The sequence below is a fragment of the Streptomyces sp. NBC_00094 genome, assembly GCF_026343125.1.
In the GTDB taxonomy this organism is placed as follows: domain Bacteria; phylum Actinomycetota; class Actinomycetes; order Streptomycetales; family Streptomycetaceae; genus Streptomyces.
Map to the genome: position 1 here is coordinate 6580942 of NZ_JAPEMB010000001.1, position 223579 is coordinate 6804520.

A 223579-nucleotide genomic window follows, 5' to 3' on the forward strand; every position below is an offset into this window, starting at 1 on the left:
GCTCAACGTGGTCTTCAACCACCTGGGCGGGGGCCGGGACGACGACCAGGTCACCGCGCCGATGGAGCCGGGTGAGGAGATCTCCGGCAGCGCCACGGCGAAGGCGGCGCACGTCCACTGAACCCGCTCGTAGCCCCACCGACCGCCCCGGTCCCCGCGCACGCCGCGGGGCCCGGGGCCGTCGTGCTGATCAACCCCAACACCTCCGCGGAGACGACCGCGATGATGACCGCCATCGCCCGGCGGACCCTGGGGGCGCCGGGGGCGGGCCCGCGGGCGTCGGGCGCCCCGGCGGGTGCCCTCTCCGTCCGCGGCGTGACCGTGACCCGGGGCCCGCGCATCCTCACCGACCCCGCCGCCCTGCGCGCCGCGGCCCCCGAGGTCCTCGCCGCCGGTCTCCGCGCCGCGGCCGCGGACGACTGCGCGGCGCTCCTCGTCGGCGCCTTCGGCGACCCCGGCCTGGAGGAGCTGCGCGCGGCGACCGGCCTTCCCGTGGCGGGCCTCGGCGAGGCGGCCCTCCTGGAGGCCGCCGCCGACGGCACCCCCTTCGGCATCGCGACCACCACGCCCCTCCTCGCCGACGCCATCGCCGCGCGGGTGGCGGCCCTCGGCCTCGGCGACCGGTACACGGGCATCCGGCTCACCACCGGCACCCCCGAACGCCTCTCCGCCGACCCCGCGCTGCTCCTCGACCGGCTGGAGCGAGCGGTCCGCGCCTGCGTCGAACGGGACGGGGCGCGCGCCGTCGTCATCGGCGGCGGCCCGCTGGGCGAGGCCGCCGAGGAACTCCACGCCCGGTGCGCGGTCCGGGTGGTGGCCCCGATCCCTGCGGCCTGCCGCGCGATCCGCCACCACCTGTCCCGCTGACTCCCCTCACCGCTCCACCGCGATTCGCCACCACCTGTCCCGCTGACTCCCCTCACCGCTCCACCGCGATTCGCCACCACCTGTCCCGCTGACTCCCCCTCACCGCTCCACCGCGATCCGCCGCCGGCACTCCGGGGCCAGCGCCGGGTAGGCGGCGGCGATCGCCTCGTACAGCCGCCGGCGCAGCAACCGCTCGGCGTCCCCGCGGCCGGTCTCCCCGTACAGCCCGTCGAGGAGCGTCTCGTACCGCGAGAGAGCGGCCCGCAAATAGCTCACCTGCCACCGCTCCAGTCCGCCCTGCGGCCCGCCCCCGGGGCCCCGCGCGCCCAGCAGCTGCCGGTGGCGGACCGCCCGGCGCTCCAGCTCGGGTCCGGGGAGCAGCGGCACCTTGATCGGCTCGGCGCGGATCGCGGTGAGCACGGCGGCCCTCCGCCGCTCCGCGTACAGCCCGGCGGCCGCCGACCGGGCCTTCGGGAGCAGGGAGGCGGCGGTGAACTCGGCCGTGCGCTCCACGGTCTCGATCCGGGCCAGGAGGTAGAGCCGCACGGGCGCGAGGGACCAGCGGCGCGGATCGCGGCCCTGCACGTCGGGTGAGCCGAGCAGGTCCCGCACCATCGAGTCGGTCCAGCCGCGTCGGCGCACGCCGGCGAGCGTCACATAGGTCGTACGGTCCGTCATGATTCCCCCAAGAATCGACTACTCAGCGTGACGATTCCAGTGAAGCGGACGCCACTGACAACGCCCCCTTGTCGAGGTCGCCGCCGCTGTGCGATATAGGTCTGGACCTTTTCGACGGACGGAGGGCCTCCCGTGCAACGCCCGCTCCCCACACGCCTGTTGACCGCAGCCCCAGTGCTCCTCCTGCTCGTCCTCTCCGCCTGCTCGGGCGCCGCCGAACCGCCCCCGAAGGACACCCGCGCCCCGACCGTCCCCACCGGCGTCACCGCCACCGCGGGCAGCGCCACCACCGTCCACGTCATGTGGAGCGCGGCAACCGACGACCGAGCCGTCACCGGCTACGCGGTCTACCGCGAGGGCCGCAAGGTCAAGGACCTCCCCGCCACCACCCTGATGACCGACGTCGTCGGACTCACGCCCGCCACCCGCCACACCTTCACCGTCCGCGCCCGCGACGCCGCCGGAAACGCGTCGCCCCCGAGCCCCGCCGTCACCGCGACCACCCTGCCCGCGAACGCCGAGGACCGCACGCCCCCCACCGCCCCGGGCGCGCTGCGCGCCACCGCCGACGGCAGTCGCGCCGCCACCCTCCGCTGGACCCCCGCCCGCGACGACACCCGCGTCACCGCGTACGACGTCTACCAGGCCGACACCCGCGTCCACACCGCCCCCGGCACCGCCACCACGGCCCGCGTCACCGGCCTGCGCCCCGGCACCGCCTACGCGTTCACGGTCCGCGCCCGCGACGCCGCGGAGAACTCCTCCCCGGACAGCCCCCGCGTCGAACTCACCACCGCATCCGCCCCCGGCGCACCCCCGAACACCGCACCCGGAGACCTCACCACGACGGCCGGCAAGGGCGAGATCACCCTCACCTGGACCCCGCCGGACACGGGAGCCCCGGTCACCCACCACGAACTCCACCTGAACGGCCGTTTCACCACCACCATCGTCTGGGGCACCACCCCACCCCCCGGACGCGCCACCTACACCTTCCCGGTCCAGGACCCCCCGGGCACCCGCTACACCGTCACCCTCCGCGCCCAACTCCCCGACGGCACCTGGGGCGACTTCTCGGCGCCCCGCGTGGTGGTGGTGCGCTGACCGGAACGTCCTCGTATGCACGTAATCGTCTTCCCGGAATTACCCTGGGAAGCGTGGCCGAGACCGTTCTCACCAACACCGGGCTCGACAGCTTCCTCGACGGAACGCCCGAGCGCCGCGACCCCGTCTTCACGCGCGCCGCCGAAGCGGTGCTGGGACTGCTCGCCCTGCGCGGGGCGGACCGGGGGAGCGGGCTCCCCGAGCCGACGCCCGGGCTCGTGCGGCACCTCCTCGTGGAGGACCTGCCGACGTTCGTGTACGCCGCGCCCGGGGAGCTCGGCGTGTATCCGGCCGTCCTCGGGGCGCTCGCCGCGCGGTTCGACGGCGGGCGGGGCGAGCAGGTCGTCGCCGTCGTCGCGGAGGCCGCGCCCGACTTCGAGCGCGCCATGAACGACCCCGGCAACCTCACCTGGCACCGCTGGTACGCCTCCCTCCTGCGGACCTGCGGCACCGATCTCGCCGACCCCGAGGACGTACGCCGCCGGCTCGCCGCCCTCGACGGCGCGCCGCTCCCCGACGGGGTGCGCCGGGCCGACCTCATGGGCCGGACGGCCCTCGCCGACGTCCTGCTCGCCGAGGCCCTCACCCGTGCGTACGTACGCGACGCCGAGGCCGCACCGGCCGCCGGCCCCCTGCTCACCGACCACGCCGTCGCGACCGGCATCGGGCAGGTGGCCGCCGCGCTCCTGGACCGGTGGACCGCCGCCGGGCTCGCCGAACAGCTCGCCGGGCCGTACGCGCGCTTCGCCCCCGGCCCCGACGCCTTCCCCCACCTCGTCCTCGCCGACGCCCTCCTCGACGAGCACCTCGACTACTACGGCGACCCCGCCGCCCCCGTACCCCCGCCGCCGGCCGTCGAGAACCCGACCGTGCCCGGGGCCGTCGAGGAGGACGCCGACGCGCTCGCCGCCGCCGTCGAGAGCCTCGCCGAGGGCGCGTTCGGGCCCTACGGAGGCGAGGCGCCACACCTGCTGTACGTGATCTACCAGCGCGGCTGCTCCGCCGAGTCCGTCGCCCGCAAGGCCGCCGAGTACGAGGACTGGACCGTCGACCCCGCCGTCGAGGACCTGCCCGTCCCCGTCCCGGCCGAGGCGCCCGACGCGTACACGACGCCACCCCTGGCGGAGCTCGTACGACTCCTCGGGGCGCCGGAGCTGACCGAGGCCGACCGGGAACGGCTCGCCCGACCCGCCCGCGACCTCGCCGCGGTCGTCGACCGGCTCGCCGCCACCGGCCTGCTCCACCGCACCGGCGACGCCTTCGGGCTCACCCCGCGCGGCGCGGGCGTCCTGCGCTATCTGCTCCGAGTGCGCGGGATCGCCGCACCGGACTCCCGTGAGACCGCGGCCTGGGCCGCGCCGACCCTGGTCGCAGCCGCCACCGGCTGGTCCGCGTCGTCCGCCGCACGGGTGCTCGGCGACTGGCTCCGCGCGCGCGGGGACGGCGCCGACGCCTGGTCCCAGCTGCTCGCCGCCCTCGGCACCACTCACACGGGCACCACCGACGCGGCCGACGCGCGGGGCCTCCTCGCCGTCCTGGACACCGGCACCGCCCCCGCCGAGGCCCTCCGGGGCGCCCTGCGCGACCCGGCGGTCGGCGAGTACGTCCACGAGGTCCTGCGTGCGAGGGGCGAGCGGGCGGACCACCTCCAGGTCCCCACCTCGGCACGGGCCCTGTACGTCCTTGACGCACTGCCCGGCAAGAAGGGGCCCCTGGAGTCCCGCCGCGCCGCCTTCGACGCGGCGGCGGCCGCCTGGCCCGGCGGCTCCGCCGCCCTGGTCCGGGCGATGGCCGAGGCGGACCGCCACGAGACGGCCCGGGTCCTCGGCCCCCTCGGCATCACCGTGCCGTAGGCCGCGGGGTCACCCCGCCGTCAGGTACATCCCCGAGGCACCCGAACCCGCCGTGTTCTTGCAGCTGTGGTTCCCGGTCGGCCTGGCGTGGACGAGGCCCAGGCACCGGCCCATGGCCTGCTGACCGTACGCGTTCGGGTGCATCGACTCCTGGACGAGCCCCTGCGTGCTCTGGCTGTCGATCCAGCGCGCCCACTCGCTCGTGGTCGCCGACGCCGGCACGGTCGACGTGACCTGCTTGCTCGCCTTCGCGCAGACCTCACGCCCCTGGAGCGCGTCCCGCAGGTCCATGAACTGCACGCCCTTGGCCACGGCGACCCCCTTCAGCCGGTTCGCGAGCTGCGGGACCAGGGAGTCCCGCGCCCAGTCGGAGTCCGCGTTCCAGAAGGGGCAGCCGCCGGTGTTGGTACGGGACCAGCCGCTCTCGCCGTACCGGTTGTCGGCGGCGCGCGGGATGGGGGAGGGGTACGACTGGAGCACGATCCGGTAGTCCGACGAGGAGTACCCCGCGCCCGTCATGACCGCCCGGATCTCGTCGACCGACCGGCCGACGTCCGCCATCACGCCGTCGATCTTCGCGTCGACCTCGGCCTGCTGGTCGTCGTGGCAGTACGAGTACCAGACGATGTAGTCCTTCGCGCAGGTGGCGATGATGTCGGCGAAGCCCAGGTCGTTGCCGCCGATGGAGAGCGCGATGAGCTCCACGTCGTGCGAGGCGGCCACGGCCGCGAGCTGGTCGGCCTGCGGGGCCTCGCCCTTGTAGGCCTGGCCGCCCTGGGAGGCCCGGAAGACGTTGTCCGTGGTCGCCCCGGAGCAGGCGAGGTTGATCAGGGAGGAGGCGATCGCGCCGGCGCTCTTCACCTCGGCGGTGTCCGAGCGGTGACAGCCGCCCGCGGTGGTTCCGTACACCCGGGACGGGTCGTAGGCGCTACCCGTCCAGGCCCGGTCGGTGCCGTTGCGGCTGCCGGAGTTGGTCAGGCTGTTGCCCTGCCAGCGTCCGGCCTCGCCGGAGATGTAGCTGTCGCCCATGGTGACGACGGCGGTGGGGCCGGTGCCGGAGGAGGCTGAGGCGGTGGGAGCCCCGAAGGAGGCGAGCCCGGCGGCGGTACACAGAGCCAGGATTCCGCGCAGGGCGCGGTGGGGGGTCGAAGGCATGGCTGTGCTCCTGCGGTGTGAGGTACGCAGATGTGGGGGACAGCCGCCGGCCGGTGGCATGGCGGAATCTCGCACGGCGTGGCTTGTTACCGCTAGGTAGCTGCATATCTCGGTTCCGTCACGTCACCTGTGAGGAGCCAGGGAATGCGACAGGGCTCTGCCCCTGGTGTCCGTGCGGACACCAGGGGCAGAGCCCTGTGCGGAACGCTGTTCGGTTCGCTGTTCGGCCGCTGTGCGGTCAGCCGACCAGCTGTTCGTAGGCGGGGAGCGTCAGGAAGTCCGCGTAGTCCGCGTCGAGGGAGACGTGCAGGAGCAGGTCGTGCGCCTGCTGCCACTTGCCGGCCGCGAAGGCCTCCTCGCCGATCTCCGCGCGGATCGCGGCGAGCTCCTCGGCGGCGACCTCGCGGGCCAGCTCCGGAGTCGCCGACTTCCCGTTCTCGAAGACGACGCCCGCGTTGATCCACTGCCAGATCTGCGAGCGGGAGATCTCGGCGGTGGCCGCGTCCTCCATCAGGTTGAAGATGGCGACGGCGCCGAGGCCGCGCAGCCACGCCTCGATGTAGCGGATGCCGACCTGGACGGCGCTGACCAGGCCGTCGTACGTGGGCCGCGCGTCGAGCGAGTCGATCGCGATCAGGTCGCCGGGCGCGACGGAGACGTCCTCGCGGAGGCGGTCCTTCTGGTTCGGCTTGTCGCCGAGGACGGCGTCGAAGGAGGCCATCGCGATCGGGACCAGGTCCGGGTGCGCGACCCAGGAGCCGTCGAAGCCGTCGCCGGCCTCGCGGTCCTTGTCGGCCTTGACCTTCTCGAACGCGACCTTGTTGACCTCGGCGTCCTTGCGGGACGGGATGAACGCCGCCATGCCGCCGATCGCGTGCGCACCGCGCTTGTGGCAGGTGCGGACGAGGAGTTCGGTGTACGCGCGCATGAACGGGGCTGTCATCGTGACCGCGTTGCGGTCCGGGAGGACGAACTTGGCGCCGCCGTCACGGAAGTTCTTGACGATCGAGAAGAGGTAGTCCCAGCGGCCGGCGTTCAGGCCGGCGGCGTGGTCGCGGAGCTCGTAGAGGATCTCCTCCATCTCGTACGCGGCCGTGATGGTCTCGATGAGGACCGTGGCGCGGACGGTGCCCTGCGGGATGCCGACGTACTCCTGTGCGAAGACGAAGATGTCGTTCCAGAGGCGGGCCTCCAGGTGCGACTCCGTCTTCGGGAGGTAGAAGTACGGGCCCTTGCCGAGGTCGATCAGACGCTGGGCGTTGTGGAAGAAGTAGAGGCCGAAGTCGACGAGCGCGCCGGGGACCGGGCGGCCGTCGAAGGTGAGGTGACGCTCCTCCAGGTGCCAGCCGCGCGGGCGCATGACGACCGTCGCGAGCTCGTCGGCGGGCTTGAGGGCGTACGACTTGCCGGAGCGCGGGTCCGTGAAGTCGATGTTCCGGGTGTACGCGTCGATCAGGTTGACCTGACCCAGGACCACGTTCTCCCAGGTCGGCGCCGAGGCGTCCTCGAAGTCGGCGAGCCAGACGCGGGCGCCGGAGTTGAGCGCGTTGATCGTCATCTTGCGGTCGGTCGGGCCGGTGATCTCGACACGGCGGTCGTTCAGGGCCGCCGGGGCCGGTGCGACCTTCCAGGAGTCGTCGGCGCGGATCGCCGCGGTCTCCGGGAGGAAGTCCAGAGTGGACGTACGGGCGATCTCGGCGCGACGCTCCGCCCGGCGGGCGAGGAGCTCGTCCCGGCGCGGGGTGAACCGCCGGTGCAGTTCGGCGACGAAGGCCAGGGCGGCCTCGGTGAGCACCTCCTCCTGGCGGGGGAGGGGTTCGGCATCGACGACGGCCAGGGGGGACGGCGCTGGTGCGGACATGAACTGTCACTTCCTTCAGCGGACTTCACGGGCGGTGCCAGGCGGCCGCCGGGCGTCGCGGGACGGCACGGAGTGCCGCAGGCGCCGAGATACGGCCGCGAGCGCCCTCTGAACTGACAGGCGCTTCTGAACAGTGGATACTAGTTTCCTCATGGTGGAAGTTCAATGGTTTGTTGATGTCGAGATTCTCCGGATCGACAGAACATGGCTCGGGGTGCCACGGCCCGTGCCGCACCGCTCACTCCCGGTCGCTCACTCCAGGTGGGCCAGATCCGCCTCCGTGTCGATGTCATAGGGCTCGGCCACATCCGAACAGTCCACCGGCGTGATCGCATCCCGGTGCGCCGCCAGATAGTCCCGCGCGCCCCGGTCGCCGACCGCGCCCTCGGCGATCCCCGCCCAGTGGCCGGCGCCGAACAGCACCGGATGGCCCCTCTCCCCGTCGTACGAGGCCGCCGCCAGCGAGTCCCGCGAGCGGCACGCCGCGCGGACCCGGGCCACCGCCGCCGGTCCGATCCCCGGCTGATCCACCAGGAACACCAGCGCCGCGTCCACCCCGCGCGGATCCGCGGCCAGTGAGGCGAGCCCGACCCGCAGCGAGGAACCCATCCCCTCGCCCCACTCCGGGTTCTCCACGACCACGCACCCGGCCAGCTCGGCCCGCTCCCGTACGACATCGCCCGCCGCGCCGAGCACGACGTGCACCACCCCGCACCCGCCCTCGCGCAGGACGCGCACCGCGTTCTCGACGAGAGGCCGCCCCCGGTGGGGCAGGAGCGCCTTGGGCCGTCCGCCCAGTCGCCGCCCGCCCCCGGCGGCGAGAAGCAGTCCGGCCACGAGCGGGGTTCGATCCTCGGTATCAGTCATGAAGCCTGCATACCTCATGACGCGGAATCACACGCTCGCCTGAATTCCCCCCATGGAGGGTGGCGCGGCGGGGTGGCGAAGGAGTTAACTGGCCCGCGGCTCCCGGCGCCCGACCGCCGCCCGCTGGGTCGGCTCGGAGTGTGTCCGGCATGTTCGGGGTGTTCTGCGCACAGTGTCGTGCGAGGGGGAGAACCATGTTGCGAAGCGTGGGGCAGAGGCGAGTGAGCGGCGAGGGTGTGGACCCCAGGGTGGCCGAACTGCGGTCCGCCGTGTCCCGGCTCAGGCGCGAACTGGCAGGCCATCGGGTCGAGTTCGCCGATCGCGGTATCGCCGAGGACGAGCTTGCCGCGCTGGACGCCATGGCGCTCGGCGGTGTCCCCGAGGTGCGGCGGCTGCGCAGGTCCCTGCTGCTGATCGCCGGCTCGATCGGCTCCGTGAGCGCGTTCGCCGACGGGCTCGCCGCGGTCCGCCGCGCCGTCGAGCGCTTCGGCCCGCCGCCGCAGGGCCCTGTGGGCTGAGGCCGCCGCCGGGCGCCGGGCAGGCCCTACCGGCGGATCAGCCGCCGGGCCGTCGCCGCTGCCACCGCCGCCGTGCGCGAGTCCACGCCCAGCTTCGCGAAGATGTGCACCAGGTGTGACTTCACCGTCGCCTGGCTCAGGAACAGCGCCTTGCTGATCTGCTGGTTCGACAGGCCCTCGCCCACCAGCTGGAGCACCTCCAGCTCCCGCTTCGTCAGCGCCTCCGCCGGTGTCCGCATCCGGTCCATCAGCCGGTGCGCCACCGCCGGGGCCAGCGCCGACTGGCCGGCCGCCGCCGTCCGTACCGCCGCCGCCAGCTCCTCCGGCGGCGCGTCCTTCAGCAGGTAGCCGGAGGCGCCCGCCTCCACCGCCGCCAGGATGTCCGCGTCCGTGTCGTACGTCGTCAGGACCAGCACCTTCGGCCCGCCCGGCGCCGCCGTGATCGCCGCCGTCGCCTCCGAGCCGTGCATCCCGGAGCCGAACTGCAGGTCCATCAGGACCACGTCCACGCCCCCGGCGGCGGCCAGCTCCACGGCCCGCTCGGCCGTGGCGGCCTCGGCGACCACCGTGAAGCCCGGCTCGGTGTCGAGGACCGCGCGCAGGCCCGCCCGTACCACCGGGTGGTCGTCGGCGAGGAGAAGCCTGATGGTGGTCATGCGGAGACTCCAGCGGGGAGAGGGAGGGACACGGCCACCGCCGTGCCCTGACCGGGTGCCGACTCGACGGTGAACGTGCCGCCCAGCGACTCGGCCCGGGAACGCATCGCCGGAAGACCGAAGCCGGCCTCCGAGGACTGCCGTACGGAGCCCGGATCGAAGCCCTTGCCGTCGTCGACGACGTCCAGGGTCACCGAGGCGTCCATGAACGACAGCGTGATCTCGGCCCGCGAGGCCGAGGCGTGCCGCACGGTGTTCGCGAGCGCCGACTGCGCGATCCGCAGCAGAGCCACCTCGTACGGGGTCGGCAGCTCGACCGGCGTCCCGCTCACCGAGAACCGGACCCGCGGCCCGACCCCCGGCTCGCGCAGTCGTTCCAGCGCGGCCGCCAGTGAGCCGTGTTCCAGGTCCGGCGGCGACAGCGCCCGGACGAACCGTCGCGCCTCCGCCAGGTTGTCCTGCGCCGCCTGCCGCGCCCCGTCGATGTGGCCCGCGGCCGGCGAGTCCGGCGGCAGCACCCGCTCGGCCGCGCGCAGCAGCAGCTGGATCGAGGACAGGCCCTGGGCGAGCGTGTCGTGGATCTCCCGCGCCAGCCGCTCGCGCTCGGCGAGCGTCCCCGCGTGCCGCTCGGCCGCCGCCAGCTCCGCCCGGGTCTCGATCAGCTCCTCGATGAGCCGCCGCCGCCGCTCGCTCTCCCGGTACAGCGCCTGGTAGCCGAGGACGGTCGCCACCGCGACGGCCCCGCCCAGCAGCGGCCCGATGAAGACCCCGGGGTTCAGCGGGGCGCCGTGCCCCACGTACGAGAGGATCGCCGCGCCCGCGGTCAGCGCGACGGCCGGCAGCGACCAGCGCGTCGGCAGCAGGTGCAGCTGGAGGAAGTACAGGGGGAAGGCCACCCAGAGCGCGTCGGGAGTCAGCCAGAGCAGTCCCAGCCAGGACGCGCCCAGGACGCCGAGCCAGACGGCTGCGGCCCGCTGCGAACTGCCCACGGACGGCAGGAGCGAGCCGGCCGCGTAGACCGCGCCCACGACCACCGCCATCACCGTCCCGGCGGCCGAGTCGGCCCGTACCGCCGCGAGGACGAGGAGGCCGGCCATCAGCAGATGCAGGCAGAGGCGCAGTGCGCGCAGGGCGGGGGTGAGGGAGCGAGGATCCATGTCCCCTCCAGCGTAGACAGCGGGCGGACGGGGAACGGACAATCCGGACTCAACCGAAAGTTTGATTGCGGGGCAATCCGTGGCGCGATGCCCCGACCGCCCCTCTCGCACCACTCTGGTCAGCATGTTCGTGGCATGGAGAGACCTGAGATTCGCCAAGGGGCGATTCGCCCTCATGGGCACCGTGATCGTGCTGATCACCCTGCTCGTGGGGTTGCTGTCCGGGCTGACCGCCGGGCTCGCGCGAGAGAACATCTCCGCGATCACCGGCCTGCCCGCCGACCGGCTCGCCTTCGCGGCTCCGCCGGCCGGGCAGTCGGTCTCCTTCACCAACTCGACGGTGACGGAGGACCAGTGGAGCCGGTGGGCGGAGCAGCCCGGTGTGACGGAGGCCGCGCCGCTCGGCATCCGGACCCTCAACGGCGCCGCCGGAGACCGTACGGCCGCGGTCTCCGCCTTCGGTACGGAGCCGGGGACGGGTCTCGCGCCGGAGAGCGGCAAGCTCGGCCCCGGCAAGGCGGTCCTCTCGGAGTCCGCCGCCGAGGAGCTGGGCGTGGGAGTCGGCGACGCGCTGCGCCTCGGCCCCCTGGAGGCCACCGTCGTCGCGGTCTCCGGTGACGCCTCGTACAGCCACACGCCGGTCGTGTGGACCTCCCTCGACGACTGGCAGAAGCTCGGCCACAACGGCACCACCCCGGAGGAGCAGGCCACCGTCATCGCGCTGAGCGGCAGCGGGGCCGACTGGGCGGCCGGTGACAAGGCCGCCGGGACCGAGGCGCGGACCATCGACGACGCGCTCACCGCCATAGGGTCCTACCAGGCCGAGAACGGCTCTCTCCAGCTCATGCGCGGCTTCCTCTTCGCGATCTCCGCGCTCGTCATAGGGGCGTTCTTCACCGTCTGGACGATCCAGCGCAGCGGCGACGTCGCCGTCCTGAAGGCGCTCGGCGCCTCCACCCCGTACCTCCTCAGGGACGCCCTCGGCCAGGCCGTCCTCATGCTCACCGCCGGCACCCTGCTCGGCACCGCCCTCGCGGTCGGCATCGGGGCCCTGGTCAGCGGCGGGAACGTGCCCTTCGTCCTGGAACCGCTCACCGTCCTCGGGCCGGCGGCCGTGATCATCGTGCTCGGTGTGCTCGGCGCCGCCCTGTCCATCCGGCGGATCACCGCCGTCGATCCCCTCACCGCCCTCGGGAGCGCCCGATGAGCCTCGTCCTCGACGCCGTCACCCTGACCTATCCCGACGGAGACGGCCGGCTCACCGCCCTCGACTCCGTCTCCCTGACCGTCCCCGCGGGCACCCTCACGGCGGTGGTCGGCCCGTCCGGCTCCGGCAAGTCGAGCCTGCTCGCCGTCGCCGCGACGCTGGTGACCCCGGACCGGGGGCGGGTCGTCGTCGCCGGTACGGAGACCGGGCCGCTCACCCCGGCCGCCCGCGCCGAGCTGCGGCGCGAGCACATCGGGATCGTCTTCCAGCAGCCCAACCTGCTGCCCTCGCTGAGCGCGGCGGAGCAGCTCCAGGTGATGGCGCACCTGTCGGGGCGGGCGCCGAAGTCGGTACGCGCCCGGGCCATGGAGCTGCTCGACGCGGTGGGCCTCGCGGAGCAGGCGCACCGCCGTCCGCACCAGCTCTCCGGCGGTCAGCGCCAGCGCGTGAACATCGCGCGGGCCCTGATGAACGAGCCGTCCGTGCTCCTGGTCGACGAGCCGACGAGCGCCCTGGACCACGAGCGGGGCTCGGCGGTGATGGACCTGCTGGCAGGCCTGACGGCGGAGCGCGGCACGGCGACGGTGCTCGTCACCCACGACAGGACCCACCTGGCCCGCACGGACCGCACGGTGACGGTCCAGGACGGGAGGCTCGCGGACTCGATCCCGGCCTGAGGGCCACGGGACCGGCCTGAGGCCACGCGATCGGGCGGCGGGCCGCGGGACCGGCCTGAGGGCCACGGGACCGGGCGGCGGGGCCGTCGGGGTCAGCCGAACCAGACCACCACGCGGACGTTCCCGTCCCCGTGGGTGGTCGCGAGTTCGCGCATCGCGGCCCAGACAGCGCCCCAGCTGCCGTCCGGTGGGGCGAACATGCGGGCGGTGAGCGTCACGGGGCGGTACACGGCGCCCTTCCAGTGGACCTCGCCGCCCTCGGGCCACTCCGGTGGCATCAGGTCCTCGCCGAAGATCTCCTCCGCCAGGTCGAGGACCTCGATCGGCGTCCAGGACACGTGGTCCAGGACGAGTGCGCCGTCCGGGCCCGGCTGCCATACGCCGATGCGGTCGTAGGCGGCGCCGTCGGTGAGCGGCGCGTCCCAGTCGACGGCCGCGACCTCGGCCCAGGTGGCGTACGAGTGGCCGTGGTGCAGCTCCTCGCAGGTGCTGGGGACGTGGTCGGAGACATCGGGCGGACATCCCCGCTGGTCGAACAGCGCCTGTCGCACCTGCAGGGCCCCGCCGAAGCCGAAGAGGCACTCCCATGCGTACCGGTCCCGCCCGAGCGCAGGGTCCGGCAGGTCGAGCGCGATGGCCCAGCGGCCACCGCGCTCGCGTACCTCGATCACACCGTCTATGTCCGTCCCCACGGCGACGAGCCTAAGGGCCTCTCGTCACAGCAGACGGCACTCAGCCCTGGCCGTTGCCCGCCGTGCTGGCGAGCGCCACCGACAGTTCGCGGGCGACCTGCTGGAGGATCGGGACGATCTTCTCCGTGGCCGCTTCGGTGACCCGGCCCGCCGGGCCCGAGATGGAGATCGCCGCGGCGGTGGGGGAGTCGGGGACCGGCACCGCGAGGCAGCGGACTCCTATCTCCTGCTCGTTGTCGTCGACCGCGTACCCGGTCGCGCGGACCGCTTCGAGGGCGTCCAGGAAGCCGTCCGGCGTGGTGATCGTCTTCTCGGTGGCGGCCGGCATGCCGGTACGGGCGAGCAGCGCGCGCACCTCCTCCGCCGGGGTGTGCGCGAGGAGCGCCTTGCCGACGCCGGTCGAGTGCGGCAGGACCCGCCGGCCGACCTCGGTGAACATGCGCATCGAGTGCTTGGAGGGCACCTGGGCGACGTACACGATCTCGTCCCCGTCGAGCAGCGCCATGTTGGCGGTCTCGCCGGTCTCCTCGACGAGCCGCGCCAGGTAGGGGCGGGCCCAGGTGCCGAGCAGGCGGGAGGAGGACTCGCCGAGACGGATGAGGCGGGGGCCGAGCGCGTACCGCCGATTGGGCTGCTGGCGTACGTAACCGCAGGCGACGAGGGTGCGCATCAGCCGGTGGATGGTGGGGAGGGGCAGTCCGCTGCTGGCGGAGAGCTCACTCAGCCCGACCTCGCCCCCGGCGTCGGCCATCCGCTCCAGGAGGTCGAAGGCACGCTCTAGGGACTGGACGCCACCGCTCGCTGCGGCGGGCTTGGCGGCGTCGGTGGTGCTGGCGCTGGACGTCGGCACGTCAACGGTCCTTTCGGGGCAGGCGGGCAAGTCAGCAGCCTACCGGGCCACCGGCCGGGGCACCTGGTCCCGGTACCGGCGTACGGGCCGGTCAGGGGGTGTTTGTCCGGTGTCGGGGAGGGCCCGGCGGGGTCCGGGTCTGCCCCACATGTGTGGAGCTACGTTCTACTGTACGGAATTTCCATTCCACTTTGTGGAAACATCCAAGTCGGGTTCGCCGACGGCCGATGCTGGAAGTGTGCCCTTGACGACATGTCGTCCGGAAGTGAAGACTCCTTCAACAGTTCGTTGAATTTCTGGTTCTCGTTGAAGTGCTTGAAGAAGGGGTACGGGTGGACGTCAACCTGGTCCTGCGCTCGACTCGCGTCATCACCCCCGAGGGGACGCGCCCGGCGTCGATCGCCGTCTCCGGAGGGACGATCGCGGCCGTGCTGCCGTACGACGCCGAGGTCCCGGCCGGTGCCCGCCTGGAGGACGTCGGCGACGACGTCGTCCTGCCCGGTCTGGTCGACACCCACGTGCACGTGAACGACCCCGGCCGCACCGAGTGGGAGGGCTTCTGGACCGCCACCCGCGCGGCCGCCGCCGGCGGCATCACCACCCTGCTCGACATGCCGCTCAACTCCCTGCCGCCGACCACCACCGTCGAGAACCTGCGGATCAAGCAGGAGGTCGCCCGGACCAAGGCGCACGTCGACGTCGGCTTCTGGGGTGGCGCCCTGCCCGACAACGTCAAGGACCTGCGCCCGCTCCACGACGCCGGGGTCTACGGCTTCAAGTGCTTCCTGTCGCCGTCCGGCGTGGAGGAGTTCCCGGAGCTGGACCAGGAGCAGCTGGCGAACTCGCTCGCCGAGATCTCCGGCTTCGACGGCCTGATGATCGTCCACGCCGAGGACCCGCACCACCTCGCGGCCGCGCCCCAGAAGTCCTCCGCCGCGTACGCCGACTTCCTCGCCTCCCGCCCCCGGGACGCCGAGAACACGGCGATCGAGAACCTGGTCAACCAGGCCCGCCGGCTCGACGCCCGCGTGCACGTCCTGCACCTCTCGTCCTCCGACGCGCTGCCGGTCATCGCCGCCGCCAAGGCCGAGGGCATCAAGATCACCGTCGAGTCCTGTCCGCACTTCCTCACGCTCACCGCCGAGGAGATCCCGGACGGCGCCACCGAGTTCAAGTGCTGCCCGCCCATCCGCGAGGCCGTCAACCAGGACGCCCTCTGGCAGGGACTCGCGGACGGCACGATCGACTGCATCGTCTCCGACCACTCCCCGTCCACCGCGGACCTCAAGACTCCCGACTTCGCCTCCGCCTGGGGCGGCATCTCCTCCCTCCAGCTCGGCCTGCCGGCCATCTGGACCGAGGCCCGCCGCCGCGGCCACTCCCTGGAGGACGTCGTCCGCTGGATGTCCGAGGGCCCGGCCCGGCTCGCCGGACTCACCCGCAAGGGCGCGATCGAGGCCGGCCGTGACGCCGACTTCGCCGTCGTCGACCCGGACGCCACCTTCACCGTCGACCCGGCCGAGCTCCAGCACCGCAACCGGATCACCGCCTACGCGGGCAAGACCCTCAGCGGCGTCGTCGCCTCCACCTGGCTGCGCGGAGAGCGGATCGTCGACCGCGGCACCCTCGCCGATCCCTCCGGCCGCCTCCTCGAAAGGAACAACTGACGTGTCCGTCATACCCAGCTTCACCGGTGACGCGAGCCCCTACGGCGGCGGCGACCCGTACGCCGACTACCGGACGGCCGAGTTCCCCTTCACTCGGTACGCGGACCTCGCCGACCGCCGCCTCGGTGCGGGTGTCGTCGCGGCCAACGACGAGTTCTTCGCCGAGCGCGAGAACCTGCTCAAGCCCGAGCCCGCCGAGTTCGACCCCGAGCACTTCGGCCACAAGGGCAAGATCATGGACGGCTGGGAGACCCGCCGCCGCCGTGGCGTCTCGGCCCAGCAGCCGCACCCCACCTCGGACGACCACGACTGGGCGCTCGTACGGCTCGGCGCCCCCGGCGTCGTCCGCGGCATCGTCCTCGACACCGCCCACTTCCGTGGCAACTACCCGCAGGCCGTCTCCGTCGAGGCCACCTCGGTCGCCGGCTCGCCCTCGCCCGAGGAGCTCCTCGCCGACGACGTGAAGTGGACGACGCTCGTCCCGCGCACCGCCGTCGGCGGACACGCCGCCAACGGCTTCGCCGTCGACGTCGAGCAGCGCTTCACGCACCTGCGCGTCAACCAGCACCCCGACGGCGGCATCGCCCGCCTCCGCGTGTACGGCGAAGTGGCCCCGGACCCGCGCTGGCTGGCCGTCCTCGGCACCTTCGACCTCGCGGCGCTGGAGAACGGCGGCCAGGTCGAGGACGCCTCCGACCGCTTCTACTCCCCGGCGACCAACACCATCCAGCCGGGCCGCTCCCGCAAGATGGACGACGGCTGGGAGACCCGCCGCCGCCGCGACAAGGGCAACGACTGGATCCGCTACAGCCTTGCCGCCGAGTCCGAGATCCGCGCCGTCGAGATCGACACCGCGTACCTCAAGGGCAACAGCGCGGGCTGGGCCGCCCTCTCGGTCGCCGCCGAGGGCTCCGAGGAGTGGACCGAGATCCTGCCCCGAACCCGCCTCCAGCCCGACACCAACCACCGGTTCGTGCTCGACGCCCCGGCGGTCGGCTCCCGGATCCGGATCGACATCTACCCGGACGGCGGCATCTCCCGCCTCCGCCTCTTCGGCTCGCTCACCGAGGCCGGCGCGGCGCGGCTGACGGCCCGCCACCAGGAGCTGGGCGGCTGACGGCCCCGCCACCAGGAGCCGGGCCGCTGACGCCCCTCTCCCCATGAACTGGGCGGGTACGACACCGTTCCTAATCGGTGAGCAGGAGTGAGTCTTGGACCCATACCTGGTCACTGCGGGCATCCCGAACGGTTTTGGGTGCCCTGGTCGCCCGCTTTCGCTCCGCGTCCGGTTGCACGGATCGTGTCCGTGGTCCGGGGATGCGGGGGCGGGTTCCCTCACGCCCCCGTGCACCACGACCGGCCTGGACGGTCCGATGCCCACGGCGATCGCTCTGGTCGTCGTGGGGCGGTGCCGTCCGTCGCCGGATCGGGTGCCCGAGGGCGCGTCGCCCGATCGCGATGCCAGCGGCATCGTGACGGGACATCTTTCGCTTGTTGCTGGTGAGGGGCTCGCGCCAGTGCTGGTCGCCCCACATCGACGTGTACGCCGGGTCGACGGCGACGATCGCGAGGTTCTGCTCGGCGGCCATCGACACCAGCCGGGCTTTGAGCTTCCCGGTCGGCATGCCGGAGATCAGCTGACGGAACCTTTTGCGTCGGCCGTGCTTCTCGCGGGTCTTCTCCTGCGCGAAGTCCAGGTCCTCGATGCCGATCGCTTTGACGCCGCACCTCTTGGCCCAGTGCAGCAGGCGGATGATGGCGTGCCGGATCTGCGCGTCCCGGTGGTCCGCCGACCCGCTGAGGTCGTAGGGGAAGCGGTGTGGTTCGCCGACCGGGTTGCCGTGCCGGTCGAGCAGGTAGGCCGCGAAGTGGTCCGCGTTCGTGTCCACGCCGACCACGCCCTGGGCGCGGGCCGCCTGCAGCGGGATCGTCTTCACCACCGGGCGGGACCAGGCAGCGGTGAGGTACCAGCGGCTCCGCGCTGCTTCGTAGTGGATGCGGTAGGCCACGGCGCGGTTGCCGCTGATGCGGTCTCGCCACTCGTCGCCACGGTGCTGGAACTGCACCTTGGAGGCGAGGACGTACCGGCCACGCGGCGCATTGGCCAGGTGAGCGAGCGGCGCGGGCAGTTTGATAGAGACCTCGCCGCCGGGAGCGACGCGGATCGTCTCGTTCCCGAAGCGTTTGCCGGACTCTCCATCGGCGGCGAGGAACCAGCGCTCCGCTTCCCAGCGTTCCCGCCACTCCAGCTCGGTGAGCTGGGCGGCCTGGAGGTTGTGACGGTTGCGGGCCAGCTTCTTCCCGCCCCGCACGACGTGCACGACACCTGCCTCCCGGTCGGCGCGAGCCGTGTCGAGACGGTGCTCCAGGGTGTGCAGGCGCCGGGACTTTTGGAACCACTCGCCTTTCGACCGGTAACCACCCGGCGCCTTCTTGGTGCCCTTGTCCCCAATGGGCTGCGACAGGCGGTGCATCAACGTGCGCACACCGGCCTCAAGGCCCTGGATGTGCGCGAGCTGACAGCGACGCGACAGTGCCCACTGATCGTGGGTGGCCTTCGTGATGCTCCCGGCCCAGCGGGAAGACGACTGGGCCGTCAGGCCCTGCTTACGGGCCGCCCACCTGTCCTTGTCGTGGTCGTTGCCGTCCGCGCACCGCTGCTTGAGGTCGAGGGACGCGAGAGAGCCCAGGTGCTCACCAATCAGGCAGAGCACCTTCTCATCCTGCGGGGTGAGGCGCTTGAGCCGGTCCCGGATCGCCACACCAGACGGGCCGAGGGCAACGAACGGCGGGGCGATGGCACGCAGTTGCTTCTTCCTGGACTCAGCCATGCTCGGCCGCCTCAAGGGCCTTGCGGGCACGGTTCTTCGCCGAGCGGCGGCCGTACAGGCGGGCGCAGAACGACGTCAACACGTCCACGATGTCCTGCACCAGGTCGTCATCGACCTCGCCGTCATCCAGAACCACCAGACGGCGGCCGGTGGTGGACAGGGCCGCTTCGACGAGTTCGACGTTCATGCGGCCAAGTCGGTCCCGGTGCTCCACCACCACGGTGGTCACGTCCGGATCAGCCAGCAGCCGACGCGCCTTCGCGCGGGAGCCGTTCATGCCCGAGCCGGTCTCGGACTCGATCCGCACCACCCGGTGCCCGGCCCTGGCCGCCCACTCCGAAAGGCGCGTCACCTGACGGGCCAGATCGTCCTTCTGGTCGTGGGAGGACACGCGGGCGTACAGCCCGACACCGCCCACCACCCCGGGCGTTGCGGCGGCCTCGATGTTCACCAGGATCGTGCGCGGACCCACCCGCTGAGCCGGTACCGGCAACGTCCCCTCACGGAACCAGCGATACGCGGTCTGCGGGTGCACGCCCTGCGCTTTCGCCCACTCCTTGAGGTTCATACATCCGAACGTAACAACACTCATCAAAGTGCACTATCACTCACAAGAGTGACCTGACGAACCAGCAGCTCCCCACCCCGCCCGGCCCGCGAGGGCGCACCGACCCGACAGCACGGTGCGCCCTCGCGCCCCTTTTTTTAGGGCTCGGTTCGCCTCCGGGGCGCTTCAGCCGGGCTCACACCCCCGACCGTGCTCGCCCCCTCCCCCTTTTTCAGGGCTCGGTTCGCCTCCGGGGCGCTCCAGCCGGGCTCACGGCCCCGACCGTGCTCGACCCCTCCTTCGTCGGGGCCTCCGCGCGCTCGGGGCCGTTCCCCCGGCGCGCCCCTTCGGCTCACTCGCCGGTCCCGGGCGTGGACGTCCTCGGACTCGGGGTGGCGGGTCGTACGGGGCAGGTCGCGTACTCCGGATCAGGCCGCGTGCCCGCCGTCCACCGTGAACTCGGCGCCCGTCACGTAGCGCGCCTCCGGGCCCGCGAGGAAGGCGACCATCGACGCCACCTCCTCCGCGGTGCCGAAGCGGCCGAGTGCCGTCATCGCCGCCTGGCCCGCCGCGTACGGACCGTCCGCCGGGTTCATGTCGGTGTCGGTCGGGCCGGGGTGGACGATGTTCGCCGTGATGCCGCGCCCGCCCAGCTCCCGCGCGAGCGCCTTCGTCAGGCCGATCAGCGCCGACTTGCTCGTCGCGTACAGCGTGCCGCCGGGCCCGGGCACCCGCTGCGTCATACAGGTGCCGATCGTGACGATCCGCCCGCCTTCCGGCAGGCGCCCGGCCGCCGCCTGCGAGGCGAGGAAGGCAGCCCGGACGTTCACCGCCAGGACCCGGTCCACGTCCGCCAGGGTCAGCGACTCCAGCGGGCCGAGGACCCCGGCGCCCACGCTGTTCACGAGGACGTCGAGCCGGCCCAGGGCATCCGCCGCCCATTCCACCGCGCCCGCCGCGTCCCCGGCGTCGGCCGCGTCGGCCCGCAGGGGCAACGCCTTCCGCCCGGCCGCCTCGATCCGCGCGGCGACCTCCTGGGCCGCCGCCTCGTCCCGTACATAGGTGAAGGCCACATCGGCGCCCTCCCGGGCCAGACGGACGGCCGTGGCCGCGCCGATCCCGCGGCTGCCGCCCGTCACCAGAACCGCCGTGCCGTTCATCGTGGACATTCCGAAACCTCCATGAGAAGCACCCAGTTGTTGTGGGTTCAATGAAAGTCGGAGGGTCGGCCGGACGCTGGCGGGAATCGGACGCGGACGCCGCCGCCCCGACCACCGATGAGTTCCGCCGAGCGGTGGAGTCGGAAGAGGTGAGACACGATGGACAGGACACGAAAGGCATCCGCCATGGCCACGCTCAGCCTCACCCAGTTCCTCACCCTCGACGGCGTCCACCAGGCGCCCGGCGGCCCGGAGGAGGACCCCAGCGGCGGTTTCGAGCACGGCGGCTGGTCAGTGCCGTTCGGTGACGAGGACTTCGGTCAGTACATGATCGACGTCTTCACCCGCCCCACCGCCTTCCTCCTCGGCCGCCGCACGTACGAGATCTTCGCGGGCTACTGGCCCCGGCACGCCGACCCCGCCGACCCGATCGCCTCCAAGCTCAACGCCCTCCCCAAGTACGTCGCCACCACCACCCTCGAATCCGCCGACTGGGCCGGGTCCACCCTGCTCCGCGGCGACGTGGTGAAGGAGGTCGCCGACCTCAAGGAGAGCCTCGGCGGGGAGATCCAGATGCACGGCAGCGGCGGCCTCGCCCGGACCCTGCTCGACCACGACCTGATCGACACCCTCCACCTGCTCATCTTCCCCGTGATCCTCGGCTCCGGCCGCCGCCTCTTCTCCGACGGGGTGCGTCCCACCGCCTTCCAGCTCACCGACACGCGCACGACCGGCTCGGGCGTCGCCCTCCTCACGTACGAGCTCGGCGGGCGTCCCACCTACGGCAGCTACTGATCTGGGGAAAGCCCCGGAAAGGTGTAGCCACCACAGGATGGTCCGGGTACGGTGATCGCTCCGCGTGCGAGCCGCCGAAGTCTCCACCCCACCCCAAGAGTTGGAGAAACGGCCAGCAATGTCGGTTTCGTCTTCGATCGCCGCACCCGTGACCCTCGGCGCCCCGCGCCGCGCCTGGCTCACCGACCTGCCCGTCCTGCTCGTCGCCGTCGTCTGGGGCGCCAGCTACCTCGCGGCCAAGGGCATCACCACCACCCACACCGTCATCGCGGTCCTCGTGCTGCGGTTCGCCGTGGTGCTGCCCGTCCTCGTCGTCGCCGGGTGGAACAAGCTCCGGGCCCTGACCGCCGCCCAGTGGCGCGGCGCCGCCACCCTCGGGCTGATCCTCAGCGGGATCTTCCTCCTGGAGACGTACGGCGTCGTCCACACCTCCGCCACCAACGCGGGCCTGATCATCAGCCTCACCATGATCTTCACCCCGCTCGCCGAGGCCGCCGTCACCCGGGTGAGACCGCCCCGCGCCTTCCTCGCCGCCGCCGCGCTCTCCGTCACCGGCGTCGTCCTGCTCACCCAGGGCGCCGGCTTCACCGCACCCTCCCTCGGCGACCTCCTCATGCTGCTCGCCGCCCTCGCCCGTACCGTCCACGTCCTGGCCATGTCCCGGATCAAGGCGGTCCGGTCGGCCGACTCGCTCTCCCTGACCACCGTGCAGCTCGGTTCCGCCGTCGCCGTCTTCGCCGTCATCGCGGCCTTCCCCGGCACGGGCGCCTCGCCCTGGGCCACGGCCCTCGACTTCGGCCCCCGCGAATGGGCCGGGCTGCTCTTCCTCTCCGTCTTCTGCACGCTCTTCGCCTTCTTCGTGCAGATGTGGGCGGTCCGCCGCAGCTCCCCGTCCCGGGTCAGCCTCCTCCTCGGTACGGAGCCGCTCTGGGCCGCCGCCGCGGGCATCGCCCTCGCCGGCGACCGCCCCGGAATCCTCGGCCTCGCGGGCGCGATCCTCGTTCTGGCGGGCACCAGTTGGGGCCGCCGGACGGTCGACGCGGACGCCCGATAGGTTCTTCGATCATGAGTTCACTTGCCTACGACACCGCGTTCCGCGCCCGCGCCCTGCGCACCCAGGGCTGGGGCCTCGGCCTCCTCGCCGTGGCCGGCCTGCTCTGGATCTGGTTCGCGATCCTGCTCCTCACCCCGTACGAGGTGGAGCACAACTACAACACGACGACGTGCCACGCCCGGATCAGCGCCGACGACCTCCACGACACCTCGCGGGTCTGCGCGGAGGCGCGCGACTGGCCGAAGCTCCTCGGTTTCCTCGGCGCCTCCGTGCCGTTCGCCGTGGCGGGCTCCGTCCTCACCGCCATCGGCTCCTCCGCGCGCCGGGCGGCCGAGCACCACGCCGAGGTGACCCGACTGGACACCGCGAGCGCCTGACCGCCCGGGGCGCCGACCGTCAGGAGCACCGACCGCCCGGGGCGCCAACCGCCCGGGGCGCCGACCGCCCGCAGCCCCGACCGTCAGGACTTCCGCACCCGGTCCGACACGATCAGGAGGACCAGGCCGAGCACGGCGATCACGATGTTGACGAACAGCTCCCGGCCCTCCATGAACGAGACGTTCTCGGTCAGGAACCGGGTCAGCCCCATCAGTCGGAACCAGCCGTCCGTCAGCTCGCGGATCACCCCGCAGACCCCGAACACGACGAGCAGGAAACCGGCGACCTCCAGGAATCTCTTCATGACTTGATCATGTCCAGGCGGCGGCTCCGGCCGCGTCCGACTCCGGTCCACGGTCACCGCTACCGAAGTATCGACCTGTGCGACTTCGGTAGCGTCCCCGCCCGCCGCTCACCCGCGCGGGGCCCCCGGCTGCGTACATTGCCGACATGACCCGTACGGAACGGCAGCGCTGGCTGCTCCCCTCCCACCTGGTAGAACCGGGCGAGAGCGGCGCGGCCAGGCCCCGCCGTACCGTCCGCGACTGGATCGTCGACACCTCGCTCTTCCTCCTCGCTGCTCTCGTCGGCCTCGTCGCCGCCGACGCGGGCGCGCAGTACAGCAGTGAGCCCGTCATCCTCTTCGACCAGCTCGTCGGCGCCGCCGCCTGCTGCGCCCTCTGGCTGCGCCGCCGCTGGCCCGTCGGGCTGGCCGTCACCCTCTCCCTGGTCAGCGTCGTCGCCCCGGTCGCCGGTGGCGCCGTGCTCGCGAGCCTCTTCAGCGTCGCCGTACGCCGTCCCTTCCGCGAGGTCGCCTGGATCGGCGCGCTCGCCGTCGCCGCCTCCACCGTCCAGGTCTTCGTCCGCCCCGACCCCACCCTCAACGCCGGCATCGCGGTCGTCCTCGGCTTCGTCCTCATCCTCCTCGTCACCGCCTGGGGCATGCTCGTCCGCTCCCGGCGCCAGCTCGTCGAGGCCCTCCGCGAGCGCGCCCGCCGTGCCGAGGCCGAGGCCGAACTGCGCGCCGCCCAGGCCCAGCGGCTCGCCCGCGAGGCCATCGCCCGCGAGATGCACGACGTCCTCGCCCACCGGCTGACCCTGCTCAGCGTCCACGCGGGGGCCCTGGAGTTCCGGCCGGACGCCCCGCCCGAGCAGATCGCCCGCGCTGCCGGCGTCATCCGCGACAGCGCCCACGAGGCCCTGCAGGACCTGCGCGAGATCATCGGGGTGCTGCGGGCGCCCGGGGAGAACGGCGACGGCGGCGGCGACCGGCCCCAGCCGACCCTCGCCACCCTCGACGCGCTCGTCGCCGAGTCCCGCGAGGCCGGCGCCGACGTCGTCCTCGACCTCGACGTGGACACCCCCGAGGGCGCGCCCGCCGTCCCCGCCTCCACCGGCCGCACCGCCTACCGCATCGCCCAGGAGGGCCTGACCAACGCCCGCAAGCACGCCCCCGGCACCGAGGTCACCGTCACCGTGAGCGGCCGCCCCGGCGAGGGCCTCACCGTCACCGTCCACAACCCCGCGCCCGCCGGACCCGTCCCGCACGTCCCCGGCTCCGGTCAGGGCCTCATCGGGCTCACCGAGCGCGCCGCCCTCGCCGGGGGCCGTATGGAGCACGGCCCGGCCCCCGACGGCGGATTCGCCCTGCGCGCCTGGCTACCGTGGCCCGCATGACCATCCGGCTGCTCATCGTCGACGACGACCCCCTGGTCCGCGCGGGCCTCACCCTCATGCTCGGCGGCGCCGAGGACCTGGAGATCGTCGGCGAGGGCGCCGACGGGCGCGAGGTCCCCGAGCTCGTCGACCGGCTCGCCCCGGACGTCGTCCTCATGGACATCCGCATGCCCCACGTCGACGGCCTCACCGCCACCGAACGCCTCCGCGCGCTCCCCGGCGCCCCCGAGGTGGTCGTCCTCACCACCTTCCACGCCGACGAGCAGGTGCTGCGCGCCCTGCGGGCGGGCGCCGCCGGCTTCGTCCTCAAGGACACCCCGCCGGCCGAGATCGTCGGCGCCGTCCGCCGGGTCGCCGCCGGCGATCCGGTGCTCTCCCCGGCCGTCACCCGCCAGCTGATGACCCACGTGGCGGGAGAGCCGGGGAAGTCCGACCGGCCCGAGCGGTCCCGGCGTGCCGCGCTCACCGCCCGCCTCGCCGAACTGGCGGGACGCGAACGGGAGGTGGCCGTGGCCGTCGGCAAGGGCGGCTCCAACGCGGAGATCGCCGCCGAGCTCTACATGAGCGTCCCCACCGTCAAGACCCACGTCTCGCGGATCCTCGCCAAGCTCGACCTCAACAACCGCGTCCAGATCGCCCTCCTCGTCCACGACGCGGGCCTCCTGGACGAAGAGAAGTAGTCGGATAGTCTGCGGAGATGTCCGTCATCGAACTGGGGGAGTACGGAGCGGACTTCACCGCGAACCCGTACCCCTATTACGCCGAGCTCCGCGCGTCCGGCCCGGTCCACGAAGTGCGTATGCCCGACGGCTTCCGGTTCTGGCTCGTCGTCGGCCACGAGGAGGGGCGGGCCGCGCTCGCCGACCCCCGGCTCGCCAAGTCCCCGTCCGTCATCGGCGTACGGCCGCCGGAGGAGGACGTCATCGGCGTCCACCTCCTCGGCGCGGACGCCCCCGACCACACCCGGCTGCGCCGCCTGGTCACGGGCGTCTTCACCGGCCGCCGGGTCGAGGCCCTCCGCCCCCGCGTCGAGCGGCTCACCAGGGAACTCGCCGACGCGATGGAACCGGCCGGACGCGCCGACCTCGTCGACGCGTATGCCTTCCCCGTGCCGATCACCGTCATCTGCGAACTCCTCGGCGTCCCCGCCGACGACCGCGAGACCTTCCGGCACTGGTCGCACGAGCTCGTCGCCCCGGCGGACGAGACCGGCTTCCTCGACGCCATGAAGGGCTTCGCCGCGTACCTCGACGAACTCATCGAGGACAAGCGGGCCGCGGGCCCCGCCGACGACCTGCTGTCCGACCTCATCGCCGCCCGCGCCGAGGACGGCGACCGGCTCTCCGGGCCCGAACTCCGGGCCATGGCCTACCTGCTGCTCATCGCCGGCCACGAGACCACCGTCAACCTGATCTCCAACACCGTCCGCAACCTGCTCACCCACCCCGAGCAGCTCGCCGCCCTGCGCGCCGACCCCGACCTCCTCGACGGGGCGATCGAGGAGTCCCTGCGGTACGACGGTCCGGTGGAGACCAGCACGTTCCGCTTCACCCGGGAAGCCGTCACCATCGGCGGCACCGAGGTCCCGGCAGGCCAGAGCGTCCTCGTGGGGATCGGCGCGCTCGACCGCGACCCGGCCCGTTTCCCCGAGCCCGACCGCTTCGACATCCGCCGCGACACCCGCGGCCACCTCGCCTTCGGCCACGGCATGCACTACTGCCTGGGCGCCCCGCTCGCCCGCCTGGAGGCCAGGATCGCCCTCCGTACCCTCCTGGACCGCTTCCCCCGGCTCGCACTCGACCCCGAGGGCGCCCCCTGGGAGTGGGTGCCCGGCCTCCTCATCCGCGGGGTCCGCCGGCTCCCGGTCCGGTGGTGAACAGCCATGCCTTAGGTCGTGTCCGGCGACACGACCCAGGGGGCGTCCATCCGCACCGGACGCCGCTCCCGGCGCGAGCGCTCGCAGGCCTCGGCGATCCGGAGCGCCGCCAGGGCCTCCCGCCCGTCGCACGCGTTGGCCGCCTCGCCGCGCACCAGCCGTACGAAGGCGTCGAGCTCCGCCTCGTACGCAGGGGCGAACCGCTCCAGGAAACCCGGCCAGGGCTTCCCGGGCGCGGGTGGCCCCAGCGGCTCCACCGAGGCGAGCGGCGTCCGGTCGTCCAGGCCGACCGCGATCTGGTCCCGCTCGCCGGCCAGCTCCATCCGTACGTCGTACCCGGCGCCGTTGCACCGCGTCCCGGTGACCGTGACCAGCGTGCCGTCGTCCAGCGTGAGGAGCGTGGCGGCGGTGTCCACGTCCCCGGCCTCCCGGAACATCGCGGGACCCGCGTCCGAGCCCGTCGCGTACACCTCGACGACCTCCCGGCCGGTCACCCAGCGGACGATGTCGAAGTCGTGGACCAGACAGTCCCGGAAGAGACCTCCGGAGAGCGGCAGGTACGCGGCGGGCGGCGGCTCCGGGTCGGAGGTCGTCGCCCGTACGGTGTGCAGCCGGCCGAGCCGCCCCGAGCGCACGGCCTCGCGCGCCGCCCGGTACCCCGCGTCGAAGCGCCGCATGAACCCGAGCTGAAGCTCGGTGCCCGCGTCCGCCACGGCCCGCAGCGCCGTCCGCGTGCCGGGCAGGTCCAGGGCGATCGGCTTCTCGCAGAAGGCCGGCAGACCGGACCCGGCGACGCGGGCGATCAGCTCCGCGTGCGCGGCCGTCGCCGAGGCGATCACCACCGCGTCCAGGGCGTGCCCGAGGAGCGCCGTCACGTCCGGGGCCGCCTCGGCCCCGAGCGCCCCCGCGACCCCGGCCGCCCGTGTCGCGTCCGCGTCCGCCACGACCAGCGACTCGACCTCCGGGTGACGGGCCAGTACCCCCGCGTGGAAGCTCCCGATCCGTCCCGTACCGATGAGTCCGATGCGCATGGCCCCACCGTGGATCCGTACGCCTCCCCTGTCAAGGATTTGTCAGGACAACAGGACGTCACGACTTCCGGTCATCAGCTTCCTGTCGCCGACGCGCCCGGCTACGCTCCCTCCGTGTCCAAGCAGCCCGGCTCGCCCCTGCCCCCGCTCTCCGTGGACCGCACCAGCCCGGTCCCGCTCTACTTCCAGCTGGCCCGGCAGCTGGAGGGCGCGGTGGAGAACGGGACGCTGCCGCCGGGCACCCTCCTCGGCAACGAGATCGACCTCGCCACCCGCCTGGGCCTCTCCCGCCCCACCGTCCGCCAGGCCATCCAGTCCCTCGTCGACAAGGGCCTCCTGGTCCGCCGCCGGGGCGTCGGCACCCAGGTCGTGCACAGCAGGGTCCGGCGCCCGCTGGAGCTCAGCAGCCTCTACGACGACCTGGAGGCCGCGGGCCGCCGCCCCGCCACCCGGGTCCTCGTCAACCGCCTGGAACCCGCCACCGGACCGGTCGCGGCGGCCCTCGGCGTACCGGAGGGCAGCGAGGTCCACTACCTGGAGCGGCTGCGCACCTCGCACGGCGAGCCCATGGCGTACCTGCGCAACCACCTGCCCGCCGGGCTCCTCGCACCGGACGGGCCGGACACCGAGCGCCTGGAGACCACCGGCCTCTACCGGATGCTCCGCTCCGCCGCGCTCACCCTGCACAGCGCCCACCAGTCCATCGGTGCCCGCGCCGCGACCCCGGAGGAGGCCGCGCTCCTCGACGAGCGGGAGGGCGCCCCGCTGCTCACGATGGAGCGCACCACCTACGACGACACGGGCCGGGCCGTCGAGTACGGCTCGCACCTCTACCGGGCCGCGCGCTACTCCTTCGAGCTCCAGCTGATGGTCCGTCCGTAGCCACGGACGGCCCCCCTGACAAGTGCCACGACCTGCATGACCGATACTGCAATGCACGCAGAAGGACACAAAGGAGGGCACGGCCTCGTGACCAGGCTTCGGACAGGAGGGGTACGGGCCGTCATCGGCGCCGTGCTCGCGCTCGCGCTCACAGGGGCGCTCGCGGGGTGCAGCAGCACCGGCGGAAAGCGGGCGGAGGACGCCCGCAAGGCCGCGGCGGCCCAGGGCAGGGCGGCTGTCGACACCCCCCGCTGGACCTTCGCGATGGTGACCCACTCCGGCGACGGCGACACCTTCTGGGACATCGTCCAGAACGGTGCCGAGCAGGCCGCCGTCAAGGACAACATCAACTTCCTCTACGCCCACAGCGACGAGGCCCAGCAGCAGGCCCAGCTCATCGACTCGTACGTCGCCAAGGGCGTCGACGGTCTCATCGTCACCCTGGCCAAGCCCGACGCGATGAAGGCCTCCGTCGAGAAGGCCGTCAAGGCCGGCATCCCGGTGATCACCGTGAACTCGGGCGCCGCGCAGTCCAAGGCCTTCGGCGCCCTCACCCACATCGGGCAGGACGAGACCGTCGCCGGTGAGGCCGTCGGTGACGAGCTGGAGGAACGTGGCAGGAAGAAGGCCCTGTGCATCCTGCACGAGCAGGGCAACATCGGCCACGAGCAGCGCTGCGCCGGAGCGAAGAAGACCTTCGGCGGCGAGCTCGTGAACCTCTACGTCGACGGCACCAACATGCCCGACGTCAAGGCCTCCATCGAGGCCAAGCTCCAGTCGGACAAGGCCATCGACGCCGTCGTCACCCTCGGCGCCCCCTTCGCCGACGCCGCCGTCCAGGCCGCGAAGAGCGCCGGGAGCACGGCCGAGATCGACACCTTCGACCTCAACGCCAAGGTCGCCACCGCCCTCCAGGCCGGCACCCTCGGCTTCGCCGTCGACCAGCAGCCCTACCTCCAGGGCTACGAGGCCGTCGACCTGCTCTGGCTCTACCGCTACAACGCCGATGTACTCGGCGGCGGCAAGCCGGTCCTCACCGGTCCCCAGATCATCACCAAGGACGACGCCGCCGCGCTCGTCGGCTACGCGGAGCGGGGCACCCGATGAGTTCCACCGCCCCACCCGGCATCGACCACGTCGACGAACGGCTGCTGCGCACCACGCCGCTGAAGAAGCTCCTCGCCCGCCCCGAGCTCGGCTCGGTCGTCGGCGCGATCGCCGTCTTCGTCTTCTTCTCGGTCGCCGCCGACAGCTTCCTGCGCCCCGCGAGCCTCGGCACCGTGCTGTACGCGGCCTCCACCATCGGCATCATGGCGGTCCCCGTCGCCCTGCTGATGATCGGCGGCGAGTTCGACCTCTCCGCCGGCGTCCTCGTCACCAGCTCGGCGCTCGTCTCGTCGATGGTCAGCTACCAGCTGACGGCGAACGTCTGGGTCGGCGTCGGCGTCTCGCTGCTCGTCACCCTGGCGATCGGCGTCTTCAACGGCTTCATGCTGACCCGTACCAAACTGCCCAGCTTCATCATCACGCTCGGCACCTTCCTCATGCTGACCGGCCTGAACCTGGGCCTCACCAAGCTGATCAGCGGCACCGTCTCCACCAAGTCCATCGCCGACATGGAGGGCTTCCCCTCCGCCCGGAAGCTCTTCGCCTCCCAGGTGACCGTCGGCGGCGTCGAGCTCAAGGTCACCATCCTGTGGTGGCTCGGCCTCGTCGCGCTCGCCACCTGGATCCTGCTGCGCACCCGCTTCGGCAACTGGATCTTCGCGGTCGGCGGCGGCGCCGACGCCGCCCGCGCGGTCGGCGTCCCGGTCTACCGGACGAAGATCGGCCTCTACATGGGTGTGGCCTTCTGCGCCTGGATCTCCGGCCAGCACCTGCTCTTCTCCTTCGACGTCGTCCAGTCGGGCGAAGGCGTCGGGAACGAGCTGATCTACATCATCGCGGCGGTCATCGGCGGCTGTCTGATCACCGGCGGATACGGCTCCGCCATCGGCTCGGCGGTCGGCGCCCTCATCTTCGGCATGACCAGCAAGGGCATCGTCTACGCCGAGTGGAACCCGGACTGGTTCAAGTTCTTCCTGGGAGCGATGCTCCTCCTGGCGACGCTGCTGAACGCCTGGATCCGCAAGCGCGTGGAGGCCACCAAGTGACCGCGGAACAGCCCTCCCTCATCGAGCTGACCGACGTCAGCAAGTACTACGGCAACATCCGGGCCCTCGAAGGGGTCTCCCTGGACGTCCGCGCGGGCGAGATCACCTGCGTCCTCGGCGACAACGGCGCCGGCAAGTCCACCCTCATCAAGATCGTCGCCGGACTCCACCGGCACGACGCCGGCGTCTTCCGCATCGAGGGCGAGGAGGCCAGCCTCGCCAACCCGCGCGACGCCCTCGACCGGGGCATCGCCACCGTCTACCAGGACCTCGCCGTCGTCCCGCTCATGCCCGTCTGGCGGAACTTCTTCCTCGGCTCCGAGCCCACCAAGGGCTCCGGCCCCTTCAAGCGGCTCGACGTCGACCTCATGCGGACCACCACCCGCGAGGCGCTGCTCCGCATGGGCATCGACCTGCGCGACGTCGACCAGCCCATCGGCACCCTCTCCGGCGGCGAGCGCCAGTGCGTGGCCATCGCCCGCGCCGTCCACTTCGGCGCCAAGGTCCTCGTCCTCGACGAGCCGACCGCCGCACTCGGCGTCAAGCAGTCCGGGGTCGTCCTGAAGTACGTGGCGGCCGCCCGTGACCAGGGCCTCGGCGTGGTCCTCATCACCCACAACCCCCACCACGCCTACCTCGTCGGCGACCGGTTCGTCCTGCTCAAGCGGGGCGTGATGGCCGGCAGCCACACCAAGAGCTCCGTCACGCTCGACGAGTTGACCCGCCAGATGGCCGGCGGCAGCGAGCTGGAGGACCTCCGCCACGAGCTGGAGCGGCCGTCCGGCACATAACGGTCCCCTCACACCACACCTGGCAGAATCGGAGCCGATGAGTACCTACCGCGACCTCACGCACCGGGGATCGGCCCGGGGCACCGTGCTGCGGACCGTCGGGACCCGCGAGCGGCGCTCCCACCTGACCGCGCCCCGCGTACCGACCGTCGGCATCGACATCGGCGGCACGAAGGTGATGGCCGGGGTCGTCGACGCGGACGGCAACATCCTGGAGAAGCTCCGCACCGAGACCCCGGACAAGTCCAAGAGCCCCAAGGTCGTCGAGGACACCATCGTCGAGCTCGTCCTCGACCTCGCGGACCGGCACGACGTGCACGCCGTCGGCATCGGCGCGGCCGGCTGGGTCGACGCCGACCGGGCCCGGGTCCTCTTCGCCCCCCACCTGGCCTGGCGCAACGAACCCCTCCGGGACTCCCTCCAGGGCCGGCTCGCGGTCCCCGTCATGGTCGACAACGACGCCAACACCGCGGCCTGGGCCGAATGGCGCTTCGGCGCCGGACGCGGCGAGGACCACCTCGTCATGATCACCCTCGGTACGGGTATCGGCGGCGCGATCCTGGAGGACGGCCAGGTCAAGCGCGGCAAGTACGGCGTCGCCGGCGAGTTCGGGCACATGCAGGTCGTGCCCGGCGGCCACCGCTGCCCCTGCGGCAACCGCGGCTGCTGGGAGCAGTACAGCTCGGGCAACGCGCTCGTCCGCGAGGCCCGCGAGCTGGCCGCCGCCGACTCCCCGGTGGCGTACGAGATCATCGAGCGGGTCAAGGGCAACGTCTCCGACATCACCGGCCCCCTCATCACCGAGCTCGCCCGAGAGGGCGACGCCATGAGCATCGAGCTGCTCCAGGACATCGGCCAGTGGCTCGGCGTCGGCATCGCCAACCTCGCCGCCGCCCTCGACCCCTCCTGCTTCGTCATCGGCGGGGGCGTCTCCGCCGCCGACGACCTGCTGATCGGCCCCGCCCGCGACGCCTTCCGCCGCCACCTCACCGGCCGCGGCTACCGCCCCGAGGCCCGCATCACCCGCGCCCAGCTCGGACCGGAGGCCGGGATGGTCGGCGCCGCCGACCTCGCCCGGCTCGTCGCCCGCCGCTTCCGCCGCGCCAACCGGCGCCGCGTCGAGCGCTACGAACGGTACGAGCGCTACGCCCAGGCCCTGCGCAGCGGGACCACGGGCCGGCCCCCCCGTACTCCCGAGGACCCGCCTTCATGACCGTGCACCACCCGTCCCGCCCGCCCCGCTCGCCCCACCCGCCCGAGGGAAAACTGCCCGAAGAGCGCCGGCACATGATCCGCCGGCGCTGGCTGACGGCCGTCATCATCGTGCTGCTCGTCGGCATCCCGGCCGGCTACCTCGTCATCTCCGCAGGTCAGAGCCGTGACAGCGGACGTGACAAGGAACGCGAGTCCTCGGCGGCCGGCCTCCAGACCAACGAGCCCTCCAAGATGAAGCGCCGGGTCTTCGAGGTCCCGATCCCCGGCGGCGCCTGGGACGTCGCGTACTACGAGACCAGCAACTGGAAGACCAGCCGGCTCTACGTCCAGTTCACGACGGACGCCTACGGACTCGACGCCTTCCTCGCCGAGTCCGGCACGTCCCGCGCGGCGCTCACCCCCGGCCGGATCACCGTCGGCGACCGCGACGCCGACATCGCCGGCTGGACCTTCACCGAGGGCGTGACCTGGGCGGGCACCACCGTCACCCGCGAGGAACCCCGCCCGACCACCGACATCACGGTCGACCTCACGGACCCGGCCTTCCCCCGCGTCTACGTGGTCTCCACCACCAGCCCCTGACCCCCCGGACCGCCACGCGGGGCGCGCTGACTACTCTGGAGCGAGTGAGCCAGACGCAGACGCCCCAGCCGAACCAGTCGAATCAGCCCGTCCAGCAGCCCGCCCCGGGCCAGCCGGGCCCGCAGATGGAGCCGAACCGGCCGAGCGAGCCGAACGGCCCCGGCGAGACCCCGCCGCCGGCCGTCGCGCCCCTCCAGTACCGCAGCGACGGCCCCGAGGACGCCCCCGTCCTCGTCCTCGGCCCCTCCCTGGGCACGACCTGGCACATGTGGGACCGGCAGATACCCGAGCTCGTCCGGGACTGGCGGGTCGTCCGTTTCGATCTTCCCGGGCACGGCGGAGCGCCCGCCCAGCCCTTCACCTCCGTCGCCGAGCTCGGCGACCGCCTCCTCGCGACGCTCGACACGCTCGGCGTCCAGCGCTTCGGGTACGCGGGCTGCTCCCTCGGCGGGGCCGTCGGCCTCGACCTCGCGCTGCGCGCGCCCCACCGGGTCGCCTCGCTCGCCCTGGTCGCCACCTCGCCGCGGTTCGGCAGCGCCGACGAGTTCCGCCAGCGCGGGGTGATCGTCCGTACCAACGGGCTGGAGCCCATGGCCCGTACCGCGCCCGAGCAGTGGTTCACCCCGCTCTTCGCCGGCGCGCAGCCCGCCATCGTCGACTGGGCCGTCCAGATGGTCCGGACGACCGACCCCGCCTGTTACGTCGCCGCCTGCGAGGCCCTCGCCGTCTTCGACGTCCGCGAGGCCCTCGGCCGGATCGGCGTCCCCGCGCTCGTCCTCGTCGGTTCCGAGGACCAGGTCACCGGCCCCGCCGAGGCCCGCACCCTCGTGGCCGGCATCGCCGACGCCCGGCTCGCCGTCGTCCCCGGCGCCTCGCACCTGGCCCCCGTCGAGCAGCCCGCCGCCGTCACCGACCTGCTCGCCGAGCACTTCGCGGGCATCGCCCAGGAGGCCAGCGGCACCCTCACCGTGCCGCCGCTCCCCGCGGTTCCGGTCCCCGCCGCCGAGCCCGCCGCCGAGGTCCCGGCCGCCGAGCCCGCGGCGGCCGGCCGCCCCGACCCGTACGAGACGGGCCTCGGCCTGCGGCGCGAGGTCCTCGGCGACGCCCATGTGGACCAGGCCCTCGCCGACGATCCCGACAGCGCCTTCCAGGCCCTCGTCACCCGCTACGCCTGGGGCGAGGTCTGGAGCCGCGAGGGGCTCGACCGGCGCACCCGCAGCGCCGTCACCCTCACGGCCCTCATCGCCGGAGGCCACCGCGAGGCGCTCGCCGACCACACCCGCGCCGCCCTCCGCAACGGCCTGTCGCCCGACGAGCTGCGCGAGATCGTGCTCCACACCGCCGTGTACTGCGGCCTGCCGGCCGCCGAGACCGCCCTGCGCGTGGTCACCCGCGTCATCCAGGAGGAGACGACGCCGCCCGCGTAACCTGGCCGCGTGAAGCTGACGAAGAAGTCCCACGCCTGCGTCCGGCTGGAGAAGGGCGGGCGGACGCTCGTCCTCGACCCGGGGATGTTCACCGAAGAGGACGCCGCCCTCGGCGCCGACGCCCTGCTCGTCACCCACGAGCATCCGGACCACTTCGACGAGGGCCGGCTGCGCGCCGCCCTGGAGGCGAACCCGGCTGCCGAGATCTGGACGCTGCGGAGCGTCGCGGAACAGCTCTCGGCGGCCTTCCCCGGCCGGGTGCACACGGTCGGCCACGGCGACGCCTTCACGGTGGCCGGCTTCGACGTCCAGGTCCACGGGGAGCTGCACGCGGTGATCCACCCGGACATCCCGCGCATCACCAACGTGGGCTTCCTCGTCGACGGCGCCGTCTTCCACCCCGGCGACGCGCTCACCGTCCCGGACCGGCCGGTCGACACGCTGCTGCTGCCGGTCATGGCCCCCTGGAACAAGATCTCCGAGGTCATCGACTACGTCCGCGAGGTGAAGCCGCGCCGCGCGTACGACATCCACGACGCCCTCCTCACCGACCTCGCCCGGCCGATCTACGACCGTCAGATCGGCGCCCTCGGCGGCACCGACCACTCCCGCCTCGCGCCGGGAGCCTCCGCCGAGCTCTGAGACCGCACGCCGAGTACGGGGGCGAGTACGGGGGCCGAGTGCGGAGGCCGAGCGCGGGCGCCGGTTCCGGGGCGTCGAGCGCCGGATCCGGCCGCTGTCACACCCCGCCAGTAGGCTTGCGCCCATGCGCATCGCCACCTGGAACGTCAATTCGATCACCGCCCGGCTGCCCCGGCTCCTGGCCTGGCTGGAGAGCACCGGCACGGACGTGCTGTGCATCCAGGAGACCAAGTGCACCGCCGAGCAGTTCCCCGTCGAGGAGCTGCGCGCGCTGGGATACGAGTCCGTGGTCAACGCCACCGGACGGTGGAACGGCGTGGCCCTGGTCTCCCGCGTCGGCCTCGCGGACGTGGTCACGGGCCTGCCCGGCGGTCCCGAGTACGAGGGCGTGCAGGAGCCGCGGGCCATCTCCGCGACCTGCGGCCCGGTCCGCGTCTGGTCGGTGTACGTGCCGAACGGCCGCGAGGTCGTCCACGACCACTACGCGTACAAGCTGCACTGGCTGGAGGCGCTCAAGGCCGCCGTCGCGGAGGACGCGGCGGGGGAGCGGCCGTTCGCCGTCCTCGGGGACTACAACATCGCCCCGGCCGACGAGGACGTCTGGGACATCGCCGAGTTCGAAGGCGCCACGCACGTCACGGAGCCGGAGCGGGCCGCCCTCGCCGGGCTGCGCGAGACGGGCCTGACCGACGTGGTCCCGCGCCCGCTCAAGTACGACCACCCGTACACGTACTGGGACTACCGTCAGCTCCGCTTCCCGAAGAACAAGGGCATGCGCATCGACCTGGTCTACGGCAACAAGCCCTTCGCCGAGGCGGTCTCGGACAGCTACGTGGACCGCGAGGAGCGCAAGGGCAAGGGCGCCTCGGACCACGCGCCCGTGGTGGTCGACCTCGACGTGTGAGCGGGGGTGCGCGGAGAAGACGATCTCCGCGCGCCGGGTGGTCGACCGGCAGGCGGCGGTGCGAGGCTGTTCGGATGAACATTCCGTTTCTGGACAATTGGCGCAAGCGACACGGGAGCGAGGTGGCCGACGAATCGCCGGCCGCCGACTTCGACCGTGACCCCGACGGAGTGAGCGAGCTGCTCTCCGAGTGCGAGCTGCTCCGCGCCCGCGTCGAGGAGTCCGGGGTGCTGCTCGACGACAGCCCGCGCTCCCTCCAGGAGCTGGACCAGTTGCCGCCCCGCTGGCGTGACGACCCGGAGGAGCTTCCCTGGTTCGGCAACGACGCCGGCCTCTACCTCGGCACGGTGATCGTCCGGAACGTGCCCGGGGCCCGGTGGCAGGTGTGGCCCGCCGGCGGCCCCGTCGTGCGGCTCGCCTCCGGCCGCGAGATCCAGGTCGTCGAGGCCGGCCTCGACTGGGCGATGCGGGGGGCGCCGGAGCTGTACCAGGTGTACGCGGAGGCCGCCGAACTCTGAGCGGACCCGGTTTTCCTTCCACCCTGAACCACTCTTTTGCAGTAAATACGGCTTATTCCTGTTTCATGCGTGTCAGCCGTGAAGTCCCTTTTTCTGTGGATAGTTTGCGCTGACCGCGACACCGCCGAGAAGGGGGCAGGGCAGCGTATGGCCGTCGTCGATCCGCTGATCGAACTGCGTGGCGTCAACAAGCACTACGGCGCGCTGCACGTGCTCCAGGATGTGGACCTCACCGTCGGCCGCGGTGAGGTGGTCGTCGTCATCGGCCCCTCCGGCTCCGGCAAGTCCACCCTCTGCCGGGCGATGAACCGGCTGGAGCACGTCGAGTCGGGCGAGATCGTCATCGACGGACAGCCTCTCCCCGACGAGGGCAAGGCGCTGGCCCGGCTCCGGGCCGAGGTCGGCATGGTCTTCCAGTCCTTCAACCTCTTCGCGCACAAGACCGTCCTCGCGAACGTCTCCCTCGCGCAGATCAAGGTCCGCAAGCGCAAGAGGGAGGACGCCGACCGGCGTTCGCGCGAACTCCTCGACCGGGTCGGACTCGCCGCGCACGCCGAGAAGTACCCTGCCCAGCTCTCCGGCGGCCAGCAGCAGCGCGTGGCGATCGCCCGCGCCCTCGCCATGGACCCCAAGGCGCTCCTCTTCGACGAGCCGACCTCGGCGCTCGACCCCGAGATGATCAACGAGGTCCTGGAGGTCATGCAGCAGCTGGCCCGGGACGGCATGACGATGGTGGTCGTCACCCACGAGATGGGCTTCGCCCGCTCCGCCGCCAACCGCGTCGTCTTCATGGCCGACGGCCGCATCGTCGAGGACCGCACGCCGGAGGAGTTCTTCACGAGTCCGCGCAGCGAGCGCGCCAAGGACTTCCTCTCCAAGATCCTCAAGCACTGACCGGGGTGGGAACCATGCAGCGTACGCGCCGGACCCCGGCCGCCCTCGCCCTGCTGCTCGCCGCGGTGGTGGCGCTCGGCGGCTGCGGCAAGGAGGGCAGCCCGCCGGTCAAGGGCCCCCAGCCCGACCAACTCCCCGTCTACCAGGTCCAGTCGGGATTCACCCTGCCCGACTCGGGGACCTGGAACCGGGCGAAGAAGCGCGGACGGCTCGTCGTCGGCGCCAAGGAGGACCAGCCGTACATGGGCGAGAAGGACCCCGCCACCGGCCGCTACTCCGGCTTCGACATCGAGATCGCCAAGATGATGGCGGCCTCGCTCGGCTTCGAGCCGGCCGGCATCGAGTTCCGCACGATCGCCTCGGCCAACCGTGAGACCGCTCTGCAGAACGGCCAGATCGACTACTACGTCGGCACGTACACCATCAACGACAACCGCAAGAAGCTCGTCGGCTTCGCCGGCCCCTACTACCAGGCCGGCCAGTCCCTCCTGGTCCGCACCGACGAGAACGACATCGCCGGACCGCAGGACCTGGCCGGCAAGCGGGTCTGCTCGGCCGCCGGATCCACCCCGTACCAGCGGATCCAGAAGGACTATCCGGAGGCCGAACTCGTCGCCTACGACACGTACTCGGTCTGTGTGGACAACCTCCTGACCTATCAGGTCGACGCGGTCACCACCGACGACACGATCCTCATGGGGTACGCCGCCAAGGTCCCCGACGAACTCAAGCTCGTCGGGAAGCCGTTCTCCAAGGAGCCGTACGGGATCGGCGTCCCCCACGGGGACACGGCGCTGCGCTTCGCCCTCGACGACGCCATCGCGGTCCACGAGAAGAACGGCGACTGGAAGAAGGCCTACGACGCCACCCTCGGCCTCTCCGGCGTCCCCGCCCCACCGCCGCCCGCCATCGACCGCTACCCGGCGAGCTGACCGGAGGAGCCTCCCCGCATGGACGTCCTGACCGAAAACTTCGCGCTCTACGGCGAGGGCTTCCTCGGCACCGTCGAACTCACCGTCTACGCCTCGGCGTTGGCCCTCGTCCTGGGCTTCGTCATGGCATCCTTCCGGGTCGCCCCCGTAGGCTCCTTCCGGGTCTTCGGCACGGTCTGGGTCACCGTCCTGCGCAACACCCCGCTGACCCTTCTCTTCTTCGCGGTCATGCTGGGCCTGCCCCGGTTCGGACTCGTCCTGCCCTTCGAGGTGTTCGCGGTCCTCGCACTCGGCTGCTACACCTCGGCCTTCGTCTGCGAGGTCCTGCGCTCCGGCATCAACACCGTGCCGCGCGGCCAGGGCGAGGCGGCGCGCAGCCTGGGCATGACCTTCTCCCAGATCCTCGGCGCGGTCGTCCTGCCGCAGGCCTTCCGCACGGTCATCCCGCCGATCGGCTCCACCCTGATCGCCCTCGCCAAGAACTCGGCGATCGCCGGGGCGTTCAGCGTCACCGAACTCCTGGGCACCTACAAGACCTTGAGCGAGCTCGGCTACAACATCGTCTGGACCTTCGTCTGGATCGCCGTCGGATACCTGATCATCACCCTCACCATCAGCGCCCTCTTCCACGTCATGGAGAAGCGCTGGGGAGTCGCCCGATGACCGAGTCCACCGCCCTCTACGACATCCCCGGGCCGCACGCCCGACGACGTCACCTCCTGTACGGCCTCGCGTCCACCGTCGTGATCCTCGCCCTGGCCGGATGGTTCCTCTATCTCCTCTTCGACACCGAGCAGTTCACCTCCACCAAGTGGTCGCCCTTCCTCTACGAGGGCATCCAGGAACTACTGCTCGAAGGGCTCGGCAACACCCTCAAGGCCTTCGCCTACGCCTCGGTGCTCTCCCTCGCGCTCGGTGGGGTCCTTGCCGCAGGACGTCTCTCCGAGCACCGCGCGCTACGGTGGATCTCGACCCTGCTCGTCGAGTTCTTCCGTGCGATGCCCGTCCTCGTGATGATCTTCTTCATCTTCGTGGCGCTGAAGGTGCAGCCGCTGCCCGCGCTCGTCGCCGGTCTGACCCTCTACAACGGCTCGGTGCTCGCCGAGGTCTTCCGTACCGGGATTCACGCGGTCGCACGCGGCCAGGGCGAGGCCGCGTACGCGCTCGGCATGCGCAAGACGCAGGTGATGACCTACGTCCTCGCGCCGCAGGCGGTCCGGGCGATGCTGCCCGCCATCATCAGCCAGTTGGTGGTGGCCCTCAAGGACACCTCGCTCGGATTCCTCATCACCTACGAGGAGTTCCTGCACGCGGGCAAGCTGATCGCGTCCAACCTCGACTACGACCTGCCGTTCATCCCCGTCGTGCTGGTCATCTCACCGATCTACATCGGGATGTGCATGCTGCTCTCCTGGTTCGCCACCTGGGTGGCCCGCAGGGAGCGTCGCAGCCCGAAGACGAAGGCCGTGGACATCGCTCCGGCCGAACCCGGAACGCTGCTGCCGGGAGCGCAGTAGCTGCTGTGAAGCCCTGCCCGCCCGGCAGCAGCCGGTGATCACTTCTCCCGCAGCGGTACCGACACGTACGACGGGTCGGCCGACGGGGAGGAGAAGGTCAGCTGCGCGCCGGACGGGTTGTGCTCGATGTAGAGCGGGTCCACGGTGTCGACGACCAGGGCGAGCCGGTGGCCGGCCGGGACGTCGTACGCCGTGGAGAAGAGCTCCAGGTCCACGGGGAACGCCTGTCCCGCCGTCTTGCCGTGGAAGGTGTACGGGGCGTTGCTGATCAGCTTGCCCACGCCGAGAGGGCCCACGTCGTAGAGATACGCGACGAAGGTGCCGCTCTCCTTCGTGGACGTGACCGTGGTGTGCACCTTCACCGTGCCGCGAACCCGCTGGGGGGTGCCGTACCACTCCGACTGCCAGACGCCGGCGAAGGCGCGGTTGAGCAGGGGGACGGAGACGATGGGCGGCGTCTGGGCGATCTGGTCCAGGAGGTTGGTGAGCAGGGTGATGCCGCCGTTGGCGCCGGAGTCGACGTTCGCCCAGAGGTGTTCGCTGTCGGCGAGGGCGAACTTCCGCTGGTTCGCGTGGACGGACTTCCAGTCGGGGTAGCCCTCGTAGCCGGCGTCGGAGCGGGGCTTGAGCTGGACGGGCTGTTCGCGGTCGATGCCGTTGTCGACGCCCTTGAGGTGGCGGTCGAACCAGCGGTGGGCGTTCGTCCAGGTGTCGTTGGGGAGCCCGAGGAGGCCGGTGGCCTCGGCGGTGGCGTGGTCGCCGGGCCGGAACTCCAGCCGCTTCGGTCCGGTGAGCTTCTCGTAGAAGCTCGCGTACTGGTTGGGCGGGAAGATGGTGTCACCCCAGGCGTTGCCCAGCATGATCGCGGCGCCGTTGGCGTTGATCTGATCCAGGTAGGTGACGGGGGACCGCTTGCGGCCCCAGGCGATCATCTCGTCCTCCTTGTCGAGGTTCGACGAGAGGAAGTCGCCGAGGATCTCCTGGAGTTCGGGACCGGGACGCCCGGTGAGGAATCCCAGGCCGCCGAGCAGGCCGGCGGCCTGGAGGTGCTGGGTGCGGCCGCTGTAGATGGAGTCGATGAGGTCGGCCCAGCCGCTGAGCGCGGCGACGGCCTTGATCCGCGGGTCGTGGGCCGCGGCGAGCAGGCTGATCCCGGCGCCGTACGAGACTCCCGCCATGCCCACGTGGCCGGCGTCGGAGGGCGTGTTCGCGAGGGCCCAGTCGATGACCTTCGAGGCGTCGGCGATGTCCCTGGGGCCGGCGGTCTCGATCTCGCCGCCGGACTCCCAGAAGCCCCGTGAGTTGTAACTCACCACGATGTAGCCGGATTCGGCGAGCTTCTGGGCCTGGGCGAGGTACTCGATCTGCGGCATGGCCCAGCTGGTGGGCAGCACGATCAGAGGGAGGCGGGCGGAGGTGCCGGCTCCGGCGGGGGTGACGACGTTCGCCTTGAGGACGGTTCCGCCGTCCCCGGCGATGTCGACGAAGCGGACGGACGGGCCGGTCTCCGCCGTCGCGGGGGTGGCGCCGAGCACCGTCCCCGCCAGGAGGGCTGCGGAGACGGCGCCGACGGAAGCGGTACGCAGCGCCTTGCGGGGGTGTCCCACGGGTCACTCCTTACTCGTGTCATGGATACGGAGTGCAAAGTGACCCGACGGTAACGTCGAGGCCGTACCCGAGGTAACCGGTCGGTAAGTTACGTGCGGGTAACGATTGCGTGCGGGGCGTCCGGGTCCCACGCTTGGCCCGTGGAGCACAACGCCGTCCCCGAGATCCCCGCCGTCCCCGAGATCCCCGCCGCCGTGGACGTCCCCGCCGTCCCCGACGTCTTCGACCCCCGGATCTACGCCGCCGGGATCCCGCACGACCGGTTCCGCGCGCTCCGCGACCGGGCGCCCGTCGCCCGGCAGGCGGAGCCGGCGATCCTGGGATGGCCCGCCGGGACCGGGTTCTGGGCCGTCACCCGGCACGCCGACGTCGTCCGCGTGCTCAAGGACTCCCGTACGTACTCCTCGCACCTCGGTGCCACGCAGATCCGCGACCCCGACCCCGCCGACCTTCCCTTCATCCGGCGCATGATGCTCAACCAGGACCCTTCCCCAAGCTCTCGACCGCGTTCGAGCGGGGAAGCCCCCCATGGCCACGGGCGCCTCAGGCGGCTCGTCAGCCGCGCCTTCACGCCGGGCCGGATCGAGCGGTTCACCGCGACCGCGCGGGAGCGGGCCCGGGCCCTCCTCGCGGAGGCGGTCGCCGCCGGTGGCGAGGTGGACCTCGTCGGGACCGTCACCGACGACTACGCCCTGCTCAACCTCACCGACCTGCTCGGCGTGCCCGCGAGTGACCGGGGGCTCCTCCACGCCTGGACCGAGCGGGTCATCGCCTACCAGGACCCCGACGAGCCGCCCGTCCTCGACGCCGGGGGCCGGCCGGTCAACCCCCGGTCACCCGCGATGCTCTCCGAGATGTTCGCCTACGCCCAGGAGCTCGCCGCGTACAAGCGCGCACACCCCGCCGACGACGTCATGACCTCGCTCGCCACCTCCGAACTCGCCGACGCGGAACTGGAGATGTTCTTCTTCCTGCTGACCGTCGCCGGGAACGACACCGTCCGCAGTGCCGCACCCGGCGGTATCCTCGCCCTCGCCGAACACCCCGACGAACAGCGGAGGTTGTGGAGCGGCGCGGTCTCCCCGGACACGGCGGTCGACGAACTCCTGCGCGTACACCCGCCCGTGCTCTCCTTCCGGCGCACTGCCGCACGGGACACCGAACTGGCCGGCCAGGCGATCGGCGAGGGCGACAAGGTCGTGGTCTTCCACGCCTCCGCCAACCACGACGAGCGCGTCTTCCCCGACCCCCACCGTCTCGACCTGAGCCGGACGCCCAACCCGCACGTCTCCTTCGGCGACGGCCCGCACGTCTGCCTCGGCGCCCACTTCGCCCGGCTTCAACTCCGCTTGCTGTACGAGGAGACGCGCGAGGTCTGCGGCGAGGTGACCCTCACGGGGCCGCCCCGGCGCCTCGTCTCCAACTTCATCAACGGGATCAAGTCGCTGCCGGTGCGACTGCGGGAGCCGTCCGCGTCGCGGCGGTGACATCGGCCACCAGCTCGACCACATCGGGGCCGTAGGCCTGCGAGTTGACGACCTTCAGGAGGAGCACGAAGGAGCCCGAGCGGTAGCGGCGCGCCAGCGACTCGTGGTGACGTGCCAGATAGCGGGTCGCCGCCTGGTTGGTGATGGCCCGCTGTCCGCAGTAGAGGAAGACCGGCCGGCCGCCCTCGCCCGCCGTGAGCCGCGCCAGGATCACGTACTCGGACACGCCCACCTCCGAGAGGTAGTGATCCGAGCCGATCCGGAACTGGCCGCGGACCGGGCCCGGCTCCACCTCGACGTTCACCGTGAGACCCGGCAGCAGCGTCGCCAGATGGGCGTCCATCCGCCGGTTCGAGTAGGGCCCGCCGACACAGAACTCGGTCCGGTCCCCGAACCCCTGGTGCCCCTGGTCGTGCGAGAGGATCCGGGCCTGCGCCCCGCAGTCCTTGATCAGCGCGGAGAGTTCGAGCAGCGCGAACACGTCGAAGCGGTGCACCGAACGCTCGCCGCCCGACTCCCTGTTCACGACGAGGAGGCACTCGGAGTTCCCCGGCAGCCCGAAGAACGCCTGCTTGCGGCGGAGCCTGCGCCGCCAGAGGTACGTACGGCCCAGCCAGCCGAAGGAGGCGCTGAACCCGGTCGCGAGGACCCCGAGCACGATGTTGCGCACGTCTTCGTTCATGGGCGCGCATGCTAGCGGCGATCCGGCATTCGTTCGAGGCGGTCCTGACGGGAGACGGGACCGGAAGTTACGCTGCGCGGACGGTTGTTGACTGGAGGTTGGGAATGCGTCGATCCGCCGCTGGGAAGGTCTCCGCTCTCGCTGTCGCGGCGACGGTGCTCTCGATGGGTGCCGCCGCCCCGCCCGCGGCGGCCCCGGCGGCCCCGCCGCCACCGGTCAAGGAGCCCGTCGCGGTCGGCTACGGCGGCGCCGTCGCCAGCGTGGACGCCGACGCGTCGGCCGCCGGCATCGAGGTGCTCCGCAAGGGCGGCAACGCCGTGGACGCCGCCGTCGCCGTCGCCGCGGCCCTCGGCGTCACCGAGCCCTACTCGGCCGGGATCGGGGGCGGCGGGTACTTCGTCTACTACGACGCCAAGACCCGTACGGTCCACACCGTCGACGGGCGGGAGACCGCGCCGCGCTCCGCCGGCACCGACCTCTTCCTGGAGAACGGCAAGCCGATCCCCTTCGAGGAGGGCATGACCAGCGGCCTCGGCGTCGGCACCCCCGGCACCCCGGCGACCTGGCGGGCCGCCCTCGACGCCTGGGGCAGCAAGCGCCTCGCCGCGCTCCTCGAACCCGCCGAACGGCTCGCCCGCGAGGGTTTCACCGTCGACCCCACCTTCCGCGCCCAGACCGCCGCCAACGAGGCCCGGTTCCGCGACTTCCCCGCCACCTCCGAGCTGTTCCTGCCCGGCGGCCGACTGCCCGTCGTCGGATCGGTGTTCAAGAACCCCGACCTGGCCCGTACGTACGAGACGCTCGGCCGCGAGGGCATCGGCGCCCTCTACCGGGGACCGCTCGCCCAGGACATCGTGGACACCGTCCGCACGCCCCAGGTCCGCGAGGGCGCCACCCGGGTCGTCCGCCCCGGCGATCTGACGGAGCGTGACCTCGCCGCGTACCGCACCGAGTCCCGCAGGCCCACGAAGGTCACGTACCGCGGACTCGACGTCTACGGCATGGCCCCGTCCTCCTCCGGCGGTACGAGTGTCGGCGAGGCGCTCAACATCCTGGAGGGCACCGACCTCGCCGCCGCCACCCCGGCCGGCTACCTCCACCGCTTCATCGAGGCCAGCCGGATCGCCTTCGCCGACCGGGGCCGCTGGGTCGGCGACCCCGCCTTCGAGTCCGTACCGACCCGCGAACTGCTCTCCCAGCGGTACGCCGACTCCCGCGCCTGCCTGATCCGCGACGACGCCGTCCTGACCAGCCCGCTCCCGCCCGGCGACCCCCGGAACCCCGCGTCCTGCGCGAGCGGCGGCACCGCGGCCCCGACCACGTTCGAGGGCGAGAACACCACCCATCTGACGGCCGCCGACAAGTGGGGCAACGTCGTCGCCTACACGCTGACCATCGAGTCCACCGGCGGCAGCGGTATCACCGTGCCCGGCCGGGGCTTCCTGCTCAACAACGAGCTGACCGACTTCTCCTTCGCCCCCGCGAACCCGGCCGTCCACGACCCGAACCTGCCCGGACCCGGCAAGCGGCCGCGCTCCTCGATCTCCCCGACGATCGTCCTCGACCGGCACGACCGCCCCGTCCTCGCCCTCGGCTCGCCGGGCGGCGCGACCATCATCACCACGGTCCTGCAGACCCTCACCGGGGTTGTCGACCGGGGCCTGCCGCTCGTCGACGCGATCGCCGCGCCCCGCGCCAGCCAGCGCAACCAGACCACCACCGAGCTCGAACCCGCCCTGTGGAACAGCCCGTTGAAGGCGGAGCTGGAGGGCATCGGGCACGGCTTCCGGCAGAACCCGGAGATCGGCGCGGCGACGGGTGTGCAGCGTCTGCCGGACGGCCGCTGGGTGGCCGCCGCGGAGACGGTCCGCAGGGGCGGCGGCTCGGCGATGGTCGTCCGCCCGCGCCCTACAGGGCCGTGAGCACGCGCGGCCCGTCGTCCGTGATCGCGACCGTGTGCTCGGCGTGCGAGGCGCGTGAGCCGTCGAGGGTACGGATCGTCCAGCCGTCCCCCGCCGTGTAGTGGTCGTCCGTGCCGCCGCCGATGAGCATCGGCTCGATCGCGAGCACCATCCCGTGCCGCAGCTTCATGCCCCGGCCCGGTCGTCCCTCGTTGGGGACGCCCGGGTCCTCGTGCATGGCGCGGCCGATGCCGTGGCCGCCGAAGCCGTCCGGGATGCCGTAGCCCGCGCCGCGGCAGACCCGGCCGATCGCGTGCGCGATGTCGCCGATGCGGTTCCCGACGACCGCCGCAGCGATCCCCGCCGCAAGGGCCTCCTCCGCCGCGGCGATCAGCCGTGTGTCCTCCGGCCGGGCCCGGCCGACCGTGAAGCTGACGGCCGCGTCGCCGACCCAGCCGCCCAGCGTCGCCCCGCAGTCGACCGACACCAGGTCGCCGTCGGCGAGCCGGGTGTCGCCCGGGATGCCGTGCACGATCGCGTCGTTCACGGACAGGCACACGACCGCGGGGAACGGCACCGGAGCCCAGTCCGGGTGGTAGTCGAGGAAGGGCGAACCGGCCCCCGCCTCGGCCAGGACCTCCCGGGCCGCCCGGTCGAGCTCGGTCAGCGCGACGCCGGGCGCCGCCTTCTCCCGGGCGGCCGCGAGGGCCCGGGCCACCACCCGTCCCGCCTCGCGCATGGCCGCCAGGGACTCGTTCGTCTTGATCTCCACCATGCCAATTACTATACCGGTATTAGAATGGCGTCATGGTGCGCACACCCCTGACCCCCGAAGAGCGCGAGCGCGGCGAGCGCCTGGGCCTCCTCCTGCGCTCGGCGCGCGGCGAGCGGTCCATGGTCGAGATCGCGGCCGCGGCCGGCCTGTCCGCCGAGACCCTCCGCAAGATCGAGACGGGCCGGGCCCCGACCCCGGCCTTCTTCACCGTCGCGGCCCTCGCGGGAGTCCTCGACCTCTCCATGGACCAGCTCGTGGTGCTCTGCGCCCCGGCCCCGGTCTGACCGGGGTGGGGGCGGTCGGTCTCGGCGGGACCGGCCTCGGCAGGTTCGACCTCGGCGGGATCGACCTCAGAGGGGTCGGTCTCACCGGGATCGGCCTTATCGGGAGACGGCCAGCTGCACCCCGCTGTGGCGTGGGCGCTCGATCTCGTCCAGGAGCGCGAGCGCCAGATCGGCGTGCCCGATGCGACCCGGCCCGTCGACCACCGTGCCCACCGCCGTCCGGTACGTGCCCGTCCGCTCCGCCTCCGCGTTCAGGTCCAGCGGCGGCACCACCATCAGCCAGTCGAGCTCGGACCCCGCCTCGGCCGTGAGCAGATCGAACTCGGCCACATGTCCCTGCGCGAAGGCCCGCCACTCCGCGGGGAAATCGGGGGCGTCCATGAGCCGTACCCCGGGCGCGGTCTCCAGGGTGGTCGCGATCCCGAGGGTGAGCAGCCGCCGCACCCCCGCCTCGGCGAGGCCCGCGACGAGCGCCTTCGCCGCCGCCGTGAAGTACTCCTCCGAGGGCAGGTCCAGGCGGGCCGCCGCGTGCAGCGCCGCGTCGTGGCCGGCCGCGAGTGCCGCCACCGAGGCCGCGTCCGTCGCGTCTCCCCGTACGAGCGAGACGCCCGTGCCCTCCAGGTCCCGGTGGGCGGCCGGGTCGCGGACCACGGCCGTCACCCGGTGGCCGCGGGCCACCGCCTCCGCCACGGCCGCCCGGCCGACCCGCCCGCCGGCGCCGAAGACCGCGATGCGCAGGGTGTCGCCGCCGCTCTTGCTGTTGCTCGTGTCGTTGTCCATGACGGGACCGTAGAACGGGCTCCCCTGGTTACTTCAACGGTACTGGGCTAGCGTCGTGATCATGATCGAGCAGCCGTCGCCGCAGCCGCTGAGCCCCGACCTCTTCCGTCGGCCCGACTGCGCCGGAAGCCCCGGCCGGCCCATCCGGGTCGGCGGCAAGTGGACCGCGATGGTGCTGCGTTGCCTGGAGGACGGGACCCCGCGCCGCTTCACCGAACTGCGTGTGCCGCTGCACTGGATCACCCCCAAGGTCCTCACCGAGACCCTCCGCTCCATGGAGCGCGACGGCTTCCTCACCCGTACCGTCCACGACGAGAACCCGCCCCGTGTCGAGTACGCCCTGACGCCCCTCGGGCGCTCCCTCATCGGGCCGCTCGACACGGCCTGCGACTGGGCCCGCACCCACGCCCCCGAGATCACGGAGGCCCGTGCCGCGTACGAGGAGGCAGGCCCGGCGGCGTGACACCGGATGCGGGTCCGGCGGCCGACCCACGCCTCCCGCCCGCCCCACGCTTCCCACCCGGCTCACGCTTCCCACCCGACCCACGCGTGACCCCTGGTCCCGCCCCCCTGTGGCTCCCGGTCTGGCCTAGGCTCCCGGCATGATGCCCGATGAGCTGCGGCGCGGCCGCTACGTGAGCCTGACCACCTTCCGGAAGAACGGCACGGGGGTCGCGACCCCGGTCTGGTACGCGGTGGAGGGCTCCGAGCTGTACGCGTGGACCCGCTCCGACTCCTGGAAGGTCAAGCGGCTCCGTAACGACCCGCGGGTCGAGGTCGCCGTCTGCGACGTGCGCGGCAACGTGGCCGAGGGCGCCGCGCGGTTCCCCGGTGAGGGCCGGCTGGTCGAGGGGGAGGAGCTGCGCCGGATTCGGGCCCTGCTCTCGCGCAAGTACACCTGGCAGTACTGGCTGACCGACGTACCGGCCATGATCGTCCGGCTCGGCAAGCGTCCGCACACCGGGATCGTGGTGCGCTTCGGGGAATCCGACGGCCGAGGCGCCTGATCGAAAACGGACCGTAGTCGTCCCGTAACACGACTGCGGTCCAATACCCGCGGACCGGAAGGTTCCAGTCGACGGCGGGGCAGGTGCTTAGCGCATGACGGTGTATCAACTTCCGGTGGAAGTGGCCGCGTTCACGAGCTGGCTGGCGGAGTTGGCGAGCCGCCTCCGGCCGGGGGCCGGCTGGTACGGGGTCTTCGTCGAACGCGATCCCGAGGGGATGCGGGCCTGTTTCGACGGTACGGAGATCCTGCCCTGGGACGTCGTCGAGTCGCTGCTCCAGGACGCGGGGGAGCCCGTCGACGGGCCCCTCGTCGCCCGGGCCGGCGAGCTGTACGCGGCGGCGGCCGCCGCGCACGACCGCCGCCCCGGCGGAGCCGCCGCGCTCGCCGAGCGCCGCGGCCTGATGGAACGCGAACGCCGGTACGCCGAGTACCGCGCCCGCGAGCTGGGGGAGCGGCTCCGGAGCGCCCCGGAGCCGGCGGAGAGGGCCGGCCTGGAGAACGACCTCGCCTGGACCCGCGACGACCACGCCAGGGCAGCCGCCCGCGTCACCGAACTGACCACCCGGCTGGCCCGCCTCACCCCGGCCTCGGCTCCGGAGGGCCGGACCGAGCCCCCCGTGCCGCCCCCGGCGCACCCCCAGCCCCAGGCACCCGCGCCCCCGAAGCGGCGGCCCCGGGGCGCTCGGTACGCCTGGCTGGAGGAGAGCGCCGAGGAGCAGGCGGCCGTGCCCGTCCTGCCGACCGGGGGAGCGGCGCCCCGGGGGGCCCGTTTCGGCGGTGGCGCCGACCCGGCCGCGGCGAGCGGCGAGGCCGGGGCGCGTGGCGGTACGGATCCCGGCGCCGACCCCGTGGAGGCCGCCCGCGCCGCCGCCAACGCGGTCTACGCCCTTCAGCGGTTGCGCGCCCAGGGTCGTAGCGGCGAGGCGCACGCCCTGCTCTGCGAGGCGCTCGGCGGTCCGCCGGCCCGGCTGCCCGCCCTCGCCGAGGCGCTCCATCGGGCCGGTCTCGGCGCCGACTGGTCCACCCTGCTCTGGGAGGCCGCCTCGCTGCCGCCCGCCAGGCTCGCCGCCGTCGCGGGGGCCCTCGCCGACGCCGGCCGGCCCGCCGACTGCGAGCAGCTGCTGCGCCAGGGCGTGGCCCGCCCCGTGGAGGAGCTCGCCGGGGCGTGCGCCGCCCTGCGGGCCGAGGACCACCACCGCGAGGCCCACGCCCTGCTCACCGCCTTCGTCCGGGTCCGGGCCCCCGAGGAGGCCGCCCGCCTCGCGGGCGCGGACCCGCGCGGACTCGTCCCCCAACTCCTGGACGCGGCCCGCGCGGTCTCCCACTCCCGCGAGCGCGACCTGCTCCACGCCCTCCGCGTGGCGGGTCTCGCGGGAGCCTGACTCACGACGGCGAAGCGCTCTGGGGGTAGGGCTCGAAGGGACGTGTCATTCCATGCCTGTCCGTGTCGGTACGTGTCCGACGTGGACCACTCGGGTATGAAACATGATCGACGCCGCCGGTTCACGGCGGTGGTCTTGCTCCGGGGTGTGACGGGGCTTACGTTCTCCTCCTACGCCCCGCGTCTACGGGCGTAGAGGCTCTCTGACGCCGTGCCGAAGGAGCAGCTCATGACCGACGTCGTACGCGCCGCGCTCGTCCAGGCGACCTGGACGGGCGACACCGAATCCATGATCGCCAAACACGAGGAGCACGCCCGGGAGGCCGCCCGGCAGGGCGCGAAGGTGATCGGGTTCCAGGAGGTGTTCAACGCCCCCTACTTCTGTCAGGTCCAGGAGCCCGAGCACTACCGATGGGCCGAACCCGTCCCCGAGGGCCCCACCGTCCGGCGGATGCGGGACCTCGCCCGGGAGACCGGGATGGTGATCGTCGTTCCCGTCTTCGAGGTCGAGGGCGAGGGCTTCTACTACAACACCGCCGCCGTCATCGACGCCGACGGCACCTACCTCGGCAAGTACCGCAAGCACCACATCCCGCAGGTCAAGGGATTCTGGGAGAAGTACTACTTCCGCCCGGGCAACGCCGGCTGGCCGGTCTTCGACACCGCCGTCGGCAGGGTCGGCGTCTACATCTGCTACGACCGCCACTTCCCCGAAGGGTGGCGCCAACTCGGCCTGAACGGCGCTCAGTTGGTCTACAACCCGTCCGCCACCTCACGCGGTCTCTCCTCCTACCTGTGGCAGCTGGAGCAGCCGGCCGCCGCTGTCGCCAACGAGTACTTCGTCGCCGCGATCAACCGCGTCGGCCAGGAGGAGTACGGCGACAACGACTTCTACGGCACCAGCTACTTCGTCGACCCGCGCGGCCAGTTCGTCGGCGAGGTCGCCTCCGACAAGAGCGAGGAACTCGTCGTCCGGGACCTCGACTTCGGCCTCATCGAGCAGGTGCGGCAGCAGTGGGCCTTCTACCGGGACCGCCGTCCCGACGCGTACGACGGGCTGGTGCAGCCGTGAGCAGCCTGTACGACCGCCACAAGGCCGTCATCCCCGACTGGGTCGCCCTCTACTACCGCGACCCCATCGAGATCACCCACGGCGAGGGCCGCCACGTCTGGGACGCCGAGGGGCGCAGGTACCTCGACTTCTTCGGCGGCATCCTCACCACCATGACCGCGCACGCCCTGCCCGAGGTCACCAAGGCCGTCGCCGAGCAGGCCGGACGGATCATCCACTCCTCGACGCTCTACCTCAACCGGCCCATGGTGGAGCTCGCCGAGCGGATCGCCGGCCTCTCCGGCATCCCCGACGCCCGGGTCTTCTTCACCACCTCCGGCACCGAGGCCAACGACACGGCCCTGCTCCTGGCCACCGCGTACCGCCGCTCGAACCAGATCCTGGCGATGCGCAACAGCTACCACGGCCGCTCCTTCTCCACCGTCGGCATCACCGGCAACCGCGCCTGGTCGCCGACGAGCCTCTCCCCGCTCCAGACGCTGTACGTCCACGGAGGCGTCCGCAACCGCGGCCCCTACGCCCAGTACACCGACGAGCGGTTCATCGAGGCCTGCGTCGCCGATCTCGAAGACCTCCTCGGCCACACCCGGGACGTCGCCGCCCTCATCGCCGAGCCCGTCCAGGGCGTCGGAGGCTTCACCTCCCCGCCCGACGGCCTGTACGCCGCGTTCCGCCGTGTCCTCGACCGGCACGGCATCCTCTGGATCGCCGACGAGGTCCAGACCGGCTGGGGCCGTACGGGCGACCACTTCTGGGGCTGGCAGGCCCACGGTCAGGCCGGTCCGCCCGACATCCTCACCTTCGCGAAGGGCATCGGGAACGGCATGTCCATCGGCGGGGTCGTCGCCCGCGCCGAGATCATGAACTGCGTCGACGCCAACTCCATCTCCACCTTCGGCGGTTCACCGATCACGATGGCCGCGGGCCTCGCCAACCTCGCGTACCTCCTGGAGCACGACCTGCAGGGCAACGCCCGCCGCGTCGGCGGCCTCCTCATCGAACGCGTGCGGGCCGCCGCGGCCGGTGTCGACGCCGTCCGGGAGGTACGGGGCCGCGGACTCATGATCGGCATCGAACTCACCGAGCCGGGCACCGACCGCGCCAACCCGGAGGCGGCCTCCGCCGTCCTGGAGGCGGCCCGGCAGGGCGGCCTCCTCATCGGCAAGGGCGGCGGACACAACACCAGTGCCCTGCGCATCGCCCCGCCGCTCTCGCTCACCGTCGCCGAGGCCGAGGAAGGCGCCGCCCTCCTCGAAGAGGCGCTCGGAGCCCTGTAGTCGACCCCTTCTCACGCAGGAGTGTCCCGTGAGCACCCGTACCCCCATCCGGCGCGGCCCCGTCGCCACCGCGGCCGACGCCCCCACCCACGGGGAACCGCCCTTCGGCGGCACCGCCCCCTCCGATACGGGCATGGCCCCTGCCCCTGCCCCTGCCCCTGCCCTTGCCCCTGCCCCTGCCGGTGGTCGCGTGGTCGGCGATCGGCGTGAAGGGAACTCCGGGAAATGACCAGGACTCTGATTACCGGCGGGCTCGTGATCACGGCCGCCGACGAGATCCACGCGGACGTACTGATCGAGCATGGCCGGGTGGTGGCGTTGGCGGCGCCGGGAAGCCAGCAGTGGACGGCCGACCGGGTGATCGACGCGTCGCAGAAGTACGTGATCCCGGGCGGCGTCGACGCGCACACGCACATGGAGTTGCCGTTCGGCGGCACGTTCGCGTCGGACACGTTCGAGACGGGGACGCGGGCCGCGGCGTGGGGCGGGACGACGACGATCGTCGATTTCGCGGTGCAGTCGAGGGGGGAGTCGCTGCAAGCCGGGCTGAACACCTGGCATGAGAAGGCGGACGGGAAATGTGCGATCGACTACGCCTTCCACATGATCATGTCGGACGTGAACGAGTCGACGCTGAGGGAGATGCCGAAGCTCATCGAGCACGGCGTTTCCTCGTTCAAGCTGTTCATGGCGTATCCGGGGGTCTTCTATTCGGATGACGGGCAGATCCTGCGGGCGATGCAGGTGGCCGGTGATACGGGCGGACTGATCATGATGCACGCGGAGAACGGCATCGCGATCGACGTCCTCGTCGAGCAGGCCCTGGCCCGCGGCGAGACCGACCCCCGCTATCACGGGGAGGTCCGCAAGGCCCTCCTCGAAGCGGAGGCGACCCACCGGGCCATCCAGCTCGCCCGGGTGGCCGGGGCTCCCCTGTACGTCGTGCACGTATCGGCGGAGGAGGCGGTCGCGGAGTTGGCGGCGGCCCGGGACAAGGGCCTCCCGGTCTTCGGGGAGACCTGCCCGCAGTACCTGTTCCTGTCGACGGACAACCTCGCGGAGCCGGACTTCCAAGGCGCCAAGTACGTCTGCTCCACCCCGCTCCGGCCGAAGGAGCATCAGGCGGCGCTGTGGCGGGGGCTGCGGACGAACGACCTCCAGGTCGTCTCGACCGACCACTGCCCGTTCTGCTTCGTCGGTCAGAAGGAGCTGGGCCGGGGCGACTTCTCGAAGATCCCGAACGGCCTTCCGGGCGTCGAGAACCGTATGGACCTGCTCCACCAGGCCGTCGTCGAAGGACACATCTCGCGCCGCCGCTGGATCGAGATCGCCTGCGCGAGCCCGGCCCGGATGTTCGGCCTCTACCCGCAGAAGGGCACGATCGCGCCGGGTGCCGACGCGGACATCGTCATCTACGACCCGCACGTCGCCCAGACCCTGTCCGCCGAGACCCACCACATGAACGTCGACTACTCGGCGTACGAGGGGAAGACGGTCACCGGTCAGGTCGAGACCGTCCTCTCACGGGGCGAGGTCGTCATCGACCAGCGCACGTACGTGGGCCACGCAGGCCACGGCACGTTCGTGCCGCGCTCCACCTGTCAGTACCTGACCTAGGAGAACGACGTTGGACTTCGGACTCGTCCTGCAGACCGACCCGCCCGCCTCGCAGGTCGTCGGGCTGATGCGCCGGGCGGAGCGCAACGGCTTCCGCTACGGCTGGACCTTCGACTCCGCCGTGCTGTGGCAGGAACCGTTCGTCATCTACAGCCAGATCCTCGCCAACACCACCAAGCTGCACGTGGGCACGATGGTGACGAACCCCGGCACCCGCACGTGGGAGGTCACCGCCTCCACCTTCGCCACCCTGAACGACATGTACGGCAACCGGACCGTCTGCGGCATCGGCCGCGGCGACTCCGCCATGCGCGTCGCCGGCCGCAAGCCGAACACCCTGGCCCGGCTCGGCGAGGCCATCGAGGTCATCCGCGACCTGGCGGAGGGCCGCGAGGCGACGGTCGACGGCAACCCGATCCGCATCCCGTGGATCAAGGAGGGCAAGCTGCCCGTCTGGATGGCGGCGTACGGGCCCAAGGCCCTCGCCCTCGCCGGGCAGAAGGCCGACGGCTTCATCCTCCAGCTCGCCGACCCGTTCCTCACCGAGTGGATGGTCAAGGCGGTCCGCCAGGCCGCCACCGACGCCGGCCGCGATCCCGACGCCCTCACCATCTGCGTCGCCGCCCCGGCCTATGTGGGGGACGACCTGGCCCACGCCCGCGACCAGTGCCGCTGGTTCGGCGGCATGGTCGGCAACCACGTCGCCGACCTCGTATCCCGCTACGGCGAGCACTCCGGGATGGTCCCGGAGGAGCTCACCGCGTACATCAAGGACCGGCACGGCTACGACTACAGCCATCACGGCCGCGCCGACAACCCCGACACCACCTTCGTCCCCGACGAGATCGTCGACCGCTTCTGCCTCCTGGGCCCCGCAGAGGCCCACATCGAGAAGCTGCGCCACCTGAAGGACCTGGGCGTCGACCAGTTCGCCGTCTACAACATGCACGACAACCGCGAGGGCACCATCGACGCGTACGGCTCCACGGTCATCCCGGCCCTCAGCTGAAGAAGGAGAAGAAGGAGGAGGAACGGCCGGCTCAGCCGCGCAGGCGCAGGGCGAGGGCGGCGAGCCAGGCGGCCGGGGTGAAGGGGGCTGGCGGCTGGACCTCCGCGCCGAGGGCCGCCAGGGCGAGGGCGAGCCCGTCCTCGTCGAGGGGCAGGGCCAGAAGGTCGTGCAGCTCTCCCGTCAGCTGGGCGACGAGCCCCGGGTCGGTGCTCTCCAAGTAGTCGTCGAGCGCGGCCTCGTGGTCGCCGAACTCGTCCGGCATGTCCTGCGAGAACCAGCCGCCGAGCAGTTGCGCCAGCTCGGGGAAGCGGGCCCGCCATTCCCACGGCGTCGCGGGCGGGGCGAGCCGCGGCGCCTGTCCGGTCGTCAGGCTCTCGTCGAGCCGGTCGGCGAGGCCGGTGAGCCAGTCCCGGATCTCCTCGGGCGGCAGCCCCACGTCGGGCAGCGGGTAGTACTCGCCGAGCCGCTGCCGGAGTCGGCCGGGAGGGTTGTCCGCGTAGGCGCGCAGCTGTTCGGCGGCGACGGCGATCGCCCAGGGGCGGGTGCGCCAGGTGTGTCGCAGATAGCCGGCCACCGCCTCGGGGGCGTGCGGACCGAGGCCGAGGTGGGCGCGGACGACCTGGTCGAGCTCGCCGTACTTGCGGTCGTGCTCGGTGGGGTTCAGGGTCACGTGGGCCTCTACAGGACGACGGGCAGGCTGGAGTGGACGGTGAAGCCGTACGGGTCGGCCGCACCGGGCTCGGTGCGGTGCAGCACCACCCGGGCGGCTCGCACCGGAAGGGGTTCCTGGCCGGCCAGCATCATGCCGGTGGTCAGCACCGTTCCCACGGGTTCGGGCCGTGAGGGCCAGGCGGCCTGGATCACGAGCCGCCGTCGGGTGGACTGGGCGAGCCAGCGGTGGATGACCTGTTCGTTGAGGGTGATCACCTGCTGGGTCACCCACTGGGCGGTCTCCCGGTCGGGGTAGGTGGCGGCCCGATCGGCCCGGGCCGGGGCGGGGCGTGTCGTCATCTCAGGCCCCTCCCCAACCACGCAGGGTGGCCCGCTGGGCGGCGGAGTAGTTGGCGTGCCCGGTGGTCACGACGGCGTGCAGCCATGCCTGTGCCGCCTGGAGGTCCGCCATCTGGCGGTCCCAGCGGTCGAGTTCGTCCACGAACGCCTCCCGTGCCTCGCCCTTCCAGGCGAGGACGACCGGTTCCGTGCGCTCGTACAGCGCGGTCAGGCGCTCGCCGAGCGCGCGGAGGATGTCCTCCAGATCACCCGCGATCTCGCGCAGCGCGGCGATGTCCACGGTGATGGAGCCGTCGTCGCTCATGATCCCCCCTGCCTTTCGATGTCGCTCAGATATCGCTGATCCTGCTGCGCGGAGCGTCGCTGCCGCCGCCGGAGCCTTCGCCGGACAGCTCGCGCACCTCCGCGTCCACGTCGACCTTCCTGCTCTCGGCCCGCATGCGGCTCAGGCTGTCCAGCTCCTGACGGGTGAAGCCGTCCCGGCTCATCCGCACCGCCTGCTCCAGGACCCCGAGGATCTCCCTGATCCGTACGGCGTCGGCGCCGGCCTCCCGATGCAGTTTCCGGTACGCGGTCGCCGCCTCGCTGCGCCAGCGCGCCTCGGCCCGGTCGACGAGGGAGTCCATGCGGCGCACCTGCCCGTCGAGGTGTGACCGCATGGCCTCCAGGTCGTCCGCGAGGCGCTTCAGGTCCTCCTCCGACACGTCGAGGTCGGGGTCGATGGGCACAGGGGTCGCTCCTTCCGGTCCGGGTGAATACGGGTCAGTGCCACTCGGCGAAGTGGGCGTGGACGGCATCGAGGAGGAGCCTCAGCCGTGCGTGCGTCACCGACGGCATGACGGGCCCGAAGGCCGCGTCGAGCTCGGCGGGCGAGCGGAACATGTACAGGACGCGCTGGAGTTGTCCGGCGAGATCGGCGATCCTGCCGTGGCAGTCGGGGTGGTCCATGGCGACCAGCGCACGTGCCTCCGACTCCGGGTCTCTGTCGTACTCCCCGGTGGGCAGCTGTGACGCGAACTCGTTGACGACGTCGAAACGGGCGAGGGCCTCCCACTGCGACAGCGGTAGTTCGTCGTAGCCCGGGCAGACCCCGAACCAGGGGTCGCGGACGAGTGCCGCCAGGGAACGCAGGAACGCGTCGACGGGTTCGTCGCCGGCCGCCCGTGCGAGCCGGGCACGGAACACGGGCGGCCTGGCCGCGAACCGCTCCGTGCCGTACTCGTCCGCCAGACCGTCGAGAAGCGAGGCCACCACGTCGAAGGGCATGACCCAGGCGATCGCGTGCGAGTCCTGCATCAGCCGGGAGAAGCGCTGGAGTTCGTCCTCCAGTGCGGCGGCCCCCGGGTTCCGCGAGGCGGCGGCGAGGTCGACGAGGCGGGCGAGCGCGCTGCCGGTGAAGAGGGCGTCGGTCTGTTCGGTCACCCGACGCATGCTAGGGCGCCTTCGGATAGGCGGTCATCACGTAGAAGGACTTCGACTCGGGCGAGTAGGCGAGGGCCACGTGCACGGTGTGCACGTCCTTGGGCTGGGCGTGGAAACCGGACGCGGCGAAGTCCGCCTGACTCACGGAGGTTCCGACCGCCACCGGCTGGCTGTTCGCGTCCTTGACCGGAAAGTCCCAGGCCATGACGGAGTCGGGCTTGAACGTGCCGTTGGCGACCATCTGTTCCTGTCGGTGCATCCAGGCCTCCAGCTTGTCCTTCCTACCCGGGTCGTTCACCGCGGCCTGCATGTACTGCTGGGCGGAGGGGAGGTCACGGAACGTCGAGGCGTCGGCGCCGCCCTGATCGCGCAGCCGGTGCATCAGCTGCTCCGGGGTGAGCCCGATGTGCTTGTCGACCGTGTGGCCCTCCTTCCCGTCCCGCATGAGCCACGGCGGAGGCGGCTGGTAGTCGTTGCGCTCCCACTCCATCGCGGCGAGGTCGACCTGGAAGGTGGTGTTCGGGTTCCAGGCATCCGGGTTGACCGGGTAGATCTTGCGGTCGAACTCGAACAGCGACCTCGCGCCGAACGCCTCGGCCCGCGCTGCCTGCGACTGGAAGGTGGGAGCCGCCCGGGACGCCTCCTCCAGCGGCGCGATCAGGCCACGCACCACGTCGCGCTGGGCACGTACCGCGGTCTCGTACGCGTCGACCGCCCGGTTGACCGCCGCCGTGTCGATGTTGAGGAGCACCGCGGCGAGCAGTCCCTTCGTCAGCTTCTTGATCCGGTCGAAGAGGTTCTCGAAGAACTCCCTGGGATTGGTGAGGTCAAGGAGTGCCACGGCGTCCCTGAAGGCCTGGTGCAGGATCCGGCGCAGCTCGGTGCGGACGGCCTCCGCGGCCTCCGCGTACGAGCGGAGCGCCTGGGCCAGCATCTGGCCGGTGGTACTGAGGACGGCGAAGACCGGCCGGCTGGTGCCGGGGCCTGTCGGCGGCTTGTGCCCCCACTCGTAGCGCATGCCGCTGCCCCCTGCCGTGCTCTTGCCCCAGGCAGTGGTGCCCCACAGGGACGAGACGAACTGGAGCATCGCGCCGTACCAGTCGGCGTGGGCGTGGTTCGTGATGGTGCCGACGGTCCCGGCGAGCTGGTCCTGCACGATGCCGATGCCGGTCTGGTAGGGAAGCCAGAGCTGGGAGAGGTCGTTGACCCGGAGGTAGTTCGGCAGCGGCAGGAGCTCCAGGGCGCGGCCGGTGCGGAGCGCCTCCTCGACCACATGGCGCATCAGGTCGCCGGGGATGCCGTCGTCGTAGACGTCCAGGAAGTCGTCGACCGCGTTGCCGTCACGGACGCCGAAGGGAGGCGGGGCCTGGTACGCCGGCTGGAGGAAGATGACCTGCGGGGACGGCTGGGGGACGAACGGCGGGCTGTTCGGATGCGTCGCCGCGTCCGCCTGGCCGAAGTTGTTCGCCGTGGTGGTGAAGCCGACAGCCGCGCCGCCGATGGCGACCACGGCCTTGCCATGGACCTTCAGGAGGAGGTCGAGGACCTTGGCGTACTCGGCCGCGAACTCGGCGGCGGCGGATCCGGATCCACCGACCCGGGGGTAGCCCGCGTGGGCGTCGAGGAACTGGACGAGCGCCTTGTGGAACGACTGCTGCTCGACGGCGAGGGCGGTCGAGACCTGGTAGAGCTGGAGCGGTTGAACGTCGATGACACCGGCGGCGGTCCAGGGGCTGGTCACCTGAGGCGGAGGCGTGGGCCCCAGCTGGGACGGCCCTGAGGGCTGTTGCGTGGGAACGGGAGTGGGAGGGGACGGCGAGGCGTTCGCGCTCGGCGACGGGGTCGCCGGGGTGCCGGGAGAGCTCGGTGCGCCGCCCTGCGAGGGAAGATGCGTGGTGCCGGGCGTCGGTGTCGTGGTCGGCTGCGGGTTCGGCGGCGCCGTGCCGGTGGGGCCCGGGGTGGGGGTGGTCACCGGGCCGGACCCCTCGTGGCTAAGGCGTACGCGATCGCGCCCGTGCTCTGTCCCATGCGTCCCCCCGGCTTCGTCAGGCTGCGCGCGAAGCTAGCAAGGCTTCACGTCAAAACCCATATGCCCAGGGGAAGTTGGCTGGTTCCACCGCACCGGAGCAGGCCTGGACGAACCCCCAGGGGGTGTCTTGTCGATCAGGTCGGATCATGGCCGGGGCGACCCTGGTCCGCCGGACAGGCCCTAGCTGCTTTGCGATCATCTGGGATATGAATGTGTCGTTGGCCGGAAAAGGTCGGCTGAAACAGTGATGCGCACAACTGTCGGTTGTGCGTGGTACGGACCGCCCAGGCCTGACCGGCCGACGGCACAAGGCTGGCTCCGGGACCCGTGACGGCTCCGGAGCCTCCCCAGGGGGAGAACTCACCATGCCGCCCACCGACCCGTCCGCCGCGACGGACCCCTCCATCGGCGGACCCACGCTCATCGGGTCGGTACGGCGCGCCATGCGCCTCCTGGAGGTCGTCGCCGAGGACCCCGCCGGTGCGACCGCCAAGCACCTCGCCCGGCGCACCGACATCCCCATCGCCACCGCGTACCACCTGCTCCGCACGCTCACCCACGACGGCTACCTCCAGCGGGACGGCGGCCGGTATCTCATCAGCGACGCGACGGCCCGACTCGGCAGCGCCGTCTCCCGGCAGGACTCCCTGGGCGATCTGCACCACTGGCTGGACACCCTGCGCGACAGCATCGGCGCCGCCGTCTACTACGCCCTGTACGACGAGGGGGAGGTCAACGTCGTCGGCCAGTCGTCGGGGCGCGGCGCGCCCGCGGCCGACGAGTGGGCCGACTTCCGGCGGACCGCGCACGCCCATGCGATCGGCCAGTGCCTCCTTTCCCAGCTCGACCACGACGGCCTCCTCGACCATCTGTCCCGCCACCCTGTGGAGCGGCTCACCTCGGCGACCGTCGCCGATGCCGACGCCTTGATGCGCAAGCTGTCCAGGATTCCCCGGGGGATGCCGGTGCTGGAGAGGGAGGAGTACGCCCCGGGCGTCGTGTGCGGGGCCGTTCCGATCTCGGTCGGATCCGTGCCGGCCGCCCTCGCGTTCTCCCTCCCCATGTCGCGTGCCCACCTCCTGGACTCCCTCGCCGACCGACTGCGCCGGCAGACGGAGGCCGCGTTCGTCTCGCTGGCCTTCACGGTGCGGGCCTGACGCGCCTTCGCTACCGGGCTCCGCCGGTGGACGAGCGTTTTCCGGTCGTCCGTCCGATCCAGCTGAGGTAGGACCAGACGCGGGTGTTCACCGCCGGGGTGTCGGTGGCGCACCCCTTCCCGTAGGAGACGAGACCGACCAGGTACGGCTTCCGCCCGACCCGGTGCACGAGGGGGCCGCCGGAGTCGTACAGGCAGGTGTCCCGCCCGGGGGCGTACGTGCAGATCTGCGGGGCGGTGACGTGGGACATGCCCCTGTCCACGCACGTCGGGTTGCTCATGGTGCCCAGGACCACGGTGCGCAGGACGTCGGAGGTCCGGCCGCCGAACGAGGTGGCTCCCCAGCCCGGCACCTCGACCTGTGTGCGGTCGAAGGCGCCGTGGGAGTACGGGGCGGGCAGGCCGACCGGGCTCACGTCGCGGTTGTACGTGACGGGCTCGGCCAGCCGGACGAGAGCGATGTCGTTCCGCTGGGTCTCCGGGTCGTACTCCGGGTGCACGACGAACCGGTCCGGCGTCGCCAGGACGGCGTACGGGCTGTCGTCCCCGGTCGTCAGGTCGTGGTCGCCGAGGAGGACGCCCACCCGGGCGGGGCTGCTGTAGGAGCCGGTGAGGCAGTGGGCCGCGGTGAGCACGTACCGGTCGGCGACGAGCGCTCCGCCGCACATCACCCGCTGCTCGGCGAGGTCCACGAGCCCCGCCATGAACGGGTACTGGTGCGGCCTCGCCTCCTGCCCTCCGACGATCGCGTGCGCCGGGGCGGGGCCGGGCGGGGCCAAGGCCATCACCGCCCCCGTGAGCGCGGCCATGAGCCTGAGCCTTCTCATCCGTCCCACGAGATCTCCGAACTGTCGGCGGCGGTTTCCCGGGACCGGCGGTATGCGGAGACGTTTCCTCTGCCCGCCTCCACGGCCCGTTCCGGCCCGTCCGGACTTCAACGATCAAGGAGGGACACGGTCACCTGCCAGGGGCGGCCGGACGGGTGCCGGACGGGTGCCGGGCGCGTGCCCGGCAGACGTGGTCAGCCGTCCGCGTCCGGGGCCCAGCCCGGGACATGCGCGGCCACCGCCGCGTCCCAGGCCGTGGGGCCGCCCGGGTACGGCCAGGCGCGGGTCAGGTCGGGGGAGCGGTCGATCGCCCGCAGCGCCTCGGCCAGACGGCGGCTCTGATGGGCGGACCGGGTGGCGGCGAGCGGCCCGTCGAGGGCGGCGGTCCGCTCCTCGTACTCCCGTACGGGTCCCGCCGACGCGAGCGCCACCCAGGCGGCGTCCGCGGCCCGCGAAAGGATCAGTACCGCCGGCCGGCCGCCCTCCGCGAGCGCCGCCGTCAGCCGGTCGTGACCGTCCAGCACCACGGGGGAGTGGAAACCGCTGACCCACCACACGAACACCGGCGGCAGGACGCCCTCCCGGAACCGGCGGCGGTACGCCTTCACCCGGGGCGCCTCCGGGTGCGACAGGGCCCGCAGCGGCAGCAGGTCCCGCGCGTCCTCGACCGGGTCGCCGTACCCGAACCAGGTCAGATGGCCCCGGTCCGGGTCGTGGGCGAGCGGCTTCGGCCAATTGCCGTCCACGAACCACCGGTTCGCGTCCGGGGCGAGGTGCCACTCGCCTTCGTGCAGCGGCCCGTCGGCCGCCGCGCGGAGCGCCGACCCGCCGTACGCGGCCCAGCGCTCCGTCCACTCCTCCGAGCCGGGCTCGGCGAACTCCGCGTACGAGCGGGACTGTTCGGCCCGCAGCGGCGCCAGCGGGGAGACGTACCGGCCGGTCCGCGCGTAGTGCAGCCCGCGGTGCGTGGCCCGCTGCCGGGCGAACAGCACGGGAACCTCACCCTGGACGAGCACGAGCCGTCGCCCGTCCGCGCTCTCCACCCGCAGCCCGGGCTTCACCGGCCCTTCGACACGCATCCGCATGCGATCACCCTAGGTGGGGTGTCCGGAAAGCCCCGCCTGAGCCGTGACGCCTGGCCGCGACCTGGGTCGTGGCACCGGCGCGTCATCCCCGGGGCCGCCCCTGATCGGCCGGACACGTCCTGGACGCCCCTACGGCACCCGCGCCGTCCACTCCTCCGTGCCGAACTTCGCCTCCGCCAGCGCCTTCGCCCGCGTCAGCTCGTCCTCCGTGAGGCTGCCCTCCGACAGGCCGTACCGGCCGCGGAAGGAGGCGATCATGCGCTCGATGACGGCCTCGCGCGGCAGCCCCGTCTGCCGGCGCAGCGGATCCACCCGCTTCTTCGCGCTCTTCGTGCCCTTGTCGGAGAGCTTCTCTCGGCCGATCCGCAGCACCTCCGTCATCTTGTCCGCGTCGATGTCGTACGCCATCGTCACGTGGTGCAGGACCGAGCCCCCGCCCCCGCCCCCGACCATCCGCTTCTGCGCCGCGCCCGCGATCTTCCCCGCGTCCGTCGCGATGTCGTTCAGCGGCTGGTACCAGGCCTTGACCCCCATGTCGCCGAGCGCGCCGAGCACCCAGTCGTCGAGGTAGGCGTAGCTGTCGGTGAAGGAGAGGCCCTGCACGAGGGCGTCGGGCACGGAGAGCGAGTACGTGATCGTGTTGCCCGGCTCGATGAACATCGCCCCGCCGCCGCTGATCCGGCGCACCACCTGGATGCCGTGCCGCTCCGCCGCCGCCGCGTCGACCTCGTTGCGCAGGGACTGGAAGCTGCCGATCACGACGGCCGGCGCGCCCCACTCCCAGACCCGCAGGGTCGGCGGCCGCCGGCCGGCCGCCACCTCGGCCGTCAGGACCTCGTCGATCGCCATGTGCAGGGCGGGGGAGCGCGGCGGCTCGTGGATCAGCTGCCAGTCGTAGTCGGTCCAGTCCGTGGCGTGCGCGAGGGCCCGGCGGACCGCGACCCCGACGCCCTCCGCGGTCAGCCCGAACATCTGCGTCTCCGGCGGCAGGGCCGCGTCGATCCGCGCCGCGAGCCCGGCCGCGTCCGTGTCGACCGGCGCGCCCTCCAGGGCCCGGTCGATCGCCAGGATCGCCTCGTCGGGCTCCAGGAAGAAGTCGCCCGCGACCCGTACGTCGCGCAGGACACCGTCCTCGGTGTCGAGGTCGACGACCACCAGCTTGCCGCCGGGGACCTTGTACTCGCCGTGGTACGCGCCGTGCACGGGAACCCTCCCTGGGTAAGGGGTGAACTGGGCCAAAGGGTACTCCCCGGGGAAACATCGGGTGACAAGTGCGGCATTCCGGTTGTCAGCGCCGCGTGCTTAGCTGGACGCATGATCGAAGACTTCCTTGAGCACGTCCTCAGTGGCGGTACGACCGAGGTGGAGGAGGCCGTCCGCAAGGCGGCCGCCGCCGAGATCATGCCCCGCTTCCGGCAGCTCGCGGCCCACGAGGTCGTGGAGAAGAACGGGCCGCACGACCTGGTCACCGTCGCCGACCGGGCCGCCGAGGCCCACCTCACCGCCTCCCTCACCGCGCTGCTGCCCGGCTCGGTCGTGGTCGGCGAGGAGGCCGTCCACGCCGACCCCGCCGGGTACGAGGCGCTGCACGGCGAGGCCCCCGTCTGGATCGTCGACCCCGTCGACGGCACCCGCCAGTTCGTCCACGGCGACCCCGCCTTCTGCAGCCTCGTCGCCCTCGCCCTCCGCGGCGAGCTCCTCGCCTCCTGGACCTTCGCCCCGGCCCTGGACGAGATGGCGGTCGCGGTGCGCGGCCGCGGCGCCACGCTCAACGGGCGGCCGATCAGGTCCGGTTCGCCGACCCCCGGTGCGGTCCTGACCGTCGCCACGTCCCACCCCGACTACACCACCCCGGAGCAGAAGCGCGCCCTGCTCGGGCTGTGGACGGACGGCGTCGCACCGCGCCCCTGCGGTTCGGCCGGCCTCGAATACCTGTCCGTGGCCCGCGGCGACCTCGACGCCACCGCCTTCTCCTGGGAGTACGCCTGGGACCACGCGGCCGGACTCCTCCTCGTCGCCGAGGCGGGCGGCGCGCAGACCACGATCGCCGGGGAGCCCTTCCGTATCGCCGGAGGGAACGCCCTGCCGTTCACGGTGGCCAGGGATGCGGCGACCGCCGAGCGGATCCGGACCCTCCTCGGGGGTGCGTGAGGTACGGGTGGCACCCGGCCTATCCTGGGAACCTTGGCCACCGGCTGACGAAGGAGTCCGAAGGTGACGAACGAGACGTCGATGCTCGATGCCGTCGTCGTGGGGGCGGGCCCCAACGGACTGACCGCTGCCGTGGAGTTGGCCCGGCGCGGGTTCTCCGTCGCCGTCTTCGAGGCGAAGTCGACGATCGGCGGCGGCGCCAGGACCGAGGAGCTCACCCTCCCCGGCTTCCGCCACGACCCCTGCTCCGCCGTGCACCCGCTGGGCATCGGCTCCCCCGTCTTCAAGACGATGCCGCTGGAGCGGTACGGCCTGGAGTGGCTCCACCCCGAACTGCCCATGGCCCACCCCTGGGACGACGGCACCGCGGCCGTCCTCGCCCGCTCCGTCGCCGAGACCGCCGCCTCCTTCGGCCCGCGCGACGCCGGCGCGTACCGCCGGCTCGTCGCCCCCTACCTCGGCAAGTGGGACACGCTCACGCGGGACTTCATGCAGCTGCCGCTCACGGCGCTGCCCCGCGACCCGGTCACCCTCGCCCGCTTCGGCCTCACCGGACTGCCGCCCTCCACCTGGCTGATGCGAAGGTTTCAGGACGAGAAGGCCCGCGCGCTCTTCGCCGGACTCGTCGGCCATGTCATCGCCCCGCTCGGCGGCTTCGCCACCGGAGCCGTCGGTCTCGTCTTCGCGCTCGCCGCGCACGCGGGCGGCTGGCCGATGCCCCGGGGCGGCTCGCAGTCGATCTCCGACGCCCTCGCCGCGTACCTCAAGGACCTCGGCGGCGCCGTCCACACCGACTACGAGGTCAAGCGGCTCGACGACCTGCCGCCCGCCCGCGCCTACGTCTTCGACACCTCGCCCACCGCCCTCGCCCGGATCGCGGGCTTCGGCGGGCACTACGACCAGTACCGGTACGGCGCGAGCGTCTTCAAGATCGACTATGCCCTGGACGGTCCCGTGCCCTGGACCGCCGAGGAGCCCCGGCGGGCCGGCACCGTCCAGATCGGCCCCAGCGCCGGCGAGATCGACACCGCCCTGCACCAGGCCTCCTCCGGCACCGCCCCCGACGCCCCCTTCCTCATCACCGCCCAGCCGAGCCTCGTCGACCCCTCCCGCGCCCCCGAGGGGAAGCACGTCTTCTGGGCGTACGGACACGTGCCGAACGGCTGGCGCGGCGACCTCACCGACGCGATCGAGCGTCAGATCGAGCGCTTCGCCCCCGACTTCCGTGACCGCGTCCTCGCCCGCGCCACCGCCGGCCCCCCCGAACTCGCCGACCGCAACGCCAACTACGTCGGCGGCGACATCGCCTGCGGAGCCGCCCGAGGCCTCCAGCTCCTCCTGCGCCCCACCCTCTCGCTCCGCCCCTACTCCACCCCGCACCCGGCCGTCTTCCTCTGCTCCTCCGCCACCCCGCCCGGCCCCGGCGTCCACGGCATGTCCGGGCACAACGCGGCGAAGGCGGTCTGGCGCCGACTGCGAAAATAGACTGCCCCCATGGCCAAGTACTTCGACGTCCACCCCGAGAACCCCCAGCCGCGCACCATCGGCTCGGTGGCCGACAGCATCCGGAGCGGCGCGCTCGTCGCGTACCCGACGGACTCCTGCTACGCCCTGGGCAGCCGCCTGGGCAGTCGCGACGGCATCAGCCGCATCCGCGCGATCCGTGAACTCGACGACCGGCACCACTTCACGCTCATGTGCCAGAACTTCGCCCAGCTGGGCCAGCTCGTGCACATCGACAACGACGTGTTCCGCGCGGTCAAGGCCGCGACCCCCGGGGCGTACACCTTCATCCTGCCCGCCACCAAGGAGGTGCCGCGCCAGCTGCTGCACCCCAAGAAGAAGACCGTCGGCGTCCGCATCCCCGACCACGTCGTCACCCAGGCGCTCCTCGCCGAACTCGGCGAACCGCTGCTCTCCAGCACCCTGCTCCTGCCCGACGAGGCCGAACCGCTGACCCAGGGATGGGAGATCAAGGAGCGGCTCGACCACCAGGTGGACCTGGTCCTCGACTCCGGCGAGTGCGGAACCGAACCGACCACCGTCGTCGACTTCTCCAGTGGCGAACCCGAGATCGTCCGCCGGGGGGCGGGGGACACCGCGCGGTTCGAGTAGGCCGCACCGGGGACGGGCCAGGGGTGTCCTGCCGGTCATGCCGGGTTCGCGGTGTCCGGTGCCTGATCCGGCCTGACCGGCAAGACACTCCCAGGACGTCCATGTCGTTTTCTCGCCAGCCTGCGAGCCGCCCGTCCCCGATCCTGGAACCATGCACACCGATACCGAGCGCTGCGTGCGGGCCGTCCAGTCGAAGGACGCCCGCTTCGACGGCGTGTTCTTCACCGCCGTCCGCACCACGCGGATCTACTGCCGGCCCAGCTGCCCGGTCGTCCCGCCGAAGCCCGAGAACATGGAGTTCCACCCCAGCTCCGCCTCCTGCCAGCGCGCCGGCTTCCGGGCCTGCAAGCGGTGCCGGCCCGACACCAGCCCCGGGTCCCCCGAGTGGCACGTCCGGGCCGACGCCGTCGCCCGCGCCATGCGGCTCATCCAGGACGGCGTCGTCGACCGGGAGGGCGTCCCCGGACTCGCCCGGCGGCTCGGCTGGTCCACCCGCCAGATCGAACGCCAGCTCCTCGCCGAACTCGGCGCCGGACCCCTCGCCCTGGCGCGCGCCCAGCGCGCCCAGACCGCCCGGGTGCTCATCGAGACCACCCCGCTGCCGATGGGCGAGATCGCCTTCGCGGCCGGCTTCTCCTCCATCCGGACCTTCAACGACACCGTCCGCGAGGTCTTCGCCCTCACCCCCGGCGAGCTCCGCGCCCGCGCGGCCCGGCCTCACCCCGCGCAGGCACCCACCCCCGGGGTGATCAGCCTCCGGCTGCCGTTCCGCGCGCCCCTCGAACCGTCCAACCTCTTCGGACACCTCGCCGCGACCGCCGTCCCCGGCGTGGAGGAGTGGCGCGACGGCGCCTACCGACGGACGCTGACCCTCCCGTACGGACACGGCGTCGTCGCCCTCGCCCCCCGCGCCGACCACATCGCCTGCCGCCTCTCCCTCACCGACCCGCGCGACCTCACCCACGCGATCAGCCGCTGCCGCAGACTCCTCGACCTCGACGCCGACCCCGTCGCCGTCGACGACCGGCTGCGCGCGGACCCGCTGCTCGCGCCTCTCGTCGACGCGGCGCCCGGCCGCCGGGTACCCGGGAGCGTCGACCCCGCGGAGTTCGCGGTACGGGCCGTGCTCGGCCAGCAGGTCTCCACCGCCGCCGCCCGCACCCACGCGGCCCGGCTGGTCACCGCGTACGGCACCCCGATCGACGACCCCGAGGGCGGTCTCACCCACCTCTTCCCGGCCTCCGAGGTGCTCGCCGACCTCGACCCCGAGCGTCTCGCCCTGCCCCGCAGCCGCCGCGCGACCCTCCTCACCCTCGTACGGGCCCTCGCCGACGGCACGCTCTCCCTCGGCCCCGCCGACGACCGCGAGGAGGCCCGCGCCCGGCTCCTCGCCCTGCCCGGCTTCGGCCCCTGGACCACCGAGATCATCGCGATGCGGGCGCTCGGTGACCCCGACGCCTTCCTCCCCGGCGACCTCGGCGTCCGCCGCGCCGCCGAGGGCCTCGGCCTGCCCGGCACCCCGGCCGCGCTCACCGCCCGCGCCGCCGACTGGCGCCCCTGGCGCGCCTACGCCGTCCAGTACCTGTGGGCCACCGACGAGCACCCGATCAACCACCTGCCCCGCGACGAGCGCCCGGCCGGCGACCTTCCACACGACGAGCGCCCGGCCGAGGACCTTCCACACGACGAGCGCCCGGCCGGCGACCTGCCCGGCGGCGAGCGCCCGATCGACCACCAGCCCAGCGAAGAGAGCTGAACCGCCATGCCCCCCACCGTCCGGCACACCGTCGTGGACAGCCCGTACGAGCCGCTGACCCTCGTCGCCGTCGACGGCGTCCTCAGCCGCATCCACATGACCGGCCAGCGCCACCGTCCGCCCGAGGAGACCTTCGGCGAGCCCGACCCGCGCCCCTTCGGCGAGACGGTCCGCCAGCTCGACGCCTACTTCGCGGGCGACCTCACCGAGTTCGACCTCCCGCTCCACCTGGTCGGCACCCCGTTCCAGCTGCGCGTGTGGGAGGAGCTGTGCCGCATCCCGTACGGGGAGACCCGGACGTACGGCGAACTGGCCGAGGCCCTCGGCAACCCCAGCGCCTCCCGGGCCGTGGGCCTCGCCAACGGCAAGAACCCGGTCGGCATCGTCGTCCCTTGCCACCGCGTGATCGGCGCGGGCGGCAGCCTCACGGGCTACGGCGGCGGCCTCGACCGCAAGCAGCGCCTGCTCGCCTTCGAATCGGGGACGGAGGAGCCCGCCGGCCTGTTCTGACAGCAGGGCCTGTCGTCAAAGTCCCGCCTGGGCGCGGCGACAGGCCCTACCGCAGCCGGTCGAGCAGCGCGGGCAGCGCCGTGCCGATCGGCTCGCGCACGACCTCGTCGGCGACCGGGTCGTACGGGGTGGGCTCGGCGTTCACGATGATCAGGCGGGCCCTGTGCTCGGCCGCGATCCCCGCGAGGGAGGCGGCCGGCTGGACCTGGAGGCTGGAGCCGACCGCGACGAACACCTCGGCCGCCTTCGCGATCGCCATGGCATCACCGAGCACCACGGGATCGAGCCGCTGCCCGAACATGACCGTCGCCGACTTCAGGATCCCGCCGCACACCCGGCACGCCGGATCGTCCTCACCGGCCCGCACCCGGTCCAGGGCCTCCTCCATCGACGAGCGGGCGTGGCAGGCCGTGCACACCACCGACCGCGCCGAGCCGTGGAGTTCGAGGACCTTCCGGCCCGGCACGCCGGAGGCCTGGTGCAGGCCGTCCACGTTCTGCGTGATCACCCGCAGCGCGTGGCCGCTCCGCTGTTCGTACGCGGCGATGGCGTGGTGCGCCACGTTCGGCTCGGCGTTCAGCACCGGACCGTCGAGCCGCATGCGCCACGAGCGGCGGCGGATCTCCGGGTCGGCCATGTACGGCCCGTACGTGACGAGCCGCTCGGCCTCGGGGTCCTGCCGCCAGACACCGTTGGGCCCCCGGTAGTCGGGGATGCCCGAGTCCGTGGAGATACCTGCTCCGCTGAGAATCGCGACCATGGTCATATGACGAGCCTAGGCACCGGGAAACCGCTCCCGCGAGCGGGTTTCCGGGTGTTAGGTTCCCGGCATGGCCAAGGTGAACATCGCGCTCGACGCCGAACTCGTCGTGGAAGTCATGGTCCTGGCGGGGATCGGGAACCCCCAGGACGCGGTGGAGGCGGTGGTCCGCGACTACATCGCGCGCGGACACCGCACCGAGGCCCGCGTCGCCGGCCGCGACGAACCGCACCGCACCGGCGAACTCCTGCCGCCGGAACCCCCGCAGGGCTAGGCCCGAGTCACCCCCGCGCGGGGTGCCCGTTCTCCAGCTCCACCGGCCCCCGGCCCGTCGCCAGGACGTCCAGTGCGGCGACGACGCGCCGGCCGAGGCTGCCCGGCAGGTGCGCGGTGACCTCCCCGGGCTCGATCAGCTTCCAGGAGAGCAGCTCCTCCTCCTGGAGCCGGATCTCCGCGAACCGCTCCGCGGCCAGCACCCCGCCGTCGTACACGTACGCCACGACCGGCGGCCGCGCCGTCCCGTGCGACCAGTCGACCGCCAGCAGCGCGCCGAGACCGATGTCCAGTCCGATCTCCTCCGCCGTCTCCCGGCGGGCCGCCTGCCGAGGCGTCTCGCCCGCGTCGGACTCGATCGTTCCGCCGGGCAGCGTCCAGCCCTCACGGTAGTTGGGCTCCACGACCAGGACGCGCCCCTCGGGGTCCCGGAAGAGCGCGGCGGCGCCGGCCAGGACGCGGGGGAGGCCGGCGATGTACGCGGAGTAGTCGGTGGTGGTCATTGCGTCAGCGTAGCCAACCGCAGCGTCCGCTCCGCCAGTTCGCCGATCCCCACGCCGTCGTAGCCGAACACGGCGCTGCTCACCCGGTCCCGCAGCGGCTCCGACCACTGCGGTGGGATCGCGGCAGCCCCGCACATCACCCCCGCCACCGAGCCGGCCGTCGCCCCGTTGGAGTCCGTGTCGAGGCCGCCGCGCACGGTGAGCGCGATCGTGCGGGTGAAGTCCCCCTCGCCGTACAGGAGTCCGGCGGTGAGCACGGCCGCGTTCGGGACGGTGTGGATCCAGCCGAGCCCCGCCGTCCACTCCTCCGCCTCGGCCAGCGTGCCGGACCAGTCGAGCCCCGACTCGTACAGGGCGATCGTCCCCCGTACGGTCCGGGCGAGACGGCTGCTCGCCGGCACCCGCTCCAGACCCGCCTCCAGCGCGGACCGGACGTCGGGCGCGGTGAAGGCGGCGGCGATCGTCGCCGCCACCCACATCGCCCCGTACACACCGTTCCCGGTGTGCGAGAGGACCGCGTCCCGGCGCGCCAGTGACGCGGCGAGGCGCGGATTCCCGGGGCACGTCCAGCCGTACACGTCGGCCCGGATCAGCGCGCCGATCCACTCCTGGTACGGATTGTCGTACGTCGCCGTCAGCGGCGGCCGCAGCCCGTTCGCGAGGTTCCGGTAGGCGGCCCGCTCGGCCGTGAACGTCTGCAGGTACGGCAGCCGCGACAGCCACTCCTCGCCGACCTGCTCGGTCGTGAACGCGGAACCCCGGGTCTCCAGGAGGTGCAGCCCGAGGATCGACCAGTCGACGTCGTCGTCCCGGCAGCTCCCGTCGATCCCGCCGCGCACGCACCGGGGCCACTCGGGACGCAGCTCGAATCCGGTGGCCCCGGGCGGCGGGGGCGGCAGGTAGTCGGTCAGCGGGAGCGCGTCCGTGAGACGCAGGTACGCGTCGATGTGCTCCCGCGTCCAGTGGTCACCGCGCTCCACGGGCTTGCCGAGCATGTTCCCGGCGATACGACCGGTCCAGCCGCCCAGGACGCGGTCGGCGAGGTCCGCGTGGGTGTGCGCCACGGCGGGTCAGCCCTCCTCTTCCTCGGAGTCGGTACGGGCCTTCGCCGCCCGCCGCAGCCGGTGGTGGCGGGCGCCGCCGCCCTGCTCGGTCATCGCCTCACCCACCAGCGCCCGCACCGCGTCCCGCATCCCGTGCAGGGCGTGGTGCCGGACCGGACCCGCCCCCGGGTCCTCCCGCAGTTCCTTCAGGAGCGCCCAGCACAGCGCGAGCATGACGATCACGAACGGCAGGGCCACCAGGATCGTCGCCGTCTGGAGCGAGTTCAGACCGCCCACGACGAGCAGGACCGCCGCCACGGCCGCCATCAGGACACCCCAGGTCACCACGAGCCAGGTCGGCGGGTGGAGCGAGCCCCGGCTCGTCAGCGAACCCATGACCAGCGAGGCCGAGTCCGCGCTCGTGACGAAGTACGTCATCACCAGGATCATCGCGATGACCGAGGTGACCGTGCCGATCGGCAGCGCCTCCAGCATCGCGAACAGGGAGGCCTCCGGCCCGTCCGCGACGGCCGTCGCCAGGTCCGCGGCGCCGGTCGACTCCAGCCGGATGGCCGTACCGCCCATCACGCAGAACCACACGACGGTCGCGCCGGAGGGCACGAGCAGCACGCCCATCAGGAACTCGCGGATCGTCCGGCCGCGCGAGATCCGGGCGATGAAGGTGCCGACGAACGGCGCCCAGGACAGCCACCACGCCCAGTAGAAGATCGTCCACACGCCCAGCCAGTCGGGGTCGGTGAACGCGCCCGTACGGCTCGCCATCGGGATCAGCTGGTGCAGGTAGCCGCCGACCGAGGCCGGGATGGTGTCGAGGATGTAGACGGTCGGGCCCAGGAGGAAGACGAAGAGCATCAGGCAGCCGGCGAGGACGATGTTCAGCGTGGAGAGCCACTTCACGCCCTTGTGGAGACCCGAGAAGGCCGACAGGACGAAGGCCGCCGACAGCGACACGATGATGATCAGCTGGGTGGAGGTGGAGTTCTCCACGCCCATCGTCAGGTTCAGGCCCTCGGCCACCTGGAGGGCGCCGAGCCCCAGGCTCGTCGCCGTGCCGAACACCGTCGCGAACACCGCGAGCAGGTCGATCGCCCGGCCGGGCCAGGAACTCGCCCGGCGGGCACCCATCAGAGGGACGAAGGCCGAGCTGAGCCGGTTGCCGCGGCCCTTGCGGAAGCCCGCGTACGCGAGGGCGAGGCCCGCGATGCCGTAGATCGCCCACGGGGTGAGCGTCCAGTGGAAGAACGAGTACTCCATGGCGGTACGGGCCGCCGCGCCGGTCCCGGCCGTGACCCCGCTCGCCGGGGGCGGGCTCAGGAAATGCTGCAGCGGCTCCCCGACCCCGTAGAACATCAGGCCGATGCCCATACCGGCGCTGAACATCATCGCGATCCACGCGAGGTTGGTGAACTCGGGCTCCGAGTCGTCCGCGCCGAGCCTGATCCGCCCGAAGCGGCTCAGGGCGATCACCACGCACAGGACGAGGAAGGTGTCCGCGGCGACCACGAAGAGCCAGGCGAAATTGGACAGCACCCACTGGAGTGCGCTGGTCGAGGCGCTGTCGAAGGAGTCCTCGCCCAGCGCGGCCCAGGCGACGACCGCCACGACGGCGGCGATCCCGATGGCGATGACCTTGCCGTCGGGCGTGTGCCGTTCGCTTGGGGGCTGTTCGATCGGTTCCGTACTCATGTGACCCCACTATGGTGCGGAATATCGCTTTATCAGGGGGTGGCACGCCGTCTGGCGGTACGGATAGGGTCGGCCCTGGCGCGACTGCACGTTCGAAAGCAAGGGATGCAAGGTGACGGACGGGGCAGCAACTCAGGTCGCTCACGTGCTCGTGGCGGCTGACAAGTTCAAGGGTTCGCTCACGGCCGTACAGGTCGCGGAGCGGGTCACGGCAGGTCTGCGACGGGTCGTCCCCGATCTCGCGGTGGAGACCCTGCCCGTCGCCGACGGCGGCGACGGCACCGTCGCGGCCGCGGTCGCGGCCGGTTTCGAGCGGCGCGAGGTACGGGTCACGGGGCCGCTCGGCGAGCAGGTCACCGCGGCGTTCGCGCTGCGCGGCGGCACGGCGGTCGTCGAGATGGCGGAGGCCTCGGGCCTCCAGCTCCTCCCCGCCGGGGTCTTCGCTCCGCTGACCGCGACGACGTACGGCTCCGGTGAGCTGCTCCGCGCGGCGCTGGACGCGGGCGCGACCACGGTCGTCTTCGGCGTGGGCGGCAGCGCCACCACCGACGGCGGTGCCGGCATGCTCGCGGCGCTCGGTGCCCGCTTCCTCGACGCGGCGGGCGAGCCCGTCGGCCCCGGTGGCGCGCCCCTCGCGGAACTGGCCACGGCGGACCTCACAGGCCTCGACCCCCGCTTCGCCTCGGTCGACCTGATCCTGGCCAGCGACGTCGACAACCCGCTCACCGGCCCCAAGGGCGCGCCCGCCGTCTACGGCCCGCAGAAGGGCGCCACCCCGGACGACGTCCGGACGCTGGACGCGGCCCTCGCCCACTTCGCCACCGTCCTGGAGAAGGCCATCGGCCCCAAGGCGGCCGAAGCGGCCCTCGCGCCCGGTGCGGGCGGCGCGGGCGGCATCGGCTACGGGGCCCTCATCCTGGGCGCGAGCTTCCGCCCCGGCATCGAGCTGATGCTGGAGGTCCTGGGCTTCGCCCCGGCCCTGGAGCGGGCCACGCTGGTCATCACCGGCGAGGGCTCCCTCGACGAGCAGACCCTCCACGGCAAGGCCCCGGCGGGCGTCGCCGCGGCGGCCCGCGCGGCCGGCAAGGAGGTCGTCGCGGTCTGCGGCCGCCTGGCCCTGCCCCCCGAGGCCCTCGGCACGGCCGGCATCCGCCGCGCCTACCCGCTCACGGCCCTCGAACCCGACACGGCGAAGTGCATCGCGAACGCGGGCCCGCTCCTGGAGGACGTGGCGGCGAACATCGCGAGGGACTTCCTGACGTAGGCCCCGTCGTCCCGTTGTGGGCAGTCGTTCCGCCCCAGCGGGACGATCGCCCACACGGCGTACGGTGGGTGCCCCTCCCGGGCCTACCCCGACGCCGTCAGCCGGAACGCGTCCAGCGCCAGCGTCATCTCCGTCAGGTCCCGCGGCCGGGACAGCGACCGTGACGTCAGCTGCTCCAGCCGTCGCAGGCGGTTGAAGACCGTGTTCCGGTGGCAGTACAGGCGCCCCGCCGCCCGCCCCGCCGACCCCTCGCAGTCGAGCCACACGTCCAGCGTCTCCAGCAGGACAGCCCGGTCCGCCGGGTCCAGCTCCAGCAGCCCGCCCAGGACGTCCGAGACCAGCAGGCTCGCCATCTCCGGCTGGCCCACCACCAGCGCCCCCGTCATCCTGCGGTCGAGCCGTACGATCTGCCGACTGCCCGGCGGGCACGTGCGCAGGGCCAGCTCCGCGAGGCGCCGCGCCCGGCCCAGCTCGGTCAGGCCGACCACGACCGGGCTGATCCCGCCGGGCCCCGGGCACCGCCCGTCGAGCAGCTCCGACAGCGCGTCGAGGCCGGTCTCCCCGGCCAGCGCCACCACCCCGATCTCGCAGTCCGCGCCCATCCGCCACAGGAACCGCACACCCTCGCCCTGCACCTGCCGGTGGAACGGCTCCCGCTCCTCCCGCCGGTCGTAGCGCAGCACCACCACCGCGTACCGCCCCTGCTCGGCGAGGTCCAGGCCCGCCGCCGCCCGCGCCACCAGCTCCGGCGCCCGCTGCCCCTGGAGCAGCGCGTCCAGGAGCGCCTGGAGCTGCTCGTCGGTCCGGCGCCGCAGCTCCGCCTCCGTCGACCGGTACGCCTCCGATGCCGTGTCCGCCTGCGCGTCCACCGCCGACCACACCGTCGTCGCCGACTGCATCAGCGCCGCGAGCTGCGCCGTGTCCTCCCCGGCCCCCTCGATCAGCGCGTCCCACACGAGGTGACCGGCATGGCGGTACGCGTGCACGACCAGCTCCAGCGGCATCCCCTGCGCGGCCCGCCGCCGGCCCATCGCCTCCGCCTGCTGCAGGTCCCGCCGGGGCGAGTTCCGGGGCGCCGAGATCATCTCGATCCCGATCCGCATCGCCTCCTGAGCCTCCAGCCAGTGCTGGTCGTACGGCAGGATCCGCCCGTAGGCGGGCTCGTACGCGTGCAGCTCCTTCAGATGTTCGTCCACCAGCTCCGGTACCCGCTCCAGAAGCGCCGTGCACGCCTGCGCGAGCACCTTCCAGTCGTCACCGGTCCGCCGTCTGCGCCGTCCCATGTCCGGAGGATCCACCGCCCCGGCCCCCGCGGCACACCCCCGGCGCGCAGCGTTGTGCGCATGCACAGCCCACCGCCGTCCCCGCTGGTCACCGGCAGCGATTCGGCCACGGGACGTGGACGGACGGTCCGGCGCGGTGTTGGGGTGAGCGCCACTGAACGGCCGGGTAACAAAGGACGGCCGGGGAAGGGGATCCATGGGAGGAACCGCACCCGCCCTCGAGGTCAAGGACCTCACGGCGGGCTACGGACCGGTGCGCGCGCTGCGCCAGGTGTCGCTGACCGTACCGGCGGGCGCCGTCGTCACCGTCCTGGGCGGCAACGGCGCCGGCAAGTCGACCCTGCTGCGGGCCGTCTCGCGCACCCTGCGGTTCCACGGCGGGTCCGTGGTCTCCGGCACGGTGAGCCGCGACGGCCGGCCGCTCGACGGGCTCCCGCCCGACCGGGTCGTCGCCGCAGGCGTCTCCCAGGTGCCCGAGGGCCGCCAGGTCTTCGCCCGGATGACGGTCGAGGACAACCTGCGCGCGGGCGCTCTCGGCCGCCGCGCCGACCGGGCCTCGAAGGCCGCCGCGCTGCGCCGGGTCCACGAGCTCTTCCCGGTCCTCGCCGACCGCGCCCGCCAGCAGGCCGGGCTGCTCTCCGGCGGCGAGCAGCAGATGCTCGCCGTGGGCCGCGCGCTCATGGCCGCGCCGGGCCTGCTCCTCCTCGACGAGCCCTCCCTCGGGCTCGCTCCGCTGATGGCCGCCCGGATCGCGGACGCCGTACGCGAGATCAACGCCCAGGGCACGGCGGTGCTCCTCGTCGAGCAGAACGCGGCACTCGCGCTGCGCCTCGCCTCCCGCGCGTACGTCCTGGAGGTCGGCGAGGTCACCCTCTCCGGCCCGGCCGCCGAGCTCGCCGCCTCCGACGAGGTACGCCGCCGCTACCTGGGTGTCGTCGACGAGGACGCCGCCGCCGACGCGGCCGACGCCCGCGCCGCGCACCCGGTGCTGTCCCGCTGGGAGGAGACCCGATGACCGACGCACCGCCCCCTCCCGAGGCCTCCCCGGACGTCCCCGCCCTCGTCGTCGAGGACCTGACCGTACGGTTCGCCGGGCTCACCGCCCTCGACGGCGTCGGCTTCACCGTCCGACCCGGCACCGTCCACGCCCTCATCGGGCCCAACGGAGCCGGCAAGTCCACCTGCTTCAACGTGCTCTCCGGCGTCTACCGGGCCACCGCCGGCTCCGTCCGCCTCGGCGCGCACGAGCTGACGTCCCTGCCCCCGCACCGGATCGCGGACCTCGGCGTCGGCCGGATCTTCCAGAACCTGGCCCTCCCGCCCCGCGCCACCGTCGAGGACAGCCTGATGCTGGGCCGCCACCGGCTCACCCGCACCGGTTTCCTCGCCGCCGGGCTCCGGCTCCCCTCGGCCGCCCGTGAGGAGGCCCGGCACCGGGCCAGGGTCCGGGAGATCGCCGCCTTCGTCGGCCTGGAACGGCAGCTCGCGCAGCCCGCGGGTTCCCTCCCGTACGGGCAGCAGAAGCTCGCCGAACTCGCCCGCGCCCTCTGCATGGAGCCCAGGCTCCTGCTCCTCGACGAGCCCGTCGCCGGCATGACCGCCGACGAGCGGCGCCGTACCGCCTCGGTCATCGCGGGCGTCCGCGACGGCCTCGGCATCTCGGTCCTGCTCGTCGAACACGACATGGGGCTGGTGATGCGGCTCGCCGACTCCGTCACCGTCCTCGACTTCGGCCGCCGCATCGCCGACGGAGCCCCCGGCGACGTCCAGAACGACCCGGCGGTCGTCCGCGCCTACCTCGGAGAGGAGACCGCCGCGTGAGCACCTTCGCCGAATTCCTGATCAACGGCGTCTCACTGGGCTCGATCTACGCCCTCATCGCCCTCGGCTTCGTGGTCATCTTCCGCGCCACCGAGGTCGTCAACTTCGCCCACGCCTCCCTCCTCCTGGCCGGCGGTTACGTCACCGCCGTGCTCCACGACGAGATCGGTTTCTGGCCCGCGCTGCTCGCCGGGATCGCGGGCGCCGCGGTGGTCGGTGCCGCCGTCGAGTTCTTCGTGATGCGCCGTCACCGCGGCACCGACCACAGCGTCCTCGCGATCGTCACCATCGGCGTCGACATCCTGCTCGCCACCGAACTGACCCGCCGGATCGGCACCGACATCCTCGCCCTCGGCGACCCCTGGGGCGACGCGGTCCTCACCGTCGGGCCGGTCACCATCGCCCAGACCAGGATCGCCGCGCTGCTCGTCGCGGCCCTCCTCATCACCGCCTTCCTGCTCGCCTTCCGGTACACGTCCTGGGGCGTCGCCATGCGGGCCGCCGCCGAGAACCAGGAGACGGCCGCCCTCATGGGCATCCGGCTCGGCCGGGTCTCGCTCGGGGCCTGGGCGGTGGCCGGCGGACTGGCCGCCGTCGCCGCGCTGTTCCTCACCGTCTTCCCGACACCCGGCCTGGAGCGGGCCACCTCGCTCGCCGCGCTCAAGGCCTTCCCCGCCGCCATCCTCGGCGGCCTCGACTCCACCACGGGCGCCCTCGTCGGCGGACTCCTCGTCGGCATCACCGAGTCCCTCGCCACCGGCTACCAGGGAGACCTGGCCTTCCTCGGCCGGGGCATCGGCGACGTCGCCCCCTACCTCGTCATGGTCGCGGTGCTCCTGATCCGCCCGGCCGGACTCTTCGGCACGAAGGAGCTCGCCCGTGTCTGATGCCCTCGTCCGGGGCGGACTGCTGGTCCGTACCCCCGCGGTGTACGGATGGGCCGTCGCCGGCCTCCTCCTCACCGCCCTCCCGTTCTACCTGGACCGGTTCTGGCTCCAGGCGGGGCTGTTCGCGATGGCCGCCGCCCTCGGCGCCCTGGGAATCAACCTGTTGACCGGTGCCACCGGACAACTCTCCATGGGGCACGCCTTCTTCCTCGCCGTCGGCGCCTACGGCTACTGCCTCTTCGCCGGCGACGGCGCGGACGGACTCGCCGGACTCGGCCTGCCCGGCTGGCTCGCCGCCGTCCTCGCGGTGGCCCTCTCGGGCCTGGCCGGCGGGGTGTTCAGCCCCATCGCGGGCCGGCTGCGCGGCGCGTACCTCGGTATCGCCACCCTCGCGCTGATCTTCATCGGACAGCACGTGCTCTTCAACGCCCATGACCTGACCGGCGGTTACAACGGCCGGGCCGTCCCGCCGCTGAGCCTCTTCGGGCTGACCTTCGACGACAGCGAACTCCTCGTCGCCCAGGTGCCGTTCGGCGCCGTCGAGAAGCTCTGGTACCTCGGCCTCCTCCTGCTCCTCGGCGGTGTGCTGTTCGCCAGGGGAGTCCTCAGGGGCCGCCCCGGACGCGCCATGAACGCCATCCGGGACCACCGGATCGCCGCCGGAGTCATGGGCATCCCCGTGGCCCGCTACCGCGCCGCCGTCTTCGTCCTGTCCTCGATGTACGCGGGTCTGGCGGGCGTCCTGCTCGCCCTGGTCTTCCAGCGGACCGTGCCGGAGTACTTCGGCATGGCGCTCTCCCTCGAATACCTGGCCATGATCGTCATCGGCGGGCTCGGCTCGGTCGCCGGCGCGGTGGCCGGAGGCGTCTTCGTCTCCCTCCTGCCGCAGCTCCTCACCCGGTACAGCGACGCGCTGCCCCTGGTCTCCGCCCCCGGGACGGGCGGGATCGCACCGGGGGAGGCCTCGCGCTACCTGTACGGCGCCGCCGTGGTCGCGGTGGTCCTCTTCCTGCCCGGCGGCCTGGCCCGCCTGGCCTCCCGGAAACCCAAGAGCCTCACACCCGAGAGCCCCACATCCAAGAGCCCCACACCCACCACCGAACCCTCAGGGGAGACACGATGACCCACCGCAGACAGGCCGTGCGGGGCCTGGCCGCCGCGCTCGCCGCACTGGTCGCCCTCACCGCCGCCGGATGCAGCTCCAAGGCGAAGACCGGCGACGGCAAGCAGACCGGCGCGGGCGGGGTGAAGACCGGCGAGGGCGTCACGGACAAGACGATCGCGCTGGGCGCCCTCACCGACATGACCGGTGTGTACGCCACCCTCGGCAAGAGCGTCACCCAGGCCCAGCAGCTGTACGTGAAGCAGGTCAACGCCGCCGGCGGGATCTGCGGCCGGCAGCTGGAGCTCACGGTCCGCGACCACGGCTACGACCCGCAGAAGGCGCTCGCCGCCTACACCGAGCTGGAGCCGAAGGTCGTCGGCTACACCCAGTTCATCGGCTCCCCGTTCGTCGCCGCCGTCAAGCCCCGCGTCGACGGCCAGGACAAGGGGCTCGTCCTGCCGCAGGCCTGGTCGGCCTCGCTGCTCGGCTCCCCGTACATCCGCGTCCTGGGCGCCACGTACGACGTCGAGACGATCAACGCCGTCGACTTCCTGCTCAAGGAGAAGGGGCTCAAGTCCGGCGACAAGCTCGGCCACGTCTACTTCGAGGGCGACTACGGCGAGAACGCGCTGAAGGGCTCGAAGTACGCCGCGGGGAAGGCCGGTCTCACCGTCGTCGAGCAGAAGATCAAGCCCACCGACAACGACATGTCGGCGCAGGTCTCGGCGCTCAAGCAGGCCGGCGTCAAGGCCGTCGTCATCAGCGCGGGCCCGCGCCAGGCGGCCTCCCTCGTCGGCGTCGCCGCCGCCACCGGCCTCAAGGTCCCGGTCGTCGGCAACAACTCCGCGTTCGCCCCGCAGCTCCTCGGCACCCAGGCGGGTCCCGCCCTGGAGAAGATGTACTGGTTCGCCTCCCCGAGCCTGCCCATCGGCGCCGACACCCCGACCGCGAAGAAGCTCGTCGCGGACTACAAGGCCGCCTACCCGAGCGACAGCCTCGACAACGGCATCGTCGCCGGCTGGACCGCGGCGAGCGTCTTCGGCGAGGCCCTGAAGAAGGCGTGCACCGACAAGGACCTCACCCGCGAGGGCGTCGACAAGGCGCTCCTGAGCATGAAGGCCCACGACGCCGGCTTCGGCATGACCCACGACCTCGGCGACCCGAAGGCCCCGTCGTCCCGCCAGTCCGTCATCATCCAGCCGGACAAGTCGGTCCCCGGCGGCATGCGCACGGTCCGCATGCCCTTCGTCGCGGAGGCGGCGCAGAGCTACACGCCGTAACCCTCGTCACCCTCCACGCCCCGGCCCGGCATCCGGGCCGGGGCGTCGCGGATCTTCACGTCCCCGAAACATCACGGTGTGAAGCTCGGCCCATGACCGCACGCATACCCGTGTCCGCCGCACGTGTCGAGGAGAACCGCTCCCACCCGCGCCTCCGCGACCTGCTGGCCGAGTACCACCTGTTCAACCAGGCCGAGAAGGGGACGGCGGTGGAGACCGTCGCCGAGCTGCCGGCCGTATACCGCGGTGAGGCCGAGGACCCGGCCGGCGCGTTCGCCGTCGACACCGTCCTGCTCGTCACCGCGCCCGGGGACGACACGCCGTCGGGCTGTGCCGTCCTCAAGGCGTCCCGCGCGGGCGCCGCACCCGAGATCAAGCGACTCTGGATCGCGCCCGAGGCCCGGCGCAAGGGTCTCGCTCAGGCCCTCATGGCCGAGGCCCTGCGCCGGGCCGCCGCGTCGGGAGCGCCCGCCGTACGCCTCACGGTCTGGTCCTGGCGACAGGAGCCGCTCGCCCTCTACCGGAGCCTCGGCTTCGCGACCGTCGACTCCTGGGACGAGCGACCGGACCTCGTCTGCCTGGAGAAGCCGCTCGGCTCGGAGGAGCCGCTCGGCTCGGAGGAGCCGCTCGACGTCATCGAGCGCCTCACCCCCGAGGCCGTACGCGCCCACGCCCCCGCCGGGCTCGCCGCGCTCCTCGTGGACGCCGTCGACAGCGGGGCCTCCGTGGGCTTCCTGGCACCGCTCGAGGCGTCCCGGGCGGCCGGCTGGTGGTCGGGCGCCGCCGAGGAGGCCGCGGCGGGAGTACGGGACGTCTGGGCGGCCCACGCCCCGGACGGGAGCCTCGCCGGTGTCGTCACCCTCGTCCGTACCGGAGCGGACAACGGCCGCCACCGCGGCGAGATCGCCCGGCTCCTCGTGCACCGGTCCGCCCGGGGCAGGGGCCTCGGCCGCCGCCTCCTCGCCACGGCCGAGGCCCACGCCGCCGCCACCGGCCTCCGCCTGCTCGTCCTGGACACCCAGACCGACTCCCCGGCCGAGCGCCTCTACCGGGGAGCGGGCTGGACGGCCGCCGGGTCGATCCCCGACTTCGCCGCCGACCCGGCCGGCACCCTCCGCCCCACCACGCTGTACTACAAGCGCCTCGGATAGCCCCGGGCACACGGAAGGGCCCCGGAGGCGATGTGCCTCCGGGGCCCTTCACGTACCAACGAATGCCTACGGCAGCTGCGCCGCACGCGCCTCCCGGCTCTCACGCCGGTTGCCGCGGAAGGTGTTCACCCGGCGGGCCGTCGCGAAGAGGGGGATCACGGCGCCCATCACGACCTGCAGGGCGCAGCCGGTCTGGAGCAGGAACGCCCCGCCCGGGGCGTCGAACGCCCAGGCCGCCAGCATGCCCATGGCACCCACGATCCAGGCGAGCATCGCCACCGCGAGGACACCCCGCGGCTTGGGGTACTCGACCCGGCTCACCATGAGCCAGGCGACACCGATGATCGCGAGGAGCGTCGGGATGAACGGCAGCTCCAGGAGGACGATCGAGACGACCGTGAGCGCGCCGAAGGGGCTCGGCATGCCCTGGAACATGCCGTCCTTCATCGTCACGCACGAGAATCTCGCGAGCCTCAGGACCACGGCGAGCAGCACCACGATCGCGGCCACGGCCGAGACCTTCTGCTGCGCGTCGTCCGCGACCATCCCGTACACGAGCACGAAGTAGGCCGGGGCCAGACCGAAGCTGATCAGGTCCGACAGGTTGTCGAGCTCGGCGCCCATCGGCGAGCTGCGGAGCTTGCGCGCCACGATGCCGTCGAAGAGGTCGAAGATCGCCGCGCACAGCATGAGGATCACGGCGGTGGCGGCGCTGTTGCGCGCCATGCCGGTCTCGGTGCTGCCCGTGAGGTGCGGGATCAGGATGCCGGTCGTCGTGAAGTAGACCGCCATGAAGCCACACGTGGCGTTACCGAGCGTGAGGGCGTCCGCTATGGACAACCTCAACGACAGCGGCATCTCCTCGGCCTCTTCGGCCGCCTCGGCCTCGGCTTCGGCGGCCCAGTCGGCAGCCCGTGTGTCGGGATCAATCACGGTCAATGCGAGTCACCCCCGCGGTCGTGGCCTGGCCGACCTCGACGGCGACCTCGACACCCTCCGGGAGGTAGATGTCGACACGCGAGCCGAAGCGGATCAGGCCGATCCGGTCACCCTGCTCGACCTTCGTCCCCTGGGGGATGTACGGCACGATGCGCCGCGCCACGGCACCCGCGATCTGGACCATCTCGATGTCACCGAGCTCGGTGTCGAAGTGCCAGACAACGCGCTCGTTGTTCTCGCTCTCCTTGTTGAACGCCGGGACGAACCCGCCGGGAATGTGCTCCACGGACGTCACCGTGCCGGCCAGCGGCGCGCGGTTGACGTGGACGTTCAGCGGGCTCATGAAGATGGCGACCCGGGTGCGTCCGTCCTTCCACGGCATGATGCTCTGCACCACACCGTCGGCGGGGGAGATGACCCGGCCCTGAGCGATCTCGCGCTCGGGGTCGCGGAAGAACCACAGCATGCCGGCCGCGAGCGCGGTGGTCGGCACGGCGATGGCCGCGGCACGCTTCGACTTGCGCGCGCGCAAGAGAGTCAGCGCCGCGGTGGCGACGGTCGGCAGAAGCCACGGCGATGCTCCGCGCGCGAGGCGTACGCCCGTGAGGCTGTCGCGGTGTGCAGAGGTTTGGCTGTGGGGCATGGATGACCTTCGTAGCGGATGATGCCGCACTGGCAACGGGGGGACGGCGGCTTTCCGGCGATGCTATCGGTTGCGGGGCGCAACTGGGCAAGCCAGGAACCGAGTCGACGGCCGGAAGACGAACACAGGGTGTGATCTTCTTCGCGGCCGAACCGACTCAAAAGCCACAATCAACCCTGGAATCGGTACTCCTCGAGCAGCCGACGACCAATGATCATTTTCTGGATCTCGGCGGTACCTTCACCGATGAGCAGCATCGGCGCCTCACGGTAGAGACGCTCGATCTCGTACTCCTTGGAGAACCCGTAGCCGCCGTGAATGCGGAAGGCATCCTCGACGACCTCCTTGCAGTATTCGGAGGCGAGGTACTTCGCCATCCCTGCTTCGAGGTCGTTTCGTTCCCCGGAGTCCTTTTTGCGTGCTGCGTTCACCATCATCGCATGAGCGGCCTCGACCTTGGTAGCCATCTCGGCAAGCTTGAACTGAATCGCCTGGTGTTCCGCGATCGCCTTGCCGAAAGTGTGACGTTGCTGGGCATAAGAGACACCCAGTTCGAAAGCACGCTGCGCGACACCGCAACCACGCGCCGCCACGTTCACGCGGCCGACTTCCACGCCGTCCATCATTTGGTAAAACCCGCGGCCGGTGGTGCCGCCGAGGACCCGATTGGCCGGAATGCGCAGTCCGTCCATGATGAGCTCGGTCGTGTCGACGCCCTTGTAGCCCATCTTGTCGATCTTCCCGGGAATGGTGAGGCCGGGGCGGACCTCTCCGAAGCCGGGCTCCTTCTCGACGAGGAAGGTCGTCATCGACTTGTGGGGGGCGGTGCCCTCCGGGTGTCCTTCGTCACTTCGGACGAGAACGGCGACCAGCGTTGACGTTCCGCCGTTCGTCAGCCACATCTTCTGGCCGTTGAGGACGTACTCGTCGCCGTCGCGCACCGCCTTGGAGGTGATGGCGGACACGTCCGAGCCGAGGCCCGGCTCCGACATCGAGAACGCGCCGCGCGTCTCGCCGGCCGCCATGCGCGGAAGGAAGTAGTCCTTCTGCTCCTGGGTGCCGTGCTGCTTCAGCATGTACGCCACGATGAAGTGCGTGTTGATGATGCCGGAGACCGACATCCAGCCGCGGGCGATCTCCTCCACGCACAGCGCGTAGGTGAGCAGCGACTCGCCCAGGCCCCCGTACTCCTCGGGAATCATCAGGCCGAAGAGCCCGAGCTCCTTCAGTCCGTCGACGATCTGCTGCGGGTACTCGTCGCGGTGCTCCAGCTCGGTCGCGACCGGGATGATCTCCTTGTCGACGAACTCCCGGACGGTCTTGAGGATCTCCTGCTGGACGTCCGTGAGCCCGGCGGTCTGGGCGAGTCGGGCCATGGCTACTTCTCCGTCTTCTTGGCGGGCTCGATCAGCTCGGGGCGGCCGGGCTGCTCGCCGCCGCGCTCCTTGATGTACGTCTCGGTGGGGACCATCACCTTGCGGCGGAAGACGCACACGAGGGTGCCGTCCTGCTTGTAGCCCTTGGTCTCGACGTACACGATGCCGCGGTCGTTCTTCGACTTCGACGGGGTCTTGTCGAGGACCGTCGTCTCGCCGTAGAGCGTGTCGCCGTGGAAGGTCGGCGCCACGTGCCGCAGCGACTCGATCTCCAGGTTGGCGATGGCCTTGCCGGAGACGTCCGGCACGGACATGCCGAGCAGCAGCGAGTAGATGTAGTTGCCGACGACGACGTTCTTTCCGAAGTCCGTCGTGTTCTCGGCGTAATTCACATCCATGTGCAGCGGATGGTGGTTCATCGTCAGCAGACAGAAGAGATGGTCGTCGTACTCGGTGACCGTCTTTCCGGGCCAGTGCTTGTAGACGGCACCGACTTCGAACTCTTCGTAGGTACGGCCGAACTGCATGGGACTCAGGCCTCCGGGATCTCGAACTTGCTGGTGCGCTGCATGCCGGCGGCGCGGCCCTTGCCGGAGATGACCAGGGCCATCTTGCGGGAGGCCTCGTCGATCATCTCGTCGCCGAGCATCGCGGAGCCCTTCTTCCCGCCGGCCTCGGACGTGTAGTAGTCGTACGCGTCGAGGATCAGCTCGGCGTGGTCGAAGTCCTCCTGCGAGGGCGAGAAGATCTCGTTCGCGGCGGCGACCTGGTCCGGGTGCAGCACCCACTTGCCGTCGAAGCCCAGGGCGGCGGCGCGCTGGGCGACGGCCTTGTAGCCCTCCTGGTTGCGGATCTGGAGGTACGGGCCGTCGATCGCCTGGAGGTTGTTGGCGCGGGCGGCCATCAGGATGCTCATCAGGATGTAGTGGTACGCGTCCGCCGGGTAGCCGGGCGGCTGCTCGCCCACGACCAGCGACTTCATGTTGATCGAGGCCATGAAGTCGGCCGGGCCGAAGATGATCGTCTCGACGCGCTGGGAGGCCTGCGCGATCGCGTTGACGTTGTTGAGTCCCTGGGCGTTCTCGATCTGCGCCTCGATGCCGATCTTGCCGACCTCGAAGCCCATCGTCTTCTCGATCTGCGTGAGCAGCAGGTCGAGGGCGACGATCTGCTGGGCGTCCTGGACCTTCGGCAGCATGATGCAGTCGAGGTTCTGGCCGGCGCCCTCGACGACCGTGACGACGTCCCGGTACGTCCAGTGGGTCGTCCAGTCGTTGACCCGCACGACCCGGGTCTTGCCGGTCCAGTCGCCCTCGTTGAGGAACTTCACGATGGTGTGGCGTGCCTCGGGCTTGGCCAGCGGCGCGCAGGCGTCCTCCAGGTCGAGGAAGACCTGGTCCGCGGCGAGGCCCTGGGCCTTCTCAAGGAAGCGCGGGTTGGAACCGGGCACCGCGAGGCAGGAGCGGCGCGGACGCAGACGGTTCACGGGGCTGGTCATGCGGGAACCTCCAGGGGGTCGAGCTTGTGGGCTTTCCGGATCTCGTCGACGATACGGCCGATGATCTCCGTGATACCGAAGTCCTTCGGTGTGAAGACGGCGGCCACGCCCGCGCGCTTCAGATCTGCGGCGTCGGCGTTCGGGATGATTCCGCCGACGATGACGGGGATGTCGGTGGCTCCCGCGTCCCGGAGACGGTCCAGGACGTCGGGGACCAGCTCGGAGTGCGAGCCGGAGAGGATCGACAGGCCCACGCAGTGGACGTCCTCGGCGAGGGCCGCGTTGACGATCTGCTCGGGGGTCAGTCGGATGCCCTGGTAGACCACCTCGAAACCGGCGTCACGGGCGCGTACGGCGATCTGTTCGGCGCCGTTGGAGTGCCCGTCCAGGCCCGGCTTGCCCACGAGCAGCCGCAGCCGCCCGGAGCCGAGCTCGTCGGCGGTCCGCGCCACCTTCTCCCGTACGAGAGCCAGTGGCGTGCCCTCCTCGGCGGTCACCGCGACCGGCGCGGAGGAGACGCCCGTGGGCGCCCGGAACTCGCCGAACACCTCGCGCAGGGCCTCGGTCCACTCGCCGGTCGTGACGCCGGCGCGGGCGCACTCCAGGGTGGCCTCCATGAGGTTCCCGGTGCCCTTGGCGGCCTCCTTGAGGCGTTCGAGGGCCTTGCAGGGGCGCGGGTGGTTGAACGGCGGCTGGTAGCGGTTGTCCCGCCAGGTCTTCAGCGAGCCGACCACGCGCGCCTCGACCGCCGGGTCGACCGTCATGATCGCCGTGTCGAGGTCGGCGGTGAGGGGGTTCTCCTCCGTCGACTGGAAGATGTTGACGCCGATGATCTTGTCGTCGCCGGACTCGATCCGGGCGCGCCGCTCGGCGTGCGAGGAGACGAGCTGGGACTTGAGGTAACCGGACTCGACGGCCGCCATCGCGCCGCCCATCTCCTGGATCCGCTCGATCTCGGCCAGGCACTCCTCGACGAGCGAGTCGACCTTGGCCTCGATGACGTGCGAGCCGGCGAAGATGTCCTCGTACTCCAGCAGGTCGGACTCGTGGGCGAGCACCTGCTGGATACGGAGCGACCACTGCTGGTCCCAGGGCCGGGGCAGACCGAGCGCCTCGTTCCAGGCGGGGAGCTGCACGGCCCGGGCGCGGGCGTCCTTGGAGAGGGTGACGGCCAGCATCTCCAGGACGATGCGCTGGACGTTGTTCTCCGGCTGGGCCTCGGTCAGGCCGAGCGAGTTGACCTGCACGCCGTAGCGGAACCGGCGCTGCTTCTCGTTCTCGATGCCGTACCGCTCGCGGGTGATCTTGTCCCAGATGCGGCCGAAGGCGCGCATCTTGCACATCTCCTCGATGAAGCGGACGCCCGCGTTCACGAAGAAGGAGATGCGGGCGACGACGTCGCCGAACCGGTCCTCGGGGATCTGGCCGGAGTCGCGGACCGAGTCGAGCACCGCGATCGCGGTGGCCATCGCGTACGAGATCTCCTGGACCGGAGTGGCCCCCGCCTCCTGCAGGTGATAGCTGCAGATGTTGATCGGGTTCCACTTCGGGATGTTGTTGACCGTGTAGCAGATCATGTCCGTCGTGAGGCGGAGCGAGGGGCCGGGCGGGAAGACGTGCGTCCCGCGCGACAGGTACTCCTTCACGATGTCGTTCTGGGTGGTGCCCTGGAGCTTGGTGATGTCCGCACCCTGCTCCTCGGCGGCCACCTGGTAGAGCGCCAGGAGCCACATCGCCGTGGCGTTGATGGTCATCGAGGTGTTCATCTGCTCCAGGGGGATGTCCTGGAACAGCCGCCGCATGTCACCGAGGTGCGAGACGGGGACGCCGACCCGGCCGACCTCGCCGCGGGCGAGGATGTGGTCGGGGTCGTAGCCCGTCTGCGTCGGCAGGTCGAACGCGACCGAGAGGCCGGTCTGACCCTTGGCGAGGTTGCGTCGGTACAGCTCGTTGGACGCCTCGGCGGTCGAGTGACCGGCGTAGGTCCGCATGAGCCACGGCCGGTCCTTCTGGCGCTCAGTCATCTATGGTCCCGGGCTCAGATGTTGCGGAAACGGTTGATGGCGTCGATGTGCTTCTCGCGGAGTTCCGGGTTGCTGACGCCCAGACCCTCCTGCGGAGCGAGCGCGAGGACGCCGACCTTGCCCTGGTGCAGGTTGCGGTGGACGTCGTAGGCCGCCTGGCCGGTCTCCTCGAGGGAGTAGACCTTCGACAGGGTCGGGTGGATCTTGCCCTTGGCGACCAGTCGGTTCGCCTCCCACGCCTCGCGGTAGTTGGCGAAGTGCGAGCCGATGATCCGCTTGAGTGACATCCACAGGTAGCGGTTGTCGTACTCGTGCATGTAGCCCGAGGTGGAGGCGCAGGTGGTGATGGTGCCGCCCTTGCGGGTGACGTAGACGCTCGCGCCGAAGGTCTCGCGGCCGGGGTGCTCGAAGACGATGTCGATGTCCTCGCCGCCGGTGAGCTCGCGGATGCGCTTGCCGAAGCGCTTCCACTCCTTCGGGTCCTGGGTGTGCTCGTCCTTCCAGAACTTGTAGCCCTCGGCGTTGCGGTCGATGACCGCCTCGGCGCCCATCGCGCGGCAGATGTCGGCCTTCTCCGGGGAGGAGACGACGCAGATCGGGTTGGCGCCGCCGGCGAGGGCGAACTGCGTGGCGTACGAGCCGAGACCGCCGCTCGCGCCCCAGATGAGGACGTTGTCGCCCTGCTTCATGCCGGCGCCGTTGCGGGAGACCAGCTGGCGGTAGGCGGTGGAGTTGACGAGACCGGGGGAGGCCGCCTCCTCCCAGCTGAGGTGGCCGGGCTTCGGCATCAGCTGGTTGGACTTGACGAGGGCGATCTCGGCCAGGCCGCCGAAGTTGGTCTCGAAGCCCCAGATGCGCTGCTCGGGGTCGAGCATCGTGTCGTTGTGGCCGTCGGAGGACTCCAGCTCGACCGAGAGGCAGTGCGCGACGACCTCGTCGCCGGGCTTCCACGAGTTCACGCCGGGGCCGGTGCGCAGCACGACGCCCGCGAGGTCGGAGCCGATGACGTGGTACGGCAGGTCGTGGCGCTTGCTGAGGTCGCTGAGGCGGCCGTAGCGCTCCAGGAAGCCGAAGGTCGACACGGGCTCGAAGATCGAGGTCCAGACCGAGTTGTAGTTGACCGAGGAGGCCATGACGGCGACCAGCGCCTCGCCCGGGCCGAGCTCGGGCAGGGGCACGTCGTCGAGGTGCAGCGACTTGCGCGGATCCTTGTCGCGGCTGGCGAGCCCGGCGAACATCTCGGCCTCGTCCTTGTGGACGGTGATGCCCCGGTACGACTCGGGGAGCGGGATGTTCGCGAAGTCGGCGGACGTGGCGTCCGGCGACTGGATCGCGGCCAGGATTTCCTTCACGGGTTGCCTCCGGCGGTGAGCGTCCGAGGGAGGACGCCTGAGGGTTACGACGGGGAGTGCTGCTGCTGTGGAGGTGTGCCGTCGGTTCGGCTCGGGTGGTGCGGTGGCGCGGCGCGGGTGGGCGCGAGGGTGCCTGTGACGCAGGCGTCCGGGCGCACGAGCCGGTGGCTTGTGGGGACAGCCGACGAACGAGGTGATCTCTGCTCGCCGGCCGCCCGGACAACATCAACGTATGGCACGCCGTGTCACCTGACAAGGCACTGCGTGCCAACAATTTCACTCAGATGCAATCTGCTCGTCACGGATGAGCGATGATCGATCGAAAACTGCCCTGAACTGGGACGATACGAGGACGGCCGCCCCCGGAAACCGGGGGCGGCCGTCGTCTTGGAGCGGTCTTCAGGGGGCGTGAGGGGGGCCTCAGGGGTTCTTGAGGGCCGCCTGGATGGTGCGCATGACCTCGTCGAGAGGGGCGTCCGTACGGGCCACGGCGACCACCACGTCGCCGGTGGTGGAGACCCTGGCGGCCGGCGCCTGCTCGGCCTGCGGGGAGGGGGCCGTCCGGCCCGCGCCTATGCCGGTGCCGAAGGTCTCCCGGACGATCGCGAAGGCGTGGTCGAGCTGGGCCTCCACGTCGCCCTGGCCGCCGGCCCGCAGCCAGCGGCGCAGCACGTGGTTGTGCGCGGTGACGACCGCCGAGGCGGCCACCTCCGCGAGCAGCGGGTCGTCGTTGCCGTCGTGGTGGTCGCGCTCGTCGAAGTGGCCGAGGAGGTAGCGGGTGAACAGCCGCTCGTAGCGGGCCACCGAGGCGATCTCGCGCTCCCGCAGGGTCGGCACCTCACGGGTCAGCCGGTAGCGCTCCACGGAGACGGCGGGGGAGCCCGCGTACATCTTCATGACTTCCTTGATGCCCCGGCACACCGTGTCGAGCGGGTGCTCGTGCGGCGGGGCGGCGTTCAGCACCGCCTCCGCACGCACCAGCGTGTCGTCGTGATCAGGGAAGATCGCCTCTTCCTTGGAGCGGAAGTGGCGGAAGAAGGTCCGCCGGGCGACCCCGGCCGTGGCCGCGATCTCGTCGACCGTCGTCGCCTCGTACCCCTTGGTGGCGAAGAGCTCCATCGCCGCCGTCGCCAGCTCCCGGCGCATCTTGAGCCGCTGAGCGGCGGCACGGGTGCCCGCCGCGCTCTCCGGAGCGTCGGACGGGGACGTGGCACGGGGTGTCTTCGCGGCCTTGGGCATGGTCCGAACGTACTGCATCGGAGCGGGAGTGTGCCCAGGTGGGGGCGGGGAGCTCCCCAGGGCACCGGAGGCGCCCGGGGAGCTCAGGAGACCGCCCCAGCCCGCGGGGCGGGACTCAGCGTCGGGCATATTCGCGGAAGCCGCGACCCGTCTTGCGTCCCAGGCAGCCGGCCGCCACCAGGTGCTCCAGGAGCGGGGCCGGGGCGAGGCCCGGGTCGCGGAACTCGCGGTGCAGCACCTGCTCGATCGCGAGCGAGACGTCCAGACCGACCACGTCGAGCAGCTCGAACGGGCCCATCGGGTAGCCGCCGCCCAGCTTCATCGCGGCGTCGATGTCGTCGAGGGTCGCGTAGTGGTCCTGGACCATCTTGATCGCGTTGTTCAGGTACGGGAAGAGCAACGCGTTCACGATGAAGCCGGCGCGGTCGCCGCAGTCCACCGGGTGCTTGCGGATCTTCGCGGTGACCTCGCGGACCGTCGCGTGGACGTCGTCGGCCGTCAGGACCGTACGGACGATCTCGACCAGCTTCATCGCCGGCGCCGGGTTGAAGAAGTGCATTCCGATGACGTCCTGCGGGCGCGTGGTGGCGCGGGCACAGGCCACGACCGGCAGCGAGGACGTCGTGGTGGCGAGCACCGCGCCCGGCTTGCAGATCTTGTCGAGCCGCGCGAACAGCTCCTGCTTGACCTCCAGGTCCTCGGCGACGGCCTCGACGGCCAGGTCGACCTCGGCGAAGGCGTCGAGCGTGCCCGCCGGGGTGATCAGGGCCAGCGTGGTGTCGCGGGCCTCGGCCGTCATCCGGCCCTTGTCGACGGAGCGGGCCAGGGACTTGGCGATCCGGGCCTTGGCCGTGTCCGCCTTCTCCTGCGAGCGGGCGGCGAGGACGACCGCGTACCCGGCCTTGGCGAAGACCTCGGCGATGCCCGAGGCCATGGTGCCCGAGCCCGCGACGCCGACCGAGCGGACCTCGCGGCCGGTGGCGTCGTCGGCGGAGGCCTGCGGGGTGAGCGCGTCCCGCACCACCTCGCCGGAGCCCGGCGCCTCGTACGTGTAGAACCCGCGGCCCGCCTTGCGGCCGGTCAGCCCGGCCTCGCTGAGCTGCTTGAGGATCGGGGCGGGGGCGTGCAGCCGGTCGTGCGAGGAGGTGTACATGGCCTCCAGGACCGTACGGGCCGTGTCGACGCCGATCAGGTCGAGCAGCGCCAGCGGGCCCATCGGCAGGCCGCAGCCCAGCTTCATGGCCGCGTCGATGTCCTCGCGGGAGGCGTACTTCGCCTCGTACATGGCGGCGGCCTGGTTCAGGTAGCCGAAGAGCAGCCCGTCCGCGATGAAGCCGGCCCGGTCGCCCACCGCCACCGGCTCCTTGCCGAGGTCCTCGGCGAGCCGGGTGACGGCGTCGACGGCCCGCGGGTCGGTCAGCACGGAGGAGACCACCTCGACCAGCTTCATCGCCTGCACGGGGGCGAAGAAGTGGAGGCCGAGCACCCGCTCCGGGTGGGCCGAGTCGGCGGCGAGCCGGGTGACGGAGAGCGCGTTGGTGCCGGTGGCCACGATCGCGTCGGGCCGGACGATCCCGTCGAGCGCCCGGAAGACCTCCTGCTTCGCCTCGTACGACTCGGGCACGACCTCGATCACGAGGTCGGCCTCGGCGGCCGCCTGCAGGTCGGAGAAGGTGCGGAAGCGGGCCAGGACGTCCTGGCGCTCCTCCTCGGTGATCCGCTCACGGGCCACGGCACGGGCGGTGGAGGCCTCCAGGGCGGCGACGGCCCGGGCGGCGGCGGTGTCGTCGATGTCGATGCCGATGACCTCGCGGCCGGCCCGGGCGAGGACGTCGGCGATGCCGGTGCCCATCGTGCCGAGACCGACGACGGCGATGGTGGAGAGAGGGGTGTCCATCAGGGGACTCCAGGGAGGAAGAGTGACGACTGAGGGCCGTGCGCGTGAGGGCCGTGCACGTGAGGGCAGTGCGCGCGCGAAAAGGGGCGCGGAAAGAAGGAGGGCGATGCCCGGAAATAGGGGCTGCCCTACGAGGAGGGCGATGCCCCGGAAGAAGGGCGGGCCCTGGGAAAGGGGCGACGGACTCTGTCCCGGAGTCACATCGAAACTGCCGAACCGACGAAACGCTCACGACGGCTGCGTCACCAGGCCGTTGTGAGGAGTGCGGGGGTTACCCGCTCACCTGAGACTAACCGGCCGGTAACGAGCGCGCCAGTCCCGGGAAGTTGAGGAAGATGTGATCTGGATCGCGGATAGGGTCGGAATCATGGAAATCGCCGAGGACCCGGAATTCTGCTCGATGATCGATCGATTGCGGGAAGAGATCGAGAATGACTCCGGAGACGTCCCGGCGGCATTCGGCGAACTCGCCGGGACCGAGGACCCGGAGGAACTCCACCAGGTCCTCACCGCGCCCGGACAGCCGCTCTGGGCCCGCGAGATCGCCGCCTTCAAACTCGGACTCGCGGGCGACCCGCGCGCCTTCGAGGCGCTCGTCCTCCTCCTCAACCACCGCGACCCCGAGCGCTGCGTCACCGCCGCCCACGCCCTCGTCCGGCTCGGCGACCCGCGGACCGCCCGCGCGGCCGCCACCCTCGCCACCAACGAACTCCGGGTCGCCTACGCCCTCCTGCCGGTCCGGCTGCTCGCCGCACTCCGCGCCCCCGAGTCCGTACCGGCCCTGATCACCGTGCTCGGGCGGCGGCTTCCGGCCGACGACCCGCACTGGCGGGTCGGGCTCGCCTGCGTCGAGGGGCTCGGCGCCCTCGGCGACCCCCGGGCCCGCCCCGCCCTGGAGGCCGCGCTGCCGCACCCCCGGCTCGGCCGCGCGGCCGAGGACTCACTGAGCCGGCTCGGCACCGGCCACTGACCTCGGGCGCGGGCGCCGCCAGGAGACGGCCGGGACCAGGGTGCCGACGGCCGTACCGACCGCCGGAAGCGCCGCGAGCGCGAAGCACACCGCCGGCGGCAGGGTGCCCACCAGCAGGCCCGCAGCTCCCGTCGCCCCCGTCGCGCCCGCGTTGAACGCCGTATTCACCCAGGCGCCGGCCTGAGTGCGCCGCCCCGGCCCGGCGAACTCGTCCGCCAGCAGATAGGCGCTCGTGAGCGCGGGCGCCAGGAACAGTCCGCCGAGCGCCACCCAGCCGATCAGGACGTACGGATGCGGGGAGAGCCCCGCGACCGCCAGGACCGAGCCGAGCCCGAGCGTGAGCAGCGACAGCCGTACGGCGGTGGGCATCCGCCAGTCCACGGCGCCGTACACCAGACCGCCGACCGCGCTGCCCGCCGAGAGCGCGGCCAAAGCCCACGGCACGGCCCCGGGCAGCCGGTGCTCGTCCGCGAACGCGATCACCAGCAGGTCCACGGCGCCCAGACACGCGCCCATCGCCGCCGCGACGACCACCGCGCGCAGCACGCCGGCGCCCTGCGTTGCCCCCGTCTCCTCGGCTGTCTCGTCCTCTGAGGTCGGGGACGTCGGCTTCCGCTTTCCGCTCCGCGCCACCGGAGACGTGACGAGGGCGAGCGTGCCGACGAGGACGAGTCCGGCGCTCACCGCGAGCCCGGCCGGCGCCGACGCGTACCCGACGATCAGCCCCACCAGCAACGGGCCCGAGACGAAGAGGATCTCCTCGGCCACCGTGTCCAGGCTGTACGCGCGCCGCAGCAGGTCCCGGTCGGACAGCATCTCGCTCAACAGGGCCCGCATCACCGGGCCGAGCGGCGGGGTCAGCGTGCCCGTCGCCGCGGTGAGCAACACGAGCGCGAGTGCCGACGTTCCGCTCGTGGCCGTCGCCACCGCGAGCGCCGTGAGCAGCAGCGCGTACCCGGCGGCCAGCGGGGGCAGGATCCGGCGCGGCCCGAACCGGTCGACCAGGGCGGCACGCGCGGGCGACAGCAGGACGCTGGTGACCCCGAGCGCGGCCATGACCGTGCCGGCCACGGCGTACGAGCCGGTGCTCCCCTTGACGGAGAGGATCAGGGAGAACGGGGCCGTCCCGTTGGAGAGCCGGCCCAGGAGCGCCGCCCCGAAGGTGCGGCGTGCGTGCGGAGTTCTCAGCACCGCCGCGTACGTGGGCGCGGGGGAGTGGGCAGGGGAGGTCGCGGACATGGCGACGTACCTCGGAGTTCCTCGAAAAGGGCGCCGGGCATGGGCCTGCGGCGCCGAAGTGTGCGGGGTCGGCGGGACACCGTGCCGGGCGGGCACGGTCGTCAGGTCGCCGACGTCTACGCACAGAGGAGGAACACGCGCGTCAACTTAGCAAACGAAGATCCGCCCCGGAGCCGTCGGTCGCCGTCGCCCCGGAGCCGCCGGTCTCCCCCGCCTCGGGGACGAGGGCGAAGGCCTCGATCTCCACGAGGAGTTCCGGCCGGACCAGCGCCGACACCTGCAGCGCCGAGCTCGCCGGGAGCGGCGCCCCCGCGAAGTACGCGTCCCGGGCGTCCCGCACCGCCGGGAGGTGGGCGACGTCCGTGACGAAGTAGGTCAGCTTCACGACGTCCCCGAAACCCGCGCCGGCCGCGGCGAGGCAGCGCTCCAGGTTGGCGAAGACCTGGTGGGCCTGCGCGACCGCGTCACCCTCGCCGACCACCGCGCCGGAGGCATCGAACGCGCACTGCCCGGATATCGCGACGAAACGGCCCGACCCCCAGACGACGTGGCTGTACTGGGGGCTGGGCGCGAGCCCGTCGGGGGCGGGGATGTGGGTGAGGTGGTTCGTCATGTCCCACATCCTCGCGCACGCCACTGACAGTGCCCGCGCCCCCGGGGCTGTCGTGCCGATCAGGCCGGGGGGCGCGGGCACTTCCGGTCGGTGTGGCGGCCGTGGTCGCCGTCAGCGCACGTGGCCGAGGAGGCCGTGGAGGGTGACGCCGGTCGCCTCCGCCCGCAGGGCGCCGACCCGCTTGCCCGACCCCTCGGCCGCCTTCTCCGCGGCCTTCTCGGTCGACTTCTCGGTCGCCTTCCCCGTGGCCTTCTCGGCGGCCGGGGCGATGGGATCGGGCACCGGCTCGGGGAGCGCCTCGCAGACCGCGTCCACCTCGGCCCCGTCCTTGCCGCGCGGCACCTTGCCGGTGGCGAGATAGGTGGCCAGGTGGTCGTCGAGGCAGTCGTTCCCGCCGAGGGTCACGCCGTGGTTCCCGCCGCCCTCCTCGACGACCAGGCTGGAGCCGCGCACCAGCCGGTGCAGGGCCACGCCGCCCTCGTACGGGGTCGCCGCGTCGTCCGTCGCCTGGAGGATCAGGACCGGCGGCAGCTGGTCGTTGGTGACGTCCGGCGGGGTCAGGGACGGCACGGGCCAGAAGGCGCAGGGCGCGTTGTACCAGGCGTTGTTCCAGGTCGAGAAGGGTGCCTTGGCGTGGACGTCCCAGCTGTCCTTGCGCCAGACGCTCCAGTCGCGGGGCCAGGCCGCGTCCCGGCACTGCACGCTCGTGTAGACCGAGTAGCCGTTGTCGGCCGAGGCGTCGGCCTCCCCGTACCTCTCGTACGCCTCCGTGAGGGGCGCCGCGTCGCCGTCGTTGACGTACGAGGAGAAGGCGGTCGCGAGGCGGGGCCAGTACCCGTTGTAGTAGCCGCCGGGCAGGAAGGTGTCCTCCAGCTCGCCCGGTCCGACCTTCCCGCCGGCCGGGGCCGCGCGCAGCGCGTCGCGCATCCGGTACCAGGCGGCCTCCACCGCCGCCGGATCGGTGCCCAGCTTGTAGACGGCGTCCTGCCGGGCCACCCAGGCCATGAAGTCCTTGTGGCGGGTGTCGAAGGCGTAGTCCTGCGCGATGTTGTCCTCGTACCAGACCCCGTGCGGGTTGACGACGGAGTCGAGCGCCATGCGTCGCACCCGGTCCGGGTACAGCCGCGCGTACACCGCGCCCAGGTAGGTGCCGTACGAGTAGCCGAGGTAGTTGACCTTCGGTGCGCCCAGCGCGTGGCGGATCGCGTCCAGGTCCCGGGCGGTGCTCACGGTGTCGATGTACGGCAGGACGTCCGCGTACTTCTCGCCGCAGGCCGCGGCGAAGGTCTGGGCGCGCTCGACCGCCGTCCGCTCGCCGTCGGCGTCGCTCGGCACCGAGTCGGGGCGCACCGGCGCGAAGTGGCCCGGCAGGCAGTCGAGCGCGGGTTCGCTCCTGCCGACCCCGCGCGGGTCGAAGCCGATCACGTCGTACTCGGCGGCCACCTTCGGGGGCAGCGAGGCCGCCACGTATCCGGCCATCGTGCGCCCGCTGCCGCCGGGCCCGCCCGGGTTCACGAGCAGCGGCCCCTGGAAGGTCTTCGCGGTGTGCGGGACCTGGGTGAGGGCGAGCGTGATGCTCCGCCCGGCCGGATCGTCGTGGTTGAGCGGCACCTTCAGGGTGGCGCACTGGAGCTTCGGGTACGCCTGGGTGGCGCAGCCGGTCCAGGCGAGCGGGGGGAGCGGCCGGGGGGTGGGTTCACCGGCGCCCGCGGTGGTGGCGGGCAGGACGGTGACGGTCCCGGCGACCAGCGCTCCTGCGGCGATCAGCATTCCTGCGCGTGGGGTCATAGGGCGTCCGTGCCCCGAACGGGCCGGGGAGGGACCTGTTTCGGCGAGAGTTGACCCGAACAGAGGATGATCCGACGGCGTGTCAGGTGACCGGGCTGATGATCGGAGGAGTCGGAGCAGCCGGAGGAGTCGGAGGAGCCGGAGGAGTCGGGAGGGTTGGAGGGGCCGGAGCGGTCGGAGGGGCGCCGGCGCGGCCGCCAGGTCCGGGGTACGTCAGGTCCGGGGGCGCGTCAGGTCCGAGGGTGCGTCAGAGGAGCGTGAGCTGCTCGGGGGTGGCCGCGAGGGCGGGCTCCTCCGGTACGGGGATCCGGCGCGTCGCGCCCCGGTGGGCGGGGCCGATGCCGAACTCGGCGGCCAGCTCGTGGACCTGACGGGTGATCCGGCGTTGGTACCAGGTCGGCGCGTAGGCCCCGTCCGCGTACATCCGCTCGTACCGCCCGACCAGGCCGGGGTGGTGCTGCCGCAGCCACTGCATGAACCACTCGCGGGCGCCCGGCCGCAGATGGAGGACGAGGGGGGTGACCGAACTCGCCCCGGCCTCGGCGACCGCGCGGACCGTCGCGCGCAGCTGTTCGGGCCGGTCGCCGAGGAAGGGCACGACGGGGGCCATCAGGACCCCGCAGTCGATGCCGTGCTCGCCGAGGGTGCGGACCACGTCGAGGCGGCGCTCCGGGGACGGGGTGCCGGGTTCGATCGTGCGCCACAGCTCCCGGTCGGTGAAGCCGACGGAGACGGAGATGCCGACCTCGGTGACCCGGGCGGCCTGGGTGAGCAGCTCCAGGTCGCGGAGGAGCAGGGTGCCCTTGGTGAGGATCGAGAAGGGGTTGGCCCGGTCGCGCAAGGCGGTGAGGATGCCCGGCATCAGGCGGTAGCGGCCCTCCGCGCGCTGGTAGCAGTCGACGTTGGTGCCCATCGCGATGTGGGCGCCCTGCCAGCGGGGGGAGGCGAGCTGGCGCGCCAGCACCTCCGGCGCGTTGACCTTGACGACGATCTGCGAGTCGAAGCCGAGGCCGGTGTCGAGGTCCAGATAGCTGTGGGTCTTGCGGGCAAAACAGTAGACGCACGCGTGCGTGCAGCCTCGGTACGGGTTGACCGTCCACTCGAACGGCATCCGGGAGGCGCCGGGGACCCGGTTGAGGATCGAGCGGGCCCGCACCTCGTGGAACGTGATGCCGCGGAACTCCGGGACGTCGAAGGTGCGGGTGGTCACCGCGTCCGTACCGAACAGGCCGATGTCGGCGGGGGCGGTCGGGTTGTCGCCCAGATTGTCCCAGCGCACGGACGTCTCCTCGGTTGCTCTGCGGTCGCTCTGTCTCGTCTCTGACTCCACCCTGCGCCCAGAATAGAACACCTGTTCCCTTGATCACCGCAACCCGGATTTCGCGCCCCGGACCCCGCGTGGTTCGCTTGGCCCACACCCCCGAGGAACCACAAGCTGGAGGAAGTCAATGGCGCAGGTCGAGGCCACGACGGAACGGATCATCGCCGCGGACGCGGAGACGGTGTTCGACGCGCTGGCGGACTACAGCGGTACGCGTGCGAAGGTGCTCCCCGAGCACTTCAGCGAGTACGAGGTGCGTGAGGGCGGCGACGGCGAGGGCACCCTCGTCCACTGGAAGCTGCAGGCCACCAGCAAGCGCGTCCGTGACTGCCTCCTGGAGGTCACCGAGCCGACCGACGGACAGCTCGTCGAGAAGGACCGCAACTCCTCCATGGTCACCACCTGGACCGTGACCCCCGCCGGCGAGGGCAAGTCCCGCGCCGTCGTCACCAGTGTCTGGGACGGCGCCGGCGGCATCGGAGGCTTCTTCGAGCGGACCTTCGCGCCCAAGGGTCTCGGCCGGATCTACGACGCCGTACTCGCCAAGCTGGCGGACGAGGTCGAGAAGTAACGCCCTGAGCGTTCACCGATTCGAGTGGTTCGCCCGCACCCCCGTACCGGAGCCCCCGCGCACCGAGGGGGCGCGGGCTTCCTCGTAAACGCGCTGATGAGCGACCCAAGTGCGCCGTGCCGCCGGGTCGTTCACCGCGCGGGACGCCCCTGACCGCCACCGGCCTTCCGTACCGCCCGACTTGCTCCCGCTTCGCGCGCAATGCGAAGAATGGCGCGGCGCATACGCCGTGTCGAGGGGAGCAGGTACGTGGGTGCGATCACGCTGGTGAAAGACGCCGAGGGGGCCGAAGGCGCGGAGTCGCTCGCCACGGGTGGCCCGCCCCCCGCCGACCTCGCGTCGTCGCCCGGCACCGGAGCGGCCGCGCCTCTCGACCCCCGGCGCGTCCGGCTCGTCTTCTGCGGCCTCATGCTCGCACTGCTCCTCGCCGCGCTCGAGCAGATGATCGTGGCCACCGCCCTGCCGAAGATCGTCGGTGAACTCCAAGGCCTGGACCGGATGTCCTGGGCCATCACCGCCTACCTGCTGACCTCCACCATCGGCCTGCCGATCTACGGAAAGCTGGGCGACCTCCTCGGCCGCAAGGGCGTCTTCCTCTTCGCCATCGTCGTCTTCGTCATCGGGTCGGGCCTCGCCGGCTGGTCCCGGTCCATGGACGAACTCATCGCCTTCCGCGCGATCCAGGGAGCCGGAGCGGGCGGCCTGATGATCGGCGTCCAGGCGATCATCGCCGACATCGTCCCCGCCCGGGAACGCGGCCGGTACATGGGCCTGATCGGCGCCGCCTTCGGTCTCGCCTCCGTCGCCGGGCCCCTGCTCGGCGGCTTCTTCACCGACCACGTCTCCTGGCGCTGGTGCTTCTACTTCAACGTGCCCTTCGGGCTCGTCACCCTCGCCGTCGTCGCCGTCGTCCTCAAGCTCCCCAAGCCCACGGCACGCGCGCGCTTCGACGTCCTCGGCGCGCTGCTCCTCGCCGCCGCCTCCACCTGCCTGGTCCTGCTGACCAGTTGGGGCGGGACCGAGTACGCCTGGGGCTCCCGGGTCGTCCTCGCCCTCGCCGCAGGCGCCGTCGGAACGACCCTGCTCTTCCTGGTCGTCGAGCACGTCGCGCCCGAACCCCTCATCCCGCTCCGACTCTTCCGCGACTCCGTCTTCACCGTCACGGCCCTCGTCGGCGCCGTCGTCGGCATCGCGCTCTTCGGCGCCGCCAGCTACCTCCCCAGCTTCCTGCAGATGGTCGAGGGCGCCACCGCCACCGAGTCCGGCCTCCTGATGCTGCCCCTCATGGGCGGGATCGTCATCGCGTCCGTCGTCTCCGGCCAACTCATCAGCCGCACCGGCCACTACAAGATCTACCCGGTGGTCGGCGGGGCCGTCTCCGTCCTCGGCATGTGGTTGCTCTCCCGCATGGACACCGAGACCCCGCGCCTCCAGCACAGCCTCTGGCAGGCCGTCCTCGGCACCGGCATCGGGCTCGTCATGCCGGTGCTCGTGCTCGCCGTGCAGAACTCCGTACGCCCCTCCGACCTCGGCACCGCCACCAGCGCCCACAACTACTTCCGCCAGATCGGCGGCAGCGTCGGCGCCGCGATCTTCGGCACGCTCTTCGCCTCCCGGCTCGACGACGCCCTCGGCGACCGGCTCGCCGGGGTGACGGCCCAGGGAGGCGCCGCCGCGTCCCTGCCGCCGGCCGAGTCGATCACCCCGCAGTCGGTGCACACCCTGCCGCCCGCCCTGCGCGACGCCTACATCCAGGCCTACGCGGACGCGATGCCGCGCATCTTCCTCTACCTCGTGCCGGTCCTCGTGCTCGGCCTCGTCCTCGCCTTCTTCCTCAAGGAGAAACCGCTGGTGTCCCACCACAGCCCGCTCACCGAGGCCACCGAGGCCACCGACTTCGGCGGCACCCAGGCGGTCCCCCACGCCCGGCACGCGGCCCCCGCCCCCTCTCCGGCGGGGCCCACCCACTCCGGGGTCCCCGTCTGCGGCACCGTCCAGCACCACGACGGCAGCCGGGTGCCCAGGGCCGCCCTCACCCTCATCGACGTCCAGGGGCGCCAGGTCGGGCGCGGCGCGAGCGGCGAGGACGGGCGGTACGCGCTGAGCGTGCCCGACCGGGGCTCGTACGTGCTCATCGCGGCGGCCGGCGGGCACCAGCCCCAGGCCGTCTCCGTCACCGTCGGCGACCGGCCGGTGGAGCTCGACGTCGTCCTCGGCGGCGCCGGGCGGCTCGCGGGCAGCGTCGTCACCGCCGACGGGACGCCCGTCCGGGACGCGGCCGTCACCCTGACCGACGTACGCGGGGAGGTCGTCGCCTCCACCCGCAGCGGGCGCGAGGGCGGGTACGTCATCACCGAGCTGGTCGCCGGCGAGTACACGCTCGCCGCCAGCGCCCCCGCCTTCCGGCCCGCCGCGCTCCCGGTGAGCGTCCAGTCCTCCCGCGAGACCCGCCAGGACATCGAGCTGGCCGGCGGCGCGGTGCTGCGCGGCACGGTACGGGCCGGGGGCGGGCGCCCGGTCGAGGACGCCCGCGTCACCCTCCTCGACGCGGCCGGCAACGTCATGGACACCCTCACCACCGGGCCCGACGGCACCTTCCGGTTCGTGGACCTGTCCTCCGGCGAGTACACGGTCATCGCCGCCGGGTACCCGCCCGTCGCGACCGTCCTGCAGATGGCCGGCGGGGGCCGCACCGAGCGCGACCTGCAGCTCGGCCACCAGGACTGAGGGGGCCTCTTCCGGACGTCAGGAGGTGGTCGACGCCTTGCGCAGCGCGCTGATGCAGGTGCCGATCGCCTCCTGGAGGGCTTCGAGGCGCTGGAGCATGTCGGCCTCGTAGATGTCCTCCTCCATCACCTCGTCCAGGGTCAGCTCCTCGAAGACCTTCGTCGCCTTCTGCAGGCTGTTGTAGAACTTGGTGCGCCGCTCCTGGACGCGCAGCGTCGGATCCTCCTCGACCGCCTTGGCGACCAGACCCTTCACCGCGTCGTAGGCCTCACCGGCCCACTCGCCCGCCTCCTCGGAGTCGTCGAGCTCGTCGATGAGCGACAGGTGCCGCTCGGCCTCCGCGCGCAGCTCGGCCGGAGCCTCCACCGTCTGCCCGGCCGGGGTCTTGATCTGGCCGTTCTCGACGATCTGCCGCACGTACCCGATGCGGTCGGCGGCCTTCGCCTCGCTCGCCACCGCCTTCTTCAGGTCGTCGGTACGGGCGATGGCCCGGGCCATCTCGGTCTGGAGGGCCGGGTCGTCCTTCATGCGGTCGAGCAGCGCACCGCGCGCCGCCTCCGCCGTCCCCGGGTCGGCGAGGATCGCGGCCCGCAGGGCCGTCGGGTTCTCGGCGACCTCCAGGGCCTTCGTCGGCCGGATGCCCTCGGCCTCGGCCGCCGCGCTGATCGCCTGGCCGCGCACGGAGGAGGCGCTGTTGCGGGAGGTGTAGTACGAGAGCCAGACGTCCGCGTCGGGCAGCTCCACGTCCTCGCCGGGCACCAGGACCTCGAACTGCGGGACCAGGCCGTCGTCGGCCGCCATGTCCCAGGCCTTGTAGTAGCGCATGACCCGCTCGGGCGAGCACCCCGCGAGCGCGGCGAAGGCCTTCGCCGACACCTTCGCGGCGGCCGTGCCCTCGGCGGGCTGGCCGCCGGGGCGCACGCTCCGCGCGACCTTGAGCGCGAAGGCCCAGCCACCGGTCCGCGCGTAGACGCCGAAGTCGTGGGCGTCGCGGACGACGACGGGGTCGTGCGCGTCCGACGACTCGGGCTCCGGCTCCTGCTCCCACTCCTCGACCTCGGGTGCGGGCTCGGATTCGGCCTCGGGCGCGGATTCGGCCTCGGCCTCGGGCGCCTCCGGCTCGGGCGCCGACGGCACCCAGAACTCCGGCTCCGAGATCGCTGCAGGCGCTGCCTCGGGAGCGGCGGCCTCGCGCTCTTCGGCGGACGTTTCGGACGGGGTGATGGCGATGGTCACCGAGAGCTCTCCGGAAGGTCGGGTACGACAACTGCGGCCGACAGCCTATACGCACACCTTGGCGATATTTCGCCCTATTCGAGCCATCGTTGAGAAACCCGGTCATGAGAAACCCGGTCATGAGAAACCCGGTCATGAGAAACCCGGTCATGAGAACCCGGTCATGCGTCCGGTGACGAGGGCCCGGTCATGAGCGCCCGGTAATTCGGTGGCGGGTCGGGCGGTCCGGCGGGCAGGATGCTCCCATGACCTCTGGAATCGAGCTCCACCCCGCGCGTTGAGCGCCCCGCACGAGCGCTCGACGCTCGCCCCCTCCCTCTTCGCGTACGCCCGGGACCTCCGGCGCGCGGAAACCGGCGGGCCCCGGCCCGAGGGCGGGCATCCCCTGCCCGACAGCGCACGCCCACCGAGACCGCGACGCGTCGGCCGTGACCATCACGAGGCCCGGACCGCCGTCACCGACGTCCTCCTCTCGCTGCTCGCGGACCCGGACGGGCAGCGGGCGGCAGTCGAGGCCCATCGGGCCATCGCCGCGACGGGGGTCCGTGACAGGACCGTCTTCGCGGCGGCCGCCGCCCTGCCACCACCCGACGACCCCACGGACCGGGCCCGGGCCAGGGCGCTCGGCCGGTGCCTGACCCGTGACGGGACCACCACCGTCAGCGTGGCCGCCGGCCTCGGACTCCTCGCCCGGCTCGGCGAGCCCGAGGACGTGCCGTACCTCCGCACCCTCGGCGTACTCCAAGGCCTCCACCGAGAGGTCGTCACCACGCTCACACCCCTGGACCGGAGGACCGCCGCGTTCGTGGGGCTGATCCACCGCGTCCGCGGGGACGAGCTGCGCGCGCTCGTCGGCGCCCTGGCCGCCGAGGACGCGGAGGCCGTACGCGACCGGTTCCTGGAGATCCCGACCGGGCCCCGGTGCCTCGGGCCCGAGCTCGCCCGGCAGGTCGCCGAGGCCGTCGGTCTCGCGGGGCTCCTCCGGTGCGACCCGGACCGTCCCGGGCTGCTCGCGCAGGCGGTCCGCACGCTGGTCCCGATGACCGGTCTCAGGGGCTACGAGGCCGAGATCCTTCGGTACGAAGAGGCCGTCGCCCTGTACGAGACGGTGGCCGCCCACGCCCACCGGCTGCCCCGCGACCTCGACCACCGGGCCGCTCTCGTCTCCCTCGCCCTCGACCTGCACAGCGGCGCCGGGCACCTCCTGGCCTGGGCGGAGGGGCGGCGCGAGGAACTGCTCGACACCCTCCTGGCGGTGGTGGGGGACCCGGACGACCCGACCGTCGTCACGCCCGGCAACCCGGCCGCGCGGCGGCGCGCCGACTGGATCCGCCGCACGGTGCGGCAGCTCCGTACAGCCCGCCGTTTCTCCACGGACCGCCGTGAGGGCCCCGTCGGCACACCCCGGCTGCGCATCGAGGTCGCCGTCGCCGATCCCGCCGAACCGGACGTCGTCGAGACCCGCTTCCTGATCGACGGGCGCCCCCTCGTCCCCGAGGCCTTCGGCCGGGGCCCCGGCGATACGCCCGAACGGCTTCTCGACGGGGGCGGCCTGCGGGCCGCGCCCGAGCCCCGCGACGTGCGGCTCGCCGAGGCCTACTGCACCGAGGGCTGCTGCGGCGCGCTGTACGTCACCGTGCGACGCGAGGGCGCCCACGTCGTCTGGGACGGCTGGCGACGGCCGCGCGCGCTGAGCGGACTGCCGGAACTCCCCGCGTACCGCTTCGACGCCGTCGCGTACGACGCCGAGATCGCCCGCGCGGAGACCGACCAGGGCTGGACCTGGCCGGCCCGCCGCACGGCCCGGCTGATCGCCGCGGGACTGCGCGACCGGCCGGAGCGGCTCACCCGATGGGGGCTCCGGCAGGGGTGGATCGCCACGGAGTTCGACGCGCCGGACACGACCGTGGTCACCTTCACGGGCCCGCCCCTGACCACCGACGGAACGCCCGAGCGGGAGGGGGAGCCGAGACAGTTCCTGTGGCGCGTCCCGGACGACGGCACCCCGCCCGAGGAACAGGCGGCCGCGGCCCTGCGCCGCCTGGCGGAAGGCGATCCCCGGAGGTATCCGGAACTCCGGGGGTGACCCGTACCGCCGTCCCGGTGACCGCCATTGGTCCACTCCAACGGCGGTTATCCACAGGGGTGGTAGGGGCGTCGGGCGGCGCGTACGGTGCCAGACATGAAGATCCTCATCAGTGCCGACATGGAGGGCGCGACCGGTGTGACCTGGCCCGCCGACGTGCTGCCCGGTACGCCCCAGTGGGAGCGCTGCCGCTCGATGTTCACGTCCGACGTGAACGCGGCGGTGCTGGGCTTCTTCGACGGCGGGGCCGACGAGGTCCTCATCAACGAGGCGCACTGGAGCATGCGGAACCTGCTCCTGGAGCGGCTCGACGAGCGCGCCGAGATGCTCACCGGACGGCACAAGTCGCTGTCGATGGTGGAGGGCGTGCAGCACGGGGACGTCGACGGGATCGCCTTCGTCGGCTACCACACGGGCGCCGGCACCGAAGGGGTCCTCGCGCACACCTACCTCGCCAACTCGATCACGGGCGTCTGGCTGAACGGCGAGCGGGCGAGCGAGGGCCTGCTCAACGCCCATGTGGTGGCCGAGTACGGAGTCCCGGTCGTGCTCGTCACCGGCGACGACCTGACCTGCGAGGACGCCCTCGGGTACGCGCCCGAGGCCCGCAAGGTCGCCGTCAAGGACCATGTCTCCCGGTACGCGGCGGTGTGCCGCACCCCGGCCAGGACCGCCGCCGACATCAGAGCGGCGGCGAAGGACGCGACCGCCCTCGCCGTCCGGCACGAACCGGTCCGTGGCGGACCGTTCACGGTGGAGCTGGAGTTCGACGCCGAGCACCTGGGAGCGGCCGCGACGGTGGTTCCCGGCGTGGCGCGGAGCGGCGAGCGGCGCGTCGCGTACACCGGGGAGACGATGTACGAGGCAATTCGCACGTTCAAGGCGGTCACGACCATCGTCTCGGCCGCGGTGGAGGAGCAGTATGGCTGAGGAGGTCCGGGGTCCGGACACGACGGCGCTCGACGAGGTGGTCACCTTCACCTCCGAGCTCATCCGCATCGACACCACCAACCGGGGCGGCGGCGACTGCCGCGAACGGCCCGCCGCCGAGTACGTCGCCGAGCGGCTCGCCGCCGCCGGCATCGAACCGGCGCTCCTGGAGCGGACCCCCGGCCGCACCAACGTCGTGGCGCGCATCCCCGGCACCGATCCCTCGGCCGACGCGCTCCTCGTCCACGGCCACCTGGACGTGGTCCCCGCGGACCCCGCCGAGTGGACCGTGCACCCCTTCTCCGGAGAGATCCGCGACGGGGTCGTGTGGGGGCGCGGCGCCGTCGACATGAAGAACATGGACGCGATGGTCCTGGCCGTCGTCCGCGCCTGGGCCCGGCAGGGCGTCCGTCCGCGCCGCGACATCGTCCTCGCCTACACCGCCGACGAGGAGGCCAGCGCCGAGGACGGCTCCGGCTTCCTGGCCGACCGGCACGCCGCACTCTTCGAGGGCTGTACGGAGGGCATCAGCGAGTCCGGGGCGTTCAGCTTCCATCCGCAGCCCGGCACCACTCTCTATCCGATCGCGGCGGGTGAACGCGGCACCGCCTGGCTCAAGCTGACCGCCCACGGCCGGGCGGGCCACGGCTCCAAGGTCAACACGGCCAACGCGGTCACCCGCCTCGCCTCCGCCGTCGCCCGGATCGGCGCGCACACCTGGCCGGTCCGCCTCACCACCACGGTCCGGGCCGCCCTCAGCGAACTCGCCGCGCTGTACGGCATCGATGTCGACACGAGCGCCGCCGACCTCGACGTGGACCTCCTCCTCGACAAGCTCGGCCCCGCCGCCGCGCTGGTCGCGCCGACCGTCCGCAACAGCGCCAACCCGACGATGCTGAAGGCCGGTTACAAGGTCAACGTCATCCCCGGGCAGGCCGTCGCCTACATCGACGGGCGGACGCTGCCGGGCGGAGAGGAGGAGTTCGCCGCGACCATGGACCTGCTCACCGGGCCCGACGTGGAGTGGGAGTTCCACCATCGCGAGGTCTCCCTGGAGGCGCCGGTCGACTCGCCGACCTTCGCCAAGCTCCGGGCCGCCGTCGAGCGCTTCGACCCGGCCGGACACGTCGTGCCGTTCACGATGTCCGGTGGCACCGACGCGAAGCAGTTCTCCCGGCTCGGTATCACCGGCTACGGTTTCTCACCGCTCCGGCTGCCGCCGGAGCTCGACTACGGGGCGCTCTTCCACGGCGTCGACGAACGCGTCCCGGTGGACGCCCTGCACTTCGGTGTCCGGGTGCTCGACCATTACCTGAAGTCCGCGTAGGACCGTGACAGGGGGAGGAGACATGGTCACACCCACGCCCGAGTCCGCGGGCACACCCACGCCCGAGTCGGCGAGCACGCCCACGGCCGGGACGTCGATCACGCCCACGCCGCCGATCACGGCCGCGTACGGCACCTGGCCGTCGCCCGTCGACGCCGCTCTCGCCGCCGCCCACGACGGCCGCCCCGAGTACGTGGGCGCCGTCGGCGACGAGCTGTGGTGGACCGCGCCGCGACCCGCGGAGGGCGGCAGACGCGCCCTCGTCCGGCTGCGCGCCGACGGAGCGGAGGAGAGCGTGCTCCCGGCGCCGTGGAACGTCCGCAGCCGGGTCATCGAGTACGGCGGCCGGCCCTGGGCCGCGATCGAGCGCCCCCGGGGCGGACCGCTCGTCGTCTTCAGCCACTTCCCCGACCAGCGCCTGTACGCGTACGAGCCGGAGGCCGGGACGGACGCCGGGCCCCGACCGCTCACCCCCGTCTCCGGCGTCGGCGGCGGGCTGCGCTGGGTGGACCCGGTGATCCACCCGGACCGGGGCGAGGTGTGGGCCGTCCTGGAGGAGTTCACCGGGCCGGGTCCGACCGATGTGCGCCGGGTGCTCGCCGCCGTGCCACTGGACGGATCGGCCGCCGATGACCGTACCGCCGTCCGTGAACTCTCCGACGGAACGCACCGGTTCGTGACCGGCCCGCGGCTCTCCCCGGACGGGCGCCGGGCGGCCTGGATCGCCTGGGACCACCCCGGGATGCCCTGGGACGGCACCGAGGTCCTGCTCGCCGACGTCGCCTCCGACGGCACCTTCCACGGGGCCCGGACCGTCGCCGGTGGCCCCGCCGAGTCGATCCCGCAGGTCGCCTGGGACGCCGCGGGCCGACTGCTCTTCGCGAGCGACCGCACCGGCTGGTGGAACCTCTACCGGGCCGAGGTCGACACCGACGGGGGCGTGCGCGAACCGGTCGCGCTCCGCCCCCGCGACGAGGAGTTCGCCGGACCGCTCTGGAAGGTCGGGCTGAACTGGTTCACGCCCCTGGAGGACGGTCTCGTCGCCGTCGTCCACGGCAAGGGCACCACCACCCTCGGGGTGCTCGATCCCGGGAGCGGCTCCCTCGTCGACATCGCCGGCCCCTGGACCGAATGGGCCGCCACCCTCACCGCGCTCGGCTCACGGGTCGTCGGCGTCGCGGCCGGACCGCGCAGCGCCTACGAGGTCGTCGAGCTGGACACCCGCACCGGCCGTACACGCGTGGTCGGCGCCGCGCACACGGACGCCGTCGACCCGGCGTACTACCCCGAGCCCCGGATCCGCACCTTCACCGGCCCCGGCGGACGCGAGATCCACGCGCAGGTGTACCCGCCGCACCACCCCGGGTTCACCGGCCCCGCCGGCGAGCTGCCGCCGTACGTGATCTGGGCGCACGGCGGGCCCACCGGGCACGCACCGCTCGTCCTGGACCTGGAGATCGCCTACTTCACCTCGCGCGGGATCGGCGTCGCCGAGGTCAACTACGGCGGATCGACCGGGTACGGCAGGGAGTACCGGGAGAGGCTGCGCGAGCAGTGGGGCGTCGTCGACGTCGAGGACTGCGCGGCCGTCGCGGCGGCGCTCGCCGCCGAGGGCACCGCCGACCCGGACCGGCTCGCCGTACGCGGCGGCAGCGCCGGCGGCTGGACGGCGGCGGCCTCCCTCGTCAGCACCGACGTGTACGCCTGCGGCACGATCATCTATCCCATCCTCGACCTGCGGGGCTGGGCCACCGGCGAGACCCACGACTTTGAATCCCAGTACCTCCACGGCCTCGTCGGCCCGCTCGACGAGGTACCCGCCCGCTACGAGGAACGCTCGCCCATCGAGCACGTCGACCGGGTCACGACCCCCTTCCTGCTGCTCCAGGGGCTCGACGACGTCATCTGCCCGCCCGCCCAGGCCGAGCGCTTCCTCGCGCGGATGGCCGGCCGTGGCGTCCCGCACGCCTACCTCGCCTTCGCCGGGGAGGGGCACGGCTTCCGCAAGGCCGACACGATGGTCCGCGCCCTGGAGGCGGAACTCGCCCTGTACGTACGGACCTTCGGCCTCGCCCGTACCGACGTCCCCGACCTGGAGCTCCGCGCGTGAACCCGATCGTCCCGCACGCCACCGTCGAACCCCTGACCCGGGCCGCACGCCTCCGGCCAGGCGCGCGGGTCGCCGTCGTCGCCCCCAGCGGACCCGTGCCCGAGGAGCGTCTCCGGGCCGGTCTCGACATCCTGCGCGGCTGGGGCCTGGAGCCGGTGGTCGCCCCGCACGTCCTGGACACCCACCCCACGCTGGGCTACCTCGCGGGCGCAGACCGGGCGAGGGCCCGCGACCTGACGGAGGCCTGGTGCGACCCCTCGGTCTCGGCGGTGATCTGCGCCCGCGGAGGCTACGGGGTGCAGCGCATGGTGGACCTCGTCGACTGGGCGGCGGTCCGGGCGGCCGGACCCAAGGTGTTCGTCGGCTACAGCGACGTCACCGCCCTGCACGAGGCCTTCGCCGTCCGTCTCGGCCTGGCCACGCTGCACGGACCGATGGTCGCCGCGGCCACGTTCCTGTCGGACCGGCGCACCCAGGAGTCCCTGCGGGCCACCCTGTTCGAGCCGGAGACGGTACGGACGCTCGGCCTGGAGACGGCACGGACCGTGGCCCCCGGGAAGGCCCGGGGAGTCACGCTCGGCGGCTGCCTCAGCCTGCTCGCCGCCGACCTCGGCACGCCGCACGGCAGGCCCTCGGCCCGTGGCGGACTGCTCCTCCTGGAGGACGTGGGGGAGGAGCCGTACCGGCTCGACCGCGTCCTCACTCAACTGCTGCGCTCCGGATGGCTGGACGGCGTCGCGGGCATCGGCCTGGGCTCGTGGGAGGAGTGCGGTCCGTACGAGGAGGTGCGCGCGGTCCTCGTCGACCGGCTGGGCGGCCTCGGCATACCCGTCGTGGAGGAACTGGGCTTCGGGCACAGCGCCACGGCGCTGACGGTCCCGCTGGGAGTGCCCGGCGTGCTGGACGCGGAGGCGTGCGCGCTGACCCTGGACGCGCCGGCGCTGGTCTGAGGCGTCCGGCCCGGGTGAACGGCCGGTAGACCGAACTTCACTGAATCTTCGTCAGCAACTTCGGCGCCCGTATTGACGCTGTGCTTACACGTGTCACAACATGGGCGCGGCCCCACTTACTTACCGGTAGGTAAGCGGTTGGCGGGGCCACTCATGCGTCCTTGGTGTGGAGGCCCCCCGTGTCCCGTGCTCTGCCCAGATCCCGCAAGATCCTCGCTCTGATCGCCGGTACGGCGATGGCGGCACCGCTCGCCCTCGCCGGTCCGGTGAGTGCCGCCGAACCCGGCGCGTTCACCGTCACCCCGCTCACGTTCACCGTCGACGCCGGTGGTCGCACCTGCACCGTCGAGGCCGATCTCTACCGGCCCGCCGGGGTCGACGCCGCCAGTCCGGCCCCCGCGATCCTCGCCACCAACGGCTTCGGCGGCAGCAAGGCGGACGGCCAGACCGACGTCCTCGGCAAGGCCTTCGCGGCCCGCGGCTACGTCGGCCTCGTCTACTCCGGGCTCGGCTTCGGCAAGTCCGGCTGCCTGATCTCCCTCGACGACCCGGCCATCGACGGACAGGCCGCGGCCCGGCTCGTCGACTTCCTCGCCGGCACCCGCGCCGCCGACGACGGCACCCGCGTCGACTACGTCACCAAGGACGGGGCCGGAGACCCCCGGGTCGGCATGATCGGCGGCTCCTACGGCGGCGCCGTCCAGCTGGCCGCCGCCTCCGTGGACCCCCGGCTCGACGCCCTCGTCCCCCTGATCACCTGGAACGACCTGGCCTACGCCCTGGCCCCCAACGGGGCCGACCGCGCCACCCCCGGCGTCTTCAAGTGGCAGTGGTCCAACGGCTTCTACCTGATGGGGGAGGGCCAGACCCTGCTCTCGCCCTCGCTCGACCCGAGCCGGATCAACTCCCTGAACTGCCTGCACTTCGTCACCAGCGCCTGCGACACCGTCCGGCTCCTGAACTCCGGCGACTTCCCTGCGGCCGCCACCAAGAAGATGCTCGACTACGCCCGGAGCGTCTCCCCGGCCTCGTACCTGGACCGGGTCAAGGCGCCGACGCTGCTCATCCAGGGCCAGACCGACAGCCTCTTCAACCTCAACGAGGCCCAGGACACGTACGAGAAGCTCGAAGCGCACGGTGTCGAGACCAAGATGATCTGGCAGTCCTGGGGTCACAGCGGCGGCCTCATCAACCCCATCGACGGTGAACTCGACCTCGCCAAGGGCAACCTGGAGACGAGCTACGTCGGACAGCGCATCCTCGCCTGGTTCGACCGCTACCTGCAGGGCGACCAGAACGTGGACACCGGCGCCGAGTTCGCCTACTACCGCGACTGGCAGAGCGGCTACGGCACCGCCTCCACCGTTCCCGCGCTCAGCCAGAAGCTGTACCTGTCCGGCGACGGCAAGCTCGTCGACAACCGGTCCAAGGTCGCCCTCGGCCTGCGGGGATACAGCAACTGGCTGATCCCGACGAGCCACTCCGAGGTCTCGCTGGCCGGCCTGATCGGGCTCCCCGACGCCCCGCTCTCCGACACCGAGGGCACCTACCTCGGCTGGACGAGCGCGCCGCTGGCCGCCCCGGTCGACGTCGTCGGCTCACCCAAGGCCACGCTCAAGGTCATCTCCCCGAGCGCGGAGCTCGTCCAGAACTCCGGGGACGCCGCCGACAAGCTGGTGCTCTTCGCCAAGGTCTACGACATCGCGCCGGACGGCAAGAAGACCCTGGTCAACAAGCTCGTCGCGCCGGTCCGGGTGCCGGACGTGACGCGCCCGTTCACGGTCGAGCTGCCGGGCATCGTGCACCGCTACGAGACCGGCCACCGCATGGAGTTCGTGATCGCGGCCAGCGACTCGGCCTACTTCGGCAACCGGGGCATCAAGCCCGTGGTCGTCACCAGCACCCCCGACGACACGGGGACGCTGGAGCTGCCGATCGTCGCCGGCAGGGTCGGCTAGGGCCTGTCTGAGCCGCGGCGTCGGACACGACCTAGACGGTGTCGGGAAGCGGGGCCTTGTCGGGCTTGCCCTGGGTCCCGTCGGCCGAGTCGTGGCTTGAGCGGCGGGTGCGCTCCGCCCATGCGGCCACCGGCGGGCCTGCCGCGCCCAGAGCCGCGAAGAAGACGCCGAGCAGCAGCCAGCCCGCGTGTCCCAGCCCGAGGACCGCTGTCGTGAGGATCAACGGAGCCAGGGCCTGTCCGGCGTCGAAGCCGATGCCGAAGAAGCCCTGGTACTGCCCCTGGGCGTGGTCGGGGGCGAGACCGAAGCCGAGCGCGAAGCCGCCCGAGGACTCCCATACCTCTCCGAGGCTGTGCACGCACACGGCGAGGATGGCGAGTCCCGGCGCGACCCAGGCCGGGACGTCCGCGGTCAGGGCCATCAAGGGGCAGCTGATCAGGAAGAGCAGCCCGGCGAAGCGGAACGCCCGGCCGCCCTGGCGCGGTGTCTCCACCCGGGAGCCGATCCTGCTCTGGAGCAGCACGCATACCCCGCTGTTGACCGCGTAGACCGCCGCCACGGTCCAGCGGGGCGCGTCGGTGTGGGCGGAGAGCCAGATCGGCAGCAGCAGGGAGACGGTCTGGTACTGCAGGCCCATGGCGCCGTAGAGCGCGACGAAGCACACGTACGGCCGGTCGGCCAGGACGGCCCAGCGGTGGTGTTCCTTGGGCCGGGGCAGGGGCTGGTAGTTCGGGACGCCCATCAGGGCGATCAGGCCGGCGCCGGCGAAGCTTGCGGCGTTGGCGAGGATGAGCACGGTGTATGCCGAGCGGGTGTCGACCGAGACGGCGAAGGCGGCGCCGAGGGTGCCCAGGACCACGCCGAGGTTGACGAACGTGCGGAGTTTCGCCCTGAAGGCGGCCGGGCGTTCACCGCCGGTGCGGGCGATGAGCCCACCGCCCGCGGCGCCGGCCGCCGTCGCCGCCAGCCGGTCCAGGGTGGCGATGAGCGTGAACGTGAGCCAGTCGGTGATGAAGACGAACGCGGCCATCGTCACGGCCTGCATCGCGAGGGCGGTCAGCCAGACCGTGCGCGGTCCGTACCGGTCGGCCAGATTCCCTGCCGGGATACCGGCCAGCAGCCCGGTCAGCCCGGCGATCGTGAGGCCGACGCCGACCTGTGCGGCGGGAAGATGCACCACCAGCGTGAAGTAGAGCACCGCGGCGGTGTTGAACAGCCCGTTGCCCACCCGGCTGACGAAGCTCGCGAGGATGAGAGCGCGCTGCGGACCGGCCGGCCCCAGCACGTGGGATATCCGCGGCCTGGTGCTCTTCCCGATCATGCGCGTCAGGCTAACAGCGGCCCCGAGGGCACCCTCCGCCCGGCCCGCCCGGGTGTCCCGACAGGCCGAGCGGCAGGACTCGCGCTAGAGCGAGGCGTACCCGGGGCGGACGACCTCGTCGATCAGCCGCCGCCGCTCCGGCAGCGGCAGGAAGGCCGCGTCCAGGGCCGCCACCGTGAACTCCTCGAACACCTCGGGGCCGTAGCCGAAGGCGTCCACCATGTGCTGGAACTCCTCGCTCATGGTGGTGCCGGAGACCAGGCGGTTGTCGGTGTTGAGCGTGATCCGGAAGCCGAGGCGGCGCAGCTCGTCGATCGGGTGCGAGGCGTAGTCCTTGGCGGCACCGGTCTGGAGGTTGGATGTCGGGCAGACCTCCAGGGCGATGCGGTTGTCCCGGACGTACGAGGCGAGCCGGCCCAGGGTGCCGTCCTCGGCTATGTCGTCCGTGATGCGCACGCCGTGGCCGATCCGCTCCGTGCCGCAGACCTGCACGGCCTCGTGGATGGACTCCGCGCCGACGGCCTCTCCCGCGTGGATCGTGAAGTGGCAGTTCTCCCGCTTCAGGTGCTGGAAGGCGGGGAGGTGGCGGGCCGGCGGGTTGCCGATCTCGCCGCCGGCGATGTCGAAGCCCGCGACGCCGTTGTCCCGGTGGGCGACCGTGAGCTGGGCGATCTCCAGCGAGCGGTCCGTGTGGCGCATGCCGGTGAGGAGCGTGCGGACCGTGATCCGGCCTCCGGAGCGGCGCTCGCCCTCACGGAAGCCGTCGTTGACGGCCTCGACCACCTCGTCGAGGGTGAGGCCGCCCTCCAGGTGCTGCTCGGGGGCGTACCGGATCTCGGCGTAGACGACACCGTCCGCAGCGAGGTCCTCGGCGCACTCGGCCGCGATGCGGGTCAGCGCCTCGCGGGTCTGCATCACCGCGCAGGTGTGGGCGAAGGTCTCCAGGTACCGCTCCAGCGAGCCGGAGTCGGCGGCGTCCCGGAACCAGACCGCGAGCTCGGCCGGGTCCTCGGTCGGCAGCGCGGTGTAGCCGCACTCCCGCGCCAGTTCGACGATCGTCGAGGGGCGCAGTCCACCGTCGAGGTGGTCGTGGAGAACGGCCTTGGGGGCCCGGCGGATCCACTCGGAGACGGTGGCGGCGGCAGGCGTGGCAGGGTTGTCAGACAAGTGCATGGCGGGGAAGTGTACGCCACGGCCGCCGGGAGCGCGCCGACGGCAGCGGGGGAGGGCGCCGGAAGCAGCGGGGGAGGGCGCCGGAGGGGCGGTACGCCCTAGTGGGACTGGAGTACCGGCAGGGCCGGGGTGCCCGTCGGGAGCATGTGTTTGGCGGCCAGGATCGGGGTCTCCCCGACCCGTACGACCTGGGTGATCAGCACGGCGGGGGTGTCCGCCGGGCGGCCGAGCTGGTCTCCGCGCCGCCGGCCCAGCAGCGTCGCGGTGATGCCGCTGTGCGCGCTCAGGGCCGTCTCGCGGGACGCCCCGACGAGGACCGCGAGCATCGAGACGGCGGGGCCGGGCCCACCGGCCTTCGCGCGGACGTCCTGCGCCGTCGCCCGCAGCGCGCGGGCGAACTCGGGGTGTGCCCGGTCGAGGACGTCGTCGGCCGCCGCCCACTCGTGGCTCAGCGCCGCCGTCGTACCCTCTCCCGTCAGCACGGACTCCCAGAACCGCAGTTCGGCGCGGGCCGGGGCGAGCAGGTGCTGTGTGGTGAAGTCGGTGGGCTCCTCGACGGTCCGCAGCAGCGCCCGCACCCGCAGGGGGCTGCCCGCGCCGATCAGCTCCTCCAGCGGCTGGACGTGCTCGAAGCCCCGGCGCGGTGGCCGGTCGTTGACGGTCCGGCCGACCCCTCGGCGTACCGTCAGCAGGCCGTCCTCCTGGAGCAGCAGGAGCGCCTCGCGCAGGGCGGGCCGGCTCACGCCCAGTTCGGTGGCGAGCTTCGGTTCGGAGGGGAGTGTCGAGCCCGGCGGGTAGGTGCCGTCGTGGACGGCGTCCGCGATCCGCTCGTAGAGCGCCACGACCGGCCGTCGCCGCTGCCCGCTGACCGCCACGGCCGCCTCCTCGTCTGGATCTCCGCCGGTGTCCGGGACCACGGTAGCCGCCCACGTTGTCTGACAAGTCACCCGTACGGCTCTCCTCACCGTCACGGTGAGGCCCCGATCACCCCATTCTGGTCCCACGGCTGGTCCCACGGCACGGGCCGGGTAGGGCCGACGGGTACGACCGACGGGCACCACCGACGGCACGACGGAGGAGAGGGCCGGGCATGAGTCCCAAGGAGACGTCAGGGGCATCCCGCACGGGCACGTCCCGGTTCAGCGGAGCCTTCACCCCGGGCCGGATCGCGATGACGGTGGTCGCGGTCCTCACCCTGGTCTTCATCTTCGAGAACACCCGGGAGGTCAGGATCCGGATCCTGATCCCCGAGGTATCCATGCCGCTCTACCTGGCGCTCCTGGCGACCGCCGTCCTCGGTGCCGCCTGTGGCTACTACGCCGCGGCCAGGAGGCAGAAGTGAGGCGGGCCGCCGTCGTGGGCGCGACCGCCGTCCTCGCGCTCGCGGCCGTCGCCGTCACCTCGTCCGAGGAGTCCGCCGTGCCCGGCGAGGAGGGAGGGACGCGCCCGATGCCGGACTTCCTGGGCGGCCGGCTGTGGCGGGTCTTCACCGGGCTCGATCCCCGCACCCGCCTCGACGTCCATGACGTGAGCGGGCGGGACCGGCGGGTGCTGTGGCCGCCGAACTGGCGGGTGTGCACGCAGTACCCGGCGGTGGGTACGACCCTGGACCGGCGGACCACCGTCATGATCGGAGTCGTACGCCGGGGCGAGACCTGCCCGCCCCGGGTCCGCACCGCCCGCCGCTGAGCCCTGCGGCACCGCCCCGGTCCACCGCGGGCCGGGCCGGTGCCGGATCAGGGGGGCGCCGGGGTACCGGTGGCCCTAATCTGGGCCCATGCCCGACGATGGTGGACGCCTTCTCGCCGCCGGGCCCCGCGTGGGCCTGCGCCCCTTCTCGCTGGACGACGCCGACGAGTTCACCGCCCGCGCCCGGGAGAGCCGTGAGCTCCACCGGCCCTGGCTGTTCCCGCCGTGCACCCCCGAGGCGTACGCGGGCTACGCGGGCGCGCTCATCGAGGACCCGGCGCGCGCCGGGTTCCTGGTGTGCGAGCACCCCAGGAATCCCGAGCACCCCAGGAATCCCGCAGACCCCGAGTACACCGAGCACCCCGAGCACCCCGAGCACCCCGACCACGCCGAGCGCGGCCGGATCGCCGGTTTCGTCAATATCAACAACATCGTGCGCGGCGCCTTCCGCAGCGGGGCCATCGGCTACGGCGCCTTCGCGCACGCCGCCGGGCGCGGACTGCTCACCGAGGCCCTCGGGCTGCTCGTCACGTACGCCTTCGGGCCGCTGGAGCTGCACCGCCTGGAGGCGAACATCCAGCCGGGCAACATCGCCTCCCGCGCCCTCGTCCGCCGCGCGGGCTTCCGCCTGGAGGGCTTCTCTCCCGCGATGCTGTTCGTCGACGGGGCCTGGCGGGACCACGAGCGCTGGGCGATCACCGCACCCGAGCCGCGCCGGGGGGCCGGTCAGCGCTTGTAGTTGATCTTCATGGTGTCGAGATCGGTCACGGTCGAGCGCAGTCCCTTGTACCCGTGGCCGAGCTCCTCGAGAGCGGTCTCCACCCGGTCCTCCGCGAGCGCGCCCGCCATCTCCTCGCCGTCCGCCGCGTCGGAGACGACGACCAGGCGGTACGAGAAGTGCTTCAGCGTCCGGTCGTAGGTCAGCGAGCCCTCCTCCGTGAACTGCATCGCGGTCAGTCCGTGCGCGTCCACCTCGGCGAGCAGCCGGGTCCGGCTGTCCTCCGACAGGCCGTCGAACGTTCCGCGCACGATGACCCGGTAGGTGTGCTGCGTGCCCATGCCTCGTACTCCCTGTGCCACTGTTCCCCGGCCACCACGACGGGACCGACCCTCCACGGTACGGCGGCGGCCCCCGCACCGCCCGGAATATCCGGGCCCCCCTACGCCCGCGCCGGTACCCCCACCCTCCCGAAGCGTGGCGCGAGAGCCCCTGGTCAGGACGGGCCCCGGCGTGTTCCATGGGTGAATGACGACCGTACGACGTGCCGTACTGACGCTGCCCGCGGCCCTGTTGGGCCCGGACAACCCCCTGCCCGCCCTGCGCACCCACGACGGGACGCACGCGGTCGACGACCAGACCCTCGCGGAACTCCCGCGCGACATGGCCCGGGGCATCGGCCGCGCCCCGCTGCGCAGCCTGCTCCCGACTCCCGTACGCGACGGCTACGGGCGCGAGCGCACGCCCACCGACCTCGACGCGATCGTGATCGAGAACGACCGGCTCCGGGCCACCGTGCTGCCCGGCCTCGGTGGCCGCGTGCACTCCCTGCACCACAAGCCCACCGGGCGCGAACTCCTCTACCGCAACCCGGTGTTCCAGCCCGCGGCCTTCGCCCTCAACGGCGCCTGGTTCTCCGGTGGCATCGAGTGGAACATCGGGGCCACCGGCCACACCACCCTCTCCTGCTCGCCGCTGCACGCGGCGACAGTCCGCGCACCCGACGGCGGCCCGATGCTCCGGCTGTGGGAGTGGGAGCGGCTCCGTGACCTGCCCTTCCAGGTCGACCTCTGGCTCCCCGACGGCTCCGACTTCCTCCACGTCGGCATCCGCGTCCGCAACCCGCACGAGCGGCCCGCCCCCGTCTACTGGTGGTCCAACACCGCCGTGCCCGAGGACCGCCGGGTCCTCGCCCCCGCCGACTCGGCCTGGCACCACGGCTACGAGCGCGGTCTGCGCCGCGTCCCCGTCCCCGCGGACGAGGACGGCGCCGACCGCTCGTACCCGCTCGGCGCCGACCACGCCGCCGACTGGTTCTACGACCTGCCCGAAGGGCAGCGCCGCTGGATCGCCGCGCTCGACGCGGACGGCACCGGCCTCGTCCAGACCTCCACCGACCCGCTGCGCGGGCGCAAGCTCTTCGCGTGGGGCCGCGGGCGCGGCGGCCGGCGCTGGCAGGAGTGGCTCACCGAGCCCGGCACCCCCGGTTACGCCGAGATCCAGGCCGGTCTGGCCCGCACCCAGCTGGAGCACCTGGAGCTGCCGGGCGGCGGGGAGTTCAGCTGGCTGGAGGCGTACGGACCCCTCGTCGCCGATCCCGCCGCGGCGCTCGGCGACGACTGGGACGCGGCCCGCGCGGCAGTCGAGAGCAGCCTCGCCGGGGCGTTGCCGCGCGCCGCGGTCGACGCCGCCCACGCGGCCTGGCGCGAGCAGGCCGCCGATGCCGCGCCCGAGACCGTCCTCGCCGTCGGCTCCGGCTGGGGAGCCCTCGAAGTCCTGCGCGGACAGTACGAGTTGCCAGGCACTCCCTTCCCCGAGTCGTCACTCGGACCGGAGCAGGAACCCTGGCGGGAACTGCTGGACACCGGTGTCCTGCCGGCCCCCGAGAAGGGATCCGCGCCCGGTGCGCCGCTGGTCTCGGCCCCCTGGCGGGACATGCTGGAGACCGCCCCGGCGGACCCCTCCACCGAGTACCACCTCGGCATCGCCCAGTGGCACGCCGGAGACCGCGCGCAGGCGGTGCGGAGCTGGGAACGCGGACTGCGCGAGGCCGCCGTGCGCTGGCCCCTGCTGTACTGCCTGGCCGTCGCCGACCGGGAGGACGGGCACCCGGCACGGGCCGCCGAACGGTTCGCCGAAGCCTTCACCGACCACGCCGACCGGGCGGGGGAGGACGCGGTGGTGGCCGGCGCCCTCGGCCGCGAGGCCGTCGTCGCGCTGCTCGCCGCCGGACGGCCCGGCCGGGCCCGGGAGGCGTGGGCGCGCCTGCCGCAGGAGGTCCGGGAGAGGGGCGCCTTCCGGTTCCTGGAGGCCCGGCTGCTCCTCGCCGAAGGCAGGGCGGGCGAGGCCCGCGCCGTCTTCGACGCGGGCTTCGAGGTCGCGGACCTGAGCGAGGGGGCCGAGATCATCGGTGAGGTGTGGTCGGAGCTCACCGGTGAACACCTGCCGGACGCCTACGAGTTCAGGATGCGACCGAACTGACGCAAGGCTCCGCTCGGGGCGGTGGCTCGCTATCCTGGGCGGAGCGGTGGCGGCGGAGGAGCCGCGGCGGCGGAGGGACGGGGGTCCGGAGATGGCAGCCTGGGCGACGGCCGAGTGCCGATGCGGACACCCGCGCTTCCGGCACGCGGAGCCCCGGTTCTCGGGCGGCTGCGGTCTCTGCCGCTGCGACACGTTCGTGCTGCCGCCGCCGGAGCCGGGCTTCCTGGACCCCGAACCGGAACGACCGGAGCGCGACCGCACTCCGCATCCGGACTGCCCCCTCCAGGACCCGGACTGCAACGGGTTCCACGGCTTCCTCCTGTACTGACCGCCGTCCAGGAGGTTCGCGGCGGTCGGGTGCGACAGTCGTCAGGACACCCGACACAGGATCTCGCCGTGCGGGACCATGAACCACGCGTCCTGCTGCTCGCCCCACTCCCGCCATGCCTCCCCGATCGCCTTCAGCTCCGCGGCGGTCGCGTGCCCGCCCGACACGGCCAGTTCCGCGTAGACCGACGCGGTCGTACGGTCGGCCCACAGGCCGCTCCACCAGGCCCGCTCCTCGGGCGTGGCGAAGCACCAGGTGCCGGCGGTCGTCGTGACGTCGGTGAATCCGGCCTGCCGGGCCCACGCGAACAGCCGCCTCCCGGCGTCGGGTTCGCCGCCGTTCGCCCGTGCGACCCGGTGGTACAGGTCCAACCACCCGTCGAGCGCGGGCCGTTCGGGGAACCAGGCGAAGGCCCCGTAGTCACTGTCGCGGGCCGCGACGACTCCACCGGGGCGGCACACGCGCCGCATCTCGCGCAGTGCCCGGACCGGGTCGCCGACGTGCTGCAGCACCTGATGGGCGTGGACGACGTCGAAGGAGTCGTCCGGGAAGTCCAGGGCATGGACGTCGGCCACGGCGAACTCGACGTTCTCCAGGCCGCGTTCGGCGGCGACCGCGCGGGCCTTGTCCAGGACGTCCTCGGCGGCGTCGACCGCCGTCACCCGGCCCGGCGCCACCCGTGCGGCCAGGTCGGCGGTGATCGTTCCGGGTCCGCAGCCCACGTCCAGGACGTCCAGTCCCGCCCGCAGTTCGGGCAGCAGGTAGGCCGCCGAGTTCTCGGCGGTCCGCCAGCTGTGCGAGCGCAGGACGGACTCGTGGTGGCCGTGGGTGTAGACGGCGGTCTCGTGGGCCGCGGACGGGTCGGTGGCATGCGTCATGGAAGCGACTCCCTCGGTGTGGGTGCGTTCCCTCACCGTACGCACTCCACTCGAATAGTGAGACCTGCGTCTTGGGATGTGGACAGTCGCTCAGGCGAACAGCTCCCGCCTGTACCGGAGTTCCGGCAGCTCCCTGCCGCCCGTGACGTCATGGGCGACGACGCCGTCCGGCCGCCAGCCCGCGGCCTCGTAGAACCGGCGCCCCCGCGCGTTCCCGGCGAACACCCACAGCACGGCGGAGCGGAAACCGGCCGTCACGAGCACCTCGGTGGACACGGTGAGCAGCTCCCGCCCGACACCCGTGCCCCACACCTCCGGCAGGGCGTACAGCGCCGCGAGCTCGGCCGTGGTGGCGGGGCCGGACGCGACGGACTCCTCGTCCGCCCATGCCCTGAAACAGGAGAAGGCCACCACCCGCCCGTCGGCCCCCGTCGCCAGGAGCACCGTCGGCCGGTCCGGCGCCGCCAGCCGGTCGCGCCACACGACGGTGCGCTCCTCCGGGTCCAGGGCGTCCAGGTACGGCCCCGGGAGCAGGTCGCGGTAGGCGGCCCGCCACGACTGCACATGGACGGAGGCGAGGGCCGCCGCGTCCTCGGGAACGGCTTCACGTATCGATGTCGACATGCCGCATTCTCGGTCGCGGAGGCCCGGCGCCGCTCCCGTATTTCCGCGGCCCGCCCCGACCTGACGTATCCGTGTGTGACAGCACCGTGAACGGACCGTCCGGGCCCCCTCCGAGCCCCTAGGCTCGGCCCGCCGCCGCCCGGTGGCGCGCCCGTCCCCGTGCCGAGGAGTCCCGTGCCGTACTCGCCCGCGCCCGACCGCCGCTCCCTGCTGAAGCTGCTCGCGGCGGCCCCCGCGGTCTCCGCCCTCGGTGGACTCGCCACCGCCGCGCCCGCACTCGCCGCGCCCGCGAACGGATCCGCCGCGGGCGCCGCCTCCGGGATCGTCAAGGCCCTCCCGCCCGAGTGGTTCACCGTCCGGGGCACCAACGCCGAGGCGCGGTTCGACTCCTTCGCGGACACCGGTCTCCTCACCCCCGCCGACCGCTTCTTCGTCCGCAACCACACCTCCACGCCCGTCCTCGACGCCGCCGACTGGCGGCTGACCCTCTGGGGTGACGGACTCCACGGCCGCACCCCCGTCCACTTCACCTACGGACAGCTCCGCGACCTGCCGTCCGTCACCCGGACGGCCCTGATCGAGTGCGCCGGAAACGGCCGCAGCCTCTACACGAGCCAGCAGGGCGAGCCCGTGACCGGCACCTCATGGACCCTCGGTGCCGTCGGCGCCGCCCGCTGGCGCGGTGTCCGCCTCTCCGACGTGCTGCGACGCGCCGGGATCGCCCACGACGCCGTCGACCTCCTGCCGCGCGGCCTCGACGACCCGTACGTCTCCGGCGGCGTCGACTTCGGCCGGGTGCGCCGCCCGTTGCCGGTCGCCAAGGCCTTCGACGACGTGATCCTCGCGTACGAGATGAACGGCGAGCCGCTCCCGTACGACCACGGGTACCCGGTCCGGCTCGTCGTGCCCTCCTGGGTCGGCATCGCCTCGATCAAGTGGCTGGGCGACATCGAGGTCTCCGCCCGCCCGCTCACCTCGCCCTGGTCCACGGACTGGTACCGCCTCTTCGGCCCCGCCCACCCGTCCGGCGGCAGCTCCCCGATCAGCGTCCAGACGATCAAGTCCGGGTACGAACTCCCCTTCGGCGCCACCCTGGAGGGCGACCGGGTGCACCGGCTCACCGGGCGCGCCTGGTCCGCCCACGCACCCGTCCGGGCGGTCGAGGTCTCCACCGACGGTGGGACCCACTGGCGCCGGGCCCGGCTCCTGGACACCCCGCGGCGGGACGGCTGGGTCCGCTGGACCACGCCGTGGCGTCCCCACCGCACCGGGCCCGTCACCCTGCTGTCCCGAACCACCGACGCCGCCGGCAACACGCAGCCCGAGCGGGCCGTCCACAACACCCAGGGCTATCTCTTCGACGCGGTCGTACGGCATCCGATCACCGTCGCCTGAGCCGCGGCCCCGGGCCGTCCCCTGAAACGCCCCCTGAAACGTCGCCTGGAGGGCCGTCTGGAGCGGCGAAATCGGCCGAACCTTCGTATAAAGGGCTCGGGGTGCCGTTCCCGGCGCCCGCGTGCGCTCAGGAGGTACGGGACATGCGCCACACGGCTCCGGAGGGCCGAGGCCCGGTGCGCTACGGCCCTCCCGCGCCCGACACCGGCCTGCCCGTCCTCCCCGGGCTCGCCGCCCTCCTGGCCGCGGCCGCCGGACGGACCACCCCCGAGCCGCCCGGCGGCGGCCCGGTGCTGCGGGAGGCGGCGGCCGGCTACTGGTGGCGCCGGGGCCTCCGTACGCATGCCGAGGACGTGGTCGCGGCCCCCGGCGCCCCGACCCTGCTGCTCGCGCTGATCGCCGCCCACGGCGGCGACCTGCTGCTGCCCCGGCCCTGCCCCGCCTGGTGGACCCCGCAGGCCCGGCTCCTCGGCCGCCGCACCTACCACGTGCCCACCCCGGCCGAATGCGGCGGCGTCCCCGACCCGTACGCCCTCCTGGAGACCGTCCGGCGGGTCCGGGCGGAGGGCGGCGACCCCCGGGTCCTGCTGCTCACCGTCGCCGACGACCCCACCGCCACCGTCGCCCCGCCGGAGATCGTCCGCGCGGCCTGCGAGGCCGCCGTCGCCGAGGGCCTCCACGTCATCAGCGACGAGACCTGGCGCGACACCCTCCACCACCCGCACGACACCGTGCTCCTCAGCCCCGCCGAGATGTGCCCGGACGACGTCACCGTCCTCGGCGACCTCGGCGGCGCCCTCACCCCGGCCGCCTGGCCCTGCGCCATCGCCCGCTTCCCGCCCACCGACCCGTCCCGCGCCGACCGCTGGACCGACAGCAGGGCCCGCGTGCTCGACGTCCTCACCGCCCTCGGCGCCGTCGTCCCGGGCCCCGTCGCCCCCGCCGCCGCGCACGCCCTCGACGAACCCGAGGACGTGACCGTACGGGCCCGGCGCGCCGCTGCCGTCCACGGTCGGCTCGCGGCCGTCGCCCACCGCACCGTCCTGGCCGCCGGTGCCCTCTCCCGGCCGCCGCAGGCCGGCCGTCATCTGTACGTCGATCTCGGGCCGTTGCGGGCCGGGCTCACCGCCCGCGGGGTGACCGACTCCTTGGATCTGGAGAGCCACCTGGCCGCACGCCTCGGTGCGTCGACCCCCGGTGGGCACCGCTTCGACGACGAACTCGGGGCCCTGCGCGTCCGGTTCGGCACCGGGATGTTCCTGGGAGCCACCGAGGAGGAGCGCGTCGAGGCCCTCGGTGAACAGAACCCCGAGGAACTCCCGCACGTGGCACGCGCGTTGGCCGACTTCGGGGCGGCCCTGGAGGAACTCCGGTGACCCCGCGCGCACGCCCGCGACGCCCCGCGCCCGCGCCCCGCCGGGCACGCCCCGGCGACCCCATACCCACCGCGCAGAACGGAGCCCGCAGATGACCGAACGGACGGCGCACCCCGCCCGGGCCGCAGAGGCCCCGTACCCCCTCGACCCCGCCACGACCCTCGACCCCGCCCCGGCCCCCGCGCCCGCCCCGGCCCCCGCGCCTGCCCCCGCCCCCGTACTCCAGCCGGTCGGCCGGCTCCGGCTGGACTGGCCCCGCACCTTCGCCGACCGGCTCACCGCTCCCCTCCCCGGCGTCCGGGCCATGGCGCGACTCGCCCGTGAGGGCGCCGTGCGCCCCCGCCCCGAGGGGCTGCGCGACATCCCGCTGCTCCCGTTCGAGCCGGGCCCGATGCCGTCCGCCGGGCCCGACACGTTCGCCGTCACCTGGGCAGGGCACGCCAGTTGGGTCCTGCGCCTCGGCGGGCTCACCGTCCTCACCGACCCCGTCTGGTCCCGCCGGATCTTCGGCACCCCGGCCCGGCTCACCCCGGTCGGGGTCCGCTGGGAGGATCTGCCGCCCGTCGACGCCGTCGTCATCAGTCACAACCACTTCGACCACCTCGACGCTCCCACCCTGAAGCGACTGCCCCGGCACACCCCGGTGTTCGTCCCGGCCGGGCTCGGACGCTGGTTCACCCGCCGCCGGTTCAGCCGCGTGACCGAGCTCGACTGGTGGGAGGCTGCCGAACTCGACGGCGTACGCTTCGACTTCGTCCCCGCCCACCACTGGTCCAAGCGCACCCTGCTCGACACCTGCCGCTCCCTGTGGGGCGGTTGGGTGATCACCGACGCGTCCGGCCGCCGCGTCCACTTCGCCGGGGACACCGGGTACGGCCACTGGTTCGCCGAGATCGGCCGCCGGTTCCCCGGGATCGACCTGTCGCTGCTCCCGATCGGCGCCTACGACCCGCGCTGGTGGCTCAGCGACGTCCACACCGACCCGGAGGAGGCGGTCCGCGCGCACCAGGACCTCGGGGCCCGGCGGATGGCCCCCATGCACTGGGCCACCTTCGTCCTCTCCTCCGAGCCCGTCATGGAACCGCTCACCCGGGTCAGGGCCGCCTGGGAGAAGGCCGGCCTGCCCCGAGAGGACCTGTGGGACCTGCCGATCGGCGCCTCACGGGTGCTCGCTCCCTGAGGGCGCCGAGGGACCCGAGGCACCGGAAGCCCCTGAGGCCCCTGAGGCGCCTGAGGTACCCGAGGCGTCCGACGTACCGGAAGCGCCCGCGGAGCCGGAGGTACCCGACACACCGGAAGCACCTGACGCGACCTTCCCCGACGTCCTCCGCACCCGCCGCCACAGCGCCGGGACCGCGCTGAAGAGCGCCGTGAGACCCACCGCCGCCACGACCCCCTGCCACGGCTCCGGGAAGAGCGAACCGCCCAGGATGCCGATCAGCTGGTACGTCGCGGCCCACGCCAGGCAGGCCGCCGCGTCGCCGCGGACGAACCGGCGCAACGGCATCTCCGCGAGCAGACAGGCCAGCATCACCGGGATCCGCCCCGCCGGCACGAGCCGGGACAGCACGAGCACCGACACCTGATGGGAGTCGAGCCGCTCCTGCGCCTGCGCGAGCCGCTCCGGAGTGACCCGGCTCCGCAGCGCGGCCAGCCAGCGCGAACCGTTGCGCGAGCGGACCCCGCGCTGCCCGAGCCAGTACAGCGCCATGTCGCCCAGCCAGGCGGCGAACGCCGACACCAGGAAGACGAAGAGAAGCGACAGCGGCGAGGTCTGGTGGAAGGCGACCACCGCCGCCGAACTGACGATCGCGCCCGTCGGCACGATCGGCACCAGCGCGCCGAGCGCCACCAGCAGGAACAGCGAGGGATAGCCGACGGCCTGCTGCGTCGACTCGGGCGGCAGCTCACGCACCGCCGCGGCGATCCGGACGAATCCGTCGATCACCGGGCGACCTCCGGCCGCACCCGTTCACCGTGGCCCAGCAGGTGCACCGCCACCTTCGGCGCCAGCCGCGCCGCGTGCCGGACGAACTCGTCCCCCGGCGCATGGAACTCGTGCGGGCGGACCCCGTCGAGCCCGATCGGCCAGTACGTGCCGTAGTGCACCGGCACCGCCGCCGCAGGCGAGAGCGCGGCGAGCGCCTGGGCGGCCCGCCCCGCGTCGAGATGGCCGTGACCGAGATACGGTCCCCAGCCGCCCACCGGAAGCAGCGCCACGTCCACCGGACCCACCGCCTCCGCCATCCCGTCGAAGAGCCCGGTGTCGCCGGCGAAGTACGTCCGCGCCTCGCCCTCGACGACGTACCCGAGGGCGGGGGAGCGGTGCGGACCCACCGGCAGCCGCCGCCCGTCGTGGAGCGCCGGCACGACCCGTACCGTCACGCCCTCGACCGTCACCGTGTCGCCGGGCTCCACCTCGGTCAGCCGCAGCCCGTTCCCGTCGAGCCTGCGCAGCCCCGGAACGGCGGCGGGGGCGCCGCGCGGCACGAGGAGCCGTGTCCCGGGAGCCAGCCCGGCGAGCGAGGGCACGTGCAGGTGGTCGGCGTGCAGGTGCGAGACGAGGACCGCCTCGGCGCGGGTGGCCTCGGGCGGCGGCAGGGCCCCGCGTCGACGCCGCAGGTGCGCGATCCGCCGGGCGAACAGCGGATCGGTGAGGAAGCGGACCCCGGAGTCCTCGACCGTGCAGGTCGCGTGACCCCACCAGGTGACCTCCACCGGCATGCCGCCTTCCGTTCTCGGGGGCTCCGGCCGCCGCGCCCCGATGTCCGCGACCGTTCCGTACCTCCCCAACGAGGGTAAATGTCCGGAGCGTGCTCCGGAGGATGTTCGGCCGTGCGGTTCCCCAGTAGGGTCGGCCCATGGACGACGTTCGGGTGGCGGCGATCGCCAGCCTCACCCCGCTCGAAGAGCTGGACACCGACCCCTTCCTGGTCGACACGCGCGGCCAGCACGAGATGTGCGCCCGGTGGGTCGTCGACAAGGGGTACGTGCTCGCCCGGCAACTCCTGTTCTACGGCATCCGCCCCGACCACGAGGCCCTGTGGGCTGACGTGGAGGAAGGGGCGGTGGACCTCTTCGTCGCCGCCAACGAGCGGGTCCTCGCCCGCGCGTTGACGTCCGTGGCCGGCTTCCGCGCCGAGTGCGAGCGCCGCGGAGTCCGGGTCGAGACCGTCTGCCTCGACGATCCGGCGTACGACGCGCGGGCCAAGGCGGGCGTGCACCGCCGGCTCTCCATGCCCACCGCCGGCTACGACGGCTCCTGACCCGCCCGCACCACACGGCGCGTGCGGGCGCGACCTGACACACCCGGGCCGTCCGCCGTCATGTGTTTTCCGACCCGATCGTGGGCGTTGTGCCACGCTTGAGGCAGGAAACGGGTGAAAGGTGAATCGGGCGTGGGAGACGGGCGATGGGGTGGCGCCGGCCGCTGGCGGACCGCGGGCAGAGCGGTGCTCCGGATGATCGTGGTCTGGGCGGTGTCCACGCTCACGATGCTCGTCCTCGCCGGCGTGCTGCCCGACTTCCAGCTCCAGTCCGCCGACGGCGACAGCATGACGAGAACCGCGATCACCGCCGCCGCGGCCGCGGGCGTCTTCGGTCTGCTCGGCGCGCTCGTGTGGCCGGTGATCGTCCGCGCGCTGCTGCTCGTGCCCGCCCTCGTCCTCGGCTTGCTGGTCTTCTTCCTCAACGGCTCGATGCTGCTCGTCGCGCTCTGGCTGATCCCGGACGGGCGAGGCGCCGCCGACCCCGAGACCGCCGTCGTGGTCGCCGCCGTCATGTCCGCCGTCGCCTCCGCCACCGCCACGGCCCTCGCCGTCCGTGACGACGACGCGTACCGCCGCCGTCTCTACCGGCTCACCGGCCGCACCCGCCCCCGCGATCCCGGTGCCACGCCGGAGGCCGACCCCGGCACCGTCTTCCTCCAGCTCGACGGCGTCGGCCACCACGTGCTGAAGGCCGCCGTCGCCGACGGGCTCATGCCGACCGTCGCCGACTGGCTCGACGACGGCCATCGGCTCACCCCCTGGCGCACCGACTGGTCCAGCCAGACCGGCGCCAGCCAGCTCGGCATCCTGCACGGCTCCAACGAGGACGTGCCCGCCTTCCGCTGGTACGAGAAGGACACCGGCCGGCTCATGGTGTCGAACCGCCCCGCCTCCGCCGTGGAACTCCAGCGGCGGGCCGTGCGCCGCACCGGGAACGGCGGACTGCTCACCGTCGACGGGGCCTCCCGGGGCAACCTCTTCAGCGGCGGCGCCGACCAGCTCGCCCTGGTCCTGTCGATGGCCGCCCGGCGCGGCAGGCGCAACCGCTCCCGGGCCGGCTACTTCGCGTACTTCGCCGACCCGGCCAACGCCGTCCGTACCGCCGGATCGCTCGTCACCGAGTGCGTCCGCGAGATGTGCCAGTCGACCCGGGCGCTGCTGCGCCGTGAGACCCCGCGGGTCTCGCGCGGCGGCACGTACCCCTTCGTCCGTGCCTTCGCCACGGTCGTCGAACGGGACGTGGTGGTCGCCGCCGTGATGGGCGACATATTGGCCGGGCGGACCGCCGTCTACGCCGACCTCGTCGCGTACGACGAGGTGGCCCACCACTCCGGCCCGCACGGCCGCGACACCGACCAGGTCCTGCGCCGCCTCGACCGTGCGATCGCCCTGATCGCGACCGTCGCCGAACACGCCCCGCGGCCGTATCGGATCGTCCTCCTCTCCGACCACGGACAGAGCCCGGGCGAGACCTTCGAGTCGGCGTACGGTCTGTCGCTCAAGGAGCTCGTACGGGCCGGGTGCGGGCTGCCGGTGCCGCGCCGCGTCCGGCGCACCCGCAGCGGCTCCGAGGCGCGCGACGCGGCCAGGGACGCGCTGCGCACAGCGCTGCACCGGCCGCTGGACGAGACCGGGGAGACGGCGCGGGAGCTGCCCGCCAAGCCGTCCGAGCCGGTGGTCCTCGCCTCGGGCAACCTCGGTCTGATCTCCTTCCCCGACGTGCCGCACCGGATGACCCGCGAGGAGATCGACCGGCGCCACCCGGCGCTCCTGCGCACCCTCGCCCACCACCCGGGCGTCGGCTTCGTGCTGGTGGCGAGCGCCGAGCACGGCTCGCTGGTGCTGGCCAGGGACGGGGTGGAGGTACCCGTCGCCGAGCTCGCCGACGGGGGGCCGCTGGCCGTCTTCGGCCGGGGCGCGGCGGATGCCGTGCGCCGTACGGACGGCTTCCCGCACGTCGCGGACATCATGGTCAACTCGATGTACGACCCGGCGACCGGCACCGTGCACGCCTTCGAGGAGCAGATCGGCTCGCACGGCGGACTCGGCGGCGAGCAGTCGCACCCCTTCCTCCTTTCGCCGCCCGAGCTGTCGGCGCCGGTCGGCACGGGGGAGGAGCTGGTCGGCGCGGAGCGGGTCCACCGGGTCCTGCGGCGCTGGCTGCGCGAGTCCGCGGGCCCGCAGGTGCCGCTGGCGATCTCCCCGTCCGCGAGCCGATCGGAATCGCCGCTCCCGGCTGACGGGGTGGTCGTGCGGGACAAGAACGGCTGATGCGCACGCCCGCCCGTGTACGGGTGGACGCGTGGACGCCGGCAGGCGGGCAGCGCGCGGCGTGCTTCGCCGTGAGGGGCGGTGCGCCCCGGCCGTGACCGCCGGGGTGGTGAATCCGGGCCCCCGGGCGTAGGCCGCCCGGGCGGATCTCGAGGCGGGGCAGCGTGCGCGGAGCCCGGCGGGGCAGTACGGATCTCCGTGAGCCCCGCGTCCGAGCCGACCGCAGAGCCCGCCACCCCGGCGGGCCTCCGGACGCGCCCCGCGCCGGACGTGCCCCGGTGGATCGTGCTCCTCCTCGTCCTCGCCGCCCTGTGCGGCGCGGGCGCGGCGAACGCCCTCCCCGCCGGTGCCGAGCTCCGTACCGCCGCCCCGGCCTCCGACCTCGGCTGCGAGACGTTCGACCCGGCCGCCGCCGAGACCGGGCTCCCCGGACGGACCCGGCGGCACCGCACGCGCGTCCGGCCCGCCCCGGCGCGCCGACGCCCCCGTACCGCGCGGCGCCGAATCCGCGCAGGCGTCCCCGCTCCCGTACCCGCCCCGCGTGGTGACGCGCTCCGGCGCGTGGTGATGCGCTGCTGAGAGGCCCGGCACCTTCCGGCAGCCCCTCCCCGACATCACCCCCCGCACCGCGAGGAGTTCCGCCATGCCCGTCGACCCGTACGCCGTCCTCCAGGCCCTGCTGCGCGCCGAGGCTTCCCGTGCCCAGCGCGCCGACCGCCGCTCCGCCGAGCCCGCCGAACCGGCGCCCGCCCCGGTGGCCGAGCCGCCCGTTCCCCGGGAGGACCGCGCCCACTGACCGCGTGTCAGGGCCCGACGCGGATCCTGGCGGAATTCGCATTGCGGACCGGTGTACGGACGTACGAGGCTGATCCGATGACCTCGACCGACCGGAACACCAGCCCCGATCGGTCCGCCGGACCCGCGTCCGGCCCGGGACCCGACACCGAGACGGTCACGGCCGCGAGCTCGGTCACGGCCGCGAGCTCGGTCACGACCGAGAGTCCGGCCACGACCGAGAGTCCGGCCACGACCGAGAGTCCGGCCACGACCGCGAGTCCGGTCACGGTCACCAGCGCCACCGCCCGCGCCGCCGACCGGTTACTCGCCTTCGCGCGACGCCCCTACTGGGACCGCCCCGACCCCGCGTACCGCATCCGGCGCTGGCCCGACCTCACCGCGCTCTGCCTGGCCACGGCGTTCTTCTGGTCGAGTCTCACCCCCTCCCTCGTGCCCCGGCCCTGGTACCTCCAGGGGATCGTCGGCGGCATCACCGCCGTCATCGGCTACGCCCTCGGCTCCACTCTCGCCTGGCTCTTCCGCGCCCTCGTCCGCCGGCTGCCGGGCGAGCGCGTCCGCACCCGCTGCTGGCAGGCGTACTGGCTGCTCAGCCCGGTCCTCGCCGTCTGGCTCATCTCCGAGAGCGCCCGGATGCAGCGTCAGCTCCGGGTCCTCCAGGGGCTCCCGCCGACCCTCACCTGGCACACGCCGATGATCGCGCTGATCGCCCTCGGCCTCCTCCTCGCCGCGCTCCTCGTCGCCCGCTCCGTACGGCTCGGGGCAGCCACCCTGATCCGGCTCCTCGGCAGGCTCCTGCCGCGCCCCGTCGCCTTCGCCGCCGGCGCGGCCCTCTCCGCCCTCGTCGTCCTCGTCGGCGTCCGCGACGTCGTCTTCGACCGAGGGGTCGTCGACATCGCCGACCGCATCGCCGAAGCCACCAACGGCGGCACCAAGGACGGCATCCGGCGTCCCGCCTCCCGTCGTGTCTCCGGCGGGCCGGGCTCCCTCATCCCCTGGCAGGACCTCGGCTACCAGGGCCGTAACTTCACCGGCTCCACACCGACCCGCGCCGCCCTCACCGTCTGGACCGGCCGGCCCGCCCGCGAGCCGGTCCGCGTCTACATACCCTCCGCGCTGCCCGCCGCCTTCACGGACGACCGGCCCTTCGCCGCCCAGGCCCGGCTCGCCGTCCGCGAGCTCGACCGCACCGGCGCCTTCGACCGCGCCGTCCTCGCCGTCGCCGGCACCACCGGCACCGGCTGGGTCGACCCGAACGTCGCGGAGGCCCTGGAGTACATGTACGGGGGCGACACCGCGATCGTCGCCGTCCAGTACTCGTACCTCCCGAGCTGGGTCTCCTTCCTCGTCGACAAGGAGAAGGCCGGGCAGGCCACCCGGGCCCTCCTCGACGCCGTCCGCGCCCGGCTCGACACCCTCCCCGCCGACCGGCGGCCGAAGCTGGTCGTCACCGGCGAGAGCCTCGGCGCCTACGCCGTCGAGGCCTCCTTCGGCACCGCCGACGCGCTCCTCGCCGGCACCGACGGCGCCCTCCTGATGGGCGCGCCCCACTTCTCCCCGATCTCCCAGGAGATCCGCCGCGACCGCGACCCCGGCAGCCCCGTCTGGCGCCCGCAGTACCGCGACGGCGCCCACGTCCGCTTCGCCCAGTTCCCCCGTGTCGACCTCGTCCGCCCGACCGCCGTCTGGGAACGGCCGCGCGCGGTCTACCTGCAGAACGCCTCCGACCCCGTCGTCTGGTGGTCGCCCGACCTGCTGCTCGACCGCCCCGACTGGCTGGACGAACCGCTCGGCCCCGACATCACGCCCGAGATCAGCTGGTTCCCGTTCGTCGCCTTCTGGCAGACCTCGGTGGACATGGCCGTCTCGTACGGCGTCGACGCCCCGCACGGCCACCGGTACGGGGCCGGTGCCGCCGACGGCTGGGCCGCCGTCCTCCCGCCGCCCGACTGGACCCCCGCCGACACGACCCGGCTCCGGGCCTTCCTCCACCACCGCAAGGCCGCGTACTGAGCGGGGCGCGTGAGGGCGAGGAAAGGCCCCCGCCCGCGAACGAAGCCCCCCACGCGAATGAAGGGCCCCCGCGAACGAAGGCCCCCCACGTAGGAAGGCCCCCCACGTAGGAAGGGCACCTTTCCTACGCCTCCGCCGGCGTGAGCACCTCCGGGGACCGCCGTCCGTGCAGCGTGACGAGCACCGCCGTCGTGGTGGCGAGCACCACGAGCGCCGGCAGGGCCGGGACGAGCCCGACGAGCGGCCCCGCCGCCAGACAGCACACCCCGCCGACGGCCAGGGCGGTCGGCCGACGGCCCGTGGTGCGCAGCACGATCGCGGCGGCGCCGAGCAGGTAGACGCCGACGCCGCCGGTCAGGGACCAGGCGACGACCCCGTGCAGCGGCTCGGCGAGGCCGTAGTGGCCGGTGTCGGCGACCTGCTGGAGGACCTTCTTCATACCGAGCGCGCAGAGCACGACGCCCGCGACCAGCGGCAGGTGCAGGAAGGTGTACACGTCCCGGGCGAACCGGGTGCGGTCGTCGCCGTCGAGCCCGGCGAGCCGGTGCTCGGCTGCCTCGCCCAGCTCACGGAAGTACAGCCGCCACAGCCCGGCCGCCAGCAGCAGCCCGGCGGCCGAGGCGCCGAGGACGGCGAAGGTGAGCGGGAATCCGGAGACCCCGACGCCCATGGCCACGATCGACTCGCCGAGCGCGATGATCACGATCAGGCCGTGACGCTCGGCGAAGTGCCCGGGGGAGTTGACCCGCCAGCCGGAGGACCCGGTGAGGTAGATGCCGCCGTAGTCGACGGCCACCGCGCCGATCCACAGCAGGAGTTGGACCCGGCCGCTGTACGCGCTGCCGATCAGGAGCAGGACGAGGGGCGGCAGCACGGACACCAGCGCGGTACGGCGCAGGGTGGCGCGCAGCGCCGTGTCCCCGGGGCTGGAGACCCAGTACGAGGCCAGGTGCAGAACGCGCACCGCGCCGTAGCAGAGGACGAACACCAGCGGGGCCGGAAGCCCGCCGGGCGCGTCCACGAAGACCTCGGGTACGGCGAGCGACACGATCAGGACGACGGCCATGACGGTGACGAGGACCGCGAACACGCCACCGGAGTCGGCCCGTACGACGTTTCCCAGCCATGCGAAGCAGCACCAGCACCACCAGAGCAGCGCGAGCACGACCATGCCGCCGACCATCCGCACCGGTGTGGGCTGCGCCGCCATCAGGGCGGTGACCTGCGTGATCGCGTACACGAACACCAGGTCGAAGAAGAGCTCCGCGGGCGTCACCTTGTGATCGTCCCCGGTGGCCACCAAGTGGGCCCGTTCCCTGTTCCATGCCATGCGCTGTCTCCCCCTCCGGGGGACCGGTCTCGGCCACCCCGGCGCGAAGGTTACTCACGCCGGGAGTACGACGACACGTCAGTCCGGACTCCGGCACGACGTGCCAAGGCCCCCGCCCGCACCGCCGGCATTACCTCGCAGGTAACGCCGTGGCTCGCTGCTAGGCACCGTATCCCCAGGTCGCAGCCATCGGTGAGGGCCGGAAGGGCGGTGGGGGAGCCAAGTAGGGAGCCACGGCGGGCCAGTTACGCCTCGTTGGGGCGGAAGATCTCGTCCATGGCTTCCGCCCCTTCCGTGATCACGGGGCGGATCTGCTTGCGGTAGACCGTCTCCGTCGTCGAGGTTCCGCTGTGACCGACCAGCCTGGCGATGACTTCGATCGGCGTCCCGTGATCCGAGAGGAGGGAGACGAAACTCGTTCGGAGCTCTCGGGTCGTCCAGGCCTTCGGTGCCGAGAGGCCGGCGCTCTTGAGCAAGGACCGCAGCTCGCGCAGGACGTTTGTCGAACTCCGCTGCGTGTCGTCGGGGTGGCCAAAGACAAGCCGCTCCTCGGACCACTCGATCCCGCCGGCGGCGCACTCTTCCTGCTGGGTCTGGCGATGCCGCGTCAGGACGACAGCCGCATGGTGCGGCATGGTCAGCGACCGCTTGCTCTTGCGTGTCTTCGTCTCGCCCTTCTTCCTGACCGACCGCCAGACGTCGACGTAAGGGCGGTCATCGCCATCGGTGTCGATGTGGACATGCGACCAGGTGAGGGGCCGTTCCTCCTCGGTGCGGACACCCACGAGCAACGCCAGCACTACATAGGCGTGAATCCAGCTTCCCTGCCTGGTGTGAAGGACGGCGTGTGCCTCTTCCAAGGAAAGGGACTTACTGGGTCGACCCTCCTTCCCCTGCGACAGTTCGACGAACTCGACTACGTTCCGCGCCACTTTCCCGTCGCGTTGAGCCAGAGCGATCGACCGGCGGAGGACAGAACGGATCCTTTTCAGGGTCTCGTGGGAGACCTCCTCGGACTTCGCCGTCAGCCACTCGTCGACCTCGTCGGAGGAGAGCTCGTGAACCTTGGCTTTCCCCAGGTCAGGGATGACGTGGTTCTTGGCCAAGCTTCGGTACGTCTTGATGCTGCCTTCGTCCCGGCCGCGCAACCCACGGTCGAGCCAGGTGTTCACGATGGTCTCGACAGTGTTCTTCGAAGACGATTTGACGCCCTTCTCCAGCTCGTTCCTGAGCTTGCGAAGCTTGCTGCGAACTTCCGTCTTCGTCTTCCCCGAAACCTTCGTACGCCGTCGAGTCCCGTTCGGTTCGTATCCGAGCGAGATGGCTCCGATGTATCGGTTCTTGGACTTGTCCCAGTAGATCGAGTCCTCACCGTTCGCCGCCTTCTTGCGCGGCGTGGGTTCGCTGTTGGTCAAGGTGTGAGGGCCTTTCGGAAACGGCGGAGGCCGCGCCGTCAGGCGCGGCCTCCGGGGTGTCGGCTTGTCAGGCGGCGTCGGCTTCGCGCTTGAGCAACTCGATGTACTCCTCGATGTACTCCGTGGGTACGAGTCGGCGCCGGCCGACGCGAACGGTCCGGAGGCGGCCGAGGCGGATCTCCTCCCACGCGGTGGTTCGCTCGAAGCCGAGCACGTAGGCGGCGTCGGGAACGGGGTGCAGCCGCCGTTGGAGCGGCATGGAGGTGACGGGCTCGGGCGTCGTGACGGTTGCCATCGGGCTCCTTCAGCTCGGTCCGGGGTGCCAGAACCCCGGAAAGTGCTGACAGAACTGACAGAACCTCGCCATGTGGCCGTTGACCTGCGGGTTTGGTCGTTTCCAGCGTCGTGACAAAACCTCAAAAAACTCTGACAGAACCTCCGGGCGGGGGTTCTGTCAGCGGGGGCCGTTGGCCGGGGTCGAGGTTTTGTCAGAGTTTTCGGAGGTTTTGTCAGAGCTCTGAAAGTGGCTGTTTCCGCAGGTCAGGTGCCTGGTCGAGAGGTTCTGTCAGTTCTGTCAGTGGGGTGGGGGGTTTTCAGGCGCCGGGGGTGGTGCGGGGGTGGGTCTCGTAGCGGGGGGAGGGCGGCCGACCACCGCGTCCGGTGCGGGGCGGCGGGGGCTGCTGGCGGACCCAGCCGTGTTCCTCCAGGAGGGCGAGCGCGGGGTCGAGGTCGCTCATGGCGGGGAAGTCGCCGCGAGCGAGGCCCCGGAACAGCTCGCGCTTGGTGAAAGTGGTGGTGCGGTTCTCGCTCAGGTGGGTCAGGAGCGTGTGGGCGGTCTCCTGGGCCGGGTCGGCGCCCATGGCGTCGAACACGTCGAGGGCGTGAGCGGTGAAGTAGTCCCCGAGACGGGTTGCGGCGGCCATCGTCTCGGCGGCGATCGGCCGCGTCCACGCGTCGGCGGGGTGGGTGGCGAGGTGGAGGAGCCCGGCGATGCGGGCGACGGCTCCGTCGCGCTTGCTGGACCACTTGATGATGGGGCGCAGCGATCCGCCCTTGTCCTGGCGGGACTCGGTGACGCGCTGGTAGGCGAGGAGGACCGCGTTGGCCTCGGCGGTGAGGGCGAGCTCGGCGGGTTCGGTCCAGGCCGCGAGGGTCAGGGCGAGGTGTCCGAGCTTCTGCGCGTAGGCGGCGGCCGTGTCGGCGGACAGGAGGGCGGGGGTGAGGTTGCGGCGGCCGACGAGGGACTCGGGCTTGGAGTAGAGGAACCGGGCGAGCAGTCCCCGGCCGTCGGCGCCCTTGATCTGCCCGATGGAGTCGAGGACTTCGGGCTGCACGGCCAGGCCCATGGTGATGGCGGGTCGCTCGATGTGCTGGGCGTCGCGGCCCATGCGGTTGACCCGGACCATGTCGCCGGCGTGGCCTTTGAGGAAGATCCCCATGTTCGGGGCGCCGGAGTAGCGTCCGGCGATGATCTCGAAGATCTCGCCCTCGGGGGACAGGATGCCGATGCGGCCGTCCTGCTGGGCGAGGGTCGTGGTCAGGCTCTCGGCGGTGATGTCGTCGGCGACGAGCTGCGGCTCGGCGGGGATCGTGGCCTGCTCGGCCGCCTGCGAGAGCGAGACGGCCTCGGCGGTCAGCTCGGCCCGCTTGTCCGACTCGGCGTTCGCGGCCTTCACCGCGGCTTTCTCGGCGGCGGCCTTCGACATCCGTGCGGATGCGGCGGCCTCGGCCCGTTGTGGGGCGGTCAGCTCGACGAGGGCCTTCTCGGCGGCGAGGAGCGGCTGGGTCATGAGCGAGAACACGGCGCTCTTGCGGTTGCCGGGCGGCAGGGCGACGGCGGTGTAGAGGTTGACCGGCTCGCGCCACTGCCCGCGTACGTGGACGATCACGCGCCCGCCGGCCGCCGTGCCGAGCATCGCGAGCGCGAGGCACCCGGCGAGGTCGACGGGGGTCTGAGTCTCCTCGGCGACCTCGGCTGCCATCGTGCCCAGCCAGTCGGGCAGCGCGTCGACGGGGAAGACGGGGAGCTGGCCGCGCGGGTTGAGCGGGACCGGCTCGTCCCATACGGGCCCAGCGACATCCTCGGCAGTCATCTCGTCGAACCCGGCCCACAGGTCCGGCTCGTGCGCGCTCATGCGGCTTCCTTTCCTTCGGCCAGGAGCGGGCAGAGGGCCCGGTGGGCGGTGTGCTCGGCGACGAGGGCGAGGACCCGGCGGTGTCCGACGGCGAACAGGTCGCGTCCGCATTCGCAGCGGGATGTGGCAGTGGGGACGCTGTTGTGGTCGGGCAGGGTGATGTGAAGCATCCCGACGATCCGGGGCCCGGTGGCCGGGTGCGGGTCAGGACCAGAAAGGACGCCTTCGGCGACGACCTTCGGCGCGCTACTGCCGTGCGTGGCCGGAGCCGGTTCGGCGGAGCGAGGGCGGTAGGTCACTGGGCACCGGCCAGGGCGTTGCGGGTGCTTCGGCGGATGCCGTCGCGGATGCTGGATGCCGTCCGGGACGGGGCGAGGCCCTTGGCGAGCGCGGCTTCGGTGAGCCGGTCGGTGACTTCCTGCTCCGAGAGGCTTCCGGCGGCGATGAGGCGTCCGAGCGCGTACGCGGCCCGGTAGAGGGTGAGGTTGTGCTCGCCGTCCGGCGCGGCGGATAGCTTGGCCAGCTCTCCGTTCACGGCAGCGGCGGTGTACCGGTCCGCGCGCCCGATCCGGGCCCGCACCGTGGATGCGGACATGGGGGTGGGTGCGGGCGGCGGGGTTAGGAGGTCAGAGAGCCACGTGGGGAGGGGGGTCGGGTCCACCGCGTTGAGGACCTCATACGGCCGGCGGTGGACCACGCTGCCGGGGGCCACCACGTACCCGCCCCAGGCTCGCGTGTCGACCTTCCACCCCACACGGCCTGCGCTCCCACGTAGCCGCTTTCCCTCAGGCGCGGTGAAGTACAGGTGCAGCCCGCCGCGCCCGGTGCGCACCGTGTACGTGTCGGCCGGTACGGGGTGCCCTGCGCGCTCGCAGACGGCCCCGAACACCTCGATCCCGTCCCGGAATTCCGCCCACTCCTGGGGCGCCGGCTTGTCGGTGGGCTTCGGGAGGTCCAGGTCGACCACGACCAGCCCAGCGGGGCCGGTGGCGAGGCCGATGTTGTACGGCTTGTGGGTCCAGGCGGCCATGATCTGGGTTCGGTCGGTCGTGGCCCGCTCCTCCGGCGTCCGGTGCACTGCCGCGCATCGGCCGGTGCCGGGGCAGTGCTCCTCGGCGTGCCCGGCGGGCCGCTTGTCGCCGGGGCGGAGCGGGAAGACGGGCCAGCCGCGCGCTGCCGCGTCCAGAGCGGCTTCCAGGGGGCCGTTCATGCCGCCGCCCTCATGTGGGTCTGGGCGAGGAAGGTGGCGCCGACGCACGAGCGCAGGTCCAGCAGCAGCGGCCGAGCGGCGCGCTCTCGTCGGATGGGGAGCGGATGGGGCATCCTGGGGTTCTCCAGTTCTGTAGACGGTGCTGGTGGACGAGGGCGGCCCCGGACTTTGGCGAGACGGGGGCCGCCCTCGGCGTAGCTAGAAGGGCGGTTCGTCGCTGTGCCCGCCGGGCGGGGCCCAGGGGTCGGCGGTCGGGTCGGCCCATGCGGTGCGGCGACGCGGGAGCGGGAGGAGGGTCCAGCAGCGGTCCTCGTCCCAGCAGTGGCAGGGGTCCCAGTCGGTGCCGGCGTACTCGCCGGTCTCGTAGTCGCCGTAGTCGCAGTTCCACCCGCCCTCGCCGTCGCACTCGGGGCAGTTGGGGCGGGGGGTGTCGGTCAGGACCAGGGACCGGCGCGGCCAGTCGGCCACAGCGAGGCGGAGTCGGGCCATGTGGTGGCTCCTCAGTGGTGGTTGATGGTTCCGTTGGCGCGGCCGAAGAGTCCGGTCGCGGTGATGTTCTGGGTGATGTGCGTGGTCGAGCCCGATCCCGATCCGCTGCCGGTGGCCCGGCGGGTGGTGCGGATGAGGACGGGGATGGCGATGACGGCGGCGACGATGAGGGCGGCGGCGGACCAGAGGGCGTGGCTCATGGCGATGAGTCCCGGGGCGGCGTAGGAGAGTCCGATGCCGGCGGCGGCGATCCCGCCGCCGACGGTGGGGGCGAGCAGAGCGGTGGTCTTGGCCCACGCGGGTACCGGCTGCGCGGCCGGAACAGCCGCGGGCTGTGGGGTGGTGGGGTGGGTGTAGGCGAGGGTGCGGACGCCGTTGGGGAGGGTGACCCAGTCGACGCCGGGCGGGATCTCGGCCGGGAGGATCACCGGCTGCCGGACGATCGCGGGACGGTCGTGCGGGTGGCTGTAGTGGGTGGTGGGGGTGATCTCGTACGGGGTCTCGGAGTGCACAACGTGGTCCCTTCAACGACGGCGGCCGGTCCCCTCGTGTGGGGTGCCGGCCGGTGCTCTGCTTGTCGTGTCGCTTGTCGTCTGTCTTGTCGTGCGGCTTGTCGCTTGTCTTGTCTTGTCGCTTGTCGCGTTGCAGGTCACAAGCCGTTTCCGGCCCTCAGCAAGCCACCCAGGGCCCTTCCTGAGACGGGTGGGCGACAGGCGACAAGGCTCACGCTCCAGGCGCGTGACGCTGGTGGACGTAGCGGGCTTTGGTGCCCGTCCCGACCCGGACTGCGGTGCCGTCGTCGGTCCACGTCTTGAGCCAGCCGACCACCGTCTGTCGGGAGGTGCCGTGCTCCTCGGTGAGGGCCCGGGCGATCGCGGATGCCCCGGTGCCCTCGGTGCCGGCGGCGAGGAGCACGGCGAGCGCGGCGGTGCGGGCGGCGTTGTCCTCGTCGCGGAGCGCGGACAGGTTCAGTCCGCCCGCCGTGGGCGGCCGCTCGGCCGGCGGCTCCGCCTCGGAGGGTTCGGGGGTGGTGGCGAACTGGGCGTCGATCTGCTCGCGGAACTCCCGTGCCAGCCGGTCCGCTTCCGACTCGACGGCGGGCTCCGTGGTGCGGAGCGCGGACAGGTTCAGCCCGCCCGTGGTGCTCGTGTGGGAGGGCTGGGCCGGAGCCGTCGGGGTGGGGGTGTGGTCGTGGATCCAGTCGATGCGGGAGGAGTCCCATCGGCGGATGTAGTCGGGCCCGGCGGCCTTGGTGGAGATGGCGTCCAGGGTGGGGTGGCGGTCGGAGGTGGCGGCGACGATGTCGCGGATCTGGTTGGGCAGGATCCGCCACGACTTGAACAGGGCGGCCGCCGATTCGGGGGTGCCCATGAACCCGGCTCCCTTGTAGGGGGCCTGGTCGACCCGTAGGCCCCGGGAGCCGGGGAACTGCTTGCCCAGGTCCATGCCCTCGGTCTCGCCGCCGGTGAGCGCGACGCGGACTTTGGCCTCGCGGCGGATCATCAGGTTGCCGAGGACGGCGCCGGTGGCGCCGAGCGCGGTCAGGACGGTGCGGATGCCCATGGCGCGGGCGATCCGGATCACTTCCAGGATCTTTGCCGCGAGGACTTTGGAGGGGCGGTCCGTGCTGGCGAGGATCTCGGCGCCCTCGTCGATGACGATCTCGATCTGCGGGATCTGCGCGGAGATCGGGAGGAGGTCGGTGTTCGCCTTCGCCATCAGGTCCTGATACGCCATCTTGCGGTGCTTCGCGATCCGCACTGCGGCATCGAGCATGAGCGCGGCTTCCTCGTGGGTGGAGGCAAGCCAGTCCACCCCCGGCCGCACCCCCTGACCGTTCTCGGCCAGCGCCGGGCGGACCCAGGGCAGGCCGGCGGAACCGGCGTTGAGGTCGATGACCCAGGTCAGGACGTCGGTGGCGCGGGCGAACCCGGCCAGGATCGTGTGGACCATGTTCGTCTTGCCCGACCCGGTCGGCCCGACCACCAGCGCGCACTGCTCGCGCAGGTAGACCGGCACCTGACGGCCGTCGGTCCGCAGTCCCCACGGGATTCCGGTGTGCAGGGACAGGGGCGTGTAGTCGGTGGGGTAGGTGACCTCCTCGGCCAGCACGTTCACGGTGGTGACGTCGATGAGGACGCGGCCCTGGTCGATGCCCTGGGAGGCGGCGGCGGTGCAGCCGTGCGGGAGTCGGGCGTCGGCGGACAGCCGTGCGGACTCCCTCGCGATCCGGTCGTAGGTGGTGCCGCCCGCCGGGAGTTCGGCGTCGATGGTGAACCCCGTCCCGGTCGGCCACTGCTCGACCGCGAGGACCCGGATCGTGATGCCGCACACCCGCTGGATCCGGTCGACCCACTCGGCGGCGATCGCCCGCCGATCGGCCGACAGCTCGCGGGAGACCTGCCGTTCGGCTGCCGCGAGGGATTCGAGCTCGCGGGCTTCCTCGTGCAGGAGGGTGGAGCGGGCGGCAGCTCCGATCCCGACACCGAGGGTGGCGAGCGAGCCGAGCGCGGCCCAGGTCAGAGGGCCGGTGGCCATCGCCCAGGTGGTCCACCCGGCACCGAGGAGCCATGAGGCGGCGCGCATGGAGATGGTGCGGGCGGCGAGACGCTCGCGGAGGCTGGTGACGGTGTGGCCGATCGCTCCGGCGGCGCCGGCCGCGAGGGCCCATCCGGCGGGCATGCCGGTGGCGGCGCCGACGGTGGCGACGGCGAGGGCTCCGGTGGTGGCGGACAGGGCGCCGGTCACGGGTCCGTGACCGGCCGCCCAGTCCCACACCGGCCCCGACGTGGTGGCGGTGTTGGAGGCCATGATCAGACGTTCCATCCCTTCTCGGCCTGGGTCCCGTTGCGCGGGTCCTCGTGGCGGGCGATGTCCTGCGCGTGGACGGTGCGGAACATGGGGCCCATGTCCTCCGCGACCGCGACCGCCGACATCAGGGCGCCGAAGATGTCGTTGAAGCCATCCGCGACCGCCTTCTCCATCGGGAACTCGGAGTCGGAGCGCTCGGCCAGGATCTTCATCACGTTCGCCACGCTCGTCAGCGCGGCGGGCAGCCCCTCGACCATGGCGAGGATCTCCATGGCATTTTCGGGCTCGTAGTTGTGGGCGGCCGCGTACATCTCCGCCGCGTGCTCCTCGAACCGGAATCCCGACATGCTCTCTCCCTCGGTGTTCTCGCTGGTGGGGGTGGTGGGGATGACACCGGCCGGACGCTCGGCCGTGTCCCCGATCTGTTCGCCGTCCTGCTCGGCCGCCGCGTCGGCGGCGGCCTCGTCCATCTCCTGCTGCTCTCGGATCTCTGCGTCCCGCGCTTCCCGCTCGGTGCGGGCCCTGTGGACCAGCCGGGCGTAGAGGCGGCGGCCGGGGTTCTGGAGCCAGGCCCAGCCGAGCCACCGGCCCAGCGGCGTGGTCACCATGCCGACGATCCCGAGCGCGCCGGCCAGGAGCGCGGCGAGCAGGCGGCGGCCCTGGAACCGGGCGGCGGACCGCCGCAACGCCCGGCGGGCAGCCGCCCTCGCGGGAGCACGGCGGACCTGCGACCGCCGCTCAGCCACCCTCCCGGCCGTGCGGGCGTCACGTCCCTGACGCAGCCGACCCACGGCCGCCCCACGGGCGGTCCCGACCCGGCCGGCGGCCCTGCCGACCGCCCGGCCGACCGGCCCCCTGCTTGCCGCAGCAGCCGAACGGGCCTCACTCCTCGCAGCCCTGCGCGCGTCGGCAACCTGACGGCGAGCCGCCGTCGACTCCGCCCGCCGCGCCGCCCTCGACGGCTGGACCGTCCGGGCCTGCTCCCGCAGCGCCCTCACCTGCCCGGCCCGTCCCCGCGGCTGCACCACCGGAGTGACTGCGCTCCTGGCCGCTCGCGCACTCGGCGAGCCCTTCGCCATGCCCGGCCGTCGGCCGCCCGTGGCCGCCGCCGTACTCGCGGACCGCAGCGAACCCGCACCGGGCTTGAGGCGCGCGGCCCCCTTCCCCCGAGTGAGGAAACTCGACTGCCTGACCCCGGACTTGGGCCCGGATGCGGGGGTGGAGGTAGTGCCGCGTTTGGGCTGGGTGGGGACCCGGCCCGTAGTTCCACGCGTGCCGCCGGCCGAACTGCGCGTGCCTCCGGTCGACTTCGCGGCCGACCCGGTACCGGTCCTGGCCGCCTTTGCCTGCCGGGCCTGCTTGGTGGTGGTCTTGCCGGTGCGGGCGGCGGTGGCGCCCAGGACGACGGCGCCGGTCGCGGCGAGCGCCGCCGCGACCGGCCCGCCCACCAGGGCCGCCCCGGCGAGCAGCGTCGCCGTGGCGTTCGCCCCCGTCACCGCGAGGGGAACCACCGGCCACCCACCTGGTGTGTGCGGCACCGACTCGGCCGGTGCGGCCGTGGCGGTGGTGGCGGGCGGCGAGGGCTCGGGCATCTGTGGCGGGGCCTGCTCGCCCACTACCGGTTCGATGCTGACATCGGTCATGCTGGCTACCTCCCTTAGGAGACGAAAGGGCCCGGCCGGGTCTGTGCAAGGAAGCGGCCGGGCCCTTGTGAATGTGCAGGTCAGAGCGTGTTCCGCTCCAGCGCGAAGAAGACGGTGCTGGCGTTGGCGAACTGCGGCCGCTCGGCCACAGCGCACTCGCGCAGGAAGACGTAGACGTCGTGGCGCGTGTCGAGGGTGCCGGGGGTGACGGTGCCGTCCCAGGTGGCCACCTCCTCGCCGGGAAGGTCGAAGGTCAGGACGTAGTGGTGCGTGCCCTGGATCTCGTTGTGCATGGTGAACCTCCATGGATGTCAGGCAGCAAGAGCGAGCGCCGCGACCACGAGGGCGACGACGTGGGCGGTCTGGTCGACGTGCGCGGCACCGCCGTTGCGGGCCCATTCGGTCTGACCGAAGCGGTTCATCCACCAACGGACCGGCCAGCGGCGGTCGATGAACGCGTGTGTCCCGCCGATCCACGCCAGCGCCAGGTACGCGGACCAGGTGCCGATGGACAGGTCCAGCACGACCATGCCCATCAGGAGGGCAAGGGCGCAGGTGGCGACGTGGGTGCCGGCGTGGTCGAGGTTCGCCCGCCAGCCCTTGGCGCCCGGGTCGGCCTTGTGGGCGGCCTGATGGTCGGTCTGGAACGGGTAGTCGGCCAGCAGGTGACCGAGGTAGAGCAGAACGAACACGGTCGCGAACACGGAACTCTCCTCAGTGCCGCTCACGCGGCCGTCGAGTCGGGGTAGGCGCAAGAGGTGCACATGCCGAGCGAGGTCGGGATCCGGTACCCGGCGTCCCGCCCGCACTCGGGGCAGACCTGTCGGGCCGCGTTCGCCTTCGCGAGAGCGGCCCACCGGGCCTCGGTCATCGGGCGGACCGGGCGGGCCAGGTCGATCCGGTAGAGGAACGCGACCAGCGGCCCGCGCCGGCGGCGAGGGCGTTCGAGCTGGGCCACGACCGGCTGACCACCGGGCCGCAGCCCCCTCGCACGGAGCTGGCGGAACGTCGCCAGCCCCTCGGGGGCCAGGCGCCAGCGGTAGACGGGGATCACTGCGCGGCCCCTTCAAGGGACCGGGCGGGGGCGTGGTCGCGGAGTTCCTGGTAGCGGGTGGAGACCCAGCCGATCGACCAGCCGCACAGCTCGGCGGCCTGCCGTACCGGCGCACCCGCCGCGTAGGCGGCGGCCACGGTCTTACGGGCCTGCTCCTCGCCCTGCTTCTTCTGCGCCGGACCGGCGGCGAGGAGTTCAGCTCGTTCACGCTCGGCGCGCTCGGCCTGCTCGCGCTGTTCACGCCGGGCCCGCTCCTCGCGCTCCCGACGCTCCTTCTCCATGCGCGCGGTGGCCTCGCGTTCACGGTGTTCACGCTCGGTCTGCTGCTGTTCACGCTCACGCTCAGCGCGTTCAAGCTCGGCCCGCTCCGCCCTCTCGGCGGCCTCGACCCGCTCACGCTCCTCACGCCGTGCGCGCTCTTCCCGATCGGACTGTTCACGGACGAGGGAGGCTTCGTGCTCACGCTGTTCACGAGCCATCCGGGCCTCGAACTCCCGCGCCTCACGGACCCGCTTCTCAGCAGCGTCGGCACGCTCGACAGCGGCCTTCTCGCGCTCGGCCCGCTCGGTGCGTTCACGCTCCTGGATGACCGTGAGCGCGTTCGTGATCGCCATGCGGTAGGCGAGACCGGTCTCGGCTGTGACGATCAGCAGCAGCGGCGCCACCGCGTGGACCGCCACGCCGACCAGGTCTTTCCTCAGGGCGGAGTCTGCGACGTTCAGCGCCAGGGTCATGCCGCCGGTCATCCACCGCAGTACGACCGGCCACCTGCCGCCGTGCCCGCCGAGACGGGCGAGGACGGAGTCGAGGCGGACGACGATGACGACTGCCGCGTCCACCACGAGCGGCAGAATCGGCGCCGTCCAGTCCCACTCGTCAGCGGTGTGGGCCCGCATGAGCGGCGTGACCGTGAGGACCGAGTACAGCATCGCGCCGGACACGATCAGCCACGTGCCCACCGACAGGGCCCGCTCCGCTGAACGGATCTGAACACCGTTCACGACCCGACCCCCGAACCCGCCAGGACCGGCTCGGCGGCCGGGACCTTCGCGTAGCCGATCAGCTCCAGATCGGCACCGGCGAACGTCGCGTGAACACGCAGGACGCCGGTCTGACCGCCGACCTGAACGCGGTGAACGACCGACTCGGGGGCGATGCTCAGGGCCTCGCGCCACGCCTCGAAGGCGGCGAAGTCGTCATGGAACGTCAGCTCCAGCCGCTCCGGGTAGATCGGCGAGACCTCCACGGTCGGCGCCGGCAGGTGCCCGAACTCCGCGCCGATCAGCCGCAGCGCGAGCAGCGGGGCGGACAGGTCCGCCAGCGTCCGGGCCCTCACGCGGCACCATCCGTCAGCGTCAGGCCAGCGCGGTTAGTGAGGTCCCGGCGGGCCGCCACGACCCGGTTGCGGGCCCGGCGGATCCGCCGCTCGTCCAGCTTCGTGACCGGACGGTCCAGCGTCTTGATCACCGCGTCGAGCAGCTCGACATCTGCCAGGATCAGCGGCATCTCGGTCTCGATCGCGTCCAGCTCCGCGTCCGACGGCTCACCATCGAACGGGTTGGCCGTAACAACGGCCTGAAGTGCAGCGATGGACAACATTGGGTGTGTTCCTCTCAGTCAGGAACGGCCCGAACCGACCCCTCGGTGTTCCCGCACCGGGGGGTCTCGCCGTTAGAACCAGGAATCTCCGGTTCCCCTCTGCCCCGCCCGTACGGGCACCCCGTGAACAGGGCCCGGACGGGCGGAGGAGGCAACCGGCCGCAGCAACCGCTGCGCAGGTGACCTGACGTCCGCGAATCACCGGCTTTCGCGGTGCGCCGAGACGGCGGCGGATCAGGGGGACTCGTTGTGGGCGTGACCGACGTGCCGGTCCAGCACGTTCGGCGCCCGTGGTCTTCGTTGGTACACATCGACCTCCCGACGGTGGGGCGGGATGTGTTGATCAGACCTCCGATACACGTGGTGCTCCTCGCCCCGAGGAGGTCTGGTTCTCGGGGGTGATCAGGGCAGGTGCCACGTGGGTCTTAGAGCCGATGGCGTGTCCCCCTGCGGGGTGTGGGGCCCGGTTGTGACGCGGGCCCGGTCTCGGTCGGCTGGTCTCCACTCGCCACTGGCCGGAGCTGTCACGGCCGTCGTTCTGCGGTGGATCACGCTGTTGAGTTGGGACACACCGGACCCAGACCCTTCGGCCCATCTGGTGCGCACCAATAGATTGGCATCTGGTGCGCACCAGATGCAACCCCTTCTGGGGGTTGCGTGTCGGTGTGCATCTCCAGAGAACGGCCGGAGTGGGGTGTCTCGGTAGCCAACTGGGGTTAACCTCAAGGGTGTTAACCAGCTCTCACCTGGGGCTTTACAGGAGGCGGCGTGGCAACCGGGTTAAAGGAAGTCAGGACCACGCGAGGGTGGTCGCAGGACCGATTGGTCCACGAGATGCAGAGGTTCGCGGAGCAACGACTGCTCGACATTGCCTCGCCGGCGAGCCTCAAGACCTACATCTCGGAGTGGGAGAACGGTCGACGCACCATCACGGACCGGTATGCCGCGATCCTCCGGCCGCTCCTCGGCGCCACGGACGCCGAACTGCGGGGCCGGACCGAGGCGCCCGAGCCACAGGCGGATGGCTACGCGGACCTGCTGAGCCGGATCGATGCGGCGGGCAGCCTGAGTGAGTCCATGGTCCCGTCGTTCCTGGCCCAGACCGAGCTACTCCGGACCATGGACCGGCAGATGGGCGCGACCGGCCTGGTGGACCAGATGAACGGGCATCTGGCGGCGATGGAGGAAGCGCTGACGTTTGCCGTGCTGCCGGGAGCGCGGCGGCCTATCGCGACGGCCCTCGCCGGAGCGTCCACCCTTGCCGCATGGCAGGCGCTGGACGCCGGCGCCGTGGACAGGGCATGGCGGAGGTACGAGCTCGCCAAGAAGGCTGCCCAGGACGCCGAGTCTCCGCTCTACCTGGCGCACGCCATGGGCGAGCAGGCATACGTCCTCGCGGACGCCGGCCGCCCCCAGCTCGCCATCGAACTGGTGCGGGACGCGCAGCGCACCCACCCCGAGCGCCACTCGCCGCGGCTGCGGGCGTGGCTTGCGGCTGCCGAAGCTGAGTTGTGCGCTGCTGCTGGGCTCGAGATGGAGTCGGCGGCACGGTCGGCGCTTGAGCGAGCGACCGCGCTTCTCCCCGATGACGGCGAGGTGCGCGATGCCGACATGCTGAGCATCTTCCTCAACACAGGCCACCTCGCGAGGTGGCGCGGGAACGTCCTCGCCAAGCTCGGCGACGCCTCAGCGATGGAGGAGCTGTATGCCTCGCTCGACAGCGCTGACGAGTCCTTCGTACGCGCGAACTCCGGTCTGCACTGCGATCTAACTCAGGCGCACCTGGCCCGGGGAGAGCTGGAAGACGCGCGGTCCCATCTTCAGAAGGCCAGGCTGCTGGCGAACCGCACGGGGTCCGTGCGGTATCGCCGCCGAGTGGAGCTGCTTACCGGTCGCCTCTAGTGCGGGACGCCAGGATGTGGAGCAGGGCTACGAGCGTGCCCGACCCCATCAGCTTGCCCTCGGACATGAGTCGGGGGATGTCGTCGAGGGGGACCCAGGCGACCTCGCCGGCCTCCTCCGCGTCCGTGGGCTCACCGACCTTCTCGGCGCCACGGGCCACGAAGATTTCGTGCGGTGAGTCGACCATGCCGATCATCGGCTGGTAACTGACGATGTGCTCGACAGGGCCGGGACGCCACCCCGTCTCCTCCTCGGTCTCGCGGGCCGCCGTGGTGGCGGCATCCTCGCCCGCGTCCACGATTCCGCCAGGCAGTTCCCAACCCCACTGTTCCGGCACGAAGCGGTACCGCCACAGCATGAGCACACGGTCTTGGTCGTCGATCACGGCGGTGATGGCCACGCGGAAGAGCCGGACGACGTGGTGCTCGAAGCGGTCGACGCCGGGTGGCTCAACGTCGACCAGGTCCAGGTTTACCCACCGGTTCTCGTACACGTGGCGGGAGCCATGGATCTTCCATGGTTCCATCGCTGCCGGCGTCGGGACGCTCTCACCGCCGAGGACGCGGTAAGCGCTGCGGTCGTGAGCCTTGATCAGGTGCTCGTTCGCCAGGCGAGTGAGTACCTGGCGCAGCGCGGTACGGCCGATTTCAAGCTCGGCGCTCAGCGTCCGCTCGGACGGTAGTTTGTCGCCGGGGCCGTACCGGCCCGACTCGATCCAGGATCGGATCGTCTCGTAGACCCTCTGAGTTTTGGGCCCCATACTCGGCATACACCCCCGCATCGTTGGTTGATGCTGGCCAGCGTATCGGGGGAGTGCTGCGGACGACTCGGCCATGCGATCTCTCCTGACTGTCGCCCGCCTTGACGGGCGGCCGACACAGAGCTCTTCTTCCAGTTGGGTCGCTGCGGATGGGAGTGCGCATTGTCGACACCAACGACCGCCACCTGCTGATCGAATCTGCCAATCCAGAATCAGGGATGATTTTCTGTTTCTTCCTCGGGTGGGACAGAAAAAGAAATTCGCGCAGGTAGGGTGCCTTGCAGACTCATGGTTAGTAGCTCCCTTGCGGCACGCTTAAGAGGGATCAGAGTGCTCCATTCGAAATCCCGCTCGGGAGTTGGGCGGAATATTCCAAACTGAAATGCACCGGGAGTCCTTTCGGGGCCGTGTAGGCGTCCTGTGTGGACAGTCTTTGATCGATTGCCGTAAACAGGGCGAAGCATCTCCACTTCCGTCTCGTTTAGTACGAGCTTGAGAGTTTCCCGGAACTTTGCTGCAATGCTGGTGTGGCCGCCGCACGTGGCGCACTTATCTTCCTTGTACAACATGAGGGAAACCGCTTCGATCGCGGCCACGAATGCCACCTGGGCCATGCTCGGATGCCCGATTTCAAGTCGGCACCCTTCCATATACATCGCCGAGGCTGAATCCAGCTTGACTCGCTTCCCTGCTCTTGTGAAGGCACTGCTGACCCAGGTGGGTACGCTCACTTCATACTTATTCGAGTCGTCTGGCGAGTATTCGAAATGGTCACTTCTGAGCCAAGGGGCCACGTCAGGGGCAATCCTTTCCCCAGTTCGAGGGGCATCGCCGCTTCTCTTACGTCGATCGTCACGCCCCATGCTATGGAGAGAATGGAAATCAGGCGGTTCAGTTGTCCGGCCGCATCGACCTGGGCTTCACTCCAGTCGTATCCGCGACTCTCTCCCTGAACCATAATGGGAATGGATGCGAACAGGCTCCAGCCGCTTAGCGACTTCTTTGGCGCCCCTGTCTCGATGTAGTAGCGCCCCGTCGAGGAGAGGGAGAGATTGTCCACTTTCGCATTTTTCGCCAAGTGAAGTACTTTTGGGTCATACTTCGGTGGTGTGGCGCCAATCAAAGCTGTCCATTTATGCTTCTTGGGTTCCTCGCTCACTCCCTCCGTGGCATTCTTGATCGCATCTTCCCAGATTGCTGAGAGTGTAGGGTCTTCGTTCTCCTTAAGTCCGGAAAGCCAAATTTTAACGGCGCCATCGGGAATTGGGAGGATGAGGATTCGTGTATCCGTGCGCTCGCCATTTGGGTAGGTGGTGCTGAATTCCATCAGGCCGGTCGTGACATCCCTCTGAATTCCGTGGCCGACGGACTTAAGGGGATCGTAAAGGTGTTGGGCGACGCGGTTCAGCCATTCGTCTCCCTCCTTCTCCCAGTCAATGGCAGGGGCGTCCAATGCCCGTATCCAGCGCCACGTCTGATCCATGCATCCTCCTGAGCGGAAGCTCTAAGGTTCCCAGGTGCATGGTCAACTCGCACTCACTTTGTGAGCTGCGGCGCACCCCAGAGGACCGACAAGCGCGCCTGTGCGTACAGTGCTCCAGCCGCCCACCAACCCCTCGCCGGGTCGTCTCTGACCATAGGGCGTGTACCCCTGCCCAATCCGGCCGGTGATCCCGCCCTAGTTGAGGGCTACCGCCGGCTAGTGCTGTGACCGCATAGGTCCACCGGGTTGCGGGTCATGCTGCAACGGCGAGGGGGCGTCCTCCCCAGCGCATGCCCTTCTCGCTGCGTACTCGTACCGGTTCCGCCATCGCTTCTCCCTGCAGGGCGGACCAGTCACGCCCGAACCCGGCGCGCGACTCACTTAGCATCTCTTGTCATGAGCGATTCGGAGCCCCTTCTTGACTGGCTGCAGAACTGGTACGCGCAGCAGTGCGACGGCGACTGGGAGCACGCGTGGGGCGTGAAGATCGACACGCTCGACAATCCCGGCTGGAGCATCGAGATCGATCTCGAGGACACGAATCTGGAAGAACGCGAGTACACCCTCCAGGAGGTCAATCGCAGCGCACAGGACTGGGTCCATGCGTGGACCGCCGAGAAGACCTTCCACGCCGCGTGCGGTCCCGGAAACCTCACCGAGGCCCTCACCCTGTTCCGAACCTGGGCAACAACGACGGCCTCCTGAGCGGATACACAGCCGGAGACACCAAACCGGTGGACCTATGCGGTCACAGCACTAGGGAGCCAGACGGGGAGCCACACGAGGCGACATCCAGCGGATGTAGGCGAACTTCAGCGACCGCAGGGGCTCCCCCTAGGGCCGGTGAGCGGGCGCCTGATGGAGGCTGAGAGAGGGGGTCCCATTACCTCGCAGGTAATCGACCCCTTCCGGGCCACGCGGCATGCTCATGAACACCGGAACCCGGGCGGCGCACTCCGCTCGGGCTCCGGACCCACCTCGGGCCATGTCCGGCAGATCATGGCCGGACAGGCCCCAGCCCGAACGTCCCCATGGAGGGTGATCCGCCATGTCCCAGGCCCTGCGCGTATCGTTGAGGACTGCCCGCACCGCTCAGCCGCAGACCGCGCTGCGCCGCTTTCTCGCCCTCGACGCCGTCGTCACCGGCGCCAACGGACTCGCCTACCTCACGGCCTCCGGCCCCCTCGGCGAGCTCCTCGGCATCGACGCGGCCCTCCTGCTCGAACTCGGCGTCTTCCTCACCGCGTACGCCGCCGGCGTCGCCTGGCTCGCGAGCCGCCCGCAGCCCCCGGCCCTCGGCGTCAAGCTCGTCGTCGACCTCAACGTCCTCTGGGTCGTCCTCAGCGTCGTCGCCCTCTTCACCTGGCTGGAGCCGACCACCGCGGGCCTGCTGTGGACACCGATGCAGGCGGCCACCGTCGCCGGCTTCGCCGTGCTCCAGTGGACCGCTCTGCGAGCCGTCTCGGCTACTACTCGCTGACCGTCACCGCCAGGGACTGGAGGTACGCGACCGTCTCCGCGTCGGCCGGGAGCAGCGTCTCGATGGCCAGCTCGGCGACGGTCACGTCCATCGGTGTGTTGAACGTCGAGATCGACGACACGAACGACAGGATCCGTCCGTCGTGCTCGATCCGCATCGGCAGCGCGATGTACGGGTACGGCTCCGCGTCGGGGGCGCTCTCCTCCTCCGCGCCGGGCGGCAGCGGATAGGCCGCCACCTCCTCGTACAGCTCCCGCAGCGCCTCCGACCGGGCCAGGGCGATCTGCCGCTCCATCTGGGCCAGCAGGTGCCCTCGCCACTCCCGCAGGTTACGGATCCGGGGCGCGAGGCCCTCCGGATGGAGGGTGAGCCGCATCGCGTTCAGCGGCGAGGCCAGCAGATGCTCCGGCAGCCCGTCGAGCAGCAGCCCGATGCCCCGGTTGGCCGCCACCACCGTGTACGAGCCGTCCACCACGAACGCCGGATACGGCTCGTACCCCCGCAGCAGCCGCTCGATGCCCTCCCGCAGCGCCTCGAGCCGCGGGGCGTCGAGCGGCGACTCCGTGTACCGGGGGGCGTAACCGGCGGCGAGCAGCAGCGCGTTCCGGTCTCGCATCGGCACGTCCAGGTGCTCGGCGAGCCGGAGGACCATCTCCTCGCTCGGCCGGGAGCGGCCGGTCTCCACGAAGGAGATGTGCCGGGCGGACGAATCCGCGCGCAGTGCGAGCTCCAGCTGGCTCAGCCGGCGCTGCTCACGCCAACCGCGCAGCAGCGGCCCTACCCCCGTGTCGCTCACGACAGTTGTCATGGCCAGACGGTATCCCAGAGGGGGACCCGGGTAGCTTTCCCGGGGGACCCTGTCCGTCATCGCGCACCACCTGACCGGAGGGAGCACCACCGTGCCCACACAGCCGCTGTCGCAGAAGGAGATCGAGGACCGTCTGCGGGAGCTCCCCGGGTGGTCCGTCGAGGGCGGCGATCGTCTCGCCCGCACCTACCGGCTCGGCGACCACTTCGCCGCGACCGCGCTCGTCGTGCACGTGGCCCAGATCCAGCAGGAGCTCGACCACCACTCCGATCTGACGCTCGGTTACAACACGGTGGCCCTGTCCGTGAACACCCACTCCGTCGGCGGGGCCGTCACGGAGAAGGACTTCGAGCTCGCCGAGCGCGTCGAAGGGATCGCCCCGGGCCACGGCGCGAACTGACCCCCCGTCGCCTTCGAGGTGTTTCGTAGGATCACCGGCATGGCTGACACCCTGCTCGACTACGAGGCCGAGGCGGCGCACTACGACCGGACCCGCGGCGGCGTGCCCCGCGCCGACGCCGCGGCCGAGGCCGTGCTGCGGCTCGTACCGCCCGGCGCCCGCACGCTCCTCGACGTCGCCTGCGGCACCGGCCTCGTCACCGAGCGGCTCACCAGGACCGGTCTGCGGGTGTACGGGGCCGACGCCGCCCACGCGATGCTGCGGACGGCCGCCGGGCGGCTGCCCGGCCGGACCGTCCGCGCCGACGCCCGGCGGCTGCCGCTGCCCGACGCCTCCCTGGACGCGGTCTCCGCCGTGTGGCTGCTGCACCTCGTCTCCTTCGCGCCGGAGATCGTCGCCGAGGCGGCCCGCGTCCTGCGCCCCGGCGGCGTCCTGATCGCCACGGTCGACAAGGACGCCGGCCATGACGTCGGCAGTGACATCGACGGGATCCTCCGACCCCACCGCTCGGCCGCCGCGGCCTCCGACCGCGCCGACCTGATCACCCGTCACGCGGCTCTCCACGGCCTCGACCCCGCTCCCGGCACCCACTTCACGGGCCACGGCCAGGGCAGCACCCCGCGCGACGCCGTACGGAAGCTGCGCGCGGGCTACTTCGCCTCCTGGTTCGACGGCGCCACGACGTCCTCCGACGCGCTCGCCGCCGCCCTCGCGGCCCTCCCGGACCAGGACCGCCCCCGTGACGACCCCCGATACCGGCTGGCCGCCTTCGTCAAGCGCGGCTGAACCCCCTGAGCGGGCCCGCGTGGCCTTCCGTCCGGTGGAGGCGCCCGCACCGTCTCGGGCCGTAGGGCCACGGCGGAAGCCGTCTCAGGTCGCCGCCCCGCCCCAGGTCTCCGTCGCGAACGCGGCGAACGCGCGCGGCTCGCGGCCCAGGATCCGCTTCACCCCGTCCGTCGTCGAGGCGTTGTGGCCGTCGAGGAGCGACGCGAAGAGGGCCGCGAGCCACTCGGCCTCCGGCTCCGGGAGACCGAAGCCGGTGAGGAACCCCGCGTACTCCGTCGCGGACATCGCCTGGTAGAACACCGGGCGGCCCGAGGCGCGCGAGACCTCCGCCGCCACCTCGGCGAAGGACACCGGCCGCGGCCCCGTCACCTCGTGCACCCGCCCCGCGTGCCCGTCCGCCGTCAGCGTCTCGACGACCACGTCCGCGAGGTCGTCCGCGTCGATGAACGGCTCGGCCGTGTCACCCGCGGGGAAGACCAGCGCGCCCTCGGCGACGCCCTCCGCGAGCAGTCCCTCGGAGAAGTTCTGCGCGAAGAACGAGGCCCGGACCACGGTCAGTTCGACCCCGGCGGCCGCCTCCCGCAGCGCCTCCTCCGCCACGACCGCCTCGGGCTCCCCGCGCCCGGACAGCAGCGTCACGCGACGTACGCCGCTCTCGGCGGCGAGGCGCCCGAAGGTACGCATCGCCTCGACCGCGCCCGGGGCGGCGAGGTCCGGATAGTAGGCCACGTAGGCGGCGTCCGCGCCCCTCAGCGCCGGGCCCCAGGTCGCCGGGGACTCCCAGTCGAAGGGCGTCGTTCCGGTACGGGACCCGGCGCGGACGGTCGCCCCGCGCGCCCCGAGCCGCTCGGCGACGCGCCGCCCGGTCTTGCCGGAGGCGCTCGTCACCAGGATCGTCTGCGTACTCCGCGCGCTCCGCGCGCCCTGAGTACCGTCCGTGCTCTGCGTGTTCCGCGTGTTCGTCGTCATGGTTCAAGACTCCCGCCCACGGCCCCCGCAGCCCATGCTCCGCAGTCTCACGCGCCTACGTCTCCGTCTCACCCGTACGGCGCGGGGCCTACGATCCGGCCATGGACGCACTCGCCGGACTCCTCGACGGCCCCCGCGCCAAGGGCGCCTTCCTCCTCCGCATGATCATGGAGCCGCCGTGGTCCGTGCGCATCGAGGACGGCGCGCCCCTCTGCCTCATGTGCGTCACCGACGGCGAGGCCTGGGTCGTCCCTGACACCGGTGAAGCCGTCCTCCTGCGGCCCGGGGACATCGCCATCGCCCGTGGCCCGGAGCCGTACACCGTCGCCGACGCCCCCGACGCGCCGCCCCGCGCCCGCATCGGCCCCGACGGCGGCTGCACCACCCTCGCCGGGGAGCCGCTCGCCCAGACCATGCGCCTGGGCGTCCGCACCTGGGGCAACGCCCTCGACGGCAGCAGCACGGTCCTCGTCGGCACCTACCGGATGGACGGCGAGGTCGGCCGCCGGCTGCTCGACGCCCTGCCGACGCTGCTCCACCTGCCCGCCGACGTCTGGAACTGCCCCCTCATGCCCTTCCTCGACGAGGAGATCGCCCGCGACGAACCCGGCCAGACCGTCGTCCTCGACCGGGTCCTCGACCTGCTGCTCATCGCCGCCGTCCGCGCCTGGTTCTCCCGTCCCGGGGCCGAGGCGCCCGCCTGGTACAAGGCCATGGGCGACCCGGTCGTCGGCCGGGCGCTCCGGCTGCTCCAGGACGACCCCGCCCACCCCTGGACCGTCGCCTCGCTCGCCGCGAAGTCCGGCGTGTCCCGGGCCGCGCTCGCCCGCCGCTTCAGCGCACTCGTCGGCGAGACCCCGATGGCGTACCTCACCGACTGGCGGCTCGCGCTCGCGGCCGATCTGCTGCGGGAGACGGACGCCACCGTCGAGGCGGTCGCCCGGCAGGTCGGCTACAGCGGCGCGTTCGCCCTCAGCGCCGCCTTCAAAAGAGTCCGGGGTCTCAGCCCGCAGGAGCACCGCACCCGCGGCTGACCGGCCCCGGGCGACGGGCCGCCGGACCGGCGACACCCCTTGCCACTCCTTGCCGGACCGGCAAATCCCTCCGGACACTTTGCCGGTCCGGCAATATTTCTCGCGCATCGCGCCGACCCGTCGCACTCTGGACCCATGAGTCAGCACCGCGCGTCCCACCACGGCCACGACCACCAGCAGGGGCATGGTCACGGGCACGGCCACCACCACGACAGCACCCACCCGGACTGGAACCAGGTCGCCCCGCTCCTGGAGCGGCAGGCCGAGATCGCGAGCTCCGCCTACGCCGAGGCCGCCGCCTGGCTCGGCACCCTCGCCCCCGTCTACGGCGTCCGGCGGATCCTCGACATCGGCAGCGGCCCCGGCGTCGTCACCAGCCTGCTCGCGGAGGCCTTCCCGGCCGCCGAGACCGTCGCTGTGGACGGCACCCCCGAACTCCTCGTACGGGCCCGCGACCGCGCCGAGGCCCGGGGGCTCGGCGCCCGGGTCTCCACCCTCCACGCCGAACTCCCCGAGGGCATCGGCACCCTGGGCGAGGCCGACCTCGTCTGGGCCGGCAACTCCCTGCACCACATCGGCGACCAGCGGGCCGCGCTCGCGGAGCTCGCCGGGGTCCTGCGGCCCGGCGGGCTGATCGCCCTGGTCGAGGGCGGCCTGCCCACCCGCCACCTGCCCTGGCACATCGGTATCGGCCGACCGGGCCTGGAGGCCCGCCTCGACGCCGCCGACGCCGACCGGTTCGGCGAGATGCGCGCCGGAACGCCCGGATCCGTCGACGAGCCGGACGACTGGCGGGCGCTCCTCGCCGCGGCCGGCCTCACCCCCGCCGGCACCCGCACGTTCCTCACGGACGTCCCGGCGCCCGTCTCCCCGGTCGTCCGCGAGCTGGCCGTCTCGCACTACCAGCGCCTGCGCGACGGCTTCGGCGACCGCCTCGCCCCGGACGACCGCAAGACGCTCGACCTGCTCCTGGACCCGGCCGACGCGAGGTCCCTGCACCACCGCACGGACCTCTTCCACCTCGCGGCCCGCACCGTCCACACCGCCCGCAAGGGCTGACGGCCCGGGCGCGACGTCAGGACACCGGCTCCAACCGCCACCACTGGAACGGCGAGTCGGTGTCCTCCCACTGCCGTACGGCCCCGCCGGCCTCCCGGGACCCGGCCGCGACCTCCAGGAACAGTCCGCTCACGAAGCTCACCAGCGCCACCGTCCCCGGCGACTGGAGGTCCTGCTCGATGACCCACTCCTGCGCGCCGAAGTTGTTCGGCTTCCACTGCTGGATCAGGGCGCCGTTCTCCGTGGACGCGTTCATGACGTCGAGTCGTTTGCCGCTGGCCGCGTTGACCAGGTGGTAGAGCCCGCCGCCGTTGGGCACGGCCGAGATGTGCCAGTGCTGCCCGGGCGTGCCGTCCTCGACCCCCTGCAGCATCTTCGCGCCGCTGCGGCCCGACCCCTCGGGCACTTCGAGCAGCAGCCCGCTCGCCACGTTCCGTACCCGGTAGACGCCCTCCTCGACGGGCCTCGGGGCACCACTCACCGCTCGCTCCTCTTCCCTGATGCGCGCCCGGCTCCTGGATACGCGCCCGACTCTTCCTACGCGCCGACGTGGAACTCCGCCGGGTCCGGCCCGATCCGGCGGTTCTCGTCGAGGGCGGTGATCGCGGCCAGGTCCTCCGGGTCGAGCTCGAAGTCGAAGACGGTGATGTTCTCGCGGATGCGCGAGGGGGTCACCGACTTCGGGATGACGACGTTCCCCACCTGAAGGTGCCAGCGCAGCACCACCTGGGCGGGCGTCCGCCCGTGCTTCCGCGCGATCGCCACGATCGCCGGGACCTCCAGGAGGCCCTTGCCCTGGCCGAGCGGCGACCACGCCTCCGTCGCGATGCCGTGCCGGGCGTGCGCCTCGCGCGAGGCCGTCTGCTGGAGCTGCGGGTGGAGCTCGATCTGGTTGACGGCCGGCACGACCGACGTCTCACCGATCAGCCGCTCCAGGTGTTCGGGAAGGAAGTTCGAGACGCCGATCGCCCTCGCCCGTCCGTCGGCGTGGATCTTCTCGAGGGCGCGGTACGTGTCGACGTACGCGTCCTTCGCCGGCAGCGGCCAGTGGATCAGGTACAGGTCGACGTGGTCGAGGCCCAGCTTGTCCAGCGAGGTGTCGAAGGCACGCATCGTCGTGTCGTACCCCTGCTCGCTGTTCCACACCTTGGTGGTGACGAACAGCTCCTCGCGGGGGATCCCCGAGGCGGCGACAGCCTGACCGGTGCCGCGCTCGTTCTGGTAGATCGCGGCGGTGTCGATCGAGCGGTAGCCGGCCTCCAGGGCGGTGGCCACGGCCGTCGCGGCCTCCTCGTCCGGCACCTGCCACACGCCGAAGCCGAGCTGCGGCATCCGCACGCCGTTGTTCAGGGCGATCGAGGGGACCTGGCCGGGGGTGCTGTCCGTGCTCACGTGGAGAGGATCCTTACGTCGTCGGGGCGTGCTCGTCATCGTGTCGAAGCACTTCCCCCGTTCAACGATCACGGGCCCTCCGGCATTCCATGCCGCCCCGCGTCACCCGTAGAGCGCCTCGACCTCCGCCGCGTACGCCCGCTCGATCGCCTTCCGCTTCAGCTTCAGCGACGGTGTCAGCAGCCCGTGCTCCTCGCTGAACGGATGCGCCAGGATCCGGAAGGTACGGATCGACTCGGCCTGCGAGACCAAGGTGTTGGCCGCCACCACGCCCCGCCGGATCTCCGTCTCCAGCGACGGGTCGCGCACCAGCTCGGCCGGCGAGAGCGGCGCCCGCCCCTGCATCGCGAGCCAGTGCTCCACCGCCTCCTGGTCGATCGTCACCAGCGCGGCGATGTACGGCCTGTCGTTGCCGACGACGATGCACTGGGCGATCAGCGGGTGCGCCCGCACCCGCTCCTCGAGACCCGTCGGTGCGACGCTCTTGCCGCCCGAGGTCACCAGGATCTCCTTCTTCCGCCCGGTGATCGTCAGATAGCCGTCGTCGTCGAGCGAGCCCAGGTCGCCGGTGGCCAGCCAGCCGTCGTTGAGGACGGCGGAGGTCGCCCGCGGATCGTTGAGGTAACCGGAGAAGACCTGCCCGCCGTGCAGCCACACCTCACCGTCCTCCGCGATGTGCACCGTCGTCCCGGGGACCGGCTGGCCGACCGTGCCGTACCGGGTCCGCTCGGGCGGGTTCGCCGTGGCGGCGGCGGACGATTCGGTCAGCCCGTACCCCTCGAAGACCGTGATCCCGGCGCCCGCGAAGAACAGCCCCTGCCGCCGGGCCATCGCCGAACCGCCCGACATCGCGTGCCGCATCCGCCCGCCCAGGGCGGCGCGGACCTTCCCGTACACCGTCTTCTCGAAGAACTGGTGCTGCACGCGCAGCGCGGCGGACGGCCCCGGGCCGAGCCCGAAGGCCTTCTGCTCCAGCGCCTCCGCGTACGCGACCGCCACCTCCACGGACTTGTCGAAGGGGGCCGCCCGCCCCTCGGTCTCCGCCTTGCGCCGGGCCGCGTGGAAGACCTTCTCGAAGACGTACGGGACGGCGAGGACGAAGCTCGGCCGGAAGGCCGCCAGGTCCGGGAGCAGCTCGGCTGCGGCCATCACGGGCTGGTGGCCCAGCTTCACACCGCCCCGGATCGCCGCCACCTCCACCATCCGCCCGAAGACGTGCGCCAGCGGCAGGAAGAGGAGGGTCGACGCCTGGTCCCCCGGCCGGGACCGGAAGACCGGTTCCCAGCGGCCGATCAGCATGTCCGACTCGAACATGAAGTTGGCGTGGGTGATCACGCAGCCCTTCGGGCGGCCCGTCGTCCCCGAGGTGTAGATGATCGTGGCCACCGACTCGGGCGTCACCGCGCGCCGGTGCCGCTGCACGACGTCCTCGTCGATCTCCGTCCCCGCCGCCGTCAGCTCGGCCACGGCACCCGCCCCCGAGTCCAGCTGCCACAGGCGCTGGAGCCGGGGGAGCCGGTCGATCACCGAACCGATCGTCATCGCGTGGTCCTCGTGCTCCACCACGCACGCCGTGACCTCGGCGTCGTGCAGCATCCAGAAGACCTGCTCGGCGGAGGACGTCGGATAGATCGGCACGGGCTGAGCGCCGAGCGTCCACAGCGCGAAGTCGAAGAGCGTCCACTCGTAGCGGGTACGGGACATGACCGCGACCCGGTCGCCGAACCGCACGCCCTGCGCGATCAGCCCCTTCGCGAGCCCGAGGACCTCGTCCCGGAAGCGCGCGGCCGTCACGTCCCGCCACACGCCGTCCGGGCCCTTGCGGCCGAGCGCGATCCGGTCCGGGTCGGCGAGGGCGTGATCGAAGACGGCGTCCGCCAGACCGCCGACCTGAGGCGCCGCCGCGACGGGCGGCACGGTGAACTCGCGCACTTGCCTGCTCCTCCCTCGTCGGCTCGTCGGCTCGATGGCTGAAAGGGACCGCTGTCGCGCTCCGTACGGCGCGGGTGACGGTACCCCACGGGCCTGCCCGGCGGGAGGGCCTTCACCAAGCCGGGACATTCCGCGTTCCTCCAGGTCAGGACGGGTAAGAGGGGCAAGTCGCGGGTGCGGCGGGCCCGTTGCAGACCGCTCGGTACGTCCGTCCGGCGTGAATCTCCACGGAATCTGTACCCCCTGCGCACGGGAGGGCGGCACGGAGACGGTGTGGCCGGTCCTCGCGGGCGGTTCGGGGCGCCCCGGCGCGGGCGGGGGCGGTGGTCCGGCGCGGCAGGGTGCAGTGGTTCAGCGCGGGCGAGTGCGGTGGTCCGGCGCGGGCGGTTCGGGCGGCTCAGCGCGGCCGGTGCAGACGGCTCAGCGTGGTCGGTGCAGGCGGTCGCCGCCCGCCAGGATCGCCTCCGCCAGCGCGTCCGCCGCCTCCTGTGTCGCCCCGCCCCGCCGCCCCCGCAGCAGGACGAAGCCGACCTCGCCCAGCTCCGGGAGCCCCGCGCGGGCCGGCACCGGGGCGAGCCCCTCCGGCACCAGGCCCCGGGTGTGGGCCATCACGCCGAGCCCGGCCCGGGCCGCCGCGACGTTCGCGCTCAGGCTGGAACTCGTACACGCGATCCGCCAGGCCCGGCCCTGCGCCTGCAACGCCTCCAACGCGCGCGCCCGCGTGATGCCCGGCGGCGGGAACAGGATGAGCGGCACCGGCCGGTCCGGTTCGATCCGCAGCCCCGGCGCCCCGATCCAGATCAGGGAGTCCTGCCAGACGAGCCGCCCCTCGCTCTGCTCTCCCTCCTCGCCGCGCCGCTTCGCCAGGATCAGATCGAGCCGGCCGGCCGCGAGCCGGTCCTGGAGGGTCCCCGACAGCTCGACCGTCAGCTCCAGGTCGACCTCGGGATGCTCGCGCCGGAAGGACTCCAGGATCTCCGGCAGCCGGGTCGTCACGAAGTCCTCCGACGCTCCGAAACGCAGCCGCCCCCGCAGCCGCGTCCCGCCGAACCAGGCCGCCGCACGCTCGTGCGCCTGCAGGATCGCGCGCGCGAAACCGAGCATCGCCTCGCCGTCCTCGGTCAGCTCCACGCTGTGCGTGTCGCGCGAGAAGAGCGGCCGCCCCGTCGCCTCCTCGAGCCGCCGGACGTGCTGGCTGACCGTCGACTGCCGCACCCCGAGCCGACGCGCGGCCTGCGTGAAGCTGAGCGTCTGGGCCACGGCGAGGAAGGTGCGCAACTGCGTGGGTTCGTACACAGGACGACGGTAAGCCCTGTCATCACGGATCGCGATGACAGTCAGAGTGCTGTACGGGATTCCCGATCACCGCTCCCTGGACCAGGATGGAAGCGCACCCCGCACTCCACAGAGCTGAAGCCCATGACCCCCCGCACCGCTCGCGCCATCCCCCGCCGCGTCCCCAGCCCGCCGTCCTGGTTCCCCGTCGACGGGTTCGTCCTGGCGCTGCTTGGCACGGTCGGGCTCGCGGCGCTCCTGCCCGCCTCCGGGGCCGCCGCCACCCTCGCGGAGGGTGCGTCGACCGGGGCGGTGGCGCTGCTCTTCTTCCTCTACGGAGCCCGGCTCTCCACCCGCGAGGCACTCGACGGCCTCCGGCACTGGCGGCTCCACCTCACCGTCCTCGGCTGCACCTTCCTCCTCTTCCCGCTCCTCGGGCTCGCCGCGCGGGGCCTCGTGCCCACCGTGCTGACCCCGCAGCTCTACAGCGGGCTGCTCTTCCTCTGCCTGGTGCCCTCCACCATCCAGTCCTCCATCGCCTTCACCTCGATCGCCCGGGGAAACGTGCCCGCCGCGATCTGCGCCGGCTCCTTCTCCTCGCTGGCGGGCATCGTGCTGACCCCGCTCCTCGCGGCCCTGCTCCTCGGCGGCACCACCGTCGGCCTCTCCGCCGACGGCATCCTGAAGATCGTGCTCCAGCTCCTCGTGCCCTTCCTGGCCGGCCAGTTCCTGCGCCGCTGGGTGGGCGGCTTCCTCGTCCGCCACAAGAAGGTGCTCGGGTACGTCGACCGGGGCTCCATCCTGCTCGTCGTCTACACCGCTTTCAGCCAGGGCATGGTCGCCGGCATCTGGCACCTGGTGACCCCGGGCCGGCTCGGGCTGCTCCTCGCCGTCGAGGCCGTCCTGCTCGCCGTGATGCTGGCGCTGACCTGGTACGGGGGAAAGCGGCTCGGCTTCGACCGGGCCGACCGCGTCGCCGTCCAGTTCGCCGGCTCGAAGAAGAGCCTGGCGGCCGGACTGCCGATGGCCAGCGTCCTCTTCGGCGCGCACGCCTCGCTCGCCGTACTCCCGCTGATGCTCTTCCACCAGATGCAGCTGATGGTCTGCGCGGTCATCGCGAAGCGCCGCTCCAGGGACCCGGAGGCACTGCGGGCCCCGGCCCAGGAGACATCGCAGACCCCGCTCCCGGCCCCCTCCCCGGCGTCGGCCCCGTCCTCGGACGCCGTCTCCCACGCCGCCCCCGCCCCCGTCGGCCGGATCACACCCCCACCCGCCCCGCGATGATCATCCGGGCCGCTACGGTGCTCCCATGCCCTCACTCGATCCCGGCCGCACCGCGCTCGTCCTCGTCGACCTGATGGAGCGCATCGTCGCGCTGCCCCTCGCCCCCCGCCCCGGCACCGACGTCCTCGCCGCCGCCGCCCGGCTCGCCGACACCTTCCGGGACGCCGGAGCACCCGTCGTCCACATCCGTGTCGAGCGGCCGAACGTCGCTGCCCAGCCGGCCGGCAGCGAACTCGTCCCCGACCTCGTCGAGGCAGGCGACCCCGTCGTCGTCAAGCGCACCATCGGCGGGTTCCACGACACCGGACTCCACGAGCTGCTCACCGGCCTCGGCGTCACGACCCTCGTCCTCGGCGGCATCGCCACCAACCTCGGCGTCGAGTCCACCGCCCGCGCCGCCTGCGACCTCGGCTACGACCTCGTCTTCGCCGAGGACGCCATGACCGCGCTCACCGCGGACGAGCACCGGGCCTCCGTCGACCTGGACTTCCCCCGCCTCGGCACGGTCGCCGCCGCCTCCGGGATCACCCTGGAAGGCCGCCGGTGACACCCGTCCCGATACGGTACGGGGCTCGCCCCTGCTCCCTCGTCGTCTGCCGGGGCTGCTGCTGCGGCGACGCCCGCAAGAACCCCGGCACCGACCACGCCGGCCAGCTCGCCCGGCTCCGCGAGGCCGCCGCCGCCTCCGGCGGTCGACTGGCCGTCCGTACGAGCGACTGCCTCGGCCCCTGCGCCCAGGCCAACATCGTCGTCGTCCAGCCCTCCACCGAGGGCCGCCGCCGCGGCGGCCGGGCCGCCTGGATCGGCTTCACCCTGGACGAGGACTGCCTCGACGACATCCTCGCCTGGACGGCGGCCGGCGGCCCCGGCATCGCGAAGCCCCCGGCGACCCTCACCCTCCAGATGATCGACCCGCCGAAGAACTGACCGCCGCCGTCCCTACAGGACGATCCGGTGCTCGCCGGCGTACACGTTCATGTCCGGCCCGCGCAGGAAGCCGACCAGCGTCAGACCCGTCTCGGCCGCCAGGTCCACGGCGAGCGAGGACGGCGCGGACACCGCCGCGAGCACCGGGATCCCCGCCATCACCGCCTTCTGCGCCAGCTCGAACGAGGCCCGACCCGACACCAGCAGCACCACTCGCTCCAAGGGCAGCAGCCCTTCCCGCAGCGCCCGCCCCACCAGCTTGTCCACGGCGTTGTGGCGGCCCACGTCCTCCCGTACGTCGAGCAGCTCGCCGTCCTCCGTGAACAGCGCCGCCGCGTGCAGCCCGCCGGTCGAGTCGAAGACCCGCTGCGCCGCCCGCAGCCGGTCGGGCAGCACGGACAGCAGCGCGGGAGTGAGCCGTACGGGGGGAGTGTCGGCGATCGGGAAGCGCGCCGTGGTGCGCACCGCGTCCAGGCTGGCCTTCCCGCACAGCCCGCACGAGGACGTCGTGTAGACGTTCCGCTCCAGACTGATGTCGGGGACGACCACGCCCGGCGCCAGCTGGACGTCCACCACGTTGTACGTGTTGCGGCCGTCGTCCGTCGCCCCGGCGCAGTACACGATGTTCCGTACGTCCGACGCGGCGGCGAGGACGCCCTCGCTGACGAGGAAGCCCGCCGCGAGCGCGAAGTCGTCGCCCGGCGTGCGCATGGTGATCGCGATCGGCCGGCCGTTCAGCCGGATCTCCAGCGGCTCCTCGGCCACCAGGGTGTCGGGCCGCGTGTTCACCGCCTCGCCGCGGATCCGCATGACACGCCGCCGCTCGGTGACCCGTCCCATCGTGATCGCACCCGATTCTCTCGCGCGGAAGGCCGTGGGGCCGCGAAATCGCGGCGCAACCGGCCCTGACGAGGGTCATTCTCCGCCACAGGGGCCCGTGCTCCACCACGGGCCTTGTCATGGTCGGCCAAGCACTACGAGCGAATGTTGGTGGTTTACGTGTCCTGTTACCGGTGAGTCGCTGGCAAGACTGGGGGGTCCTGCCGGATGAACGAACCACCGAGGGGGTCCCGGTATGACGGGCACTCGCATTGCAGCGCTCGGGCACTACCAGCCCGCCAAGGTGCTCACCAACCACGACCTCGCGAAACTGGTCGACACCGACGATGCCTGGATCACCAGCCGGGTCGGCATCCGCACCCGGCACGTCGCCGGGCCGGACGAGCCCGTCGACGAGCTCGCCGCGCACGCCGCGGGCAAGGCCCTGGCGTCCGCCGGACTCACCCCGGACGACATCGACCTGGTCCTCGTCGCCACCTCCACGGCGATCGACCGCTCGCCGAACACGGCGGCCCGCGTCGCCGCCCGCCTCGGCATGACCTCGCCCGCCACCATGGACCTGAACGTGGTCTGCGCGGGCTTCACGCACGCCCTGGCCACCGCCGACCACGCCGTACGGGCGGGGGGCGCGCGCCGGGTCCTGGTGATCGGCGCCGACAAGATGACCGAGGTGTGCGACTGGACGGACCGCACCACGTGCGTCCTCGTCGGCGACGGCGCGGGCGCCGCGATCGTCGAGGCCGTGGAGGACGAGGAAGCGGGGGACGCGCCCGGCATCGGCCCGGTCCTCTGGGGATCCGTCCCGGAGATGGGCAACGCCGTCCGTATCGAGGGCACCCCGCCGCGCTTCGCCCAGGAGGGCCAGACCGTCTACCGCTGGGCCACGCAGCAGCTGCCGGCGCTCGCCCGCAAGGCCTGCGAGCGGTCGGGCATCGCGCCCGAGGAGCTCGCGGGCGTGGTGCTGCACCAGGCCAACCTGCGGATCATCGAACCGCTCGCCGCGAAGATCGGCGCCGTCAACGCGATCGTCGCCCGTGACGTCGTGAACTCCGGCAACACCTCCGCCGCCTCGATCCCGCTGGCCCTGGCCAAGCTCGTCGAGCAGGGCGAGCTGCCCTCCGGCGCCCCGGTCCTGCTCTTCGGCTTCGGCGGCAACCTCTCGTACGCGGGTCAGGTCATCCGGGTTCCCTGACCGGCGCGCACGGCAGCGCGAACGGAGGCCCGGGCGTGAACGGCCCGGACGAGGCCGGGGCGTGGGCGACGGGGTCGGCCGTGCCCCGTTCGGCGGAGCCCGGTGGCGGCGCGCCGGGGGCGGACCTAGCTTCGATCGGGGTGAGGGTCGATCCAGCACCGGGTGCGGAAACGTTCCGCCTCCGCCCTCTCGCCTGATCCGGAGGACCGCCATGCGCGCGATACGTGCCGCTTCCGCCGCCCTGCTCGCCTCCGCGGCCCTGGGGCTCGCCGTCGTGCCCACCGCCCTGGCCGCCGGGAACGACGGGAACGAACAGAACATCACGTCGTTCGGCTTCTCCGTCACGCCCGTGACAGTCGTCCCGGGCGGCACCGTCACCCTCACCTCCGACGGCTGCGAGGTCCCGTCCGTGACCGTGACGTCGGGCGTCTTCGACACGGTCACCCTGAGCGAGGGCCGCTCGGGCACCGCCACCGTCGACCTCGCGGCCAAGGCCGGCGCCCGCTACGAGATCACCTTCGACTGCAAGGGCGAGCGCGGCACCACGGCCCTCACCGTCGTCGCGCCCACGGGCGCCCACAAGGGCGTGAAGGCCGGCTTCGGCTCGGAGGCCGGTGCCGTCGACGGGGGCCTCGGCACCGCCGAACTGGTCACCGGTGCCCTCCTGATCGCCGGGGCACTGGGTGCCGCCGTCGTCCTGATCCGCCGCCGCGGCACCGCCGGCGCCTGAGACCGCCCCTCCGCCCCGGTATGACGAGGTCCGGGACGGAGGGGCACCAACCACGCGGGGCGGAGACGGAGGGGCCCATGACGCACGGAGCCGGGACCCGTGGCGCCTGGGGCGTCATCGCCATCCTCCTCCTGGTCGGAGTGCACCTCGTGCGCGGCGGCGTGGCGGAGCTCCGCGCCGAAGGGCCCCCGCAGCCCCTCGCCGCGGCCGCCCCCGCCGGGCCCCGGGCAGCCGACGCGGGGCCCGCCCCCGCCTCCGTACCCGATCCGCTGCCCGCCTCGCTGCCCGTCCGGGTGCGGGTCCCGGCCGTCCGTGTCGACGCGCCCGTCACGGACGTCGGCCTCGACGCGGACGGCTGGATCGAGGCGCCGCCGCCCGAGGACGACCACCTCACGGGCTGGTTCACCGGCGCGGTCACCCCCGGCGAGCGGGGCACCGCCGTCGTCGTCGGCCATGTCGACACCCCGAGCGGCCGGGCCGTCTTCTACGACCTCGGGGCCCTCGGCAAGGGCCAGCGCGTCGAGATCGACCGCCGCGACGGCCGGACCGCCGTCTTCTCCGTGTACGGGATCGAGGTCGTCCCCAAGGAGGGCTTCCCCGCCGAGCGGGTCTACGGCGACTCCGGCCGCCCCGAGCTGCGGCTCATCACCTGCGGCGGGGCCTTCACACGGGAGACCGGATACGAGGGCAACGTGGTGGTCTCGGCCCGCCTCGTCGAGGTCCGCCGAGCTCCCGCGCCGACCTGACGGACTCCCCGGTACGCATTGGCCTGGACCGCGTCATGGTCGTCAAGGTGACTGTCACGGAGCCGGCGTCGGGGGGCGTCGCGCTTCCGTCTCACCCCTCCGCGCCGTCGTGGCGAAACGTGCGCGGAGGGGGACGGATCCCCAAGGGGTTCGGACAATTCGACTGGATCAAGGAAAATCGGGCCGCCCACCCCACTGACCACGGAAAACGCTGGTGAGGGGCGCCTCGAACCCCTGGTAGAGTTATCTCTGTCGCCGCGAGGGAAACCCCGAAGCGACAGACACCTTGTCCGGGTGGCGGAATGGCAGACGCGCTAGCTTGAGGTGCTAGTGCCCTTTATCGGGCGTGGGGGTTCAAGTCCCCCCTCGGACACCAAGAAGAAGTGCCGGTCGATCTCGAATCGACCGGCACTTCTCGTTTTCCCAGGTGAGGCGGGCTGCGCCTATCCTGAGGGAGTGAGCGAGAACATTCCCCCCTGTCCCCAGTGCTCCAGCGAGTACACCTACGAGATGAACAATCTGGTGGTGTGCCCGGAGTGCGGCCACGAGTGGGTTCCGGCCGCCGACGGTGCGAGCGCCACGGAAACCGCCGGTGAGCGTGTCATCAAGGACGCCGTGGGCAATGTGCTGAACGACGGTGACACCGTCACCGTGGTGAAGGCCCTCAAGGTCAAGGGCAACCCGTCGGGCATCAAGGCCGGCACCAAGGTGCGCAACATCCGCCTGGTCGACGGCGTCGACGGCCACGACATCGACTGCCGCATCGACGGCTTCGGCGCCATGCAGCTCAAGTCCAGCGTGGTCAAGAAGGCCTGAGGCGAGGTGCCGTGACGCCACCGCGGCACGGAGTGACGGCTCGCCGAGCGGGGCGTCTCCACCCGTTCTAGGCTGGTGTGATCGCGCGTCGCGGGTCGAGCGGCGGAGGCACCCCATGGTGGACGGAAGCACTCCCGGACGGCACTCCCAGGGTGGCGGCGAACCGCCGGCGGGTCCGCCCTCCGGGCCCCTGAACGCGGCGACCCCGCCGGACCCCCCACCGCCCCCGCGCTCGGGGCACCGGACGCTGCTCCTCGCCCTCGTCGGCGGGATCGTGCTCGTCCTCGGCGTCCTCGGCGTCCTCGCCGGGACGGGCGCCTTCGAAAGCCGAGCGCGGGGCGGGGGAGACGCCACCGAATCGCCAGGACCTGCCGTACCCCAGGCGGCCACCCCCACCCCCTCCGGGCGGAGTCCCGGCACGACCGCGCCCGTCCCCGACGCCTCCGCCGGAGTGCACGCCTTCGGGGAGACGCAGCGGTACGGGGACGGTGTCGAGGTCAGCGTCTCCGCGCCCGTCCGGTTCACGCCGTCCGAAGTCTCCGCCGGTCACAAGGCGGGGGCGACGGCGGTCATCGTGGAGGTCGCCGTGCGCAACGGGACCGACGCGCGGATCGAACTCGTGACGGTGCAGGTCTCGGCCAGGGACGGCGACGGGCGGGAGGCGAAGCGGGTCTTCGACCCGGAGTCCGACGTGATGTCCGGGCTGTCGGGGGCCCTGCTGCCCGGACGGAAGGCCGTGGCGGCCTACGGGTTCGATCTGCCGGCCGGGAAGGCCGCCGTCCTCGACGTCGAGGTGCGGGTCGGCTTCGACCGGCCCTCCGCCTTCTGGTTCGGCAAGCTCCCCTGACCGGGGCGCCGGGTCAGCTCACCGGACGTTTCCGGGCCACCACCAGGCGGCAGCGGGGGCTGCCGTCGTCGAGGCGGCCGAGGGACTCGACGGGGGTCAGCGACACGTCGAAGCCCGTGTCCTCCAGGCGGGTGCGGACGTCCGCGAGGCGGAAGGTCCGGTAGTACATGACGAACCGCGGGCTCCAGAGCGCGTTCCGGACGCGCATCGCGGCGTCGAAGCCCCACAGCGTCCAGTAGAGGCGCGAGCCGACCCGGGGCGGGGCCGGGAGCGGGAAGGCGAAGGTGCCGCCGGGGCGGAGCGAGGCGTGGACCTGGGCGAAGAGGGCGCGCTGGGCGTCCGGGACGAAGTGGCCGAAGGCGCCGAAGCTGACGGCCAGGTCGAAGACCGGGGCGAACGGCAGGGCCAGGGCGTCGGCGCGGACCAGGGTCGCCGTGGGGTGGGTGTCGCGGGCCCGGGTCAGCATGCCCGTACTGAAGTCGACGCCCGTGACGCGGCCCGCGCAGACGGAGCGGAGGACGCCGAGCCCGGCGCCGGTGCCGCAGCAGACGTCGAGACCCGAGTCGAAGGGGCCGAGCTCCTCCAGGGTGTCGGCCACCGCGGTGAGGAGACGGTCGGAGGTGCGGAAGGGGGTCGCGTCGAACTTCTCCGCGAGGAGGTCGTAGCCGTGCTCCACCGAGGAGAGGGCCTGGACGGTCAGCTCGCGGAGGCTGGGACCCTGCGGGGTGAACATGGTCCCGAGCCTATGCGGTCACGGCCCTCCGCGTCAGAGCGCGCTGCGCACGGGGGGCGCCGGGGGCGTGGACCAGGCCGGGGCGATTCCCGTCAGCTGGCAGACCAGCAGGTAGAGGGGGATCGGCGGGGTGTACGGGGAGGTGCCGTCGGGGTGGTGGACGAGGCGCGGGCCGCGGTCCGGGACCTCGGCACCGGTGGCGTAGCACGCGGGCAGCGGCCAGGTGAGGTCCAGGTCGGAGCCGGCCGGGACCAGCCACCACCACCAGTCGGTGTCGGCGTAGACGCAGCCCTTGGCGGGGAGGCGGGAGAGGATCTTGAAGCCGAAGCGGGCGGGGACGCCGACGGCGTCGAAGCCGAGGCCCGCGCGCAGGCCCACGGGGACGGCCAGCCGGGTCGCGCCGAGTTCCGCGGCGTCGAGGGTGCCGGAGCCGGGTGAGGTCGAGCCGATCGTCCTGGAGTGGGGTGCCTTCGCCTGGGGGCCCCGGAGGTCGGAGGCGCCGCGCTGCCTCGGGACGGTGGGGTTCTCCGGCGCCTTGCGGGCCGACCGGGGGATCAGCAGGGTGGCCATCGACCTCAGCACGGTTCCCCCATACCGTGGGCCAGCTCCGCCCAGACGATCTGCGCCGTGCCGTGCCCGGTGCGGTCGGCGCCCCAGGCGCTGCACAGCGCGTCGACTATGAGGAGTCCGCGGCCGCGTTCCTCCTCGCCGCAGTCACGCATCCGCGGTCCCGCCGGGCCGCCCTCGTCCCGTACCGCTATGCGCATCGTGTCCTCGCCCTCGCGGAGTTCGCAGAGCACGCGGTCGCTCGCGGTGTGCACCACGGCGTTGGTGACGAGTTCGGAGACGACCAGGGCGACCGTGTCGCGTATCTCGGGGCCGCAGCCCCAGATGATGAGCCGCTCCTCCGCGAGCCGACGGGCGCGCGCCACCGAGGCGGTCAGGGCCGGGAGCTCGAAGGCGAAGCGACGGACGGTGTCGGTAGGGGTATCGGTCTGGGGCTGCGGGCGCTGGGCCATGACTCGAGGGCTCATGAGACCTGAAGGCTGCGCGTTACCAGAAGCCACGACCGGTTCCTCACAACAGTGGGCAGGACTGCCGTACGGCGCTGCTCACGTGGCCCGAGGGCGCACGACGGCAGCGTGTACTGGTTCACCGGAACACTGTCCTCCTGACTCGGACACTTGGCAAGTGGCACTCTGAAAATTGCAGAGTGCCGTGTTCTCTCTGACCCGCCTTCGTGGCACACTCATCGAAACAGTGCGTCGGGGAGGTCTGAGAGTGAGCGAGCCACGGTCCGCCCCCACGGTGGGACAGGTCGTTCTCGGCAGGCGCCTGCAGGATCTGCGCGAGCGTGCCGGCCTGAAGAGGGAAGAGGCCGCCAAGGTCCTCCGGGTGGCCCCGGCCACCGTCCGGCGCATGGAGACGGCCGAGGTCGCGCTGAAGGTCCCGTACGTCCAACTCCTGCTCAAGGAGTACGGGATCCCGGACTCCGAGGCGGAGGCGTTCGTCGCCCTCACGGAGGAGGCCAACCTCCCGGGCTGGTGGCAGCGGTTCCACGACGTACTGCCGGGCTGGTTCTCCATGTACGTGAGCCTGGAGGGGGCCGCCGGTCTGATCCGGGCGTACGAACCCCAGTTCATCCCCGGTCTCCTGCAGACCGAGGCCTACGCCCGAGCCATTCTGCGCAGCGGGGCGGTCGGTGGCGGCAGCGATGCCGGCAAGGACGAGGACGCCGAGCGGCATGTAGCCCTACGGATGGAGCGCCAGTCCCTGCTGACCAGGGAGGACGCCCCGAAGTTCTGGGTGATCATGGACGAGACGGTGTTCCGCCGACCGGTCGGTGACGGGCCCGAAGTGATGCGCGACCAGCTCGACCGGCTGCTCGAAGCGTCCGAGCTGCCGAACGTCACCCTGCAGATCGCGGAGTTCGCGTCCGGCCACCACCCCGGCACCTACGGACCGTTCGTCCTCTTCCGCTTCGCCATGCCCGAACTCCCGGACATGGTCTACAGCGAGTACCTGACCGGCGCCGTCTATCTCGACGCGCGCCCCGAGGTGGCATCCCACCTGGAGGTCATGGACCGCATGGCGGCTCAGGCCGCGACTGCACAACGCACGAAGGAGATCCTCCGGGATCTCCGCAAGGAGCTGTGAATGGATCGCATATACAACGGCATGCCCGCCGCTGAGCTCGGTGCCGACGGTTGGCACAAGCCCTGGAGCGGCGGGAACGGGGGCAACTGCGTGGAGGCCATGAAGCTGGCCGACGGCAGAGTCGCCGTGCGACAGTCCGCAGACCCTGAAGGACCCGCGCTCATCTACACCCACGGGGAGATCGCCGCTTTCATCCAGGGGGCCAAATCCGGTCAGGCTGACTTTCTGCTCACCTGACCCTTCCGCCCGGCCCGTACCGTCGCGTAACTCTTGCTGTAGCGCCACCCGTTCGTTCCGACCAGGAGAGCCGATGACCCAGGACCCCGCATCCGTACGGATCGACACCAGCAAGCCGCATCCCGCGCGCATGTACGACTGGTTCCTGGGCGGCAAGGACAACTACCCGGTCGACGAGGAGATGGCGAAGCAGCTGCTCACCGTCGACGCCCGGGGCCGGGACATGGCCCGCGTCAACCGGGCCTTCATGCACCGCGCCATCCGCTGGCTCAGCGCCCGCGGCGTCCGCCAGTACCTGGACGTCGGTACGGGCATCCCGACCGAGCCCAACCTGCACCAGATCGCGCAGGGGGCCGCGCCGGAGTCCCGCATCGTCTACTGCGACTACGACCCGATCGTGCTCGCGCACGCGGCCGCCCTGCTGCGCTCGACCCCGGAAGGGGCCACCGAGTACATCCAGGCGGACGCCCGCGACCCCGAGACCATCCTCGAAAGGGCCGGGAAGGTCCTTGACTTCGACAAGCCCATCGCGCTGTCGATGCTCGCCCTGCTGCACTTCGTCGGGGACGAGGACGGCGCCTACGAGCTGGTCGGCAAGCTCGTCGAGCAGCTCGCACCGGGCAGCTATCTCGTCCTTTCCCATGTCACCGGGGACTTCGACCCCGAGGGCGCGGCGAAGGCGAGTGCCATGTACAAGGCCCGCGGGCTGACCCTGCGGCCGCGCTCGCGCGACGAGCTGGCCGCGTTCTTCGAGGGCCTGGAGTTCGTCGAGCCGGGCGTCTCGCTCACCGCCGAGTGGCACCCGGAGCTGGGCGAGCCCGTCCCGGTCCAGGGCGACGACCCCATTCCGGGGTGGGCCGCCGTGGCCCGCAAGCCCTGACCCGTCACGAGAAGCGCGAGAAGGCCCGCGGACCCTCCGGTCCGCGGGCCTTCGCCGTACGAGGGGGCACGGCCGCCCCGCTCCACTGCCCCGTCTACCGCCCCGGTTCGACCAGCGTCACCCGGAAGCTCCGCGCCGCGCTCACGTTGCCGGCGGCGTCGATCGTGCGGTACTCGACCGTGTGCGTGCCGTAGTCCGGAGTGGCGTCGTCCCACGGCACCGCCCGGCTCCTGCCCAGCTTCCCGTACACGAGGTCGTCGATCACGGTGCCGCTCGGCGAGAAGCGGAACGGCGCGTCCGCGTCCGTCGGCCAGCCGTAGTACGTGTACCAGCCGTCGCCGTTCACCCGGAACTGGCTGACGACGGCACCCTGTTGGTCGTCCCGCGCGGTCAGCCGCATCGTGAACGGCCCGTCGTAGACGTATTCGACGGGGAGACCGGGGCGCCGCACCGTGCGCAGCGGATCGGACAGGTCGTACGAGGACGTGGCCGGACGCGCGTCCACCGTCCAGCTCAACTCCTCGTCCGTGCCCGGGATGCGGGCCGTCAGGGTGTGCGTCCCCGGCGTCAGGTCGAGCGAACCCAGGTCCAGGTCACGGTCGTTGCGGCCGGACGGGTGGACGGGGCGTCCGTCGAGGCGCCAGTGCACGGCGGGCGTCCGGTCCGTCGGGTGGGTGGTGTCCGCGTGGACGACGCTCCGGGCGCCGACCGGGTCCCCGACCGGGGTGTGCCCGGTGAACGCGGGCTCCACCGCTTCCTCCCGGGTGGCGAGCGCGGTGTCCACCGTCCACGCGACCGTGCGGGTGAGCGCCGTCGAGGCGCGGACCGCCGGGTCGCGCACGAAGGGCGTCGGATCGGTGACCGTGGCCGTGAGCGTGTGCGTGCCGGGGGAGAGGTCCAGGTTCCGCGGGTCGACCGAGCGCGCGCCGCGGGTGGTCAGGGTCCGCCCGTCCAGTCGCCAGGTCACGGCGAGCGCACCGCCGACGGGGTGCAGCGTGTCCACCCACACGATCCGGTCCGCCCCGATCGGCGCGCCGTTCGGCGTGTGGTCCTGGACCAGGTTCACCTTCGCGGAGATCGCCCGGACCATCACCTCGCGCTCCACCTGGTCGAAGGCGTAGCCGAGGGTCTTCATCAGGGAGTGGCGGCTCGGGCGCCACACGCCCTTCGTGCTGTACAGGCCGCCCTCGTGGCGGCCGATGACCCCGCCCGACTCGCTCTCCTCGCCGAGCCAGCGCCACCACTTGGCCCGCTGCTCCCGCATCCGGTCCTCCGTCAGGAGGGTGTGGTGCGTGGAGCTCGGCTCCGGTCCGGAGTAGGCCCCGCCCGGGACGCCTCGCCCGTAGTAGTCGTACTCGTCCTGGAGGCCGCCGAGCGAGTGGCCTATCTCGTGCGGGGTGATGAGGGACGAGAGCGCGTTGCCACCGGAGGCCGTGGCGTAACTCCCGCCCGCCCCGCCGTAGGTGGAGCTGTGGGCGAGGGCGACGATCTGCCGGTTGGCCCGGCTCGTACCCGGGACGAGATCGGCGAGCGCGCCGGCCTTCCCGCTGTCGACGGTCAGCAGTCGCTGCACGCTGTTCGGGTTGCAGCCGCCCCAGAAGCCCATGCCGAGCGCGGTGTCGCGGGCGGGGGCGGTCAGGCCGGGGTCGCAGTCCACGCCGGACTCGGCCGAAGGGACCTCCACCGCCCATACGTTGACGTACGAGCGGTACGAGGCGAAGGGCTCGATGCTCCACAGCGTGTTCAGGTGCCGTTCGAGGTCCGCCCGGAAGGCCGGCATCTCCGCGGCCGTGTAACCGTCGCCCATGAACACCAGGTTGAACCGCCGGTCCGCCGGTCCCGTCGTCTGGACGGGAACGACCACCGGACCGTCGGTGCCCGTCGGGGTCCCGGCGGCCGCCGGTCCCATGCCCACGAGTCCGGCGGCCAGCAGACAGACCGCGACGAGGCGGGCCAGGCCTCTCCGTGCTCCCTTACGACGCTGTGAGGTCATGGGGCGCGAGCCTAGGCCGCGCCCCCGGCCCCGTAAAGATGTTCGTCAGTCGTACTGTTCCACGACGACGCGTGAACGCTCCGCGTCGGTTCAGCGCCGGAGGTAGGCCAGACCGGCGTGTTCCGCCGTGTAGTTCTCCACGAGTCGGCGGGCCACCGCGACCGAGTCGACCAGCGGATGCAGCGCGAAGGCCTTCACCGCCGTCGCCCGCGAGCCGCTCTCCACCGCCGAGAGCACCTCCCGCTCCACCGCCTTCACGGCGGTCACGAGACCGACGGCGTGGTACGGCAGCGGGGCCACCGACACCGGGTGGGCGCCGTTGGCGTCCACGAAGCAGGGCACCTCGATCACCGCGTCCGCGTCGAGCGCGGCCAGTGTGGAGCCGTTGCGCACGTTGAGGATCAGCGTGGCCCGCTCGTTCCGCGCGACCGCCCGCATGAGAGCGAGGGCCACCTTCTCGTAGCCGCCCGACTCCAGGTCCTCCTCGGCGCGTTCACCGATCCCGGCGGCCTCCCGGTTGGCCGCCATGTAGGTGGCCTCGCGGTCGGCGAGCGTCCGGTGCCAGGTGGCCAGGGCGGGGGTGTCGGGCTTGTCCATCTCCTCGTAGAAACCGGCCTGTTGGTCGCGGAGATAGGCTCCACGGGTCCGCTCGGCGGTCCGGTAGGCGTGGACGGCCTCCCGGTTGAAGTAGTAGTAGTGCAGGTACTCGTTGGGGACGGCCCCGAGCGTGCGCAGCCACTCCGGTCCGAAGAGCCTGCCCTCCTCGAAGGAGCCGAGTGCCTCGTCGTCGGCGAGCAGCCGGGGGAGTTCGTCGCGGCCGTCGATCCGCAGCCCCCGCAGCCACCCCAGGTGGTTGAGGCCCACGTAGTCGATCCACGCCTCGTCCGGGCGCGCGCCGAGGATGCGGGCGACCCGGCGCCCCAGGCCGACGGGGGAGTCGCAGATGCCGATGACCCGGTCGCCGAGGATCCGCGACATGGCCTCGGTGACGAGCCCGGCGGGGTTGGTGAAGTTGATGACCCAGGCGTCCGGGGCGAGTTCGGCGATCCGGCGGGCGATGCGCTCCGCGACGGGCACGGTACGCAGGCCGTACGCGATCCCGCCCGCCCCGACGGTCTCCTGGCCGAGCACGCCCTCGGCGAGCGCGATCCGCTCGTCGGCGGCTCTGCCCTCCAGGCCGCCGACCCGGATCGCGGAGAACACGAAGTCGGCCCCGCGCAGCGCCTCGTCCAGATCCGTCGTCGCGGTCACCTCGGGCGCGTCGGGTACCCCTTCGCCCTGCTCCGCGAGGACCCGGGTGACGGCCGAGAGCCGGCCGGCGTCGAGGTCGTACAGCGTGACGTGGGTGACCCGCCCCTCGGCGTGGTCGCCGAGGAGGGCGCCGTACACCAGCGGCACCCGGAATCCGCCGCCTCCGAGAATCGTCAGTCTCATGTGCGTACGCTACTCGGGCGCACCCGTTGAGCAGCGGGATTCCGGGCGGGCGTCCACGGAGGGGTCCACATGCCGGGCGTTGTCGCGCGGTCGTGCGGAGGGCCGTGGCGGGGGAGGCGGTGGGGGAGAATGACCGCATGTCCCGACGCAAGACCCGCCCCCGTACGTCCCCCGCCGCCGCCCCGGTCGTGACGGCGGACTCCCCCTGCCCCTGCGGCCTCGCCGCCTCGTACGGCGTGTGTTGTGGACGCTTCCACAGCGGTACGGCGGGCACGGCGCCGACGGCGGAGCTGCTGATGCGCTCCCGCTACAGCGCCTTCGTCGTCCGCGACGAGGCGTACCTGCTGCACACCTGGGCGCCGGAGACCCGCCCCGGCGAGGTCGACTTCGACCCGGCGCTGCGCTGGACCGGCCTGGAGATCCAGGGGACCACCGACGGCACCGCCTTCCACCAGCACGGCACCGTCACCTTCACGGCGAGCTACGTCCATGAGGGCGAGCCCGGCGCGATGAGCGAGCGGAGCCGTTTCGCCCGCCACGAGGGCGCCTGGGTGTACGTGGACGGCGACGTCACCGCGTAACGGACAGGGCCCGGTCGTTCCGGTTGCGTCCCGTCGGGAGCCCGGTCGCGAGGTCCTCGGCGACGAACTTCTTGGCGATGGCGTCCGTCGCGACCCGCAGCTCGGGACCGCTCGGCCGGCCGCGCTCCTGCTCGATGCTGTCGGAGAGCCAGTCGCCCCACGCCCGGGTGATGACCCCGGCCTCGCGCTCGCCCGCCGGGGTGTGCGAGAGCAGATTGCCGTCCCTGGTGAGGAAGCCCTCGTCGACCATCCGGTCGAAGACCGGCAGGAGCACCTCGGGCGGCACCCGCCGCCCGGCCGCGATCAGACCCAGGCTCGCGTGTCCGACGGTGCGGGTGAAGAGCTCGACCTGCATCACCGCCCAGGCTCCGGCCGTGTCGAGCCGGGTGTCGGAGGCGGCGACGATCCGCCGGGCGGTGTCGAGGTCGATACGGCGCAGGAGCCGGCCGACGGAGAGTTCGAGCAGCTTCGCCGAGTCACCGGACGAGGTGGGGGAGGCGAAGCCCTCGCCCATGTCGGGCGCGGCGGCGCGCGCCGCGTCCCGGAGCGTGACCTGCTTGAGGAAGAGGGCCACGACGAAGCCGATCGCGGCGACCGGCACCGTCCAGAGGAAGACGGTGTGGAGGGTGTCCGCGTAGGCGTTCACGATCGGCTCGGCGACCTCGTCGGGCAGACCGTGCAACCCGGCGGGGCTCTGCGCGGCCTGGGCAAGACCCGTCGGGTCGATGCCGAGGCTCTCGGCGACGGCCGCCGCCTCGCCGACCCCCGCCGTGAGGTTGGGCTTGAGGGAGTTGACGTAGATCGTGCCGAAGACGGCCGTCCCGAAGGAGCTGCCGAGCGTACGGAAGAAGGTGACGCCGGAGGTCGCGGTGCCGAGGTCGGCGTACTCGACGGTGTTCTGCACGGCGATGGTCAGGACCTGCATGCACAGGCCGATGCCGACGCCGAGCACGAACATGTAGAGCGACTCGAGCCAGGTGCTGGTGTCCGGCCCCATGAGGGAGAGCAGATAGAGGCCGACGCCCATCACCAGACAGCCGACGATCGGGAAGATCCGGTAGTGGCCCGTCTTGCTGACCACGTTGCCGCTGAAGATCGAGGCGATGAGCAGGCCGACGACCATGGGGAGGGTGCGGATGCCCGACATGGTGGCCGAGTCCCCGTCGACGTACTGGAGATAGGTCGGCAGGAAGGTCATCGCGCCGAGCATGGCGAAGCCGACGACGAAGCTCAGTACGGAGCAGACGGTGAAGACCGGATTGGCGAACAGCCGCATGGGCAGCATGGGTTCGGCCGCTCTGGTCTCCACCCAGCAGAACAGGCCGAGGGAGACGAAGCCGCCGACGAAGAGCCCGATGATGACGCCGGAGGTCCACGCGTACTCGTTGCCGCCCCAACTGGTCGCCAGGATCAGGGCGCTGGAACCGGCGGCGACGAAGGCGATACCGGCGTAGTCGATGACCGGGCGGCTCGCGGAGCGTACGGAGGGGATCGTGCGGGCGGCGGCGATCACGACCAGGATCGCGATGGGGACGTTGACGTAGAAGGCCCAGCGCCAGCTCAGGTGGTCGGTGAACAGACCGCCGAGGAGCGGGCCGATCACGGTGGAGACGCCGAACACGGCGCCGATGGCGCCCTGGTACTTGCCGCGTTCGCGCAGCGGGATCACATCGGCGATGAGCGCCATCGAGGTGACCATGAGGCCGCCGGCGCCGATTCCCTGGAGACCGCGCCAGACGATCAGGAGCGTCATGTTCGTGGCGAGTCCGCAGAGGAACGAGCCGGTGATGAAGACGATCGCCGAGATCTGGAAGATCACCTTGCGGCCGAAGAGGTCGCCGAACTTGCCGACGAGGACGGTCGCGACCGTCTCGGCGAGCAGGTAGGCGGTGACCACCCACGACATATGGGCGGCGCCACCGAGATCGGAGACGATCGTGGGCAGGGCGGTGCCGACGATCGTCTGGTCGAGGGCGGCGAGGAGGACGCCCAGCATGATCGTGCCGAAGACGATGTTGCGGCGGCGCTTGTCGAGCACGGGTGGCTCGGTGGCGGCCGGGGGCGCGGGCACTGCGTCGCTGGTCGTGGTCACCTTCGCAGCGTCACATCGCCACCGCACTCGTGCATGGGGGGTACGGCCGAACAGGTGTACTTGTACGGGCCCTGGCCGGTCCTGGCCGGTCCGGGCCGGAACGGCGCCGGACCCTCGGCGCGCCTCAGGGGGTGACGGGCAGCTGCGGGTGGTGCTTGGCGAGGATCTTGTTGGCCCGCGCCAGAGCCGCGAGGGCGTGCTCGCGGTCCGCCCGGTCCTCCGCGCACAGCGGCCCACGGAACCGGTACACCTCGCGCGCCGCGCAGTCCGCGTCGACCTCCGCCTGGAGGACGTGCAGCGGAAGACAGGAGCCGATCAGTGCGGCAACGCTGTCGGGGATCGGGACGGGGACGAGGGGTGAGGGCGACGCGATCACGGGGCAGTCCTTGTGGGTGCGGGGAGGGTGCGGAGTGTCTCCTCCTCCATACGTACCGGATCGCGGTCCGGGTTCCGGTACGGGGTCGTCGCGACGGAGCGACGACGAGCGCCGGTCGGGGGCTCCACGCGCCGTGAAGGCGGTCGGCGGGGGCACGGGAAGGGCGCGGGCGACGGGAGCCGGCGGAGGCGTTCCCGCAGGTACGAGGCCGGTCGGCCGTCCCGCCCGCCGAGCCGCCCCACCGAGTCGCTCGCACGTTCGTCGAACGTGTTCTCGGTCGCGGGGGATCGGGGGCAGGCCGGGCGCCCGGCAAATGTGAAGCATCTCACTCGCGTCTCCGACGGCTTCCTTCCTCGCGGGATCCGTGCCTGATCTTCGCGGAGGAACTGCGCGTGATCGGCGTGAGGATCCACGCGAAGGCCGGCGTGAGGATCCACGCGAAGGCCGCGTGAGGAGCTACGCAAGGTCCACGCGAAGGCCTACGTGAGGATCTGGGCCAGGTCGTACGAGACGGGCTCGTCCAGCTGCCCGTAGCCGCAGGACTCCGGCGTCCGGTCCGGGCGCCACCGCTTGAACTGGGCCGTGTGCCGGAAGCGGTCGCCCTCCATGTGGTCGTATCCGACCTCGCAGACCCGCTCCGGCCGCAGCGCCACCCACGACAGGTCCTTCTTGCCCGACCAGCGGCTCGGCGCACCCGGCAGCCGCGCCCCCTCGTGGGCGGACTCGTCCGTCCAGGCGGCCCACGGATGCCCGTCCGGCGGATCCATGCGCAGCGGTTCCAGCTCCTCGACGAGCTCGGCGCGCCGGGCGGCGGTGAAGGCCGCGCACACGCCGACGTGCTGGAGGGCGCCCTCGTCGTCGTACAGGCCGAGCAGCAGCGATCCGATCACCGGCCCGCTCTTGTGGAAGCGGTAGCCGGCCACCACCACGTCGGCCGTCCGCTCGTGCTTGATCTTGTACATGAGGCGGGCGTCCGGCCGGTACGGCAGGTCGAGCGGTTTGGCGATCACCCCGTCGAGCCCCGCGCCCTCGTACTCCTCGAACCAGCGGGCGGCGAGTTCGACGTCCCGGGTCGCGGCCGCCAGATGGACCGGCGCGTCGACCCCGTCGAGAGCCCGCTCCAGGGCCGCCCGCCGCTCGCTCAGGGGTACGTCGAGCAGCGACTCGTCCCCGAGGGCCAGCAGGTCGAAGGCGACGAACCGCGCCGGCGTGGTCTCCGCGAGCATCCGGACCCGTGAGTCGGCCGGATGGATCCGCTCGCTGAGCCGGTCGAAGTCGAGACGGCCCCCGTGCTCGATCACGATCTCGCCGTCGACCACGCACCGTTCCGGCAGCCGGGCCGCGAGCGCCTCCACCAGCTCGGGGAAGTAGCGGGTCAGCGGCTTGCCCGTACGGCTGCCGATGACGACCTCCGGTCCGTCCCGGTGGACGATCGCGCGGAAGCCGTCCCACTTCGCCTCGTACTGCATCCCCGGCGGAATCTTCTTCACGGCCTTGGCGAGCATCGGCTTCACGGGCGGCATCACCGGCAGGTCCATGGGTGAGATTGTCCGGTATGCGTGAGTTGTCGGCGAACCCTAGGCTGACCGGCATGGCAGGCAAGGCAGCAGCGGTGGAACTGGAAGTCGGCGGCCGGGCCGTGCGGGTCTCGAACCCGGACAAGGTGTACTTCCCCGAGCCCGGCTACACCAAGCTCGACATGGTCACCTACTACCTGACCGTCGGTGACGGCATCACCCGCGCCCTCCGGAACCGGCCCACCACGCTGGAGCGCTACCCCGATGGCGTGACCGGCGAGTCCTTCTTCCAGAAGCGCGCGCCGAAGTACCTGCCCGACTGGATCCCGACGGCCCGCATCACCTTCCCCAGCGGCCGGTCGGCCGACGAGATGTGCCCCACCGAGCCGGCGGCCGTGCTCTGGGCCGCCAACCTCGGCGCCGTCACCTTCCACCCCTGGCCGGTGCGGAGGGAGGACACCGATCACCCGGACGAGCTGCGCATCGACCTCGACCCGCAGCCCGGCACGGAGTACGCCGACGCCGTCCGCGCCGCCCACGAGCTGCGCTCCGTCCTCGACGAGCACGGGCTGCGCGGCTGGCCGAAGACCTCGGGCGGACGGGGGCTCCACGTCTTCGTGCCGATCCTGCCCGAGTGGACCTTCACGCAGGTCAGGCGCGCGGCGATCGCCTGTGGCCGGGAGCTGGAGCGGCGGATGCCGGAGCGGGTGACCATGAAGTGGTGGAAGGAGGAGCGCGGGGAGCGGATCTTCGTCGACTACAACCAGACCGCCCGGGACCGTACGATCGCCTCCGCCTACTCCGTACGCCCCCGTCCGGGCGCCCCCGTCTCGGCCCCGCTCCGGTGGGAGGAGATCGACGACGCCGTACCGCGGGACTTCGACATCAGGACGATGCCGGTCCGGTACGCCGAACTCGGCGACGTCCACGCCGACATGGACGACGAGCGGTTCGGGCTGGAGTCCCTGCTCGAGCTGGCCCGGCGCGACGAGGCGGAGCACGGGCTCGGAGACCTGCCCTATCCGCCGGAGTACCCGAAGATGCCGGGCGAGCCGAAGCGGGTCCAGCCGAGCCGCGCGAAGAAGGAGTCCCGGGAGGAACCTTGGGAGGAGCCGGAGCCGGACGGGGCGGGGTGAGTCGAGAGGGCGGGCCGGCTTCCCCCGGGTGGGGCGCCGGCCCGCCTCTTCGCTCACCCTAGAACAGTACGAACGATCGTGCAAATATGAGGAGGCGTGGAGGCTCCGGCTCGCCGGTGTGGCGAGCGCGCGCCCGTGCGGGGCCCGTTCCGTCAGGCCGGATCGGCGAGCGCCGTGCGGCCCCGGTCCGTGGCCACCGACCGCAGCCGGGCCGTGATGCCGCGCTCGGCGCGGTCGTACGCCGAGTCGTCGCCGAGCAGCACCGACCGGGCGTTCGCCGCCTCCATCAGCGCGATGATCTCGAAGGTCACCTGCTCCGCGTCCAGGTACGCGGCGAACTCGTCCGCCGCGCGCGCCTCCGCCAGGGCCTGCTCCAGGTAGGTGGTCCAGTCGTGGTGGGTCCGCGCCACCGCGTCGTGGACGGGGCCGGTGCGTGCGTCGAACTCGGCCCCGACCGCGTAGAAGAAGCAGCCGCCGGGGAAGACCCGCTCGCGGGAGTACGCGAGCCAGCTGCGGCACAGTTCGCGCACGCGTCGCGCGCCCGGTGGGATGTCGGCCAGCGGGGCGACGACCCGCGCCCCGAAGACGACCACGGCGGCCTTGACGGTGGCGAGCTGGAGTTCCTCCTTGGAGCCGAAGAGGGCGAAGACGCCACTCTTGCTGAGCTTGAGCTCGGTCGCGATCCGCCCCAGGGACAGGCCCTCCAGGCCTTCGACCGAGGCGATGTCCATCGTCCGGGCCAGCACGAGGCGCCGTGTCTGGTTTCCGCGCTCGACGCGTCCGTCCGTCTTCGTGCCGGTGCTGGTTCCGGTTGTGCTGCCGTTCATGTCCCCATCGTACTGAAGGCACGACCGTGCGGATATCTCCGCGCACCCCTACGTTCGTCTCGCGACCGCACGGCACGAACCGTGCGCGCCGGGCAGGTCACGTCCTGTCCTACTTCATGGCGAACTCCCCGGTCTGCGCTCCGGGAGTCCGTCGCTCCGTCGGGGCGAGGAGCAGCACTTCGAGCGCCCTGGCGCAGGCCCTCGCCTGTGCCAGGTACCAGTCGAGCCGCGCGTCGGTGATCAGCTCCGGCGTCCCGCGGACCGCGAGCGCGAACCGCGCGTGCCCCGTCCGCTCCAGGACCGGCACGGCCACGGTCCGTACCCCGTGGGCCGACTCGCCGTCGTCGAGGGCGTACCCCGCCTCTCGTACGCGCACCAACTCGGCCGACAGCGAGGGGGGTTCGGTGACGGCCCGCTCGGTGGACGCGTGCGGCGACGGCAGCGAGCGAGGCCCGGCGTCACCCGTCCGGGGCCAGGCGAGCAGCACCTTCCCGAACGCCGTCGAGTGCAGCGGCCGACGCAGCCCCACCTTCGGGGTCACCGAGCCCCCGGCCACGATCACCACGTGCGAGCCGCTGCGCAGCGCCAAGTCGGCGGTGGCTCCGGTCCGTTCGGCCAGATCGGAGAGCTCGGGCGCGGCCAGGTGCAGCCCTCGCTGGTGGTACGAGAGCCGGCCCAGCTCCGTCATCGCCGGGCCGAGCCGGTAGCGGGCGGTGCGGACGTCCTGCTCCAGGAAGCCCGCACCGAACAGCGTCCGGGCCAGCCGGTGCGCCGTCGACGTGGAGAGCCCGAGCCGGCGAGCGAGGTCGGAGGCGCTCAGATCGGGCCCGTTGTCGTGGAAACAATGCAGCACGTCCAGTGCGCGGCGGACCGCCTGGGCGCCCGCCGGGGGTCGGTCGATGCCGGCCTCGGTCGTCATAGGGTTCGCTCCCCGTGGGTGATCGGGCCCCCACGCTCCCACATGGCGGGAGCCGAATCAGGCCCCGGACGGGGTCGGAAATACTCTGTTCACACGTCATCCCGCATGGTGGGAGCTCCCGGTGCCCGGATATCCGCCATTGATCGAACGTTGATGGCGCGTTTAGGCCGGGGAGGCAACGTATCGGTCATGCAGATGGATACCGACGTGCTGACCGCTCCCGACTTCTCCTGGCGTGAGAACGCCCTGTGCGCCCAGGCGGGACCGGAGTTCTTCTTCCCGGCGCCCGGCTCGTCGACGCGTGAGGCCAAGCAGCTGTGCGGGGCGTGCGAGGGGCGCGTGGCGTGCCTGGAGTACGCGCTGGACCACGACGAGCGGTTCGGGGTGTGGGGCGGGCTCTCAGAAAAGGAGCGCGTGCGGCTCAAGCGGCAGCAGGGCCACCGCTGAGCCGCACGCGCTCCTCCTGGGGCCGCACGCGCTCACTTCCGCGTCGCGCGCGCTCCTTGTCCGGGGTGGGACGGCGGGGTCAGCCGGCCGCGCGGGCCGCCATCCGGGCCTTGCGGGCCGCGAGCTTCTCGTCGAACTTGCTGGCCTCGCTGTCCAGACCGTTCATGTAGAGGCCCAGCTCGTCCTGGGCGCGCAGGCCCTCCGGGCCGAGGCCCTCGATCTGCAGGACCTTGAGGAAGCGCAGGACCGGCTGCAGGACGTCGTCGTGGTGGATGCGCATGTTGTAGATCTCGCCGATCGCCATCTGCGCGGCCGCCCGCTCGAAGCCCGGCATGCCGTGTCCGGGCATCCGGAAGTTCACGACCACGTCCCGCACGGCCTGCATGGTCAGGTCGGGGGCGAGCTCGAAGGCCGCGCCCAGCAGGTTGCGGTAGAAGACCATGTGCAGGTTCTCGTCGGTGGCGATGCGGGAGAGCATCCGGTCGCAGACCGGGTCGCCGGACTGGTGGCCCGTGTTCCGGTGCGAGATGCGGGTCGCGAGCTCCTGGAAGGCGACGTACGCCACGGAGTGCAGCATCGAGTGCCGGTTGTCGGACTCGAAGCCCTCGCTCATGTGCGACATCCGGAACTGCTCCAGCTTGTCCGGGTCGACGGCGCGCGAGGCCAGGAGGTAGTCGCGCATCACGATGCCGTGGCGGCCCTCCTCGGCGGTCCAGCGGTGCACCCAGGTGCCCCAGGCGCCGTCGCGGCCGAACAGGCTGGCGATCTCGTGGTGGTAGCTCGGGAGGTTGTCCTCGGTGAGCAGGTTCACCACGAGGGCGATCTTGCCGATGTCGGTGACCTTGGACTGCGCCGGGTCCCAGGCCTCGCCGTCCTCGAAGAAGCCGGGGAAGTTCCGGCCGTCGGACCACGGCACGTACTCGTGCGGCATCCAGTCCTTGGTGACCTTCAGGTGCCGGTTGAGCTCCTGCTCCACGACCTCTTCCAGCGCGTAGAGCAGGCGCGCGTCGGTCCACTCCGCCGAGCTGCCGAGGTGGGGAGAGGTGAGCGTCACGGGAACTCCTGGGGACGGAGAGAAGGGCATACGGGACTACCTACGTAGTCGTAGGTTACGAGACCGTAGGTTAAGGCTCCGTAAGGCGTCGGCCAAGCCCGTCCCGGCGATGTCCGGTTACGTTCCGTTATGTGCGCTGCTCCGGCGGGGTGCCGGAGACGCAGGTCACGTCCTGGAGGCGCGAGGGCGGTCGGCGGTTCGGCTACTCAGAGCAGATGATCGGCCGCTCCGGCCTTCACCGCGGAGATCAGGGCGCGGAGCGCCTCCACCGAGTCGCTGACGTACTCGCCGGGGGCGAGGGTCGAGCCGATGTAGGCCCGGCCGGAGTCGTCGAGGCCGAACCGGAAGCAGTTGGCGCCCTCGCTGCAGAAGGCCTCGTTCCAGTCGATGGCGGCGGTGTGGGGGGTGTCGGTGGTGACGTTCATGGTGGGGCGGTCCTTCACAGATCCTGGGCGATGGTGCGTATGAACGCGCGTGATTCGGTCGTGGACAGGGTGAGCCCGCGCAGCCGCTCCAGGAGTCCGCGGTAGCGGCGGAGCTTCATGTCGGCGTCGAGGAGGATCGAGCCGTGGGAGGAGTCGAGCTGCACGGTGTCGAGCTGCGGCACGGGCGCGGATACATAGGTGAACGACTGGCCCGCCCCCGGGAAACCCCCCGCGGCGAAGGGGATGACGCGGACGGTCACGGTGTCCCGCTCGGAGTACGCCAGGATGTGCTCCAACTGCTCCCGCGCGACCTTCGGTCCGCCGAACTGCATGCGCAGCGCGGCCTCGTGGATCACGGCCTCGTAGAGCACGGGCCGGTCCCGGTCCAGGACCTCCTGGCGGCGCAGTCGCAGGGCGAGCCGGGCCTCCAGGTCGGGGCCGGGCAGGAGGGGTACGGCGGTGTCGAAGACGGCCCGCGCGTGCTCCTCGGTCTGCAGGAGGCCCGGGATGTGGGTGGTGACCGCGCTGTGCAACTCCGCGGCGTGGAACTCCAGTTCGGCGATGTCGATCAGTGCGGGCGGCAGCAGGCCGCGGTGCTCCTCCCACCAGCCGCGGTCCCGCTCCTGGGCGATGTCGGCGAGCAGGTCGACGAATGCCGTGTCGGGGCAGCCGTAGTTGAAGGCGAGGGTGCGGACGCGCTCGGCGCTGATGCCGAAGCGGCCCGACTCGATGTTGGGGATGCGGGTGCGGTCGACGCCCAGGAGGGCGGCGGCCTGCTGCGCCGACATGCCCGACTGTTCGCGCAGTTTGCGCAGCTCGCTCCCGAGTCGCTGCTGTCGCGCGGTCGGACTGCTCCTGGGTGGCACGCTCGATCTCCCCTTTCGTTCGGTGACGCCGGCCCCCCGTCGGGTCGCGGTGTCGCCGTTTAAGCCGGAATGGCACGAGTACCCGCAAGTAGTAGCACTGTGCTCCGCTCGTGCGCTACGGTCGGTAGCGCAAGTCTCACACGGGGCGACTGTGACCGTGTGTGCGTACCCCCCCAATGCGCAAGAAATGTGAGCAACCCGATGAAGGGCGCACTGCGTTGCCTCCCGTCCGCCGTCGAGGACGGACCCATACCTCCCGCCACGGAGAACCTCAGCTACTCGATGCTCCTCCCCGGAGGTGCCTACTGCGCCGGGCTCGCACGCCAGTCGGTGGAGACGCTCCTCGACCGGCACGGCCTCTCCGACCTCTGTGAGACCGCCGCCCTCGCCGCCTCCGAACTCGTCGCCGCGGCCTACCGGTTCACCCCCGACCGGGAGATGATCCTGCGCGTCCGCTGGCAGTACGAAGCGCTGCGGATCGTGCTCTTCGACCAGCACCCGGCCCATTCCTCACCCACGGCGGCCGAGGAATGCCGCGACCGCCGCAGCCGCAGCATGTGGCTGCTGGCCGCGGCGGTCGACGCGCACGGCGGTGACTGGGGTCTCGCCCCCGTCATGACTCCGGGGGGAGGTACCAAGTCATGGGCCTTACTCCACCGCTAGCTCCCCCTGGGTTCTCCTCCAGGTCTCCCTCGGATCCACGACGGTTCTCCTCCGGCTCTCCTTCGGTTCCACGACGGGTCCCCTCCAGCTCTCCTTCGGTTCCACGAGGGTTCCCCTCCGGCTCTCCTCCGGATCCCCTTCGCTCCCTTCCGGTTCCCGTCCCGGCCTACTCCTAGCGCTTCGAGGTCATCCCCCTGACCTCCTCCGCCGTCGTCGGCCGCAGCTCACCGTCGAGCAGCAGCCAGCGTGTGATGCCGAGCGACTCCAGGAAGGTCACGTCGTGGCTCGCCACGATCAGCGCCCCTTCGTACGCGTCGAGGGCCGCCGTCAGCTTCCGGACCGATCCCATGTCCAGGTTGTTCGTCGGCTCGTCCAGCATCAGCAGCTGTGGAGCCGGCTCCGCGAGCAGCAGGGCCGCGAGTGTGGCCCGGAAGCGCTCCCCGCCCGAGAGGGTGCCCACGGGCTGGTCCGCCCGGGCCCCCCGGAACAGAAACCTCGCCAGCCGTGCCCTGATCGCGTTCCCCGTCGCCGTGGGCGCGAAGTGGGCCACGTTCTCCACCACACTCAGCCCGTCGTCGAGGACGTCGAGCCGCTGCGGCAGGAAACGGACCGGCACCCGCGCGTCCGCCTCGCCCGACAGCGGCTCCACCTCCCCTGCGATCGTCCGCAGGAGCGTCGTCTTTCCGGCGCCGTTCCGGCCGACCAGTGCGATCCGCTCCGGGCCGCGCAGCGCGAACTCGCCGCCGACCCGTGCCCCGTACCGCAGGTCGAGGTCGCGCAGGAACAGCACCTCGCGCCCCTGCGGTACCGAGGTGCGGGGCAGCTCGATCCGGATCTCGTCGTCGTCGCGTACCGCCTCCACCGCCGCGTCGAGCCGCTCCCGCGCCTCGGAGAGCCGCTCGGTGTGCAGGGCGCGGTGCTTGCCGGCCGCGACCTGCGCGTCGCTCCTGCGGCCGTTCGCCACGATCTTCGGGACGACCTTGTTCTCGTAGCTCTTCTGCGCGAACCGCTTCCGGCGTGCCAACTTCACCTGTGCGTCGACGAGTTCGCGCTTCTGTCGCTGTACATCGGCCTCGGCGACCCGCACCATCCTTTCCGCCGACTCCTGTTCGGCGGCGAGCGCCGACTCGTACGCGGACCAGGGGCCGCCGTACCAGGCGACCTCGCCGTCCCGCAGGTCGGCGATCTGGTCGACACGCTCCAGGAGTTCACGGTCGTGGCTGACCACGACCAGCACCCCGGACCAGTTCTCCACCGCCTCGTACAGACGGGCGCGGGCCTGTCGGTCCAGGTTGTTCGTCGGCTCGTCGAGCAGCAGGACGTCGGGCCGGGCGAGCAGCAGCGCGGCGAGGCGCAGCAGGACGGACTCGCCGCCCGAGACCTCGCCGACGGTCCGGTCGAGTCCGACGGCGCCGAGCCCGAGCTGGTCGAGCGTGGCCCGGGCGCGTTCCTCCACGTCCCAGTCGTCGGCGAGCGCGGTGAAGTGCTCCTCGGCAGGGTCGCCCGCCTCGATGGCGTGCAGCGCGGAGCGTTTCTCCGCGATGCCGAGGATCTCGTCGACCCGCCGCGAGGTGTCCAGGACCAGGTTCTGCGGCAGGTAGCCGAGCTCGCCGGTGACCCGGACGGTGCCGGAGGCCGGCGTCAGCTCCCCGGCGACGAGCTTCAGGAGGGTCGACTTGCCGGAGCCGTTGAGCCCGACGAGGCCGGTACGGCCGGGGCCGACCGCGAGCCGGAAGTCGTCGAAGACCTCGGTGCCGTCGGGCCAGGAGAAGGAGAGCGAGGAACAGGTGAGAAACGTGGGGTGATGCGCCATGGAGGCCTCCCGGGTGCGCAGCGCGAGCGTGAATGGAGCGACGCGTGAGACACCGGGGCGCGGGCGGTCGAAAGAACGGCTCGTACGCCGAGGTCGAGAACGGCACACGCGGCACAGGGGGCACGCGCGGCACGGTGTCTCAAACCTCAGACGAGCAACGTCCTTCTCCGATCAGATGACGACAAGGTCAGGCTTCGACCGTACGGGCCGGACCGGGGGGCGGCAAACGATTTAAGGAAGACGGGGCTGACGGCGACGGACTCGGGGCCCAAGGACCACGGACTCGGGGCCCAAGGACCACGGACTCGGGGCCCAAGGACCACGAACTCGGGGCTAAGGGCGCTCGCGCAGCAGGTCCGCAAGACCCTGGTCCCAGTCCAGGTACTGGTGCTCGCGCCCCGCCGGCACCAGGTGCTCCGAGCGTTCGAGGAAGAGGCGCAGCTCGGAGGTCCTGACATGGACCATCGCGACCCCTTCCGGGGCGTGGAACTCGACCACCGTCCTGTCGTACCCGTACGGACGCAGCCGGACGTCCCCGACGCCCGCCGGGCGGTCGACGCCCTGGACGAGCAGTTCGCGGGCGAAGGCCCAGGAGACCTCGACGCCCTCCAGCGTCGCCGGTGGCGGGAAGGCCATGCTCACGGCGTACGGATCCTCCCGGTCGTACCGCAGCGTGGCGGGTACCGTCTCCATGCGGGGGACGGATGCGACCAGACGGGCCTGGACGGACTGCTCGATGACGGCGGACAAGACCGGCTCCTCTCACGCGGCTTCGGATCCTGTGCGTCTCCCCGACACCAGGGCACCTCACACAAGGGAAGACGAGCGGCACGGCCGGAACGTGCACTCGGGAACCACGTGAGCTGCGTCACGAGGTGAGGGGCGGAGGGTGTCAGCGCTGCTCGGCGTCGTCGTCGTCCCGCTCGGCACAGGGGCCGGAGTGGTCGCAGTACGGCTGGTTCGAGGAGGCTCCGCAACCGCACAGCATCACGCGCGTCTCGTGCCGTTCCCCGTGCGGGCCGGTCACGAGCAGGTCCCCGCGCATCACGACCTGGCCGGAGGGGGTGCGGTGCACGGTGGTGGGGGAGTCCGGGGGCTCGGCGGAGTCGTCCGGCGGGCGGTGGCGGTACTGGAGGGCACCCGAGGGGCAGCGTCGGATCACCTCCGCGAGCAGGCCGGGGGCCGCCGCGTCGGGCCGCACCCAGGGGCGCCGGGCCAGGTCGAAGACCTCCGGCAGACCGTGGACGCACTCGGCCGCGTGCAGACAGCGCCGTGGCTCGAAGGTGACGGTGATGCCCTCGCCCTCGTACTCCTTGACCTTCGGCTTCTCTTCCGGGCTCGGCTTCTCTTCGGCCGGCGCATGCCGCTCGCCCGTACGGTCCGTCATGGGACTCAGCCTAGGAACGTCCGGACCGGGGCGCACCCGGGACGCACCCTGGACGGCGACCACCCCGGGGCGCTAGCTTCCGGCGCCATGACGTCCATGGGGAAGACGAGACGAATGATGTCGGTGGGGCTGATCGGGGCGGCGCTCGCGCTGAGCCTGGCAGCCCCGGCGCGTGCCGGGGAGACCCCCACGGCCGCGGCCGGCTGGCAACTGACACCGACCGGAACGGACGCCCGTTTCCGCGGGCTCGCGGCGGTCGACCGGGACACCGCGTGGGCCGCGGGCTCCAAGGGAACGGTGCTGCGCACCACCGATGGCGGACGGAGCTGGAGAAACGTCTCGCCGCCCGGCGCGGCGGAGCTGGAGTTCCGTGACGTGGAGGCCTTCGACGCCCGCCGGGCCGTCGTCCTCGCCATCGGGGAGGGCGAGGCCTCACGCGTCCTGCGCACCGAGGACGGCGGAGCCACCTGGACCGAGTCCTTCCGGAACACCGATCCGCGCGCCTTCTACGACTGCGTGACCTTCTTCGACCGCCGGCACGGACTCGCCATGAGCGACCCCGTCGACGGGAAGTACCGCATCCTCTCGACCAGCGACGGCGGCCGCTCCTGGCGGGTGCTGCCGAGCGAGGGGATGCCGGACGCGCTTCCCGGCGAGGCCGCCTTCGCGGCGAGCGGCCAGTGCCTGGTGTCGTCAGGACCCCGGGACGTATGGCTGGCGACGGGCGGCGGGGCGACGGCCCGCGTGCTCCACTCCGCCGACCGGGGGCTGACCTGGACCGTCACCGCCACGCCGATCCCGGCGGGCGACCCGGCCCGGGGCGTCTTCGGCCTCGCCTTCCGCGACCGTACGCACGGCATCGCCGTCGGCGGCGACTACCGCAAGGACCAGCCGTCCCCGCAGGCCGCGGCGGTCACCACGGACGGGGGCCGCACCTGGCACACCTCGGACGCGCCCCCGCCCGCCTACCGCTCGGGTGTCGCCTGGCTCCCGCACAGCAGGACGGCCGCGCTCGCCGTCGGCCCGACCGGCACCGACCTGACGACCGACGGCGGCCGCACCTGGCGCACGGTCGACACCGGCTCGTACGACACGGTGGACTGCACGTCCGACGGGTCGTGCTGGGCCTCCGGGGAGAAGGGCAGGATCGCCCGCCTCGGGCGACACTGAGCGCTGATCAGGAGGGCAACTGCTCCCGGTGCGCGGCGAGTTCGTCGGCCGTCTTGGTCGCGTAGAACTCCGTGATCCGGTACGCGCAGACGCCCTCGACGCTGAACGGGTCGGCCGCCGCGATCGTCTCGATCTCCGCGCGGTCGACCCCGGCGGCCAGGATCACCCCGCCGTCGCGCGGGTTCTTCCGCCCCGAGGCGATGAACACGCCGGCGGCGTACTGCGCGTCGAGCCACTCGATGTGCGCGTCGAGCAGCGCGTCCGCCCGCTCGACGGGCGCGGTGTAGGTCAATTCCAGTACGAACATGATCACCAGGCTACCGGGGCCCTCCGGAGGCCGACGAGGCGTTCCAGCCCTCGGAATCCGGGTCGTAGGGTGGATCGCACTATGACGATCATCGGGATTCCGGCGGGCTGGCCCGCCGACGAGGACGCCGCACGGGCCGTCCAGCGAGAGCTGCGCGGGCGGATCGTCCTCGACGAGGCGGGGCCGGCCGTCGGTGAAGGGCACGTCACGGGGCTCGACGTGGCGTACGACGACGAGCGCGATCTCGTCGCCGCGGCGGCCGTCGTGCTCGACGCCCGGACGCTCGACGTGGTCGAGGAGGCCACGGCCGTCGGCCGCGTCTCCTTCCCGTACGTCCCCGGGCTCCTCGCCTTCCGGGAGATCCCGACCGTGCTCGCCGCGCTCGGCTCCCTGATCGCCGACCCCGGTCTCCTCGTCTGCGACGGCTACGGAATCGCCCACCCCCGCCGCTTCGGCCTCGCGAGCCACCTCGGGGTGCTGACAGGGCGGCCGTCCATAGGCATCGCCAAGAACCCCTTCACCTTCACCCACGACCAACCCGGCCCGGAACGCGGTGCGTTCAGCGCGCTGCTCGCCGACGGCGAGGAGGTGGGGCGCGCCCTGCGGACCCAGGCCGGGGTGAAGCCCGTCTTCGTCTCCGTGGGGCATCGCGTCTCCCTCGCCGGATCCTGCGCCCACACCCTCCACCTCGCCCCGCGCTACCGCATCCCCGAGACCACCCGCCACGCCGACTCCCTCTGCCGCAGGGCACTCAGGGAGGCACTCGGGAACACCTGAGTACGCGTACGGATACCGCCCTGTGGCCCCGCCCGGCAGAGTGTGGGCCATGACAACTCCCCTTTCCGTTCCGCCGCGTTCCGCGGGGCGCGGCCTGACCCTGGCCCTCGCCGCCGCCGGGCTCGTCGCCCTGGCCTGGGTCTGCGCCATGCTCTACGTCGTCGCCGCCTGGGTTCTGACGTGATCGGGCGGCTGCGGTGCGTCGTGCTCGACTGCCCCGACGCGCGGGAACTGGCGCTGTTCTACCAGCGGTTGATCGGCGGCGAGGTCGAGAGCCCCGACCCCCGGTGGGCCGTCGGCGCGGGATCCGCCGTCCTGCGCGGGGCCGCGGGACCGGTCCTCGCCTTCCAGGACGTCGCCGACCACCGGCCGCCCGTCTGGGGAGCGCCCGAGCAGCAGTTCCACCTCGACGTACGGGTCGACGACCTGGCCGCCGCCGACGAGGCCGTCCTCGCGCTCGGGGCCACCCCGCTCGACGACGGGGGCGGCGACCAGGCCTGGCGCGTCTACGCCGACCCGGCAGGCCACCCCTTCCGCCTCGTACGGCCCTGAATTCCGCCTCGTACGGTCCTGAACCACCGGGCCGGTCAGCCCCGGTGCGCCACCCGGAAGCCGATGCCCGCCGCTCGGAGCCGCTCGGTCAGGGCATCGCCCATCGCGACCGCCGTCGTCACCTGCCCCGCCGTCTTCGGCAGCGGGTCGAAGGCGAGGCAGAGCGCCGACTCGGCGAGCATCTTGGCCGTCTCGTCGTACCCCGGATCGCCGCCCGAGACCTCGGTGAAGACCCGGCGTCCGCCACCCTCGCCGACGAACCGCACCGAGAACCAGCTCCGTGCGCGCCGCTCGGCGGACGGACCGCTCCCCGGCTGGTAACGCTCCATCAGCCAGCGGCGAACCAGCGGGAGTTGGGCGGCCGCCACGCCGGTGCCGACGGCCGCCGCGCCACCGAGCGCCATCGGGAGCGTCTTGACGGAGGCGTAGTGGCGGTAGCGGAAGTCGGGGCCGTACCGGTCGAGGGCGGCGGCCGAGCGGGCCACGACCTGCGGATCGAGCGTCGGAAGCGGTAGCGCCCAGGTGCCGGTCTCCCGGCTGAACCGCGGGCCGCCCAGCGGCGCGCGCGCCCGGCGGCCGACCAACCGCGGTGCGTGCAGCTTCCGTTCGCGCGCGGCGCCCAGCATCTGCGGGCCCCGGCCGAGCGCGGTGAGCGCCGAGGCGAAGGTGCCGCCGGAGAAGGCGGCCCCGACCCGGACGAAGCCGTCGACGCGGAGCGGTACGTCCTCCGGGAGCTGCTGGACGGTGAAGTGCACGCCCAGGTCGTGCGGGACGGAGTCGAAGCCGCAGGCGTGCACGATCCGGGCCCCGGTCTCACGGGCGCGGGCGTCGTGGCGTACGTACATGAGGTCCACGAACTCGGCCTCGCCGGTGAGGTCCACGTAGTCCGTGCCGGCCTCCGCGCAGGCGGCGACAAGCCCCTCCCCGTACCAGACGTAGGGGCCGACGGTGGTCGCCACCACCCGGGCCGACCCGGCCAGAGCGCGCAGCGAGTCCGGGTCGTCCGCGTCGGCGACGACCAGCGGCAGCTCCGCGCAGTGCGGCCACCGGGCGGCGAGCCGCTCGCGCAGGGCCGTCAGCCCGGCCCGGTTGCGCCCCGCGAGCGCCCAGCGGCACTCCGCCGGGGCGTGCGCGGCCAGATACTCCGCGGTGAGCTCGCCCACGAACCCGGTCGCCCCGAAGAGCACGACGTCGAACTCCCGCGCGACGGCACCAGACCCTGATCCGGCCTCGTGCCGCTCCGCGCCCGCCCCTGTCTCCATCCAGCCCCTCGCTTCGGCCGTACCGCGGCGCCGGGCGCGGTACGCGCACCGTTCGCCCGCGGTTGTCGTCGGCGGAGGATAGCGGAAGTCCGCCCGGACGTGATTTCCAAGCGCTTGCTCGGCCGGGGGGCTTGTGTCGAGTGGAACACGTTCCTACCATCGCCGGTGTTACATCATTGGTGTCACACACTCCTGGGGGCTCGATGAGCACGACACACACCGCCCGGAACGGCCCCCTCGCCGGGGTGCGCGTGGTCGAACTCGCCGGCATCGGCCCCGGCCCCTTCGCCGCCATGCTCCTGGCCGACCTCGGCGCCGACGTCGTCCGTGTCGACCGCCCCGCGGGACCCGGCCTCGGCATCGACCCCGCCGTCGACCTCACCAACCGCAACAAGCGCTCCGTCCTCGTCGACCTCAAGGCCGAGGACGGGCCCGCCACCGTGCTCGACCTCGTCGCCCGCGCCGACGTCCTGATCGAGGGCTACCGGCCCGGCGTCGCCGAACGCCTCGGCGTCGGCCCCGAAGCCTGTCTCGCCCGCAACCCCCGGCTCGTCTACGGCCGGATGACCGGCTGGGGCCAGGACGGCCCGCTCGCCACGACCGCGGGGCACGACATCGGCTACATCGCGATCACCGGCGCCCTCGGCATGATCGGCCCCGACCCGGACGGCCCGCCCACCATCCCCGCCAACCTGGTCGGCGACTACGCGGGCGGCTCCCTCTACCTCGTCATCGGCGTCCTCGCGGCGCTCCAGCACGCCCGGGCGCACGGCGAGGGCCAGGTCGTCGACGCCGCCATCGTCGACGGCACGGCCCACCTCACCACCATGATCCACGGGATGCTCGCGGCCGGCGGCTGGCAGGACCGCAGGGGCGTCAACCTCCTCGACGGCGGCTGCCCCTTCTACGGCGTCTACGAGACCTCCGACGGCGGCCACATGGCGGTCGGCGCCCTGGAGGGGCGGTTCTACGCGGAGTTCGTCCGCCTCCTCGGCATCGAGGAGGCCGCCCCGGCCCGTAACGACCCGGCCCGCTGGCACGAGCTGCGCGAGGCCGTCACCGACCGCTTCCGGAGCCGTACGCGCGAGGAGTGGAGGTCCGTCTTCGAGGGCACCGACGCCTGTGTCGCTCCTGTCCTCTCTCTCCGTGAGGCGCCCACCCATCCGCACCTCGTGGCCCGCGCCACCTTCACCGAGCGCGACGGAATCACCCAGCCCGCCCCCGCGCCCCGCTTCTCCGTCACCCCCGGCACCCTCCGCACGGGCCCCGCCCTGCCGGGTGCCGACACCGCCGCCGTCGCCCGCGACTGGGCCGTACCCGCTCTGGAGACCGAAGCATGAAGCGCCAGCTCTACACCGCCGACCACGAGGCCTTCCGCGGGACCGTCCGCACCTTCCTGGCCAAGGAGGTGCTGCCCCACTACGAGCAGTGGGAGAAGGACGGCATCGTCGCCCGCGAGGCCTGGCGGGCCGCCGGCCGGCAGGGGCTGCTCGGACTCGCCGTCGACGAGGAGTACGGGGGCGGCGGCAACCCCGACTTCCGCTACGGAGCCGTCCTCGCGGAGGAGTTCACCCGGGCCGGCGCCCCCGGGCTCGCCATCGGCCTGCACAACGACATCATCGGCCCGTACCTCACCTCGCTCGCCACCGACGAGCAGAAGCGGCGCTGGCTGCCCGGCTTCTGCTCCGGCGAGATCGTCACCGCCATCGCCATGACCGAACCCGGCGCCGGCTCCGACCTCCAGGGCATCCGCACCACCGCCGAGGACCACGGCGACCACTGGATCCTCAACGGCTCCAAGACCTTCATCTCCAACGGCATCCTCGCCGACCTCGTGATCGTCGTCGCCCGCACCACCCCGGAGGGCGGCGCGCACGGCCTCTCCCTCCTCGTCGTCGAGCGCGGCGCGGAGGGCTTCGAGCGCGGCCGGAACCTCGACAAGATCGGCCAGAAGTCCCAGGACACCGCCGAGCTCTTCTTCCGTGACGTCCGCGTCCCCAAGGAGAACCTGCTCGGCGAGCTCAACGGCGCCTTCCTGCACCTGATGACCAACCTCGCCCAGGAGCGCCTGGCCATCGCCGTCGCCGGCATCGCCGGGGCCGAACACCTCCTGGAGATCACCACCCGGTACGTCAAGGAGCGCGAGGCCTTCGGCCGCCCCCTCGCCAAGCTCCAGCACATCCGCTTCGAGATCGCCGAGATGGCCACCGAGTGCGCCGTCACCCGGACCTTCGTCGACCGCTGCATCGCCGAGCACACCGACCCGGACGGCGCCGGCCTCGACGCCGTCCACGCCTCCATGGCCAAGTGGTGGGCGACCGAACTCCAGAAGCGGGTCGCCGACCGCTGCCTGCAACTGCACGGCGGGTACGGCTACATGAGCGAATTCCCGGTCGCCCGTGCCTACACCGACGGCCGGATCCAGACCATCTACGGCGGCACCACCGAGATCATGAAGGAGATCATCGGCCGATCCCTCCTCGGCTGATCCCGGCTGGTCTCCCTCTTCCCCACCCTCATCGCGAAAGGCTTTCCGTGAGCACCGAAGCGTACGTGTACGACGCGATCCGCACCCCCCGCGGACGTGGCAAGGCCAACGGCTCCCTGCACGGCACCAAGCCCATCGACCTGGTCGTCGGCCTGATCAGGGAGATCCAGGCCCGCCACCCCGGCCTCGACCCGGCCGCCATCGACGACATCGTCCTCGGCGTCGTCGGCCCCGTCGGCGACCAGGGCTCCGACATCGCCCGTATCGCCGCCATCGCCGCCGGACTCCCCGACACCGTCGCCGGCGTCCAGGAGAACCGCTTCTGTGCCTCCGGCCTCGAAGCCGTCAACATGGCCGCGATGAAGGTCCGCTCCGGCTGGGAGGACCTCGTCCTCGCCGGCGGCGTCGAGTCCATGTCCCGGGTCCCGATGGCCTCCGACGGCGGCGCCTGGTTCGCCGACCCGATGACCAACCTGGAGACCAACTTCGTCCCGCAGGGCATCGGCGCCGACCTCATCGCCACCATCGAGGGCTTCACCCGCCGCGACGTCGACGAGTACGCCGAGCTCTCCCAGGAGCGTGCCGCCGCGGCCTGGAAGGACGGGCGCTTCGCCCGCTCCGTCGTCCCCGTCCTGGACCGCGCCGGCCTCGTCGTCCTCGACCACGACGAGCACCTGCGCCCCGGCACCACCGCCGACTCGCTCGCCCGCCTCAAGCCCTCCTTCGCCGACATCGGCGAGCTGGGCGGCTTCGACGCCGTGGCGCTGCAGAAGTACCACTGGGTCGAGGAGATCGACCACGTCCACCACGCCGGCAACTCCTCCGGCATCGTCGACGGCGCCTCCCTCGTCGCCATCGGCTCCAAGGAGGTCGGGGAGCGGTACGGGCTGACGCCGCGCGCCCGGATCGTCTCGGCCGCCGTCTCCGGCTCCGAGCCGACGATCATGCTCACCGGCCCGGCCCCGGCCACCCGCAAGGCCCTCGCCAAGGCCGGTCTCACCATCGACGACATCGACCTGATCGAGATCAACGAGGCCTTCGCGGCCGTCGTCCTCCGCTTCGTCAAGGACATGGGCATCTCCCTGGACAAGGTCAACGTCAACGGCGGCGCCATCGCGCTCGGCCACCCGCTCGGCGCCACCGGCGCGATGATCCTCGGCACCCTCGTCGACGAGCTGGAGCGCCAGGACAAGCGCTACGGCCTCGCCACCCTCTGCGTGGGCGGCGGCATGGGCATCGCCACCATCGTCGAGCGCGTCTGACCGTCCCGTCCGAACCCCTCTCACAGAGAAGCAGAGACATGAGCGAGAGCACCACCATCCGCTGGGAGCAGGACGCGACCGGGATCGTCACCCTCGTCCTCGACGACCCGAACCAGTCCGCCAACACCATGAACCGGGCCTTCCGGGCCTCGATCATCGCGATCGCCGACCGCGTGGAAGCCGAGAAGGACTCCATCCGGGGCATCATCTACACCTCCGCCAAGAAGACCTTCTTCGCCGGCGGCGACCTCAAGGACATGGTCCAGGCGGGCCCCGAGAACGCCCGGGACATCTTCGACGCCGCCCTGGAGATCAAGAACGCGCTGCGCCGCATCGAGACCCTCGGAAAGCCCGTCGTCGCCGCGATCAACGGCGCGGCCCTCGGCGGCGGCTACGAGATCGCCCTCGCCTCCCACCACCGCGTCGCCCTCGACGCCCCCGGCTCCAAGATCGGCCTGCCCGAGGTCACCCTCGGCCTGCTGCCGGGCGGCGGCGGCATCGCCCGTACCGTCCGCCTCATGGGCATCACCGACGCCCTGCTCAAGGTCCTGCTCCAGGGCACCCAGTACGCCCCGAAGCGCGCCCTCGACAACGGTCTCGTCCACGAGGTGGCCGCCACCGCCGAGGAGATGATGGACAAGGCCATCGCCTTCATCGACGCGCACCCCGAGTCCCGCCAGCCCTGGGACGTCCCCGGCCACCGGATCCCCGGCGGCACCCCGTCGAACCCGAAGTTCGCCGCCAACCTGCCGGCCTTCCCGGCCAACCTGCGCAAGCAGCTGAACGGCGCGCCCTACCCGGCGCCGCGCGCCATCATGGCCGCCGCCGTCGAGGGCTCCCAGGTCGACTTCGAGTCCGCGAGCGTCATCGAGAGCCGGTACTTCACCGAGCTGGTCGTCGGGCAGACCGCGAAGAACATGATCCAGGCGTTCTTCTTCGACCTCCAGGCCGTCAACTCCGGCGCCAGCCGCCCCCAGGGCATCGAGCGGCGCCCGGTCCGCAAGGTCGCCGTGCTCGGCGCCGGCATGATGGGCGCCGGCATCGCGTACTCCTGCGCCCGCGCCGGCATCGAGGTCGTCCTCAAGGACGTCTCCGCCGAGTCCGCGGCCAAGGGCAAGGCCTACAGCGAGAAGCTCTGCGCCAAGGCCGTCGCCCGGGGCCGCACCACCCAGGAGAAGGCCGACGCGCTCCTCGCCCGCATCACCGCGACCTCCGACGTCCAGGCCCTGGCCGGCTGCGACGCCGTGATCGAGGCCGTCTTCGAGGACACCTCCCTCAAGCACAAGGTCTTCCAGGAGATCGAGGGCGTCGTCGCCCCCGACGCGCTGCTCTGCTCCAACACCTCGACCCTGCCGATCTCCGTCCTCGCCGAGGGCGTCGAGCGGCAGACCGACTTCATCGGTCTGCACTTCTTCTCGCCCGTCGACAAGATGCCGCTCGTCGAGATCATCAAGGGCGAGCGGACCGGGGACGAGGCGCTCGCCCGCGCCTTCGACCTGGTCCGGCAGATCAACAAGACGCCGATCGTCGTCAACGACTCGCGCGGCTTCTTCACCTCCCGGGTGATCGGCCACTTCATCAACGAGGGCGTCGCCATGGTCGGCGAGGGCATCGAGCCCGCCTCGATCGAGCAGGCGGCCGCCCAGGCCGGCTACCCGGCGAAGGTCCTCTCCCTGATGGACGAGCTGACCCTCACCCTGCCCCGCAAGATCCGCAACGAGACCCGGCGCGCGATCGAGGAGGCCGGCGGCGCCTGGGCCACCCACCCGGGCGAGGCCGTGATCGACCGCATGGTCGACGAGTTCGGCCGCCCCGGCCGGAGCGGCGGCGCGGGCTTCTACGCGTACGCGGAGGACGGCAAGCGCGGCAGGCTCTGGCCCGGCCTGCGCGAGCACTTCACCAAGCCCGGATACGAGATCCCCTTCCGCGACATGCAGGAGCGGATGCTCTTCTCCGAGGCCCTGGACACCGTCCGGCTCCTGGAGGAAGGCGTCCTGACCTCGGTCGCCGACGCCAACATCGGCTCCATCATGGGCATCGGCTTCCCGGCCTGGACCGGCGGAGTCCTCCAGTACATCAACGGGTACGAGGGCGGTGTCGCCGGCTTCACGGCCCGCGCGCGCGAGCTGGCCGCGACCTACGGCGAGCGGTTCGACCCGCCGGCGCTCCTCGTCGGGAAGGCCGAGCGGGGCGAGGTCTTCACCGACTCCTGAACGCGGCGCGCAGCTCCTCGCGGAGCGAGCGCTGGAACGCCGTGACCAGGGCCTGGACCACCATCGGCTGCATATGGGCCGAGAGCGACCGCATCGCGTTCAGGTGGTCCGGGTCCTCGGCGCTCTCCCGGTACGGGTTCCACACCTCGTCCCGGAAGAGCCGGGACAGCTCCTGGGCGGCTGACCGCGCGTGCTCCACGAGGACCGCGCGGGAGGCGAGGATCGTCTCGTGCTCGATCGGCACGTCGAGCAGCTCGACCCCGAGCCGCAGCAGCGTCCCGTCGAGCCGGAAGGCCTCGCTCCCGGGGATCCGCTCCAGCACCCCCATCGCGGCGAGCCGCTCCACGTCCCGCTCGGCGAGGGGCCGCCCGGCACGCCGCTCCAGCTCGCGCAGGGTGATCTCCTCGGCGGACTCGGGCGCCCAGGAGGCCACCAGGGCCCGGTGGATGGCCAGGTCCTGCTCACTGAGATCGGCCGGCAACTGCTCCAGGTACCGCTCGATCGCGGCCAGCGTCATGCCCTGCCGCTGGAGCTCCTCGATGAGCGCGAGCCGCGCCAGATGCCCGGGCCCGTAGTGCCCGACCCGGCGGGCCCCGATGACGGGCGGCGGCAACAGCCCCCGGGTCCCGTAGAACCGCACGGTCCGCACCGTGACCCCGGCCCGCGCGGCCAGCTCGTCGACCGTGTAGCTCGGCTCGTGCTCCTCGTCGCTCCCGACACCCATCCGAGCCGCCTCGCTTCCCCTGCCGGCGACCCGCCTGTCCGGGCCACTTGAACAGTATTGCTGTCTCACCAGCCGTGTAAAAGGGTGGTGTCACTGTCAGTGGTACCCCGTAGCGTGATCGGCATGAACGGGATCACGTACGTCCAGGGGGACGCGACCGCACCGCTCGGCGAGGGCGTCAGGATCATCGCTCACGTCTGCAACGACGCCGGGGGCTGGGGCAGGGGCTTCGTCATCGCGGTCACGCGCCGCTGGCCCGAGCCGGAGAAGGCCTTCCGGCAATGGCACCGTGATCGGGAGGGGAACGACTTCGGTCTCGGCGCGGCCCAGTTCGTCCGGGTCGAAGCCGAGGTGTGGGTGGCCAACCTGGTGGGCCAGCACGGCATACGCACCGTGCGGAACACGGCTGTGCCCGTGCGGTACGGGGCGATCGACGCCGCGCTCGGGCTGCTCGCCGACAAGGCGGCCGAGCTGGGGGCCTCCGTCCACATGCCGCGGATCGGCTGCGGGCTGGCGGGCGGTACCTGGGACGAGGTCGAGCCCCTGATCGTGTGCAGGCTCGTGGACCGGGGGATACCGGTCACGGTGTACGACTTCGACGCGTAAGGGGCGCGGAGGCGGGCCGTGGCGGGCACCGCGGACGGCGGGGGCTAGAGTCGGCGGCTGTTCGAATCGGGGGAACGGCAACGGGAGAGTCAGATGTACGCGCAACTCAGGGAGACGGCCGTCGAGTTGGCCGGAGTCCTGTGGCGGGAGCACACCGTCTACCGGGAGCGGGGCGGTGGGGTGGTGATCCGGGGCGAGCATGTTCGCCGGTGGATCAGTCTCGCTCCGACCGGAGGCAAGGACAGGGCGCTGCTGCGCGCCGGGCGGATCCTCGACGGGGGGACCACCGCGCCGGCCCGGAGCGAGGTCGTCGTCGACCTGACGGCCGGGACGGCGGAGCTCGCGACGCTCTGCCGGCGTCTGCTCGCCGACGTCGCCGCCATAGCCGAGGCGGACCTGGGGCCGTCCCGCGCGGGACGGCCGGGCCGTGAGGGCAAGGCGGGCAAGGCGGCCAAGCCCGGCAGACCCGGCAGGCCCGGAAAGCAGGCGAAGCCGGGGCGGGCGGCGCGTGCCGCCCGCCCCGGCCGGCCCCGTAAGGAGCGGCACACGAGCCCCGGCTCGTGGTTCGTCCTGCTCTGCGTCGCAGGGGTCCTCGGGGTGTGGCTCTACAGCCTCTTCGGCCGGGCCGGGTACTGAGACCCTCCGGCCGCTCCGGTCAGAACCCGGTGACGGGGTAGTGGTCGGAGAGGTTGGTGTACGTGTACCGCGTGCCCCAGCTGGAGACCGTCCACGGGGCGCTCTCCTCCAGGACCACGTGGTTGGTCCAGCCGGCGGGGCGCGCGTTCCCGGCCCGGTAGAGGACGTAGTCGAGGTCCTCGCGCGGGTCGTCCGGGTAGCGCTCGGAGGCGATCGAGTTCAGCTCGGTGTCGAAGGAGTACGGGTGTCCCGTGCGGGCGTCGGCCCCGACCAGGCCCGCGTCGGCGAGCATCGTGCCGTACTCGGACGTGCGCGAGTCGACGTTCATGTCGCCGGCGACGATCACCTGCTCGTTCGCCGGGATGTTCTTGGCGTCGAGGAACGCGTCCATCGCCTTGAACTGGCGGCTGCGCATCTGCGCCGCCTCGCCCGCCGAGCAGCCCGGGTCGGTGGACTGGGCGTGGGTGCCGACGACGTGCACCCGGCTGCCGTTCACGTCCAGGACGGTGTAGACGAAGCCCTTGTTGGAGTACCAGTCGGCGCCGCAGGCGTCCTTGTAGACGTACTGCTCCTTGCGGACGATCGGCCACTTGCTGAGGATCGTCACCCCGCCGTCCTCGGGCGTGGTCGCGGAGTAGGCGCCGCTCGTGGCGTCCCAGCCGGTCTTGCTGCGGCCCATGACCGGGGTCTGGTGCGGGTACTGCGCGGCGGCGTTCGCCTTGAGCGCGTCGGAGGAGGAGTTGTCGAAGGCCTCCTGGATCACGACGACGTCCTGCCCCTGGAAGAAGCCGGCGGCGGGGATCGCCTTCGCCCGGTGGTCCTGGCCCCAGTTCGGGTACAGCGCCTTGGAGAAGAGGAACGTGTTGTACGTGAGCACCTTCAGGCGCGGTGCCTCGGCGGCCGTGGCGGAGGCGCCGCTCGCGGCCGGGGCGGCCGCCGCAAGGGTGGCGGCGGCGAGCGCGAGCGAGAGGGCGGCGCCGGGGGCGCGACGGAGTGCGGCGAAGGACAAGGGAACTCCCATGAGGGCGTGGGGGGTTGGCCTGGCGCGCACATACAATCAGCCGTAGTTACCTTCCGGTAGCCTTTGGGTGCCGGGAATCTTGCCGAACTCGCACAACCGCGCCAACTCTCTGGCCGGTGTCTGAATTGTCCCCTTTTGAACCAGGTAGAATGCGCGCATGACCCTCGCGAACTCCACAGTCTTCAAGATGGACCTCGGTCCGCTCAACCCCGTCTGGGCCGAGCTCATCCTCGGCGTGGTCCTGTTTGCACTGACCTTCCTCATCCTGGCGAAGGGCATCCTGCCGAAGATCCGCCGCACGCTCGACGAGCGTGAGGACGCCATCGACGGCGGCACCGAGCGCGCCGACGACCTCCGCGCCGAGGCCACGCAGATCCGTGAGCAGTACGAGGCCGAGCTGGCCGAGGCCCGTCACGAGGCCGCGCGCATCCGCTCCCGGGCCACCGAGGAGGGCTCGGCCGCCATCGCCGCCGCCCGCGCCGAGGGCAACGCCGAGCGCGACGCCATGATCGCCGCCGGTGCCGCGAAGATCGCCGCCGAGCGCGAGGCCGCCGAGCGCGAGCTCACCGCGGACGTCGACGCCTGGGCCCACGCCCTCGCCGCCCGTATCGTCGGCGAGCCGGTCGGCGCCGACCGCTCCTGAACCCACGCTTTCCACGAAGGGGCCGTTCCCCGGGCAGCAGTAAGCCCGAGGGACGGCCCCTTCGCCATGAGCGCGGCCTGGGCATCTACTGGACGTGTACCGGATGTGTGAGGAGAGCAAGCGCATGAGCCGCCCGCAGGAGGAGTCCACCGCCCCCGTGCCGCCGCCCGTCGGCGGGGTCCTGTGGAGCGTCGCCGGCGACGTCCGGGGGCTCCTGATGCTGCCCGCCGCCCTCGCGATGCAGGTGGCCCACCCCGCGATCGGCGCCGGCGTCGACGAGCACTCCGTCTTCCGTACCGACCCCTGGGGCCGAGGCGAGCGCTCCCTGCGCTCGGTCCAGCTCTGGGTGTACGGAGGCGAGCAGGCCGCCGAGGAGGGCCGCCGGCTCCGGCGACTGCACCGCGACATCCAGGGCACCGACGCCCACGGCCGCAGGTATCACGCCCTCACCCCCGCCTACTACGCATGGGTCCACGCGACCGGCTTCCCCGTCTACCGGTACGGTCTCCGCCTCCTCGCCCGCCCCCTCACCGAGGCCCAGGAACGGCAGCTGTACGCCGAGTGGCTCCGGGTCGGCCACGTCCTCGGCATCCACGACCGGGACATGCCGCAGACGGTCGAGGCGTTCTGGCCGTACTACCGGAAGGTCCTCGCCGAGGAGCTGGAGGCCACCGTCGTCGTCCGGGAGCTGCTCGACCCCGACCTGCCGGTACCGGCCCCGGACCGGGGCCCACTGCCGCTCCGGCTCGCCCTCCGCCTCCTCTGGCCGGCCCTCCGCCGCCCCTTCCTGCGGCTGCGGGCCTTCCTCACCGTGGGTCTCATGCCGCCGGACGCCCGCGAGGCCATCGGCCTGGAGTGGACGGACGCGCAGGAGCGCGCGCTGCGCCGCTTCGCCCGGGTCGTCCGGGCCGTGGTCCCGGTCCTGCCCGAGAGGCTGCGCTACCTTCCCCTGGCCCGGAAGGCGCGCGGGGCCGCCCGCCGCGCGAAGCGCTGACGGACGGCCCCGCTCACCCGACCGTCAGTGGTCGTGGACCGTGTTCGTCACCGCGATCTTCTTCCACGACTTCGGCTGCACGGGACGGGGAGCCGCCGACCGCGCCGCCGAACCGGTCACCGGAGCCGCCGCGGAGGCGGACAGGCCGGCAGCGGCCGCCGTCGGCGCGGCCGGCTTCGACGGCTGGAACAGCCAGGTGTCGAAGAGCTCGGCCAGCGGCTTGCCGGAGACCCGCTCCGCGTACCGCACGAAGTCGCCGACCCGCGCGTTGCCGTAGGCGAACTCCTGCGGCCAGCCCTTCAGGACCGCGAAGAAGTCCTCGTCGCCGATCTCGTTCCGCAGCGCCTGGAGCGCCAGCGCGCCCCGGTCGTAGACGGCGACGTGGAACTGGTTCTCCGCGCCCGGGTCACCCGGCTTGACCGTCCAGAACGGGTCCTCGGCCGTCCGGGTGGCGTACACGTAGTCGGCCAGCTCCTGCGCCGTACCCTCGCCCTCCTTCTCCGACCAGAGCCACTGGCCGTAGCGGGCGAAGCCTTCGTTGATCCAGATGTCCTTCCAATCGCGGACCGAGACGCTGTCCCCGTACCACTGGTGCGCCAGCTCATGGACGACGACCGAGACGTTCGCGCCGTTGGCGAACTGCCGCGGGCTGTAGAACGGGCGGGTCTGCGTCTCCAGGGCGAAACCGCTCGTCACGTTCGGCACGTACCCGCCGAGGGCGTTGAAGGGGTACGGGCCGAAGAGCGACTCCAGCCACTCCGCGACCTCGGTCGTACGCTCGATCGAGGCGCGTGCCGCGCCCGCGTTCTCGCCGAGGTCCTTGCTGTACGCGTTGAGGACGGGCAGCCCGTTCGCCGTCCTGTCCGTCGTGATGTCGAACTTGCCGACGGCGAGCGTCGCCAGATAGGTCGCCTGCGGCTTGTTCGAGCGCCAGCTGAAGCGGGTCCAGCCGAGCCGCGAGGACTGCGCCTGGAGCACGCCGTTGCTGATGGCCTGGGTACCGTCCGGGACGGAGACCGAGACGTCGAACGTGGCCTTGTCCAGCGGGTGGTCGTTGGACGGGAACCACCAGGCGGCCGAGTCCGGCTCCTGCGCGGCGACGCCGCCGTCCGGGGTGCGGGCCCAGGCCGACCAGCCGTCGACCTTGAACTCGGAGGGCTTGCCCGCGTAGCGGACGACGACCGAGATCGTCTTGTTCTTCTCCAGCGGGGCGGCCGGGGTGACCTCCAGCTCGTGATCGCCCGAGGTGGTGAACGTCGCGAGGCGGCCGTTCACCCGGACCTCGCTGACCTTCAGACCGAGGTCGAGGTTGAACCGCGACAGGTTCTGCTTCGTCGTGGCGAGGATCGTCGCCGTACCTTCGAGCAGGTCGGTCGCGGGCTGGTACTTCAGCCGCAGGTCGTAGTGGGAGACGTCGTAACCGCCGTTGCCGCTGGCGGGGTAGTAGGAGTCGCCGATGCCCGGGGCCCCAGGGGTGAAGTCGGCCGCCGATGCCGGGATCGCCAGCAGCAGGGAGGCCGCGAGGGCGCTCGGAACGATGATTCTGCGGTGCACAGGTGCTCCCCAAGTCATAAGAAACGTAAGACGCGTGGGTGGTCGTCGGTCCTGACTCGGACCCTATTCAGCACCTCGACACAGCGTCACGTCCAGAGGACCCCCTGTCACACGATCGCCATTCGGCCGAAATGAACCGCCGGACAGCTTCTTTGGCCTGTCCGGCGCTAGGGCGTGTCCGACGATTCCCGCCGGGCCCGGCCCGTCAGTCGCGCGTGTACGCCGAGAAGGGGCGCACTCCCGAGCCCCAGCGCACGGCGACGACCAGGTCCTCGTACACGCGCACGCCCGCCAGTTCGCCCTTGTGCCGGTCCACGTCGCTGCCGGTGTCGATGCTCTCCTTCTCCTCACCGGTGGCGGCGTCGAGCACCACCAGTTCGTCGAGGCTGTCCTGCCGGGAGCCGCCGTCGGTGAGGACGGTCACCCGGCCGCCGGTCACGTCGAGGGCGCGCAGGCCGCCCGCGACGGCCACGTTCTCCAGCCAGACCTGGCTGCCGCTCGCGAGGTCGAAGGCGACCACCCGGTCCCGGTACGACTTGCGCTCTCTGATCTCGGCGCCGGCGTAGAGCCGCCCGTCCGCGACGGTCACGAGGGCCGGCGCATGCGCATGGATGGTTCCGTATCCGCCGGTGGTCTCGATCCGGCCGGCCGCCTTCCCGTCCTCGCCGAAGAGGAGGAAGGCACCCTGCCCGCCCTCCGTCGTCCCGCCGTTCTGCACGACCGGCGGCTCGGCCGACAGCAGGGCCACCTGCCCGTCCGGTGCAGGCGCCGTCCGCCCGCCGAGGGAAGCGGTCCACCGCAGCCCGCCGCCGACCGGGTCGAACGCGGCCAGCCGCAGTTCGGTGCGGCCACAGGCGAGTACGGCGACGACCTGCCGCTCCCCGGCGGCGACCTGCTCGGGCACACAGTCCTCGGGGACAGCGGCCGTCCAGCGCGGGGCGCCGGTCCGCAGGTCGAAGGCGCGCAGCGCCTTCGTTCCGGAGACGGCGGGCCGGGAGTCGGGGGTCCACAGGTCGTCGTCGAGGGCCCACATCTCGTCGGCGTCCCGCAGGACGGCGACCCCGCCACCGACGGCGACCATGTCCGTGAACGTCTCAGTCAGATTTCCCCCGGGGGTGCGGGGCGTGTGCCACCGCTCGCGGCCGCTCATGAGGTCGAGCGCGGCGACCGTCGAGCAGCCCGCGTTCATCACGTTCCCCCGGGCGATCAGGAGGACCGAGCCGGCCGTGCGGCGGCTGACGGCGCAGATGTGCTCCTGCCCGGGCGGGGCGTACTCCCAGCGGACCTTACCCGTCCTCGCGTCGAAGGCGCCGACCGCGTCGTACCGGCTGCGGACGAGCGTCTCGCCGACCAGCCAGGCCCCGTTGCCGTAGTTCCTGGCGCCGTTGTCGACCGGGGCCTCCCAGACGAGGCGCAGCGAACTCCCCAGGGCGGAGCAGCCCGTGACAAGTCCGAGGGCACACAGCGCGGTGACGGCCGCGAGCAGGCGACGGAGCCCGCGCCCCGATCCCCGGCGGCCCGACGGCCACCGCCCCCGCCCGCGTCCCGTGTCGTCGGTCGTGCGCGCTGCCATGCGGATCCCCACCCCTGGCTCGAACGGTCGAATCCCCGTCAGGCTAGAGCACACCTGATCAGCGCCCCGCGGGCACCGGCCCGCTAAGCCATGTCCGATGGGGCGAGTGACGCTGTCGCTGGGAACTCGTTCCTTGGGACATGGGGCGGGGAGATCTTTCGCATGAAGAGTGGGCTCGGCTGGAGCCGCACTTGCCGACGAATCGTGGACGGGGCGGACGCTGGCGATGCCACCGTCGGGTAATCAACGGGATTCTGTTCCGGCAGCGAACCGGCCTCCCGTGGCGGGACCTGCCTCCCTGCTTCGGTAGCTGGAAGACGGTTCACGATCGTCATCGCAGGTGGTCGGCGGACGGCACGTGGGAGAGGATTCTGCGGGCCGTCCAGGCGGACGCCGATGCCGAGGGCCGGATCGACTGGAGCATGGTCAGCATCGATTCCACGACCTGCCGCGCTCATCAGCACGCGGCTGGTGCCTCCACCCGTGCCCCGAAGATCCCGGGTCGGCGCAGGAGCCCGGCGCGGCACCGTTCCGATGAGGCCCTGGGCCGCTCACGAGGCGGGTTCACAAGCAAGATCCACCTTGTCGGAGAAGGTGGGCGCCGCCCGCTCGGGTTTGTCATCACGCCCGGCCAGTGGGGGGACGCACCGCAGATGATTCCCGTCCTGGAAGAGATCCGGGTACCCCGACAGGCTGGTGGACGACCGCGCACCCGGCCCGACCATGTCGGGGGAGATAAAGCCTATTCGTCACGCCGCAACCGGCGTCACCTGCGCAGACGCCAGATCAAGCACACGATCCCCGAGCCGAGAGACCAGCGGGCCAACCGCCGGCGCCGCGGCAGCCAGGGCGGCAGACCCACAGGGTTCGACAAGACGATCTACCGCCGCCGCAACGAGGTCGAGCGGACCATCAACCGGCTCAAGAACTTCCGAGCCATCGCCACGCGCTTCGACAAACGGGCGTACGTCTTCCATGGAACGGTCACCGTGGCGGCGATCCGCCTGTGGCTCCGTCCGGAGTGAAGGGCCCCCGCTCAGAGGTCCTTGGCATCCGGGTAGTGGTGGCGAAGTTCGTTGAGTACGCGCTCGTCGACAGCCCTGACGTCCCACGAGGAGCTGTCGAATTCGGTCAGGACGAGCACCAACTCGTCCCCGGCGAACCCCCGCGCTTCGGCATCGATCAACTGAAGGAATGGGGTCGTCAGCGACAGCAGTGTCAGTGTGTCCATGCCGGCGTCGGCGGACCGTTCTTCCATCTCGACACAGCGAGGATCGACGATCTCGTCGAATTCGACGCGCCACGTCAGGTCCAGGCCGAAGCTGCCGAGGCGAACCAGTAGCTCAGCCAAGGTCACGTAGTGCTTTCCGTGCCAGGCAGGAAACGTGATCCCCTTCATCCCCGCCTCTGCTTCGGCTGTATCGCGCGCCATGTGCCCCCTTCGTTCAGCGAACACTAGGCCACAGCCCTGATCAGCTCACACGACCCATCGGACAGGCCCTAGGTGGCCGGCGAAGGCACCACGCGCGGGCGCAGGACCATGAGCGGACCTTCCGAGGCCGCCACCATGGCGAAGGGGAACCGGTCGACCTCAAGGCAGAGGGCGACGTCATCAGGATGGACTCCTTGACGCACACCCTGCGCCAACTCGGCCGCGGCGCGCGACTCGGCGGCGCGGCGGACGAACTCGGCGGCATCCGTCCCGTCCTCCGTGGCCCTCCGGGCGATGTAGTGAGCACACGCCAGATCCTCGTCGGCCTGCCCGTCCTCGCCGGTGACCACGAACGTGACACCGTCGCTCCCGCTCGTCCGCAGGAGCCGGGCCGTCGCCTCCGCCACCACGAAGCCGGCGCACAGCACCAGCGACGCCTCCTTGACCGCCAGGGCGCCGACCGTCCCCGCCGTGGTCTTCTGCACGACGGTCCGTCCGCCGAGGTCGGCGGAGCGCAGCAGGCCGGGCGAGTTGACCAGATCGAACCCGGGCGCGGCCGGACCGTCCTTCAGTGCCACCCAGTCCGGGTGGCGAGCCTTGAGCGCCAGGGCTTCGTCCAGAGACTCGGCGAGCACGATCCTTTCCGCTCCCCGGGCAAAGGCCCAGGCGGCCACGGTGAAAGCGCGCATGACGTCGACGACCACCGCCACGGACGGGGCTTCGACCAGCTGAGTGATACCAAGGAAACGGGCGTCCATGTCGATCATGATCGTGCACAAGGCGCTCTTTTGCACGGGAGTTGACCGGGGTACCTTCCGCCCCATGCCGATGCGAAAGCGGAGAACCCGCGGAGCCCGACTGCCGTACGGAACCCTCGTGGCCGCGGCCGCGGCCGCCGCCGCCCTGCTCGCGACCCTGGTCACTCCGGCGGGCGCGCAGCCGGAGCCGTCCGCGCCCACCGCGTCCTCCCTGGGCGCCGTACACGAGTCACGGCCCGTCCACTCCTACGCCGACGCCGTCCGTGAGTCCGTCTGGGTCGACACCGGACTCGACGGCGACGGGGACGGGCGCGCCGACCGGGTCGCCGTCGACATCGTCCGCCCCCGGGAGCCCGCCGCGGCAGGCCGCAAGATCCCCGTCATCATGGACGCCAGCCCGTACTACGCCTGTTGCGGACGGGGCAACGAAGGTCAGAGGAAGACGTACGACGCCGACGGGAACCCGGTGCAGTTCCCGCTCTTCTACGACAACTACTTCGTCCCGCGCGGCTACGCCTTCGTCGCCGTCGACCTCGCCGGCACCAACCGCTCCGACGGCTGCGACGACGTCGGAGGCCGCTCCGACGTGCGGTCAGCCAAGGCCGTCGTCGACTGGCTGAACGGCCGCGCCCGCGGATACACCAGCCGCACCGGCACGACCCGGGCCGGGGCCACGGGCTGGAGCACCGGCAACGTCGGCATGATCGGCAAGAGCTGGGACGGCACCATCGCCAACGGCGTGGCCGCCACCGGCGTGGAGGGGCTGAAGACGATCGTCCCGATCGGCGCCATCTCCTCCTGGTACGACTACTTCCACTCCCAGGGCGCCCCGCTCTACAACGCCAACCCGAGCTGGCTCTCCGACTACGTGAACAGCCCCGACGCCAGGGCCCGCTGCGGCGCCGTCCAGGACCGGATCACCGAGGCCACCCCGTACAGCGGCGACTGGACCCCGGCCTGGAGCGAGCGCGACCACGTGCGGGACGCCTCGAAGGTGAAGGCCAGCGTCTTCGTCGTCCACGGACAGCAGGACCTCAACGTCCGCGCCAACCATTTCGGGAAATGGTGGGACGCGCTCGCCGCCCACGGCGTCGAACGCAAGATCTGGCTCTCCCAGACCGGCCACGTCGACCCCTTCGACTTCCGGCGCACCGACTGGGTCCGCACCCTGCACCGCTGGTTCGACCACTACCTCCTCGGCTACGAGAACGGCATCGACCGCGAGCCGGTCGCCGACATCGAACGCGCCCCGGACCGCTGGACCACCGACCGGCAGTGGCCGCCGAGCGGCACCGCGACCACCACCCTGCGCCCCGCGCCCGGTGCCGAGCCCGGCCCCGGCACCCTCGGCCGGACGCCCGCCGCCCCCGGATCCACCGCGACCTTCACCGACGACCCGGGTCTGGGCGAACTGGACTGGGCCGCCCGGATCGACGCCGCGACCCCCGAGAAGGCCGGGTTCGTCACTCGCCCGCTCTCCCGCGACCTGCGGATCTCCGGCTCCTCGAAGGTGACCGTCACCGCCACCCCGACCACCGCCACCGCGCACCTCTCCGCCGTCCTCGTCGACCTCGGTCCCGACACGATCCGCGACTACGCGGCGGCGGGGGAGGGCATCACCACGCTGACCGACCGCACCTGCTGGGGCGCGAGCACCCCCGGCGACAGCGCCTGCTTCAAGGAGACCCGGGCCCGCACCACGGTCGTCGGCCTCACGGTCGTCAGCCGCGGCTGGGCCGACCTCGGCACCTGGGCGGACCCCCGCGAGGAGCGTCCGCTGACCCCTGGCAGGGCGTACACCCTCACCCTGGACCTCGCCGCCACCGACCACGTCGTCCCGGCCGGCCACCGTCTCGCCCTGATCGTCGGCGGCACCGACAGGGACCTGCTCGACCCCCCGTCGACCACACCGACCCTCACCCTCGACCTCGCCCGTACCCGGGCGAAGCTGCCCCTGGTGGGCGGCGCGGAGGCGTTCGCCCGCGCCACCACGGGACCTGCCCCGGCGGTACCCCCGCTCACCGTCGCCCCGTCCCTGACCGGCTCCGCACCGCCGGCCGGGATCGTCGGGCCGCGCCTCCCCGTACCGGGGGCCGCCCGATGAGACTCCGTACCGCGCACCGGAGCGCGCGCCGGGTGCTGGCCCTCACCGCCGGCACCGCCGCCCTCGCCCTGCCGCTGCTCACCGTCCCCGCCAAGGCGGCGGACAGTGCGCCCCCACGCCCCCTGCCGCGCACCGGCTTCGAGACGAGCCAGGGCGCGCGGTGGACCACCGAGGCCGAGGAGCGGGAGTTCCTCGCGGCCGTCGACCAGGGGAGCGACCGGGTGTCGCTGCGCACGATCGGCGCCACCTCGCAGGGCAGGCCACTGCGGCTCGCCACCCTCGGCACGGGCCGCGGCGGCACCACCGTGCTCCTCGTCTGCAGCCAGCACGGCGACGAACCCGCCGGCCGCGAGGCCTGCCTGAGCGCGCTGCGGGACCTCGCCCACGCCCAGGACCAGGACACCCTTCGCTTCCTCGCCCGCACCACCGTCCTCGTCGTCCCCACCGCCAACCCCGACGGCCGGGAGGCCGACACCCGGGGCAACGGCGACGGCGTCGACGTCAACCGCGACCACCTCGCCCTGCGCACCGCCGAGGCCCGGGCCGTCGCCGCCGTCATCCGCGACCGGCACCCCGAACTCGTCTATGACCTGCACGAGTACGGAGCCACCCCCCGGTACTACGACAAGGACCTGCTCGCCCTCTGGCCGCGCAGCCTCGACGCCGACCCGCACGTCCACGACGAGTCCCGGACGCTCTCGGAGTCCTACGTCCGGCCCGCCGCCGGGCTCGCCGGGTACAGCACCGGCATCTACGGCATCTGGACCGACCCCCTCACCGGCAAGCCGGTCAAGCAGGTCGCGGGCGACGGCCAGGAGCGGATCCTGCGCAACACCGCGGGCATCAAGCACTCCGCCGGCCTGCTCGTCGAGACCCGTCTCGACGCGCTCGACGAGACCGAGAAGGACGACCCGGCGCGCAACCACCGGCGCCGCGTCGCCACCCAACGGGCGGCCCTGGAAGGTGCCTTCGCCTACGTCGACGAGCGGCGCGGGCCCCTCGCGGCGGTCACCTCGGCCGCCCGGCACGCCGGATTCGCCGACCGGGGACCGGTCTTCCTCGGGGGCGCCGACAACGACCCGCCGGAGCCCGGGGAGATCCTCGCCGACCCGCCGTGCGGCTACCGCCTGGACGCGGCGCAGTACGCCGAGGTGGGCGACGAGCTCGACCTGCACGGGGTCACCGTCCGGCCGGACGGCGCCGGGGTGTTCGTCCCCCTGCGCCAGTCGCAGCGTGCGCTCGTCCCCCTGCTCCTCGACGCGCGCGCCACCTATCACCTCGTCAGTGGGAGTCCTGTGAAGGAATGTTGACGGTCCGGCATCAAGGGGGCGCAATGGCGTGAAACCGACGGCGGGGCAGGTAAAGTTACCGGCCGGTACTGACCATGCCTCGAACAGGCCGCAACGGCCTGGAAGTTGGAGAACCACCATGCGCCACGCGACGCCCCTGCGCCGCACCCTGACGGCTCTGCTCGCCACGACGCTGCTCGCCGGAGGCGTGCTGCTCGGGCAGACGGCCACCGCCGAGCCTGCGGCAGCCGCCACCGTCACCTGCAACATCGAGAAGCTGCGGGCCGACGCCCGCAAGGAGCGCGACCGGGCCAACCGTCTCAAGCACCTCGGCGCCAGGACGGAGGCCCGCAAGGCCCTCGCCCGCGCCGACGCCCTGGAGAACCGCGCCCGCCAGTGCGCCGACGCGGACGACAACAGCCGCCCGCCGCTCTGGCGGTAGCGGTAACGGGCTCACGAGGGGCGGGTGCGGTCCGAAAAGGGCCCCCCGCCCCGCGGCCCCCGCGCCCCTGCGATGCACGTCGCTCGCCGTGGCCGGGGCCGTACCGGAATCGGGACATTTCCAGGACCCGGCAGCCATGGAACGGGCCCGGGAGCAGGGAAATACTTCCTTCATGCCGCCCGCGTACACGACTTTCGACCTCACCGGCCCCCACCTCGACACCCCGGACCTCGTGGTCGACGGCAGGCCGCTCCTCCGCAGGCTCGACGAGGTCGAGGGGATCGACGCCGTCTCGCCCCTGGCGGCGGACCTCCCGCCCACCGTCCGCCCCGAACACCTCCGCCGGCTGCTCCTCGCCACCGGGCCCGCGCACGCCGACGGCCGCCTGACCGTCTACTCCTGCCCCGAGTGCGCGGACCCCGGCTGCGGCACGGTCACGGCCGTCGTCGAGCGCGACGGCGAGGACGTCGTCTGGCGCGACTTCGCCTGGCAGACCGGCGACCCCGACGCGGATCCCGGCGACCCCGACGCGGACCCCGGCCCCGCCGGCACCCCTGCCCCCGCCCCCGCCCCCGTCCCCGTCCAGGCCCTCGACCTGGCGCGTGACGGTTACCCCGGCGTAGGCCCGTACCGCTTCCGCGGCGACACCTACCGGGCCGTCCTGCTCCGCCTCCTCGCCGGCGCGACCACCGAGCCCCCGGGCACACCGCTCGTACGCGCCCGCGCCGCCGCCTGACCGGGTCCAGGGGGTGCCGTGTCGATCAGGCCGGATCAGGGAGCGGGGCAGGCCAGGCCGCCGGACACGCCCTCGCCCGCCCGTCGCCTAGGATTCGTTCCCTGATGACTGCAACCCTCGTCGCCAAGGACCTCGCCGCCGGCCACGGCGAACGCACCCTCTTCGCCGGGCTCGACCTCGTCGTCGCCCCCGGTGACGTGATCGGCCTCGTCGGCGTCAACGGCGCCGGGAAGTCCACCCTGCTGCGCCTGCTCGCCGGGCTCGACACCCCGGAGGAGGGCGAGCTGCGGCTCTCCCCGCCCACCGCGAGCGTCGGCCACCTCCCGCAGGAGCCCGAGCGGCGCCCCGGGGAGACCGTGCGCGAGTTCCTCGCCCGCCGTACCGGCGTCTCCGCCGCCCAGACCGCCATGGACGAGGCCACCCAGGGCCTCGTCGACGGCACGCCCGGCGCCGACGACGCGTACGCCGAGACGCTGGACCGCTGGCTGAACCTCGGCGGCGCCGACCTCGACGAGCGCGCCGAGGAGGTCGCCGACTCCCTCGGTCTGACCGTCGGCCTCGACCAGCCGATGACCTCGCTCTCCGGCGGCCAGGCCGCCCGCGCGGGTCTCGCCTCGCTCCTCCTCTCCCGCTACGACGTCTTCCTCCTCGACGAGCCCACCAACGACCTGGACCTCGACGGTCTGGAGCGTCTGGAGGCCTTCGTGAAGGGTCTGCGCGCCGGCACGGTCGTCATCAGCCACGACCGCGAGTTCCTCACCCGGACCGTCACCAAGGTCCTCGAACTCGACCTCGCCCAGCAGCAGATCACCCTCTTCGGCGGCGGTTACGACGCGTACCTCGACGAGCGGGACACCGCCCGGCGGCACGCCCGCGAGGACTTCGAGGAGTACGCCGGCAAGAAGGCCGCCCTCGAAGCCCGTGGCCACATGCAGCGGTCCTGGATGGACAAGGGCGTCAAGAACGCCCGTCGCAAGGCCACCGACGGCGACAAGCTCGGCCGCAACGCCCGCAGCGAGGCCAGCGAGAAGCAGGCCGCGAAGGCCCGGCAGACCCAGCGCATGATCGAACGCCTCGACGTCGTCGACGAGCCCCGCAAGGAGTGGGAGCTGCGGATGGAGATCGCCTCAGCCCCGCGCTCCGGCTCGGTCGTGGCGACCCTGCGCGAGGCCGAGGTGCGGCGCGGCGACTTCTCCTTCGGGCCCGTGACGCTGCAGATCGACTGGGCCGACCGGGTCGCCGTCACGGGCGCCAACGGAGCCGGCAAGTCGACGCTGCTCGCCGCCCTCCTCGGGCGCCTCCCGCTGGACTCGGGTGACACCGTCCTCGGCTCGGGCGTCGTCGTCGGCGAGGTCGATCAGGCCCGCAAGCTCTTCTACGGCACCGAGACGCTCCTCGACGCCTTCTGCGCGGCCGTCCCCGACACCGAGCCCGCCGAGGTCCGTACCCTGCTCGCCAAGTTCGGGCTGAAGGCGGAGCACGTCCTGCGGCCGGCCACCACGCTCTCCCCGGGCGAGCGGACGCGCGCCGGTCTCGCCCTGCTGCAGGGCCGGGGCGTGAACCTGCTGGTCCTCGACGAGCCGACCAACCACCTGGACCTGCCGGCCATCGAGCAGCTGGAGTCCGCCCTCGACTCGTACACGGGCACCCTGCTCCTGGTCACCCACGACCGGCGGATGCTCGACGCCGTCCGCACCACCCGCCGCATCGAGGTCGCCGACGGCAAGGTGACCGAGGTCTGATGACGGTCACCTTCGGCTGGGGGCCCGTCGAGGCACGGGCTCAAGGGGGTGTCTTGCCGATCGGGCCGGGCTCGCGGGGTCTGGCACCGCGCCTCGCCGCGTTGTCGTCACTCGCCGACGCTCCGCGTCGACTCCCTCCTCCGCCTTGCGATCCACGGCACCAGACCCCGCTCCCTGATCCGGCCCGATCGACAAGACACCCCCTCGCCCCGGCGGCCGCCTGCGTCGTCGTGGTCGACGTGCTCTCCTTCACCACGGCCGTCGGTGTCGCGGTCGAGGGCGGCGCCGCCGTCCACCCGTACCGCTGGCGGGACGCCACCGCGGTGGCGTACGCGCGGGAGAGGGACGCCGTCCTCGCCGTCGGCCGGAGCGAGGCCACCGAGGCGCACCCGTGGTCGCTCTCCCCGGCCGCCCTGCGCGCGGCGCCCATGCCCGACCGTCTTGTCCTGCCCTCCCCGAACGGCTCCACCATCGCGGCCGAGGCCGCCTCGGGCGGCGCGACCGTCGTCGCCGCCTCCCTGCGCAACCGCACGGCCGTCGCCCGCTGGCTCACGGACCGGGGGTACGGCTCCGAGGACCGCCCGATCGCCGTCATCGCCTCCGGCGAACGGTGGCCCGACGGCTCGCTGCGCCCCGCCCTCGAAGACCTGCTGGGCGCGGGAGCGGTGCTCTCCGCCCTCGTGGGTACGGGCACGCCGACCCCCCGAGGCGACCGCGGCGGCCACGCTGTGGGCGGCGACGGAGGACCCGGTCGCCGCCTTGCACGGCTGTGACTCGGGCCGTGAACTGTACGAGTACGGCTTTCCCCAGGACGTGGCCGTGGCCGCAGAGACCGACAGCTCGACGGCCGTCCCCGTCCTCGTGGACGGCGCTTTCCAGGAGGCACCATGACCGACCTACTGACCCGGCTGACCGAGATGCTGGACGATCTGGACGCGGACGTCGACGAGACGATCGACCTCGCCGACGAGATCGCGTCCTCGGGTGACGCCGGCCTCCTGCCCCGCCTCCAGGCGGAGCTGGACCGTGCCCTCACCGAGCGGAACGCCTACGCCCGTGAGCTCCTCGGCGGCGTCCTCGCCGCCCTCGGCGGCCCGGACGCCCTCCCGGCGCTGATCCGCGCCTCCGCCGTCGATCTCGGTGACGACCAGGACGGCCTGGCCGCCGAGATCGTCGAGCTGGTCCAGGCGGACCCGAAGGCGGCAGACCGCGTCCTGCGGCCCCTCACGGACGACGACGACCTCGCCGTCGCCCACCGCGCCGACTGGGCGCTGCGCTTCCTGCCGTAACCCCGCCGGACGCGAGAGAGGCCACAGCCCGCCCGGGCTGTGGCCTCTCTCGTACGGCAGCGTGTGCGGAGCCCGGGGCGGTACGGCCTGCGTACCGCTCCGGGGCCCTCGCGCTCGCCTACTTACGCTTGCCGCCGCCCTCGCCCAGGAGGCCGGCCTTGCGGAGGGCGTCCGCCATCGCGCTGTTGCCCGGCGCCGGGGCCGAGGAGCGGTCCCTGCCGCCCCCGCCCCGCTCGTCCCTTCCGCCACGCTCGTTACGGCGACCACCGCCACCGCCGGCGCCGCCACCGGCACCTCCACCGCCCTGCCGCTGCTGCGGCGGCCGGCCACCCCGGTCGGCCCGCTCCGCGCGCTCGGCCCGCTCGCCCCGCCGGGGCGCACCGCCCGGCGCGTCCGCGCCCGCCTCGTCGTCCAGCCGCAGGGTCAGCGAGATCCGCTTGCGCGGGATGTCGACGTCCATGACCTTGACCTTGACGACGTCGCCGGGCTTCACGACGTCACGCGGGTCCTTGACGAAGGTCTTCGACATCGCCGACACGTGCACCAGACCGTCCTGGTGCACACCGATGTCGACGAACGCCCCGAAGGCGGCCACGTTCGTGACGACCCCCTCCAGGATCATGCCGGACGCCAGGTCGCCGATCTTCTCGACGCCCTCCTTGAAGGTGGCCGTCTTGAACGCCGGCCGCGGGTCGCGGCCCGGCTTCTCCAGCTCGCGCAGGATGTCCGTCACGGTCGGCAGACCGAAGGTCTCGTCGACGAAGTCGTCGGCGCGCAGCGAGCGCAGCGTGCCCGTGTCGCCGATGAGCGAGGCGACCTGGCCGCCCGTCGTCTTCGCCATCCGGCGCACCACGGGGTACGCCTCCGGGTGGACCGCGGAGGAGTCGAGCGGGTCGTCGCCGCCCCGGATGCGCAGGAAGCCCGCGCACTGCTCGTACGCCTTCGGGCCGAGCCGGGCCACGTCCTTGAGCGCCTTGCGCGAGCGGAACGGGCCGTTGGCGTCCCGGTGCGCGACGATGTTCTCGGCGAGGCCGGAGCTGATCCCGGAGACCCGCGAAAGAAGCGGCGTGGAGGCGGTGTTGACGTCGACGCCGACACCGTTCACGCAGTCCTCGACCACCGCGTCCAGCGAGCGCGAGAGCTTCACCTCGGCCAGGTCGTGCTGGTACTGGCCGACGCCGATCGACTTCGGGTCGATCTTCACCAGCTCCGCGAGCGGGTCCTGGAGACGCCGGGCGATCGAGACGGCGCCGCGCAACGACACGTCGAGATCGGGGAGTTCCTGCGAGCCGAAGGCGGAGGCCGAGTAGACCGAGGCGCCCGCCTCCGAGACCATCACCTTGGTGAGGTTCAACTCGGGGTGCCTGGCGAGCAGTTCGGCCGCCAGCTTGTCGGTCTCGCGGGAGGCCGTGCCGTTGCCGATCGCGACCAGCTCGACCGCGTGCTGCTTCGCGAGGCGCGCCAGCCTGTCGAGCGCCTGGTCCCACTTGTTCGCGGGAACGTGCGGGTAGATCGTGTCGGTGGCCACGACCTTGCCGGTCGCGTCGACGACCGCGACCTTCACGCCGGTACGGAAGCCGGGGTCGAGCCCGAGCGTCGCCCGGGTGCCGGCGGGTGCGGCGAGCAGCAGGTCGCGCAGGTTCGCCGCGAAGACCCGTACCGCCTCGTCCTCGGCGGCCGTGCGCAGCCGCAGCCGCAGGTCGATCCCGAGGTGGACCAGGATGCGGGTCCGCCAGGCCCAGCGGACCGTGTCCTGGAGCCACTTGTCGCCGGGGCGCCCCCGGTCGGCCACGCCGAAGCGGTGCGCGACGATGCCCTCGTACGAGGACGGGCCGGGCGTCTCGGAGGGCTCCTCCGGCTCCAGGTCCAGGCTGAGGACGTCCTCCTTCTCGCCGCGCAGCATGGCGAGCACCCGGTGCGAGGGCAGCGCGGTGAACGGCTCGGCGAAGTCGAAGTAGTCGGCGAACTTCGCCCCCGCCTCCTCCTGTCCGTCCCGCACCTTCGCCGCCAGCCGGCCCCGGCTCCACATGCGCTCGCGCAGTTCGCCGATCAGGTCGGCGTCCTCGGAGAACTTCTCGGTGAGGATCGCCCGCGCGCCCTCCAGGGCGGCGCTGGTGTCCGCGACGCCCTTGTCCGCGTCGACGAAGGCCGCGGCGGCGGACGCCGGCTCCACCGAGGGGTCGCCGAGCAGCCCCTCCGCCAGCGGCGTCAGACCCGCCTCGCGGGCGATCTGCGCCTTCGTCCTGCGCTTCGGCTTGAAGGGCAGGTAGATGTCCTCCAGCCGCGCCTTGGTGTCGGCGGCCCGGATCCGGGCCTCCAGCTCCTCGGTCAGCTTGCCCTGCTCGCGCACCGAGTCGAGGATCGCCGACCGGCGGTCCTCCAGCTCGCGCAGATAACGCAGCCGCTCCTCCAGGGTGCGCAGCTGCGTGTCGTCGAGCATCTCGGTCGCTTCCTTGCGGTAGCGCGCGATGAACGGCACGGTCGAACCGCCGTCGAGCAGTTCGACGGCCGCCCTCACCTGTCGCTCGCGTACGCCGAGCTCCTCGGCGATCCTTGCTTCGATGGACGTCGTCACGGTGTCCCGACTCGCCTTCTCGTGCCTCAAGCTTGCGAGTGCATTGTGCCGGGTCGGTCACCCGGATGCGGCAACCGACCCGTCCCGCGCGCGTCCCGGCGCCCGGGTCAGCCCTTGCTGATGAGGTCGTCGGGGAAGGCCCCGGCGACCGCCGCCGTCACGAGGAAGCCGCGTCCCAGCTCGGTGAGCCGCTCGACCCCGGCCGCGCCGAGGTGCTCGTACGGGGCGGAGTCCAGCCGGTCGGTCTGCTGCTCCAGCTCGTCGCGGAGCGCCGTACCCGCCTCGGTCAGTTCGCCTTCGGCGTCGAGGAGCCCGCGCCCGCGCAGCCGCTCCGCCGCCGCCTCCCAGTCGGCGCGCTTCCAGCCGCGCGTGCCGAGGACCCAGCGCGGGGCCATGCCCTTGCCGGTGGCGGTGTGGGAGACGAGGGCCTCGACGGGGTCGAGTCCGGCGGAGAGCAGGGCCGCGAGGTGGCCGTCGCCCCGGTGCTCGCGCAGCAGGGTCGTGGCGTACCAGTAGGCGAGGTGCGGGGCGTCCGGCACCGGCAGGTCCGCGTTGGCCGAGTAGAGCGGCCGGGCGTGCCGGGTGCAGGCCTCCGTGGCGCGCAGGGCGAGCACCGCCGCCTCGGCCATCTCCGGGGAGGAGACGGTCTCCTCGCCGAGGAGTCGGCGCAGGGTCGCGTCGGCGGTGCGCAGCCGGGCGTCCAGGACGTCGGCGGGGGAGGCGGTCTCCCAGACGGCGGGGAAGTGCCGGGCGAGCAGCTCGTGGTTGTAGTTGTAGAAGGTCGCGGCGACCGTGCCCGGGCCCACCGCGCCGAGGGCGGCACTCCGCGCGGCGAGGCGCATCGCGCTCTCGTCGGTGAAGCCGAGAGCGGTGAACTCGCGGTCCAGGTCCGGCGAGAAGTAGAGCGTGGAGTGCAGCGGGTTGAGGGCGTTGTGGCAGCGGCGTCCGGCGCGCGGCGGCAGGGCAGTCGTCATGGACCGAAGGTTACCGACTGGTCGGTACGACGGGAACAGCTGGACGGCAGGACTCCGGCGGCCGATGGCAGGAAAGGTGGGATGTGCGTCGTTGCGGACGCCCTCGGGTCCGCCAAGGATGGACGCATGACGCAGCGACCTGTCCTCGTCGTCCTCTTCGACGGCGTGCAGAGCCTCGACGTCACCGGCCCCTTCGAGGTGTTCGCCGGTGCCGGCCGCGCCGCCGGCGACCCCGCCGCGTACCCGATCCGCACCGCCTCCCTGGACGGCGGACCGGTCCGTACGCACAGCGGGCTGCGACTGCTCCCCGACACCACCCTCGCCGAGGCGGTCGCCGACGGCGCCCCCCACACCCTCGTCGTCCCCGGCGGCGAGGGCACCCGGCGGCCCGACCCGGCGCTGATCGACTGGCTGCGCACGCACGCCCCGCGCGCCGTGCGGCTGGTCTCCGTCTGCACCGGGGCACTGCTCCTCGCCGAGGCCGGGCTCCTCGACGGACACCGGGTCACGACCCACTGGCTCGCCTGCGACCACCTCGCCCGCTGCTACCCCGAGGTCGACGTCGACCCGGACCCCATCTTCGTCCGGGACGGACGGCTCTCCACCTCCGCCGGCGTCACCGCCGGCATCGACCTGGCGCTCGCCCTCGTCGAGGAGGACCTCGGCCGGACCGTCGCCCTCACCGTCGCCCGCCACCTGGTCGTCTTCCTGCGCCGCCCCGGCAACCAGGCCCAGTTCAGCGCCCAGCTCTCCGCCCAGACCGCCCACCGGGAGCCGCTGCGCGACCTCCAGCACTGGATCACCGAGCACCCGGGCGCCGACCTCTCCGTCGAGGCGCTCGCCGCCCGCGCCAGGCTCTCGCCCCGCCACTTCGCCCGCGCCTTCCACGCCGAGACCGGCACCACCCCCGGCCGCTACGTCGACCGGGTCCGGCTCGAACACGCCCGTCGCCTCCTGGAGGAGACCTCGCGCGGCGTCGAGGAGGTCTCCCGCGCCTCCGGCTACGGCACCCCCGAGGCGATGCGCCGCGCCTTCGTCAAGGCGCTCGACACCGCCCCGGCCGAGTACCGCCGCCGCTTCCACGTGGTCCTGGGGTGACCCGTCACCTCCGCCGCCGTCAACCCCTGCCGTCGCCTTCGACCTCGTGGTTGATCGAGCGCCGTCAGGAGTCGATCCGTTCGTCGACGGATCCCTTCGTCGACCGATCCGTCGCCTACGACCGCGCCACCAACGACCCCGCCCATCGAAAGGGACCACCGTGCAGATCGCCGTCCTGCTCTACGACCGCTTCACCACGCTCGACGCCGTCGGACCGTACGAGCTCCTGGCCCGCCTGCCCGGGGCCGAGACCGTCTTCGTGGCCAAGGAGACCGGCCCCGTCCGCAACGACCAGGGCAGCCTCGCTCTCGTCGCCGACCGGACCCTCGCCGAGGTCCCGCGCCCGGACATCGTCCTCGTCCCCGGCGGCCCTGACGCGCGGGTGGCCATGAACGACCCGGAGATCCTCGACTGGCTCCGTACCGCCGACGCCACCAGTACCTGGACCACCTCCGTCTGCACCGGCTCGCTGATCCTCGCCGCGGCGGGCCTGCTCAAGGACCGCCGGGCGACGACGCACTGGCTCGCCTTCGACGAGCTGAGGGCCCTCGGCGTCGAACCCACCGGCGAGCGGGTCGTCTTCGACGGCAAGTACGTGACCGCCGCCGGGGTCTCCTCCGGCATCGACATGGCGCTGCACCTGCTGGGCAGGATCGCCGGCGACGAGACCGCCCAGACGATCCAGCTGCTCACCGAGTACGACCCGCAGCCG

Annotated in this window: 223 protein-coding genes, 1 tRNA gene and 1 pseudogene (2 of these 225 running past the window's edge); 120 read left to right on the forward strand and 105 right to left on the reverse strand. The window is 72.3% G+C overall.

The window, feature by feature from the left end:
- Positions 1-121, forward strand: partial view of a nucleobase:cation symporter-2 family protein gene (locus tag OG580_RS29235; protein WP_267048169.1) — the final stretch only. Its footprint begins 1229 nt before the window's first position; only the last 121 of its 1350 coding nucleotides appear in the window; the start codon falls outside the window, past its left edge; it ends in the stop codon at positions 119-121.
- Between the two features lie 62 nt (positions 122-183).
- Positions 184-867, forward strand: coding sequence for an aspartate/glutamate racemase family protein (locus OG580_RS29240; RefSeq protein WP_267046635.1), 684 nt, complete (start codon positions 184-186; stop codon positions 865-867).
- Between the two features lie 99 nt (positions 868-966).
- Here OG580_RS29240 and OG580_RS29245 read toward each other — a convergent pair whose 3' ends face one another.
- Positions 967-1545 (reverse strand): hypothetical protein, encoded by a 579-nt coding sequence (locus OG580_RS29245; protein ID WP_267046636.1) that lies wholly within the window; start codon positions 1543-1545, stop codon positions 967-969.
- Between the two features lie 159 nt (positions 1546-1704).
- Between OG580_RS29245 and OG580_RS29250 the strand changes: the two genes are divergently transcribed.
- Together OG580_RS29250 and OG580_RS29255 are read left to right on the forward strand one after the other, a co-directional pair.
- The gene (locus tag OG580_RS29250; RefSeq protein ID WP_267046637.1) at positions 1705-2649 is read left to right on the forward strand and encodes a fibronectin type III domain-containing protein; all 945 of its coding nucleotides are present in this window, start codon (positions 1705-1707) and stop codon (positions 2647-2649) included.
- Between the two features lie 53 nt (positions 2650-2702).
- Positions 2703-4502, forward strand: a complete 1800-nt coding sequence (locus tag OG580_RS29255) for a hypothetical protein (RefSeq protein WP_267046638.1) — start codon at positions 2703-2705, stop codon at positions 4500-4502.
- 9 nt (positions 4503-4511) lie between these two features.
- On the opposite strand, the gene OG580_RS29260 is transcribed toward OG580_RS29255, so the two are convergent.
- From OG580_RS29260 to OG580_RS29270, 3 genes are all read right to left on the reverse strand, one after another.
- On the reverse strand, positions 4512-5657 hold the full coding sequence (locus tag OG580_RS29260; protein WP_267046639.1) for a GDSL-type esterase/lipase family protein: 1146 nt from the start codon (positions 5655-5657) through the stop codon (positions 4512-4514).
- 238 nt (positions 5658-5895) lie between these two features.
- The gene (aceB, locus tag OG580_RS29265; RefSeq protein WP_267046640.1) at positions 5896-7518 is read right to left on the reverse strand and encodes a malate synthase A; all 1623 of its coding nucleotides are present in this window, start codon (positions 7516-7518) and stop codon (positions 5896-5898) included.
- A gap of 252 nt (positions 7519-7770) precedes the next feature.
- On the reverse strand, positions 7771-8385 hold the full coding sequence (locus OG580_RS29270; protein WP_267046641.1) for an NTP transferase domain-containing protein: 615 nt from the start codon (positions 8383-8385) through the stop codon (positions 7771-7773).
- Between the two features lie 194 nt (positions 8386-8579).
- On the opposite strand from OG580_RS29270, the gene OG580_RS29275 reads away from it, so the two are divergent.
- Positions 8580-8903 (forward strand): DUF5955 family protein, encoded by a 324-nt coding sequence (locus OG580_RS29275; protein ID WP_267046642.1) that lies wholly within the window; start codon positions 8580-8582, stop codon positions 8901-8903.
- A gap of 26 nt (positions 8904-8929) precedes the next feature.
- Here the strand turns inward: OG580_RS29275 and OG580_RS29280 are convergent, their stop codons facing one another.
- A complete protein-coding gene (locus OG580_RS29280; protein ID WP_267046643.1) occupies positions 8930-9559 on the reverse strand; it encodes a response regulator transcription factor in 630 nt (209 codons plus the stop codon).
- Positions 9556-10716, reverse strand: coding sequence for a sensor histidine kinase (locus OG580_RS29285; RefSeq protein ID WP_267046644.1), 1161 nt, complete (start codon positions 10714-10716; stop codon positions 9556-9558). The genes OG580_RS29280 and OG580_RS29285 overlap by 4 nt, the downstream gene beginning before the upstream one ends.
- A gap of 124 nt (positions 10717-10840) precedes the next feature.
- Between OG580_RS29285 and OG580_RS29290 the strand changes: the two genes are divergently transcribed.
- Both OG580_RS29290 and OG580_RS29295 read left to right on the forward strand, forming a co-directional pair.
- The gene (locus tag OG580_RS29290; protein WP_267046645.1) at positions 10841-11923 is read left to right on the forward strand and encodes an ABC transporter permease; all 1083 of its coding nucleotides are present in this window, start codon (positions 10841-10843) and stop codon (positions 11921-11923) included.
- The gene (locus OG580_RS29295; RefSeq protein WP_267046646.1) at positions 11920-12600 is read left to right on the forward strand and encodes an ABC transporter ATP-binding protein; all 681 of its coding nucleotides are present in this window, start codon (positions 11920-11922) and stop codon (positions 12598-12600) included. The genes OG580_RS29290 and OG580_RS29295 overlap by 4 nt, the downstream gene beginning before the upstream one ends.
- 92 nt (positions 12601-12692) lie before the next feature.
- Here OG580_RS29295 and OG580_RS29300 read toward each other — a convergent pair whose 3' ends face one another.
- Positions 12693-13292: a hypothetical protein gene (locus OG580_RS29300; RefSeq protein WP_267046647.1), complete on the reverse strand. Its 600-nt coding sequence runs from the start codon at positions 13290-13292 to the stop codon at positions 12693-12695.
- A gap of 40 nt (positions 13293-13332) precedes the next feature.
- The gene (locus tag OG580_RS29305; RefSeq protein WP_267046648.1) at positions 13333-14142 is read right to left on the reverse strand and encodes an IclR family transcriptional regulator; all 810 of its coding nucleotides are present in this window, start codon (positions 14140-14142) and stop codon (positions 13333-13335) included.
- 332 nt (positions 14143-14474) lie between these two features.
- Between OG580_RS29305 and allB the strand changes: the two genes are divergently transcribed.
- Both allB and alc read left to right on the forward strand, forming a co-directional pair.
- The gene (allB, locus tag OG580_RS29310) at positions 14475-15809 is read left to right on the forward strand and encodes an allantoinase AllB (protein WP_267046649.1); all 1335 of its coding nucleotides are present in this window, start codon (positions 14475-14477) and stop codon (positions 15807-15809) included.
- Position 15810: 1 nt separating this feature from the next.
- Positions 15811-16926, forward strand: a complete 1116-nt coding sequence (gene alc / locus OG580_RS29315; RefSeq protein ID WP_267046650.1) for an allantoicase — start codon at positions 15811-15813, stop codon at positions 16924-16926.
- A gap of 70 nt (positions 16927-16996) precedes the next feature.
- Here alc and OG580_RS29320 read toward each other — a convergent pair whose 3' ends face one another.
- The 3 genes from OG580_RS29320 to OG580_RS29330 all read right to left on the reverse strand — a co-directional run bounded on the left by OG580_RS29320 (position 16997) and on the right by OG580_RS29330 (position 20356).
- Positions 16997-18640: a transposase gene (locus tag OG580_RS29320; protein ID WP_267046651.1), complete on the reverse strand. Its 1644-nt coding sequence runs from the start codon at positions 18638-18640 to the stop codon at positions 16997-16999.
- On the reverse strand, positions 18633-19208 hold the full coding sequence (locus tag OG580_RS29325; protein WP_267046530.1) for an IS607 family transposase: 576 nt from the start codon (positions 19206-19208) through the stop codon (positions 18633-18635). Before OG580_RS29325 ends, OG580_RS29320 begins: the two co-directional genes overlap by 8 nt.
- A gap of 407 nt (positions 19209-19615) precedes the next feature.
- Entirely contained in the window at positions 19616-20356 is a 741-nt protein-coding gene (locus tag OG580_RS29330) for an SDR family NAD(P)-dependent oxidoreductase (RefSeq protein WP_267046652.1), read from the reverse strand.
- A gap of 150 nt (positions 20357-20506) precedes the next feature.
- Between OG580_RS29330 and OG580_RS29335 the strand changes: the two genes are divergently transcribed.
- From OG580_RS29335 to OG580_RS29345, 3 genes are all read left to right on the forward strand, one after another.
- Positions 20507-21142 (forward strand): dihydrofolate reductase family protein, encoded by a 636-nt coding sequence (locus tag OG580_RS29335; RefSeq protein ID WP_267046653.1) that lies wholly within the window; start codon positions 20507-20509, stop codon positions 21140-21142.
- A gap of 118 nt (positions 21143-21260) precedes the next feature.
- A complete protein-coding gene (locus OG580_RS29340) occupies positions 21261-22196 on the forward strand; it encodes a DMT family transporter (protein ID WP_267046654.1) in 936 nt (311 codons plus the stop codon).
- Between the two features lie 11 nt (positions 22197-22207).
- Positions 22208-22573, forward strand: coding sequence for a hypothetical protein (locus tag OG580_RS29345; protein ID WP_267046655.1), 366 nt, complete (start codon positions 22208-22210; stop codon positions 22571-22573).
- An 83-nt stretch (positions 22574-22656) separates the two neighbouring features.
- On the opposite strand, the gene OG580_RS29350 is transcribed toward OG580_RS29345, so the two are convergent.
- Positions 22657-22878 (reverse strand): hypothetical protein, encoded by a 222-nt coding sequence (locus OG580_RS29350; RefSeq protein ID WP_267046656.1) that lies wholly within the window; start codon positions 22876-22878, stop codon positions 22657-22659.
- A gap of 146 nt (positions 22879-23024) precedes the next feature.
- Here OG580_RS29350 and OG580_RS29355 point away from each other — a divergent pair, with 146 nt between their 5' ends.
- From OG580_RS29355 to OG580_RS29365, 3 genes are read left to right on the forward strand one after another with little or no spacing between them, the layout of a single operon-like run.
- On the forward strand, positions 23025-24251 hold the full coding sequence (locus OG580_RS29355; protein ID WP_267046657.1) for a sensor histidine kinase: 1227 nt from the start codon (positions 23025-23027) through the stop codon (positions 24249-24251).
- Positions 24248-24931, forward strand: coding sequence for a response regulator transcription factor (locus tag OG580_RS29360; RefSeq protein ID WP_267046658.1), 684 nt, complete (start codon positions 24248-24250; stop codon positions 24929-24931). The genes OG580_RS29355 and OG580_RS29360 overlap by 4 nt, the downstream gene beginning before the upstream one ends.
- 17 nt (positions 24932-24948) lie before the next feature.
- Complete coding sequence (locus OG580_RS29365; protein WP_267046659.1) at positions 24949-26127, forward strand: cytochrome P450; 1179 nt, start codon at positions 24949-24951, stop codon at positions 26125-26127.
- Between the two features lie 11 nt (positions 26128-26138).
- Here the strand turns inward: OG580_RS29365 and OG580_RS29370 are convergent, their stop codons facing one another.
- Positions 26139-27158: a Gfo/Idh/MocA family oxidoreductase gene (locus OG580_RS29370; protein WP_267046660.1), complete on the reverse strand. Its 1020-nt coding sequence runs from the start codon at positions 27156-27158 to the stop codon at positions 26139-26141.
- 153 nt (positions 27159-27311) lie between these two features.
- Here OG580_RS29370 and OG580_RS29375 point away from each other — a divergent pair, with 153 nt between their 5' ends.
- From OG580_RS29375 to OG580_RS29440, 14 genes are all read left to right on the forward strand, one after another.
- The gene (locus OG580_RS29375; protein WP_323182691.1) at positions 27312-28040 is read left to right on the forward strand and encodes a GntR family transcriptional regulator; all 729 of its coding nucleotides are present in this window, start codon (positions 27312-27314) and stop codon (positions 28038-28040) included.
- Positions 28041-28163: 123 nt separating this feature from the next.
- Positions 28164-29147, forward strand: coding sequence for a sugar ABC transporter substrate-binding protein (locus OG580_RS29380; protein WP_267048170.1), 984 nt, complete (start codon positions 28164-28166; stop codon positions 29145-29147).
- Positions 29144-30193, forward strand: a complete 1050-nt coding sequence (locus OG580_RS29385) for an ABC transporter permease (RefSeq protein ID WP_267046662.1) — start codon at positions 29144-29146, stop codon at positions 30191-30193. The genes OG580_RS29380 and OG580_RS29385 overlap by 4 nt, the downstream gene beginning before the upstream one ends.
- Positions 30190-30984: an ATP-binding cassette domain-containing protein gene (locus OG580_RS29390; protein WP_267046663.1), complete on the forward strand. Its 795-nt coding sequence runs from the start codon at positions 30190-30192 to the stop codon at positions 30982-30984. The genes OG580_RS29385 and OG580_RS29390 overlap by 4 nt, the downstream gene beginning before the upstream one ends.
- Before the next feature lie 37 nt (positions 30985-31021).
- Positions 31022-32197 (forward strand): ROK family glucokinase, encoded by a 1176-nt coding sequence (locus OG580_RS29395; protein WP_267046664.1) that lies wholly within the window; start codon positions 31022-31024, stop codon positions 32195-32197.
- A complete protein-coding gene (locus OG580_RS29400) occupies positions 32194-32781 on the forward strand; it encodes a hypothetical protein (RefSeq protein WP_267046665.1) in 588 nt (195 codons plus the stop codon). Before OG580_RS29395 ends, OG580_RS29400 begins: the two co-directional genes overlap by 4 nt.
- Before the next feature lie 44 nt (positions 32782-32825).
- Positions 32826-34208, forward strand: coding sequence for an alpha/beta fold hydrolase (locus tag OG580_RS29405; protein ID WP_267046666.1), 1383 nt, complete (start codon positions 32826-32828; stop codon positions 34206-34208).
- A gap of 9 nt (positions 34209-34217) precedes the next feature.
- The gene (locus OG580_RS29410) at positions 34218-34850 is read left to right on the forward strand and encodes an MBL fold metallo-hydrolase (RefSeq protein WP_267046667.1); all 633 of its coding nucleotides are present in this window, start codon (positions 34218-34220) and stop codon (positions 34848-34850) included.
- A gap of 124 nt (positions 34851-34974) precedes the next feature.
- Positions 34975-35754 (forward strand): exodeoxyribonuclease III, encoded by a 780-nt coding sequence (locus OG580_RS29415; RefSeq protein WP_267046668.1) that lies wholly within the window; start codon positions 34975-34977, stop codon positions 35752-35754.
- A gap of 74 nt (positions 35755-35828) precedes the next feature.
- The gene (locus OG580_RS29420) at positions 35829-36272 is read left to right on the forward strand and encodes a DUF6278 family protein (protein ID WP_267046669.1); all 444 of its coding nucleotides are present in this window, start codon (positions 35829-35831) and stop codon (positions 36270-36272) included.
- A gap of 147 nt (positions 36273-36419) precedes the next feature.
- Positions 36420-37166 carry an amino acid ABC transporter ATP-binding protein gene (locus OG580_RS29425; protein ID WP_323182624.1) on the forward strand — a complete coding sequence of 249 codons (747 nt, stop codon included), beginning with the start codon at positions 36420-36422 and terminating at the stop codon, positions 37164-37166.
- A gap of 14 nt (positions 37167-37180) precedes the next feature.
- A complete protein-coding gene (locus OG580_RS29430) occupies positions 37181-38098 on the forward strand; it encodes a glutamate ABC transporter substrate-binding protein (RefSeq protein ID WP_267046670.1) in 918 nt (305 codons plus the stop codon).
- Positions 38099-38116: 18 nt separating this feature from the next.
- Entirely contained in the window at positions 38117-38761 is a 645-nt protein-coding gene (locus tag OG580_RS29435; RefSeq protein WP_267046671.1) for an amino acid ABC transporter permease, read from the forward strand.
- Complete coding sequence (locus OG580_RS29440) at positions 38758-39615, forward strand: amino acid ABC transporter permease (RefSeq protein WP_267046672.1); 858 nt, start codon at positions 38758-38760, stop codon at positions 39613-39615. The genes OG580_RS29435 and OG580_RS29440 overlap by 4 nt, the downstream gene beginning before the upstream one ends.
- 38 nt (positions 39616-39653) lie before the next feature.
- On the opposite strand, the gene OG580_RS29445 is transcribed toward OG580_RS29440, so the two are convergent.
- Positions 39654-41222, reverse strand: coding sequence for a CocE/NonD family hydrolase (locus tag OG580_RS29445; protein WP_267046673.1), 1569 nt, complete (start codon positions 41220-41222; stop codon positions 39654-39656).
- A gap of 195 nt (positions 41223-41417) precedes the next feature.
- On the opposite strand from OG580_RS29445, the gene OG580_RS29450 reads away from it, so the two are divergent.
- A complete protein-coding gene (locus tag OG580_RS29450; RefSeq protein WP_267048172.1) occupies positions 41418-42710 on the forward strand; it encodes a cytochrome P450 in 1293 nt (430 codons plus the stop codon).
- Here OG580_RS29450 and OG580_RS29455 read toward each other — a convergent pair.
- Positions 42661-43392: a hypothetical protein gene (locus tag OG580_RS29455; protein WP_267046674.1), complete on the reverse strand. Its 732-nt coding sequence runs from the start codon at positions 43390-43392 to the stop codon at positions 42661-42663. The genes OG580_RS29450 and OG580_RS29455 overlap by 50 nt on opposite strands.
- Before the next feature lie 104 nt (positions 43393-43496).
- Here OG580_RS29455 and ggt point away from each other — a divergent pair, with 104 nt between their 5' ends.
- Complete coding sequence (gene ggt / locus OG580_RS29460; protein WP_267046675.1) at positions 43497-45314, forward strand: gamma-glutamyltransferase; 1818 nt, start codon at positions 43497-43499, stop codon at positions 45312-45314.
- Here the strand turns inward: ggt and map are convergent.
- Positions 45301-46068 (reverse strand): type I methionyl aminopeptidase, encoded by a 768-nt coding sequence (gene map, locus OG580_RS29465; protein ID WP_267046676.1) that lies wholly within the window; start codon positions 46066-46068, stop codon positions 45301-45303. The genes ggt and map overlap by 14 nt on opposite strands.
- Positions 46069-46100: 32 nt before the next feature.
- On the opposite strand from map, the gene OG580_RS29470 reads away from it, so the two are divergent.
- On the forward strand, positions 46101-46352 hold the full coding sequence (locus OG580_RS29470; protein ID WP_267046677.1) for a helix-turn-helix domain-containing protein: 252 nt from the start codon (positions 46101-46103) through the stop codon (positions 46350-46352).
- 96 nt (positions 46353-46448) lie between these two features.
- Here the strand turns inward: OG580_RS29470 and OG580_RS29475 are convergent, their stop codons facing one another.
- Positions 46449-47132, reverse strand: coding sequence for an NAD(P)-dependent oxidoreductase (locus tag OG580_RS29475; RefSeq protein WP_267046678.1), 684 nt, complete (start codon positions 47130-47132; stop codon positions 46449-46451).
- 61 nt (positions 47133-47193) lie between these two features.
- Between OG580_RS29475 and OG580_RS29480 the strand changes: the two genes are divergently transcribed.
- The 7 genes from OG580_RS29480 (at position 47194) to OG580_RS29510 (ending at position 54497) form a co-directional block, all read left to right on the forward strand.
- The gene (locus tag OG580_RS29480) at positions 47194-47595 is read left to right on the forward strand and encodes a helix-turn-helix domain-containing protein (protein ID WP_267046679.1); all 402 of its coding nucleotides are present in this window, start codon (positions 47194-47196) and stop codon (positions 47593-47595) included.
- 139 nt (positions 47596-47734) lie between these two features.
- Positions 47735-48139, forward strand: a complete 405-nt coding sequence (locus tag OG580_RS29485; protein ID WP_267046680.1) for a PPOX class F420-dependent oxidoreductase — start codon at positions 47735-47737, stop codon at positions 48137-48139.
- Between the two features lie 94 nt (positions 48140-48233).
- On the forward strand, positions 48234-49523 hold the full coding sequence (locus tag OG580_RS29490; protein ID WP_267046681.1) for a UL36 very large tegument protein: 1290 nt from the start codon (positions 48234-48236) through the stop codon (positions 49521-49523).
- Positions 49524-49751: 228 nt separating this feature from the next.
- Positions 49752-50594, forward strand: a complete 843-nt coding sequence (locus OG580_RS29495) for a nitrilase-related carbon-nitrogen hydrolase (RefSeq protein ID WP_267046682.1) — start codon at positions 49752-49754, stop codon at positions 50592-50594.
- Entirely contained in the window at positions 50591-51871 is a 1281-nt protein-coding gene (locus tag OG580_RS29500) for an aspartate aminotransferase family protein (protein WP_267046683.1), read from the forward strand. The genes OG580_RS29495 and OG580_RS29500 overlap by 4 nt, the downstream gene beginning before the upstream one ends.
- A gap of 225 nt (positions 51872-52096) precedes the next feature.
- Entirely contained in the window at positions 52097-53488 is a 1392-nt protein-coding gene (gene hydA, locus OG580_RS29505) for a dihydropyrimidinase (RefSeq protein WP_267046684.1), read from the forward strand.
- Positions 53489-53498: 10 nt separating this feature from the next.
- A complete protein-coding gene (locus OG580_RS29510; RefSeq protein ID WP_267046685.1) occupies positions 53499-54497 on the forward strand; it encodes a TIGR03842 family LLM class F420-dependent oxidoreductase in 999 nt (332 codons plus the stop codon).
- A 31-nt stretch (positions 54498-54528) separates the two neighbouring features.
- Here the strand turns inward: OG580_RS29510 and OG580_RS29515 are convergent, their stop codons facing one another.
- The 6 genes from OG580_RS29515 to OG580_RS29540 are packed head-to-tail and all read right to left on the reverse strand — an operon-like array spanning position 54529 to position 58902.
- A complete protein-coding gene (locus tag OG580_RS29515) occupies positions 54529-55167 on the reverse strand; it encodes a contact-dependent growth inhibition system immunity protein (protein WP_267046686.1) in 639 nt (212 codons plus the stop codon).
- 8 nt (positions 55168-55175) lie between these two features.
- Complete coding sequence (locus OG580_RS29520; RefSeq protein WP_267046687.1) at positions 55176-55508, reverse strand: RNase A-like domain-containing protein; 333 nt, start codon at positions 55506-55508, stop codon at positions 55176-55178.
- Position 55509: 1 nt separating this feature from the next.
- Positions 55510-55812, reverse strand: coding sequence for a WXG100 family type VII secretion target (locus OG580_RS29525; RefSeq protein WP_267046688.1), 303 nt, complete (start codon positions 55810-55812; stop codon positions 55510-55512).
- 25 nt (positions 55813-55837) lie between these two features.
- Positions 55838-56236 carry a WXG100 family type VII secretion target gene (locus OG580_RS29530; protein WP_267046689.1) on the reverse strand — a complete coding sequence of 133 codons (399 nt, stop codon included), beginning with the start codon at positions 56234-56236 and terminating at the stop codon, positions 55838-55840.
- Between the two features lie 34 nt (positions 56237-56270).
- Positions 56271-56930, reverse strand: a complete 660-nt coding sequence (locus OG580_RS29535; protein ID WP_267046690.1) for a hypothetical protein — start codon at positions 56928-56930, stop codon at positions 56271-56273.
- Positions 56931-56940: 10 nt separating this feature from the next.
- The gene (locus tag OG580_RS29540; RefSeq protein ID WP_267046691.1) at positions 56941-58902 is read right to left on the reverse strand and encodes an RNase A-like domain-containing protein; all 1962 of its coding nucleotides are present in this window, start codon (positions 58900-58902) and stop codon (positions 56941-56943) included.
- A gap of 422 nt (positions 58903-59324) precedes the next feature.
- Between OG580_RS29540 and OG580_RS29545 the strand changes: the two genes are divergently transcribed.
- On the forward strand, positions 59325-60116 hold the full coding sequence (locus tag OG580_RS29545; protein ID WP_267046692.1) for an IclR family transcriptional regulator: 792 nt from the start codon (positions 59325-59327) through the stop codon (positions 60114-60116).
- Between the two features lie 10 nt (positions 60117-60126).
- Here the strand turns inward: OG580_RS29545 and OG580_RS29550 are convergent, their stop codons facing one another.
- The 3 genes from OG580_RS29550 to OG580_RS29560 form a co-directional block, all read right to left on the reverse strand.
- Positions 60127-60924 carry a serine protease gene (locus OG580_RS29550; protein WP_267046693.1) on the reverse strand — a complete coding sequence of 266 codons (798 nt, stop codon included), beginning with the start codon at positions 60922-60924 and terminating at the stop codon, positions 60127-60129.
- A gap of 212 nt (positions 60925-61136) precedes the next feature.
- Positions 61137-62027 (reverse strand): hypothetical protein, encoded by an 891-nt coding sequence (locus OG580_RS29555; RefSeq protein ID WP_267046694.1) that lies wholly within the window; start codon positions 62025-62027, stop codon positions 61137-61139.
- 129 nt (positions 62028-62156) lie between these two features.
- Positions 62157-63230, reverse strand: coding sequence for a biotin/lipoate A/B protein ligase family protein (locus OG580_RS29560; protein WP_267046695.1), 1074 nt, complete (start codon positions 63228-63230; stop codon positions 62157-62159).
- Between the two features lie 111 nt (positions 63231-63341).
- Here OG580_RS29560 and OG580_RS29565 point away from each other — a divergent pair, with 111 nt between their 5' ends.
- From OG580_RS29565 to OG580_RS29585, 5 genes and pseudogenes are all read left to right on the forward strand, one after another.
- Positions 63342-64178: an inositol monophosphatase family protein gene (locus tag OG580_RS29565; protein ID WP_267046696.1), complete on the forward strand. Its 837-nt coding sequence runs from the start codon at positions 63342-63344 to the stop codon at positions 64176-64178.
- An 81-nt stretch (positions 64179-64259) separates the two neighbouring features.
- Positions 64260-65663: an NAD(P)/FAD-dependent oxidoreductase gene (locus tag OG580_RS29570; protein WP_267048173.1), complete on the forward strand. Its 1404-nt coding sequence runs from the start codon at positions 64260-64262 to the stop codon at positions 65661-65663.
- A gap of 9 nt (positions 65664-65672) precedes the next feature.
- Positions 65673-66293, forward strand: coding sequence for an L-threonylcarbamoyladenylate synthase (locus OG580_RS29575; RefSeq protein ID WP_267046697.1), 621 nt, complete (start codon positions 65673-65675; stop codon positions 66291-66293).
- A gap of 151 nt (positions 66294-66444) precedes the next feature.
- Positions 66445-67914 (forward strand): annotated as a pseudogene (locus tag OG580_RS29580) (DNA-3-methyladenine glycosylase 2 family protein); the annotation flags it as partial.
- 141 nt (positions 67915-68055) lie between these two features.
- A complete protein-coding gene (locus tag OG580_RS29585; RefSeq protein WP_267046698.1) occupies positions 68056-68559 on the forward strand; it encodes a methylated-DNA--[protein]-cysteine S-methyltransferase in 504 nt (167 codons plus the stop codon).
- Between the two features lie 46 nt (positions 68560-68605).
- Here OG580_RS29585 and OG580_RS29590 read toward each other — a convergent pair whose 3' ends face one another.
- A complete protein-coding gene (locus tag OG580_RS29590; protein ID WP_267046699.1) occupies positions 68606-69325 on the reverse strand; it encodes a Sir2 family NAD-dependent protein deacetylase in 720 nt (239 codons plus the stop codon).
- A 64-nt stretch (positions 69326-69389) separates the two neighbouring features.
- Between OG580_RS29590 and OG580_RS29595 the strand changes: the two genes are divergently transcribed.
- Entirely contained in the window at positions 69390-69593 is a 204-nt protein-coding gene (locus OG580_RS29595; protein WP_189505364.1) for a type II toxin-antitoxin system VapB family antitoxin, read from the forward strand.
- A 7-nt stretch (positions 69594-69600) separates the two neighbouring features.
- Here OG580_RS29595 and OG580_RS29600 read toward each other — a convergent pair whose 3' ends face one another.
- The 3 genes from OG580_RS29600 to OG580_RS29610 all read right to left on the reverse strand — a co-directional run bounded on the left by OG580_RS29600 (position 69601) and on the right by OG580_RS29610 (position 72845).
- The gene (locus OG580_RS29600; RefSeq protein ID WP_267046700.1) at positions 69601-70095 is read right to left on the reverse strand and encodes an NUDIX hydrolase; all 495 of its coding nucleotides are present in this window, start codon (positions 70093-70095) and stop codon (positions 69601-69603) included.
- Complete coding sequence (locus tag OG580_RS29605; protein WP_267048174.1) at positions 70092-71090, reverse strand: ADP-ribosylglycohydrolase family protein; 999 nt, start codon at positions 71088-71090, stop codon at positions 70092-70094. Before OG580_RS29605 ends, OG580_RS29600 begins: the two co-directional genes overlap by 4 nt.
- Positions 71091-71165: 75 nt before the next feature.
- On the reverse strand, positions 71166-72845 hold the full coding sequence (locus OG580_RS29610) for a BCCT family transporter (protein ID WP_267046701.1): 1680 nt from the start codon (positions 72843-72845) through the stop codon (positions 71166-71168).
- 112 nt (positions 72846-72957) lie between these two features.
- On the opposite strand from OG580_RS29610, the gene OG580_RS29615 reads away from it, so the two are divergent.
- On the forward strand, positions 72958-74109 hold the full coding sequence (locus tag OG580_RS29615; protein WP_267046702.1) for a glycerate kinase: 1152 nt from the start codon (positions 72958-72960) through the stop codon (positions 74107-74109).
- Between the two features lie 83 nt (positions 74110-74192).
- Here OG580_RS29615 and OG580_RS29620 read toward each other — a convergent pair whose 3' ends face one another.
- A complete protein-coding gene (locus tag OG580_RS29620) occupies positions 74193-75392 on the reverse strand; it encodes a CdaR family transcriptional regulator (protein WP_267046703.1) in 1200 nt (399 codons plus the stop codon).
- 196 nt (positions 75393-75588) lie between these two features.
- Here OG580_RS29620 and OG580_RS29625 point away from each other — a divergent pair, with 196 nt between their 5' ends.
- The 6 genes from OG580_RS29625 (at position 75589) to OG580_RS36195 (ending at position 81636) form a co-directional block, all read left to right on the forward strand.
- A complete protein-coding gene (locus tag OG580_RS29625) occupies positions 75589-76407 on the forward strand; it encodes an ABC transporter ATP-binding protein (RefSeq protein ID WP_267046704.1) in 819 nt (272 codons plus the stop codon).
- Complete coding sequence (locus OG580_RS29630) at positions 76404-77213, forward strand: ABC transporter ATP-binding protein (RefSeq protein ID WP_267046705.1); 810 nt, start codon at positions 76404-76406, stop codon at positions 77211-77213. Before OG580_RS29625 ends, OG580_RS29630 begins: the two co-directional genes overlap by 4 nt.
- Entirely contained in the window at positions 77210-78100 is an 891-nt protein-coding gene (locus OG580_RS29635; RefSeq protein WP_267046706.1) for a branched-chain amino acid ABC transporter permease, read from the forward strand. Before OG580_RS29630 ends, OG580_RS29635 begins: the two co-directional genes overlap by 4 nt.
- Positions 78101-78119: 19 nt before the next feature.
- A complete protein-coding gene (locus OG580_RS29640; protein ID WP_267048175.1) occupies positions 78120-79223 on the forward strand; it encodes a branched-chain amino acid ABC transporter permease in 1104 nt (367 codons plus the stop codon).
- Positions 79220-80485 (forward strand): ABC transporter substrate-binding protein, encoded by a 1266-nt coding sequence (locus OG580_RS29645; RefSeq protein ID WP_267046707.1) that lies wholly within the window; start codon positions 79220-79222, stop codon positions 80483-80485. The genes OG580_RS29640 and OG580_RS29645 overlap by 4 nt, the downstream gene beginning before the upstream one ends.
- A gap of 92 nt (positions 80486-80577) precedes the next feature.
- Positions 80578-81636, forward strand: coding sequence for a GNAT family N-acetyltransferase (locus OG580_RS36195; protein ID WP_323182626.1), 1059 nt, complete (start codon positions 80578-80580; stop codon positions 81634-81636).
- Between the two features lie 66 nt (positions 81637-81702).
- Here the strand turns inward: OG580_RS36195 and pssA are convergent, their stop codons facing one another.
- The 9 genes from pssA to OG580_RS29700 all read right to left on the reverse strand — a co-directional run bounded on the left by pssA (position 81703) and on the right by OG580_RS29700 (position 92604).
- A complete protein-coding gene (gene pssA, locus OG580_RS29660; RefSeq protein WP_267048177.1) occupies positions 81703-82569 on the reverse strand; it encodes a CDP-diacylglycerol--serine O-phosphatidyltransferase in 867 nt (288 codons plus the stop codon).
- On the reverse strand, positions 82562-83218 hold the full coding sequence (locus OG580_RS29665; RefSeq protein ID WP_267046708.1) for a phosphatidylserine decarboxylase: 657 nt from the start codon (positions 83216-83218) through the stop codon (positions 82562-82564). The genes pssA and OG580_RS29665 overlap by 8 nt, the downstream gene beginning before the upstream one ends.
- A 170-nt stretch (positions 83219-83388) precedes the next feature.
- A complete protein-coding gene (locus OG580_RS29670) occupies positions 83389-84594 on the reverse strand; it encodes an acyl-CoA dehydrogenase family protein (protein ID WP_267046709.1) in 1206 nt (401 codons plus the stop codon).
- Between the two features lie 2 nt (positions 84595-84596).
- A complete protein-coding gene (locus OG580_RS29675; RefSeq protein WP_267046710.1) occupies positions 84597-85121 on the reverse strand; it encodes a MaoC family dehydratase in 525 nt (174 codons plus the stop codon).
- 5 nt (positions 85122-85126) lie between these two features.
- The gene (locus tag OG580_RS29680; RefSeq protein ID WP_267046711.1) at positions 85127-86092 is read right to left on the reverse strand and encodes a CoA ester lyase; all 966 of its coding nucleotides are present in this window, start codon (positions 86090-86092) and stop codon (positions 85127-85129) included.
- Positions 86089-88116, reverse strand: a complete 2028-nt coding sequence (locus OG580_RS29685; protein ID WP_267046712.1) for a protein meaA — start codon at positions 88114-88116, stop codon at positions 86089-86091. The genes OG580_RS29680 and OG580_RS29685 overlap by 4 nt, the downstream gene beginning before the upstream one ends.
- A 14-nt stretch (positions 88117-88130) precedes the next feature.
- Positions 88131-89468, reverse strand: coding sequence for a crotonyl-CoA carboxylase/reductase (gene ccrA / locus OG580_RS29690; protein ID WP_267046713.1), 1338 nt, complete (start codon positions 89466-89468; stop codon positions 88131-88133).
- A 420-nt stretch (positions 89469-89888) separates the two neighbouring features.
- Positions 89889-90707 carry a TetR family transcriptional regulator gene (locus OG580_RS29695; protein ID WP_267046714.1) on the reverse strand — a complete coding sequence of 273 codons (819 nt, stop codon included), beginning with the start codon at positions 90705-90707 and terminating at the stop codon, positions 89889-89891.
- 115 nt (positions 90708-90822) lie between these two features.
- Positions 90823-92604, reverse strand: a complete 1782-nt coding sequence (locus tag OG580_RS29700; RefSeq protein WP_267046715.1) for a 3-hydroxyacyl-CoA dehydrogenase family protein — start codon at positions 92602-92604, stop codon at positions 90823-90825.
- Positions 92605-92971: 367 nt separating this feature from the next.
- Here OG580_RS29700 and OG580_RS29705 point away from each other — a divergent pair, with 367 nt between their 5' ends.
- A complete protein-coding gene (locus OG580_RS29705) occupies positions 92972-93574 on the forward strand; it encodes a HEAT repeat domain-containing protein (protein ID WP_267046716.1) in 603 nt (200 codons plus the stop codon).
- On the opposite strand, the gene OG580_RS29710 is transcribed toward OG580_RS29705, so the two are convergent.
- From OG580_RS29710 to OG580_RS29725, 4 genes are all read right to left on the reverse strand, one after another.
- Complete coding sequence (locus tag OG580_RS29710) at positions 93545-94813, reverse strand: MFS transporter (protein WP_267046717.1); 1269 nt, start codon at positions 94811-94813, stop codon at positions 93545-93547. The two genes, OG580_RS29705 and OG580_RS29710, sit on opposite strands and share 30 nt — an antisense overlap.
- 142 nt (positions 94814-94955) lie before the next feature.
- Entirely contained in the window at positions 94956-95426 is a 471-nt protein-coding gene (locus OG580_RS29715; RefSeq protein WP_267046718.1) for a RidA family protein, read from the reverse strand.
- Between the two features lie 111 nt (positions 95427-95537).
- Entirely contained in the window at positions 95538-97214 is a 1677-nt protein-coding gene (locus tag OG580_RS29720) for an alpha/beta hydrolase (protein WP_267046719.1), read from the reverse strand.
- Positions 97215-97461: 247 nt separating this feature from the next.
- Positions 97462-98493: an Rv2578c family radical SAM protein gene (locus OG580_RS29725; RefSeq protein WP_267046720.1), complete on the reverse strand. Its 1032-nt coding sequence runs from the start codon at positions 98491-98493 to the stop codon at positions 97462-97464.
- A 169-nt stretch (positions 98494-98662) separates the two neighbouring features.
- Here OG580_RS29725 and OG580_RS29730 point away from each other — a divergent pair, with 169 nt between their 5' ends.
- Together OG580_RS29730 and OG580_RS29735 are read left to right on the forward strand one after the other, a co-directional pair.
- Positions 98663-99106 carry an SRPBCC family protein gene (locus OG580_RS29730; RefSeq protein ID WP_267046721.1) on the forward strand — a complete coding sequence of 148 codons (444 nt, stop codon included), beginning with the start codon at positions 98663-98665 and terminating at the stop codon, positions 99104-99106.
- A gap of 249 nt (positions 99107-99355) precedes the next feature.
- Positions 99356-101833, forward strand: coding sequence for an MFS transporter (locus tag OG580_RS29735; RefSeq protein WP_267046722.1), 2478 nt, complete (start codon positions 99356-99358; stop codon positions 101831-101833).
- A gap of 18 nt (positions 101834-101851) precedes the next feature.
- On the opposite strand, the gene OG580_RS29740 is transcribed toward OG580_RS29735, so the two are convergent.
- Complete coding sequence (locus OG580_RS29740) at positions 101852-103069, reverse strand: hypothetical protein (RefSeq protein WP_267046723.1); 1218 nt, start codon at positions 103067-103069, stop codon at positions 101852-101854.
- Between the two features lie 277 nt (positions 103070-103346).
- On the opposite strand from OG580_RS29740, the gene OG580_RS29745 reads away from it, so the two are divergent.
- The 6 genes from OG580_RS29745 (at position 103347) to OG580_RS29770 (ending at position 112430) form a co-directional block, all read left to right on the forward strand.
- Positions 103347-105155 carry a hypothetical protein gene (locus OG580_RS29745; RefSeq protein WP_267046724.1) on the forward strand — a complete coding sequence of 603 codons (1809 nt, stop codon included), beginning with the start codon at positions 103347-103349 and terminating at the stop codon, positions 105153-105155.
- Positions 105156-105251: 96 nt separating this feature from the next.
- The gene (locus OG580_RS29750; protein ID WP_267046725.1) at positions 105252-106085 is read left to right on the forward strand and encodes a M55 family metallopeptidase; all 834 of its coding nucleotides are present in this window, start codon (positions 105252-105254) and stop codon (positions 106083-106085) included.
- On the forward strand, positions 106078-107412 hold the full coding sequence (locus tag OG580_RS29755; protein ID WP_267046726.1) for a M20/M25/M40 family metallo-hydrolase: 1335 nt from the start codon (positions 106078-106080) through the stop codon (positions 107410-107412). Before OG580_RS29750 ends, OG580_RS29755 begins: the two co-directional genes overlap by 8 nt.
- A 22-nt stretch (positions 107413-107434) precedes the next feature.
- Complete coding sequence (locus OG580_RS29760; RefSeq protein ID WP_267046727.1) at positions 107435-109522, forward strand: prolyl oligopeptidase family serine peptidase; 2088 nt, start codon at positions 107435-107437, stop codon at positions 109520-109522.
- Positions 109519-110472, forward strand: a complete 954-nt coding sequence (locus OG580_RS29765) for an LD-carboxypeptidase (protein WP_267046728.1) — start codon at positions 109519-109521, stop codon at positions 110470-110472. The genes OG580_RS29760 and OG580_RS29765 overlap by 4 nt, the downstream gene beginning before the upstream one ends.
- A 236-nt stretch (positions 110473-110708) precedes the next feature.
- On the forward strand, positions 110709-112430 hold the full coding sequence (locus OG580_RS29770) for a CocE/NonD family hydrolase (protein WP_267048178.1): 1722 nt from the start codon (positions 110709-110711) through the stop codon (positions 112428-112430).
- Between the two features lie 31 nt (positions 112431-112461).
- Here OG580_RS29770 and OG580_RS29775 read toward each other — a convergent pair whose 3' ends face one another.
- The 3 genes from OG580_RS29775 to OG580_RS29785 all read right to left on the reverse strand — a co-directional run bounded on the left by OG580_RS29775 (position 112462) and on the right by OG580_RS29785 (position 115799).
- Positions 112462-113751 (reverse strand): MFS transporter, encoded by a 1290-nt coding sequence (locus tag OG580_RS29775; protein WP_267046729.1) that lies wholly within the window; start codon positions 113749-113751, stop codon positions 112462-112464.
- A gap of 84 nt (positions 113752-113835) precedes the next feature.
- On the reverse strand, positions 113836-114924 hold the full coding sequence (locus OG580_RS29780) for an adenosine deaminase (protein ID WP_267046730.1): 1089 nt from the start codon (positions 114922-114924) through the stop codon (positions 113836-113838).
- 98 nt (positions 114925-115022) lie between these two features.
- On the reverse strand, positions 115023-115799 hold the full coding sequence (locus OG580_RS29785) for a GntR family transcriptional regulator (protein ID WP_267046731.1): 777 nt from the start codon (positions 115797-115799) through the stop codon (positions 115023-115025).
- 215 nt (positions 115800-116014) lie between these two features.
- Between OG580_RS29785 and OG580_RS29790 the strand changes: the two genes are divergently transcribed.
- The 3 genes from OG580_RS29790 (at position 116015) to OG580_RS29800 (ending at position 117352) form a co-directional block, all read left to right on the forward strand.
- Positions 116015-116266, forward strand: coding sequence for a DUF1049 domain-containing protein (locus OG580_RS29790; RefSeq protein WP_267046732.1), 252 nt, complete (start codon positions 116015-116017; stop codon positions 116264-116266).
- On the forward strand, positions 116263-116613 hold the full coding sequence (locus OG580_RS29795) for a hypothetical protein (RefSeq protein WP_267046733.1): 351 nt from the start codon (positions 116263-116265) through the stop codon (positions 116611-116613). The genes OG580_RS29790 and OG580_RS29795 overlap by 4 nt, the downstream gene beginning before the upstream one ends.
- An 88-nt stretch (positions 116614-116701) precedes the next feature.
- Positions 116702-117352: a GNAT family N-acetyltransferase gene (locus tag OG580_RS29800; RefSeq protein WP_267046734.1), complete on the forward strand. Its 651-nt coding sequence runs from the start codon at positions 116702-116704 to the stop codon at positions 117350-117352.
- On the opposite strand, the gene OG580_RS29805 is transcribed toward OG580_RS29800, so the two are convergent.
- Positions 117340-117672 (reverse strand): DUF6204 family protein, encoded by a 333-nt coding sequence (locus tag OG580_RS29805; RefSeq protein ID WP_267046735.1) that lies wholly within the window; start codon positions 117670-117672, stop codon positions 117340-117342. The two genes, OG580_RS29800 and OG580_RS29805, sit on opposite strands and share 13 nt — an antisense overlap.
- A 187-nt stretch (positions 117673-117859) precedes the next feature.
- Here OG580_RS29805 and OG580_RS29810 point away from each other — a divergent pair, with 187 nt between their 5' ends.
- Positions 117860-119812 carry a DUF5107 domain-containing protein gene (locus OG580_RS29810; RefSeq protein ID WP_267046736.1) on the forward strand — a complete coding sequence of 651 codons (1953 nt, stop codon included), beginning with the start codon at positions 117860-117862 and terminating at the stop codon, positions 119810-119812.
- Positions 119813-119903: 91 nt separating this feature from the next.
- The gene (locus tag OG580_RS29815; protein WP_267046737.1) at positions 119904-120140 is read left to right on the forward strand and encodes a hypothetical protein; all 237 of its coding nucleotides are present in this window, start codon (positions 119904-119906) and stop codon (positions 120138-120140) included.
- A gap of 41 nt (positions 120141-120181) precedes the next feature.
- On the opposite strand, the gene OG580_RS29820 is transcribed toward OG580_RS29815, so the two are convergent.
- Both OG580_RS29820 and OG580_RS29825 read right to left on the reverse strand, forming a co-directional pair.
- Positions 120182-121018 (reverse strand): methyltransferase domain-containing protein, encoded by an 837-nt coding sequence (locus tag OG580_RS29820; RefSeq protein ID WP_267046738.1) that lies wholly within the window; start codon positions 121016-121018, stop codon positions 120182-120184.
- Positions 121019-121108: 90 nt separating this feature from the next.
- The gene (locus tag OG580_RS29825) at positions 121109-121642 is read right to left on the reverse strand and encodes a GNAT family N-acetyltransferase (RefSeq protein WP_267046739.1); all 534 of its coding nucleotides are present in this window, start codon (positions 121640-121642) and stop codon (positions 121109-121111) included.
- A 174-nt stretch (positions 121643-121816) separates the two neighbouring features.
- Here OG580_RS29825 and OG580_RS29830 point away from each other — a divergent pair, with 174 nt between their 5' ends.
- The 3 genes from OG580_RS29830 (at position 121817) to OG580_RS29840 (ending at position 125593) form a co-directional block, all read left to right on the forward strand.
- Positions 121817-123037: a sulfite oxidase gene (locus OG580_RS29830; RefSeq protein ID WP_267046740.1), complete on the forward strand. Its 1221-nt coding sequence runs from the start codon at positions 121817-121819 to the stop codon at positions 123035-123037.
- A 143-nt stretch (positions 123038-123180) separates the two neighbouring features.
- On the forward strand, positions 123181-124413 hold the full coding sequence (locus tag OG580_RS29835) for an aminotransferase class I/II-fold pyridoxal phosphate-dependent enzyme (protein ID WP_267046741.1): 1233 nt from the start codon (positions 123181-123183) through the stop codon (positions 124411-124413).
- Between the two features lie 91 nt (positions 124414-124504).
- The gene (locus OG580_RS29840; protein WP_267046742.1) at positions 124505-125593 is read left to right on the forward strand and encodes an MBL fold metallo-hydrolase; all 1089 of its coding nucleotides are present in this window, start codon (positions 124505-124507) and stop codon (positions 125591-125593) included.
- Here OG580_RS29840 and OG580_RS29845 read toward each other — a convergent pair.
- On the reverse strand, positions 125573-126328 hold the full coding sequence (locus OG580_RS29845; protein WP_267048179.1) for a DedA family protein: 756 nt from the start codon (positions 126326-126328) through the stop codon (positions 125573-125575). The two genes, OG580_RS29840 and OG580_RS29845, sit on opposite strands and share 21 nt — an antisense overlap.
- A 29-nt stretch (positions 126329-126357) precedes the next feature.
- Positions 126358-127137, reverse strand: a complete 780-nt coding sequence (locus OG580_RS29850; protein ID WP_267046743.1) for an MBL fold metallo-hydrolase — start codon at positions 127135-127137, stop codon at positions 126358-126360.
- A 137-nt stretch (positions 127138-127274) separates the two neighbouring features.
- On the opposite strand from OG580_RS29850, the gene OG580_RS29855 reads away from it, so the two are divergent.
- From OG580_RS29855 to OG580_RS29875, 5 genes are all read left to right on the forward strand, one after another.
- Positions 127275-127679: a hypothetical protein gene (locus OG580_RS29855; protein ID WP_267046744.1), complete on the forward strand. Its 405-nt coding sequence runs from the start codon at positions 127275-127277 to the stop codon at positions 127677-127679.
- 195 nt (positions 127680-127874) lie between these two features.
- Entirely contained in the window at positions 127875-129953 is a 2079-nt protein-coding gene (locus OG580_RS29860) for a phage holin family protein (RefSeq protein WP_267048180.1), read from the forward strand.
- A 198-nt stretch (positions 129954-130151) separates the two neighbouring features.
- Complete coding sequence (locus OG580_RS29865; protein ID WP_267046745.1) at positions 130152-130532, forward strand: hypothetical protein; 381 nt, start codon at positions 130152-130154, stop codon at positions 130530-130532.
- Positions 130533-130596: 64 nt separating this feature from the next.
- The gene (locus OG580_RS29870) at positions 130597-130749 is read left to right on the forward strand and encodes a hypothetical protein (RefSeq protein ID WP_267046746.1); all 153 of its coding nucleotides are present in this window, start codon (positions 130597-130599) and stop codon (positions 130747-130749) included.
- A gap of 77 nt (positions 130750-130826) precedes the next feature.
- Positions 130827-132761, forward strand: a complete 1935-nt coding sequence (locus tag OG580_RS29875) for an alpha/beta-hydrolase family protein (protein WP_267046747.1) — start codon at positions 130827-130829, stop codon at positions 132759-132761.
- A 124-nt stretch (positions 132762-132885) separates the two neighbouring features.
- On the opposite strand, the gene OG580_RS29880 is transcribed toward OG580_RS29875, so the two are convergent.
- The 16 genes from OG580_RS29880 to OG580_RS29955 all read right to left on the reverse strand — a co-directional run bounded on the left by OG580_RS29880 (position 132886) and on the right by OG580_RS29955 (position 146447).
- A complete protein-coding gene (locus tag OG580_RS29880; protein ID WP_267046748.1) occupies positions 132886-134091 on the reverse strand; it encodes a low temperature requirement protein A in 1206 nt (401 codons plus the stop codon).
- Positions 134092-134336: 245 nt separating this feature from the next.
- Positions 134337-135506 (reverse strand): tyrosine recombinase XerC, encoded by a 1170-nt coding sequence (locus OG580_RS29885; protein ID WP_267046749.1) that lies wholly within the window; start codon positions 135504-135506, stop codon positions 134337-134339.
- 67 nt (positions 135507-135573) lie between these two features.
- On the reverse strand, positions 135574-135801 hold the full coding sequence (locus OG580_RS29890; RefSeq protein ID WP_267046750.1) for a helix-turn-helix domain-containing protein: 228 nt from the start codon (positions 135799-135801) through the stop codon (positions 135574-135576).
- Between the two features lie 298 nt (positions 135802-136099).
- Positions 136100-137641 carry a YfjI family protein gene (locus OG580_RS29895; RefSeq protein WP_267046751.1) on the reverse strand — a complete coding sequence of 514 codons (1542 nt, stop codon included), beginning with the start codon at positions 137639-137641 and terminating at the stop codon, positions 136100-136102.
- Positions 137638-137811 (reverse strand): hypothetical protein, encoded by a 174-nt coding sequence (locus tag OG580_RS29900; protein WP_267046752.1) that lies wholly within the window; start codon positions 137809-137811, stop codon positions 137638-137640. The genes OG580_RS29895 and OG580_RS29900 overlap by 4 nt, the downstream gene beginning before the upstream one ends.
- 125 nt (positions 137812-137936) lie before the next feature.
- The gene (locus OG580_RS29905; protein ID WP_267046753.1) at positions 137937-138851 is read right to left on the reverse strand and encodes a bifunctional DNA primase/polymerase; all 915 of its coding nucleotides are present in this window, start codon (positions 138849-138851) and stop codon (positions 137937-137939) included.
- A gap of 198 nt (positions 138852-139049) precedes the next feature.
- Positions 139050-139340, reverse strand: a complete 291-nt coding sequence (locus OG580_RS29910; RefSeq protein WP_267046754.1) for a hypothetical protein — start codon at positions 139338-139340, stop codon at positions 139050-139052.
- Positions 139341-139351: 11 nt separating this feature from the next.
- The gene (locus OG580_RS29915) at positions 139352-139852 is read right to left on the reverse strand and encodes a hypothetical protein (protein ID WP_267046755.1); all 501 of its coding nucleotides are present in this window, start codon (positions 139850-139852) and stop codon (positions 139352-139354) included.
- Between the two features lie 211 nt (positions 139853-140063).
- The gene (locus tag OG580_RS29920; protein WP_267046756.1) at positions 140064-142151 is read right to left on the reverse strand and encodes a hypothetical protein; all 2088 of its coding nucleotides are present in this window, start codon (positions 142149-142151) and stop codon (positions 140064-140066) included.
- A gap of 2 nt (positions 142152-142153) precedes the next feature.
- Positions 142154-143794, reverse strand: a complete 1641-nt coding sequence (locus tag OG580_RS29925) for a hypothetical protein (RefSeq protein ID WP_267046757.1) — start codon at positions 143792-143794, stop codon at positions 142154-142156.
- A gap of 80 nt (positions 143795-143874) precedes the next feature.
- Positions 143875-144087, reverse strand: a complete 213-nt coding sequence (locus OG580_RS29930) for a hypothetical protein (RefSeq protein ID WP_267046758.1) — start codon at positions 144085-144087, stop codon at positions 143875-143877.
- 18 nt (positions 144088-144105) lie between these two features.
- Positions 144106-144498: a DUF3307 domain-containing protein gene (locus OG580_RS29935; protein WP_267046759.1), complete on the reverse strand. Its 393-nt coding sequence runs from the start codon at positions 144496-144498 to the stop codon at positions 144106-144108.
- A 20-nt stretch (positions 144499-144518) separates the two neighbouring features.
- Positions 144519-144848 (reverse strand): RRQRL motif-containing zinc-binding protein, encoded by a 330-nt coding sequence (locus tag OG580_RS29940; RefSeq protein WP_267046760.1) that lies wholly within the window; start codon positions 144846-144848, stop codon positions 144519-144521.
- Positions 144845-145849: a DUF2637 domain-containing protein gene (locus OG580_RS29945; protein WP_267046761.1), complete on the reverse strand. Its 1005-nt coding sequence runs from the start codon at positions 145847-145849 to the stop codon at positions 144845-144847. Before OG580_RS29945 ends, OG580_RS29940 begins: the two co-directional genes overlap by 4 nt.
- Positions 145846-146184: a hypothetical protein gene (locus OG580_RS29950; protein WP_267046762.1), complete on the reverse strand. Its 339-nt coding sequence runs from the start codon at positions 146182-146184 to the stop codon at positions 145846-145848. Before OG580_RS29950 ends, OG580_RS29945 begins: the two co-directional genes overlap by 4 nt.
- Positions 146181-146447, reverse strand: coding sequence for a DUF6284 family protein (locus tag OG580_RS29955; RefSeq protein WP_267046763.1), 267 nt, complete (start codon positions 146445-146447; stop codon positions 146181-146183). Before OG580_RS29955 ends, OG580_RS29950 begins: the two co-directional genes overlap by 4 nt.
- A gap of 768 nt (positions 146448-147215) precedes the next feature.
- On the opposite strand from OG580_RS29955, the gene OG580_RS29960 reads away from it, so the two are divergent.
- Positions 147216-148349, forward strand: coding sequence for an XRE family transcriptional regulator (locus tag OG580_RS29960; protein ID WP_267046764.1), 1134 nt, complete (start codon positions 147216-147218; stop codon positions 148347-148349).
- On the opposite strand, the gene OG580_RS29965 is transcribed toward OG580_RS29960, so the two are convergent.
- From OG580_RS29965 to OG580_RS29975, 3 genes are all read right to left on the reverse strand, one after another.
- Positions 148333-149109, reverse strand: a complete 777-nt coding sequence (locus OG580_RS29965) for an NUDIX domain-containing protein (protein WP_267048181.1) — start codon at positions 149107-149109, stop codon at positions 148333-148335. The two genes, OG580_RS29960 and OG580_RS29965, sit on opposite strands and share 17 nt — an antisense overlap.
- Before the next feature lie 212 nt (positions 149110-149321).
- Positions 149322-149705 carry a hypothetical protein gene (locus OG580_RS29970; protein WP_267046765.1) on the reverse strand — a complete coding sequence of 128 codons (384 nt, stop codon included), beginning with the start codon at positions 149703-149705 and terminating at the stop codon, positions 149322-149324.
- Between the two features lie 131 nt (positions 149706-149836).
- The gene (locus OG580_RS29975) at positions 149837-150592 is read right to left on the reverse strand and encodes a hypothetical protein (protein ID WP_267046766.1); all 756 of its coding nucleotides are present in this window, start codon (positions 150590-150592) and stop codon (positions 149837-149839) included.
- A 396-nt stretch (positions 150593-150988) separates the two neighbouring features.
- Here OG580_RS29975 and OG580_RS29980 point away from each other — a divergent pair, with 396 nt between their 5' ends.
- Together OG580_RS29980 and OG580_RS29985 are read left to right on the forward strand one after the other, a co-directional pair.
- Complete coding sequence (locus OG580_RS29980; RefSeq protein ID WP_267046767.1) at positions 150989-151297, forward strand: immunity 53 family protein; 309 nt, start codon at positions 150989-150991, stop codon at positions 151295-151297.
- Between the two features lie 343 nt (positions 151298-151640).
- Positions 151641-152072, forward strand: coding sequence for a hypothetical protein (locus OG580_RS29985; protein WP_267046768.1), 432 nt, complete (start codon positions 151641-151643; stop codon positions 152070-152072).
- On the opposite strand, the gene OG580_RS29990 is transcribed toward OG580_RS29985, so the two are convergent.
- Positions 152062-152880 carry a helix-turn-helix domain-containing protein gene (locus OG580_RS29990; RefSeq protein WP_267046769.1) on the reverse strand — a complete coding sequence of 273 codons (819 nt, stop codon included), beginning with the start codon at positions 152878-152880 and terminating at the stop codon, positions 152062-152064. The two genes, OG580_RS29985 and OG580_RS29990, sit on opposite strands and share 11 nt — an antisense overlap.
- Positions 152881-152971: 91 nt before the next feature.
- Between OG580_RS29990 and OG580_RS29995 the strand changes: the two genes are divergently transcribed.
- The gene (locus tag OG580_RS29995) at positions 152972-153280 is read left to right on the forward strand and encodes a 4a-hydroxytetrahydrobiopterin dehydratase (protein ID WP_267046770.1); all 309 of its coding nucleotides are present in this window, start codon (positions 152972-152974) and stop codon (positions 153278-153280) included.
- Positions 153281-153331: 51 nt separating this feature from the next.
- Positions 153332-154066 (forward strand): class I SAM-dependent methyltransferase, encoded by a 735-nt coding sequence (locus OG580_RS30000; RefSeq protein WP_267048182.1) that lies wholly within the window; start codon positions 153332-153334, stop codon positions 154064-154066.
- An 84-nt stretch (positions 154067-154150) separates the two neighbouring features.
- On the opposite strand, the gene OG580_RS30005 is transcribed toward OG580_RS30000, so the two are convergent.
- Positions 154151-155035, reverse strand: a complete 885-nt coding sequence (locus OG580_RS30005; RefSeq protein WP_267046771.1) for an NmrA family transcriptional regulator — start codon at positions 155033-155035, stop codon at positions 154151-154153.
- A gap of 101 nt (positions 155036-155136) precedes the next feature.
- Here OG580_RS30005 and OG580_RS30010 point away from each other — a divergent pair, with 101 nt between their 5' ends.
- Together OG580_RS30010 and OG580_RS30015 are read left to right on the forward strand one after the other, a co-directional pair.
- Entirely contained in the window at positions 155137-156069 is a 933-nt protein-coding gene (locus OG580_RS30010) for an AraC family transcriptional regulator (protein ID WP_267046772.1), read from the forward strand.
- A gap of 135 nt (positions 156070-156204) precedes the next feature.
- Positions 156205-157128 (forward strand): trans-aconitate 2-methyltransferase, encoded by a 924-nt coding sequence (locus OG580_RS30015; protein ID WP_267046773.1) that lies wholly within the window; start codon positions 156205-156207, stop codon positions 157126-157128.
- 16 nt (positions 157129-157144) lie between these two features.
- On the opposite strand, the gene OG580_RS30020 is transcribed toward OG580_RS30015, so the two are convergent.
- From OG580_RS30020 to OG580_RS30035, 4 genes are all read right to left on the reverse strand, one after another.
- Positions 157145-157609 carry an RICIN domain-containing protein gene (locus tag OG580_RS30020; RefSeq protein WP_267046774.1) on the reverse strand — a complete coding sequence of 155 codons (465 nt, stop codon included), beginning with the start codon at positions 157607-157609 and terminating at the stop codon, positions 157145-157147.
- Between the two features lie 56 nt (positions 157610-157665).
- Positions 157666-158460, reverse strand: coding sequence for an aldo/keto reductase (locus OG580_RS30025; RefSeq protein ID WP_267048183.1), 795 nt, complete (start codon positions 158458-158460; stop codon positions 157666-157668).
- 162 nt (positions 158461-158622) lie between these two features.
- Positions 158623-160452 carry a long-chain fatty acid--CoA ligase gene (locus OG580_RS30030; RefSeq protein ID WP_267046775.1) on the reverse strand — a complete coding sequence of 610 codons (1830 nt, stop codon included), beginning with the start codon at positions 160450-160452 and terminating at the stop codon, positions 158623-158625.
- A 420-nt stretch (positions 160453-160872) separates the two neighbouring features.
- Positions 160873-161748, reverse strand: coding sequence for a LysR substrate-binding domain-containing protein (locus OG580_RS30035; RefSeq protein WP_267046776.1), 876 nt, complete (start codon positions 161746-161748; stop codon positions 160873-160875).
- 123 nt (positions 161749-161871) lie between these two features.
- On the opposite strand from OG580_RS30035, the gene OG580_RS30040 reads away from it, so the two are divergent.
- From OG580_RS30040 to OG580_RS30050, 3 genes are read left to right on the forward strand one after another with little or no spacing between them, the layout of a single operon-like run.
- On the forward strand, positions 161872-163011 hold the full coding sequence (locus tag OG580_RS30040; RefSeq protein ID WP_267046777.1) for a bile acid:sodium symporter family protein: 1140 nt from the start codon (positions 161872-161874) through the stop codon (positions 163009-163011).
- A 25-nt stretch (positions 163012-163036) separates the two neighbouring features.
- Positions 163037-163558 (forward strand): isochorismatase family protein, encoded by a 522-nt coding sequence (locus OG580_RS30045; RefSeq protein WP_267046778.1) that lies wholly within the window; start codon positions 163037-163039, stop codon positions 163556-163558.
- Positions 163555-163938, forward strand: coding sequence for a (2Fe-2S) ferredoxin domain-containing protein (locus tag OG580_RS30050; protein ID WP_267046779.1), 384 nt, complete (start codon positions 163555-163557; stop codon positions 163936-163938). The genes OG580_RS30045 and OG580_RS30050 overlap by 4 nt, the downstream gene beginning before the upstream one ends.
- A gap of 12 nt (positions 163939-163950) precedes the next feature.
- Here OG580_RS30050 and fdhD read toward each other — a convergent pair whose 3' ends face one another.
- Positions 163951-164778, reverse strand: coding sequence for a formate dehydrogenase accessory sulfurtransferase FdhD (fdhD, locus tag OG580_RS30055; RefSeq protein WP_267046780.1), 828 nt, complete (start codon positions 164776-164778; stop codon positions 163951-163953).
- Between the two features lie 235 nt (positions 164779-165013).
- Between fdhD and OG580_RS30060 the strand changes: the two genes are divergently transcribed.
- The 6 genes from OG580_RS30060 (at position 165014) to OG580_RS30085 (ending at position 169109) form a co-directional block, all read left to right on the forward strand.
- Positions 165014-165970 carry a beta-ketoacyl-ACP synthase III gene (locus OG580_RS30060; protein WP_267046781.1) on the forward strand — a complete coding sequence of 319 codons (957 nt, stop codon included), beginning with the start codon at positions 165014-165016 and terminating at the stop codon, positions 165968-165970.
- 211 nt (positions 165971-166181) lie between these two features.
- Positions 166182-166700 carry a hypothetical protein gene (locus OG580_RS30065; protein WP_267046782.1) on the forward strand — a complete coding sequence of 173 codons (519 nt, stop codon included), beginning with the start codon at positions 166182-166184 and terminating at the stop codon, positions 166698-166700.
- Between the two features lie 77 nt (positions 166701-166777).
- Positions 166778-167446, forward strand: a complete 669-nt coding sequence (locus OG580_RS30070) for a class F sortase (protein ID WP_267046783.1) — start codon at positions 166778-166780, stop codon at positions 167444-167446.
- Between the two features lie 288 nt (positions 167447-167734).
- Positions 167735-167822: transfer RNA gene (locus tag OG580_RS30075), tRNA-Leu, on the forward strand.
- Positions 167823-167902: 80 nt separating this feature from the next.
- Entirely contained in the window at positions 167903-168262 is a 360-nt protein-coding gene (locus OG580_RS30080; RefSeq protein WP_267046784.1) for a zinc ribbon domain-containing protein YjdM, read from the forward strand.
- Between the two features lie 115 nt (positions 168263-168377).
- Positions 168378-169109 carry a DUF4352 domain-containing protein gene (locus OG580_RS30085; protein ID WP_267046785.1) on the forward strand — a complete coding sequence of 244 codons (732 nt, stop codon included), beginning with the start codon at positions 168378-168380 and terminating at the stop codon, positions 169107-169109.
- A gap of 13 nt (positions 169110-169122) precedes the next feature.
- On the opposite strand, the gene OG580_RS30090 is transcribed toward OG580_RS30085, so the two are convergent.
- From OG580_RS30090 to OG580_RS30100, 3 genes are read right to left on the reverse strand one after another with little or no spacing between them, the layout of a single operon-like run.
- Positions 169123-169842 carry a class I SAM-dependent methyltransferase gene (locus tag OG580_RS30090; RefSeq protein ID WP_267046786.1) on the reverse strand — a complete coding sequence of 240 codons (720 nt, stop codon included), beginning with the start codon at positions 169840-169842 and terminating at the stop codon, positions 169123-169125.
- A 33-nt stretch (positions 169843-169875) separates the two neighbouring features.
- Complete coding sequence (locus OG580_RS30095) at positions 169876-170412, reverse strand: hypothetical protein (protein WP_267048184.1); 537 nt, start codon at positions 170410-170412, stop codon at positions 169876-169878.
- A 5-nt stretch (positions 170413-170417) separates the two neighbouring features.
- Complete coding sequence (locus OG580_RS30100) at positions 170418-170876, reverse strand: ATP-binding protein (RefSeq protein ID WP_267046787.1); 459 nt, start codon at positions 170874-170876, stop codon at positions 170418-170420.
- Between the two features lie 247 nt (positions 170877-171123).
- On the opposite strand from OG580_RS30100, the gene OG580_RS30105 reads away from it, so the two are divergent.
- From OG580_RS30105 to OG580_RS30115, 3 genes are all read left to right on the forward strand, one after another.
- The gene (locus tag OG580_RS30105) at positions 171124-171999 is read left to right on the forward strand and encodes a helix-turn-helix transcriptional regulator (protein WP_267046788.1); all 876 of its coding nucleotides are present in this window, start codon (positions 171124-171126) and stop codon (positions 171997-171999) included.
- Positions 172000-172236 (forward strand): DUF397 domain-containing protein, encoded by a 237-nt coding sequence (locus OG580_RS30110; protein WP_055640502.1) that lies wholly within the window; start codon positions 172000-172002, stop codon positions 172234-172236.
- A gap of 73 nt (positions 172237-172309) precedes the next feature.
- Positions 172310-173116, forward strand: coding sequence for an SAM-dependent methyltransferase (locus tag OG580_RS30115; protein ID WP_267046789.1), 807 nt, complete (start codon positions 172310-172312; stop codon positions 173114-173116).
- Between the two features lie 94 nt (positions 173117-173210).
- Here the strand turns inward: OG580_RS30115 and OG580_RS30120 are convergent, their stop codons facing one another.
- Together OG580_RS30120 and OG580_RS30125 are read right to left on the reverse strand one after the other, a co-directional pair.
- Positions 173211-175109: a M64 family metallopeptidase gene (locus tag OG580_RS30120; RefSeq protein WP_267046790.1), complete on the reverse strand. Its 1899-nt coding sequence runs from the start codon at positions 175107-175109 to the stop codon at positions 173211-173213.
- Between the two features lie 90 nt (positions 175110-175199).
- Positions 175200-176543: a 6-phospho-beta-glucosidase gene (locus tag OG580_RS30125; RefSeq protein ID WP_267046791.1), complete on the reverse strand. Its 1344-nt coding sequence runs from the start codon at positions 176541-176543 to the stop codon at positions 175200-175202.
- A 137-nt stretch (positions 176544-176680) separates the two neighbouring features.
- Between OG580_RS30125 and OG580_RS30130 the strand changes: the two genes are divergently transcribed.
- Positions 176681-177124: a YchJ family protein gene (locus OG580_RS30130; protein ID WP_267046792.1), complete on the forward strand. Its 444-nt coding sequence runs from the start codon at positions 176681-176683 to the stop codon at positions 177122-177124.
- On the opposite strand, the gene OG580_RS30135 is transcribed toward OG580_RS30130, so the two are convergent.
- From OG580_RS30135 to OG580_RS30145, 3 genes are all read right to left on the reverse strand, one after another.
- Positions 177114-179216, reverse strand: a complete 2103-nt coding sequence (locus OG580_RS30135) for an MDR family MFS transporter (RefSeq protein WP_267046793.1) — start codon at positions 179214-179216, stop codon at positions 177114-177116. The genes OG580_RS30130 and OG580_RS30135 overlap by 11 nt on opposite strands.
- 124 nt (positions 179217-179340) lie before the next feature.
- The gene (locus OG580_RS30140) at positions 179341-179592 is read right to left on the reverse strand and encodes a hypothetical protein (protein ID WP_267046794.1); all 252 of its coding nucleotides are present in this window, start codon (positions 179590-179592) and stop codon (positions 179341-179343) included.
- Between the two features lie 479 nt (positions 179593-180071).
- Positions 180072-181130, reverse strand: a complete 1059-nt coding sequence (locus OG580_RS30145) for an ATP-dependent DNA ligase (protein WP_267046795.1) — start codon at positions 181128-181130, stop codon at positions 180072-180074.
- Positions 181131-181183: 53 nt separating this feature from the next.
- Here OG580_RS30145 and ligD point away from each other — a divergent pair, with 53 nt between their 5' ends.
- Entirely contained in the window at positions 181184-182245 is a 1062-nt protein-coding gene (gene ligD / locus OG580_RS30150) for a non-homologous end-joining DNA ligase (protein ID WP_267046796.1), read from the forward strand.
- Between the two features lie 152 nt (positions 182246-182397).
- Here ligD and OG580_RS30155 read toward each other — a convergent pair whose 3' ends face one another.
- Entirely contained in the window at positions 182398-183072 is a 675-nt protein-coding gene (locus OG580_RS30155) for a TetR/AcrR family transcriptional regulator (RefSeq protein ID WP_267046797.1), read from the reverse strand.
- A gap of 109 nt (positions 183073-183181) precedes the next feature.
- A complete protein-coding gene (locus OG580_RS30160; RefSeq protein ID WP_267046798.1) occupies positions 183182-183991 on the reverse strand; it encodes an IclR family transcriptional regulator in 810 nt (269 codons plus the stop codon).
- Between the two features lie 189 nt (positions 183992-184180).
- Here OG580_RS30160 and OG580_RS30165 point away from each other — a divergent pair, with 189 nt between their 5' ends.
- Positions 184181-184438, forward strand: coding sequence for a WhiB family transcriptional regulator (locus OG580_RS30165; RefSeq protein WP_267046799.1), 258 nt, complete (start codon positions 184181-184183; stop codon positions 184436-184438).
- A 79-nt stretch (positions 184439-184517) separates the two neighbouring features.
- Here OG580_RS30165 and OG580_RS30170 read toward each other — a convergent pair whose 3' ends face one another.
- The 3 genes from OG580_RS30170 to OG580_RS30180 all read right to left on the reverse strand — a co-directional run bounded on the left by OG580_RS30170 (position 184518) and on the right by OG580_RS30180 (position 186783).
- Complete coding sequence (locus OG580_RS30170) at positions 184518-185492, reverse strand: acyl-ACP desaturase (RefSeq protein ID WP_267046800.1); 975 nt, start codon at positions 185490-185492, stop codon at positions 184518-184520.
- Positions 185493-185698: 206 nt separating this feature from the next.
- A complete protein-coding gene (locus OG580_RS30175) occupies positions 185699-185917 on the reverse strand; it encodes a hypothetical protein (RefSeq protein ID WP_267046801.1) in 219 nt (72 codons plus the stop codon).
- Positions 185918-185931: 14 nt separating this feature from the next.
- On the reverse strand, positions 185932-186783 hold the full coding sequence (locus OG580_RS30180) for a helix-turn-helix transcriptional regulator (RefSeq protein WP_267046802.1): 852 nt from the start codon (positions 186781-186783) through the stop codon (positions 185932-185934).
- 189 nt (positions 186784-186972) lie between these two features.
- Between OG580_RS30180 and OG580_RS30185 the strand changes: the two genes are divergently transcribed.
- Positions 186973-187446, forward strand: a complete 474-nt coding sequence (locus OG580_RS30185; RefSeq protein ID WP_267046803.1) for an ATP-binding protein — start codon at positions 186973-186975, stop codon at positions 187444-187446.
- Positions 187447-187618: 172 nt separating this feature from the next.
- On the opposite strand, the gene OG580_RS30190 is transcribed toward OG580_RS30185, so the two are convergent.
- From OG580_RS30190 to OG580_RS30200, 3 genes are all read right to left on the reverse strand, one after another.
- Positions 187619-189259: an ABC-F family ATP-binding cassette domain-containing protein gene (locus OG580_RS30190; RefSeq protein WP_267046804.1), complete on the reverse strand. Its 1641-nt coding sequence runs from the start codon at positions 189257-189259 to the stop codon at positions 187619-187621.
- A gap of 333 nt (positions 189260-189592) precedes the next feature.
- A complete protein-coding gene (locus tag OG580_RS30195) occupies positions 189593-190009 on the reverse strand; it encodes an SsgA family sporulation/cell division regulator (RefSeq protein ID WP_267046805.1) in 417 nt (138 codons plus the stop codon).
- Between the two features lie 142 nt (positions 190010-190151).
- On the reverse strand, positions 190152-190646 hold the full coding sequence (locus OG580_RS30200) for a (4Fe-4S)-binding protein (RefSeq protein WP_267046806.1): 495 nt from the start codon (positions 190644-190646) through the stop codon (positions 190152-190154).
- A gap of 87 nt (positions 190647-190733) precedes the next feature.
- Between OG580_RS30200 and OG580_RS30205 the strand changes: the two genes are divergently transcribed.
- Entirely contained in the window at positions 190734-191816 is a 1083-nt protein-coding gene (locus OG580_RS30205; protein WP_267046807.1) for an oxidoreductase, read from the forward strand.
- Between the two features lie 7 nt (positions 191817-191823).
- Here OG580_RS30205 and OG580_RS30210 read toward each other — a convergent pair whose 3' ends face one another.
- A complete protein-coding gene (locus OG580_RS30210) occupies positions 191824-192123 on the reverse strand; it encodes a YciI family protein (RefSeq protein WP_267046808.1) in 300 nt (99 codons plus the stop codon).
- Between the two features lie 81 nt (positions 192124-192204).
- Here OG580_RS30210 and OG580_RS30215 point away from each other — a divergent pair, with 81 nt between their 5' ends.
- Genes OG580_RS30215 through OG580_RS30225 form a run of 3 tightly spaced genes read left to right on the forward strand, consistent with a single transcriptional unit; the run spans position 192205 to position 193452 of the window.
- A complete protein-coding gene (locus tag OG580_RS30215) occupies positions 192205-192900 on the forward strand; it encodes an endonuclease V (protein ID WP_267046809.1) in 696 nt (231 codons plus the stop codon).
- 49 nt (positions 192901-192949) lie between these two features.
- A complete protein-coding gene (gene mmpA / locus OG580_RS30220; RefSeq protein WP_267046810.1) occupies positions 192950-193084 on the forward strand; it encodes a morphogenic membrane protein MmpA in 135 nt (44 codons plus the stop codon).
- Positions 193081-193452 carry a VOC family protein gene (locus OG580_RS30225; RefSeq protein WP_267046811.1) on the forward strand — a complete coding sequence of 124 codons (372 nt, stop codon included), beginning with the start codon at positions 193081-193083 and terminating at the stop codon, positions 193450-193452. The genes mmpA and OG580_RS30225 overlap by 4 nt, the downstream gene beginning before the upstream one ends.
- A gap of 35 nt (positions 193453-193487) precedes the next feature.
- Here OG580_RS30225 and OG580_RS30230 read toward each other — a convergent pair whose 3' ends face one another.
- Positions 193488-194714 carry a trans-acting enoyl reductase family protein gene (locus tag OG580_RS30230; RefSeq protein ID WP_267046812.1) on the reverse strand — a complete coding sequence of 409 codons (1227 nt, stop codon included), beginning with the start codon at positions 194712-194714 and terminating at the stop codon, positions 193488-193490.
- 203 nt (positions 194715-194917) lie between these two features.
- On the opposite strand from OG580_RS30230, the gene OG580_RS30235 reads away from it, so the two are divergent.
- Genes OG580_RS30235 through OG580_RS30250 form a run of 4 tightly spaced genes read left to right on the forward strand, consistent with a single transcriptional unit; the run spans position 194918 to position 200677 of the window.
- On the forward strand, positions 194918-196054 hold the full coding sequence (locus OG580_RS30235) for a CaiB/BaiF CoA-transferase family protein (RefSeq protein WP_267046813.1): 1137 nt from the start codon (positions 194918-194920) through the stop codon (positions 196052-196054).
- On the forward strand, positions 196051-197202 hold the full coding sequence (locus tag OG580_RS30240; protein ID WP_267046814.1) for an acyl-CoA dehydrogenase family protein: 1152 nt from the start codon (positions 196051-196053) through the stop codon (positions 197200-197202). Before OG580_RS30235 ends, OG580_RS30240 begins: the two co-directional genes overlap by 4 nt.
- 47 nt (positions 197203-197249) lie before the next feature.
- Positions 197250-198464 (forward strand): acetyl-CoA C-acetyltransferase, encoded by a 1215-nt coding sequence (locus OG580_RS30245; RefSeq protein WP_267046815.1) that lies wholly within the window; start codon positions 197250-197252, stop codon positions 198462-198464.
- Between the two features lie 38 nt (positions 198465-198502).
- Positions 198503-200677: a 3-hydroxyacyl-CoA dehydrogenase NAD-binding domain-containing protein gene (locus tag OG580_RS30250; RefSeq protein ID WP_267046816.1), complete on the forward strand. Its 2175-nt coding sequence runs from the start codon at positions 198503-198505 to the stop codon at positions 200675-200677.
- Here OG580_RS30250 and OG580_RS30255 read toward each other — a convergent pair.
- Complete coding sequence (locus OG580_RS30255; protein WP_267046817.1) at positions 200664-201401, reverse strand: MerR family transcriptional regulator; 738 nt, start codon at positions 201399-201401, stop codon at positions 200664-200666. The genes OG580_RS30250 and OG580_RS30255 overlap by 14 nt on opposite strands.
- Positions 201402-201524: 123 nt before the next feature.
- Between OG580_RS30255 and OG580_RS30260 the strand changes: the two genes are divergently transcribed.
- Complete coding sequence (locus OG580_RS30260) at positions 201525-202007, forward strand: macro domain-containing protein (protein WP_267046818.1); 483 nt, start codon at positions 201525-201527, stop codon at positions 202005-202007.
- A gap of 93 nt (positions 202008-202100) precedes the next feature.
- Positions 202101-202643, forward strand: a complete 543-nt coding sequence (locus OG580_RS30265) for a hypothetical protein (RefSeq protein ID WP_267046819.1) — start codon at positions 202101-202103, stop codon at positions 202641-202643.
- A 19-nt stretch (positions 202644-202662) separates the two neighbouring features.
- Here OG580_RS30265 and sph read toward each other — a convergent pair whose 3' ends face one another.
- Entirely contained in the window at positions 202663-203664 is a 1002-nt protein-coding gene (sph, locus tag OG580_RS30270; RefSeq protein ID WP_267046820.1) for a sphingomyelin phosphodiesterase, read from the reverse strand.
- A 157-nt stretch (positions 203665-203821) separates the two neighbouring features.
- On the opposite strand from sph, the gene OG580_RS30275 reads away from it, so the two are divergent.
- Both OG580_RS30275 and OG580_RS30280 read left to right on the forward strand, forming a co-directional pair.
- Positions 203822-204307, forward strand: coding sequence for a hypothetical protein (locus OG580_RS30275; RefSeq protein WP_267046821.1), 486 nt, complete (start codon positions 203822-203824; stop codon positions 204305-204307).
- 124 nt (positions 204308-204431) lie between these two features.
- Complete coding sequence (locus OG580_RS30280; RefSeq protein WP_267046822.1) at positions 204432-205301, forward strand: oxygenase MpaB family protein; 870 nt, start codon at positions 204432-204434, stop codon at positions 205299-205301.
- 24 nt (positions 205302-205325) lie between these two features.
- On the opposite strand, the gene OG580_RS30285 is transcribed toward OG580_RS30280, so the two are convergent.
- Both OG580_RS30285 and OG580_RS30290 read right to left on the reverse strand, forming a co-directional pair.
- On the reverse strand, positions 205326-206855 hold the full coding sequence (locus OG580_RS30285) for a M1 family metallopeptidase (protein ID WP_267046823.1): 1530 nt from the start codon (positions 206853-206855) through the stop codon (positions 205326-205328).
- A 205-nt stretch (positions 206856-207060) separates the two neighbouring features.
- The gene (locus OG580_RS30290) at positions 207061-208428 is read right to left on the reverse strand and encodes a PQQ-binding-like beta-propeller repeat protein (protein ID WP_267046824.1); all 1368 of its coding nucleotides are present in this window, start codon (positions 208426-208428) and stop codon (positions 207061-207063) included.
- A 140-nt stretch (positions 208429-208568) separates the two neighbouring features.
- On the opposite strand from OG580_RS30290, the gene OG580_RS30295 reads away from it, so the two are divergent.
- Positions 208569-209453 carry an IS5 family transposase gene (locus OG580_RS30295; protein ID WP_267046825.1) on the forward strand — a complete coding sequence of 295 codons (885 nt, stop codon included), beginning with the start codon at positions 208569-208571 and terminating at the stop codon, positions 209451-209453.
- Between the two features lie 11 nt (positions 209454-209464).
- On the opposite strand, the gene OG580_RS30300 is transcribed toward OG580_RS30295, so the two are convergent.
- Together OG580_RS30300 and OG580_RS30305 are read right to left on the reverse strand one after the other, a co-directional pair.
- Positions 209465-209860: a hypothetical protein gene (locus OG580_RS30300; RefSeq protein ID WP_267046826.1), complete on the reverse strand. Its 396-nt coding sequence runs from the start codon at positions 209858-209860 to the stop codon at positions 209465-209467.
- 68 nt (positions 209861-209928) lie between these two features.
- The gene (locus OG580_RS30305) at positions 209929-210618 is read right to left on the reverse strand and encodes a 2-phosphosulfolactate phosphatase (protein ID WP_323182633.1); all 690 of its coding nucleotides are present in this window, start codon (positions 210616-210618) and stop codon (positions 209929-209931) included.
- 70 nt (positions 210619-210688) lie between these two features.
- On the opposite strand from OG580_RS30305, the gene OG580_RS30310 reads away from it, so the two are divergent.
- The 7 genes from OG580_RS30310 to OG580_RS30340 all read left to right on the forward strand — a co-directional run bounded on the left by OG580_RS30310 (position 210689) and on the right by OG580_RS30340 (position 218220).
- Positions 210689-212722: a Xaa-Pro dipeptidyl-peptidase gene (locus OG580_RS30310; RefSeq protein ID WP_267048186.1), complete on the forward strand. Its 2034-nt coding sequence runs from the start codon at positions 210689-210691 to the stop codon at positions 212720-212722.
- Positions 212719-214032, forward strand: a complete 1314-nt coding sequence (locus tag OG580_RS30315; protein ID WP_267046827.1) for a M14 family metallocarboxypeptidase — start codon at positions 212719-212721, stop codon at positions 214030-214032. Before OG580_RS30310 ends, OG580_RS30315 begins: the two co-directional genes overlap by 4 nt.
- Positions 214033-214150: 118 nt before the next feature.
- Positions 214151-214453 (forward strand): hypothetical protein, encoded by a 303-nt coding sequence (locus OG580_RS30320; RefSeq protein ID WP_267046828.1) that lies wholly within the window; start codon positions 214151-214153, stop codon positions 214451-214453.
- Between the two features lie 136 nt (positions 214454-214589).
- Entirely contained in the window at positions 214590-215189 is a 600-nt protein-coding gene (locus OG580_RS30325) for a hypothetical protein (protein ID WP_323182634.1), read from the forward strand.
- Between the two features lie 104 nt (positions 215190-215293).
- Positions 215294-216931, forward strand: coding sequence for an ABC-F family ATP-binding cassette domain-containing protein (locus OG580_RS30330; protein WP_267046829.1), 1638 nt, complete (start codon positions 215294-215296; stop codon positions 216929-216931).
- Positions 216932-217161: 230 nt separating this feature from the next.
- Positions 217162-217704 (forward strand): 2-phosphosulfolactate phosphatase, encoded by a 543-nt coding sequence (locus OG580_RS30335; RefSeq protein ID WP_267046830.1) that lies wholly within the window; start codon positions 217162-217164, stop codon positions 217702-217704.
- Positions 217705-217818: 114 nt separating this feature from the next.
- Positions 217819-218220: a hypothetical protein gene (locus tag OG580_RS30340; RefSeq protein ID WP_267046831.1), complete on the forward strand. Its 402-nt coding sequence runs from the start codon at positions 217819-217821 to the stop codon at positions 218218-218220.
- A 118-nt stretch (positions 218221-218338) separates the two neighbouring features.
- Here the strand turns inward: OG580_RS30340 and OG580_RS30345 are convergent, their stop codons facing one another.
- The gene (locus tag OG580_RS30345) at positions 218339-220795 is read right to left on the reverse strand and encodes a Tex family protein (protein ID WP_267046832.1); all 2457 of its coding nucleotides are present in this window, start codon (positions 220793-220795) and stop codon (positions 218339-218341) included.
- A gap of 107 nt (positions 220796-220902) precedes the next feature.
- Positions 220903-221769 carry a hypothetical protein gene (locus tag OG580_RS30350; RefSeq protein WP_267046833.1) on the reverse strand — a complete coding sequence of 289 codons (867 nt, stop codon included), beginning with the start codon at positions 221767-221769 and terminating at the stop codon, positions 220903-220905.
- 126 nt (positions 221770-221895) lie between these two features.
- Here OG580_RS30350 and OG580_RS30355 point away from each other — a divergent pair, with 126 nt between their 5' ends.
- Positions 221896-222867, forward strand: coding sequence for a GlxA family transcriptional regulator (locus tag OG580_RS30355; protein ID WP_267046834.1), 972 nt, complete (start codon positions 221896-221898; stop codon positions 222865-222867).
- A 160-nt stretch (positions 222868-223027) separates the two neighbouring features.
- Positions 223028-223579, forward strand: partial view of a DJ-1/PfpI family protein gene (locus OG580_RS30360; RefSeq protein ID WP_267046835.1) — the 5' portion only. The gene runs 93 nt beyond the window's last position; 552 of the gene's 645 nt are visible here — the first part of the coding sequence; it begins with the start codon at positions 223028-223030; the stop codon falls past the right edge of the window.

Coding starts and splice junctions, on each gene's coding strand:
- OG580_RS29245 (WP_267046636.1), bottom strand. CDS start 1,545: ATGACGGACCGTACGACCTATGTGACGCTCGCCGGCGTGCGCCGACGC.
- OG580_RS29260 (WP_267046639.1), bottom strand. CDS start 5,657: ATGCCTTCGACCCCCCACCGCGCCCTGCGCGGAATCCTGGCTCTGTGT.
- aceB (WP_267046640.1), bottom strand. CDS start 7,518: ATGTCCGCACCAGCGCCGTCCCCCCTGGCCGTCGTCGATGCCGAACCC.
- OG580_RS29270 (WP_267046641.1), bottom strand. CDS start 8,385: ATGACTGATACCGAGGATCGAACCCCGCTCGTGGCCGGACTGCTTCTC.
- OG580_RS29275 (WP_267046642.1), top strand. CDS start 8,580: ATGTTGCGAAGCGTGGGGCAGAGGCGAGTGAGCGGCGAGGGTGTGGAC.
- OG580_RS29280 (WP_267046643.1), bottom strand. CDS start 9,559: ATGACCACCATCAGGCTTCTCCTCGCCGACGACCACCCGGTGGTACGG.
- OG580_RS29285 (WP_267046644.1), bottom strand. CDS start 10,716: ATGGATCCTCGCTCCCTCACCCCCGCCCTGCGCGCACTGCGCCTCTGC.
- OG580_RS29290 (WP_267046645.1), top strand. CDS start 10,841: ATGTTCGTGGCATGGAGAGACCTGAGATTCGCCAAGGGGCGATTCGCC.
- OG580_RS29295 (WP_267046646.1), top strand. CDS start 11,920: ATGAGCCTCGTCCTCGACGCCGTCACCCTGACCTATCCCGACGGAGAC.
- OG580_RS29320 (WP_267046651.1), bottom strand. CDS start 18,640: ATGGCTGAGTCCAGGAAGAAGCAACTGCGTGCCATCGCCCCGCCGTTC.
- OG580_RS29325 (WP_267046530.1), bottom strand. CDS start 19,208: ATGAACCTCAAGGAGTGGGCGAAAGCGCAGGGCGTGCACCCGCAGACC.
- OG580_RS29330 (WP_267046652.1), bottom strand. CDS start 20,356: ATGTCCACGATGAACGGCACGGCGGTTCTGGTGACGGGCGGCAGCCGC.
- OG580_RS29335 (WP_267046653.1), top strand. CDS start 20,507: ATGGACAGGACACGAAAGGCATCCGCCATGGCCACGCTCAGCCTCACC.
- OG580_RS29340 (WP_267046654.1), top strand. CDS start 21,261: ATGTCGGTTTCGTCTTCGATCGCCGCACCCGTGACCCTCGGCGCCCCG.
- OG580_RS29345 (WP_267046655.1), top strand. CDS start 22,208: ATGAGTTCACTTGCCTACGACACCGCGTTCCGCGCCCGCGCCCTGCGC.
- OG580_RS29350 (WP_267046656.1), bottom strand. CDS start 22,878: ATGAAGAGATTCCTGGAGGTCGCCGGTTTCCTGCTCGTCGTGTTCGGG.
- OG580_RS29355 (WP_267046657.1), top strand. CDS start 23,025: ATGACCCGTACGGAACGGCAGCGCTGGCTGCTCCCCTCCCACCTGGTA.
- OG580_RS29360 (WP_267046658.1), top strand. CDS start 24,248: ATGACCATCCGGCTGCTCATCGTCGACGACGACCCCCTGGTCCGCGCG.
- OG580_RS29365 (WP_267046659.1), top strand. CDS start 24,949: ATGTCCGTCATCGAACTGGGGGAGTACGGAGCGGACTTCACCGCGAAC.
- OG580_RS29370 (WP_267046660.1), bottom strand. CDS start 27,158: ATGCGCATCGGACTCATCGGTACGGGACGGATCGGGAGCTTCCACGCG.
- OG580_RS29385 (WP_267046662.1), top strand. CDS start 29,144: ATGAGTTCCACCGCCCCACCCGGCATCGACCACGTCGACGAACGGCTG.
- OG580_RS29395 (WP_267046664.1), top strand. CDS start 31,022: ATGAGTACCTACCGCGACCTCACGCACCGGGGATCGGCCCGGGGCACC.
- OG580_RS29400 (WP_267046665.1), top strand. CDS start 32,194: ATGACCGTGCACCACCCGTCCCGCCCGCCCCGCTCGCCCCACCCGCCC.
- OG580_RS29415 (WP_267046668.1), top strand. CDS start 34,975: ATGCGCATCGCCACCTGGAACGTCAATTCGATCACCGCCCGGCTGCCC.
- OG580_RS29420 (WP_267046669.1), top strand. CDS start 35,829: ATGAACATTCCGTTTCTGGACAATTGGCGCAAGCGACACGGGAGCGAG.
- OG580_RS29425 (WP_323182624.1), top strand. CDS start 36,420: ATGGCCGTCGTCGATCCGCTGATCGAACTGCGTGGCGTCAACAAGCAC.
- OG580_RS29430 (WP_267046670.1), top strand. CDS start 37,181: ATGCAGCGTACGCGCCGGACCCCGGCCGCCCTCGCCCTGCTGCTCGCC.
- OG580_RS29435 (WP_267046671.1), top strand. CDS start 38,117: ATGGACGTCCTGACCGAAAACTTCGCGCTCTACGGCGAGGGCTTCCTC.
- OG580_RS29440 (WP_267046672.1), top strand. CDS start 38,758: ATGACCGAGTCCACCGCCCTCTACGACATCCCCGGGCCGCACGCCCGA.
- OG580_RS29455 (WP_267046674.1), bottom strand. CDS start 43,392: ATGAACGAAGACGTGCGCAACATCGTGCTCGGGGTCCTCGCGACCGGG.
- ggt (WP_267046675.1), top strand. CDS start 43,497: ATGCGTCGATCCGCCGCTGGGAAGGTCTCCGCTCTCGCTGTCGCGGCG.
- map (WP_267046676.1), bottom strand. CDS start 46,068: ATGGTGGAGATCAAGACGAACGAGTCCCTGGCGGCCATGCGCGAGGCG.
- OG580_RS29470 (WP_267046677.1), top strand. CDS start 46,101: ATGGTGCGCACACCCCTGACCCCCGAAGAGCGCGAGCGCGGCGAGCGC.
- OG580_RS29475 (WP_267046678.1), bottom strand. CDS start 47,132: ATGGACAACGACACGAGCAACAGCAAGAGCGGCGGCGACACCCTGCGC.
- OG580_RS29480 (WP_267046679.1), top strand. CDS start 47,194: ATGATCGAGCAGCCGTCGCCGCAGCCGCTGAGCCCCGACCTCTTCCGT.
- OG580_RS29485 (WP_267046680.1), top strand. CDS start 47,735: ATGATGCCCGATGAGCTGCGGCGCGGCCGCTACGTGAGCCTGACCACC.
- OG580_RS29490 (WP_267046681.1), top strand. CDS start 48,234: ATGACGGTGTATCAACTTCCGGTGGAAGTGGCCGCGTTCACGAGCTGG.
- OG580_RS29495 (WP_267046682.1), top strand. CDS start 49,752: ATGACCGACGTCGTACGCGCCGCGCTCGTCCAGGCGACCTGGACGGGC.
- hydA (WP_267046684.1), top strand. CDS start 52,097: ATGACCAGGACTCTGATTACCGGCGGGCTCGTGATCACGGCCGCCGAC.
- OG580_RS29520 (WP_267046687.1), bottom strand. CDS start 55,508: ATGACGACACGCCCCGCCCCGGCCCGGGCCGATCGGGCCGCCACCTAC.
- OG580_RS29525 (WP_267046688.1), bottom strand. CDS start 55,812: ATGAGCGACGACGGCTCCATCACCGTGGACATCGCCGCGCTGCGCGAG.
- OG580_RS29545 (WP_267046692.1), top strand. CDS start 59,325: ATGCCGCCCACCGACCCGTCCGCCGCGACGGACCCCTCCATCGGCGGA.
- OG580_RS29550 (WP_267046693.1), bottom strand. CDS start 60,924: ATGGCCGCGCTCACGGGGGCGGTGATGGCCTTGGCCCCGCCCGGCCCC.
- OG580_RS29555 (WP_267046694.1), bottom strand. CDS start 62,027: ATGCGGATGCGTGTCGAAGGGCCGGTGAAGCCCGGGCTGCGGGTGGAG.
- OG580_RS29565 (WP_267046696.1), top strand. CDS start 63,342: ATGATCGAAGACTTCCTTGAGCACGTCCTCAGTGGCGGTACGACCGAG.
- OG580_RS29570 (WP_267048173.1), top strand. CDS start 64,260: ATGCTCGATGCCGTCGTCGTGGGGGCGGGCCCCAACGGACTGACCGCT.
- OG580_RS29575 (WP_267046697.1), top strand. CDS start 65,673: ATGGCCAAGTACTTCGACGTCCACCCCGAGAACCCCCAGCCGCGCACC.
- OG580_RS29585 (WP_267046698.1), top strand. CDS start 68,056: ATGCCCCCCACCGTCCGGCACACCGTCGTGGACAGCCCGTACGAGCCG.
- OG580_RS29590 (WP_267046699.1), bottom strand. CDS start 69,325: ATGACCATGGTCGCGATTCTCAGCGGAGCAGGTATCTCCACGGACTCG.
- OG580_RS29595 (WP_189505364.1), top strand. CDS start 69,390: ATGGCCAAGGTGAACATCGCGCTCGACGCCGAACTCGTCGTGGAAGTC.
- OG580_RS29600 (WP_267046700.1), bottom strand. CDS start 70,095: ATGACCACCACCGACTACTCCGCGTACATCGCCGGCCTCCCCCGCGTC.
- OG580_RS29605 (WP_267048174.1), bottom strand. CDS start 71,090: ATGCTCGGCAAGCCCGTGGAGCGCGGTGACCACTGGACGCGGGAGCAC.
- OG580_RS29610 (WP_267046701.1), bottom strand. CDS start 72,845: ATGAGTACGGAACCGATCGAACAGCCCCCAAGCGAACGGCACACGCCC.
- OG580_RS29620 (WP_267046703.1), bottom strand. CDS start 75,392: ATGGGACGGCGCAGACGGCGGACCGGTGACGACTGGAAGGTGCTCGCG.
- OG580_RS29625 (WP_267046704.1), top strand. CDS start 75,589: ATGGGAGGAACCGCACCCGCCCTCGAGGTCAAGGACCTCACGGCGGGC.
- OG580_RS29630 (WP_267046705.1), top strand. CDS start 76,404: ATGACCGACGCACCGCCCCCTCCCGAGGCCTCCCCGGACGTCCCCGCC.
- OG580_RS29645 (WP_267046707.1), top strand. CDS start 79,220: ATGACCCACCGCAGACAGGCCGTGCGGGGCCTGGCCGCCGCGCTCGCC.
- OG580_RS36195 (WP_323182626.1), top strand. CDS start 80,578: ATGACCGCACGCATACCCGTGTCCGCCGCACGTGTCGAGGAGAACCGC.
- OG580_RS29665 (WP_267046708.1), bottom strand. CDS start 83,218: ATGCCCCACAGCCAAACCTCTGCACACCGCGACAGCCTCACGGGCGTA.
- OG580_RS29670 (WP_267046709.1), bottom strand. CDS start 84,594: ATGGCCCGACTCGCCCAGACCGCCGGGCTCACGGACGTCCAGCAGGAG.
- OG580_RS29675 (WP_267046710.1), bottom strand. CDS start 85,121: ATGCAGTTCGGCCGTACCTACGAAGAGTTCGAAGTCGGTGCCGTCTAC.
- OG580_RS29680 (WP_267046711.1), bottom strand. CDS start 86,092: ATGACCAGCCCCGTGAACCGTCTGCGTCCGCGCCGCTCCTGCCTCGCG.
- OG580_RS29685 (WP_267046712.1), bottom strand. CDS start 88,116: ATGACTGAGCGCCAGAAGGACCGGCCGTGGCTCATGCGGACCTACGCC.
- OG580_RS29695 (WP_267046714.1), bottom strand. CDS start 90,707: ATGCCCAAGGCCGCGAAGACACCCCGTGCCACGTCCCCGTCCGACGCT.
- OG580_RS29700 (WP_267046715.1), bottom strand. CDS start 92,604: ATGGACACCCCTCTCTCCACCATCGCCGTCGTCGGTCTCGGCACGATG.
- OG580_RS29705 (WP_267046716.1), top strand. CDS start 92,972: ATGGAAATCGCCGAGGACCCGGAATTCTGCTCGATGATCGATCGATTG.
- OG580_RS29710 (WP_267046717.1), bottom strand. CDS start 94,813: ATGTCCGCGACCTCCCCTGCCCACTCCCCCGCGCCCACGTACGCGGCG.
- OG580_RS29715 (WP_267046718.1), bottom strand. CDS start 95,426: ATGACGAACCACCTCACCCACATCCCCGCCCCCGACGGGCTCGCGCCC.
- OG580_RS29720 (WP_267046719.1), bottom strand. CDS start 97,214: ATGACCCCACGCGCAGGAATGCTGATCGCCGCAGGAGCGCTGGTCGCC.
- OG580_RS29730 (WP_267046721.1), top strand. CDS start 98,663: ATGGCGCAGGTCGAGGCCACGACGGAACGGATCATCGCCGCGGACGCG.
- OG580_RS29750 (WP_267046725.1), top strand. CDS start 105,252: ATGAAGATCCTCATCAGTGCCGACATGGAGGGCGCGACCGGTGTGACC.
- OG580_RS29755 (WP_267046726.1), top strand. CDS start 106,078: ATGGCTGAGGAGGTCCGGGGTCCGGACACGACGGCGCTCGACGAGGTG.
- OG580_RS29760 (WP_267046727.1), top strand. CDS start 107,435: ATGGTCACACCCACGCCCGAGTCCGCGGGCACACCCACGCCCGAGTCG.
- OG580_RS29770 (WP_267048178.1), top strand. CDS start 110,709: ATGGCGGCACCGCTCGCCCTCGCCGGTCCGGTGAGTGCCGCCGAACCC.
- OG580_RS29775 (WP_267046729.1), bottom strand. CDS start 113,751: ATGATCGGGAAGAGCACCAGGCCGCGGATATCCCACGTGCTGGGGCCG.
- OG580_RS29780 (WP_267046730.1), bottom strand. CDS start 114,924: ATGCACTTGTCTGACAACCCTGCCACGCCTGCCGCCGCCACCGTCTCC.
- OG580_RS29790 (WP_267046732.1), top strand. CDS start 116,015: ATGAGTCCCAAGGAGACGTCAGGGGCATCCCGCACGGGCACGTCCCGG.
- OG580_RS29800 (WP_267046734.1), top strand. CDS start 116,702: ATGCCCGACGATGGTGGACGCCTTCTCGCCGCCGGGCCCCGCGTGGGC.
- OG580_RS29805 (WP_267046735.1), bottom strand. CDS start 117,672: ATGGGCACGCAGCACACCTACCGGGTCATCGTGCGCGGAACGTTCGAC.
- OG580_RS29810 (WP_267046736.1), top strand. CDS start 117,860: ATGACGACCGTACGACGTGCCGTACTGACGCTGCCCGCGGCCCTGTTG.
- OG580_RS29815 (WP_267046737.1), top strand. CDS start 119,904: ATGGCAGCCTGGGCGACGGCCGAGTGCCGATGCGGACACCCGCGCTTC.
- OG580_RS29820 (WP_267046738.1), bottom strand. CDS start 121,018: ATGACGCATGCCACCGACCCGTCCGCGGCCCACGAGACCGCCGTCTAC.
- OG580_RS29825 (WP_267046739.1), bottom strand. CDS start 121,642: ATGTCGACATCGATACGTGAAGCCGTTCCCGAGGACGCGGCGGCCCTC.
- OG580_RS29835 (WP_267046741.1), top strand. CDS start 123,181: ATGCGCCACACGGCTCCGGAGGGCCGAGGCCCGGTGCGCTACGGCCCT.
- OG580_RS29840 (WP_267046742.1), top strand. CDS start 124,505: ATGACCGAACGGACGGCGCACCCCGCCCGGGCCGCAGAGGCCCCGTAC.
- OG580_RS29850 (WP_267046743.1), bottom strand. CDS start 127,137: ATGCCGGTGGAGGTCACCTGGTGGGGTCACGCGACCTGCACGGTCGAG.
- OG580_RS29855 (WP_267046744.1), top strand. CDS start 127,275: ATGGACGACGTTCGGGTGGCGGCGATCGCCAGCCTCACCCCGCTCGAA.
- OG580_RS29860 (WP_267048180.1), top strand. CDS start 127,875: ATGATCGTGGTCTGGGCGGTGTCCACGCTCACGATGCTCGTCCTCGCC.
- OG580_RS29870 (WP_267046746.1), top strand. CDS start 130,597: ATGCCCGTCGACCCGTACGCCGTCCTCCAGGCCCTGCTGCGCGCCGAG.
- OG580_RS29875 (WP_267046747.1), top strand. CDS start 130,827: ATGACCTCGACCGACCGGAACACCAGCCCCGATCGGTCCGCCGGACCC.
- OG580_RS29880 (WP_267046748.1), bottom strand. CDS start 134,091: ATGGCATGGAACAGGGAACGGGCCCACTTGGTGGCCACCGGGGACGAT.
- OG580_RS29890 (WP_267046750.1), bottom strand. CDS start 135,801: ATGGCAACCGTCACGACGCCCGAGCCCGTCACCTCCATGCCGCTCCAA.
- OG580_RS29895 (WP_267046751.1), bottom strand. CDS start 137,641: ATGAGCGCGCACGAGCCGGACCTGTGGGCCGGGTTCGACGAGATGACT.
- OG580_RS29900 (WP_267046752.1), bottom strand. CDS start 137,811: ATGCTTCACATCACCCTGCCCGACCACAACAGCGTCCCCACTGCCACA.
- OG580_RS29905 (WP_267046753.1), bottom strand. CDS start 138,851: ATGAACGGCCCCCTGGAAGCCGCTCTGGACGCGGCAGCGCGCGGCTGG.
- OG580_RS29910 (WP_267046754.1), bottom strand. CDS start 139,340: ATGGCCCGACTCCGCCTCGCTGTGGCCGACTGGCCGCGCCGGTCCCTG.
- OG580_RS29920 (WP_267046756.1), bottom strand. CDS start 142,151: ATGGCCTCCAACACCGCCACCACGTCGGGGCCGGTGTGGGACTGGGCG.
- OG580_RS29925 (WP_267046757.1), bottom strand. CDS start 143,794: ATGACCGATGTCAGCATCGAACCGGTAGTGGGCGAGCAGGCCCCGCCA.
- OG580_RS29930 (WP_267046758.1), bottom strand. CDS start 144,087: ATGCACAACGAGATCCAGGGCACGCACCACTACGTCCTGACCTTCGAC.
- OG580_RS29955 (WP_267046763.1), bottom strand. CDS start 146,447: ATGTTGTCCATCGCTGCACTTCAGGCCGTTGTTACGGCCAACCCGTTC.
- OG580_RS29965 (WP_267048181.1), bottom strand. CDS start 149,109: ATGGGGCCCAAAACTCAGAGGGTCTACGAGACGATCCGATCCTGGATC.
- OG580_RS29975 (WP_267046766.1), bottom strand. CDS start 150,592: ATGGATCAGACGTGGCGCTGGATACGGGCATTGGACGCCCCTGCCATT.
- OG580_RS29980 (WP_267046767.1), top strand. CDS start 150,989: ATGAGCGATTCGGAGCCCCTTCTTGACTGGCTGCAGAACTGGTACGCG.
- OG580_RS29985 (WP_267046768.1), top strand. CDS start 151,641: ATGTCCCAGGCCCTGCGCGTATCGTTGAGGACTGCCCGCACCGCTCAG.
- OG580_RS29990 (WP_267046769.1), bottom strand. CDS start 152,880: ATGACAACTGTCGTGAGCGACACGGGGGTAGGGCCGCTGCTGCGCGGT.
- OG580_RS30005 (WP_267046771.1), bottom strand. CDS start 155,035: ATGACGACGAACACGCGGAACACGCAGAGCACGGACGGTACTCAGGGC.
- OG580_RS30010 (WP_267046772.1), top strand. CDS start 155,137: ATGGACGCACTCGCCGGACTCCTCGACGGCCCCCGCGCCAAGGGCGCC.
- OG580_RS30015 (WP_267046773.1), top strand. CDS start 156,205: ATGAGTCAGCACCGCGCGTCCCACCACGGCCACGACCACCAGCAGGGG.
- OG580_RS30025 (WP_267048183.1), bottom strand. CDS start 158,460: ATGCCGCAGCTCGGCTTCGGCGTGTGGCAGGTGCCGGACGAGGAGGCC.
- OG580_RS30040 (WP_267046777.1), top strand. CDS start 161,872: ATGACCCCCCGCACCGCTCGCGCCATCCCCCGCCGCGTCCCCAGCCCG.
- OG580_RS30045 (WP_267046778.1), top strand. CDS start 163,037: ATGCCCTCACTCGATCCCGGCCGCACCGCGCTCGTCCTCGTCGACCTG.
- fdhD (WP_267046780.1), bottom strand. CDS start 164,778: ATGGGACGGGTCACCGAGCGGCGGCGTGTCATGCGGATCCGCGGCGAG.
- OG580_RS30060 (WP_267046781.1), top strand. CDS start 165,014: ATGACGGGCACTCGCATTGCAGCGCTCGGGCACTACCAGCCCGCCAAG.
- OG580_RS30065 (WP_267046782.1), top strand. CDS start 166,182: ATGCGCGCGATACGTGCCGCTTCCGCCGCCCTGCTCGCCTCCGCGGCC.
- OG580_RS30070 (WP_267046783.1), top strand. CDS start 166,778: ATGACGCACGGAGCCGGGACCCGTGGCGCCTGGGGCGTCATCGCCATC.
- OG580_RS30085 (WP_267046785.1), top strand. CDS start 168,378: ATGGTGGACGGAAGCACTCCCGGACGGCACTCCCAGGGTGGCGGCGAA.
- OG580_RS30090 (WP_267046786.1), bottom strand. CDS start 169,842: ATGTTCACCCCGCAGGGTCCCAGCCTCCGCGAGCTGACCGTCCAGGCC.
- OG580_RS30095 (WP_267048184.1), bottom strand. CDS start 170,412: ATGGCCACCCTGCTGATCCCCCGGTCGGCCCGCAAGGCGCCGGAGAAC.
- OG580_RS30100 (WP_267046787.1), bottom strand. CDS start 170,876: ATGAGCCCTCGAGTCATGGCCCAGCGCCCGCAGCCCCAGACCGATACC.
- OG580_RS30110 (WP_055640502.1), top strand. CDS start 172,000: ATGGATCGCATATACAACGGCATGCCCGCCGCTGAGCTCGGTGCCGAC.
- OG580_RS30115 (WP_267046789.1), top strand. CDS start 172,310: ATGACCCAGGACCCCGCATCCGTACGGATCGACACCAGCAAGCCGCAT.
- OG580_RS30120 (WP_267046790.1), bottom strand. CDS start 175,109: ATGACCTCACAGCGTCGTAAGGGAGCACGGAGAGGCCTGGCCCGCCTC.
- OG580_RS30125 (WP_267046791.1), bottom strand. CDS start 176,543: ATGAGACTGACGATTCTCGGAGGCGGCGGATTCCGGGTGCCGCTGGTG.
- OG580_RS30130 (WP_267046792.1), top strand. CDS start 176,681: ATGTCCCGACGCAAGACCCGCCCCCGTACGTCCCCCGCCGCCGCCCCG.
- OG580_RS30145 (WP_267046795.1), bottom strand. CDS start 181,130: ATGGACCTGCCGGTGATGCCGCCCGTGAAGCCGATGCTCGCCAAGGCC.
- ligD (WP_267046796.1), top strand. CDS start 181,184: ATGGCAGGCAAGGCAGCAGCGGTGGAACTGGAAGTCGGCGGCCGGGCC.
- OG580_RS30155 (WP_267046797.1), bottom strand. CDS start 183,072: ATGAACGGCAGCACAACCGGAACCAGCACCGGCACGAAGACGGACGGA.
- OG580_RS30160 (WP_267046798.1), bottom strand. CDS start 183,991: ATGACGACCGAGGCCGGCATCGACCGACCCCCGGCGGGCGCCCAGGCG.
- OG580_RS30165 (WP_267046799.1), top strand. CDS start 184,181: ATGCAGATGGATACCGACGTGCTGACCGCTCCCGACTTCTCCTGGCGT.
- OG580_RS30175 (WP_267046801.1), bottom strand. CDS start 185,917: ATGAACGTCACCACCGACACCCCCCACACCGCCGCCATCGACTGGAAC.
- OG580_RS30190 (WP_267046804.1), bottom strand. CDS start 189,259: ATGGCGCATCACCCCACGTTTCTCACCTGTTCCTCGCTCTCCTTCTCC.
- OG580_RS30200 (WP_267046806.1), bottom strand. CDS start 190,646: ATGACGGACCGTACGGGCGAGCGGCATGCGCCGGCCGAAGAGAAGCCG.
- OG580_RS30205 (WP_267046807.1), top strand. CDS start 190,734: ATGACGTCCATGGGGAAGACGAGACGAATGATGTCGGTGGGGCTGATC.
- OG580_RS30210 (WP_267046808.1), bottom strand. CDS start 192,123: ATGTTCGTACTGGAATTGACCTACACCGCGCCCGTCGAGCGGGCGGAC.
- OG580_RS30215 (WP_267046809.1), top strand. CDS start 192,205: ATGACGATCATCGGGATTCCGGCGGGCTGGCCCGCCGACGAGGACGCC.
- mmpA (WP_267046810.1), top strand. CDS start 192,950: ATGACAACTCCCCTTTCCGTTCCGCCGCGTTCCGCGGGGCGCGGCCTG.
- OG580_RS30230 (WP_267046812.1), bottom strand. CDS start 194,714: ATGGAGACAGGGGCGGGCGCGGAGCGGCACGAGGCCGGATCAGGGTCT.
- OG580_RS30235 (WP_267046813.1), top strand. CDS start 194,918: ATGAGCACGACACACACCGCCCGGAACGGCCCCCTCGCCGGGGTGCGC.
- OG580_RS30240 (WP_267046814.1), top strand. CDS start 196,051: ATGAAGCGCCAGCTCTACACCGCCGACCACGAGGCCTTCCGCGGGACC.
- OG580_RS30250 (WP_267046816.1), top strand. CDS start 198,503: ATGAGCGAGAGCACCACCATCCGCTGGGAGCAGGACGCGACCGGGATC.
- OG580_RS30255 (WP_267046817.1), bottom strand. CDS start 201,401: ATGGGTGTCGGGAGCGACGAGGAGCACGAGCCGAGCTACACGGTCGAC.
- OG580_RS30260 (WP_267046818.1), top strand. CDS start 201,525: ATGAACGGGATCACGTACGTCCAGGGGGACGCGACCGCACCGCTCGGC.
- OG580_RS30265 (WP_267046819.1), top strand. CDS start 202,101: ATGTACGCGCAACTCAGGGAGACGGCCGTCGAGTTGGCCGGAGTCCTG.
- sph (WP_267046820.1), bottom strand. CDS start 203,664: ATGGGAGTTCCCTTGTCCTTCGCCGCACTCCGTCGCGCCCCCGGCGCC.
- OG580_RS30275 (WP_267046821.1), top strand. CDS start 203,822: ATGACCCTCGCGAACTCCACAGTCTTCAAGATGGACCTCGGTCCGCTC.
- OG580_RS30280 (WP_267046822.1), top strand. CDS start 204,432: ATGAGCCGCCCGCAGGAGGAGTCCACCGCCCCCGTGCCGCCGCCCGTC.
- OG580_RS30290 (WP_267046824.1), bottom strand. CDS start 208,428: ATGGCAGCGCGCACGACCGACGACACGGGACGCGGGCGGGGGCGGTGG.
- OG580_RS30295 (WP_267046825.1), top strand. CDS start 208,569: ATGGGGCGGGGAGATCTTTCGCATGAAGAGTGGGCTCGGCTGGAGCCG.
- OG580_RS30300 (WP_267046826.1), bottom strand. CDS start 209,860: ATGGCGCGCGATACAGCCGAAGCAGAGGCGGGGATGAAGGGGATCACG.
- OG580_RS30305 (WP_323182633.1), bottom strand. CDS start 210,618: ATGGACGCCCGTTTCCTTGGTATCACTCAGCTGGTCGAAGCCCCGTCC.
- OG580_RS30310 (WP_267048186.1), top strand. CDS start 210,689: ATGCGAAAGCGGAGAACCCGCGGAGCCCGACTGCCGTACGGAACCCTC.
- OG580_RS30315 (WP_267046827.1), top strand. CDS start 212,719: ATGAGACTCCGTACCGCGCACCGGAGCGCGCGCCGGGTGCTGGCCCTC.
- OG580_RS30320 (WP_267046828.1), top strand. CDS start 214,151: ATGCGCCACGCGACGCCCCTGCGCCGCACCCTGACGGCTCTGCTCGCC.
- OG580_RS30325 (WP_323182634.1), top strand. CDS start 214,590: ATGGAACGGGCCCGGGAGCAGGGAAATACTTCCTTCATGCCGCCCGCG.
- OG580_RS30330 (WP_267046829.1), top strand. CDS start 215,294: ATGACTGCAACCCTCGTCGCCAAGGACCTCGCCGCCGGCCACGGCGAA.
- OG580_RS30340 (WP_267046831.1), top strand. CDS start 217,819: ATGACCGACCTACTGACCCGGCTGACCGAGATGCTGGACGATCTGGAC.
- OG580_RS30350 (WP_267046833.1), bottom strand. CDS start 221,769: ATGACGACTGCCCTGCCGCCGCGCGCCGGACGCCGCTGCCACAACGCC.
- OG580_RS30355 (WP_267046834.1), top strand. CDS start 221,896: ATGACGCAGCGACCTGTCCTCGTCGTCCTCTTCGACGGCGTGCAGAGC.